196 protein-coding genes and 1 pseudogene (2 of these 197 cut by a window edge) are annotated in these 230686 nt (G+C 61.6%); 82 read left to right on the top strand and 115 right to left on the bottom strand.

Features of this window, described 5'->3' with window-relative positions:
* The 5 genes from ACGJAX_RS24735 to ACGJAX_RS24715 all read right to left on the bottom strand — a co-directional run.
* Window positions 1–420: the beginning of a DUF3445 domain-containing protein gene (locus tag ACGJAX_RS24735; RefSeq protein ID WP_090320072.1), read on the bottom strand. 621 nt of this gene lie to the left of the window's left edge; only the first 420 of its 1041 coding nucleotides appear in the window; the start codon lies at window positions 418–420; its stop codon lies beyond the left edge, outside the window.
* A gap of 17 nt (window positions 421–437) precedes the next feature.
* Window positions 438–1406: a 2Fe-2S iron-sulfur cluster-binding protein gene (locus ACGJAX_RS24730; RefSeq protein ID WP_390956501.1), complete on the bottom strand. Its 969-nt coding sequence runs from the start codon at window positions 1404–1406 to the stop codon at window positions 438–440.
* The gene (locus tag ACGJAX_RS24725) at window positions 1403–2005 is read right to left on the bottom strand and encodes a dimethylamine monooxygenase subunit DmmA family protein (RefSeq protein WP_248915170.1); all 603 of its coding nucleotides are present in this window, start codon (window positions 2003–2005) and stop codon (window positions 1403–1405) included. Before ACGJAX_RS24725 ends, ACGJAX_RS24730 begins: the two co-directional genes overlap by 4 nt.
* Before the next feature lie 269 nt (window positions 2006–2274).
* Complete coding sequence (locus ACGJAX_RS24720) at window positions 2275–3711, bottom strand: sigma 54-interacting transcriptional regulator (RefSeq protein WP_390956500.1); 1437 nt, start codon at window positions 3709–3711, stop codon at window positions 2275–2277.
* On the bottom strand, window positions 3708–4838 hold the full coding sequence (locus ACGJAX_RS24715) for a PAS domain-containing protein (RefSeq protein WP_247257286.1): 1131 nt from the start codon (window positions 4836–4838) through the stop codon (window positions 3708–3710). The genes ACGJAX_RS24720 and ACGJAX_RS24715 overlap by 4 nt, the downstream gene beginning before the upstream one ends.
* A gap of 926 nt (window positions 4839–5764) precedes the next feature.
* Between ACGJAX_RS24715 and ACGJAX_RS24710 the strand changes: the two genes are divergently transcribed.
* The 6 genes from ACGJAX_RS24710 (at window position 5765) to ACGJAX_RS24685 (ending at window position 15716) form a co-directional block, all read left to right on the top strand.
* The gene (locus ACGJAX_RS24710; RefSeq protein WP_090320093.1) at window positions 5765–6637 is read left to right on the top strand and encodes a mechanosensitive ion channel family protein; all 873 of its coding nucleotides are present in this window, start codon (window positions 5765–5767) and stop codon (window positions 6635–6637) included.
* A gap of 68 nt (window positions 6638–6705) precedes the next feature.
* A complete protein-coding gene (locus tag ACGJAX_RS24705) occupies window positions 6706–9531 on the top strand; it encodes an amino acid adenylation domain-containing protein (protein WP_390956499.1) in 2826 nt (941 codons plus the stop codon).
* Between the two features lie 191 nt (window positions 9532–9722).
* Window positions 9723–12311, top strand: a complete 2589-nt coding sequence (locus ACGJAX_RS24700; protein ID WP_390956498.1) for an EAL domain-containing protein — start codon at window positions 9723–9725, stop codon at window positions 12309–12311.
* Between the two features lie 82 nt (window positions 12312–12393).
* Window positions 12394–12774 (top strand): RidA family protein, encoded by a 381-nt coding sequence (locus ACGJAX_RS24695; protein ID WP_090320103.1) that lies wholly within the window; start codon window positions 12394–12396, stop codon window positions 12772–12774.
* A 214-nt stretch (window positions 12775–12988) separates the two neighbouring features.
* Complete coding sequence (locus ACGJAX_RS24690; RefSeq protein ID WP_247257289.1) at window positions 12989–14986, top strand: U32 family peptidase; 1998 nt, start codon at window positions 12989–12991, stop codon at window positions 14984–14986.
* A 283-nt stretch (window positions 14987–15269) separates the two neighbouring features.
* A complete protein-coding gene (locus ACGJAX_RS24685; protein ID WP_390956497.1) occupies window positions 15270–15716 on the top strand; it encodes a cupin domain-containing protein in 447 nt (148 codons plus the stop codon).
* A gap of 24 nt (window positions 15717–15740) precedes the next feature.
* On the opposite strand, the gene ACGJAX_RS24680 is transcribed toward ACGJAX_RS24685, so the two are convergent.
* A complete protein-coding gene (locus ACGJAX_RS24680; RefSeq protein WP_390956496.1) occupies window positions 15741–17159 on the bottom strand; it encodes an MFS transporter in 1419 nt (472 codons plus the stop codon).
* Between the two features lie 133 nt (window positions 17160–17292).
* On the opposite strand from ACGJAX_RS24680, the gene ACGJAX_RS24675 reads away from it, so the two are divergent.
* From ACGJAX_RS24675 to ACGJAX_RS24655, 5 genes are all read left to right on the top strand, one after another.
* On the top strand, window positions 17293–18183 hold the full coding sequence (locus tag ACGJAX_RS24675; protein ID WP_390956495.1) for a LysR substrate-binding domain-containing protein: 891 nt from the start codon (window positions 17293–17295) through the stop codon (window positions 18181–18183).
* 512 nt (window positions 18184–18695) lie between these two features.
* On the top strand, window positions 18696–20084 hold the full coding sequence (locus ACGJAX_RS24670) for a diguanylate cyclase domain-containing protein (protein WP_390956494.1): 1389 nt from the start codon (window positions 18696–18698) through the stop codon (window positions 20082–20084).
* 5 nt (window positions 20085–20089) lie between these two features.
* Window positions 20090–21418, top strand: a complete 1329-nt coding sequence (locus tag ACGJAX_RS24665) for a glycosyltransferase (RefSeq protein ID WP_390956493.1) — start codon at window positions 20090–20092, stop codon at window positions 21416–21418.
* A gap of 1 nt (window position 21419) precedes the next feature.
* Window positions 21420–22250, top strand: a complete 831-nt coding sequence (locus tag ACGJAX_RS24660; protein WP_390956492.1) for a hypothetical protein — start codon at window positions 21420–21422, stop codon at window positions 22248–22250.
* A 6-nt stretch (window positions 22251–22256) separates the two neighbouring features.
* Window positions 22257–23372, top strand: coding sequence for an efflux RND transporter periplasmic adaptor subunit (locus tag ACGJAX_RS24655; RefSeq protein ID WP_390956491.1), 1116 nt, complete (start codon window positions 22257–22259; stop codon window positions 23370–23372).
* 58 nt (window positions 23373–23430) lie between these two features.
* Here the strand turns inward: ACGJAX_RS24655 and ACGJAX_RS24650 are convergent, their stop codons facing one another.
* Window positions 23431–23691, bottom strand: coding sequence for a hypothetical protein (locus ACGJAX_RS24650; protein WP_090320138.1), 261 nt, complete (start codon window positions 23689–23691; stop codon window positions 23431–23433).
* A gap of 326 nt (window positions 23692–24017) precedes the next feature.
* Here ACGJAX_RS24650 and ACGJAX_RS24645 point away from each other — a divergent pair, with 326 nt between their 5' ends.
* Window positions 24018–25067: a hypothetical protein gene (locus ACGJAX_RS24645; protein ID WP_390956490.1), complete on the top strand. Its 1050-nt coding sequence runs from the start codon at window positions 24018–24020 to the stop codon at window positions 25065–25067.
* Window positions 25068–25095: 28 nt separating this feature from the next.
* Window positions 25096–25449: a DUF1428 domain-containing protein gene (locus tag ACGJAX_RS24640; RefSeq protein WP_090320144.1), complete on the top strand. Its 354-nt coding sequence runs from the start codon at window positions 25096–25098 to the stop codon at window positions 25447–25449.
* 14 nt (window positions 25450–25463) lie between these two features.
* Here ACGJAX_RS24640 and ACGJAX_RS24635 read toward each other — a convergent pair whose 3' ends face one another.
* Window positions 25464–25658 (bottom strand): hypothetical protein, encoded by a 195-nt coding sequence (locus tag ACGJAX_RS24635; RefSeq protein WP_390956489.1) that lies wholly within the window; start codon window positions 25656–25658, stop codon window positions 25464–25466.
* Between the two features lie 192 nt (window positions 25659–25850).
* Between ACGJAX_RS24635 and thpR the strand changes: the two genes are divergently transcribed.
* The gene (thpR, locus tag ACGJAX_RS24630) at window positions 25851–26390 is read left to right on the top strand and encodes an RNA 2',3'-cyclic phosphodiesterase (RefSeq protein WP_390956488.1); all 540 of its coding nucleotides are present in this window, start codon (window positions 25851–25853) and stop codon (window positions 26388–26390) included.
* Between the two features lie 323 nt (window positions 26391–26713).
* On the opposite strand, the gene ACGJAX_RS24625 is transcribed toward thpR, so the two are convergent.
* The 5 genes from ACGJAX_RS24625 to ACGJAX_RS24605 form a co-directional block, all read right to left on the bottom strand.
* Entirely contained in the window at window positions 26714–27811 is a 1098-nt protein-coding gene (locus tag ACGJAX_RS24625) for a polyamine ABC transporter substrate-binding protein (RefSeq protein WP_247257301.1), read from the bottom strand.
* A 212-nt stretch (window positions 27812–28023) separates the two neighbouring features.
* Window positions 28024–28908 carry an ABC transporter permease subunit gene (locus ACGJAX_RS24620; RefSeq protein WP_247257302.1) on the bottom strand — a complete coding sequence of 295 codons (885 nt, stop codon included), beginning with the start codon at window positions 28906–28908 and terminating at the stop codon, window positions 28024–28026.
* On the bottom strand, window positions 28905–29786 hold the full coding sequence (locus ACGJAX_RS24615; RefSeq protein ID WP_247257323.1) for an ABC transporter permease subunit: 882 nt from the start codon (window positions 29784–29786) through the stop codon (window positions 28905–28907). The genes ACGJAX_RS24620 and ACGJAX_RS24615 overlap by 4 nt, the downstream gene beginning before the upstream one ends.
* A gap of 29 nt (window positions 29787–29815) precedes the next feature.
* Window positions 29816–30958 (bottom strand): polyamine ABC transporter ATP-binding protein, encoded by a 1143-nt coding sequence (potA, locus tag ACGJAX_RS24610; protein WP_248915156.1) that lies wholly within the window; start codon window positions 30956–30958, stop codon window positions 29816–29818.
* Between the two features lie 289 nt (window positions 30959–31247).
* Complete coding sequence (locus ACGJAX_RS24605; protein WP_090320164.1) at window positions 31248–32009, bottom strand: gamma-glutamyl-gamma-aminobutyrate hydrolase family protein; 762 nt, start codon at window positions 32007–32009, stop codon at window positions 31248–31250.
* Window positions 32010–32292: 283 nt separating this feature from the next.
* On the opposite strand from ACGJAX_RS24605, the gene ACGJAX_RS24600 reads away from it, so the two are divergent.
* The 4 genes from ACGJAX_RS24600 (at window position 32293) to ACGJAX_RS24585 (ending at window position 37551) form a co-directional block, all read left to right on the top strand.
* Window positions 32293–33669, top strand: coding sequence for a glutamine synthetase family protein (locus ACGJAX_RS24600; RefSeq protein WP_090320167.1), 1377 nt, complete (start codon window positions 32293–32295; stop codon window positions 33667–33669).
* 188 nt (window positions 33670–33857) lie between these two features.
* On the top strand, window positions 33858–35348 hold the full coding sequence (locus tag ACGJAX_RS24595; protein WP_390956487.1) for an aldehyde dehydrogenase family protein: 1491 nt from the start codon (window positions 33858–33860) through the stop codon (window positions 35346–35348).
* 53 nt (window positions 35349–35401) lie between these two features.
* Window positions 35402–36685 carry an FAD-dependent oxidoreductase gene (locus ACGJAX_RS24590; protein WP_390956486.1) on the top strand — a complete coding sequence of 428 codons (1284 nt, stop codon included), beginning with the start codon at window positions 35402–35404 and terminating at the stop codon, window positions 36683–36685.
* Between the two features lie 317 nt (window positions 36686–37002).
* The gene (locus tag ACGJAX_RS24585) at window positions 37003–37551 is read left to right on the top strand and encodes a cupin domain-containing protein (protein ID WP_007938772.1); all 549 of its coding nucleotides are present in this window, start codon (window positions 37003–37005) and stop codon (window positions 37549–37551) included.
* 573 nt (window positions 37552–38124) lie between these two features.
* Here the strand turns inward: ACGJAX_RS24585 and ACGJAX_RS24580 are convergent.
* The 8 genes from ACGJAX_RS24580 to ACGJAX_RS24545 all read right to left on the bottom strand — a co-directional run bounded on the left by ACGJAX_RS24580 (window position 38125) and on the right by ACGJAX_RS24545 (window position 45995).
* Entirely contained in the window at window positions 38125–38418 is a 294-nt protein-coding gene (locus tag ACGJAX_RS24580) for a fructose-bisphosphate aldolase (protein WP_390956485.1), read from the bottom strand.
* Window positions 38419–39032: 614 nt separating this feature from the next.
* Window positions 39033–39245, bottom strand: a complete 213-nt coding sequence (locus ACGJAX_RS24575) for a PLDc N-terminal domain-containing protein (RefSeq protein WP_390956484.1) — start codon at window positions 39243–39245, stop codon at window positions 39033–39035.
* A gap of 166 nt (window positions 39246–39411) precedes the next feature.
* The gene (locus ACGJAX_RS24570) at window positions 39412–40827 is read right to left on the bottom strand and encodes a cytosine permease (RefSeq protein WP_090320180.1); all 1416 of its coding nucleotides are present in this window, start codon (window positions 40825–40827) and stop codon (window positions 39412–39414) included.
* Window positions 40828–41114: 287 nt separating this feature from the next.
* The gene (gene argE, locus ACGJAX_RS24565) at window positions 41115–42263 is read right to left on the bottom strand and encodes an acetylornithine deacetylase (protein ID WP_390956483.1); all 1149 of its coding nucleotides are present in this window, start codon (window positions 42261–42263) and stop codon (window positions 41115–41117) included.
* Entirely contained in the window at window positions 42260–42937 is a 678-nt protein-coding gene (locus ACGJAX_RS24560; protein ID WP_390956482.1) for a DUF1028 domain-containing protein, read from the bottom strand. The genes argE and ACGJAX_RS24560 overlap by 4 nt, the downstream gene beginning before the upstream one ends.
* Before the next feature lie 155 nt (window positions 42938–43092).
* A complete protein-coding gene (locus ACGJAX_RS24555; protein ID WP_047528033.1) occupies window positions 43093–43509 on the bottom strand; it encodes a RidA family protein in 417 nt (138 codons plus the stop codon).
* Window positions 43510–43533: 24 nt separating this feature from the next.
* Complete coding sequence (locus ACGJAX_RS24550; RefSeq protein ID WP_090320189.1) at window positions 43534–44844, bottom strand: NAD(P)/FAD-dependent oxidoreductase; 1311 nt, start codon at window positions 44842–44844, stop codon at window positions 43534–43536.
* A 242-nt stretch (window positions 44845–45086) separates the two neighbouring features.
* Window positions 45087–45995, bottom strand: a complete 909-nt coding sequence (locus tag ACGJAX_RS24545; protein WP_390956481.1) for an alpha/beta fold hydrolase — start codon at window positions 45993–45995, stop codon at window positions 45087–45089.
* A 345-nt stretch (window positions 45996–46340) separates the two neighbouring features.
* On the opposite strand from ACGJAX_RS24545, the gene ACGJAX_RS24540 reads away from it, so the two are divergent.
* The gene (locus ACGJAX_RS24540; RefSeq protein ID WP_247257310.1) at window positions 46341–47009 is read left to right on the top strand and encodes an ATPase; all 669 of its coding nucleotides are present in this window, start codon (window positions 46341–46343) and stop codon (window positions 47007–47009) included.
* 29 nt (window positions 47010–47038) lie between these two features.
* On the opposite strand, the gene ACGJAX_RS24535 is transcribed toward ACGJAX_RS24540, so the two are convergent.
* The 4 genes from ACGJAX_RS24535 to ACGJAX_RS24520 all read right to left on the bottom strand — a co-directional run bounded on the left by ACGJAX_RS24535 (window position 47039) and on the right by ACGJAX_RS24520 (window position 50365).
* A complete protein-coding gene (locus ACGJAX_RS24535; protein WP_390956480.1) occupies window positions 47039–48385 on the bottom strand; it encodes an ATP-binding protein in 1347 nt (448 codons plus the stop codon).
* On the bottom strand, window positions 48361–49026 hold the full coding sequence (locus ACGJAX_RS24530; protein ID WP_090320196.1) for a response regulator: 666 nt from the start codon (window positions 49024–49026) through the stop codon (window positions 48361–48363). Before ACGJAX_RS24530 ends, ACGJAX_RS24535 begins: the two co-directional genes overlap by 25 nt.
* 108 nt (window positions 49027–49134) lie before the next feature.
* Window positions 49135–49572: a hypothetical protein gene (locus tag ACGJAX_RS24525; protein ID WP_390956479.1), complete on the bottom strand. Its 438-nt coding sequence runs from the start codon at window positions 49570–49572 to the stop codon at window positions 49135–49137.
* Between the two features lie 28 nt (window positions 49573–49600).
* Window positions 49601–50365 (bottom strand): hypothetical protein, encoded by a 765-nt coding sequence (locus ACGJAX_RS24520; protein WP_390956478.1) that lies wholly within the window; start codon window positions 50363–50365, stop codon window positions 49601–49603.
* A 366-nt stretch (window positions 50366–50731) separates the two neighbouring features.
* On the opposite strand from ACGJAX_RS24520, the gene ACGJAX_RS24515 reads away from it, so the two are divergent.
* Window positions 50732–51520 (top strand): DeoR family transcriptional regulator, encoded by a 789-nt coding sequence (locus tag ACGJAX_RS24515; RefSeq protein WP_390956477.1) that lies wholly within the window; start codon window positions 50732–50734, stop codon window positions 51518–51520.
* 241 nt (window positions 51521–51761) lie between these two features.
* Here ACGJAX_RS24515 and ACGJAX_RS24510 read toward each other — a convergent pair whose 3' ends face one another.
* From ACGJAX_RS24510 to ACGJAX_RS24460, 11 genes are all read right to left on the bottom strand, one after another.
* The gene (locus tag ACGJAX_RS24510; RefSeq protein ID WP_390956476.1) at window positions 51762–53342 is read right to left on the bottom strand and encodes an aldehyde dehydrogenase family protein; all 1581 of its coding nucleotides are present in this window, start codon (window positions 53340–53342) and stop codon (window positions 51762–51764) included.
* A gap of 65 nt (window positions 53343–53407) precedes the next feature.
* Entirely contained in the window at window positions 53408–54802 is a 1395-nt protein-coding gene (gene abaF / locus ACGJAX_RS24505) for a fosfomycin efflux MFS transporter AbaF (RefSeq protein WP_390956475.1), read from the bottom strand.
* Window positions 54803–54875: 73 nt separating this feature from the next.
* Window positions 54876–55793 (bottom strand): dihydrodipicolinate synthase family protein, encoded by a 918-nt coding sequence (locus ACGJAX_RS24500; RefSeq protein WP_034150208.1) that lies wholly within the window; start codon window positions 55791–55793, stop codon window positions 54876–54878.
* 255 nt (window positions 55794–56048) lie between these two features.
* Window positions 56049–57077, bottom strand: a complete 1029-nt coding sequence (locus ACGJAX_RS24495) for a trans-3-hydroxy-L-proline dehydratase (protein WP_390956474.1) — start codon at window positions 57075–57077, stop codon at window positions 56049–56051.
* A gap of 63 nt (window positions 57078–57140) precedes the next feature.
* Window positions 57141–57863 carry an amino acid ABC transporter ATP-binding protein gene (locus ACGJAX_RS24490; RefSeq protein WP_047530195.1) on the bottom strand — a complete coding sequence of 241 codons (723 nt, stop codon included), beginning with the start codon at window positions 57861–57863 and terminating at the stop codon, window positions 57141–57143.
* Entirely contained in the window at window positions 57856–58506 is a 651-nt protein-coding gene (locus ACGJAX_RS24485) for an amino acid ABC transporter permease (RefSeq protein ID WP_047530192.1), read from the bottom strand. Before ACGJAX_RS24485 ends, ACGJAX_RS24490 begins: the two co-directional genes overlap by 8 nt.
* Before the next feature lie 10 nt (window positions 58507–58516).
* Window positions 58517–59182, bottom strand: a complete 666-nt coding sequence (locus tag ACGJAX_RS24480; protein ID WP_248915140.1) for an amino acid ABC transporter permease — start codon at window positions 59180–59182, stop codon at window positions 58517–58519.
* Window positions 59175–60953, bottom strand: coding sequence for an aconitase X (locus ACGJAX_RS24475; RefSeq protein ID WP_390956473.1), 1779 nt, complete (start codon window positions 60951–60953; stop codon window positions 59175–59177). The genes ACGJAX_RS24480 and ACGJAX_RS24475 overlap by 8 nt, the downstream gene beginning before the upstream one ends.
* A gap of 10 nt (window positions 60954–60963) precedes the next feature.
* The gene (locus tag ACGJAX_RS24470; protein ID WP_090320221.1) at window positions 60964–61782 is read right to left on the bottom strand and encodes a transporter substrate-binding domain-containing protein; all 819 of its coding nucleotides are present in this window, start codon (window positions 61780–61782) and stop codon (window positions 60964–60966) included.
* 810 nt (window positions 61783–62592) lie between these two features.
* Window positions 62593–63426, bottom strand: coding sequence for a hypothetical protein (locus ACGJAX_RS24465; protein WP_390956472.1), 834 nt, complete (start codon window positions 63424–63426; stop codon window positions 62593–62595).
* A gap of 203 nt (window positions 63427–63629) precedes the next feature.
* Complete coding sequence (locus ACGJAX_RS24460; RefSeq protein ID WP_390956471.1) at window positions 63630–64478, bottom strand: hypothetical protein; 849 nt, start codon at window positions 64476–64478, stop codon at window positions 63630–63632.
* Between the two features lie 438 nt (window positions 64479–64916).
* Here ACGJAX_RS24460 and ACGJAX_RS24455 point away from each other — a divergent pair, with 438 nt between their 5' ends.
* A complete protein-coding gene (locus tag ACGJAX_RS24455; protein WP_390956470.1) occupies window positions 64917–65276 on the top strand; it encodes a DUF6124 family protein in 360 nt (119 codons plus the stop codon).
* 385 nt (window positions 65277–65661) lie between these two features.
* On the opposite strand, the gene ACGJAX_RS24450 is transcribed toward ACGJAX_RS24455, so the two are convergent.
* From ACGJAX_RS24450 to ACGJAX_RS24390, 13 genes are all read right to left on the bottom strand, one after another.
* Entirely contained in the window at window positions 65662–66411 is a 750-nt protein-coding gene (locus ACGJAX_RS24450; protein WP_090320227.1) for an AraC family transcriptional regulator, read from the bottom strand.
* 71 nt (window positions 66412–66482) lie between these two features.
* Entirely contained in the window at window positions 66483–67739 is a 1257-nt protein-coding gene (locus tag ACGJAX_RS24445; protein WP_390956469.1) for an FAD-dependent oxidoreductase, read from the bottom strand.
* Window positions 67736–67972 (bottom strand): 2Fe-2S iron-sulfur cluster-binding protein, encoded by a 237-nt coding sequence (locus tag ACGJAX_RS24440; protein ID WP_390956468.1) that lies wholly within the window; start codon window positions 67970–67972, stop codon window positions 67736–67738. Before ACGJAX_RS24440 ends, ACGJAX_RS24445 begins: the two co-directional genes overlap by 4 nt.
* The gene (locus ACGJAX_RS24435; protein ID WP_390956467.1) at window positions 67965–69080 is read right to left on the bottom strand and encodes an FAD-dependent oxidoreductase; all 1116 of its coding nucleotides are present in this window, start codon (window positions 69078–69080) and stop codon (window positions 67965–67967) included. Before ACGJAX_RS24435 ends, ACGJAX_RS24440 begins: the two co-directional genes overlap by 8 nt.
* Window positions 69077–70009: a 4-hydroxyproline epimerase gene (locus tag ACGJAX_RS24430; protein WP_247258290.1), complete on the bottom strand. Its 933-nt coding sequence runs from the start codon at window positions 70007–70009 to the stop codon at window positions 69077–69079. The genes ACGJAX_RS24435 and ACGJAX_RS24430 overlap by 4 nt, the downstream gene beginning before the upstream one ends.
* Before the next feature lie 114 nt (window positions 70010–70123).
* Window positions 70124–70795: a GntR family transcriptional regulator gene (locus ACGJAX_RS24425; RefSeq protein ID WP_247258289.1), complete on the bottom strand. Its 672-nt coding sequence runs from the start codon at window positions 70793–70795 to the stop codon at window positions 70124–70126.
* A gap of 283 nt (window positions 70796–71078) precedes the next feature.
* A complete protein-coding gene (cysC, locus tag ACGJAX_RS24420; protein WP_390956466.1) occupies window positions 71079–71690 on the bottom strand; it encodes an adenylyl-sulfate kinase in 612 nt (203 codons plus the stop codon).
* On the bottom strand, window positions 71674–73188 hold the full coding sequence (locus ACGJAX_RS24415) for a TolC family protein (RefSeq protein WP_390956465.1): 1515 nt from the start codon (window positions 73186–73188) through the stop codon (window positions 71674–71676). The genes cysC and ACGJAX_RS24415 overlap by 17 nt, the downstream gene beginning before the upstream one ends.
* A 42-nt stretch (window positions 73189–73230) precedes the next feature.
* Window positions 73231–80520, bottom strand: a complete 7290-nt coding sequence (locus tag ACGJAX_RS24410; RefSeq protein ID WP_390956464.1) for an Ig-like domain-containing protein — start codon at window positions 80518–80520, stop codon at window positions 73231–73233.
* Window positions 80521–80573: 53 nt separating this feature from the next.
* Entirely contained in the window at window positions 80574–81431 is an 858-nt protein-coding gene (locus ACGJAX_RS24405; protein ID WP_390956463.1) for a sulfotransferase, read from the bottom strand.
* A 221-nt stretch (window positions 81432–81652) separates the two neighbouring features.
* Window positions 81653–83749: a biotin/lipoyl-binding protein gene (locus ACGJAX_RS24400; RefSeq protein ID WP_247256765.1), complete on the bottom strand. Its 2097-nt coding sequence runs from the start codon at window positions 83747–83749 to the stop codon at window positions 81653–81655.
* Entirely contained in the window at window positions 83750–85069 is a 1320-nt protein-coding gene (locus ACGJAX_RS24395; protein ID WP_390956462.1) for an HlyD family efflux transporter periplasmic adaptor subunit, read from the bottom strand.
* Window positions 85066–85848 (bottom strand): efflux RND transporter periplasmic adaptor subunit, encoded by a 783-nt coding sequence (locus ACGJAX_RS24390; protein WP_390956461.1) that lies wholly within the window; start codon window positions 85846–85848, stop codon window positions 85066–85068. Before ACGJAX_RS24390 ends, ACGJAX_RS24395 begins: the two co-directional genes overlap by 4 nt.
* A 321-nt stretch (window positions 85849–86169) precedes the next feature.
* Between ACGJAX_RS24390 and ACGJAX_RS24385 the strand changes: the two are divergent.
* Window positions 86170–86292, top strand: a pseudogene (locus ACGJAX_RS24385) (integrase core domain-containing protein); the annotation flags it as partial.
* 46 nt (window positions 86293–86338) lie between these two features.
* On the opposite strand, the gene ACGJAX_RS24380 reads toward ACGJAX_RS24385, so the two are convergent.
* From ACGJAX_RS24380 to ACGJAX_RS24370, 3 genes are all read right to left on the bottom strand, one after another.
* Entirely contained in the window at window positions 86339–87082 is a 744-nt protein-coding gene (locus ACGJAX_RS24380) for an SDR family NAD(P)-dependent oxidoreductase (protein WP_390956460.1), read from the bottom strand.
* Window positions 87079–88350, bottom strand: coding sequence for a Bcr/CflA family efflux MFS transporter (locus ACGJAX_RS24375; protein ID WP_390956459.1), 1272 nt, complete (start codon window positions 88348–88350; stop codon window positions 87079–87081). Before ACGJAX_RS24375 ends, ACGJAX_RS24380 begins: the two co-directional genes overlap by 4 nt.
* Window positions 88351–88418: 68 nt before the next feature.
* Entirely contained in the window at window positions 88419–89402 is a 984-nt protein-coding gene (locus ACGJAX_RS24370; protein ID WP_390956458.1) for an aldo/keto reductase, read from the bottom strand.
* A 98-nt stretch (window positions 89403–89500) separates the two neighbouring features.
* Here ACGJAX_RS24370 and ACGJAX_RS24365 point away from each other — a divergent pair, with 98 nt between their 5' ends.
* Window positions 89501–90415 carry a LysR substrate-binding domain-containing protein gene (locus ACGJAX_RS24365; RefSeq protein ID WP_390956457.1) on the top strand — a complete coding sequence of 305 codons (915 nt, stop codon included), beginning with the start codon at window positions 89501–89503 and terminating at the stop codon, window positions 90413–90415.
* A 6-nt stretch (window positions 90416–90421) separates the two neighbouring features.
* Here ACGJAX_RS24365 and ACGJAX_RS24360 read toward each other — a convergent pair whose 3' ends face one another.
* From ACGJAX_RS24360 to ACGJAX_RS24350, 3 genes are all read right to left on the bottom strand, one after another.
* Entirely contained in the window at window positions 90422–91828 is a 1407-nt protein-coding gene (locus ACGJAX_RS24360; RefSeq protein WP_390956456.1) for an aldehyde dehydrogenase family protein, read from the bottom strand.
* Between the two features lie 189 nt (window positions 91829–92017).
* Window positions 92018–92596, bottom strand: coding sequence for a hypothetical protein (locus tag ACGJAX_RS24355; protein WP_390959986.1), 579 nt, complete (start codon window positions 92594–92596; stop codon window positions 92018–92020).
* A gap of 114 nt (window positions 92597–92710) precedes the next feature.
* Window positions 92711–93628 (bottom strand): LysR family transcriptional regulator, encoded by a 918-nt coding sequence (locus tag ACGJAX_RS24350; protein WP_090320252.1) that lies wholly within the window; start codon window positions 93626–93628, stop codon window positions 92711–92713.
* A 143-nt stretch (window positions 93629–93771) separates the two neighbouring features.
* On the opposite strand from ACGJAX_RS24350, the gene ACGJAX_RS24345 reads away from it, so the two are divergent.
* The 6 genes from ACGJAX_RS24345 to ACGJAX_RS24320 all read left to right on the top strand — a co-directional run bounded on the left by ACGJAX_RS24345 (window position 93772) and on the right by ACGJAX_RS24320 (window position 99531).
* Entirely contained in the window at window positions 93772–94530 is a 759-nt protein-coding gene (locus ACGJAX_RS24345; RefSeq protein WP_090320255.1) for a 5-oxoprolinase subunit PxpA, read from the top strand.
* Between the two features lie 96 nt (window positions 94531–94626).
* Window positions 94627–94872 (top strand): acetyl-CoA carboxylase, encoded by a 246-nt coding sequence (locus ACGJAX_RS24340; protein WP_090320258.1) that lies wholly within the window; start codon window positions 94627–94629, stop codon window positions 94870–94872.
* An 11-nt stretch (window positions 94873–94883) separates the two neighbouring features.
* The gene (locus ACGJAX_RS24335; protein WP_390956455.1) at window positions 94884–96257 is read left to right on the top strand and encodes an acetyl-CoA carboxylase biotin carboxylase subunit; all 1374 of its coding nucleotides are present in this window, start codon (window positions 94884–94886) and stop codon (window positions 96255–96257) included.
* Window positions 96254–97126 (top strand): carboxyltransferase domain-containing protein, encoded by an 873-nt coding sequence (locus ACGJAX_RS24330; protein WP_390956454.1) that lies wholly within the window; start codon window positions 96254–96256, stop codon window positions 97124–97126. The genes ACGJAX_RS24335 and ACGJAX_RS24330 overlap by 4 nt, the downstream gene beginning before the upstream one ends.
* Window positions 97123–98097, top strand: a complete 975-nt coding sequence (locus ACGJAX_RS24325; protein ID WP_390956453.1) for a 5-oxoprolinase/urea amidolyase family protein — start codon at window positions 97123–97125, stop codon at window positions 98095–98097. The genes ACGJAX_RS24330 and ACGJAX_RS24325 overlap by 4 nt, the downstream gene beginning before the upstream one ends.
* Window positions 98098–98208: 111 nt before the next feature.
* Window positions 98209–99531, top strand: a complete 1323-nt coding sequence (locus tag ACGJAX_RS24320; protein ID WP_390956452.1) for a purine-cytosine permease family protein — start codon at window positions 98209–98211, stop codon at window positions 99529–99531.
* 100 nt (window positions 99532–99631) lie between these two features.
* Here ACGJAX_RS24320 and ACGJAX_RS24315 read toward each other — a convergent pair whose 3' ends face one another.
* Window positions 99632–100438: a helix-turn-helix domain-containing protein gene (locus tag ACGJAX_RS24315; protein ID WP_390959983.1), complete on the bottom strand. Its 807-nt coding sequence runs from the start codon at window positions 100436–100438 to the stop codon at window positions 99632–99634.
* Window positions 100439–100534: 96 nt separating this feature from the next.
* On the opposite strand from ACGJAX_RS24315, the gene ACGJAX_RS24310 reads away from it, so the two are divergent.
* Window positions 100535–101491 (top strand): threonine dehydratase, encoded by a 957-nt coding sequence (locus tag ACGJAX_RS24310; protein ID WP_390956451.1) that lies wholly within the window; start codon window positions 100535–100537, stop codon window positions 101489–101491.
* 198 nt (window positions 101492–101689) lie between these two features.
* Here the strand turns inward: ACGJAX_RS24310 and ACGJAX_RS24305 are convergent, their stop codons facing one another.
* The 9 genes from ACGJAX_RS24305 to ACGJAX_RS24265 all read right to left on the bottom strand — a co-directional run bounded on the left by ACGJAX_RS24305 (window position 101690) and on the right by ACGJAX_RS24265 (window position 112058).
* Window positions 101690–103276: an arylsulfatase gene (locus ACGJAX_RS24305; RefSeq protein ID WP_090320275.1), complete on the bottom strand. Its 1587-nt coding sequence runs from the start codon at window positions 103274–103276 to the stop codon at window positions 101690–101692.
* A gap of 250 nt (window positions 103277–103526) precedes the next feature.
* A complete protein-coding gene (locus tag ACGJAX_RS24300) occupies window positions 103527–104159 on the bottom strand; it encodes an SDR family NAD(P)-dependent oxidoreductase (RefSeq protein WP_390956450.1) in 633 nt (210 codons plus the stop codon).
* The gene (locus tag ACGJAX_RS24295; protein WP_247254950.1) at window positions 104156–104803 is read right to left on the bottom strand and encodes a TetR/AcrR family transcriptional regulator; all 648 of its coding nucleotides are present in this window, start codon (window positions 104801–104803) and stop codon (window positions 104156–104158) included. Before ACGJAX_RS24295 ends, ACGJAX_RS24300 begins: the two co-directional genes overlap by 4 nt.
* 74 nt (window positions 104804–104877) lie before the next feature.
* Window positions 104878–105702: an SDR family NAD(P)-dependent oxidoreductase gene (locus ACGJAX_RS24290; protein WP_090320282.1), complete on the bottom strand. Its 825-nt coding sequence runs from the start codon at window positions 105700–105702 to the stop codon at window positions 104878–104880.
* 30 nt (window positions 105703–105732) lie between these two features.
* The gene (locus ACGJAX_RS24285) at window positions 105733–106149 is read right to left on the bottom strand and encodes a MaoC family dehydratase (RefSeq protein WP_090320285.1); all 417 of its coding nucleotides are present in this window, start codon (window positions 106147–106149) and stop codon (window positions 105733–105735) included.
* 14 nt (window positions 106150–106163) lie between these two features.
* Entirely contained in the window at window positions 106164–106604 is a 441-nt protein-coding gene (locus ACGJAX_RS24280) for a MaoC family dehydratase N-terminal domain-containing protein (RefSeq protein WP_090320288.1), read from the bottom strand.
* Window positions 106605–106633: 29 nt separating this feature from the next.
* Window positions 106634–107818 (bottom strand): lipid-transfer protein, encoded by a 1185-nt coding sequence (locus ACGJAX_RS24275; RefSeq protein ID WP_090320291.1) that lies wholly within the window; start codon window positions 107816–107818, stop codon window positions 106634–106636.
* Window positions 107819–107846: 28 nt separating this feature from the next.
* Window positions 107847–108947: an acyl-CoA dehydrogenase family protein gene (locus ACGJAX_RS24270; protein WP_245706732.1), complete on the bottom strand. Its 1101-nt coding sequence runs from the start codon at window positions 108945–108947 to the stop codon at window positions 107847–107849.
* A gap of 294 nt (window positions 108948–109241) precedes the next feature.
* Entirely contained in the window at window positions 109242–112058 is a 2817-nt protein-coding gene (locus ACGJAX_RS24265; RefSeq protein WP_390956449.1) for a LuxR C-terminal-related transcriptional regulator, read from the bottom strand.
* 197 nt (window positions 112059–112255) lie between these two features.
* On the opposite strand from ACGJAX_RS24265, the gene ACGJAX_RS24260 reads away from it, so the two are divergent.
* The 17 genes from ACGJAX_RS24260 (at window position 112256) to ACGJAX_RS24180 (ending at window position 134252) form a co-directional block, all read left to right on the top strand.
* A complete protein-coding gene (locus ACGJAX_RS24260) occupies window positions 112256–113410 on the top strand; it encodes a CaiB/BaiF CoA-transferase family protein (protein ID WP_090320300.1) in 1155 nt (384 codons plus the stop codon).
* 33 nt (window positions 113411–113443) lie between these two features.
* Window positions 113444–114247, top strand: a complete 804-nt coding sequence (locus ACGJAX_RS24255) for an enoyl-CoA hydratase/isomerase family protein (protein WP_090320303.1) — start codon at window positions 113444–113446, stop codon at window positions 114245–114247.
* 60 nt (window positions 114248–114307) lie between these two features.
* Window positions 114308–115864: a long-chain-fatty-acid--CoA ligase gene (locus ACGJAX_RS24250; RefSeq protein ID WP_390956448.1), complete on the top strand. Its 1557-nt coding sequence runs from the start codon at window positions 114308–114310 to the stop codon at window positions 115862–115864.
* On the top strand, window positions 115864–116298 hold the full coding sequence (locus ACGJAX_RS24245) for a PaaI family thioesterase (protein ID WP_247254945.1): 435 nt from the start codon (window positions 115864–115866) through the stop codon (window positions 116296–116298). Before ACGJAX_RS24250 ends, ACGJAX_RS24245 begins: the two co-directional genes overlap by 1 nt.
* Window positions 116289–117812: a long-chain-fatty-acid--CoA ligase gene (locus ACGJAX_RS24240; protein ID WP_390956446.1), complete on the top strand. Its 1524-nt coding sequence runs from the start codon at window positions 116289–116291 to the stop codon at window positions 117810–117812. The genes ACGJAX_RS24245 and ACGJAX_RS24240 overlap by 10 nt, the downstream gene beginning before the upstream one ends.
* 247 nt (window positions 117813–118059) lie before the next feature.
* Entirely contained in the window at window positions 118060–119199 is a 1140-nt protein-coding gene (locus tag ACGJAX_RS24235) for an acyl-CoA dehydrogenase family protein (protein ID WP_090320314.1), read from the top strand.
* 31 nt (window positions 119200–119230) lie between these two features.
* The gene (locus ACGJAX_RS24230) at window positions 119231–120436 is read left to right on the top strand and encodes a thiolase C-terminal domain-containing protein (protein WP_390956445.1); all 1206 of its coding nucleotides are present in this window, start codon (window positions 119231–119233) and stop codon (window positions 120434–120436) included.
* Complete coding sequence (locus ACGJAX_RS24225) at window positions 120433–121590, top strand: acyl-CoA dehydrogenase family protein (RefSeq protein WP_090320320.1); 1158 nt, start codon at window positions 120433–120435, stop codon at window positions 121588–121590. The genes ACGJAX_RS24230 and ACGJAX_RS24225 overlap by 4 nt, the downstream gene beginning before the upstream one ends.
* Window positions 121591–121612: 22 nt before the next feature.
* Window positions 121613–122614, top strand: a complete 1002-nt coding sequence (locus ACGJAX_RS24220; protein ID WP_390956444.1) for an acyl-CoA dehydrogenase family protein — start codon at window positions 121613–121615, stop codon at window positions 122612–122614.
* A gap of 11 nt (window positions 122615–122625) precedes the next feature.
* Entirely contained in the window at window positions 122626–123414 is a 789-nt protein-coding gene (locus ACGJAX_RS24215; protein WP_090320325.1) for a crotonase/enoyl-CoA hydratase family protein, read from the top strand.
* A gap of 167 nt (window positions 123415–123581) precedes the next feature.
* Entirely contained in the window at window positions 123582–125414 is a 1833-nt protein-coding gene (locus ACGJAX_RS24210; protein ID WP_390956443.1) for a DUF1302 family protein, read from the top strand.
* Window positions 125415–125440: 26 nt separating this feature from the next.
* On the top strand, window positions 125441–126808 hold the full coding sequence (locus tag ACGJAX_RS24205) for a DUF1329 domain-containing protein (RefSeq protein ID WP_248916441.1): 1368 nt from the start codon (window positions 125441–125443) through the stop codon (window positions 126806–126808).
* A gap of 135 nt (window positions 126809–126943) precedes the next feature.
* The gene (locus ACGJAX_RS24200) at window positions 126944–129136 is read left to right on the top strand and encodes a LuxR C-terminal-related transcriptional regulator (protein ID WP_390956442.1); all 2193 of its coding nucleotides are present in this window, start codon (window positions 126944–126946) and stop codon (window positions 129134–129136) included.
* A 133-nt stretch (window positions 129137–129269) separates the two neighbouring features.
* Window positions 129270–130622 (top strand): aldehyde dehydrogenase family protein, encoded by a 1353-nt coding sequence (locus ACGJAX_RS24195; protein ID WP_390956441.1) that lies wholly within the window; start codon window positions 129270–129272, stop codon window positions 130620–130622.
* Window positions 130623–130650: 28 nt separating this feature from the next.
* On the top strand, window positions 130651–131736 hold the full coding sequence (locus ACGJAX_RS24190) for a Zn-dependent alcohol dehydrogenase (protein WP_247254938.1): 1086 nt from the start codon (window positions 130651–130653) through the stop codon (window positions 131734–131736).
* 170 nt (window positions 131737–131906) lie between these two features.
* Entirely contained in the window at window positions 131907–133100 is a 1194-nt protein-coding gene (locus ACGJAX_RS24185) for an acyl-CoA dehydrogenase family protein (RefSeq protein ID WP_390956440.1), read from the top strand.
* Between the two features lie 9 nt (window positions 133101–133109).
* Window positions 133110–134252, top strand: a complete 1143-nt coding sequence (locus ACGJAX_RS24180) for an acyl-CoA dehydrogenase family protein (protein WP_390956439.1) — start codon at window positions 133110–133112, stop codon at window positions 134250–134252.
* 9 nt (window positions 134253–134261) lie between these two features.
* Here ACGJAX_RS24180 and ACGJAX_RS24175 read toward each other — a convergent pair whose 3' ends face one another.
* Window positions 134262–135440, bottom strand: a complete 1179-nt coding sequence (locus ACGJAX_RS24175; protein ID WP_390956438.1) for a diguanylate cyclase domain-containing protein — start codon at window positions 135438–135440, stop codon at window positions 134262–134264.
* A 209-nt stretch (window positions 135441–135649) separates the two neighbouring features.
* Here ACGJAX_RS24175 and ACGJAX_RS24170 point away from each other — a divergent pair, with 209 nt between their 5' ends.
* Window positions 135650–136600 (top strand): LysR family transcriptional regulator, encoded by a 951-nt coding sequence (locus ACGJAX_RS24170; RefSeq protein ID WP_390956437.1) that lies wholly within the window; start codon window positions 135650–135652, stop codon window positions 136598–136600.
* Here the strand turns inward: ACGJAX_RS24170 and ACGJAX_RS24165 are convergent.
* Window positions 136585–137031: a heme-binding protein gene (locus ACGJAX_RS24165; RefSeq protein WP_090320355.1), complete on the bottom strand. Its 447-nt coding sequence runs from the start codon at window positions 137029–137031 to the stop codon at window positions 136585–136587. The two genes, ACGJAX_RS24170 and ACGJAX_RS24165, sit on opposite strands and share 16 nt — an antisense overlap.
* 11 nt (window positions 137032–137042) lie before the next feature.
* Window positions 137043–138392, bottom strand: a complete 1350-nt coding sequence (locus tag ACGJAX_RS24160) for an amidohydrolase family protein (RefSeq protein ID WP_390956436.1) — start codon at window positions 138390–138392, stop codon at window positions 137043–137045.
* 260 nt (window positions 138393–138652) lie between these two features.
* Between ACGJAX_RS24160 and ACGJAX_RS24155 the strand changes: the two genes are divergently transcribed.
* Window positions 138653–139039, top strand: coding sequence for a DUF4440 domain-containing protein (locus tag ACGJAX_RS24155; RefSeq protein WP_390956435.1), 387 nt, complete (start codon window positions 138653–138655; stop codon window positions 139037–139039).
* Between the two features lie 217 nt (window positions 139040–139256).
* On the opposite strand, the gene ACGJAX_RS24150 is transcribed toward ACGJAX_RS24155, so the two are convergent.
* Both ACGJAX_RS24150 and ACGJAX_RS24145 read right to left on the bottom strand, forming a co-directional pair.
* Complete coding sequence (locus ACGJAX_RS24150) at window positions 139257–140414, bottom strand: prolyl oligopeptidase family serine peptidase (protein ID WP_390956434.1); 1158 nt, start codon at window positions 140412–140414, stop codon at window positions 139257–139259.
* 59 nt (window positions 140415–140473) lie between these two features.
* A complete protein-coding gene (locus tag ACGJAX_RS24145; protein WP_390956433.1) occupies window positions 140474–141436 on the bottom strand; it encodes a LysR substrate-binding domain-containing protein in 963 nt (320 codons plus the stop codon).
* Between the two features lie 277 nt (window positions 141437–141713).
* On the opposite strand from ACGJAX_RS24145, the gene ACGJAX_RS24140 reads away from it, so the two are divergent.
* From ACGJAX_RS24140 to ACGJAX_RS24060, 17 genes are all read left to right on the top strand, one after another.
* Complete coding sequence (locus ACGJAX_RS24140; protein ID WP_390956432.1) at window positions 141714–142655, top strand: VOC family protein; 942 nt, start codon at window positions 141714–141716, stop codon at window positions 142653–142655.
* Between the two features lie 31 nt (window positions 142656–142686).
* Window positions 142687–143097, top strand: a complete 411-nt coding sequence (locus ACGJAX_RS24135) for a Rieske (2Fe-2S) protein (RefSeq protein WP_090320373.1) — start codon at window positions 142687–142689, stop codon at window positions 143095–143097.
* Between the two features lie 87 nt (window positions 143098–143184).
* Entirely contained in the window at window positions 143185–144309 is a 1125-nt protein-coding gene (locus ACGJAX_RS24130) for an FAD-dependent oxidoreductase (RefSeq protein ID WP_090320376.1), read from the top strand.
* 57 nt (window positions 144310–144366) lie between these two features.
* A complete protein-coding gene (locus tag ACGJAX_RS24125) occupies window positions 144367–146064 on the top strand; it encodes a DUF1302 domain-containing protein (RefSeq protein WP_090320379.1) in 1698 nt (565 codons plus the stop codon).
* 12 nt (window positions 146065–146076) lie between these two features.
* Complete coding sequence (locus ACGJAX_RS24120; protein WP_390956431.1) at window positions 146077–147465, top strand: DUF1329 domain-containing protein; 1389 nt, start codon at window positions 146077–146079, stop codon at window positions 147463–147465.
* A gap of 58 nt (window positions 147466–147523) precedes the next feature.
* A complete protein-coding gene (locus ACGJAX_RS24115) occupies window positions 147524–148630 on the top strand; it encodes a YCF48-related protein (RefSeq protein WP_090320384.1) in 1107 nt (368 codons plus the stop codon).
* Between the two features lie 4 nt (window positions 148631–148634).
* Window positions 148635–151109 (top strand): MMPL family transporter, encoded by a 2475-nt coding sequence (locus ACGJAX_RS24110; RefSeq protein WP_390956430.1) that lies wholly within the window; start codon window positions 148635–148637, stop codon window positions 151107–151109.
* Window positions 151099–152361, top strand: coding sequence for an MFS transporter (locus tag ACGJAX_RS24105; RefSeq protein WP_390956429.1), 1263 nt, complete (start codon window positions 151099–151101; stop codon window positions 152359–152361). The genes ACGJAX_RS24110 and ACGJAX_RS24105 overlap by 11 nt, the downstream gene beginning before the upstream one ends.
* A gap of 13 nt (window positions 152362–152374) precedes the next feature.
* Window positions 152375–152956 (top strand): cupin domain-containing protein, encoded by a 582-nt coding sequence (locus ACGJAX_RS24100; RefSeq protein ID WP_090320392.1) that lies wholly within the window; start codon window positions 152375–152377, stop codon window positions 152954–152956.
* A complete protein-coding gene (locus ACGJAX_RS24095) occupies window positions 152953–153936 on the top strand; it encodes a fumarylacetoacetate hydrolase family protein (RefSeq protein WP_390956428.1) in 984 nt (327 codons plus the stop codon). Before ACGJAX_RS24100 ends, ACGJAX_RS24095 begins: the two co-directional genes overlap by 4 nt.
* A 10-nt stretch (window positions 153937–153946) precedes the next feature.
* Window positions 153947–154951, top strand: a complete 1005-nt coding sequence (locus ACGJAX_RS24090) for an NAD-dependent epimerase/dehydratase family protein (protein WP_390956427.1) — start codon at window positions 153947–153949, stop codon at window positions 154949–154951.
* On the top strand, window positions 154929–155723 hold the full coding sequence (locus tag ACGJAX_RS24085) for a cyclase family protein (protein WP_390956426.1): 795 nt from the start codon (window positions 154929–154931) through the stop codon (window positions 155721–155723). The genes ACGJAX_RS24090 and ACGJAX_RS24085 overlap by 23 nt, the downstream gene beginning before the upstream one ends.
* Window positions 155724–155784: 61 nt before the next feature.
* Window positions 155785–157440, top strand: coding sequence for a sulfatase-like hydrolase/transferase (locus ACGJAX_RS24080; protein ID WP_390956425.1), 1656 nt, complete (start codon window positions 155785–155787; stop codon window positions 157438–157440).
* Between the two features lie 107 nt (window positions 157441–157547).
* On the top strand, window positions 157548–158144 hold the full coding sequence (locus ACGJAX_RS24075; protein ID WP_247254917.1) for a DJ-1/PfpI family protein: 597 nt from the start codon (window positions 157548–157550) through the stop codon (window positions 158142–158144).
* Between the two features lie 118 nt (window positions 158145–158262).
* Window positions 158263–159552, top strand: a complete 1290-nt coding sequence (locus ACGJAX_RS24070; protein ID WP_390956424.1) for an FAD-dependent oxidoreductase — start codon at window positions 158263–158265, stop codon at window positions 159550–159552.
* A 25-nt stretch (window positions 159553–159577) separates the two neighbouring features.
* Window positions 159578–160132: a helix-turn-helix domain-containing protein gene (locus ACGJAX_RS24065; protein ID WP_090320414.1), complete on the top strand. Its 555-nt coding sequence runs from the start codon at window positions 159578–159580 to the stop codon at window positions 160130–160132.
* A gap of 22 nt (window positions 160133–160154) precedes the next feature.
* A complete protein-coding gene (locus tag ACGJAX_RS24060; RefSeq protein WP_247254915.1) occupies window positions 160155–161501 on the top strand; it encodes a glutamine synthetase family protein in 1347 nt (448 codons plus the stop codon).
* Here the strand turns inward: ACGJAX_RS24060 and ACGJAX_RS24055 are convergent.
* The 10 genes from ACGJAX_RS24055 to ACGJAX_RS24010 all read right to left on the bottom strand — a co-directional run bounded on the left by ACGJAX_RS24055 (window position 161470) and on the right by ACGJAX_RS24010 (window position 173452).
* Window positions 161470–162159 carry a TetR family transcriptional regulator gene (locus tag ACGJAX_RS24055; RefSeq protein ID WP_390956423.1) on the bottom strand — a complete coding sequence of 230 codons (690 nt, stop codon included), beginning with the start codon at window positions 162157–162159 and terminating at the stop codon, window positions 161470–161472. The genes ACGJAX_RS24060 and ACGJAX_RS24055 overlap by 32 nt on opposite strands.
* Before the next feature lie 72 nt (window positions 162160–162231).
* Window positions 162232–163659, bottom strand: coding sequence for a cytosine permease (locus ACGJAX_RS24050; protein ID WP_390956422.1), 1428 nt, complete (start codon window positions 163657–163659; stop codon window positions 162232–162234).
* Window positions 163660–163756: 97 nt separating this feature from the next.
* Complete coding sequence (locus ACGJAX_RS24045; RefSeq protein WP_090320425.1) at window positions 163757–164899, bottom strand: acyl-CoA dehydrogenase family protein; 1143 nt, start codon at window positions 164897–164899, stop codon at window positions 163757–163759.
* Complete coding sequence (locus tag ACGJAX_RS24040; protein WP_390956421.1) at window positions 164889–166055, bottom strand: CoA transferase; 1167 nt, start codon at window positions 166053–166055, stop codon at window positions 164889–164891. Before ACGJAX_RS24040 ends, ACGJAX_RS24045 begins: the two co-directional genes overlap by 11 nt.
* Window positions 166056–166186: 131 nt before the next feature.
* On the bottom strand, window positions 166187–167866 hold the full coding sequence (gene hutU, locus ACGJAX_RS24035) for a urocanate hydratase (protein ID WP_390956420.1): 1680 nt from the start codon (window positions 167864–167866) through the stop codon (window positions 166187–166189).
* 390 nt (window positions 167867–168256) lie between these two features.
* Entirely contained in the window at window positions 168257–169009 is a 753-nt protein-coding gene (gene hutC / locus ACGJAX_RS24030) for a histidine utilization repressor (RefSeq protein ID WP_090320430.1), read from the bottom strand.
* Between the two features lie 266 nt (window positions 169010–169275).
* On the bottom strand, window positions 169276–170814 hold the full coding sequence (locus tag ACGJAX_RS24025) for a DHA2 family efflux MFS transporter permease subunit (protein WP_390956419.1): 1539 nt from the start codon (window positions 170812–170814) through the stop codon (window positions 169276–169278).
* A complete protein-coding gene (locus ACGJAX_RS24020; RefSeq protein ID WP_390956418.1) occupies window positions 170807–172012 on the bottom strand; it encodes an efflux RND transporter periplasmic adaptor subunit in 1206 nt (401 codons plus the stop codon). Before ACGJAX_RS24020 ends, ACGJAX_RS24025 begins: the two co-directional genes overlap by 8 nt.
* Window positions 172005–172472, bottom strand: a complete 468-nt coding sequence (locus ACGJAX_RS24015) for a MarR family transcriptional regulator (protein WP_390956417.1) — start codon at window positions 172470–172472, stop codon at window positions 172005–172007. The genes ACGJAX_RS24020 and ACGJAX_RS24015 overlap by 8 nt, the downstream gene beginning before the upstream one ends.
* A 134-nt stretch (window positions 172473–172606) precedes the next feature.
* Complete coding sequence (locus tag ACGJAX_RS24010; protein WP_090320443.1) at window positions 172607–173452, bottom strand: LysR substrate-binding domain-containing protein; 846 nt, start codon at window positions 173450–173452, stop codon at window positions 172607–172609.
* A gap of 135 nt (window positions 173453–173587) precedes the next feature.
* Between ACGJAX_RS24010 and ACGJAX_RS24005 the strand changes: the two genes are divergently transcribed.
* The 3 genes from ACGJAX_RS24005 to ACGJAX_RS23995 are packed head-to-tail and all read left to right on the top strand — an operon-like array spanning window position 173588 to window position 176658.
* Entirely contained in the window at window positions 173588–174640 is a 1053-nt protein-coding gene (locus ACGJAX_RS24005; protein ID WP_390956416.1) for an agmatine deiminase family protein, read from the top strand.
* Window positions 174641–174644: 4 nt separating this feature from the next.
* Window positions 174645–175553 (top strand): N-carbamoylputrescine amidase, encoded by a 909-nt coding sequence (gene aguB, locus ACGJAX_RS24000; protein WP_390956415.1) that lies wholly within the window; start codon window positions 174645–174647, stop codon window positions 175551–175553.
* A gap of 1 nt (window position 175554) precedes the next feature.
* Window positions 175555–176658, top strand: a complete 1104-nt coding sequence (locus ACGJAX_RS23995) for an extracellular solute-binding protein (RefSeq protein WP_390956414.1) — start codon at window positions 175555–175557, stop codon at window positions 176656–176658.
* A 149-nt stretch (window positions 176659–176807) separates the two neighbouring features.
* Here the strand turns inward: ACGJAX_RS23995 and ACGJAX_RS23990 are convergent, their stop codons facing one another.
* From ACGJAX_RS23990 to ACGJAX_RS23965, 6 genes are all read right to left on the bottom strand, one after another.
* Window positions 176808–178106, bottom strand: a complete 1299-nt coding sequence (locus ACGJAX_RS23990) for an FAD-dependent oxidoreductase (protein ID WP_390956413.1) — start codon at window positions 178104–178106, stop codon at window positions 176808–176810.
* 153 nt (window positions 178107–178259) lie between these two features.
* On the bottom strand, window positions 178260–179624 hold the full coding sequence (locus tag ACGJAX_RS23985) for a glutamine synthetase family protein (protein WP_248916612.1): 1365 nt from the start codon (window positions 179622–179624) through the stop codon (window positions 178260–178262).
* 401 nt (window positions 179625–180025) lie between these two features.
* Window positions 180026–181384 (bottom strand): chromate efflux transporter, encoded by a 1359-nt coding sequence (chrA, locus tag ACGJAX_RS23980; protein ID WP_390956412.1) that lies wholly within the window; start codon window positions 181382–181384, stop codon window positions 180026–180028.
* A 176-nt stretch (window positions 181385–181560) separates the two neighbouring features.
* Window positions 181561–182460 carry a bestrophin family ion channel gene (locus ACGJAX_RS23975; RefSeq protein WP_390956411.1) on the bottom strand — a complete coding sequence of 300 codons (900 nt, stop codon included), beginning with the start codon at window positions 182458–182460 and terminating at the stop codon, window positions 181561–181563.
* 6 nt (window positions 182461–182466) lie between these two features.
* Window positions 182467–183465, bottom strand: a complete 999-nt coding sequence (moaA, locus tag ACGJAX_RS23970; protein WP_390956410.1) for a GTP 3',8-cyclase MoaA — start codon at window positions 183463–183465, stop codon at window positions 182467–182469.
* A gap of 434 nt (window positions 183466–183899) precedes the next feature.
* Window positions 183900–184751, bottom strand: coding sequence for a CAP domain-containing protein (locus tag ACGJAX_RS23965; protein ID WP_090320466.1), 852 nt, complete (start codon window positions 184749–184751; stop codon window positions 183900–183902).
* 142 nt (window positions 184752–184893) lie between these two features.
* Between ACGJAX_RS23965 and ACGJAX_RS23960 the strand changes: the two genes are divergently transcribed.
* The gene (locus ACGJAX_RS23960; RefSeq protein WP_390956409.1) at window positions 184894–185514 is read left to right on the top strand and encodes a cell wall hydrolase; all 621 of its coding nucleotides are present in this window, start codon (window positions 184894–184896) and stop codon (window positions 185512–185514) included.
* Between the two features lie 226 nt (window positions 185515–185740).
* Complete coding sequence (locus ACGJAX_RS23955) at window positions 185741–187264, top strand: glycosyltransferase family 39 protein (protein ID WP_390956408.1); 1524 nt, start codon at window positions 185741–185743, stop codon at window positions 187262–187264.
* A 70-nt stretch (window positions 187265–187334) separates the two neighbouring features.
* On the opposite strand, the gene ACGJAX_RS23950 is transcribed toward ACGJAX_RS23955, so the two are convergent.
* The 3 genes from ACGJAX_RS23950 to ACGJAX_RS23940 all read right to left on the bottom strand — a co-directional run bounded on the left by ACGJAX_RS23950 (window position 187335) and on the right by ACGJAX_RS23940 (window position 192713).
* On the bottom strand, window positions 187335–190826 hold the full coding sequence (locus ACGJAX_RS23950; RefSeq protein ID WP_390956407.1) for a hypothetical protein: 3492 nt from the start codon (window positions 190824–190826) through the stop codon (window positions 187335–187337).
* Between the two features lie 213 nt (window positions 190827–191039).
* A complete protein-coding gene (locus ACGJAX_RS23945) occupies window positions 191040–191555 on the bottom strand; it encodes a DoxX family membrane protein (protein ID WP_390956406.1) in 516 nt (171 codons plus the stop codon).
* 366 nt (window positions 191556–191921) lie between these two features.
* Window positions 191922–192713 (bottom strand): N-acetylmuramidase domain-containing protein, encoded by a 792-nt coding sequence (locus ACGJAX_RS23940; RefSeq protein WP_390956405.1) that lies wholly within the window; start codon window positions 192711–192713, stop codon window positions 191922–191924.
* A gap of 164 nt (window positions 192714–192877) precedes the next feature.
* Here ACGJAX_RS23940 and ACGJAX_RS23935 point away from each other — a divergent pair, with 164 nt between their 5' ends.
* Window positions 192878–194380, top strand: a complete 1503-nt coding sequence (locus ACGJAX_RS23935; protein ID WP_390956404.1) for an aldehyde dehydrogenase family protein — start codon at window positions 192878–192880, stop codon at window positions 194378–194380.
* Between the two features lie 41 nt (window positions 194381–194421).
* Here ACGJAX_RS23935 and ACGJAX_RS23930 read toward each other — a convergent pair whose 3' ends face one another.
* From ACGJAX_RS23930 to cynS, 3 genes are all read right to left on the bottom strand, one after another.
* Window positions 194422–195081, bottom strand: coding sequence for a carbonic anhydrase (locus ACGJAX_RS23930; RefSeq protein ID WP_090320489.1), 660 nt, complete (start codon window positions 195079–195081; stop codon window positions 194422–194424).
* A gap of 33 nt (window positions 195082–195114) precedes the next feature.
* Window positions 195115–195351, bottom strand: coding sequence for a DUF2790 domain-containing protein (locus ACGJAX_RS23925; RefSeq protein WP_090320492.1), 237 nt, complete (start codon window positions 195349–195351; stop codon window positions 195115–195117).
* A 90-nt stretch (window positions 195352–195441) separates the two neighbouring features.
* Window positions 195442–195909 carry a cyanase gene (gene cynS / locus ACGJAX_RS23920; RefSeq protein WP_090320495.1) on the bottom strand — a complete coding sequence of 156 codons (468 nt, stop codon included), beginning with the start codon at window positions 195907–195909 and terminating at the stop codon, window positions 195442–195444.
* A gap of 122 nt (window positions 195910–196031) precedes the next feature.
* On the opposite strand from cynS, the gene cynR reads away from it, so the two are divergent.
* The gene (gene cynR, locus ACGJAX_RS23915; RefSeq protein WP_390956403.1) at window positions 196032–196913 is read left to right on the top strand and encodes a transcriptional regulator CynR; all 882 of its coding nucleotides are present in this window, start codon (window positions 196032–196034) and stop codon (window positions 196911–196913) included.
* 87 nt (window positions 196914–197000) lie between these two features.
* Here the strand turns inward: cynR and ACGJAX_RS23910 are convergent, their stop codons facing one another.
* The 3 genes from ACGJAX_RS23910 to ACGJAX_RS23900 form a co-directional block, all read right to left on the bottom strand.
* Window positions 197001–197330: a hypothetical protein gene (locus tag ACGJAX_RS23910; RefSeq protein ID WP_090320500.1), complete on the bottom strand. Its 330-nt coding sequence runs from the start codon at window positions 197328–197330 to the stop codon at window positions 197001–197003.
* Between the two features lie 521 nt (window positions 197331–197851).
* On the bottom strand, window positions 197852–198355 hold the full coding sequence (locus tag ACGJAX_RS23905) for a GNAT family N-acetyltransferase (RefSeq protein WP_090320503.1): 504 nt from the start codon (window positions 198353–198355) through the stop codon (window positions 197852–197854).
* 106 nt (window positions 198356–198461) lie between these two features.
* Complete coding sequence (locus tag ACGJAX_RS23900) at window positions 198462–200402, bottom strand: DNA topoisomerase 3 (protein WP_390956402.1); 1941 nt, start codon at window positions 200400–200402, stop codon at window positions 198462–198464.
* A gap of 259 nt (window positions 200403–200661) precedes the next feature.
* On the opposite strand from ACGJAX_RS23900, the gene ACGJAX_RS23895 reads away from it, so the two are divergent.
* A complete protein-coding gene (locus tag ACGJAX_RS23895; RefSeq protein WP_090320506.1) occupies window positions 200662–201030 on the top strand; it encodes a DUF427 domain-containing protein in 369 nt (122 codons plus the stop codon).
* Window positions 201031–201147: 117 nt separating this feature from the next.
* Here ACGJAX_RS23895 and ACGJAX_RS23890 read toward each other — a convergent pair whose 3' ends face one another.
* Both ACGJAX_RS23890 and ACGJAX_RS23885 read right to left on the bottom strand, forming a co-directional pair.
* Window positions 201148–202770 (bottom strand): MFS transporter, encoded by a 1623-nt coding sequence (locus ACGJAX_RS23890; RefSeq protein ID WP_090320507.1) that lies wholly within the window; start codon window positions 202768–202770, stop codon window positions 201148–201150.
* 226 nt (window positions 202771–202996) lie between these two features.
* Window positions 202997–204643: a GMC family oxidoreductase N-terminal domain-containing protein gene (locus ACGJAX_RS23885; RefSeq protein WP_390956401.1), complete on the bottom strand. Its 1647-nt coding sequence runs from the start codon at window positions 204641–204643 to the stop codon at window positions 202997–202999.
* 120 nt (window positions 204644–204763) lie between these two features.
* On the opposite strand from ACGJAX_RS23885, the gene ACGJAX_RS23880 reads away from it, so the two are divergent.
* Window positions 204764–205666: a LysR family transcriptional regulator gene (locus tag ACGJAX_RS23880; RefSeq protein WP_090320512.1), complete on the top strand. Its 903-nt coding sequence runs from the start codon at window positions 204764–204766 to the stop codon at window positions 205664–205666.
* 19 nt (window positions 205667–205685) lie between these two features.
* On the opposite strand, the gene ACGJAX_RS23875 is transcribed toward ACGJAX_RS23880, so the two are convergent.
* The 7 genes from ACGJAX_RS23875 to ACGJAX_RS23845 are packed head-to-tail and all read right to left on the bottom strand — an operon-like array spanning window position 205686 to window position 211998.
* A complete protein-coding gene (locus ACGJAX_RS23875; RefSeq protein ID WP_390956400.1) occupies window positions 205686–207071 on the bottom strand; it encodes an ATP-binding protein in 1386 nt (461 codons plus the stop codon).
* Complete coding sequence (locus ACGJAX_RS23870; protein ID WP_090320518.1) at window positions 207068–207730, bottom strand: response regulator; 663 nt, start codon at window positions 207728–207730, stop codon at window positions 207068–207070. The genes ACGJAX_RS23875 and ACGJAX_RS23870 overlap by 4 nt, the downstream gene beginning before the upstream one ends.
* Window positions 207731–207741: 11 nt before the next feature.
* Window positions 207742–208386: a tetratricopeptide repeat protein gene (locus tag ACGJAX_RS23865; RefSeq protein ID WP_390956399.1), complete on the bottom strand. Its 645-nt coding sequence runs from the start codon at window positions 208384–208386 to the stop codon at window positions 207742–207744.
* Window positions 208383–209192, bottom strand: coding sequence for an SDR family oxidoreductase (locus tag ACGJAX_RS23860; RefSeq protein WP_390956398.1), 810 nt, complete (start codon window positions 209190–209192; stop codon window positions 208383–208385). Before ACGJAX_RS23860 ends, ACGJAX_RS23865 begins: the two co-directional genes overlap by 4 nt.
* Window positions 209179–209853 carry a TenA family transcriptional regulator gene (locus ACGJAX_RS23855; RefSeq protein WP_248916595.1) on the bottom strand — a complete coding sequence of 225 codons (675 nt, stop codon included), beginning with the start codon at window positions 209851–209853 and terminating at the stop codon, window positions 209179–209181. Before ACGJAX_RS23855 ends, ACGJAX_RS23860 begins: the two co-directional genes overlap by 14 nt.
* Window positions 209850–211331: an AMP-binding protein gene (locus ACGJAX_RS23850; RefSeq protein WP_390956397.1), complete on the bottom strand. Its 1482-nt coding sequence runs from the start codon at window positions 211329–211331 to the stop codon at window positions 209850–209852. Before ACGJAX_RS23850 ends, ACGJAX_RS23855 begins: the two co-directional genes overlap by 4 nt.
* Window positions 211321–211998 carry a thermostable hemolysin gene (locus tag ACGJAX_RS23845; protein WP_390956396.1) on the bottom strand — a complete coding sequence of 226 codons (678 nt, stop codon included), beginning with the start codon at window positions 211996–211998 and terminating at the stop codon, window positions 211321–211323. The genes ACGJAX_RS23850 and ACGJAX_RS23845 overlap by 11 nt, the downstream gene beginning before the upstream one ends.
* A 184-nt stretch (window positions 211999–212182) precedes the next feature.
* Here ACGJAX_RS23845 and ACGJAX_RS23840 point away from each other — a divergent pair, with 184 nt between their 5' ends.
* Window positions 212183–212755, top strand: coding sequence for a cytochrome b (locus tag ACGJAX_RS23840; protein ID WP_090320536.1), 573 nt, complete (start codon window positions 212183–212185; stop codon window positions 212753–212755).
* Here ACGJAX_RS23840 and ACGJAX_RS23835 read toward each other — a convergent pair.
* Together ACGJAX_RS23835 and ACGJAX_RS23830 are read right to left on the bottom strand one after the other, a co-directional pair.
* Window positions 212736–213845, bottom strand: a complete 1110-nt coding sequence (locus tag ACGJAX_RS23835; protein WP_390956395.1) for a DNA alkylation repair protein — start codon at window positions 213843–213845, stop codon at window positions 212736–212738. The two genes, ACGJAX_RS23840 and ACGJAX_RS23835, sit on opposite strands and share 20 nt — an antisense overlap.
* Window positions 213846–213921: 76 nt before the next feature.
* The gene (locus ACGJAX_RS23830; protein ID WP_090320542.1) at window positions 213922–215730 is read right to left on the bottom strand and encodes a monovalent cation:proton antiporter-2 (CPA2) family protein; all 1809 of its coding nucleotides are present in this window, start codon (window positions 215728–215730) and stop codon (window positions 213922–213924) included.
* A 650-nt stretch (window positions 215731–216380) separates the two neighbouring features.
* Between ACGJAX_RS23830 and ACGJAX_RS23825 the strand changes: the two genes are divergently transcribed.
* Window positions 216381–217484: a GlxA family transcriptional regulator gene (locus tag ACGJAX_RS23825; RefSeq protein ID WP_090320546.1), complete on the top strand. Its 1104-nt coding sequence runs from the start codon at window positions 216381–216383 to the stop codon at window positions 217482–217484.
* Window positions 217485–217566: 82 nt separating this feature from the next.
* Here the strand turns inward: ACGJAX_RS23825 and ACGJAX_RS23820 are convergent, their stop codons facing one another.
* The 5 genes from ACGJAX_RS23820 to gabP all read right to left on the bottom strand — a co-directional run bounded on the left by ACGJAX_RS23820 (window position 217567) and on the right by gabP (window position 223179).
* The gene (locus ACGJAX_RS23820) at window positions 217567–219000 is read right to left on the bottom strand and encodes an NAD(P)(+) transhydrogenase (Re/Si-specific) subunit beta (protein ID WP_090320549.1); all 1434 of its coding nucleotides are present in this window, start codon (window positions 218998–219000) and stop codon (window positions 217567–217569) included.
* Entirely contained in the window at window positions 218997–219353 is a 357-nt protein-coding gene (locus ACGJAX_RS23815; protein WP_007992881.1) for an NAD(P) transhydrogenase subunit alpha, read from the bottom strand. Before ACGJAX_RS23815 ends, ACGJAX_RS23820 begins: the two co-directional genes overlap by 4 nt.
* 11 nt (window positions 219354–219364) lie before the next feature.
* Window positions 219365–220486, bottom strand: a complete 1122-nt coding sequence (locus ACGJAX_RS23810) for a Re/Si-specific NAD(P)(+) transhydrogenase subunit alpha (RefSeq protein WP_090327220.1) — start codon at window positions 220484–220486, stop codon at window positions 219365–219367.
* Window positions 220487–220554: 68 nt separating this feature from the next.
* A complete protein-coding gene (locus tag ACGJAX_RS23805) occupies window positions 220555–221670 on the bottom strand; it encodes a helix-turn-helix domain-containing protein (protein WP_390956394.1) in 1116 nt (371 codons plus the stop codon).
* 108 nt (window positions 221671–221778) lie between these two features.
* Entirely contained in the window at window positions 221779–223179 is a 1401-nt protein-coding gene (gabP, locus tag ACGJAX_RS23800; protein WP_090320559.1) for a GABA permease, read from the bottom strand.
* A gap of 381 nt (window positions 223180–223560) precedes the next feature.
* Between gabP and ACGJAX_RS23795 the strand changes: the two genes are divergently transcribed.
* Window positions 223561–224475 carry a LysR substrate-binding domain-containing protein gene (locus ACGJAX_RS23795; protein WP_390956393.1) on the top strand — a complete coding sequence of 305 codons (915 nt, stop codon included), beginning with the start codon at window positions 223561–223563 and terminating at the stop codon, window positions 224473–224475.
* On the opposite strand, the gene ACGJAX_RS23790 is transcribed toward ACGJAX_RS23795, so the two are convergent.
* From ACGJAX_RS23790 to ACGJAX_RS23780, 3 genes are all read right to left on the bottom strand, one after another.
* Window positions 224465–225241 carry a substrate-binding domain-containing protein gene (locus ACGJAX_RS23790; RefSeq protein ID WP_390956392.1) on the bottom strand — a complete coding sequence of 259 codons (777 nt, stop codon included), beginning with the start codon at window positions 225239–225241 and terminating at the stop codon, window positions 224465–224467. The two genes, ACGJAX_RS23795 and ACGJAX_RS23790, sit on opposite strands and share 11 nt — an antisense overlap.
* A 26-nt stretch (window positions 225242–225267) precedes the next feature.
* Window positions 225268–226560 (bottom strand): tricarballylate/proton symporter TcuC, encoded by a 1293-nt coding sequence (locus ACGJAX_RS23785; RefSeq protein ID WP_390956391.1) that lies wholly within the window; start codon window positions 226558–226560, stop codon window positions 225268–225270.
* Between the two features lie 149 nt (window positions 226561–226709).
* Window positions 226710–227783, bottom strand: coding sequence for a diguanylate cyclase domain-containing protein (locus ACGJAX_RS23780; protein WP_390956390.1), 1074 nt, complete (start codon window positions 227781–227783; stop codon window positions 226710–226712).
* A gap of 185 nt (window positions 227784–227968) precedes the next feature.
* Here ACGJAX_RS23780 and ACGJAX_RS23775 point away from each other — a divergent pair, with 185 nt between their 5' ends.
* The 4 genes from ACGJAX_RS23775 to dmeF all read left to right on the top strand — a co-directional run bounded on the left by ACGJAX_RS23775 (window position 227969) and on the right by dmeF (window position 230152).
* The gene (locus ACGJAX_RS23775) at window positions 227969–228307 is read left to right on the top strand and encodes an FKBP-type peptidyl-prolyl cis-trans isomerase (protein ID WP_090320571.1); all 339 of its coding nucleotides are present in this window, start codon (window positions 227969–227971) and stop codon (window positions 228305–228307) included.
* Window positions 228300–228803, top strand: a complete 504-nt coding sequence (locus ACGJAX_RS23770; RefSeq protein WP_390956389.1) for an MEKHLA domain-containing protein — start codon at window positions 228300–228302, stop codon at window positions 228801–228803. The genes ACGJAX_RS23775 and ACGJAX_RS23770 overlap by 8 nt, the downstream gene beginning before the upstream one ends.
* Before the next feature lie 134 nt (window positions 228804–228937).
* Window positions 228938–229213: a metal-sensing transcriptional repressor gene (locus tag ACGJAX_RS23765; protein ID WP_390956388.1), complete on the top strand. Its 276-nt coding sequence runs from the start codon at window positions 228938–228940 to the stop codon at window positions 229211–229213.
* 12 nt (window positions 229214–229225) lie between these two features.
* The gene (gene dmeF, locus ACGJAX_RS23760) at window positions 229226–230152 is read left to right on the top strand and encodes a CDF family Co(II)/Ni(II) efflux transporter DmeF (RefSeq protein WP_390956387.1); all 927 of its coding nucleotides are present in this window, start codon (window positions 229226–229228) and stop codon (window positions 230150–230152) included.
* Window positions 230153–230472: 320 nt separating this feature from the next.
* On the opposite strand, the gene ACGJAX_RS23755 is transcribed toward dmeF, so the two are convergent.
* Window positions 230473–230686, bottom strand: the 3' end of a protein-coding gene (locus ACGJAX_RS23755; RefSeq protein WP_090320577.1) for a branched-chain amino acid aminotransferase. Its footprint extends 806 nt past the window's final position; 214 of the gene's 1020 nt are visible here — the last part of the coding sequence; its start codon lies off the right edge, out of view; it ends in the stop codon at window positions 230473–230475.

The raw sequence follows: 230686 nt of genomic DNA, 5'->3' as shown, positions 1-230686 counted from the left end.
GGTGGCCGGATCGCCGAAGGTGAAGCGGTCGTCGATGTCCAGCAGGCGGTTGGTCCAGTGCCACTGGCGGCCTTCACGCTCCAGGCTGAAGTACTGCGGGTAGTCCCGGGCGTAGGATTCCATGATCAGCTCCAGCAAGTCCCACTGCGCTTCCATCATGTGCGGCGCCGAGACGTAATGCATGCCGGGGTCTTTCTCCAGGGTGATCGCCCGGTCACGGCATTCGCTGATGTAGTGCTCGTCGATATCGAATGCGGCGCGAAACGCACCGTCACCCACCGAGACATGGGGCTCGAGGTTCATCGAGTACATGTAGTCGTCATCGGGGAACGGGAAGGGCGCGCGGGCGATGGTTTCCGGGCTGTTGGCGAAGGTGTAGTCGTCGCGGTAGGTTTCGTCGGGATTGAATTGGATATTCATTGTTTTTTCTCCGTCGATCAGAGGTCGATGACCAGGCGATTGCACTTGGCGCGAGATACGCAGGGCATGATTTTCTTGCAGCTGGTTTTGTCCTCGTCGGACAGCCAGTCATCGGTGTGCAGCAGCTCGCCGTCGAGCTCCAGCACCTCGGTTTCGCAGTGACCACAGGCACCGCCGCGGCACAGGTAGGGCATGCTGTACCCGGCCGCTTCCACGGCTTCGAGCATGGTCTGGTCGGGCGAAACCTCGATGGTCGCGCCGCTGCGGCCGAGGGTGAAACTGAAGGCCTCGCCGCCGCTGCTCTGCTCCAGGAATCGTTCAAAGTGCACGTGGCTGTCGGTCCAGCCCAGGTCACGGGCAACGGCCAGGGTGGCATCGATCATGCTGTCCGGGCCGCACGCGTAAACGTGGCTGCCGAGCGGGCGATCAGCCAGTACCTGGCCGATGTCCATGCGCGCTTCGATGCCTTTGCGGTACAGGTGCACCTGCTCGCCATAGGTCGCCCGCAACTCTTTGCCGAGCCGCGCATGTTCTTCGCCGCGCACTGCGTAGTGCAGCTCGAACGGCACCTTGCTCAGGCGCAGCTCTTCCAGTTGGGAAATCACCGGGGTAATGCCGACGCCACCAGCGATGAACAGATGCAGGCGTGCCTGTTTGATCAGCGGGAACAGGTTGACCGGCGGCGTGACTTCGATCAGATCGCCTTCCTTGACGCTGTCGTGCAGGGCCACCGAACCGCCGCGACCGCTCTCTACCCGACGCACGGCAATCTGGTAGCTGCTGGTGTCGTAGGGCGAACTCAGCAGCGAGTAAGGGTTGCGCAAGGTGTTGCGGCCATTGGCGATCAGCACCACCACATGACTGCCACCGGAGAACGCCGGCAGGTGCTCGCCGGTCGGTGAGACCAGGGTAAAGCGCTTGATTTCCGGGGTCACCGCTTCGATTCGGGCCACGCGCAGATTCAAAGTCCCAGTGTTCTGGCTCATGTGTCGAGCTCCTCGGCGGGCGGCAGTTCGCCCGGTACTTCGGCATCGGCCTTGACCGCCTGAAACGCGGCCAGCCGCCGGGAATAGTGGTCGCGCACCACCAGCGTCAGACTGCAACCAGGGCAGTCGTAGACGCGTTGGGTGACGTTTTCGGTGTAGGTGTCGCAGTGCACGCACCAGACCCGGCGCACCAGCGTGCCGGAGTGTTCGCGCAGTACTTCATCTCGATTGAGGTCAAAGCGAGTGGCCACTTGCATGGCGCTGCCCAGGAAACTTTCGGATCCGGCCAGGTAAAGTCGAGTGCCCATGCGCGCATCGAAGAGCAGGTCGTTCAGGGCGTCGATCAACGCCTGGTTACTGGCGAACAGCTCCAATTGATGGCCTGGGTGCTGCTGTAACCGGGCGAGAAAGTCCTGGCCGGAAAAGGACTCCCGGGAGTACAGCAAAGTAATGGGCCGGTCCAGCCCGGCCATCTCGTCGAGCAGGCGCAACATGGCGCGCCCGCCACTGCCTTGCCCTGCAATGATGTGCCGCGTACCGCCCGGCAGCGGTTGCAGCCGGTCATAGACTGGCCGGCTTTTGATCCCGGTGATCAGCATTCTTGTTATTCCTCCTGACTATCGGCTCGGCTGTTGAAAGCCGGCTGTGATGCAAAGCCCAACGACGGTGGGTTGCGATAGCAGGAGCACAGGGCGTGCCAGTTATTTAACGTGTTGAATTTAAAGGGTTTATTGTTTGTTTTTCGGTGGGGTACAGGCAAAAGTAACTGGATTTGTAGGCGTTTTTGCAGCACGCCGATGCAGCAAGGAACCTCCCTGCAGGCGCTGGCAAGCCAGCGCCTGCTGGACGGTGTTTACAGCCTTTGAGGTCAGTCGCGCTGCAATTTGCGAATCAGCGTGCCGATGTCGATCCCCAGATGCTGCGCCGCCTTGCGTTTGCTCCCGCATAGCTCCACGGCCTGGAGGATGACCTGGCGTTCGAACTGCTGGACCTGAAGCTTGAGGTTCTGCTCGAGGCTTTGCTCCGGGCCGTTCTCCGCCTCTGCGGGTTTGAAACGCTGCTGCAAAGGTGCCGGGTGCAACAGTTCAGCCGGCAAATGATGCTCCTGAGCCTCATCGTCGGCGAGGACCGCCAGGCGTTCGAAAATATTCACCAGTTCGCGAATATTGCCCGGGAAGTCATAACCCATCAGGCACTTGCGGCAACCGGCCGACAGGCTCAAGGAAGGTTCGCGATCTCCGTTGATGCGGCTGAGCAGGATGTCGATGAGGAACGGCAAGTCATCACGATGCTGGCGCAGGGGGGGAATTTCCACGGGCAACACGGCCAGGCGATAGTAGAGATCGGCACGAAATTCACCGGTGCTTACCAGATGGCGAAGGTCCTTGTTGGTGGCGGCAATCACTTGCACCTGCACGGTTTTGCTCAAGGGCGAGCCGACAGACTGAATGGTGCTGTCTTCGAGAAACTTCAGCAGTTTGGCCTGCACATGCAGCGGAATCTCGCCGATTTCGTCGAGGAACAGTGTCCCGCCGGATGCCGCCTCGATATAGCCTTGCTTGCCGCCTTGCAACGCCCCGGTAAACGCGCCGCGCTCATAGCCGAACATTTCCGACTCGAACAGGCTTTCGGGAATGCTCCCGCAGTTGACGTGAATGAATGGCCGATCGCCCCAACCAGCGGCTCGGTGAATGTGGCGGGCAATCGCCGTCTTGCCGACGCCGGGCTCACCCAGGAGCAACAGCCGCGCGCGTCGGCGGAAGGCACGCACGCCGGTGTCGGCGATGCTCGACAGCTGCGGTGAGAGGTGCAGGGCGCTGTCCTGTGGGTCGCGCAGGCCTTGCGGCTCCAGGGGGCGGTTGCCGAGCGCTGCCCGTCGCGGCGGCTGGCTGCCGTCGAAGTCCTTCTGGGTCAGCATCCGGAACGGTTTTTCGTAGGCGCCGGTGGGAATCGCGTGGGTGCTGCTGAGTAGCACGCGTCCTTCCCGGGAGCGGGTCAGGGCGCTGTTGCCACCGCGATTGAGGGCGGTCAGCAAGTCGTCGTAATTCAAGGCCGAACGCTGGAAAAATTCAGTCTCGGGCAAGCCGATCGCTTGCTGCTTCGACAGGCGGTTGACGCGCTCGGCGGCAAGGTTGAGAAAGCGCACCCGGCCTTCACCGTCGGTGACGATCAAGGCTTCACTGAAGCTGTCGAGCAACGCGTGCAACGCCGGGGTTTCCAGCAAGGCACCCAGCACCTCGCTGCTGGCATTGACCGAAGAGCGCATACCCATTTGCAACGAGGGTGGCAGGTTTGAGTCTTTCATGGGTGCAACTCTTCGACGCGGCGAACGCCCTGGCTTTCGCGAAAGACCGCGACCCGCCATGCCACGCCCTCGCGAACCAGAATGCGCGAGCAATGCACGTTGAAATGGCGCTCGCGCCCACGCAGGTCCGGCAGAGGCAGGTTGTGCCAGGTGCGTTCCGGCAAGGCCATGTCCAGCAGCAAGCGCGCGATACCGGCGCCATGGGAGATGCCGAAGGTGTCTTCAAAAGCCGCGTTACGCCATTGCGGTTGCAAGTGTTCATCGATCACCAGCACGGCGTCGGGCACCGCATCGAACACCCGGCGCAAGGCATCGATGCGCTGCTCGGCGTCATGCTGCATGCGCAGTTCCTGGCTGACGTCGCGAATACTGCCCCACATCCGCAGCAGTTGGCCGTTGACGATGGTCGCCCGTACATCGTTCTCGACATAGGCCGGCGAGCCATCGTGGCGGCGATCCACCGAGAGCGCGCAGTCGACGCTGAAACCGGACTCGATCAAGCGCCGCACGAACTCTTCGTTGGCCGGGCTGCGCGGCCAGTAAAGGCGCACCGGCTGCTGGTTGAAGTCGACATCCGACGGCATTTCATAGACCTCGGCCATGGCACGGTTGCACAAGCGCCAGTGGGAGTCGTTTTCGAACACCTGGCGGACTATTTCATCCGGGGAATTGTGGATGTCCACTGCTTCGGCGAACTCGATGCACCAGTACGCCACCTTCGCGCTCTGCAGCATCTGGCTCATCACTTCATTGGCGTTGTGCATTTCCCGCAGCCGATGGCCCAGGGATCCGAGGGGGATTTTCAGCAAGTGCAGGCGCGCCGGCTGTACCGAGCGCCACTCCAGCAATCCACTGGCGATCACATGCAGCAGGCCACCGTTGTGACGAATCAGGGTGAGCTCCAGGCTGTGGATCTGTTCGTCCGCTGGCGGGTTGGCAAACAATGCTTGTACGGTGCGCACCGACTCGACACTGAAAATGCGTTCGATCGGTTGAGACAGCAGCTCTTCAAGCGCATAACCCAATTGATCGCTCAGGCTGGCGGACAGGTTGAGCAGTTGCCCGTCGGCACTGACGGTGCTTGCAAGAGGCTGGGCTTTTCTGGCCAGCAAATTCAGGATATCCATCGGTGGATCGGCTCGATTCGGCTAAGGGGTGGAGAAAGACGGGGCATTTCGCATGCCAATCTCGACAGCCACAAAACAGGGCATAGGGGAGAGACCGCTTCTCGAAGGGTGCTGCAGTTTTGCAGGTGTGTGCATTTACGCAGCGTTTGAGTCGAGCTTAAGGGCAATGCCAGGGCAGGCGGAATCTATCCGATGAGTGACGAAATCAAGGTAGGCGGGCAATAGCATTTTTCCGTCCTGCCCCGTATTTCGCAGGATGAAATCGGTCTAAAAACACCGTCCCGGGCGCCGAGTGCTTTGCTACTCTGAAGGTGTAGGTGATGACGCAGACTGATGCGCAAGCGGATAGCGAGGAGGCGTGGGGCGCGCTCCGAAGGGTACACGGTTAGAAAGATCTCCGCGCTGAGATCCAGCCCTTATGCCGTGTGAAGCAGGACAGTACTTTTAGCTACAAGATGGTTCCATGACTGTTCTGTGGGAGGCCTGATAAACCTTGTAAGCCAGAGACCAGCGCTGGCCACCTACTTGATCTTCGAAGCCCGCCTTGAGCGGGCTTTTTAATGGAGCTCAGAAAATCCCGAGTAGTGCTCCTGTAGGAGCCAGCCTGCTGGCGATGGACTCAAGTACGCCGCGTTTAACCAGACCGCACGCGTTATCGCTAACGACCATCGCTGGCAGGCCAGCGCCTACAAGGACCGTGCCCGCACCGGTTCGGGGGCTTAAACCAGATTGATGGTCACGTCGTAATTGCGACCGGCCCACTTTTCCACCGTTATGTACGCTGCATGTGTCTCGAATCCGGGGTTGTGTATCGTTGTGCAGGTTCGCCGCTCGACTGTTCAGAGCGGTACAAAGCTCGATCGACTGGCGGGGTTCGCCGGCTGTGCTAGCGTCTTGAGGTCGACCCTCATTTGCGAGCTCCCCCCATGGACGAGTCCATCGTTAATGTCACCACTGCCAAATTCAACGCCCTCATCGCCATCGTGCAGGCCTACGGAGCCGCGTTCGCAGTCAAGATTCTGACCGCCATAGCGTTCTGGATCGTCGGGCGCTGGCTGATCGGCTTTGCCGTCCATATGGTGCAGAAAGCCCTGGGCAAGCAGCGGGTGGACCCGACTGTGCTGCGTTACGTGGGCTCGGCGATCACGGTGACGCTGAACATCATCCTGGTGATCGGCATTCTCGGTTACCTCGGGATGCAGACCACCACCTTCGCCGCGTTGCTCGCTGCGGTCGGTCTGGCGATCGGCATGGCCTGGTCCGGGTTGCTGGCCAACCTGGCGGCCGGTGCCTTCATCATTGTCCTGCGCCCGTTCAAGGTGGGCGATTTCATCTGCGCGGGCGGGGTGACCGGCACGGTGACCGAAATCGGCCTGTTCGCCACGGCGATCAACACCCCGGACAACGTGCTGACCCTGGTGGGCAACAACAAGATCTTCAGCGACAACATCCAGAATTTCACCCACAATCCGTTCCGCCGTGTTGAACTCAAGGCGCAGCTCTCCGGAGCGGCCGACTGGAAGGCGGCAGCGGCCTTGCTCAAGGAGAAAATCGCGACCATCCCCAATGTGCTCGCCGAGCCGGCGGTGGATGTGGAGATTCTCGAGTTCAACCTGGTGGGGCCGGTGCTGGCGGTGCGACCTTACTGCCATAACGAAAACTACTGGCAGGTGTATTTCGACACCAACCGCATCATCAAGGATGCCCTCGGCGAGGCCGGCTTCCCGGCGCCGATGCCAGCACAAACGGTGATTTTCCAGCAGGGCGCTACCTTGCCCGGAGCACTGACCAAGGAATGACGGCGTCAATTCGATTGCGGTCATGGGTACCGGGTCGCAATCGACTTCATGCGGAGCAGGATCAATAAATGCAGGATGTTCGCCCCAACCCAACGCAGCCCCTGGAATATTGTGTCGAACGTCCGATATTCATGGATTTCTTGCAGCAGGCCAGACGCACGCCTGATGCAACCGCAGTCATCGCTCACGATGTGACGTGCACTTATCGTCAACTGGAAGAGACCAGCCGGCGCATAGCCGGTTTGCTGATCGAACAGGGCGCCAGCGCGTCGGACCGGGTGGTGATCGTGTCGAACCGCTGTGCAGGCCTGGTCTACGCCATGCTCGGCGCCTCACGCGCCGGGCTGACGTTCAGCGTCGCCGACATGGCCTATCCTGCGGCGCGCATCGAGCAGATCATTCGCATACTGCAACCTTCATTTGTGTTGCTCTGCGGCGGGGCGACCTTCGAACCGGGGCATGGGCAATCCCAGCCAGGGGTTGCTCCTCCACGGGTGGTGAAAATTGCCGAATCGCCCAGCGAATCACTGCATGCCCATGCCGTTGATCCAGAGGATTTGCCGGTAGTCGACCCGGCACATCCGGCCTACATCACCTTCACATCGGGCAGTACCGGTGAACCGAAGGGGATTGTCACCCACCATGCGCCGCTGGTTCATTTCATCGAGTGGCATACCCGGCACCATTCGCTGTCGGAAAACGATTGTTTTTCCCTGCTGTCCGGACTGGGGCATGACCCCGTCTACAGGGACGTCTTCACCCCGTTGTCGATCGGCGCCAAAGTGGTCATCCCCGAGCAATCGCTCGTGATCGACCCATCGGCTTTGGCCACATGGCTGCATAAGCATGCCGTTTCGGTGATTCACCTGACGCCGCCCCTGGGCAAGCTCATAGAGGCGGGGGCAAAGATCAATGGCTCCAGATTCAACGATCTGCGCTATCTGTTCTGGGGCGGCGATGCCCTGAGCGATACCTTGTACGAACAGATGCGCGGCATTGCACCCGATGCAAAGAGCGTGAACTTTTACGGCACGACGGAAACGCCGCAAGCCATGGCGTTTCACCCGCTCGATCCCGCCGCCGACAATGCGCGGATACCCCTGGGCAAAGGCATTGACGGCGCACAACTGCTGCTGGTGAATGAGGCCGGTCAGCTGGCCGGCACCGGAGAGGTCGGGGAGATCCTGATTCGCAGTCCCTATTTGTCATTGGGTTACTGGGGCGACGCGGCAAAGACCCGGGACAGTTTTGTGGCCAATCCCTTTACTCACGCCCCGGACGATATTTGCTACAAGACCGGCGACCTTGGCACCTATCTGCCAGATGGCAGTGTCATGTTTCTGGGGCGCGGTGACAGTCAGGTCAAGATTCGCGGGCACCGAATCGAACTGACCGAAATCGAAGGCACCCTTTCGCGCCATCCCCGCGTCAAACAGTGCGTTGTGCTGGCGGCGAGCGATCGTTCGAATGTGAGGCTGGTGGCCTATTGCGTTTCAACCGACCCTGTTTCCTCGGTTCAATTGCGTGAGCATGTCAGCAAGGAACTGCCCGACTACATGGTGCCGGCGCAGTTTGTCTTCCTGGACGCCATTCCTCTGACACCGAACGGCAAGATCGATAAGCGGGCACTGGCTGCGGTGGGCGCCTCAACGGATGCGGCGTCCCCTGGCTCGAACCAGAACCTGTCGCCGCTCACGCTCAAGCTGGCGGATGCCTGGTCTGAAATCCTCGAAGTCCCGTCTATCGATGCCAACCTGTCGTTCGTGGAACTGGGCGGCGATTCGCTGTCGTTTGTCCAGGCTTCAATGGTCCTTGAGCAGTTGATCGGGCATCTGCCTGATCGATGGGAAATGCTGCCGGTCCGTGATCTGGGTGAGCTGGCCAACACGGCGAAACCGTCGAGGCTGGCCATTCGGGCGATGGAAGTTCCCGTGTTGCTGCGGGTCATGTCCATCGTGATGATTGTGGTCGGGCATTTTCATCTGTTTTCCGATTGGGCGTTTTTCGGCGAGACGGCCGTGTTGTTCGCCGTGTCCGGTCTCAGCCTGGCTAGGTTCCAGGTTCAAGCCATCAATGAACGCGGTAACGCCAGTACGCTCCTCAAGTCCATGGCCAGTATCGCGGTGCCCACGGTCCTGTATACGGTGTTGACCCAGGTGCTTTTCGACAGGGTTCACTGGCCGTCAGTCTTGATGATTTCCAACTGGTTTCCACCCAGGGAAATCGGCAACTTCACCTATTGGTACATTGAGGTGCTGTTGCAGATGATCGTGATCATCGGGATCGTGTTGTCGTTCGAGCGCGTCAGGGCAATCATCCTTTCCAATCCGTTCCGTTATTTGCTCATGGCGTCCTGTCTGCTGGCGGTGGCTGACCTGTTGATCAGTGCCTATGTGTTTGACGCATCAGCGCTCAATAACCGGGTGCCGCAGCATTACCTGGCGATCATGGTGCTCGGCATGGCCATTCACTATGCCGACTCCACCCGGCGCAAATGGCTGGCCAGTGCGGTGACGGTGATTGTGCTCGGTGGGCGGGACGTACTGGAGTTCTACGGACATGGCTTGCCGGCGGTTGGCATGAGCGAATACATCGATGTGGCGGTGCCAGCGGTGCTTGCGGTGATCTGGATCCGTTCCGTGCCCGTACCCGGCCTGATCGCGCGGGGGCTTGCCGCCATCGCCGCGTCAACGCTGTACATTTATCTGACGCACTTTCAATTCCAGTCCTTGGCCCATCGCCTCAATGACAGCCCTGTACTAGCGGTGATTATCGCCATCCTTGGCGGGATCCTGGTCGGTTATGCCTGGAACAAGTTCGTTCGAATCGTTTTGATGCGCTTGAACGGTGCGGAGAAGAAGCGCCGTTCGCAAAAGATTGAACGGGTGGCCTGACGTCAGTGTTTTCGTCAGGTCGCCACTTCACGGCTATCCTGTTTTTCATGCGTTTGATGCTGTACCGCGTCGTTAACCGGAATCAACGGTTGTCTGGATGATGGGTCCCTTCCGGCAAGGACAGGGTCTTGCGGCGTCCCACGGGCTTTCCTGGATGAAAGGCGGTGGTTGCACGGATAGAAGTGGCAGCGATGAACACAAGGGTCGAGCTGGCAACTGACGACGCGGCGCAAGGCTTGTTCGTGCAAACGCTGGAGCAGGCTATCGACGCCGTGGTGGTCGTGAATGAGCTCGACCTTGTGGTGTTTTTCAACGCCGCTGCCGAGCGCTTTTGGGGCTGCTCGCGCATGGACGTGCTGGGCCGTGCAGTCAGTGCCCTGATCCCCCGGGGGCTGAGCCTGACCCCGGACGATTCTTCCCGCGAGCACAGCGGTCTGGATGTGCGGATCCTGCGCCGCGATGGCCAGGAGCGCTGGGGTGTGATGTCCGTCTCGAAAATCACCCTGCACGATCAGACCCTGCATGCGGCGTTCCTCAAGGATGTCACGCACCTGCGCGTGCAAGACCTCGAGCACCGGCTGCTGTCGATGTCGATCAATGCCACGCATTCGGCGACCTGCATCGTCGACGCCCAAAGGCAGCTCATCTACGTCAATGACGGGCTGATCCGCTTGCTGGGGTATTCCCGTGAAGAGGTGATCGGGCAATCACCGATGCTGTTCTTCGTGCCCGACGCGCGGGCCGAAACCCACGCGGAGCCGGAGCTGGAAGCCGTTCTCTGCGGCCAGCCTCACGAGTTCAGCGCGCTTGTCAGCAAACGCAGCGGCCAGCGCCTGTGGGTGCATGTGTCCTCGACGCCTGTGTTCGATGCTCGGGACCAGGTCGAGCACGTGGTGATCGTGCTGACGGACATTACCCAGTCAAAGCTGCATGAGGTGCTGCAAAACAAAGTCATCGGCGCATTGCTCAAGGAAGAGTCGCTGGAAAGCGTGCTGACGCTGTTGTGCCATGAAATCGAACGCATCGCCCCCGAAGTCATCGTTTCGATCCTCAGTGTCGACCCCCAAGGGATTCTGCATCCCCTGGCCAGCCCCGGTTTGCCGACCGAATACTCCAGGGCCATCGAAGGCCTGGCCATCGGCCCCGTGGCAGGGTCCTGCGGTACCGCCGCCTACCGGGGCGAGCCGGTGCTGGTGACTGACATCAATAACGACCCGCTGTGGGCGGACTACAAGCACCTGGCTCAACAGTCCGGCTTGCAGGCCTGTTGGTCGATGCCGGTGCGCAACGGTGCCGGGCGTATCGCCGCGACCTTTGCCCTGTATTTCCGCGAAAGCCGCGGGCCTGACCCCTTGCACGGCCATCTGGTCAAAGCGGGCACCCATCTGTGCATGTTGGCGCTCGAACGCGAGCAAGCCCGCCAGTCCATTCGAAAAATGGCCTTTTACGACGGCCTGACCGGCCTGCCCAATCGCAGTTTCCTGCTCGCCCAGGCACAACGCACCCTGGTCGCAATGGCGCGTGAGCAGGCGGAGCTGGCCGTGCTGTTCGTCGATCTGGATCGTTTCAAGCAAATCAACGATGCGTTGGGCCATGCCTCGGGTGACGAGTTGTTGCGCGTCATGGCGCACCGGTTGCGCAGCGTGTTGCGAGAGTCAGACCTGGTCGGGCGTCTGTCCGGCGACGAGTTCGTCCTTGTGCTGCCACGCATGAACGCCACACAGGTCGCGACTTTTCTCGAGCGGCTGATGCTGCTCCTGAGTCGCCCGACCACGATTGCCGGCATATCTGTGGTCGTTTCGGCCAGCATTGGCATCAGCCTGTTTCCCGGTGACGGGCGGGACATGGAGAGCCTGTTGCACCGTGCCGACATTGCGATGTATCAGGCCAAACGCATCGAACGCGGCAGCTTCAGCTTCTTTGTCGAAGAGATGACCCGGAACGCTCAAGACCGATTGGTCATGGAGACAGCGTTGCGCAACGCCATGGCCAACGACAGTCTTGAGTTGTTCTACCAGCCACAGATCGATCTCAACAACGGCAGGCTGGTGGGTGTCGAGGCCCTGGCACGCTGGGCGCATCCGATACTGGGCGACATTTCGCCAAGGCAATTCATACCGCTGGCCGAGGAGTGCGGGCTGATCAATGAACTGAGTCAATGGGTGCTGCAAGCGGCGTGTGAGCAACTGGCCGCGTGGCGGCGACAAGGATTGGCGATTGCGTCGCTCTCGATCAACCTGTCGCCGATCAACTTTCACAACCTCGACCTGGCCGAGCTGATTGCCGGCCAATTGCAGCGATACGGCTTGCAACCCGCTGACTTGTGCGTGGAAGTGACCGAGGGTGTGGTGCTTTGCAACAGTCCAGGCACCCATAAAACCATCCGCGATCTGCATGCACTGGGGGTGCGGCTGGCCATCGATGATTTCGGCACGGGCTATTCCAGTCTGGGCTATCTGCGGCACCTGCCGATCAGCGAGCTGAAGCTGGACAAGAGTTTTGTCGACGACCTGGAACACGACAGGTCTTGCCGGGCCCTGAGCGAGTCGGTCATCGGCATCGGCAGGAGTCTGTCGTTGACCGTGGTGGCGGAAGGGATTGAGTCCGCCGTCCAGCGCGACATCCTCAAGGCCCAGGGTTACGAGATCGGCCAGGGCAATTTCTTCTCGGTCCCGCTGCCTGCCCAGGCCTTCGCGCCACTCATTGATCTGGCAAACGCGGGCGGGGCCGTGTGCAACGGGGCAGGGCCGCTCTGCCTGGGGCTGGGGATTTCGAGCTGATTAAGGGACGGCCTGACAATGGCACTGTAAACTGGCCGCCCGGTTTCGACCGACCCTTTACCCTCTCAAGCAAGAGTTGCCCATGGCCAATCAAGACATCACCTTTGTTCCGGACCCCGATGCCGATTCCATCTCCTCCGACGTCGCCGGTTTTGGCGGCCTGTTGGTCTCCACCCAGATCCCGACCCGCGCCGACGGCAGCCTGGAGCTGGGCGACATCACCCTGCAGAGCGAATGCACCCTGCAGGCGCTGAAGGTGGCGCTGGAGCGTGCCGGCAGTTCCATGGACCGGGTTCTGCACCTGACCATCTACCTCACCGACATGGCCGACCGCGCCGCCTTCAACGAGGTTTACCAACGCTTTTTCGCCAAGCCCTGGCCGGTACGCGCCGCCGTTGGCGTAGCCGCGCTGGCGGTCGAAGGCATGCGCGTGGAAGTGACCGCGATGGCCGCCAAGGGCTGAAAACACCCTATTTGGGAGCGAGCCTGCTCGCGATAGCGGTATGACCGTCAACGCTGCTGCCGACTGGCACGCAGCCATCGCGAGCAGGCTCGCTCCCACAAAAAGCTCAGGCAAATTCGTTCAGGCTGGCGCCATCGGGCAGCCTGTGGGTGCCGGTCAAGGGTTTCGCCGCTACAATGCGTGCCTTGATCGTGACAGGCCAGACTAAAAACACATGTCCCTACCCAAGCATCACCTCGAATTGCTCAGCCCCGCCCGCGACGTAGCCATCGCCCGCGAGGCCATTTTGCATGGCGCCGACGCCGTGTACCTGGGCGGCCCAAGCTTTGGCGCCCGCCACAATGCCTGCAACGAAGTGAGCGATATCGCCCAACTGGTGGAGTTTGCCCATCGCTACCACGCCCGGGTGTTCACCACCATCAACACCATCCTGCACGACAACGAGCTGGAGCCGGCGCGCAAGCTGATCCACGAACTCTATGATGCCGGGGTCGACGCACTGATCGTCCAGGACCTGGGCGTGATGGAACTGGATATCCCGCCGATCGAACTCCACGCCAGTACCCAGACCGACATCCGTACCCTGGCGCGGGCCAAATTCCTCGATCAGGCCGGTTTCTCGCAACTGGTGCTGGCCCGTGAGCTGAACCTGCAGGAAATCCGCGCCATCGCCGACGAGACCGACGCGGCGATCGAGTTCTTCATCCACGGCGCGCTGTGCGTGGCATTTTCCGGCCAGTGCAACATTTCCCACGCGCAGACCGGCCGCAGCGCCAACCGGGGCGACTGCTCCCAGGCCTGCCGTCTGCCGTACACCCTGAAAGACGAAAAGGGCGGGGTCATCGCCTACGAGAAGCACCTGCTGTCGATGAAGGACAACAATCAGAGCGCCAACATCCGCGCCCTGGTCGAAGCCGGCGTGCGCTCGTTCAAGATCGAAGGGCGCTACAAGGACATGGGCTATGTGAAGAACATCACCGCCTATTACCGCCAGCGCCTCGACGCTGTGCTCGAAGACCGCCCGGACCTGGCCCGTGCCTCCAGCGGCCGCACCGCGCACTTTTTCCTGCCCGATCCGGACAAGACCTTCCACCGCGGCAGCACCGACTACTTCGTCAGCGAACGCAAGATCGACATCGGCGCCTTCGACTCGCCGACCTTCACCGGCTTGCCGGTAGGCGTGGTGGAAAAAGTCGGCAAGCGTGATCTGCTGGTGGTCACCCACGAGCCGCTGTCCAACGGCGACGGCCTCAATGTGCTGGTCAAGCGTGAAGTGGTGGGCTGGCGCACCAACATTGCCGAGCCCAAGGGCGAGTTCGAAGAGGACGGCGAGAAGCGTTATCGCTACCGCGTCGAGCCGAACGAGATGCCAAAAGGCTTGCACCAGTTGCGCCCCAATCACCCGCTCAGCCGTAACCTGGATCACAACTGGGCCCAGGCGCTGCAAAAGACGTCCGCCGAGCGCCGGATCGGCCTTTCGTGGGTCGCGCGCCTGCGTGAAGAGCGCCTGGAACTGACCGCCACCAGTGAAGAGGGCGTCAGCGCCAGCGTTGCCCTCGACGGTCCGTTCGGTGTGGCCAACAAGCCGGAACAGGCCCTGGAACAACTGCACGATCTGCTGGGCCAGTTGGGCACCACCGAGTACCACGCCACGAACATCAAGCTCGACGCTCCCCAGGCCTGGTTCATCCCCAACTCGCAACTCAAGGCCTTGCGCCGCGAAGTGATTGAAGCACTGACCGTGGCGCGCATCGCCGCACATCCACGGGGCGGTCGCAAAGCCGAGACCAACCCGCCGCCGGTGTACCCGGAATCGCACCTGTCGTTCCTGGCCAACGTCTACAACCAGAAGGCCCGTGATTTCTATCACCGCCACGGCGTCAAGCTGATCGACGCGGCCTACGAGGCCCACGAAGAGGCCGGCGAAGTGCCGGTGATGATCACCAAGCACTGCCTGCGGTTCTCCTTCAACCTGTGCCCGAAACAGGCCAAGGGCGTGACGGGCGTGCGCACCAAGGTGGCGCCGATGCAGCTGGTGCATGGCGATGAAGTGCTGACGCTGAAGTTCGACTGCAAACCGTGCGAAATGCACGTGATCGGCAAGATGAAGGGCCACATCCTGGACCTGCCGCAACCGGGCAGTGCTCAGTCGGTGGTCGGCCACATCAGCCCTGAAGACCTGCTCAAGACCATCCCTCGCGCCCCTCACTGAGTGACAGGCGAGCGCGACGTCACGGCGTCGTGCTCGCCCCATCCCGGGCAACAGCGCCATTGAAACCTTTGCGCGGACTGCTGCATCAGCAGGCCGGCTTGCGCAAAGCTTCCTGCCTGCAACCGCTTGCGGTTTGTATTGCAACGTATCTTCAGCCGCAACAGTGACGTACGCATACAAAACAGGGCCCAGCGCGACACATGCGCGATACACGGTGAACGCCTAATGGCGCTGCCCCACAACGGCACCCGCGCTTTTACCCTGCGCTCACTGGAGAATGGCTATGTCCCGAATCAACACCCGTTACGCTGCTGGCTGGCTTGGCGTTGCGCTGGCCACCGCGACACTCGGCGCCTATACCGGTCTCGCTCAGGCGCAGGAGAGCAAGGCCCCGGCGAAAAACTGGCAGGCCGGGCTCTCGCGTACCGATCTGGTCCGTCGTGACCTCGATGTCGATGGGCGTGAAGTCATTCAGGTCCGGGTCGATTTCGATGCCGGCGTGACGTCGCCCAAGCATTCCCATCCCGGCGTCGAAATCGCCTATGTGATTGATGGCACCTTTGAATATCAACTCGAAGGGCAACCACCGGTCACGCTCAAGGCCGGTGATTCGCTGTACATCCCGGCGGGCATCGCCCATGTGGCGAAGAACATCGGCCAGGGCAAAGGCTCGGAGCTGGCGACCTACATCGTCAAAAAGGACACGCCACTGGTGGTGTTGCAGCCGTAGACGGCAGCCGCCTGAATCAGCGGTTCAGGCGTGTTCACGGCGGCGGCTGACCAGGGCGATCAGGCAAGCGATACCGATCAGCCCCCACGCGACCATGAACGTCACGCGCATGCCGCTGGCAACCGCCTCGGGATGCGCGGTATTGATGTCGACCGAGTTCGATGCCAGGGCAAACACCGCGCCCAGTACAGAGGCCCCGGTGATCAGGCCGAGATTGCGCGACAGGTTGAGCAAGGCGGACACCACGCCCCGCTGGTCAGGCGCCACATCATTCATGACAACGGTGTTGTTGGCAGTCTGGAACACCGCATAACCCAGGGTGATGATGACCATGGGCGCGAGGTAGCCGCCGATGCCGAACGTTGTTGGCAGCATTGACAAGGTGAAACAGCCCAGCGCAATGGCGATGAGCCCGGCCAGGGTCATGCGCCGCGCGCCGAAGCGGTCGGCCATGCGCCCGGCGGGCACGCCGGACAGTGCCGCCACCAGCGGCCCGACGGACAACACCAACCCGACCCCGACCGCATCCAGCCCGAGCGCCCGCGACAGATAGAAGGGCCCGACCACCAACGTTGCCATCAACACCGTCGTCACCAGCAGGCTCATGGCCAGGCTGGCGCTCAACTGCGGATCGCGGAACATCGCCAGTCGAATCAGCGGCGCCGCGACGCGTGCCTGCACCCGAATGAACAGGCCGACGCCCACGCACGCCGCCAGCAACAAGGCGATGTTCAACGGACCAAAGTGGCCGCGACCAAGGGTCATGGCCAATGCATAAGCGCCCAGGGTCAGGGCCAACAGCAGGCTGCCGAGCGGGTCGAAACCGCTGCGTACGGTGTTCGCTTTGCGCTGATCGGCCGGCAAATGGCGATAGGCAAGCAGCAGCGTCACCAGGCCCAAAGGCAGCATCATCAGAAACATCGCCCGCCAGCCGAATCCGCCGATCAACAGCCCACCGAGGGAAGGTCCCATCGCGGTGCCAATCGCCGACATCGTCCCGAGCAAGCCCATGGCGCTGCCGGTCTTCTCCTTCGGCACCGTCTCGCTGACGAAGGCCAGGGTCAGGGCCATCATGATCGCCGCGCCGAGGCCTTGCACGGCCCTCGCGCCGATCAGCAGGCCGAGGGTCGGTGCCAGGCCGCACAAAGCCGAAGCCAGGGTGAACAGACCGATCCCGCTCAAGAGCAGGCGCCGCCGCCCGACCAGGTCGCCGAGCCGTCCGACACTGACGATCAGCGTGGTGATGGCCAGCAGATACGCGAGGACGACCCACTGCACCTGCTGGAAGGAAGCCTCGAACACCTCGGCCAGCGTCGGCAAACCCACGTTGGCGATGCTGGTGCCGAGGGCGGACAGCAGCATCGACATTGACAGGCTGGCCAGTGCCCACCTGACGGATCCGGTTCGTTGCGTGCCTTCTGTCATTGCCGTTGTGGAATTCATGGGGTCCCCCTGTCGTGGCCACTCCCGATTGGAGCTATCGCAAAACTACGCCCGCGCCTAACATGGCGGAAGACGCACCCTTTGCATTTAATACGTGCGTTCAACGCCCTATAAGCCCGCCACGAGGCATCCCATGTCCAGCGCCGATTTCAACTTGCTGATCACCCTTGATGTGCTGCTGGCAGAAGGCAGCGTGGCCCGCGCCGCCAAGCGCTTGCGCCTGAGCCCTTCGGCGATGAGCAGGGCGCTGGCGCGATTGCGCGAAACCACTGGCGATCCGTTGCTGGTCAGGGCCGGACGCGGTCTGGTGCCCACGCCCCGGGCGCTGGCGTTGCGTGAGCGGGTCAGTCAATTGGTGCAGGAGGTCGAAGCGGTATTGCGTCCGGCCGAGCAACCGGACCTCGCGCAATTGGTTCGCACGTTCACGCTGCGCACCAGCGAAGGTTTCGTCGACAATTTCGGCGCCAGGCTGATTGCACGCGTCGCCGGGCAAGCGCCCGGTGTGCGCCTGCGCTTCGTGCACAAACCGGACAAAGACAGCACGTCACTGCGTGACGGCACGGTGGATCTGGAAACCGGGGTGGTGGGCAAGGGCGCCGGTCCGGAGTTGCGCACCCAGGGTCTGTTTCGTGACCGCTTGATCGGCGTGGTGCGTTCGGGGCATCCGTTGAGTCAGGGCCCGATGAGTGCCGCACGTTTCGCCGCAGGCAGTCACATCAGCGTGTCCCGGCGCGGCCTGGACAAGGGGCCGATTGATGATGCCCTTGAATTGCTCGGGCTGGAGCGCCAGGTCGCCACCATCGTCGCCGGTTTTTCCACGGCTCTATCGCTCGCCCGGGCCAGCGATTTGATCGTCAGCGTGCCGGAGCGCCACACCGCCGATCTGCGACAAGGCATGCACAGTTTCGAGCTTCCTTTATCGTTGCCCACGTTCACCGTGGCCATGCTCTGGCACCCGCGAATGGATGCCGACCCCGTGCATCGCTGGTTACGTGAATGTCTTCGAGTGGTTTGTTCGGAATAGAAAGTAACTGAAGAAACAGTCAGTTTAAATCCGTGGCAACTTAGTCAATATATTGAGTGCTGGTGTTAAGCTGTTGTTACTGATTTTGTATGTGTAGGTCTTTTGTTATATGAGCGAAGAAAATCATATAAAAATACTTTGAACTTATGCTGTTGGGTGAGGTATGCGGCAGGCTCAATAATTATAAATGTCTAAAGAGAAGAGTTCGCAAGTGTGGTGACTGGCGCAACGCTATCAATGTGGCGATTTACTAGTACTGCGGATATATACAATAATTTGCTCTGCTATATTGACTAACATATTGATTGATATCGATAAATTAGTTTGTATTATTTGAGTCATGATTGTTGTTATTGCTAAACAGAAGCCGGGTTATCGGGGACATTGGCTGACGAAGTGCTGTTGCCGTGTATCTGGAAAGAAATCAAAATAAATCGAACGCTTTTCTTCATCGGTGTTAGTGTTGGTCACTTCAATAAACCGCACTTGTCGTTCTGTAGAGGACGTGCGTCATGTCGATTCCAAATCCTCGAATCGCGATACTCGGTAATAGAGTGCCAAGTTTGAACCTTCCCGAACTTGAACACTTTTCCGACCTTGGCAGTCTGTTGGCTGCCCGCGCATTTGATGTGGTACTGCTGGACATGCCCGCCGCTTATGCGGGGAAAGTGCTGCGAAAGCTGCGCTCTATCCCGCCGTATCGCTACACCCTCATTTACTGTTGCCGCGACCAGGATGGCTGGTGTGAGGCCTTGGGTGATGGTGCATGCCCGGTCGATGCCAGTGAGATCAAGCAGCTTTGGGTCGCCTGGCAAGAGCGCTTCAGGTTGCTTGAACAGGGCGCCGCGCCCGAGCGATTTGAAAGCCGGGTGTTGTCCTGGCTGTGGTTACGCGGCAACACCTATGTGTATGCGTTGCGCGACCCGGAGGTGCCCCAGCATTACCGCTACCCGCTGCTGGAAGCCCTGGCTGACAACGAGCAGATCAATGCGTTTGTCTGGCTGGGCTTGATGGTGCAGCAAGGCTGGCTGGAAGAGGGGGTGCTGGTCGATCGGGTTCGCCTCTGTTCGGAATGCGGTTCGGGCCGGCTCAATTACATCGACGTGTGCGCCGAGTGTCAGGCCCTGGACATTTCGCGACAACCTTCCTTGCACTGCTTTACCTGCGGGCATGTGGGCCCGCAGGAATCCTTTCTCAAAGACGGCGTGCTGCTGTGCCCCAACTGTTTGAGCCGGCTGCGTCACATCGGTACCGATTACGACCGCCCGATGGAAAACTATCGCTGCCGCTCATGCCAGGCGTTTTTTGTCGATGCCGAAGTGCAGGCGCGTTGCCTGGATTGCGGCTTGTCGCATACGCCGGACAAATTGCGTGTCCGCGAGGTCAGGGATTTCCGCCTGACCGAAGCCGGACGGTTCCGCTGCCGCCAGGAGTTCAGCGAGCGATCGGTCCCCGGCTTTGGTCGGCTCAACCTGCTGGGCGGCAAGGATTTCTATGATCTGCTGAGCTGGCAGATCCAGATTGTGCGCCGCTATCCGGTGCCGACCTTCTCCCTGATCGGAATGCGCTTCGTCAACCTGAGCGGGACCTTGTCGCAACTGGGGGAACAACGCGGTCATGCCTTCATCGATAGCGTGGCCGATCGTTTGAAGGAAACCGTGCGGGAAACGGACCGCTGCTCGCGAAGCACCGAAGAGTTCTTCTGGATCATGCTGCCCCATACCGACGGCAAGGGTCTGGAATGCGTCAAACAACGCTTGAGCCGGATTGCCGAGCTGTTTTCGGCGCCGGAGGTCAGCGACCTCTCCCTGCGTGTCGTCAGTATCACGGCGCCGGACGATCTTCTTGATCAGGAAGATGGTCAATTACTGTTGGCCCGTTTGGCCGGCGAGTTGGTGTGACACCCATGAACCCGTTGATGGAACAACTCTACAACGCGCTGGGCGGGCTTGCCGGGGCGGATGGTCTGAGCCGGTTGTTCTACATGCTCTTTCCATCGTTTCTGATTTTTGAATTGCCGATGATGATCCTGGTGATGCTGGGCGTGCTGCGCTGGTTCGCACGTCGGCGTTCCCGCGTGCCGAAGATCAGCGTTTATCAGCCCAAGGTCTCGTGCATCATCACCTGCTACAGCGAAGGAATGGACGTGCAGACCACGCTCCTGAGCCTGTGCGAGCAGACGTATGGCGGCCACATCGAGATGATTCCCGTGGTGGACGGCGCCACCGTGAACCAGGCGACGCTGGCCGCTGTGCGCAGCTTCAACGTGGACCCGCAGTTGTACCCCCGGCGCCATTTGCGCCCGATCGCCAAATGGCAGCGGGGCGGACGGGTGTCTTCATTGAACGCCGGCCTGTCGCTGGCCAGCGGCGAAATCGTGATGGCGCTCGATGGCGATACGTCCTTCGACAACAACATGGTCAGCGCCATCGTGCGGCATTTCGAAGACCCCATGGTGCCCGCGGTGGCCGGTAGCCTGCGTGTACGCAACGTCTGGGGCTCCTGGGTCACGGCGATGCAGTCGCTGGAGTACCTGCTGTCGATCCACATGTCGAAAATCGGCCTGGCCGAATGGAATCTGGTCAACAACGTGTCCGGTGCCTTTGGCGCCTTCCGCCGTAGCTTCCTGGTGAAAATCGGCGGCTGGAACACCCATACAGCCGAAGACCTTGACCTGACGCTGCGCATCAAGAGCTACTTCAAGCGCCATGACCTGAGAATCCCGTTCGAGCCTGAAGCGATCGGTCACACCGACGCGCCCGCGACACTCAGTCAATTCCTGATGCAGCGATTGCGTTGGGACGGCGACCTGTTCTTTCTGTACATCAGAAAGCACAACCGCAACATCAGTCCGAAATTATTAGGCTGGAAAACCTTTTTGATGATCCTGGTGACCGGCTTCTTTTTCCAGCTGGTGCTGCCGTTCATCATCTTCAGCTACACCTTGCTGGCGATCTTCATCCTGCCGGGCATGACCCTGCTGTTTCTGTTTTCGCTGATCTATCTGTTGTACCTGACGATCACCGTGCTGATGTTCGGCGCCATGCTGTTGATGGTGTCCGACCGCCCCCGGCAAGACATGACCCTGGGCTTGCTGGTGCCTTTTTTCCCGATGTTCATGTTGCTCCTGCGTTGCTGGAGCGTGGTCGCCATGCTCAACGAAATGCTCCGTCGCGGGCATGAAGAAAGCTCGATGGCGCCGTGGTGGGTGCTCAAACGCGCCACGAGGTTTTGATATGCGATCAATCCTTCTGGCCCTGTGCTTGCCCCTGCTGGTGGCCCAGCCGTTGATGGCTCAGGCGGCGCAAGCGCAAAGATGGTCCCAGGCCAGTTATGTCTGGGACAGCGAAGCCTTGCTCGATCCCGGGCAGCGGCCGGCTGAACTGGAGGCACTGCGCAACGCCGGAATGGACAAGATTTACCTGGGCCTCAAGGCCGCGCAGATCAAAGACCTGGGCGCGACCCGCCAGCGCCTGGAACAACTGCTGCGGGACGCGGCGGACAAGGGGGTACAAGTCAGCCTGTTACTGGGCGATCCGAGCTGGATCGAGCCGCCGGAACGCCATCAGCTCACCGATCTGCTGGGAAAACTCAAAGGGCTCGCCTTCATCAGCCTGCACCTGGACCTGGAGGTCGAGCAACTGGGCATGCCCGTCCCCGATCAGCGCCTTACAGACTGGCTCGAAACCTTGCGTACAGCCTCTTCAGTGAGCCCATGGCCGGTCGAGATTTCCAGTCACCATCGCTGGTTCGCTGATCCCAAACCCGGACACCCCTGCGTGCCCTGTGCGCTTCCCGATGCGGGCGTGCGTCAGGTCAGCCTGATGATTTACACGCGCAATCCGAACAACAGCGCGCGAATGGCAGAGCAAATCGCCAGGCGCTGGCCCGACCTGCAATTTCGCCTGGCACAAAGCACGGAGCCGCAACTGGACGCCACGGAGTCCTGGGCCGGCGCTTCGACCGAACAGTTGCAACACCAGAGCAGCGTCTGGCGTGAACAACTGCAACCTCTCGGGATTGCCGGCATTGACTGGCAAGCCTGGCGAGACTTTCCAAAACGGTGAACCCTCATGAAGATTCGTTTTGATAGTCGCAAGGAACTGAGCCCGACTCAGGAGCAGGGTTTGAGCGTGCTCTATGCCCCGGGCAAACGCACGGCGTTTCGCGTGCGCTGGTATTTGATCCTGTTCCTGGTCGCCAGCCCGTTGATCTGGCTGGGCGGCAAACTGGCCTACGGGATGCTGATGATCGACGCGCCGGCTCAGTTGCGCTTGCCGATCATCGAAGTGCGCGCACGGGATACCGGTCGGGTCGAGCAACTGTTCGTCAAGGCCGGCGACCAGATCGGCGTCAATCAACCGCTGGTCAATCTCGACAACCCCGAATGGCGGGCCCGGCTATCGCAACTGGCGGCCATGCCGACCAACACGACGCCGGCACGCAATACCAAATTGGGCGGCAGCGAGCGACAGTTGCTCAATACCCGCATAGGGAGGGCGCAGGAGCGTGTGAAGGTGCTGGAAGACCTGGTGGATCGAGGTGCCGTCTCTCCGGGAGAAGTGTTGACGGCCAAGTCTGAGCTGGATGGCTTCAGGGCCGATCTGTTGGCGTTCGAGCGGCGCGAGCAACTGGCCAATCAGGCGCCGTTGAGCGTCGAGCGAGATGTCATTCAACAGAACGCCGAGCAGCAGTGGCTGAAGACGCGCCTGGCCGCGCTGCCGATCAAGGCCCCGCAGGGCGGGCGAGTGGCGGAAGTCATGGTCAACCCCGGTGAAAACGTCGGAGCCGGCACCTTGCTGATGCGCATCGAGCGACAGGAAGACCCGCTGCTGTGGATTTACCTGGAGCCGCAGAACATCAGCTACGCCGCGATTGGCCAGGCGCTGCGCGTTCGCATGCCCAATGGGGACTGGCTGGACGCCCATGTTGTCCAGGCTGTGGACAGTGCCGGGCGTACACCCACGGTGTTGCGAGGACCATTCACGGCCAGCGAAATGGGCTTGCAGGTCGCCGCCCGGTTTGATCACCCGCTGCCGGCGAAATGGCGAATCGATCAACTGCCGTTGAATGTGCGGTTCCCCACCGACTGGCAACAGATGTTCGCCGACAGCCGTGAGCTCATCGAGCAAGTGGGGGATCTCTTTGCCATTGGTCGGGCAACGGCGACCGCCCAGGAAAGCCATTGAAGGATCACCTGCGATCAATCATCGCCGACCTGATGGACGCGTCGTCTGGGTCGGCCCCTCAGATGTACTGATGGCGGCGCGCCGTCGCGGCGACTTCGGTTGCCAGCAAATGCTCGGCCAGCACATCGTTCAAGAACCGGAACTGATCGTTGAGCCCCACCACTTCGTTGTTGAAGTGATTGGCGGCGGCCGGAATCAGCAAGGCTTCGAATTTTTTGTCGAATACCAGGGTCAACACTTTACGAGACTCGAAAGGTTGCGAGTAATAGTTGCTGCCGAACACCGGGAAGCTCACGGACAGGGTGACTTCGTTGATCATGACGTGCGCTCCTCGGAGAGGACGAACCAGCCCAATACACTCAACGTGAAGGCCGTCAGGGCCAGACAGGTCAGGAGATGGATCAGCATGGTACGGCCCTCCGCTACAGGGTTTCGTGTTGGGTTGGAATCGATCCTACGCTGACGGTGGCGGGGCGGAAGGCATTCGTGGCGATGGTGAATATCGACGCAAGTGATGGTCGGTTTTTGCGGGTTTTCTGAGGGCCACGATCCACGCTCAGCCGACAATGGCCGCCACCTATACTCAATTGAGGGGCTCTTGAACACCGAACATTCCGTTCGGAGCCGACTTTAGGAACCGTGATCTTGAACCTGCGCTGGTTGATCGTCGCCGTGCTGGTGGTGTTGGCCGGGTGCGCCATGTCGCCGCGCGCGCCGGTGGAAACACCGCAAGTGGTGATACCTCCCAGCACCTGGCAACAAGTGGATCGGGAGATCATCCAGGCGTCGCAATCGGCGACCGAACAGACAAAAATCTATGCGCAGGGCGCCATGGACTACTGGCGCACCCGGGTCTACGAGCTGACCGAGCAGAATTTCATCCCCTGGTTCAGCAACTACTGGACCCAGGAATGGCTGTCGATGAAGGTCAGCTGGTACACCATCAGCGCCAAGGGCGAGCAGGACGCCACGGAAAGGCGTCTGGCCGCTTATCTGCTGGAGCAGTATCAGGAAAAGGTTCTGGCGCCGGTGGCGGTGGAGATCGACCCGAATGCGATTCTCAGCCTGGCGGCGGCCTTCTATGTGGACATTCTCAAGGAAGAACTGCAGAAAATCTCCCAGCGCCATGACGTGCCGATGGCGCAACTCAATGGTCGTATCCAGAAAATCCCGGCCATTGCCCTTGGGCCACCACCGGCCCGGGACGCCTCGCTTTATCAGGTCGTTTACACCGATTTGAACGCCTTGCCGGCCTACTCCGCGTTGGTCGACAAGATCCACAAGGCTGGCGGCGATAAAGGCGTTGGCTCAACCGACACCGCCATGGCGCCGGTGGCCAAGCGCGCAAGCCAACGGATGGAAGCCGAAATGGCCCCGCGCGGGGCGGCCAGTGCGGTGGCGGCGGCCGCCGGCAAACTTGCTGGCGGATTGATTACCGTGGGGGTGGCGGGGGTTCGCGCATTGATTCAGGCCGCCGACCGGCCGGACAGCGAAGCGTTGATCCGCAGCAGTCTGGGCAACACCTTCGACAAAGCCTGGATCAAGCTGGTGCAGGACCCGAACACCGGTGTCATGGCCGGTACTTTGTACATGGCGGCGCAAATCGAAGGCAGCCTGGCCCAGAGTGCTGAACCGCCGGTCGGTATAGGCGTGGGGACTGTCGATTGGAGCCCGATTGATTCGACTAATCAGTAGCTCAACCCATGACTGAAGGAGAACACCCATGTCTTATGTAGATGGTTTTATCGCGGCGGTGCCCACCGCCAATCGTGAAAAATTCAAGAAACACGCCGAAATCGCTGCGGCGATCTTCAAGGAAAACGGCGCATTGAGCCTGGCCGAGTGCTGGGGTGAAGACGTACCGGAAGGCAAGGTCACTTCGTTCCCGATGGCGGTCAAACTCAAGGAAGACGAGACCGTGGTGTTTGGCTGGATCATCTGGCCGGACAAGGCCACCCGCAATGCCGGGATGGAGAAAATGATGAAAGACCCGCGCACGCAGCCGGACGTCAGTCCGATTCCGTTCGATGGCCAGCGCATGGTGTTCGGCGGTTTCGAGCTGCTCGTCAAGGCTTGAGCCGGCTCGTAGGGTCACTCTGACGTCGGGGTGATCCTGCAGCTTTTGCGATGGCGGATTTCGTCATCGGTCGGCCGTACGCGGATGAACTCGAAACGCGGCTCGCCTTCGCTGTAGTGCACCAGCCAGCCCCATTCCAGTTCGGACTCATCCTGGCCGGGCCTGGGTGGCTCGGCCCACCATGGTTCCTTGCTGATGATCTGTCGCATGGCCCCCTCCGGTTGATTCGCCAGCCTCAACTATAGACCTGTGGCGAGGGCGCTTGCTCCCGCCGGAGATCTCTGTGGGAGCCGGCTTGCCGGCGAAGGCGTTTTCATTGACGCCGCATCGTTGCCTTCGCTGACCCAGCGCCCTTGCCACAGGTTGTACACTCAGGCGGTCTCCCCGCCGAGGTGTCCTGCATGAATGAAGAATCCCGCGAGCCGTTCAAACGGCTGTTTTTTGCCCTGGGTTGCGCACCCGCGCAACGCAAGGCCATCGCCCAGTGGCGCGGCGCGCTGCAACTGCGCAGCGGACGCCCGGTGCCGGTGGAGAATTTCCATCTGACCCTGAAGTTTCTCGGCTCGGTGGCGGTAGGGCAGATTGCGGACATTTGCACGGCGGTCGCGTCTGTACGCACCCCCGGCGCGCGATTGACCGTGGCCCTTGATCGGCTGGATGTCTGGCGCAGGGCAGGGGTGTTGGTATTGGCGCCGGAGCAGGCACCGCCGGCGCTGCTGCGCCTGGTGTATGACCTGGAGCAGGCCTTGTTGCCGTTTGGGCTGGAGGACGCACCACGGGAGTTTCGTCCGCACCTGACCCTGGCCCGCGATTATCGGGCGCCGGTGCCGGAGTCGACCTCGCCGCCGGAGTTTTTCCTGCGCGCCGACCGTTTCACCCTGTTCGAATCCCACAAGGGCCGCTACCGGGCGCTGGCCGATTGGCCGCTGGGGGTGGCATAGGAACTGCTATAAAAAAAGGCGCCTGGGGGCGTAATACCAGTCAGTTAAGGATGAACACTGTACCTGTGGCGAGCGAGCTTGCTCGCGCTGGACTGCGTAGCAGTCCCATTTTTTTAGGGCCGCTTCGCGCCCCAGCGCAAGCAAGCTTGCTCGCCACAGGTTACTGAGTGCTCGCTCTATCTCTTAACTGATCGGCATTAGCCCGAAGGCGCCGAAACTCACCTTAACCGAGGAGCCAGGTGAGTGATGCAGCGGTGGTAAGGCGCCGCATGAACGTAAATCGGACCATCAAATTTCAACCGGCACACCCACAGGGTGATGCGTTATTTACCCAGCTTCACCTTGGTCCAGCCCCGGGTCATCACCCGCTGCACACCGATCGGCATGTCGGGAATGGCATACAGGGTCGCCATCACTTCCTGGGGTGGATACGAACCCGGATCGTTGCGAATCGATTCATCCACCAGCGGCGTGGCGGCCGCGTTGGCATTGCTGTAGCCGACGTTGTTGGTGATCTCGGCGATGATGTCCGGGCGCATCAGGAAATTCATGAACAGGTGGGCGTTCTCGACGTTGGCGGCATCACGCGGGATGGCGACCATGTCGTAGAAACTGCCGGCCCCTTCTTTGGGGATGCTGTAGTCGATCTTCACCTTGTCGCCGGCTTCCAGGGCGCGGGCCTTGGCTTGCAGCACGTCGCCGGAGTAACCGACCGCCACGCAGATGTTGCCGTTGGCCAGGTCCGAGATGTACTTCGAGGAGTGGAAGTACGCCACCGACGGGCGAATCTTCATGAACAGCGCTTCGGCTTGCGCGATGTGTTGCTTGTCCTGATCGTTCACCGGGTAGCCCAGGTAATGCAGGGCGGCCGGGAGCATCTCGGTCGGCGAATCGAGGAAACTGATGCCGCAGGCTTTGAGTTTTTCCGCGTTCTCCGGTTTGAACAGCAGGTCCCAGGAATTGGTCGGGGCATTGGCGCCGAGCACTTCCCTGACCTTGTCCGGGTTGAAGCCGATGCCGATCGAACCCCACATGTACGGGAAGGCATGGCGGTTACCGGGATCACTGGCGGAGGCGTTTTTCAGCAGGACCGGATTGAGGTTTTTCCAGTTCGGCAGCTTGGACTTATCCAGTTCCTGATAGACCCCGGCCTTGATCTGCTTGGCCAGGAAACTGTTGGAAGGGACGACGATGTCGTAGCCGGATTTGCCCGCCAGCAGGCGGGCTTCAAGGGTTTCGTTACTGTCGAACACATCGTAGGTCACCTGGATGCCAGTCTCGTCTTCGAACTTCTTGACGGTATCCGGGGCAATGTAATCCGACCAGTTGTAGACGCGCAGTACCTTGTCATTGGCCTGGGCGCCGGTGGCAATCGCGCCCAATAAGGACAGTGTCAGCAGAGTCCTGCCAAACATTTTCATCGGTACAACTCCATTTCTTTTCTTATTCAAAACACACAAAGTGCAGTAGACACAAAACCTGTGGCAGTGAGCCCCAATACCTGGGTGGTTACACAGTGCCTGTGGCGAGGGAGCTTGCTCCCGCTGGGCTGCGCAGCGGCCCCAAAATTTTGTGAGTGCTGCGCACTCAAGCGGGAGCAAGCTCCCTCGCCACAAGGAGCAAGTCCCAGGACTTACGCCGTCGCTCCCAGCATTTTCTTCTCAGGCGCCTGCCACGATTCGCTGGCAGTCTGGTCCATCGCTTCCTGGATCGCCCGCTTGCGGGTGGCTTCGGCACGGCGGCTGAAATACCAGACCATGAAGGTCACGATCGAGACCGCCAACAGGATCAGGCTGGCCACGGCGTTGATCTCCGGCTTCACGCCCAGACGCACCGCCGAGAACACTTCCATCGGCAGGGTCGTGGAACCCGGGCCGGAGACGAAGCTCGCCAGTACCAGGTCATCCAGCGACAGGGCGAACGACATCATGCCGCCGGCGGCCAGGGAGGGCGCGATCATTGGAATGGTGATCAGGAAGAACACCTTGAATGGCTTCGCACCCAGGTCCATGGCCGCTTCTTCGATGGACAGGTCCAGTTCGCGAAGGCGCGCGGAGACTACCACTGCCACATAGGCGGCACAAAACGTGGTGTGGGCGATCCAGATGGTCACGATGCCGCGTTCCATCGGCCAGCCGATCAGTTGCGCCATGGCCACGAACAGCAGCAACAGCGACAGACCGGTGATCACTTCCGGCATCACCAGCGGTGCGGTGACCAGGCCGCCGAACAGCGTGCGCCCCTTGAAGCGGGTCACGCGGGTCAAGACAAACGCCGCCAGTGTTCCCAGGGCCACGGCCGCCAGCGCGGTGTAGCAAGCGATCTCCAGCGAGCGCACCACCGAACCCATCAACTGGGTGTTGTCGAGCAGGCCGGCGTACCACTTGAACGACCAGCCACCCCATACCGTCACCAGTTTCGAGGCGTTGAACGAGTAGATCACCAGAATCAGCATCGGCAGGTAGATAAACGACAGGCCGAGCACCAGCATCATTTTTGAAAAGCCGAAACGTTTCATCCCCGTGCCTCCATTTCTTTGGCCTGACTGCGGTTGAACAGCAGGATCGGCACAATCAGGATCAACAGCATCACCACCGCCAGGGCGGATGCCACCGGCCAGTCGCGGTTATTGAAGAACTCTTGCCACAGCACGCGACCGATCATCAGGGTCTCCGGGCCACCGAGCAGTTCCGGGATCACGAACTCACCGACCACTGGAATGAACACCAGCATGCAACCGGCGATGATGCCGTTCTTGGCCAGTGGCACGGTGATTTTCCAGAAGCTGTTGAAGGTGCTCGAACCCAGGTCCGATGCGGCTTCCAGCAGGCTCTGATCGTGCTTCACCAGGTTGGCGTACAGCGGCAGGATCATGAACGGCAGATACGCATACACCACGCCGATATAAACGGCGGTGTTGGTGTTGAGGATCTCGATCGGGTGATCGATCAGCCCGGTCCACAGCAGGAACGCATTGAGCAAACCGTTGTTGCTTAGGATGCCCATCCACGCGTAGACGCGGATCAGGATCGCGGTCCAGGTCGGCATCATGATCAGCAGCATCAAGACGTTTTGCGCTTCCTTGCTCGCCTTGGTAATGGCGTAGGCCATCGGAAAACCGATCACCAGGCACATCATTGTGCTGAACAGCGCGACCTTCAACGAACCCAGGTAGGCGGAGAGGTACAGCTCATCTTCGCCCAGCATGGTGTAGTTGCCGATGTTGAGCATCAGCTGGAATTTCTGCTCGGCGTAGGTGTAGATCTCCGAGTAGGGCGGAATGGCCAGGGCCGCTTCCGAGAAGCTGATCTTCATCACCAGGAAGAACGGCAACAGGAAAAACAGGCACAGCCACAGGAAGGGAATCCCGATGACGAATTTTCGTCCACTGGGCACCAGGCGCAGGAATTGCTGATTGAAGGTTTTCATGCGCGCAGTACCACGCCGCTGTCGTCTTCCCACCACACGTAGACCTGATCGTCCCAGGTCGGACGTGCGCCACGGCGTTCGGCGTTGGCCATGAACGACTGCACGACTTTGCCGCCAGGCAATTCCACGTAGAACACCGAGTGACCGCCGAGGTAGGCGATGTCATGCACCTTGCCGCTGGACCAGTTGTAGCGGGCCTCTGGCTTGGTGGTGCTGACCAGCAGTTTTTCCGGGCGGATGGCGTAGGTGATCGACTTGTCCTGCACCGAAGTGCTGACGCCGTGACCGACGTAGATCTTCTGTTCCAGGTCCGGGCTGTGAATGATCGCGTAGCCTTCCAGGTCTTCGACGACGGTGCCTTCGAAGGCGTTCACGTTGCCGATGAACTCGCAGACCATACGGCTGACCGGTGCTTCATAGATGTCGACAGGGCTGCCGATCTGGGCGATCCAGCCCAGGTGCATGATGGCGATGCGCTGGGCCATGGTCATGGCCTCTTCCTGGTCGTGGGTCACCATCACGCAGGTCACGCCCACGCGCTCGATGATTTCCACCAGTTCCAGCTGCATCTGCGAACGCAGCTTTTTATCCAGTGCGCCCATCGGTTCGTCGAGTAACAGCAGCTTCGGACGCTTGGCCAGGGAGCGGGCCAGGGCCACGCGCTGACGCTGGCCGCCGGACAACTGGTGGGGTTTGCGCTTGGCGTACTGGGTCATGTGCACCAGGCGCAGCATTTCTTCCACGCGGGCGTCGATTTCCGCGGCGGGCAAACGGTCCTGCTTTAGGCCGAAGGCGATGTTCTGCGCCACGGTCATGTGCGGGAACAACGCGTAGGACTGGAACATCATGTTGATCGGCCGCTCGTAGGGCGGCATGTCGGTGATGTCGACACCGTCGAGCAGGATACGGCCTTCGGTCGGCCGTTCGAAGCCGGCGAGCATGCGCAGCAGCGTCGATTTGCCGGAGCCGGAGCCACCGAGCAGGGCAAAGATTTCGCCTTGATGGATTTCCAGGGACACATCGTCCACGGCGGTGGTTTCGTCGAATTTCTTGGTGACGCGGTCGACTTTCACCAACACCTTTTTCGGTGCCTGGTGACCTTCAAGAGCCTTCCGGTAGATGCTGGAGGCGTTTGCCATTTGAAACTCCCAACAGGTTTCAGTCGTCGGGCCAACGCGGCCTGACTTAATAGTTGATTGCAAACCCTTGCCGGACGGTGTCAGTCAGTCGAAACGCTGATCCCACAGGGTCTCGCGTTTGACTCACTGGCCCGCACCGCTCGGGTTTATTCGGCGCCGCCGTCCTGGCTGCCTGGTAGTACTTGTTGTTATTGCAGTGTGTTGTTGTCGTGAGGGACCGACGCGCACAAGCGCGCCCGCCTGACTCACGGGGGCAGTGAAATCGTTGAATCGTGTTTGAGGTCGTCAGTCAGCGCCCATGACGCAGCGCCGCCCGTTGCCGGCACGCCTCACCAAACGCCTGGAAAATTCTCAAATAAGGAGGATTCGACAGGACCTGCCATTCCGGGTGCCATTGCACGCCGAGGGCGAAGGCCTTGCTGTGCTCGACCGAGACCGCTTCGATCAGGCCGTCCGGCGCGAGCGCTTCGGCGCGCAGGCCGGGGGCGAGTCGGTCGATGCCCTGGCTGTGAATCGAATTGACCTGGAATTGCGTGGGCAGGTCCAGTGCCTGGAACACGCCGCCCGGTTGCACGTCGACGGTGTGCGCCGGTGCGTATTGCACCGCCAGGTCAGGGTGGTTGGCTTCACGATGATCAAGGAAGCCGGGCAATTCATGGACCTTCTGATGCAGGCTGCCACCGAACGCCACGTTCATCTCCTGAAAGCCGCGGCAGATGCCGAGCACCGGGACGCCGGCCGCAATGGCCGCACGGATCAGGGGAAGGGTGGTGCGATCCCGCTGGGGATCGTGTTCCGTGCCGGGAGCACTGTCCGGACCTTGATAGTGGAAAGGTTCCACGTTCGAAGGCGAGCCGGTCAGCAACAGACCGTCGAGCTGCGGCAGCAGGTCCTCGATTTCGGTCAGTTCAGCCAGGGAAGGAATGACGACAGGCAGCCCCAGTGCGGCAACGCTGACAGCACGCAAGTACTTGTCGCCGCTGACGTGGTAGGGATGCAGGCCAATCTGTTTGACGCATGCAGTAACGCCGATCAATGGCTTGAATGCCATTTTTATCACCTCGAAGTTTCACACTTGAACGAGCTTTTCCGGAGCTTAGCCTTGTTGATTTTAATTAACAACTCTCATGTAAAAAATTCTAAACGCCGCACGTCTGAAGATCAGGATTTACGCGTGTTTGAGGGGGTATCTGGCACTCTCGTGCTTCTGAGAGGCCCAAAAATAAACGCTGAAAGGCTCAGTGTTCGCTATTGACTTCACTTTGCCTTTCGGATTGACTGGGCTCGTGAAAGGGCGGTGAACATAATAATTAACAGTAAAAAATAGGTGCATCATGTCGGTCCCTCTGCGTACCGTTCAACTCAACGAAGCAAACGCATTCCTTAAGAAATATCCTGAGGTTTTGTACGTCGACCTTCTGATTGCGGATATGAACGGTGTGGTGCGCGGCAAGCGCATCGAACGCACCAGTCTTCATAAGGTTTACGAGAAAGGCATCAACCTGCCGGCGTCTCTGTTTGCTCTGGACATCAACGGCTCGACGGTGGAAAGCACCGGCCTGGGTTTGGACATCGGCGACTCCGACCGTATCTGCTACCCCATCCCTGGCACCCTCAGCATCGAGCCCTGGCAGAAGCGCCCGACCGCGCAACTGTTAATGACCATGCACGAGCTGGAAGGCGAGCCGTTCTTCGCTGACCCGCGTGAGGTGCTGGCCAACATCGTGCGCAAGTTCGATGACATGGGCCTGACCATCTGCGCCGCGTTCGAACTGGAGTTCTACCTGATCGACCAGGACAACGTGAACGGTCGTCCGCAGTCGCCACGTTCGCCGGTCTCCGGCAAGCGTCCGATGTCGACCCAGGTGTATCTGATTGACGACCTCGACGAATACGTCGACTGCCTGCAAGACATCCTCGAAGGCGCGAAAGAGCAGGGCATCCCGGCTGACGCCATCGTCAAGGAAAGCGCCCCGGCGCAGTTCGAAGTCAACCTGCATCACGTGGCCGATCCGATCAAGGCGTGCGACTACGCGGTCCTGCTCAAGCGTCTGGTGAAGAACATCGCCTACGACCACGAGATGGACACCACCTTCATGGCCAAGCCGTATCCGGGCCAGGCGGGCAACGGTCTGCACGTCCACATTTCGGTGCTCGACAAAGACGGCAAGAACATCTTTGCCAGCGAGGATCCCGAGCAGAACGCCGCGCTGCGACATGCGATCGGCGGTGTGCTCGAGACCCTGCCGGCGCAGATGGCGTTCCTCTGCCCGAACGTCAACTCCTACCGTCGTTTCGGCGCACAGTTCTACGTGCCGAATTCGCCAAGCTGGGGCATCGACAACCGTACCGTGGCGGTACGCGTGCCGACCGGTTCGCCGGACGCCGTGCGCATCGAACACCGCGTGGCCGGTGCCGACGCCAACCCGTACCTGCTGATGGCTTCGGTCCTGGCGGGCGTGCACCACGGTCTGACCAATCAGATCGAGCCGGGCGCCCCGGTGGAAGGCAACAGCTACGAGCAAAACGAACAGAGCCTGCCGAACAACCTGCGCGATGCACTGCGCGAGCTGGACGACAGCGAAGTCATGGCCAAATACATCGACCCGATGTACATCGACGTGTTCGTGGCGTGCAAGGAAAGCGAGCTGGCCGAGTTCGAGAACTCCATCTCCGACCTTGAGTACAACTGGTACCTGCATACCGTTTAACGGGCAGAACCCAATGCAACACCTGTGGGAGCGAGCCTGCTCGCGATAGCGGCGGATCAGTCAGCATTAATGTCGTCTGACGCTCCCCATCGCGAGCAGGCTCGCTCCCACAGGGAACTGCATTTCAATACGTTGATTGGCGGGCATTCAGCCCGAGACCATCTATTCCCCTGCGTCGAGTCACAACAATGACAATTACTCGCAGCGATTGGGAGCAACGCTTCCAGTCCCTAACCATTGAAAGCCGCGCCTTCATCGACGGCCAGTACTGCGCGGCCGCCAGTGGCGACACGTTCGAATGCATCAGCCCGGTAGACGGCCGCTTTCTGGCGAACGTTGCTAGCACCGACGAAGCCGATGCCAACGCCGCCGTCGCCGTTGCCCGCCGTACCTTCGAGTCCGGTGTCTGGTCCAGACTGGCCCCGGTCGAGCGCAAGCGCGTCCTGATCCGTTTCGCCGATCTGATCCTGGCCCACCAGGAAGAACTGGCGCTGCTCGAAACCCTCGACATGGGCAAGCCGATCAGCGACTCCATGAGCATCGACATCCCGGCGACCGCCAACGCGATCCGCTGGACCGCCGAAGCCATCGACAAGATCTACGACGAAGTCGCCGCCACGCCCCACGATCAACTTGGCCTGGTCACCCGTGAACCGGCGGGTGTGGTCGCGGCCATCGTGCCGTGGAACTTCCCGCTGATCATGGCCAGCTGGAAATTCGCCCCGGCCTTGGCGGCGGGCAACTCGTTCATCCTCAAGCCTTCGGAAAAGTCGCCATTGACGGCGATCCGCATCGCACAGCTGGCGCTGGAGGCGGGCATCCCCAAAGGCGTGTTCAACGTCCTGCCGGGCTTCGGTCACACCGTCGGCAAAGCCCTGGCGTTGCACATGGACGTCGACGTGCTGGCCTTCACCGGCTCCACGGCGATCGCCAAGCAACTGATGATCTACGCCGGGCAGAGCAACATGAAACGCGTCTGGCTGGAAGCCGGCGGCAAGAGCCCGAACGTGGTGTTTGCCGACGCACCGGACCTGCGCGCAGCCGCACAGGCGGCCGCCAGCGGTATCGCCTTCAACCAGGGCGAAGTCTGCACCGCGGGCTCGCGCCTGCTGGTGGAGCGCTCGATCCGCGATCAGTTCATCCCGCTGTTGGTCGAAGCCCTGCAAGCCTGGAAACCGGGGCATGCACTCGACCCTGCGACCACCGTCGGCGCCGTGGTCGATCAGCGTCAACTGGACAACGTGCTGCGCTACATCGGCATCGGCCAGGAGCAGGGCGCTCAACTGATCGCCGGCGGCAGCCGCACCCTCGAAGAGACCGGTGGCCTGTATGTGGAACCGGCGATTTTCGACGGCGTGACCAACGCCATGACCATCGCCCGTGAAGAAATTTTCGGCCCGGTGCTGTCGCTGATCACCTTCGACACCGCCGAAGAAGCGCTGGCGATTGCCAACGACAGCATCTTCGGCCTGGCAGCCGGGGTCTGGACCAGCAACCTGAGCAAGGCCCACACCTTCGCCCGTGGCCTGCGCGCCGGCAGCGTCTGGGTCAACCAGTACGACGGCGGCGACATGACCGCGCCGTTCGGCGGGTTCAAGCAGTCGGGCAACGGTCGGGACAAATCGCTGCATGCGTTCGACAAGTACACCGAACTCAAAGCGACCTGGATCAAGCTCTAAGACCTTTTAAGCGGCGGTCGCCGGCACGTTACTGGCGACCCTCGGAGAAACCTATGAAACAGACACATGTAAACAGCTACTACGCGGCCACCCGTAACTTCACCGGCGACTTCCCGGTGCTCGAAGAATTGGTGGAGTGCGATGTCTGCGTGATCGGCGCCGGCTACACCGGCCTGTCCTCGGCGCTGTTCCTTGCCGAAGCGGGCTACAGCGTCACCGTGCTGGAAGCCGCCAAGGTCGGCTTCGGCGCCAGCGGTCGCAACGGCGGTCAACTGGTCAACTCCTACAGCCGTGATGTCGATGTCATCGAAGAGCGCTATGGCGACAGGACGGCCGAAGTCCTGGGCAGCATGATTTTCGAAGGCGCCGACATCATCCGTCAGCGCATACAGCACTACGACATCCAGTGCGACTACCGCCCGGGCGGCATCTTCGCGGCGATGAACAAGAAGCAACTCAAAGGCCTGGCCGAGCAGAAGAAAAGCTGGGAACGCTACGGCAACAAGAACCTGAAAATGCTCGACGCGGCCGACATCAAGCGCGAAGTGGGTTCCAACGCTTACGTCGGCGGCCTGCTGGACATGCAGGGCGGCCATATTCACCCGCTGAACCTGGCCCTCGGCGAGGCTTCGGCGATCATTGGCCTGGGCGGCAAGATCTTCGAACAATCGGCCGCGGTGGAAATCACCTACGGCGAACCGATCAGCGTGCGCACCGCCAAAGGCGTGGTCCGTGCCAAGTACCTGCTGATCGCCGGTAACGCCTATTTGCCCCAAGGCCTGGACAACCGCGTCACCAGCAAGAGCATGCCGTGCGGTTCGCAAATCGTCGTGACCGAGCCGTTGTCGGAGCAACAGGCGCGCAGCCTGATCAAGAACAACTACTGCGTCGAAGACTGCAACTACCTGCTCGACTACTACCGCCTGACCGCCGACAACCGCTTGCTCTACGGCGGTGGCGTGGTTTATGGCGCTCGCGAGCCGAATGACATCGAGCAACTGATCCGCCCGAAAATCCTCAAGACCTTCCCGCAATTGAAGGACGTGAAGATCGATTACCGCTGGACCGGCAATTTCCTGCTGACCATGTCGCGTATGCCGCAGTTCGGCCGTATCGAGAAAAACGCCTACTACATGCAGGGCTACAGTGGCCACGGCGTCACCTGTTCGCACCTGGCCGGCAAACTGATCTCGGAAATGATCCGTGGCGACGCCGAACGCTTCAACGCGTTCGCCTCGTTGCCACACATGCCAATGATCGGCGGGCGCACCTTTTCGGCGCCGCTCACCGCGATGGGCGCCGCGTATTACTCGCTGCGCGACCGTTTCGGTATCTAGGCTTTACCTCGCCGGCGACCACCCCAAAAGGTGTCGCCGGCTTTTTAACCTATGAGAGCGAGCCTGCTCGCGATGGCGCCAGCTCAGCCAACATCGAAGTCGCCTGACACACCGCAATCGCGAGCAGGCTCGCTCCCACAGTTTGTACTGCATCAAGGCACAGGCCATTTTCGACCACCGTTTATCGAACCTGCTGAGCAACACCAACAAACGTGATTTAATAGCCGCCTTTCACGGTTCAGGGACAGGGGAAACGGCAGGATCTGTGCCTGTTTTCCACCCCCATTACCCTTAAGTCGTTCTTACATAAGGCTGTCATGGATACGGGTTCTCGACTCAAATTAGTACGCGAAAGCTACAAACTGTCCCAGCGCGAGCTGGCCCGGCGTAGCGGCGTCACCAATGCCACCATCTCCCTGATCGAACAGAATCGCGTCAGTCCTTCCGTCAGCTCGCTGAAAAAGCTGCTCGAAGGCATCCCCATGTCCCTGGCGGACTTCTTCACCTTCGATCAACCCCCGCGCGAGCATCAATACGTCTTCCGCGCCAACGAACAGCCAGACCTGGGCCGCCACGGCCTGCGCCTGCTGCTGATCGGCGCCTCCGTACCGAGCCGGCAGATGCGTCTGCTGCGCGAGCAATACGCACCGGGCGCCAGCTCCGGGGAAGAACCGATCGTGCACGCCGAAGGCGAAGAGTGCGGGTTGGTGACGCGGGGGACGGTTGAGTTGACGGTTGATGGGCAGGTCAGTGTGTTGAACGCCGGGGATGGCTATTACTTCCCGACGACTTTGCCCCATCGGTTCCGCAATATCGGGGCGGATGAGGCGGAGATTATCAGTGCGAATACGCCGGCGAACTTCTGACAGCGGCACAATGGTTTAGCTACGTATTCCCTTGTGAGCCGGCTTGCTGGCGATGGCGGCCTCATGGCTGGCGTGTTTTTTTCGCGTCGGCGCTGTCCCTGTGGGAGCTGGCTTGCCAGCGAAGACGGCCTTATGGCCGACCATTTTCTTCTGATGTACACGTTCCCCCTGTGGGAGCTGGCCTGCCAGCGAACGCGGTCTGACAGCCGACCATTTTCTTTCTGGTGTACACATTCCCCTGTGGGAGCTGGCTTGCCAGCGATGGCGGCCTGACAGCCGACCATTTTCTTTCTGATGTACATATCCAATGTTGCGGTGATGGCCGCTGACGGTTTCGCTCTTACAGCGAGTTACTTGGAAAAACGGAACGCCGCCCGGCGCCAAGTAACCAAGCGCTCTTGCCCCTGTCGTTCGGTGCCTCGCTAGTGCTCGGCATGCCCTCGCTCCGGTCCTGCTCCGTGGGCCCACTGCGCAGAACCTTCGCTCGGCCTCTCGAGGGGGCGTGCACCGCAACAGCACCGCGAGGCGAGCTAACGCTCGACCTTGTTGTTGGGTGTACGCATACATTCTTGCTCACTGCCCCTTCGGCACCTCAAACCCACGCTGCTCAATCACCTTAAAAACATCGCTCACATCCTGGACCATGATCCGGGCGATGTTGGTGACGGTGTTGATGTCGTTTTCGGCGTAGTCGGGGAGGCTGGTGCAGGCCATGAGGTGCAGGTATTGGAGGACGGCGTTGAGGCGTTCGCTGACGCAGTTGTGCAGTTCGCGAAGTGGAGCGTCGCTGTCGATGAGCAGTACGGGGTAGTGGGTGGCGAATTGGGACATGGGGGTGAAGCGGCGAGGCGGATTGTTCATGGTCATTAGTAGTGCTCTACGGAAGTAATTAGAGGCGCCACCTTTTCGCTGCGAATCAATTGGGTGGCAGTTGTACGCGGGTTCGCAGACCGAGAGATGACCGACACCCGGCAGACTCGAAAGTCTCCCACGCACAACCGCCATGAAATAAAACGCGGGCGGATTTTGCCAGAGTTCTCATTCGACGGTATCGGTCATCTCGTTTTAGGGCTGCGAAACCCGTCGCTATTTGTGTCAGCGACCGGGGCGAATATAGGCGCCCATTTTCATGCTCACAACCGCGCTGTAGGACGCTCTGGCGGTCGTTTTGGCAAGGTGGATAGCCACTGTCTACGGGCTTTCGCGGTATTTCGGGCAGTGCACAGGGTCTTGGGAAATCGGGGGCAGGGATTGGGGCCACTTCGCGGCCTAACGGGGGCTAGCCCCCTCGCCACAAAAGGTAATTTCCTACAGGATTTTCGGAAGTCCAAAATCAAAAGGTCATCCGAACGCGGCCCGGGTCTCCGGCGGCTTCCCTGCGGATCAGGTGGCTTGAAACGACAAAGCCCCGAATCACCGTGGCTGTGTCTTTCAAACCGTGCAATGTCCAGAGAGTGATCGCTATGCATCCAGCATCACTCTCAAGCCTGCGATGAATTCGGGTTTTGCGCCACGTGCTTGGGGCCGGCCAGTGCCCAGGCAATCAGCCCGAACAGCGGCACAAACACGATCACCACCATCCACACCCCCTTGGTACTGGATTTCCCCTCGGCTTTTCGCACCCGGTTGATCGCCCACAGCTCAATCAGCAGAAGCACGGCTGCGAATACGATCCAGATTGTTTCGATGTGCATGGGTCACCTCCTGATAGTCATTCAGTTAGGTGAGTGGTGCTGGGCAGGGTTCATTAAATTTTGCAGGGCGGGTTCGCTGGCGATGCGGTTCTGGCAATCAAATTTATTTTGACCGCCGTGGCCTCTTCGCGGGCAAGCCCGCTCCCACAGTTTTTTTGGGGGGTAGTCAGATCGCGTTGGCCAGTTTCCCGCTCGAAAGGCGGCGCTTGTACGCGCTGTCACGGTTGGCCAGCCAGAAATACAGCGGCGACGTCACCAGCAAGCCCACCAGCCAGGACAGGTCCGCGCCATTGATGTGCTCGGAAATCGGCCCGACGTACAGCGGCGTGTTCATGAACGGAATCTGCACCACGATGCCAATCGCATAGGCCAGCAGCGCCTGTGGGTTGTACCGGCCATAGATGCCGCCATCGACCTGGAAGATCGAGTTGATGTCGTACTGGCCTTTGTGAATGGCGTAGAAGTCGATCAGGTTGATCGCGGTCCACGGCACCAGGACCACCAGCAGCACCAGCACCATGTCGACGAAGTGGCCGATGAAGTCTGCCGAAGCACCGACGGCGGCGAAGCAGCAGGCACCCAGGACGATCAGCGAGAGGAGGGCGCGGCTCTTGGCGGTCGGGATCCAGCGGTGGGCGAAGGTTTGCACCAGGGTGATCAGCGACAGCACGGCACCGTACAGGTTGAGGGCGTTGTGGCTGATGACGCTGAGCAGGAACAGCACCAGCATCAGCGGGCCGATGGAGCCGGTGGCGAGTTTGACGGCGTCCATGGTGTCCATGCCCACGGGCGTTGCCAGGACCGCGACGGCGCCGAAGATGAAGGACAGGCTGGAGCCCAGCGCCGAGCCCAGGTAGGTGGTCCAGAACGTCGCGGCGACGGGCACATCCTTGGGCAGGTAGCGCGAGTAGTCGGACACGTAGGGCGCAAACGCGATCTGCCACAGCGCGGCCAGGGACACGGTGGCCAGCCAGCCGGAAATGTTGAAGCTGCCACGGGTCAGGAAGTCGGCGGTCTGCACGTGCGTCAGGATGTAGCCGAAGCCCAGCACGATGCCGATGCCCAGCACCCAGGTGCCGATACGGTTGAGCACATGGATGAAGCGGTAGCCGATGATGCCGATGATGCCCGAACCGAGGGCGCCGATGACGATGCCCACCGGCACCGGCACGCTGTCGACCACGCCGTGCAATGACTTGCCGGCAAGGACGATGTTGGAGGCGAAGAAGCCGATGTACATGATGCCGGCGATCAGCACCACCAGCAGCGCGCCGAGGGAGCCGAACTGGGCACGGCTCTGGATCATTTGCGGGATGCCCATTTGCGGGCCCTGCGCCGAGTGCAGGGCCATCAGCACGCCGCCGACCAGATGCCCGACCAGAATGGCGACGATGCCCCACACCAGGTTCAGGTGAAACAGCTGCACGCCCAGGGCGCCGGTGACGATGGGCAACGGCGCGATGTTGCCGCCGAACCAGAGGGTGAACAGGTCCCGGACTTTGCCGTGACGGTCTTCGGGGGGCACGTAGCCGATTGTGTGTTTTTCAATGAGTGGCGCGGAGGTTGTTGTTGCGGTGACCATGACGAACTCCAGGGCAAAGATGAGTACGTGGACGTACTTCAATGAGCGCCGCGCGAACGACGCTTTTCTTGTTGGAGTGATGATGTGCGGTGGGGCGGGATAGATAAATTAGTAAGATTGTGGGTATAGACGTTAAAAAATGTATGCCAGTGGGCAGCCGTAAAAACGGTGGGAGCGAGCCTGCTCGCGAAGACGATTTCGCATTCAACATCCATGTTGACTGCCAATCCGACATCGCGAGCAGGCTCGCTCCCACAGGTTTTTTTGGGGGGGGTGATGGGTGTGATTCAACAGATCGACAGCAGCATCCTTTGCAGCATTTCATCGCAGCCGTTCAACTGCTCCAGGCTGACAAACTCATCCGGTTTATGCCCCTGGTCCATGCTGCCGGGGCCGCACACGACGGTGGGTATTCCTGCGGCATCGAATAGCCCGCCCTCGGTGCCGAAGGCCACCGTACCGAACGCTCGGGAACCGGAAAACGCGGCGATCAGCTCGGCGGCTTCGCTGTGGGCATCGGTCGCCAGGCCGGGATACGCCGACAACTCGCTGAAGCGAATCTCGCTCTGCTCACTCACGGCACGCATGCGCGGTAATACCTGCTGCTCGGCATAGGTCATCAATTCCTGCGCCACCTCATTCGGGTCGTGTGAGGGCAGGGCGCGGATTTCAAAATCGAAGCGGCAATCGGCGGGGACGATGTTCAGGGCCTTGCCGCCGGAAATGACGCCGGTCTGTACGGTGCTGAACGGTGGGTCGAAGCGCGCGTCGTGATGCTCGGGGGCTTTGAGCCGGTGGCCAATGCGCCCCAGTTCGCCGATCAGTTCGGCTGCGTATTCGATCGCGTTGACCCCCAGCGGCGCGTACGCCGAGTGGCAGGCTTGGCCGTGAATGTCGCAGCGCATCGCCAGTTTGCCCTTGTGGCCAAGCACCGGTTTGAGCTCGGTGGGCTCGCCAATGATGCAGAGCATCGGTTTGATCGGGCGCTGCTCCAGGGCTTTGAGCAAGGACCGTACCCCAAGGCAGCCGACTTCTTCATCGTAGGACAGCGCGATGTGCACCGGCAGCCGCAGGTCGGCCTTCACCAGCGCCGGCACCAGCGCCAGCACGCAGGCGATGTAGCCTTTCATGTCCGCCGTGCCGCGACCGTAGAGTTTGCCGTCGCGCTCGGTGAGTTCGAACGGCGCGACGGTCCACGGCTGGCCGTCCACGGGCACCACATCGGTATGCCCCGACAGCACGATGCCCGGACGATCCGCCGGGCCGAGGGTCGCGAACAGGTTGGCCTTGCTGCGCTGTTCGTTGTAGATCAGCTCGCAAGGCACATCGAAGCGTGCGAGGTAGTCGCGGACAAACTCGATCAACTGCAGGTTGGATTCGCGACTCGTGGTGTCGAAGGCCACCAGGGTTTGCAGCAAATCGCGGCTGCGGCTCATCGGTCGTCTCCGGCCACCCCGTAGCCCGGCGACTTGTCCGGGGCCAGGGCGCGGTCGATGTAGTCCTGAACCTGTGGGCGATAGGCGTCCCAGAGTTTTTCCAACTGACCGATCGGGTTTTCGTCGGCCCAGTCGACCCGCAGGTTGATGATCGGCCAGGTCAGTTCACCCACCACCACCATCGCCGCCGAATGCACCGGCCCGGCTTCGCCACCGGCGGCAATGGCCGCTTTCATCGCGGCGAGCAGGCGGTCGGCAAGTTGACCTTCGCCGTGTTCGAACGCCACGACCATGGCCTCGATCACCGTACGATCGGCCAGCATGTTGCCCGCCGCCACGCATTGTTCGCCCGACACGGCGTTGTGGTTACCCAGGGTTTGCGAGCCGCTGAAGTGCGCGGTGCGGCCGAGGTGGTCGATGGCCGTGACTTGCCGATACTGGCTGTAGCCATGGCGGGTCAGCACTTTATCCAGCGCCTCGGCCGGCGCGAGGCCTTGTTCCATGAGGGCGAGGACTTCCGGGCCGAGGGACGGCAGGGTGATGTTTTGCGTGGACACCGCGCCGACACCGGGCAGCAGCCAGGGGCAGCGGGCGCCGACGGCGATGCTCGAGGAACTGATCGCGATGCCGAACTGACCGGTTTCGGGGCAGCGTGCGGCGATGGAAAAGGTCATGGGTGTGCTCCTTGGTGTGCCTTGGCGAATGGGGTGTCTGGGCGGACGCCATCGCGAGCAGGCTCGCTCCCACAGGGATCTTCAGTGGTCACAAGGTCGTGTTCAGCGCCGATCAACTGTGGGAGCGAGCCTGCTCGCGATGGCCGCGACTCGGTCTACTCGGGAATCACCGCAATCACATCAATCTCCATCAACCACTGTGGCTGCCCCAGGGCCGACACCACCAGCCCGGTGGAAATCGGAAACACGCCTTTGAGCCACTTGCCCACTTCCTGATAGACCGGCTCGCGGTAACGCGGATCGATCAGGTAGGTGGTGGTTTTCACGATGTGGCTCAGGTCGCTGCCGGCTTCTTCCAGCAATTGCTTGACGTTGCGCATGGCTTGCTCGGCTTGCGCGCGAGGGTCACCCAGGCCCACCAGGTTGCCTTCGAAATCAGTGCCGACCTGGCCGCGCACATAAACGGTGTTGCCGGCCCGGACGGCCTGGCACAGGTCGTTGTCCAGGCTCTGGTTCGGGTAGGTCTGCTTGGTGTTGAACATGCGAATACGGGTATGGGTAGGCGTGGACATTTGAAGCTCCTGACAGAAAAAGGCTTAGGCACTGACCGTGGTTTTATGGGCGAGCGGGGCGGTTTGCGCTTCGCGTTGCTCGAGGTCACGGTATTCAAGGTATGAGCGCTGGATGGCGATCTGGTCAGCCACGTACTTGGCGTCGTGCCACACGCCCCAGATAAACGACGAACCGCGCCGCGACTGCCACGGCAGACCGAGGAAATACACCCCGGGCTCAGTCGACACGCCGCGCTGGTGCTGTGGTTTGCCGTTGGCGTCGAAAGCATTGACCTTCAACCAGCTGTAGTCGGTGGCAAAACCGGTGGCCCAGATGATCGAGGTCACGCCGGCCTCGGCCAGGTCGAGCTGCAGGATCGGGTGGGTCACGCACTCCGGATCAGGGAAGGTTATCCGCGCCTCCGGTTCTTGCGGCAGGTCCAGGCCGTTGCGCTCGATGTAGGCGTCGGCGGCATCGAGCAGCGCCAGATAGTTCTCATCGCCCCGGGCCAGGTTGTCGGCCAGGTTCGGCTGGAAAGTCGCCACGCTGCCGTTGAACGATTGAGTCAGACCGACCAGGGTCATGCCGCGATGGGCAAGCCCGCGGAAGTCCACGGTGCGCCCGCCGTGGGCGCCACTGACCGCGATGGTCACGTGTTCCCGGCCCGGCTTCATCGCCGCCTGGTCCCATTCGCCCAGCACACCGAGCCACCAGCAGAAGTCACGGTTGCGGTAGGCGCGAGGCGGGCGATCGTGGGCACCGACCGAGAGGTAGACTTTCTTGCCCGCACGCTGCAATTCGTCGGCAATCTGCACCCCCGACGAGCCGGCACCGACGACCAGCACGGCACCTTCAGGCAATTGCCCAGGGTTGCGGTAGTCAGCCGAGTGGATCTGCAGCAATGGTTGATCTTTCGGTGCGATCGGCGGGATGACCGGACGCTGGAAAGGCCCGGTGGCGGCGACCACGCGGGCGGCCTCGATCACGCCTTCGGAGGTTTCGATGGTGAAGCCGGGGCGACCGACATTGCGTTCGACCTTCAGTACATCGACGCCGGTGCGGATCGGGGCGTTGAATTTTTTCGCGTAGGCTTCGAAGTAATCGGCCACTCGCTCTTTCGGGGCAAAGCTGTCAGGGCTCAGGTCGTCGAATTCAAGGCCGGGAAAGCGGTCGTGCCAGGCCGGGCCATTGGCCACCAGCGAATCCCAGCGGCCGGTGCGCCAGCGTTCGGCGATGCGGTTACGCTCCAGCACCAGGTGCGGCACACCGAGTTTGCTCAGGTGCTCGCTCATGGCCACGCCAGCCTGACCGGCACCCACAATCAGCGTATCTGTTTTTATTTTTTCAGTGGTCATCTCAATACCCTTTGAAGTTGGATTCAAACCGTATGTGGCCTGCCATCTCTTGGGGTCAAGACTAGGGATCACCCTGATATCGGTAAAATATTATTAAGCTGGCATTTGAGTATAAATAACTGATGCAGCGCCCTTGGCCCCGCAGACTTGGGGGCGCCAGCGCTACCTGGCCTTCCAGTGCGTGCGTTCGTATTCATGGCAACTGTGCGATTCGACGAAGTTGTGCACCTCAGCCCCGTGTTTCATTGACCGATAAAGTCCCGAATCGCCTTGATCGTCGGCGTCGGCGCCTCTTCCATCAACCAATGCCCGGCCCCTGGCACCACCACTTCGGTGACATTGTCCGCCGCATTGCGCATCACGATCGCTTCGTTATTTGCGAAGGATTTCTCCCCGCCAACGGCCAGCACCGGCATGGTCAGGCGCGTCGCCATCGACGCTTTGTTGTCGGCTTCATCCTGACGAATGCTGCGGAACTGGGCGAAGGCGGCGCGCATGTTGCCGGGGCGGGCGTAGAGCGCGGCGTAGTGCTGGCGGATCTTTTCATCGATTTTCGCCGGATCGCCCGCGAATTCGTTCCAGAAGCGGTCCAGGTAAATCCGCTCACGACCGGCAACCAGGCGTTCCATGTCCGCTCCGCCGAAGTCGAAGTGCCACAGCATCGGTGAGCGAACGATGTCGTTCCACGGTGGGATGCCCGGTACTGGCGCGTCCATCACCACCAGGCGATCAGTCTGCTGCGGGTAACGCGAGGCGTACGCGAAGGCAACCATGGTGCCGATGTCGTGGCCGATGACCACCGAGTGTTCGATACCCAACTTCGCCAATACCCCGCGGATATCGCCTGCTTGAGTCTTTTTGTCATAGCCGCTTTCTGGAATCGACGACAAACCCATGCCACGCAGATCCGGCACCACGACCGTGTGGTCCCTGGCCAGATCGGCCGCCAGCGGTGCCCACATGTCACCCGTATCGCCAAAGCCATGCAACAGCACCACGGCCGGGCCTTTGCCGCCGATGCGCACGTGCAGGGTGACGCCATCGAGCGGGATGTCCTGGGTACGGAAGGATTTGGGGAATGGCGTCACCGCGGCCTGTGCGGGAAGGCTTAGGGTGAGGAGTGCGAGAGCGGTCAGCAGGATGCGAAGCATGGCGCGGTCTCCAGACGTGCTTGGGAATTGTCTCTGGCATAGCGTAGACCGCTTGAAAGGAATCAATAACTGAGCAGACATCAAAAAAGACCGCTGCGATGCAGGTTTTCCATCACTGAAACCTGATCACTGCCCCTTCGGCACTTCAAATCCACGCTATTCAATGACTCTAAACACGTCACTCAAATCCTGGATGAGTGACGTGCGATGTGAGTGACAATGTTGAGCCCCTGATAGCGACCATTCATTTGATCGATACTCATCATTAAAGAATGCAAGTTCTGTTTTTCTGTCATAGGAGGAGGATAGCGTTGTACCGATCTCGCCTTTGAAGGAATCAGCGCGATGAGAATCTCAACCCTGTTGGCTTTTGTCGCTGTACTCACCGGCAGCGTGGCCGCCACCGTACCGGCCGTCGCGGCCGATCAGTCCTGCCATTTCCCGCCGATCGCCGACAGCGCCTTCAGCCTGCGCAACGCGCAATCGGTGGCGGTGCTTTACAGCGAGAACACCGTCAACACCCAGCAATACCTTGAGAGCTACCACGCTGTTGCGGTCAATGGCGCGAAGAACCCGCAGATGGATCCGCAAATCGCCAAGGCGTTCGTCGACAGTTCCGATCCGCAGCGTGCACTCAACTGGCTGATGGCGTCGCTGCAGAAACAGTTCGCCTCGGTGACCGTCTATGACAACCTCGACGCCGCCGTTCAGGCGCATCCCGATGTGGTGGTGATGCTCGACACCTACAGCCGCCTGGTGTCCAAGCGCAACAACCAGGTCGAAGCACGGTTTGTCGCCAGGTTCTACGATTCGAACCTGCAATACATCGGCCAGGCCGAAGGCTCACGCGCCAAGCAAATGCCTTCGGTGTGGGTGCATGGCAAACCCGCCCCGCAGATTGCCGCACAAATCAATCAGCAGACCGAGTTGCAGGAGCATGCGTTGAAACAGTTCGATGCGTCGCTCAAGGCGCTGGTGACGACTGGCAACATGGATCACGTGGCCAGCAACTGACAGCCGGTGCATCGGCCGTCAAGGCGTGATCAGGTGCTGACGCGCAACCACAGCGACACACACAGGCCGCTTCTGGCCCGTTCATTCGTGAAACCCAATCGCACCCGCGCCCCACTGCGGTCCATGATCGCCTTGACGATCGACAATCCCAGCCCCGAGCCGGATTCATCGGTGCCCAGGCTGCGATAGAACGGGTCGAACACCCGCTCCTGTTCTTCCACTGCTATACCAGGCCCCGAGTCCCTGATCTGCAACAGGGCCTGGCCGTTGTCCATTTTCAGCGTCAGGTCTACACGGCCATGGGCCGGGGTGTAGCGAATGGCGTTGTCCACCAGGTTTTTCACCACGGCCGTCAGGTCGATTTCGTTGATGCCCACCCGCACGTCCTGTTCGATCTCGACACCGATGTCGAGGTGTTTGCGTTCGGCCAGTGGCCACAGGTCTTCCAGCACGTGGCGATAGACCTCGTGCACGGAGGTCGTCGATGCCTCGCTGGTCGCAGTGGACTGTGCCTTGGCCAGGGTCAGCAACTGGTCTATCAATTGTCTGCCGCGCTCGATGCCCCGTCGCAAGGGCACCAGCCGCGCGCGGGCCGGTTCCGGCATGTCGACGGCGGCCAGTCGCTCGGCCTGCAGGGACAGGGCGGTCAGCGGCGAGCGCAGTTCGTGGGCGGCATCGGCGACGAAGCGGCGCTGGCTCTCCATGGACTGCGCGACGCGGTTGAGCAGCCGATTGATCGCCACGACGAAGGGGCGGATTTCCAGGGGCAGGTGGTATTCGTCGATCGGATGCAGTTCCTGCTCATCGCGACGGTCGATTTCAGACGACAGCGTGGCGATGGGCCGGAACAGTTTGCGCACCAGATCACTGACCACCAGCAGCAGGATGGGCAGCAGAACGAGGAATGGCAGGACACTGCGCCAGGCACTGGCACGGGCGTCCTTGTCGCGGGCGCCGGTTTCCTGGGCGACGGCGATGCGCTCGCCCCGGGCGGTGGTCTTGACCAGGACGCGAAAGGCTTCGCCGGCAATGGGCACGGTCGACAGGCCGTCGGGCAGGGTCGTGGGGAAGGGCAGCGGCGTGCCGGCATCATCGTCCCCCGAGGCTTTGCTGCCGTCGGCCAGGTACTGAAGAATGATGCGCGCCTCGTCGTCATCCGCCGCGCCATTCTCCGGGTATTGGAGAGTCATGTGCTGGCGGTCGAACAGCTTGGCCATCTGGCGCAAGGTGTCGTCCTGCATGTCGTGGGCTTCATCGAAGGCCGACACGTAGGCGAAGACCCCGGCCAGGAGGGCGACCGTCAGGATGGCCAGCGACAGCGCCACGCTCAACCGCAGCTGGACCGACTCGCCTAAACGTTTTTTGAAACCATCCATCCCATTCCCCTGACGTTTTTGATGACATGGCTTCCCAGCTTGCGGCGCAGCGCATGAATCAGGAACTCCACCGCATTGCTTTCCACTTCATTGCCCCAGCCATACAGACGGTCTTCGAGTTCGCTGCGCGACAGGATGGCCCCCGGCCGGATCAACAGCGCCTGGAGCAAGGCGAACTCGCGACTGGAGAGCAGAACGCCGGGGTTTTCTTCAGTGCTGGCTTCCTTGGAGATCAGGTCCAGGGCCACCACGCCGTTGTCGAGACGCGACAGGGCGCTGCCTCCGTGACGGCGCAGCACCGCACGCATGCGCGCCAGCAGCTCGGCCATTTCAAAGGGTTTGAGCAGGAAATCGTCAGCGCCGCCGTCGAGCCCGCGCAGGCGATCATCGAGGTTGTCCCGGGCGGTGATGATCAGCAGCGGCACGGGGTTGTTCTCGCCGCGAATGCGGTCGAGCACATCGAGGCCGTCCTTGCCGGGCAGACCGAGGTCCAGCAACACCAGATCGTAGTGCTGGGTGTGCAACGCGGCCAGGGCCAGAAGGCCGTTCTTGACCCAGTCGGCGGCGTAACTGGCATCCGTGAGGGCGCTCTGGATCGCGTCACCGATCATCGGGTCATCTTCGACCAGCAGTATCCGCATGTTCCCTCCGCCAAAAAAAGACGCGACGGTGTCGGCCGTCGCGCCTGTATTGAAACACCTGCGCCTGGGTTTGTCCGCTGTGGCCTCAGCGCCGGTCGCCGCCATCGGTCATGGGGTGGCTTTCATGGCGTCGAAGGCCTTGAGCAGGTCATCCATGGCGATTTTGCAGTCACTCTGGACCGGGCTGCTCTCGCGCAGCGCAGACAGTGCGCGGTCGATGGCCTTGTCGACCACATGCCAGTCGCTGGCGGCACGGGGCTTGATGCCGGCTTCGGCTTCGTCCCAGGAGGTTTCCAGGTCCTTGATCCGCGCTTTCGCCGCAGGCAGGTCACTTTTGTCGACCAGCCCGGCGACGTCGGCGGCAATGCTGCGGAACGCGGACAAGTCGCCCAGTCTGGACCCCGCGTTGACCGGGTTGCTGACCGCGCCTGAAGGGGCTGCGGCATTGGGTTTGTCCGCCGGTTTCGAGCAGCCGGTTGCGATGCCGAGCAAGGCAATGGCGCCAACAATGGCAAGGTGGCGGATGGCGTTTTGAACGTGGCGCATGACGTTTCCCTGAATGGCTTTTGAAGAATTACTGAGTGATGTGCTTGCGGTTGCCGACGCTCATTTGCGCGACGGCCACCAGAATGACGATGACGCACAGGAACAGCGCGCTGGTCCAGGTCGCGCCCATGCCCAGGCCGCCGTAGGTTTTGGCTTGCGTCAGCAGGTCACCGAGGGACGCGCCGAAGGGGCGGGTCAGGATGTAGGCGATCCAGAAGGCCAGCACGACATTGCCGCCCAGGCGCCAGGCGACGAGGGTCGCGGCAATCAATACACCGAATATCACCGCGCCAAGGGTGAAGCCCAGGCCCAGTGCTTCAGTGGCCAGGTCGCCTGCCGCGGTGCCAAGGGCAAAGGTGCAGAGCACGGTCGCCCAATAGAACAACTCGCGTCGTGGCGTGACGATTTCGCGGATGGAAAGGTTGTGTTCGGTCCGGTACCAGACCAGGAAATTGACCGCCAGCAGTACGGAAAAGACCGCCGTGCTGGTGTACAGGCTCACGTCCAGCATGTCGGTGAGGATGTCGGTGATCTGCGTGCCGACGATGCTCACCAACACAACGGTGAGCCAGTAGATCCAGGGGGTGTAGGCTTTGGTGCGCAGTTGGCAGGTCAGCGCGATGGCCAGCAGGGCCGCCATGCCGATACTGGTCCAGCCCGCCCCCAGGCCGGCGTTGACGGCCAGAAAGTCGGCGCCGGTTTCACCGACCGTGGTGGACATGATCTTGATGACCCAAAATGACAGCGTCACTTCGGGCACCTTGTTGAGCCAGCCGGCGGGTGTCGGGTTCATGTCGATCGATTCTCCTGGGCAGCGCTGTTAGTTGCGCAAGAGAAAGGCTACCGACTGAAACTTAGCTGGGACTGAGCAAGGGCAAGATCGAACAAGGCCGGGGGTTTTGAATCAGGCGTGGCCCAGCGCAATGGCAAACGAGACCACGATCATGCAGGCGAAGGCGAAATTGAGATTCATGAGATGTCCATCCGGTGCTTTTTGTGATGGCGCTCATCTTGAACAGGTCACGCGCAAATAAAAAATTCGCCTTCGTGATTTGAAAGATCGAAACAATTGATGATTGGCCTCGCCCGGTTTGTGTTTCTGGCGCCGTTTGACTAACCTCGCACAAACACGTAAATCAGCGCATAAACAGGCAAAAACATGCACGATCAGCATTCCGCGGCCGAACTCCCGCATCTGCGCCGGCAGAAAATCCTCTTGATCCTCGAACGTGACGGCAAGGTCATGGCCTCCGGGTTGAGCCAGCATTTCGCCGTGTCGGAAGACACCATCCGCCGCGATCTCGCAGAGCTGGACAATGCCGGCCTGGTTCAGCGGGTACACGGCGGCGCGTTGCCGCGACCCAAGGACACGGGCAAGGATTACTTCACCCGCATCAGCGAAACCGATGAGGTGAAAACCCGACTGGCGCAGCTCGCCGCCCAAAGGGTGGAGGACGGTCAGATCGTGATGTTCGATTCGGGCACGACCACGCTGCAGATTGCGCGCTCGTTGCCCTCGGACATTTCCATCACCGCCATCACGACTTCGCCGATGACCGCCATCAGCCTGGCTCAATACAAAGGCATCAAGGTCATTCTCGCGGGTGGGCAACTCAACCTGGCGACCCTGTCCGTCAGCGGCCACGAGACCCTTCGCTTGCTGCAGGGAATCAAGGCTGACCTGTTGTTCACCGGGGTCTGCGCGATTCATCCCGAGGTGGGCATCAGCTCGCTGCATTTCGACGAAGTGCCGGTAAAACAGGCGCTGATCGACAGCGCCTCGCGGGTGATCGCGGTGACCACAGCGGACAAACTCGGGGCGGTGGAGCCATTCGTGGTGGCGCCCTGTTCACGGGTGCACACCTTGATCACCGAACGCCATGTGGCGACGGGCAATATCGAGGATTACCGCAAGCTGGGCATCGAGGTGGTGCAGGTAGAGGTTTGAGCGGCAATGCATTGAATGACTGAAGAACATTATTTGATTGTGTGAGCGATCCAAAAACCTGTGGGAGCGGGCTTGCCCGCGATAGCGGTCTGCCAGTCACATCAAAAGCGTCTGTCAGGCCGTCATCGCTGGTAAGCCAGTTCTCACAAGGCCGATGGTATTACTTGATTGTGTGAACGATCCAAAAATCAGTGTGAGCCCTGCAGGAGCAGACTGGCTTCTACAGGGGTAGTGGGGTTTTTCAGATCGGGTCGCGGTGGCTGTTGCCGTCGACCAGTCGGGCAATGCCCAGCGGGTTGGCGTTTTTCAGGGCGTCGGGCAGCAGCGCATCCGGGCAGTTCTGGTAGCAGACCGGGCGCAGGAACCGCTCGATGGCCAGGCTGCCGACCGAGGTGCCACGGGCATCGGAGGTGGCCGGGTATGGACCGCCATGCACCATCGCATCACAGACTTCGACCCCGGTGGGGTAGCCGTTGAACAACACCCGGCCAACCTTTTGCTCCAGCAGCCCAAGCAATTGCCCGTGCGCCTGCAGATCCTGTGCTTCGCCGATCAGGGTCGCGGTGAGTTGTCCGTGCAGGCTGTTCAGGGCCTGTTGCAGTTCAGCCTCGTCGGCCACTTCGACCAGCAGGGTGGTCGGGCCGAACACCTCCTCTTGCAGCAGTGGATCACCCCGCAACAACAGGCTGACATCGGCCTTGAACAGTTGCGGCCGCGCCTGATTGCCCTGTTGCTCATGACCGGCCAGGTGCGTCACCCCTGAATGGCAGAGCAACGCCTGCACGCCTTTCTCATAGCTGGCGAGGGTGCCGGCATTGAGCATGGTTTGTGCGGGTTGCTCGGCCATCAGGGTCGCGAGCCGTGCGCTGAACGCGCTGAACTGCGGGGAACGGATGCCGATCACCAACCCCGGATTGGTACAGAACTGACCGCAGCCCTGGACCACCGAGGCGACCAGTTCGCCAGCAATGCTTTCACCGCGCAGCCGCAGGGCTTCGGGTAGTACCACCACCGGGTTGATGCTGCTCATTTCGGCGAACACCGGAATCGGCTGTGGGCGTGCAGCGGCCATGTCGCATAGTGCACGGCCGCCCTTGAGCGAACCGGTGAAGCCGACCGCTTGAATCGCCGGATGCTTGACCAGCGCTTCGCCAACGCCGGCCCCGTAGATCATGTTGAACACGCCTTTGGGCATGCCGGTCTGTTCGGCGGCGCGAATGATTGCATCGGCGACGATGTCGGCGGTCGCCATGTGGCCGCTGTGGGCCTTGAACACCACCGGGCACCCGGCGGCCAGGGCTGCAGCGGTATCGCCGCCGGCCGTGGAGAAGGCCAGCGGGAAATTGCTCGCGCCGAACACCGCGACCGGGCCGACACCGATCCGGTACTGGCGCAGGTCGACCCGTGGCAACGGTTGACGGTCGGGCAGGGCGCGGTCGATGCGCGCACCGTAGAAGTCGCCGCGACGCAGGACCTGGGCGAACAGGCGCATCTGGCCACTGGTGCGTGCACGCTCACCCTGAATGCGTGCGCCCGGCAACGCGGTTTCGCGAGTGACCAGGGCGACGAACCGATCATCCAGTGCATCCAGTTGCGCGGCAATGGCGTCGAGGAAATCCGCCCGACGTGCGGCCGGCAGGTTGCGAAAGACCGGGTAAGCGGCCGCCGCGGCCTGGGCGGCGGCGTCCACTTCCTCCACGGTGGCCTGCATGAACGAGTAGGGCAGCGCTTCGCCGGTGCTGGCGTCACGGCTTTGCAAGGTGATGCTGCCAGCGGCACTGCGGGTACCGCCGATGTAGTTGTGGCCGAGGATCCCGGACATTGAGTACTCCTGTCGCAAATGAGGAATGGAACCCCTGCAGGAGCGAGCTCCTGCAGGTAAAGAACTCACGCCAGCGAATCAGCCCGACGCGTGCTGGTCGAGGCCGGGTCCAGCGCGGCAATGCGCGCCGCCGACTCGGCATCCACCGAGCGTAGCGACTTGCCACGGGTCTCGCGGGTCAGGCCGACGGCGACGATGGAAATCAGCGCGGCGCCGACCAGGTACCAGGCGATCGGCGTCGAGCTGTGGTACTTGTTGAGCAGGGTGATGGCGATCAGTGGGGCCAGGGAGCCGGCAAAGATCGGCGCCACCTGGTAGCACAGCGACAACGCGGTGTAGCGCACGTGAGTCGGGAACATTTCGGCCATCAGCGCCGAGTAGGGTGCGTAGGTCATCGACTCGATGGCCAGGCCCAGGGTGATGGCCGCCATGATCAGCCAGTTGTTGCCCGTGTCCATCATCGGGAAACCGACGAAGCCCCAGAAAGCGGTGAGCACTGCGCCGACCAGGTACACCGGTTTGCGCCCGACCAGGTCCGACAGGTAGCCCATCAGCGGAATCAGGAAAAAGTGCAAAAGGTGAGCGCCGAACATCAGCAGCAGGATCTGCGAGGTGTCCTTGTGCACCACCAGCTTCAGGTAGGTGATCGAGAACGTCACGACGGTGTAGTAGAGGATGTTTTCGGCGAAACGCGCGCCGATCCCCACCAGCACCGAACGCCAGTGGTGGCGCAGCACTTCCACCACCCCCAGTTGTAGCTGGCGGGTCTGTGCCTGGCGGGCCTGGGCTTCCTTGAAGATCGGCGCGTCATCGACACTGGTGCGAATCCAGTAACCGATCAGCACCACCACCGCCGAGAACCAGAACGCCACGCGCCAGCCCCAGGCGAGGAATTGCTGCTCCGACAGGTTCGACGACAACAGCAGCAGAGCCACCGTCGCCACCAGGTTGCCGGCAGGTACGCCGGCTTGCGGCCAACTGGCCCAGAAGCCACGGCGATTGTCCGGGCAGTGTTCCGACACCAGCAGAATCGCACCGCCCCATTCGCCGCCAAAGGCGAAGCCCTGGATCAGGCGCAGTAGCACCAGCAATACCGGCGCGGCGTAGCCGATCTGGTCGAAACCGGGCAGGCAACCCATCAGGAACGTGGTGATGCCGACCACCACCAGGCTCAGCTGCAGCAGGCGTTTGCGGCCAAACTTGTCACCGTAGTGACCGAACACCAGGCCACCCAGCGGTCGGGCGAGAAAGCCCACGGCATAGAGGGCGAAAGCGGCAATGATGCCGTCGATGGGGCTGTCGGTCTGGCGAAAGAACAACTGACCGAACACCAGTGCCGACGCCGTACCGTAGAGAAAGAATTCATACCACTCGGCGACAGTGCCGGCCATGGCTGCGGCCACGACGCGCTTGAGTCCCGAGGGGGTGGTTGCGCTTTGAATGTGTTGAGCGTTGGACATGCTGACGTTCCCTGTAGAGGCGCAAAAAAACAGGCAGCCGGGCCGGACCCGCCAGGGCCCGCCCGGCAATCACTCAGAGACCGACGTCCGGCAGCTGCGGACGGTTGGCCAGGGCCTTGGCCATGATCTGCTCGACGAACACCCGGTCGGCTTCCGGCAAAGCCAGGCGCGGTGGACGGGTCAGGGCGCTGCCGCGACCGGCGATGGCTTCACACAGCTTGATGCACTGCACCAGGTCGGCGCGGGCATCGAGGTGCAGGATCGGCATCAGCCATTCGTAGATCGGCATGGCTTCGGCGAAGCGTCCGGCCTTGGCCAGGCGGAAGATGGTTTCACCTTCTTTCGGGAACACGTTGGACATGCCCGACACCCAACCCTCGGCACCGACGGCGATGCTTTCCAGCACCACGTCATCGAGACCGGCGAACAGCACGAAACGATCACCGACCTCATTGCGCACGTCGATGAAACGACGGGTATCGCCCGAGGAATCCTTGAAGCACACCACGTTGTCGCAGTCGGCCAGGGAAATCAGGATGTCCGGGGTGACGTCGTTTTTGTAGATCGGCGGGTTGTTGTAGACCATCAAGGGCACGTCGGCGTTTTTCGCCACGTAGCGGTAGTGCTCGGCGGTCTCGAACGGCTTGGAACCGTAGACCAGCGCCGGCATCAGCATCACACCGTCGACCCCGACCTTGCGCACAGCGTTGGCGACCTTGGCCGCTTGCACGCTGGTGAATTCGGCGACGCCGCAGATCACCGGTACGCGACCACGAGAAGCGTCCACGGCCACTTCAGTCACGGCGATTTTCTCTTCGGCGGTCAGCGACGTGTTTTCGCCGACCGAACCACAGACCACCAGGCCCGACACGCCATCCCGGATGACGTTGGAAATCACTTGGTGGGTTTTGTCCAGGTTGATGGTGAAGTCATCGTTGAATTGCGTGGTCACCGCGGGGAAGACGCCACTCCAGTTGATTCGCTTGCTCATTGTTGCCTCCGGTTCGTTAAAAGTATTTCGTATACGATATTTAAAGTGAAAGCGTTCGGCTAGTGCTTTTTTCAGGTTTTTTCGGGTTTATCCGGCCGTTGGTCTGGTGATGGCTCTGTGGCGAGGGAGCTCGCTCCCGCCCGACTGCGCAGCAGTCGTAAATCCAGACAACTCGCTAATCAGATACACAGCAATGGGGCCGCTACGCAGCCCAGCGGGAGCAAGCTCCCTCGCCACAATGGCTGTGCATTGATATCAAGCACCCGGCCAGGTATCCGAAAGGCGATAGCCCTGTGGCCATGGATCGCTCGGGTCGAGCAGCAGTTGATGGGTGCCGGTGATCCAGGCTCGCCCGGAAATGCACGGGTAGATGGCGGCGCGGCCGGCCACTTCGGTCAGCGAATCAATGCGGCAGTGGAACTCGGAGCCGATGATCGAGCGCCCGATAAAACGCTCGCCCACTTGCATCAAACCCTTGGCCTGCAACACCGCCATGCGTGCCGAGCAACCGGTGCCGGTGGGCGAGCGGTCGATTTTGCCCGGTTGAATCACCACCGCATTGGCGCCGGTGGCGATGCCGTTTTCATGGACGACGGGCGCGGCAATCTGGCAGAACGAGATGTGCGACCAATCGGGGTTCAGCGGATGGACGAAGCCCAGTTGTTCGTTGGCTGCCCGGGTGATCTTCAGCCCGACCGCCACCAGATCGGCGGCCTCGTCCGGGCGGATGGAAAAGCCCAGGCCCTTGGCGTCGGCGATCACGAAACTGTCGCCGCCGTAAGCCGTATCGACCTGCAGCGAACCGATGCCCTCGACTTCAATCCAGGCATCCAGGCGATCGGCGAAGGAGGGCACATTCTTGATTTCCACCCGTTCGACCTTGCCGTCACGGCAATCGGCCACGGCCTCGATCAATCCACCGGGAGCTTCCAGCACCAGGCGGGTTTGCGGCTCGGTCATCGGCAGGATGCCGCTGTCGAGCAACACCGTGGCCACGCACAATGAGTTCGAGCCGGACATCGGTGGCGTGTCGGCCGGTTCCATGATGATCCAGGCCATCTGCGCCCGCGGGTCCTTGGCCGGCACCAGCAGGTTGACGTGACGGAATACCCCGCCGCGCGGCTCGTTGAGCACGAAGTTGCGCAGGGTTTCATCCCTGGCGATCCAGCGCGACTGCTCCCACACGGTGGCGCCGGTCGGCGGCGCGACACCGCCGACAATCACATCGCCGACCTCGCCTTCGGCGTGGCAACTGACGACATGGATGACTTTTGATGAACGCATTGCTTTGCTCCTTGTTTCGCCTGTCAGGCCTCATCGCGGGCGTGCCCGCGATGCGGTCATCAATTACTTCACTGATTTGAGAAACGCCGCCGTCTCCGCATGCACCGGATTACCGATGACCTGGTCCGGCGAGCCGATCTCGTGCACCAGGCCATTGCGAAAGAACGCCACGCGGTCGGACACGTCGCGGGCGAAGCGGATCTCGTGGGTCACCAGGACCATGGTCATGCCGTCTTCGGCGAGCATGCGCATGGTGTCCAGCACCTCGCCCACCAATTGCGGGTCGAGGGCCGAGGTGGCTTCGTCGAACAGCATGTAGTCCGGCGACATCGCCAGGGCCCGGGCAATGGCCATGCGTTGTTGCTGACCGCCGGACAGCTTGCCGGGGAAGGTCTTGAGCTTGTCGCCCAGGCCCACATGGGTCAGCTGCTTGACCGCCAGTTCTTCTGCTTCGGCCTTGCTCTTGCCCAGCACCTTGCGCGGCGCCAGCATGACGTTTTCGAGCACCGTCAAATGCGGGAAGGCGTTCCACTGCTGGAACACGATGCCGATTTTCTGCCGCAGGCGGTTGAGGTCGGTGGCGCTGTGATGGACCTCGACACCGTCGACGCGGATGTTGCCTTTCTGGATCGGTTCCAGGCCGTTGATGCACATCAGCAGGGTCGATTTGCCGGAGCCGGAACCGCCGATGATCGACACCACCTCGCCCTTGTTCACCGTCAGGTTCACGCCCTTGACCACTTCGAGGTTGCCGAAGGATTTATGTACGTTGTCGATCTCAATCATTTTCTTGCCACCTTCTTTCCAGACGAGCGCCGAGGCGGGCGACCACCAGGCTCATGACGTAGTAGATAAGGCCCGCGATGCACAGCACCAGCAGCGGTTCCTGGATGCGGGTCACGATGGTTTGCGAGGCGCGCAGCAGTTCGACGATGCCGATCCACATCACCAGCGCGGTGTCTTTCATCACCCCGAGCACCAGGTTCAGCCAGCCGGGGAAGGCCACCCGCGTGGCCATCGGCAGGACGATCCAGCGCAGGTCCTGGAGAAAACTCAGGCCCAATGAACGACTGGCCCGGCGCACCGTGAACGGCACGGCCAACACGCCACCCCGTACGATTTCGGTGAAGTACGCGGCGGTGTAGACCCCCAGCACGATGCACCCGACGCTGAAGGCACTGATGTTCAGGCCGACGATGCTTTTGAGTGAGTTGAACAGCACGAACTGGATGAGCAGCGGCACGCTGCGGAACACATCCAGCACCCAGGCCAGCGGCAGGCTGGCCCGTGGCAACAGCGCCCGCAGCAGACCAAACAGCAGGCCCGCCAGGGAACCGAGGATGATCGACCAGAACGTCAGCTGCAGCGTGACCCAGGCGCCGTTGAGCAGGAACAGCAGGTCATTCGAGGAAAAATCGGTGGCAAACATGGACAGCTCCTCAGTAACGGAACAACCGCCAGGCCATCAGCCGGGCTGTCGCGACGATCGCCTTGGCAATCGCGTAATACAGCACCGCCGCGATGGCGAAGTACTCGAAGGTGCGGAAGGTTTTGACGTTGTATTCCTGGGTCACGCCGGTCAGGTCATTGTTCAGCCCGACGATCACCCCCAGCGACGTCATCAGCACCGCCCAGACCATTTGATTGGTCAGCGGGTAGAAGACGATGCGCAGCAACTGCGGAACGATGATCAGGCGGTAGGTCTGGAAGGCGCTCATGCCCAGCGAACGTGCGGCGCGTACCTGGGTGTGGGGCACGGCCTTGAGCCCGCCGCGAAAGTTTTCCGCCAGGTAGCCGGCATTGTTGAAGGTGATCCCGGCCAGCAGCGCGAGCCACGAACTGACATGCAAGCCCAGGGAGCCGAGGCCGAAGTACAGGACGTAGATCTGGAACAGCGACGGGGTGTTGCGGGCAATCGAGACCCAGCCATTGCCAATGCCGCGCAACAGTGGATTTCTGGCTTCACGCATGACCGTCAGGGCCAGGGCGATCAGCACGCCGAAGATCATCGACAGGGCGGCGGTCTCGAAGGTGACCAGGGCGCCGGTGAGCATATCGGGCAGGGCGCGCAGTGCCGAGCGCCATTGGAAGGTGTAATCAAACATGCGCGGGGCTCTCCAGTTGGGCAGCGGGTTGCAGCCAGGCCGGCAGTCGCCCGCTGGCCGTGGCACTGCACGCGGCATCGACGCATTCGGCCAGGCTGGCGAAATGCACCTTGCGCCCCACCAGGCCAGGGGCGTAATGGGCGTACTTGCCGGAGTTGGTCATCAGGGTGGTCGCGGCCGGCGGAATCACCGGCTCACCGAGCATGCACCAGCAGGTGTCGGTGACCAGGGTGGCACCGAAGGCCTCGATCACCGCGAGATGCCCGGCCTCGCGCGCCTGTTCCAGTACTGCGCGCCCGCAGGTGATGGCGAGCACCACGTCCGGGTGCTTGTGCCGACCCCGGCACAGCCGCGCCAGGTGAGCGAATTCGCCGAGGGAAAAATGCGGGTTGCCCAGCGACACCACATCCACCCGCGGGTCACGGGCGCTGTTGAGCTCGCGCCAACTGAGCATCAGGTCCTGCAGGCGGATTTTTTCCACGGCAATGCGTGCGCCGGCTTCCAGCACCTGTGCCGGGTCGATGGCCTCCGGGGTGATCCCGGCGATATGAAACAGCGGCGCTGCCGAGGTGGTGGCGAAAGCCGCACCGAAGGCTTTCAGGTCGTCCAGGCTCGGCTTGCGCTTTTCCAGGCCGAGTACGAGGGGCACACGGCTGCCGGCCAGTGCGCCGATGTGATAACCGAGCAGCGGGTAAAAGGCATCGTCCAGTTCACCAAGGGCCGGCAACTCGATCTGCAACCGCGCCTTGCGTTGCGCGTCCAGATGGCAGCCGATCAGCGGGGCGCGGCCGGTCAGGGCGATGCAGATGTCGAGGTAGTCCGGATACTTCAGGGTGCGCGCGCCCAACACGCTGTTGGCATAGACCACGGCGTTGGATTCGGCCCAGACAATCTGCTCGCCCGCCTTGGGCGCCGTGTCGAGCAAGTAGGGCGCACAGGTGTAGCTGAGCTGTGCGCCCATCGCCATGTAGGCATCGCCCAGGGCACTGGCGGGTTCGCCGAGGGCCGGGTCGACGCCCAGTTCGCGCCAACGGCGCTGGTCCACGGAGATCGAATTGAGGGTGGTGGGCACCCGGACTTTCGCGCCCCATTGCACTAACTGTCGAGCAAAGCGCAGGCTCGCCGGTCCGGTGTAGATGCAGCCATCAATGTGCGCCTGGGTGACATCCACCAGGCTACGGGCACCTTGCAGTTCGGCCATGCGCAGGACGATCTGCATGGCCACCTGGGCGGCTTTGCCGTGCTCGCCGCCGAGCAGGGCCTGGTCGTGTTCGGTCAGTTCGATTGAGGTGTGTGTTGCGTCTGTCCGCAACGGGCTGTCGATGGCCTGCCAGGCATCGCCCGGCGGCTGATCTAACAGGCTCACCGTGGTGTCTTCGACCCGGGCGAAAGCCCCGCCGCGCAAGGCGGCGAAGGCCTCCTGGCCGATGCACAGCACCGGCAGGGAACGCTCGAAAATGGTCTGAGCCACCAGCACACCCAGGGTCAGGATCTCGTCGGGTTCGGCCAGCACCAATGCCGCCGGTGCATGGCCGTTGCTGATCAGTTCCATCAACACACTGCTGCCGGTGCACGAGCCACGGCCGCTGGGAATCGCCAGCACACGACCGGCCAGGTATTCGCCACTGAGGGGGTGGTGGCGATCGATGACCTCGCCAGTGGCGGAATCGACCCCGCCCCAGAAACTCAGGCCGACATCGGCGAACAACAGGGCGCCTTGAGCAGCGCCCGCGACCAGGCTGCGACCGGTCAGAAAAGTGGACCTGGGCATACCGGACACCTTAGTAGTAGACCTGTGGCACGGTCAGATTGGTCGGCGCGATATCGGTGCCGACCCATTTGACGAACAGCTCCTTGTAACGCCCGGTGCGCACTTGCTGGTTGACGAACAGGTTGAGGTAGTTGATCAGGCCATACTCGTTGCGCTTGGCGCCGAGGGACACGTAATCGATCACGTAGGGGGCGTTACCGGCGACTTTGAGGTTTTTGTATTTGCCCGACTTGAGCGTGGCAGCGGCGACGGTGTTGGTGACCACGGTCGCGTCGATGTGGCCTTGGGCGACGGCCAGCAAGGTGTCGTTCTGCGACTGGTAAGCACGGAAACTGCCGGTGCCCCAGTTCTTCACGTCTTTCTCCAGGGCGATGGCCTCATAGGTGCCGCTGGTATTGCCCACCGCTTTGCCCTTGAGGTCGTCAAAGCCGTTGATGCCGGTATCGTCGCGGGTCAGCACCACCATCTGGAAGGCGAAGTACGGCACGGTGAGGCCGACGGTCTTGGCGCGTTCGAGGGTGTCGGACGTGGAGGCGACGATCACATCGGCTCGCCCCGAGACCAGCGCCGGGATACGGTCCGGAAACGGTGTCTCGACCACTTCGGCCTCGACCCCGAGGATCTTCGCCAGGTCATGGCAGTAGTCCACGTCGAACCCGGCCGGGTTGTTGCCCGCATCGCGGAACCCCATGGGCGGGAAGTCCAGGGTGACGGCACAGCGCAGCTTGCCCGAGCCGATGATGTCGTCGAGCTTGTCGGCCTGTGCGGTGGCGATGAAAGAAGTACTGAGAACAGCGCTGAGGGCTACGGCAAATGCGGGGTTTTTCATAGAGGCCTCGTGAGTGTGATGTGCTGTTGAATATCGTATCGAGGATTTCGTATACGATATTAACAATAGCAATCAATGTGCCTGTTTCCAGTTTTGGCCGTGAAATTGTTTTTGGGCCTTGGGTTAGAGGCGTTTCAGTGGCGTTGCGACTGGAAGGGTTGCGCCGTTGCTGCGCTGGGCGGTGTTACATATGGGAGCAGCGGTTGCGCTGATGCCCCGTTAAGAAACATGGGAGTACATATCCGTTTCTGCGGTAACGGCTGCTGGCGGTTTCGCCCTGACGGCGAGTCACTTGGAAAAGCCCCAAGTAACCAAGGGCTCTTGCCCCTTTCGTTCGGTGCCTCGCCCAGGCTCGGCATGCCTTCGCTCCGGTCTTGCTCCGTGGGCCCGCCGCCATCGGCCATCCATGGCCGGGGGCGGCTAACCCGGCATCCATGCCGGGTTGCCCACTGCGCAAAACCTGCGCTCAGCCTCTCGAGGGGGCAAGAAGATCAAAAGCAAAAGCGAGGCGGCCTGACAGCCGACCTGATTGCAGGGTTGTCGTCGGCGCCGTGGCGCTTTCTTGCAACAACGGGCGATTGATGGGCAGTTGCAGGGGCTTCGAAGAAGCGTCGTTTGAGTTTGCTGACACTCAGCGGTGCGAGGTTTTCGTTGAGTGAAGTGTTGGACACCAGCACCAGACGACCTTCGCGTTCATCAACGATGAGACTGGTGTTTTTGGCTGAGGACTTCGGCGTCGGCCAGGAAAGGGTTGGCGTGCCGGTCTCGTCGGCACGGTGTTGGTTGGCGACTTCACTGGTGCAAATGGACTCAGTACTTGCCTTTGAGGTGTTTCGTCACGGTGAACGGTTTAAAAAACGGGCCAGATTGAACCTGATTCATCAGATTCCAATAGCAGATTTTCGCGTAGTGATTGTCGAGTTCTTTTGGGTATTGAAATTCGTAGAGTGGTGATCCATCGATACTCGGAGTGAAACTGCGGCTGTACTCGGGCTTCAAGTAGTTTTGAATCCCCCATGACAATTCGTTCAGAAATTCAGCGATTGTACTGGCGTGATACGCGCAAACGTCGTCGTGGAAAATTTCGTAGATTTCTTCCTGGACGAGCATCGCTTGGTACAACTCCACGTTAGAACCAGCATTGCGAAGAAGGCTCTGAATGTCCTCAGCAACGCCAACAGATCGCAAAACATTGTGCTTTGACAGGTTCCCAGCGATTTTCAGCAATAAGATTCTGGGGATGCGTATTTCTACTTCCAGAAGGATTGATGGCAGCCAAAGCTCGACTGGAATTTCAACACTAAGCCAATCAGTGAAGGCGCCCACAGCTCTTTTAAGCGCAAGCACAGACCCATTCTCGTCGAAGCTTGGCGCTTCAGCGATAGCCTTCAGTGCCCGTAAGTAGGGAGTCGCAGGAACCGGCGCTTTTTCATCCGTCATGGATAAAAAATCCACCAGTGCAATGAAGAAAAATTTTTGATGCGTCATGGTGTTGAACTGGACATTTTGATGCTGGCCCTCACCACCGAGCACCATCAACTCATAATTGACCATCGACCGGAGCAGCTCATTGACGGCTGACAGGTAAACAACCTCTTGCTCCGTTTTGTTCAACTGAATCACGGTGATCTTTTTTTTGCACATGACCACATATCTCCAAAAGACCAGTAAGCCCTTATAAAGCCTCTATGACGATTTTTTGGTAGTCGAGGCTGTGAATCGGCGCGGTGAGTCGCCCCCGATGTTCCTGATGGCGTTAATAGCGTTCGACGTGTTCAAGCAATTGTGCGCGGTTGTTCGGGGGAGTCTATATCGGCGGCGCGGGCGCCTGAACGGTAATGACGAGCCTACTGAGCGGGTGAATGCATAGATTCCAAGGTTCTCTCGGTCAATTCGCCCATTTCAATCCGCAGCCGTCCCATTTCTGCTGCGTAGGCCGCAGCATCTGTTGTGAGCCCAAGCTCACTTCGCATCTCTATGGAGACTTTCTCCAGGAGTATCCCGAATGGCGTCAGCTCAGAAAAAATTGCTTTGTCGTACGCATTGCTAAGGTGCTCAGCTTCCTCACGCTTAGCCTCTCTTGCTTGCTGGTGTTCGGCCTTTTTTGCCAGTTGGTTTTCGTAGATTTTCATCAGCGTGTCTATTTGCCGGCCATCCAGTACGGGAGCAGCACTGAGAATTTTTATCTCAGCGAGTTTTTTTGTAGCCTGTTCATCCATGAATTCAATGAGTCTATCCAATCCAAACATTTCAGTACGTAGGTCCTGCATTGGTTGAACTTTTCGCAATAACTTTACAAAAAGGCCGGTGCACTCTTTATTCAGCGAGTTGAGGAGAGTCAACGTACCTGGCTCAACGACTAACTGCATCTTCGACAATGTTGATTGAAAGCCGTGAAGTGCTTCCGATGTATTGGTTTCAGCCAAGTCCACCTGTCGCAGTGCAATGAAGTGCCTCATGACCCGGTGTGCTTCGTCTGTTGCGCGTAAATAGATCTCTCGACGAATGCTTGTTATCCGTTCCTTTGACTTCTCGGCAGCGTCATGGATCAGCTGCATTCGTAACCGTCTCGTATTGTCGTAATTCGATATCAATACTCCGCTCAGCGTCAGCACTGAAGCGATGACACCTGACCAAATCACATCAGGGACTGAATGAACGAATTCAATTAAACACGCCATCAACTCTGAAATCATACGGACACCAATCAGCTAAGCCCCTACGAGCTTAGTACAGTACTCAAGCGCCCACGCTGCCCCATTTTTTACGCAAATAAAATGCTTGGAATTCGCGTGTTTAAACGCCGGCCGGGTTACTTCATGAAAGCTACAAGACCTTGCGCCGTTGCCTACGGTTACGCCAGAATCCGCCGGCTTGTGTGCCTTGGGACCACTCGGTAACTTGATTCCTGTCACTGCCCATCAGTGATCGGGTTTAGCAGCCCGGTTGGATATTTAGAGAGTTGCACAAGCTCATCAGTCAGGCAGTTCCATGCCTGCACTCGATGGTGGCTGTGCGCAGGGCGCCTTCGGGCGCGCCGGCTTTGCTAGATCCCCGGTCTGCTAACCTGCGTACAGCTGCCTCCCTCTCGTTTAGCAGCGGAAGGGTTGGCACCCAATCAGGAAAACTAGCTTATGTTCAAAGTCACACCAAACCCGCCGGACGCCGATCCGACATCCCCTTACGAAGCCCATTCAAAAAAACTCAACGAGGCCGCCGAACGCGCCCTCAACTTTCACATTCCCTCGACCGCCGACATCAAAGCGACGCCGCGCACACCCAGCACGCTGTTCACCGTCGATCCCGCCGCTGATACCGAAACCCTGGCGGTTTATTTGGTTGAGACTTTGGCTTCTGTGGATGTAATGGTCCACCAGTTGGTGGATCACTTAGATGGTGCGTCGCGCTATGCGCTGCTGGGGATATCCAACAGCATTATGGTGGCGGAGATCACGGCGAACCGGATGCTGGATCAAATCGACCCGCCTGAGTAACTTCGGTTAATGCAGCGGCTCTTTTTGGGGGCCGCTCATTCCCACAGGGGAAATGCGTACGACCTCCCGACCAGGTCGGCCGGCAGGCCGCCTCGCTTTGGCGGTGGGCGCCCCCTCGAGAGACCGAGTGGAGGTTCTGCGCAGTGGGCAACCCGGCATGGATGCCGGGTTAGCCGCGCACGGCCATGGATGGCCGATCGCGGCGGGCCCACGGAGCAGGACCGGAGCGAGGGCATGCCGAGCACTAGCGAGGCACCGAACGAAAGGGGCAGAGCGCTTTGGTTACTTTCGCGCTCTTTGAAAGTGACCCGCCGTCAGGGCGGAACCGCCAGCAGCCGTTACCAAAAAATGGATATGTACGCGACCAAAACCAGCCCAAACAATCCTAACCCCGATCCCCCCGATACTGACTCGGCGACAAACTGGTCAACGCCCGAAACTGCCGGCTGAACGCACTGTGGTCGGTATACCCACAACGCAAGGCAATCTCGGTAATCGGCAGGTCAGTGTGCAGCAACAACCGCGATCCCTCTTCCAGGCGCGCCTTGTGAATCATCTGCCGTGGCGTGAGCTGGAATACTCGCTTGCAATGACGCTCCAGCTGCGCCACGGAATAGCCGGCAATGGCGGTCAATTCGGCGAGGCTGATGGGCTGGGCGAAGTGATTGCGGATGTGCAAATCCACCGCGGCAAGCTTCTGATAGGCCGGATGATTGGACTGCGGCGATTGCAGGTCGCGGGAAATGCCGGCCAGGCCGACGATGTGCCCGTGTTCATCGTACAGGGCGAGTTTGTGGGTCAGGCACCAGATCGGCTGATTGCCGAAATACAGGTGCAGTTCCAGTTGATCGGCCAGTACCCGGCCGCTGGAGAGCACGCGTCGATCCTGTTCGGTGTACAGCGGGCCGAAGTGCTCCGGGAAGACCATGTCGGCGGTGCGTCCCAGCAGATCCTCGCGGTGCTTGAACCCACAGCGCCGGGCCAGGGTCTGGTTGACGAAGGCGTAGCGGGCCTCGCGATCCTTGATGAAAAACACCACATCGGAAAGGGTATCGAGGAGCGGCGCGATCGGCTGGAGGCTGTTCAGCAGCGTCGGCAAATCGCAGGGCTTGAAGCTGGTGAGCGAGGGGTACATGGCGTTGGGGGCCTGATGGCGACCCCCGGGATCATAGTGGCTCGGCCGCGTGGCCGAAACCCCTGGCGCGGTCATGACGCTGGCGGGGTATCGTCCAGGGACATCAAGGTCTCGATGCGCGCCGGGCTGAACGGTGGGCGCGGCGCCGAGGGTTGCCAGCCAAACAGATGCTGTACCGCGCCGCCACACACGCGCCCCTGGCAGGCGCCCATGCCGCAGCGGCTGGCCAGCTTGGCCGTGCGCCATTCGGTGTGCCCGGCCAATGCACCATGGGGCACGTCTTCACAGCGGCAGACCAGGGTGTCGGGACGGGCCAGCGACTTGAGTCGCGGGTCGAGGGCGAAGGCCCGATTCAGCGCTTTGGCGAACCCCTGCCAGCGTGCCCGGCGTGGCCACAATTGCCGGGCCGCTTCGAAGTCACCCACGGCGGCGTGGCCGGCAATCGCGCCTTCGACCAGGGCCAGCTCACTGCCGCCGAACCCGGTGCATTCACCGGCCGCGTAGTGATCGACGCGGCTGGCTTGCCAGGCATCCACTGCCAACGCCTGGCCTTCGAGGGCGTAACCCAGTGCCTGACCCAATTGAACGTTGGGGATCAGACCGAAACCACAGGCCAACCGATCACACGCCAGTTCGACGATCTTGCCTTGCTGGTGCAGGCGCACAGCTTCGAGTCGATCGCTGCCAAGGGCCGCCAGCACATGAGTGCCGGTGCGGTAGTGGCGGTCGAACAGCGTGAACGATTGCAGCAGTTTGTTCGGCCAGCGCGGCAGTTGCGTCGCGAAGCCAGCCACCGCCTTGAGCGAGGCTTGTTCGGCGACGCATTGCATGGTGGCCCCGTGTTTTTTCGCGGTGGCGGCACTGGCCAGTAACAGCGGCCCGCTGCCGGCGATGACCACGCGCTGGTCCTGCACCGGCAGCCCGGCCTTGATCAGCGCCTGCAAACCACCGGCCCCGGTGACCCCCGGCAGCGTCCAGCCGGGGAAGGGCAGCAGCAATTCACGGGCGCCGGTGCACAGAATCAGTTTGTCGTAGCTGATCAGCCAGCCGTGCTCGTCGTCTTCGACCAGCAGTTGTTTCGGGCCGGGATTGGCGATCACCCGGGTGCCCGGGTGATGGCGGATGTTGCGCTGGGACTGCAAGCGCTCGCGCAACTGACGGGCCTGGACCGGCACGCTGGCCTGCGGACCGTCGCGCCAGATTTGCCCGCCCGCCAGCGGATTGTCGTCGAGCATGACAATGCGGGCGCCACGGGGTGCGGCAGCCAGCGCGGCGGCCATGCCGGCGGGACCGGCGCCGACGATCAACAGATCGGCATATTCATTCATGGGCGCGTCTCCACCTGCATGCCGTCACGGCAAAGGGTCTGGCAGGCCAGGCGTCGTCGACCGTCGATGGTCACCCGGCATTCCTGGCAGATGCCCATGCCGCACAGCGGTGCGCGGCGCTGTCCACTGACCGAGTTGCGTGTGCAGCCGTCGCCGCCCAACGCCAGGGCCGCGGCGACGCTGGTGCCCTCGGCGACTCTCAGGGCATGGCCGTCGAGCATCAATTCAGGCATAGGCGGGTTCTCCGAGGAAACGCTGGGGCAGGTAGGGTTGTGCGGCCAATGGCGGGGTTTCGTTGAACAGTTGCGCGACCAGCAAATCAGCGGTGCCGGGAGCGGTGGTAACCCCCAAACCTTCGTGACCGACCGCCAGCCACAAGCCCTGGCGTTGCGGGTGCTGACCCACCAGGGGCAGGCCATCGGGGCTGGCGGCGCGAAAGCCGGTCCAGGCGCGGATGCCATTGAGTTGCGCCAACCCCGGCATGTATTGGGCCGCGCGCTTGAGCATTTTCGCCAGCATCCAGCCTTCGACCTGCGGATCGGTGGTGCCGAATTGCCGCGAGGCGCCGATGAACAATTGCCCGGTGGGACGCGGCTGAATATTGCAGGCCGTCGAGGGCCCCTTGGCGTTATGGGCGCTGGTGACGTAACCGAGCTCCACCAGGGTATGGGTGACGGGGGCGGGGTAGCGATCAGTGATCAGCAAGTGGCCTTTTTTCGGCTCGATGGGCAGCTCCGGGCACAGCTCATTGGCCTGGATACCGTTGGCCAGCACCACCGCTTCGGCGCTCAGCCACTGACCGTCATCGAGTCGCACCCGGTTGCCATCGACCTCGATGACCCGCGCCCGGCGCTGGCGGATGTTCGGCGTGTCGAGCATCCAGCTGGCCGTCGCGGGCGCGTACAGAATGCCGTCGCCATTGATCAGCAGGCCCCCTTCAAGGTCCTCGGACAGCTCCGGCTCACGCTGGCGCAAGGCACTGGCGCCGACCAGTTCGCAGGCCACGCCCTGGGCTTGCAGGTTGTGGAATTTACTGTGGGCCACCGCCATTTCTTCGGCATTGGCCGCCAGCCACAGGGTGCCGTTGCTGCGGTACGCGCAGCCCTCGGGCAAGTCCGCTGCCTGCTCGCGCCAGCGCCGCAAGGAATGATTGCTCAGCGCCAGTTCCGCCGGGTTGTCGTCGAGCACCAACAGGTGGCCCATGCCCGCCGCCGTCGCGCCATGCAGCCCGGCGTCGAGCACCAGTACCTGCAAGCCACGCCGCGCCAGTGCCTGGGCGCAGGCCGCGCCGATGATGCCCGCACCGATCACGATCACATCGGCCGCATGGCTGCGATTCACGGACGGATGCCCCAGGCGAACGGGTCGTCCTGTTCGATGATCAGGCTGGCTTCGGCACTGATGAAGGCGCGGCCTCGAATGGTCGGCACGATGCGCTCGCCTTGCCATTCGAAAGAGCCTTCGAACTCGCTTCCGATGACACTTGCCTGGCGCCAGATCTGTCCGGGCTGCAACTTGTCGTCGGCCGCCAGGCACGCCAGTTTGGCGCTGGTGCCGGTGCCACAGGGTGAGCGGTCGTAGGCCTTGCCGGGGCAGAGCACGAAGTTGCGGCTGTCTGCATGATCGTCATCGGCGAACAGTTCGACATGGTCAATCAGGCCGCCGTCTTCGCCACGAATACCCTGGTCTTGCAGCGCTTGTTGAACGGCGTAGGTGTAAGCGGTCAGGGCCTCAAGGTTGTCGCCCGCCACCCGCAGCCCGTGATCGGCGATCAGGAAAAACCAGTTGCCGCCCCAGGCGATGTCGCCGGTCACCTGACCGATGCCCGGCACCTGCACTTGCAGCGCCTTGCGATAACGGTACGCCGGCACGTTGCGCACACTCACCGAATGGTCGTCGTGGAGGGTGGCCTGCACGGTGCCGACCGGCGTCTCGATGCTGTGCACGCCGGGGCCGATTTTGCCCAGGTGGGCCAGCGAGGCGACGAGGCCGATGGTGCCGTGGCCGCACATGCCCAGGTAGCCGCTGTTGTTGAAGAAAATCACGCCGGCACAGGCGCTCGGGTCCACGGGTTCGCAGAGCAGGGCGCCTACCAGCACGTCGCTGCCCCGTGGTTCCAGCACACAGGCCGCACGCCACTGGTCGTGCTGCTCGGCCAGGCGTTGGCGTCGTTCGGCCATGCTGCCGGTGCCCAGATCAGGAAAACCGGCGGTCACCAGGCGAGTCGGTTCGCCGCCGGTGTGGGAGTCGATCACGGAGATGCGTTTCATCGGAGGGCCACGTCCATTCGGTTGAGTGACCGAAAGAGTGGCCTGTGCAGCGAGGTGCCGGCTTGATGGATTTAACCAGTGCCGATGACGAAATCGGCACAGTCATTGCCGCAGTCAGTGAGCGTGGGGCAAGTGCTTGAACAGGGTCTCGCAGACCCCGGCGATGTGTTCGTCCAGCAGCTTCACCGCCAGGTCGACGTCCCCCGCACGGCACGCCGCGAGGATCTCGCGGTGCTCGTGATCGGCGCGTTCCTTGCCCGCCGACAGGCTCATCTGCATGCGCAGGTAACGCTCCAGTTTGTCGTTGACCGAACGAATCAGGCTCACCAGGAACGGCCGTTGCGCCGGTTCATAGAGGCAGGCGTGCAGTTCCCAGTTGAGCTCGGCCCAGCGCCCCACATCGTCCTCGCCGACGAACTCCTGGCAGATACGCTCGGCACGGGCGAAGGTTTCTTCAGTCATGTTGGGAATCGCCAGGCGCAACACCTTGTCCTCAAGCAACATGCGCACTTCGAACATCTGCGCCAGTTCCGCATCGGAAATGCGCGTGACCATCGCCCCGCGATTGCGCTGGAACATCACCAGCCCTTCAGCCTCCAGCCGCTTGAGCGCCTCGCGCACCGGGATCTTGCTGACGTTGAACTGGCGGGCAATGTCGTCCTGGCGAATCGGCTCATCCTCGGCAAAATGCCCGGCGACGATCGCGTCTCGCAGATGACGGGTGATGATTTCCGACGTCGAAGGCGTGTTACCAAGGTCGGGAGCGTTGAATTTGGGTAGGTTCACGGCGGCGGTCGTTCGGAGAAAAGAGATAGCGACAGGGTATACGAAATTCGTTCGCTGATCTTGCCTGGCGGCGACGCGTCGCCAGCCTTTAAAACCCTCACTCCGCCCAAACTGCTAAACCGAAACCACGCGTCAAGAAAGGTAACCGCGACTCAGTTACGGTGGTGCGCGAAGCGGCTCGCACCGGCGACGAGGGTTTCATTTACTTCGTTGTCACCGGAAAACATCGGTCGAACAAGTGAGGCCGAGTGGTGTTACTTCCCATGCATTTTTGACTATCGGGTCAATCCCGCGCCGGCATCAACACTTCGCACTCCGCTAGCCAGGCCAGCAGCTTTTGCACGCAGACATCGATGGACAAGGTACCGGTGTCGAGCACTAACGCGGCCGAGGCAGGTGGCTCATAGGGTGCGGAAACACCGGTGAAGCCCGGCAGTTCACCTCTGCGCGCACGGGCGTAATGACCTTTCAGGTCACGCTGCTCACAGACGTCCAGCGCAGCACTGCACCAGACTTCACGATAGTCATCACCCAATCGTCGGGCAAAGACCTCTCGCAGTTTAACCAACGGCGCAATCATCGCCAGAATCACGATCTGTCCGTTCTCCACCAGCAACGCTGCGACCTCGCTGGCGCGGCGGATGTTTTCCTGGCGATCCTTGTCGGTGAACCCCAGGTCGCGATTAAGCCCAACCCGTAGTCCATCGCCATCAAGTACCAGACTTTGCACGCCGCGCTCGAACAACGCGGCGTGCAGCGCCTGGGCCAGTGTCGACTTGCCAGCGGACGGTAAACCGGTCAGCAGAATGGCTGCCCCACGATGACCGTGGCGGTCTTCGCGTTGTGCCCGGCTGATGCTGCCAGCAGGCGCCATCACATTACCGTCCCTGGACATGCGCTGGCGGCACCGTGATGTTGCCGGCGGCCCATGCATCCTCGCGGCTGGCCAGCGCGGTGGCGATCGACTGCACCTGCGTCGACTGCACCTGATCCGGCAGTGGGTCGAGCCCGGCGCTGGCGAAGATCTGCCCGTAAGCGTTGCGCAAATCCGCGTACGACAGGTCGCGGCGCAGGTCGGCTTGCAGGGTGTTCAGTTCGCCCTGGATCAGCTCCAGTTCGCCGATGCCCGCGGCCTGATGACGGTTACGCAACTGGCCAAGAATCTGCCCGTCGATGTTCGACAGCTGCTGGTTGGTCTCGAACTGGCGCAGCGCTTCGCGGTAGTTGGCGTTGGCCACGTAGAGCTGCGCCAGCACCGCGATTGACATCGCCTGGCGGCGTGCCTTGGCCACTTCTTCACCGGCCTTGGCCACGTCGATGGCCGCCGGGGCGGAAATCACGTTGAACAGGTTCCAGGTGATTTTTACCCCGTAGTCGGCCCACTTGTCGTTGACCAGAAACGAGTTGCTGTCGTAATGCCCGCCAGCCGAGAGTTCCAGCCCCGGCAGCAGCCGCAGCATGGCTTTGCGGGTTTCGGCGGTGCTGATGCGCGTCTGATAATCCTGCTCGCGCAGTTCCGGACGGCTGGCCAGAGCCTCTTGCTCAAGGCTCGCCATGTCGACCTTGAGCTCCGGAACCGGATAATCCTCTGGCGTCGCCAACGTCAACTCAGTGCCCATCGGCAGGTTGATCAGGGTCGCCAGTTCGGTTTTCGCCAGCGATAGTGCCCGCCGCTGTTCTTCGAGTTGGCGCGTGGCTTCGATCAGCGAACGCTGATACCCCAAGGCCTGCACCGGGTCGCCGATACGCTGCTCGCTCATGCTCTGGCTGTTGTTGCGCGCGGCATCGACCCGCGCCATGAGGCTGTCGATCTGCTTGAGCAGGCGTTCAGCAGCCACAGCTCGCCAATAAGCCGAGCGCACGTCCTGAACGATGGTGTTGATGACCTTGCGCCGACGTTCCTGAACGATCAGCCGTTGATCGCCCTGCTGCTTGGCGTTGATGTAGCTGACGCCGAAGTCGAGGACGTTCCAGACCATGGTCAGGTCGGCGACCCTGCGGTCGCGGTCCTGGGAGGTCGAGGGTTCGAGGGATTGGGTGCCGGTGCGCACACTCTGGCTGCTGGAGCCGCTGGTGTTGTTGCGCCCCACGTAACCGGCGTCCAGGGCCATGCGCGGCAGCATGTCGAAGCTGGCGAGGTCGAGTTGGCGCTTGGCCAACGCCTCTTCCATGATTTTCAACCGGCCTTCAAGGTTGTATTTCACCGCACGGGCCATGGCTTGATGCAGCGTCAGTGGGCCACTAAGGGGCTCCTGATCTTTGTACATGCTCGCCAAATCGCTTCTGGCGCGCTGCTCGCTGACACTGCGTTCGATCGGCTCACTGGTCACCGCACATCCGCTGATTGCAAGCGCCAGCAAGCTGGCGCCGAATAATTTCTGACTTTTCTTCATCCTTGGACCGCCCCTGGGTACCGCACAAAATTAGGTTTTTAATCAGGCTTGCATTTCGCTGATGCCGACCTGTTGCAACGCTGCAGCCAACGCCTGGACCTGCTGCTTCTCGGCGTTTTCAAGTTGTTGAAGTTGCTCGCCCAAAGTCAGTGCACCATAGCCACCGTGCAGGCCTTGAGCGGCATTGCCACTGTGCTGGATCGACTTGTCACCGAACGCATTGAACGAACTGTCGCCATCGCCCGACTCATGATTGAACAGACTCGACAGCGTGCTGCTGCCAAACACCCCGCCATCACCCCCGCCAAAACCCAGGAAACCGTGAGCGGAACCCTTCCCGCCGTTGTCGCTGCTAGTGAACACCTGAGCGATATAGCTGGGGCTCAGTGCGCCACGATTGATGAAAATATCCCCCAGTGGGCGGATGCCATCGCCCAATACCCGCTGTTCGAACAACGGTGCAAAGGTCAGCAGTGAGCCGAGATTACCGGTCGGCGGCGTAAAGATAATCGGCTGCAACGGCACGCTCGGAGGACTTTGCGGCAGTGCCGGGTCGCTGACCGAGACGACGACGGCCGGCACCGTGTTGATGGTGAAATTGTTGGAGATCGCGCCACTGGCGCCCGCGTTCCCGGCGAGGTCGGTCACGTTGCGGGTGTCCAGCCCGATGAAATTGGACGCATCGTTGATGTTGGCCGCCGGGGTCAGGGTGGCGGTCCAGGTCTTGCCGCCGTTGCTGCTGCTCAGGTTGGTGAGGGTGCCATTGGCCACGCTGATGTCGGACAAATCGAAATGCTTCACCGCCTCGCTGAAGGTGAAGGTCACCTGCGAGGTCTGGCCAACGCCCAGGTTCGGGTTGTCGATGACGATGGTCGCGGTGGGGCGATCACTGTCCAGGGCGTAGTTGTTGGAGATGGCCAGCCCTGTCCCGGCATTGCCTGCAGTGTCGTTGACATGACTGTTGTCGAGCACAATCAGGTTGGTGGGGGCGGTCACGTTCGCCGTCGGCGTGAACGTCGCGGTCCAGGTCTTGCCGCCGTCACTGCTGGCCAGGTTGGACAACGTGCCGTTGGTCACGCTCAGATCGGACAGGTCAAAACCGGTGACCGCTTCGCTGAAGGTGATGGTCACCAGCGAGGTCTCGCCGATGCCCAGCAACGGTTTGGCGACGACGATGGTCCCGGTGGGCCGGTCGGCATCGAGCACGTAGTTGTTGGACAGCGTTACGGTACTGCCCGCATTACCGGCGCTGTCCTGCACATTGGCAGTGTCGAGCACGATCTGGTTGGTGGCATCGTTGATATTCGCGGTCGGCGTCAGGGTCGCCGTCCAGGTCTTGCCGCCGTCGCTGCTCAGCAAATTGGACAGCGTGCCATTGGCCACGCTGAGGTCGGACAGATCGAAACCACTGACCGCCTCACTGAAAGTGATGGTCACCTGTGAGGTCTGGCCAATGCCCAGCAGCGGATTGGCCACCACAATGCTTGCCGTTGGACGTTGCGTATCGATTGCGTAGTTGTTCGAGTCGGTGGTGCCCACCCCAACGTTGCCGGAACCGTTCTGCACGCCGGTGTTGTCCAGGGTGATCAGGTTGGTGGTGTCGGTGATATTCGCGACCGGGGTGAAGGTCGCCGTCCAGGTAATACCGCCATCGCTTGAACTGACCGCGCTCAACGTACCGTTGGCGATGGTCAGGTCGGCGTTGGTAAAACCGCTGACCGCCTCGGAGAAGGTGATGGTCACCAATGAGGTTTCGCCCACCTTGAGTGCATTGTCGGCCACCACGATAGTCGCCGTCGGACGCACGGTGTCGATGGTGAAGTTGGCGGAATCGGTGGTGCCGCTACCGGCGTTACCGGCCAGGTCGGCGACGCCGGTGTTCGCCAGGGTGATCAGGTTGGTCGTGTCTTTTATGCCGGCAGTCGGGGTGAAGGTGGCCGTCCAGGTGATCCCGCCATCGCTGCTGCTGACCGCCGTCAGCGTGCCGTTGGGAATCGTCAGATCGGCGTTGGTGAAACCGGTCACGGCCTCGGAGAAGGTGATGGTCACCAGCGACGTCTGCCCGGCTGCCAGCGTTGGCGAGGCGATCACAATGGTCGCGGTCGGGCGCTGGCTGTCGATCGCGTAAGTATTGGAATCGGTGGTCGCGGTACCGGCGTTGCCGGCCAGGTCGGCAATCCCGGTGTTGTCCAGGGTGATCACGTTGCCGCTGTGGGTGACGCCGTTCACCGGCGTCAGGGTGGCGGTCCAGGTCACGCCGCCATCGCTGCTGCTCACCGCGCTCAGCGTACCGTTGTCGATCGTCAGGTCGGCGTTGGTAAAACCGGTCACCGCTTCACTGAAGGTGATGGTCACCAACGAAGGCTGGCCGATCCCCAGCGCAGTGTCCGTCACCACGATGGTCGCCGTTGGCCGCAAGGTGTCGATGGCGAAGTTGTTGGAATAGGTGGTGCCCGCGCCGACGTTGCCGGAACCGTTCTGCACGCCGGTGTTGTCCAGAGTGATCAGGTTGGTGGCATCGGTAATGGCGCTGGTCGGGGTGAAGGTCGCCGTCCAGGTCATCCCGCCATCGCTGCCGCTGACCGCGGTCAGCGTGCCGTTGGCAATGGTCAGGTCAGCGTTGGTAAAACCGGTCACGGCCTCGCTGAAGGTGATGGTCACCAGTGAGGTGTCACCAATCTTCAGCGCATTGTCGGCCACCACGATGGTCGCCGTCGGACGCACGGTGTCGATGGTGAAGTTGGCGGAATTGGTGGTGCCGCTACCGGCGTTACCGGCCAGGTCGGCGACGCCGGTGTTCGCCAGGGTGATCAGGTTGGTCGTGTCTTTTATGCCGGCAGTCGGGGTGAAGGTGGCCGTCCAGGTGATGCCGCCATCGCTGCTGCTGACCGCCGTCAGCGTGCCGTTGGGAATCGTCAGATCGGCGTTGGTGAAACCGGTCACGGCCTCGCTGAAGGTGATGGTCACCAGCGAGGTTTCACCGGCGGCCAGCGTCGGGTCGGCCAGCACGATGGTCGCGGTCGGGCGCTGGCTGTCGATCGCGTAAGTATTGGAATCGGTGGTCGCGGTACCGGCGTTGCCGGCCAGGTCGGCAATCCCGGTGTTGTCCAGGGTGATCACGTTGCCGCTGTGGGTGACGCCGTTCAGCGGCGTCAGGGTGGCGGTCCAGGTCACGCCGCCATCGCTGCTGCTCACCGCGCTCAGCGTACCGTTGTCGATCGTCAGGTCGGCGTTGGTGAAACCGGTCACCGCTTCGGAGAAGGTGATGGTCACCAACGAAGGCTGGCCGATCCCCAGCGCAGTGTCCGTCACCACGATGGTCGCCGTTGGCCGCACGGTGTCGATGGCGTAGTTGTTGGAATCGGTGGTGCCTGCGCCGACGTTGCCGGAACCGTTCTGCACGCCGGTGTTGTCCAGGGTGATCAGGTTGGTGACATCGGTAATGGCGCTGGTCGGGGTGAAGGTCGCCGTCCAGGTCATCCCGCCATCGCTGCTGCTGACCGCGGTCAGCGTGCCGTTGGCAATGGTCAGGTCAGCGTTGGTGAAGCCGGTCACCGCCTCGCTGAAAGTGATGGTCACCAGAGAGGTGTCGCCAATCTTCAGCGCGTTGTCGGCCACCACGATAGTCGCCGTCGGACGCACGGTGTCGATGGTGAAGTTGGCGGAATTGGTGGTGCCGCTACCGGCGTTACCGGCCAGGTCGGCGACGCCGGTGTTCGCCAGGGTGATCAGGTTGGTCGTGTCTTTTATGCCGGCGGTCGGGGTGAAGGTGGCCGTCCAGGTGATGCCGCCATCGCTGCTGCTGACCGCCGTCAGCGTGCCGTTGGGAATCGTCAGGTCGGCGTTGGTGAAACCGGTCACGGCCTCGGAGAAGGTGATGGTCACCAGCGACGTCTGCCCGGCTGCCAGCGTTGGCGAGGCGATCACAATGGTCGCGGTCGGGCGCTGGCTGTCGATCGCGTAAGTATTGGAATCGGTGGTCGCGGTACCGGCGTTGCCGGCCAGGTCGGCAATCCCGGTGTTGTCCAGGGTGATCACATTGCCGCTGTGGGTGACGCCGTTCACCGGCGTCAGGGTGGCGGTCCAGGTCACGCCGCCATCGCTGCTGCTCACCGCACTTAGCGTACCGTTGTCGATTGTCAGGTCGGCGTTGGTGAAACCGGTCACCGCTTCGGAGAAGGTGATGGTCACCAACGAGGTTTGACCGATTCCCAGCGCAGTGTCCGTCACCACGATGGTCGCCGTTGGCCGCACGGTGTCGATGGCGTAGTTGTTCGAGTCGGTGGTACCGCTACCCGCATTACCGGCCAGATCGGCGATCCCGGTGTTGTCCAGACTGATCAGGTTGGTCGCGTCGGTGGTGCTGGTGTTCGGGGTAAAGGTCGCCGTCCAGGTGATACCACCATCGCTGCTGCTGACCGCCGTCAGCGTGCCGTTGCTAATGGTCAGGTCAGCGTTGGTGAAGCTGGTCACCGCCTCGGAAAAGGTGATGGTCACCAGTGAGGTGTCGCCAATCTTCAGCGCGTTGTCGGCCACCACGATGGTCGCGGTCGGGCGCGCGGTGTCGATGGCATAGTTGTTCGAATCTGTCGTACCTGTGCCCGCATTACCCGACAGATCGGCGATTCCGGTATTGGCCAGGGTGATCAGGTTGGTCGCGTCGGTGGTGCTGGCGCTCGGCGTAAAGGTCGCGGTCCAGGTGATGCCGCCATCACTGCTGCTGACAGCGGTCAGTGTACCGTTGGTAATGGTCAGGTCGGCATTGGTGAAACCAGTCACCGCCTCGGAAAAGGTGATGGTCACCAGCGAGGTGTCGCCGATTTTCAACGCGCTGTCCGCGACCACGATGGACGCGGTCGGGCGCACGGTATCGATGGCATAGTTATTCGAATCTGTCGTACCTGTGCCCGCATTTCCCGCCAGATCGGCGATCCCGGTGTTGTCCAGGGTGATCAGGTTGGTCGTGTCGGTGATGCTGGCGCTCGGGGTAAACGTCGCCGTCCAGGTGATGCCGCCATCGCTGCTGCTGACGGCGGTCAGCGTACCGTTGGCAATCGTCAGGTCGGCGTTGGTGAAACCGGTCACCGCTTCGGAGAACGTGAAGGTGACCAGTGAGGTGTCGCCGATTTTCAGTGCGGTGTCGGTGAACGCAATGGTCGCCGTCGGCCGTACGGTGTCGATGGCGTAATTGTTGGACGTGCTGGTGCCAACCCCGGCTGTGCCCATCGACACACTCTGGACCCCGGTGTTATCCAGGGTGATCAGGTTAGTGGTGTCGGTAATGGCGTTGGTCGGGGTGAGCGTCGCCGTCCAGGTCACGCCGCCATCGCTGCTGCTCACCGCGCTCAGCGTGCCGTTGGCAATCGTCAGGTCGGCGTTGGTGAAACCGGTCACCGCCTCAGTGAAGGTAATGGTCACCAGCGAAGTCTGGCCAATGTGCAGGGCGCTGTTCGCCACCACGATGGTAGCGCTCGGTGCCGGTGCATAGGCGGTGTTCACGGTGCCGCCGTCGTTGAAGATATTGTTCACGGCTGCCACGCTGGCACCGGTACTACCGCCGCCCAGTGCCGGACCGCCGGAGCCACTGCCGCCGACGTTACCGGACAGCGCCGCGAAGTTGGCGGCGGTCATCAATACCGTGCCTTTGTTCCAGATCGCACCGACGCCTTTACCGGCCGCACCACCGGCGTCGGCGGAACCGCCCAGGCCACCACCGCCACCACCGCCACCACCGGCGGCAATGTTGCCGGAAATCACCGAGGTGCCAATGACCGTCAGGGTGCCGCTACTGGCGTTGTAAATACCACCGGCAGCCGATGCCCCGGCCCTGCCGGGCTTGTCCCAACCGGAGCCGCCACCGCCACCGCCGATGGAAATCGTGCCATTGTTCGCCGTACCGCCCGCGCCACCGTTGCTGTAGTTGGCAGCCCCCAAGCCACCCGCGCCACCGCTGCTGCTGCCGCCGCGACCGCCCATGTAGTTGGGGTTATAGCCGCCACCGTTACCGCCCGTGTTGGCACTACCACTCGTCCCGCTGTACACACCCGTGCCGAAACCGGAGGTGCCACCATGACCGCCGGCTTGCCCGCCCAATGCACCGCCACCGCCGCCGCCGCCACCGACCGCGCCACCGACGTAAGGTGAGGTAACCCCGCCACCGCCACCGCCGCCCGAGGCGGCGTTGCTGGTCACGGTGACGTTCTTGAGGGTCAGGTTGCCGGCATTGAAAATACCGCCGCCCATGGACGCCGTGCCGTCCGTACCGGCGGCAGCACCATTGCCGGCCACCAGGCCTTGCTTGATGATCAGCCCGTCGAAAGTCGCAGTGATCCCGGAAGCGACCTGAACCACCCGGGTCTTGTACTGACCGTTGAGGGTCACATCGGCAATGCCGTCGTGGTTCAGGTCACCTTCCAGCGTGACGTTCTTGGTAATGGTCAGTTGCGTGTTCAGATTGACCGTCATGGTGGTGCTGAACGTCACCGTGTCCCCCGCCACGGCATCGCTCAGCGTCTGACGCAATGAGCCAACCCCACTGTCACCGTTGTTGGTGACCGTCAGGGTCGCCAGACTGTATTGATACGCGGCCATTGACTGGGCCGACAGCACGTTATGGCTCTCGATGGTGCCGGTGGCGATTTCCAGATCCCAGTCACCGCTCGCACCGGTACGGTTGTTCGACGCGGCGATATCGCGCCCGGTAAGTTGCGCCAGCGAGTCGACAAAGCTGACGCCCTTGTCACCTGCGGCGGTGTTACAGGCGTAGATCAGAATGTCGCCGCCGACGTTCATGTCATTGCCGATACGCGCCAGCACCGCGCTGCGAGCCGCCACGTTATCGGCCGACAGGTAAGTGTCGCCCAGCCACAAGTCGCCGCTATTGCCGTGGGCGATGATTTCCACGGTACTCACGCCGTGGTGGGTATCCAGATAATCGGCGATCTGCTGCAAGCCATCCTTGGTCGGGTCGAGCTGGACCACCTGGGTGCCAGGTGCCACGCCTTTGAGCAGGCTATCGGCGTCCTTGATGCGCGAGTCGACGAACACTACGCTCTGGCCGGGTACGGCGGTGGGTGTCGCGGCAGGCGCGGGTGTAGCCGCTGACGTGTTGTCCGTCTGGCCGTGGGTGTCCTTGCTGGCCACCGGGTGGTCGGCAACCGGAGCCTTGGCAGCGTCCGCCGTGGCGTGGCTGTCAGCTTGGGCGGCGGTATCGGCAACCGTGGCCGCCACTGCGCCGTCGAACAGCATTCGCGGTTCCAGGGACATGATCATTGGCGATGCCAGGACGCGCGCGCCCTCCGTGATCTGCGACTTGCCTTTGCTCCACCACATGCTGCTCACCCGGACTCGAACATTTATGACTGCGCGAATAAAAAACGCCGTGATCAACTGATCGCGGCGTCGGCTTTCATACGAATGACATTGGCAGCGCTGGCTGAGCCATCGTGCCAAAAGGACAGCTCTGCATATTTATCGAACAGGTCCGGCGGCAGGATCGTGCGCCGAGGCTCCAGTGCGACCGAGCGTTTGACCTTGTGCAGCCCCGATACCCCGAGCGCCTGGTCGAATTCCGGCGCGTCATAGGCGAGGTTGTTGAAATCGTGCTCGAACCAGGGTTCGCCGATGAAATCGTAGATCAACCGCATGACCCGGTCAGGGGCCTGGCTCAGCAGGTCGTAATCGACGATCAGCAGCGAGTCGGCGTTTTCGCCGTAATAGGCCTCTTTCAGCGCAGTCCAGGCAAAGCCCACCAGACGATTGCGCTGGGCCAGGGTTTCGCAACGGCTGTAAACGGTATTGCGCTCGATTTCGTCATTGAACAGCTTGGTGTTCTCGAACGGATTGGCGCGGTACAGTCGTTCGAGGCTGTCCATCACCCAGGCGACATTGCGCACACAGGCAATGGTTTTGGCCTTCGGAAACAGTTCCCGTAACGCAGGCTGACGCGAGCACCATTGGCGATTGGTATCGAAGATAACGGGTGTATCTGCCTGATCGGCATAGAAGGAGTCGAACAGACCGCGCAATAGACGACGGCGCAGGGGGGTGTCGATCACCGCGCCAAATTCGCTGCCGGCACTGCATTGCTCCAGGATGCTGGAGAACAGCGATCCGACGGGGCTGGTCATACCGGCATGGAAACGCGGGTTCTGCAACAGGATTGCGGAAAGCAGGGTGGAGCCTGAGCGCGGCAAGCCGGAGATAAAGTGGAAACGTTGCAATCCCTTCACCGTCATGATCATCCTTTTTTTGGGGCAAAGCTTAGTCCATGCAAGGACTTCCGCATAGTGGTATTTTGATATCGGCACAGCACGTTTCAGGCTTAAAGTTCCAGTAAATGCAGGATGGCCCAGCATTTTTATGGCTGGGCCCTTTGTAACGGAAAAGACACAACGTCAACCTGCATCTGGTCTTCAGACAACACTTAACAGTTGTTCTCAATGAGAAGTTTTCATTGAATGACTCAGAAGCCGCTTTCCCGCACAGCCAAGGCCGCCAGCCGCCGCCATGCCGTACCGAGTAATGACTCGCTGCGTCCTTGCACCATCACCACGCCACGCAACGGCTGCACCGGAGTGGCAATGCTATCGAGTACCTTGAGCCGTACCGCGTATTGCGCCTGCACAGGCTCTGCGCGCTGGCTCTGATCGCGGCGCACGGCGATCGGTCCGTGGTGATCGGAAGTCAGCGCTTCCTGATCGACAAATGCTGCGCCATTGGTGTCGACTTCCGTCAGCTCGACCGCCACCGCCGGGCGCATCGGGTCTTCGGCGATAAACCGACCCGTGGCACCGGGTGCAACCCGCCACAGCTCGTTCTCGGCCAGATAACCGCGCAGTCGTGCTCCTTCTTCGACGACCCGAGCCAGGGTATCTTTGGGTGATAACCAACGGCCGACGGCCAGCTGCGGCAACAGATCGCGCACCTGACCGGCCTGGGGTGCCCGCAGCAACAGGCGCTCGCGCTGTGCCGCTAAACCGCGATACTCGGCCACCGCCTCTGCCAACCGCTGTTCTACGATGCTCGCATCGGCAGCGGTTTCGCTGCGCCCGGCCTGACGGCGCATCTGCAATTGCTGGATCTCGATTTCCCGGCGCACGATGGCCTGACGCGAGTCCAGGTCCGGTGAGTCCAGCTCAATTAACACATCGCCCTGGGCAACGATCTGTCCGTCGCTGACATTCAGCTGTTTGACCCGAGCCGCCACCGGCGCATGCAAGGCATTGACCCGACCCGCTTCCAGCATGCTCGGCAGTTCCACCGCGCTGCGCCACGGCAGCACCAGCACGACAATCACCGCCAACAAGCCCAGACCGCTGAGCAATGCCTGCGGTGCATGGGCCTGTTCGCGACGGCTCCACCATTCCCGCCACTCGCGCGCAATCGGCAAGAAGATGAACCACACCATCTCAACCATCATCAGGATGATCCCCAACAACTTGAAGAACAGGTGATACACAGCCAGAGCAATCCCGAAAAACAGCACCGCGCGCCACAGCCACGAGCCGTATCCCCACCACAGTAACCGTCTCTGCATCGCCGGCGACCAAGGCTCCGGTGCAGGTGCGCCGTAACCGAACAGCACCTCACGCAAACGCCAACGACACAAGGCAAATGCACGGCCCTGAAGGTTGTCCACCTCCCAGAAGTCGCTGAGCAAAAAGTAACCATCAAAACGCATGAACGGGTTCAGGTTGACCGCCAGCGTAGTGAGCCAGGTCGCGCTGGCAAGCATGAACGCCGCCGTACGCGCCGGCCCGTCCGGCAACAGTGACCAGGCGAGCAAGGCGATACATGCCAGCAGCAACTCGGCGAGCACCCCGCCCGCACCGATCAGTAGACGCGTGCGCCGATCATTGACCCGCCAGGCATCGCTGACGTCGGTGTAAAACATCGGCAGCAGCACCATGAAGGCCACGCCCATGCTTTGCACCCGGCAGCCGGCGCGCTTGGCCATGAAGGCATGACCGAATTCGTGACAGAGCTTGGCGAAGAACAACGCCAGCCCGAACGCCAACGCACCGCCAAGACTGAACAAGTGTGGGAACGTCGCGATAAAACGCTGCCAGTCCCTCGAGACCAGAAACACCCCCAGCCCCAGAGTCAGCGGCAAACCATAGCGCAGCGCTCCAGGACCAAAACGCGCGAGCCATGGCCAGGCACGATTGAGGAAAGCGTCCGGGCGCCACAGTGGAATCCGGAAGAAAAGGTATTGATGCAGCAAGATCTGCCACACAGTCTGACGCTGCGCGGCCGCCTTGAGGCCATAACTGGCGCGCTGTTGCGGGTCGAGGGAGGAGATCAGGTCGTGGGCCCGCAAAAAGCTCAGCAACTGCTCAAGCTCCGTGACGTCCAGCGGCAAGCCCGGTTCGCGATTGGCGGCGCGCAGCACTTGCTCGGGATCGCCCAATGACCAATGTCGCAGCAAGCGCATGGCCGCAGAACCGAGCTTGAAGTAACGCCCGCGCAACGGGTCGGCCAAGGTCCAGCGCGGCGACCCGTCCAGCGCCGGAGCGGCTATCTGCAACTGTAAATCGGCACGCAGGCTGGGCAATGTCATTTAGAGGCCCACGCTTTGACGCAAACCAGCCAGAGGCTTGCGCAACAGGTACAACGCCAGCGGCGCGCGATCACCGTAGATTTTCGCCGTACCGCGCAAACCGATACGCGGCGGAGCTGCGTCGAAACTGGCGTCGAGTCGATAAGCCAGCTGTCCGCCGGCCATCGGTTGCGCTTCGTAAGCCGAACGTTCGAGTTTGGCCTGATGGCGTTGCAGTGGGTCGCTGTCCAGAAACAGCACCACCTGCGCCTCGGGCTCCAGTGCAATGGCATCGCCAACCCCCAGCTCGATGCGCAACTCCGCTTGGCGCGGATCGGCGATTTCCATCAGACGCTCGCCGGTCTGCACCGGTTTTCCGGTCCAGCGTTCAGCGTCGGCGAACACCGCAATACCGTCGCGCTCGGCACGTACTTCACTGCGTTTGAGCAGTTCACGGGCGTAATCGCGTTCGGCTCGTTTCTGCTCGACCCGTGCGGCCAACAAATCAATTTTCGAGCTCGATTCGGCGTCGGCAAAGGCTCGCTGGGCGTTGGCCTTGAGCTCGGCTTCCGCCACCCCCAAGGCACGGTCGGCGACATCGGCCTGGGCTTTGAGCGTGGTGCCTTCGAAACGCAGCAACAGGTCGCCGGTCTTCACGTTCTGGTTGGGTTTGACCAGGAACTCGGCGATCACCCCGTCCAACGGTGCCGCCACCACCCGACCGCCGAGTGGCACGACTTCGGCCGGAGCCAGCACCGATTGGCGTACCGGAATCAACAAACCCAGCACCAACAGCGCCACTAGAGCGACCTGGCGTTTGCGAGTCCAACGCAGGCGCCACGGTTGACGTGGTTGCAGCGCCAGCCAAGCATGGCTGAACGTGTCACCCAGTTGCGACAACAGCACTTGCTCGGAGGGATTCCAGGGTACATCGCGAGCCAACCACAAACCGCCAAATACCTGGCCCTGTCGATCAATCAGCGGTAACCAAAACACCTGCGCTGCCGACAGACTTTGCCAGTCGGTTTGAGTCGACCCGCTCAAAGACGTGGCCGGAATGACCCGCGCCTGCTTCAACAGGTCGAGCTTGAACAACTGCGCCACCGCTTGCTCGACGAACGCCACAAACGGCGCATTCGGTTCCACGACACTGACGCCCGTGACCGCGCGCACCTTACCGGCGATCAACAAAGCTGCATGACGAAAACCGAACAAGGCCTGACCGTCGTTAGTCAGGCTGAAGGCCAATTGTTCGGTCGTGCGCGCGGCGCGAGTCTGGCGCTCCAGTTCCAGAAAGCGCGCGAAGACCTGCTCGGCACCGCCAGCAAGGGGAGCGTTCACTTGAGCTCCGCGAAGCGCGCCGTACCGCTCATCCCGGCCAGCAAACCATTGGCGTTGGGCAGCGTTGCGACCAGCAGCAGGGTCTGGCTGCCCTCATCGATCCGCGCACCGAGGCGTTTGATCGTGGCATCGAGTGGCTGGCCGGTTTCATCGGGAACGAAGCTGAAGGTATTCCCGGCCTTGAGTTTGCTCATCCAGCGCGAGGGCACCAACAGGTGGATTTCCAGGCTGCGGTTGTCGACGATGTCCAGCAGCGGCGCTCCGGCGGCGACGCTTTCATAACGCTGAACCTTGCGTTCGACGACCTGCCCGTCAAACGGCGCGACCACGCTGCAGCGTTTGACCTGAACCTGATAAACCTGAGATTGCGCCTGGGTTTCGCTGAGTTTGGCTTCGGCTCGCGCCACTTCAAAACGTCCGACCGAGTTCAGCGCAGCGAGTTGTTTGTTGTGGGCCAACTCTTCACTCGCACCCCGGCTGGCAGCCTGTGACGCATTGAGCTGAGCCTGAAAAGCCGAGCAGTCGAAACGCGCCAGGGTGTCCCCCTTCTTGAAGGACTCGCCTTCACTGAATGGCAACTCGACAATTCTGCCGGGCAGCTCACTGGCGAGCACTGCTTGATCACGGGCACGCAACACGCCACGGGCCTCGCTGCTGGTTACCGCCTGACTTGCCGAAGCCGGGTTTTCCAGCAGCGGATCATCTGGCACGGGCGTTTGCGCCCGTGCCACGCTTGCCAGCCCGATCAATCCTAAAGCCAAACCACGAAAGCGTTGCATATCGGTGTCTCCTGACGGATGCGCGGCAGTCTACGACAGCAGTAATAACCGTCAACCCTATAACCCGGAATTCATTGCTAAACACATTCGAAGCCAAGTCTTCCTGTCGTTCTACGAATCCGCTGACTACAAGGTTGAAACAGACGAAGCTTTCAAAGCTATCCCGGATAAACCTTGAGACGCGTACATCAGGGAAAATACCGATTTTTCTGGTTGGATTGATAGACGGGGCGCCCGCTTATGCGGCGCCAATTGCCCGATTTCACTCGCCTGTTTGTTGGCGCCGACGCCGAATTGACCCAATTGCCGAGACTTCACTGACCTATAGACCTGGCACAGGCGGAGCGGATGGTGCGGGAGGCGATCTTGATCTACAACCAGGAGCGCCCGCACCTGTCCTTGAAATACAAAACGCCCGATGCGGTGCATCGGGCGTTAGGGTGAAACAGGTGTAAACCTGTTTCAGGACTAGACAGGGCTGAACGTCGGATCAGACTTCCTGACGCGTCGGCCGGAACAGGATTTCATTGATGTCCATGTCTTCCGGCTGGCTGATGGCGAAGGCCACGGCGCGGGCGAACGCGTCTGCCGGCAGGGCGATCTCGTACATCTTGCGCACGCTGTCGGCGATGTCGGCTTCGGTGATGCTGTTTGGCAGCTCGGTGGCGACAGCGCCGGGAGAAATGACCGTCGTCCGGATGTTGTAGGGCTTGACCTCCTGGCGCAGACCCTCCGACAAAGCCAGCACCGCATGCTTGGTCGCTGCATACACTGCGCTGCCAGGCCGAACCTTGTGCCCGGCCACCGACGACACGTTGATGAACTGACCGGATTTTTGCCGTTGCATGTGCGGCAGCGTCGCGACGATTCCGTACAGCACACCCTTGATGTTGACGTCGATCATCCGGTCCCAGTCCTCGACCTTGAGGCGTTCCAGGGGAGAGTGGGGCATCAGCCCGGCGTTGTTGATCATCACGTCGATACGCCCATGGGCCTGAATGGCCGCATCAACCAGCGCCTTGACCTGATGGCATTGGGTGACGTCAGTCTGCACCGCGAGCGCTTGGGCGCCGTTGGCGTTCAACTCATCGGCGAGCGCCTGAATACGGTCCAGCCTGCGGGCTCCCAGCACCACTTTGGCGCCCTGGGCGCACAGCAGGCGGGCAGACGCTTCGCCCAATCCACTGCTGGCACCGGTAATGACGATGACTTTGCCCTGAATGTTCTCGTTCATGCGTTTTCCCTTGGAATGAGGTCTTCACCCGCCTGGCCAAGCGCCAGGTTGCTGTTTTGTACCGGTACCAACCATCGCGCACAGAGCGCGCTGGCGATCCCGAACACCGCAATGACACCGGCCATGGGGCGAGGTGTGCCATCGGCGAATGCGGCCACCAGCCCGGAACCGAGAATGCCCGTGCCGTATTGCAGCGAGCCGACAAGCGCCGACATCGCACCGGCAAATTCGGGGACTTCACCCAGTGCGCCGACGATGGAGTTGGCGACGATGAAGCCTGTTGCCGAAACGAACAGGAACAGCGGAATCACCAGACCGGCAAGGCCGCCCCAATCGGCCCAGGCATCCACCGCCAGCCACAATGCGGACAGGGCTGCAGCGGCGGTGCCCAGCCCCATCAGTCGATCGCTGCCCTGCCGCGCGACCCAACGAGAGTTAAGTTGATTGGTCAGCATGATGCCGACGATTCCGACGGCAAACAGCACGCCGTATTGTTGCGGCGAGACATGGTGATAGCTGATATAGGCGAACGGTGTCCCGGCAATGTAGGCGTACATCCCGCCATAGAAAAAGCCGCCGGTACCGATGTAACCGAGTACGCGCCGGTTGCGCAGCAGCAGGCCGTAACGATGCAATGCCCGATGAACGGGCTCCGGATTGCGTCGGTGGGTCGGGAGTGTCTCCGGCAGGATGCGCAACAAAGCCAGCGTGCCCAGGCCGAGCAGTACCAGCGTCCAGAAAATCGCCCGCCAGGAGGCGACCTGCAAAATCAGGCCGCCCACGCTTGGGCCGAGCAGCGGCGCGATGGCCATGACGGTCATCAGGGTCGAGAGCATTTGTGCCGCACGATGACCGGCGTACAGGTCACGGACCATGGCCCTCGCCAACACCACACTGGAGCAGGCGCCCACGGCCTGTACCGCGCGCCAGGCAATCATCGCATCGGCGGTGCCCGACATTGCGCAACCTGCGGAGCCGATGATGAACAGCACCAGGCCGAGGGCGATGGGCAAGCGGCGGCCATAGCGGTCACCAATCGGCCCCCACAGCAACTGGCCCAGGCTGAAGCCGATCAGATAGCCGGAAATGGTCAGCTCGACCTGCCCGGAGTCTGCGTGCAAGGCATCCGCCATGGCCGGTAACGCTGGCAGGTACAGGTCAGTGGAAATCGATGCGAACGCCATCAAGGCGCTGAGGATTGCCAGGGTCCACAGCGATTGGCGATCAGACACCGGGCGTTGGTGCAGGGTGGAGTCGGGTCGTGGCATTTGAACTGGAAGTCTCTGGAAAGGGGCCGCTGATCCGGCGAGGACGGCGGCCCGGGTGATGCGTGGTATCAACGACCGACCCGTTGCTGCAGGTGGGCCGGGTAACGGTCGCCGACGATTTGAATCTGCTGCAGGGCGGCTTCGATGGTGGCCAGGTCCTGCGGGCTCAGCTCAATGAGCGCCGCGCCGAGGTTTTCCTCGAGACGGTGCAGTTTGGTCGTCCCCGGAATCGGCACGATCCACGGTTGCCGCGCCAGCAGCCAGGCGATGGCGATCTGCGCCCGGGTCGCGCCCTTGCTGTCGGCGATGTGGCCGAGGGCCTCGACCAGTTGAGCATTGGCCCGACGGCTTTCTTCGTTGAAGCGCGGCACGACATTGCGAAAGTCATCGGCCGCGAATGTTGTTGCGGCATCGATGGCACCCGTGAGGAACCCCTTGCCCAGAGGGCTGAACGGCACAAAACCGATGCCCAGTTCCTCAAGCAACGGCAGGATTTCCTTTTCCGGCTCCCGCCACCACAGCGAATACTCGCTTTGCAGGGCCGCGACAGGTTGCACGGCGTGGGCCCGACGAATCGTCTGCGCGCCGGCTTCGGACAAACCGAAGTGTTTGACTTTGCCTTCGGCGATCAGCTGTTTCACGGTGCCGGCAACGTCTTCGATGGGCACATCCGGATCGACGCGATGCTGGTAGAACAGATCGATGCAATCGGTCTTCAAGCGCTTGAGCGAAGCCTCGGCCACTGCGCGGATGTGTTCCGGGCGGCTGTCCAGGCCTTGGGTCACCTCGCCGTTCTTGAAGCCGAACTTGGTGGCAATCACGATTTGCTCACGAAACGGCGCCAGGGCTTCGCCCAGTAACGATTCGTTGGTGAAAGGGCCGTAGGCTTCGGCGGTGTCGAAGAACGTCACGCCGCGCTCGAAAGCACCACGTATCAACTTGATGGCCTCGGCTTTGTCCATCGCCGGGCCGTAGCCGTAACTGATGCCCATGCAGCCCATGCCGATGGCTGAAACTTCAAGGCCGCCTTTGCCCAACATTCGGGTGTGCATGTGTTCGTCTCCGCTCAAGGTGTCCCGTTACCTTATATTGCTGTGGAGACCTCAACAATATAGGCTCGTGTACATGGGTTAGTGAGGGAAATTCATCAATGTTGCGTGCAGATTTACCAGGGCTCACCGCGTTCATTGCGATCGCTGAACACCGCAGTTTCAGTGCGGCGGCTCGGGTGCTGGGAGTGTCGTCTTCCGCGCTCAGTCACTCGATGCGCAACCTGGAGGCGCGCCTGGAAATGCGCCTGTTCAATCGCACCACGCGCTCGGTGGCGTTGACGGAGGCGGGGGAGCAGTTGCTCAAGGGGGTGCGGCCGCTCATGAGCGATTTGGCGAACGTGGTCAATGAAGTCACGTCCACCCGGATCTCGCCTTCAGGCTCGATCCGCATCAGCGCCTCGGAGTCGTCGATCCGGCCGCTGATTCGCCATGTCGTTCCGGATTTCGTGGCCCGTTATCCGCACATCCACATCGAGTTCGTGGCCGACAGCAAGCTGCAGGACATCGTGGGTGATGGTTTCGACGCCGGCATCCGGCTGTTCGATGACGTACCGCGAGACATGATCGCCATCCGTTTCGGGCCGGATCTGCGTTTCGCCGCAGTAGCCTCGCCCGGGTACCTTGAGCACCACCCGGTGCCGCAGGCACCCCAGGACTTGAAAGCCCACCGTTGCATTCGGTTTCGCTTTACCAGCGGTGGGCTGTTCCGCTGGGATTTCAAGCTCGACGAGCAAAGCGCCAGCCTTGATGTGGAAGGGCAGATCACCATGGACAACGTGAACCTGATGATCGAAGCCGCCCTGGCCGGGATCGGGGTGGCCTGGGTGCCCGAAGCGCAGGTTGCCGATCATTTGCAGAACGGCCGGCTGATCCACCTGCTGCCACAATGGAGCCCGAATTACGCCGGGCTCTGCCTGTATTACCCGGCCAACCGTCATCCACCGATGGCGCTACGGCTGTTTGCCCAGGCCGTCCGGGAGTGGGCGAGCCAGACTCAATCCTGGGCTGGCTAGGCTCAATCAGCCGCGAACCGCCCGGGAGCGCCAGACCATCATCTTTTCGATCTGCATCTCTTTCATGGTGTGTGGAATGCCGCCCACACCATGCCCGGACAGGCGCGCGCCGGCGAACGGCATCCAGTCGACGCGGAACAGCGTGTTCTCGTTGACCATAACCGCCGTGGCATCCAGTTCCTGGTAGCACTGCATCGCGGTGTCCAGATCGCGGGTGAACACCGCGGCCTGGAAAGCATAGGGCAGGGCGTTGGCCAGCTGGATCGCTTCGGCCAGATCGTCATAGGCGTAAACCGCCACCACCGGGCCGAACACTTCCTTTTGCATCACATTCGAATCGATGGGCGGGTTGAGCAGCACGGTGGGTGCATAGCCGTTGTGGTCCAACACGCGGCCACCCGAGATCAAACGGGCACCGCCGGCGACGGCTTCATTGACCCATTGGTCGACGCGATGCACTTCACGGGCGGAAATCAGCGGGCCGACATCGGTACGGATATCGGTCGGATCCCCGACCACCATGGCATCGCCCAATTGGCCCAGGCGCAGGGCGACTTGTTCAGCAATGCTGCGCTCGCAGAAAATCCGTTGCACGCTGACGCAGGCCTGGCCGGCATGCCAGAAACCGCCACGGGCGATACGCGGCAGGGCGTCGTCAAGGTCGGCATCCGCAGCAACGATCACCGGCGCCACGCCGCCATGTTCCAGCGCGCAGCGAGTGCCCGGTGCCAGGGTCGAGCGCAGCATCCAGCCGACCGGTGCCGAACCGATGAAGCTGAAGAAGCCCACGCGCGGATCGGCGACCAGCTTGCCGGTGACGGCGTTATCGGTTGGCAGCACCATCTGCGCCCAGCCTGTCGGCAGGCCGGCTTCGGCCAGGATGTGCAGGAGCGTGCGGCAACTGAGTGGGGTATTGGCTGCCGGCTTGACGATCACCGGGGCGCTGACGGCAATGGCCGGCACCACCTGATGCACGATCAGATTGAAGGGATGGTTGAACGCCGAGACGGCCGCGACCACACCGATCGGCTCGTATTGGGTAAGGGCCACGCGGTTCTGCGAAGTGGCGTTGAGTCCCATCGGGATCACGTGCCCGCCCTCGGTACGCAGCACCTCGATGCAGTTCAGGATGCCATCGATGCCGCGCTCGACTTCGGTGATCGAGTCCTTCAGCGGCTTGCCGCCTTCGCTGGCCGCCTGGGTCGCGATCTCGACCTTGCGCGCGGCGATCAGCTCGGCGGTGCGCTGCAGGATTTCAATGCGTTGCGGCTTGGACAGCCACTGGGTCCGGTCGCGAAAAATGCCGTGGGCGACGCTCAGCGCCTGCTCGACATCCGCCTCGGTGGACACCGCCACCTGGCCGATCACGGCACCGTTGTAGGGGGCGTGCACCGTCAGGGTTTGTTCGGACATGGGGCTTACCTCAGGGGACAAAAGAATATTCGATGGGGGTGGTTGCAGGCAGGATCCAGGGTCATCGACCTGCGGGCACCACGGTAGTGCGCAATGCCGGTTTTCAAAAATGAATAATTGAAAGGGTGTTGTTCACTTTTAGAGAAACCCCTTGGTGAATCGTTGCAGGCTACGCCTCCTGTCGAATCTTCAGAACCCCAGGCAGCCGAAACAGACGAAGGCCACCGCAACGGCGATGCCAAACGCGGCCGCGGCCTTTTTCGAGGAGTTGACCCGGGGCGGGGTGTGGCTCATCGGCGGCAAACCGGGCATCGACAAGGCGTTGAGATCGCGGCGACGGGGCAGGATCACCTGCCAGGTGTAGCGCAAGCCCAGCAGCACGGAGAGGGCCAGCAGGCCGAAGACCAGCGAACGCGCCACAGTGGATTGGGCAACGGGGACAGCGGTCTCCTGTTGGCAGATCGCGCTATTGAATTCCACGACGCTGATGCGCTGATAGGCCGTCAAGGGCAGTTTTCCGTCATTTTTGACCGCCGCCAGTTGCGCCAGGTCCAGGTCCTGATACTTCCACAGCGTTGACGATCCTTCACGGCAATAGGTGAAAGCGACAGGATTCTGCGCTCTGATAATGCAGGCGTCATTGATACCCAGTTTTTTCAGGGTCTCGTTCGCTGACCGGGTGAAGTCCAGGTCGAAGACCGGCATCACCCCGGTGGCAGAGGCCCCGAACGCCACCAACAGGCAACCCATGGCGCAGATGGATGACATTTTCAAAGTCGGCGCTCCCTGGAAGACGGGTGGCTTTTTGTTATAGGTGCGGAGCCTGGCTGCAAACTGCCTTCGATCAAGTCTAGACGCTAACCTCTCGATGCCGGCGGCTTTTTAGCGGCGTGCGGAGAGCTGTTGTGGCGCCAGAAAAGCGTCGTGGAAGTAGTTACGAAAGGCCTGCATCGCCGGGCTGAATTCCCGTTCACGGTGCCAGGCCAGGCCCACGCTCATGGGCGTGACCTTGTCGGTGACGGTCAGGGTTTCGATGCGTTTGCCTTCCAGCGACCAGGGGCGGTGCACCAGGTCCGAGAGGATCGCCACGCCGCTGCCATTGGCGACCATGCTGCGTACCGCTTCCACCGAGCTGGTCCGTACCCGCACGTTCGGCTGCTGGTGCGCATGTTCCCAGTAACGCATGGCGCTTTGTTCGGCCTCGTCGACGGTCAACAGGATGTAGGGTTCCTTCGCCACGTCGGCAAGGCTGACGGCCGAGCGTTCACACAGTGGATGGTGGCTGGGCAGCCAGAGTCGGCGTTCGGAATTGAAGAGAATTTCCGAAACGATGTCCGGGTGAGTCAGGTTCGCCGTGAGCACCACCGCCATGTCGAAGCGGCCCTCCAGCAAGCCTTGTTCGATGGCCGTGCGCTCTTGTTCGTGAACTTCGATGGCCACGTCCGGATGCCAGTGCTCAAGCCGTTGCAGATGATGCGGCAGGAAGTAGCCGATCACCGTGTAGCTCGCCGCCAACCGCAACAGGCCGCTGGCGCGGACGTCCGGCAGCGGGCTGTTCAATGCGTCATCGACGCTGCGCAAAATCACGTAGGCGCGATTGAGAAAGTGTCGCCCGGCATCGGTCAGGCTCATGCCCTGGGCCGAGCGCTGGAACAACAGCGTGCCGAGCATTCCCTCCAGTTCCTTGATCGCGGTGGTCACCGCCGACTGGGAAATATTCAAATGAATCGCCGCCTGGGAAATCTGCCCGATCTCGGCGGTGGCGACGAAGTAGCGGACCTGGCGCAGGGTCAGTGACATGGGCACTCCGGGTGACGGGGGATCTGATTTTCAGAGCTATCTGTTTTTCAGAACATGCCCTCTCTGATAATAGATCTTCCCAAGGGGGGTGGCGGGAATTTAACTTGGCCTGCATGAAGTCACAAGCGTCAGGAGCAAGCGTCATGCAAGCAGTAGATTTCAACTCGGACATGGGCGAAGGCTTCGGCCCGTGGACCATCGGCGATGGCGTCGACAACGAACTGATGGCGTTCATCAGCTCGGCCAACGTCGCCACCGGTTTCCATGCCGGCGACCCCGGCACCATGCGCCGCACGGTCGAACGGGCCAAGGCCCTGGGTGTAGCTGTGGGTGCGCATCCGGGCTTTCGCGATCTGGTCGGGTTTGGCCGCCGGCACATCAATGCCCCGGCTCAGGAGCTGGTCGACGACATGCTTTACCAGTTGGGTGCCCTGCGTGAACTCGCCCGGGTCCAGGGCGTGGCGTTGCAACACATCAAGCCCCACGGCGCGCTCTACATGCACCTGGCCCGGGACGAGCAAGCCGCGCGTTTGCTGGTGGAAAACCTCCAGCGCCTGGAGCCCGATTTGCTGCTGTATTGCATGCCCGATTCGGTGATCTGGCGCGTCGCCAAAGAGCTTGGCCAGCCGGTGATTCGCGAGTTCTACGCCGACCGTGAGTACGACCTCAGCGGCTCCATCGTCTTTACCCGCAACGTACGTGCCTACGACCCGACCCAGGTGGCCGCGCGGGTGCTGCGGGCCTGCCAGGAAGGCGTGGTTCGCACGGTCGAGGGTGAAGACCTGGCGATCGAATTCGATTCCATCTGCCTGCACAGCGACACCCCCGGTGCCCTGGCGTTGGTCGAAGCCACCCGCAGCGCGCTCGATAACGCCGGCATCACGGTTCGCGCTCCGCGCTGAATCAGCACGAGTCACCGGGCACACAGACGCCCGGGATTGAATAACGATTCATTTTTTTTTGCCTGCCTTTCTACAACTATTCCAAGAGGAACAGACATGGCCGAACACACTGTCATCACCCCATTGCCAGGGACCTTCTATCGCAAAGCCACGCCTGAATCGGCGAACTACGTCGAGGTCGGCGCGCAGGTCAGCGCCGACACGGTGATTGGCCTGATCGAGGTCATGAAGCAGTTTTCCGAACTGACCGCCGGGACGGCCGGTCGCCTCAGCGCATTCCTGGTCGAAGACGGTGATCCGGTGGAGCCGGGTCAGGTTGTCGCAACACTCGACGACGAGTGAGGGGCACGATCATGACTCAAGGCATTCGTAAATTACTGATCGCCAACCGTGGCGAAATCGCGGTGCGGATTATCCGCGCCGCCCAGGCACTGGGGATTCCCACCGTTGCCGCGTGCAGCGAAGCGGACGTCGATTCCCAGGCGGCGCGCATGGCCGACGAGGTGCACCTTCTCGGCCCGGTTCGGGCTGACAAGAGTTACCTGAATGTCGAGGCATTGCTCGGCGCCTTGAACGCCACGGGCGCCAATGCGGTCCATCCCGGTTATGGCTTCCTCTCGGAAAACGCCGACTTCGCCGAGGCGGTGCTGGCGGCCGGGGCCATTTTCGTCGGCCCGAGCCCGGAGACGATCCGGCGCATGGGCGACAAGGCCGAAGCCCGGCGCACCGCGCAGGAAGCGGGCGTACCCGTGGTGCCCGGTTCGGCCGGTGAACTGTTCGATGTCGAATCGGCGCTCAAGGCTGCCGAAGCCGTTGGCTTCCCACTGTTGATCAAGGCCTCGGCCGGCGGTGGCGGGCGGGGTATTCGCCTGGCGGAAAACGCCGAACAACTGGCTGAAGAGTTCCCCCGTTCCCAGCGCGAAGCCCAGGCCGCGTTCGGCAACGGCGCGGTGTACCTGGAGCGCTTCATCAGTCGGGCGCGGCACATTGAAGTGCAGGTGTTGGGCGACGGTCAGCACGCGGTGCATTTGTTCGAGCGCGAGTGCTCGCTGCAACGTCGGCGGCAGAAGATTTTCGAGGAAGCGCCATCGCCGGCCCTCAACCCGCAGCAGCGCGAGACGCTCTGCGCCAGCGCCGTACGCCTATCCGAGTCCCTGGGCTACAAGGGCGCGGGGACCCTGGAATACCTGTATGACGACGCTACCGGCGAGTTTTTCTTTATCGAGATGAACACGCGGATTCAGGTGGAACATCCGGTCAGCGAGTTGATCACCGGCATCGACCTGGTTCAGGCCATGTTGCGCATTGCTGGCGGCGAACCGCTGGGCCTCAGGCAAAGCGATATCCGGCTCAATGGCGCGGCGCTGCAAATGCGCCTGAACGCCGAAGACCCGGCACGGGACTTCTTCCCCAGCCCGGGCCTGGTCGAGTCCCTGGTCTGGCCGCAAGGCGAGGGCGTTCGGGTCGACAGCCATCTCTATCAAGGCTATCGCGTGCCGCCTTACTATGACTCGCTGTTGGCCAAGCTGATCGTCCATGGTCGCGACCGTGCCGAAGCCCTGGCCCGTGCCCGTATTGCCGTGGAGCAAACCACGCTCACCGGCATGGCCAGCACCTTGTCGCTGCACGGCCAATTGTTGCAGCAACCCTGGCTGCACAGCGCCGACTTCCATACCGGCACCCTGGAAACCTGGCTGGCCGAGCGCCGCACTGGAGGTCAAGCATGAGCACTCCCATCCGCTACAGTTTTGGCGCCGACGAGCATTTATTTGCCGAAGTCAGCGACAGCATGTCCCTTGAAGCATTCTTCAAGGGCATGGCGGTCACCCGCGCGGTGGAGCGCCTGGCGCTGGATGGCGTGCTCGATGTGTGCCTGGCCAATGCTTCGTTCCAGATTCGCTTCGACCCGGACCGCATCGCACCGCACACCTTGCTCGAAGCCGTGCAGGGGGCCGAGGCCGAGGCGGTCGCCGAACGCACCTTGCAGACCCGGATCATCGAGATTCCGGTGCTCTATAACGATCCCTGGACCCACGAAACCCTGATGCGCTTTCGCGACCGTCACCAGGACCCGAGCGCCACGGACCTGGAGTACGCCGCGCGGATCAACGGCCTGGCGGACGTCGAGGCGTTCATCGCCGCCCACAGTGGTGCGCCGTGGTTTGTCTCGATGGTCGGCTTCGTCGCCGGCTTGCCGTTCATGTTCCAGATGGTCGAGCGCGAGCGTCAGTTGCAGGTGCCCAAATACCTGAGACCACGCACCGACACGCCGAAGTTGACCCTGGGACATGGCGGTTGCTTCGGCTGCATCTACTCGGTGCGCGGTGCCGGCGGCTACCAGATGTTCGGCGTCACCCCGGCACCGATCTATGACCCGCAGCAGAACCTGGCGTACCTCAAGGAGCACATGGTGTTCTTCCGGCCGGGTGACATCGTGCAATTCAAGCCGATGGACCGTGAGGCCTATGACCGGGCGGTGGCCGACGTGGAAGCCGGGCGCTTCGATCTGCGGATCCGCTCGGTGGAGTTTTCACTGGATGCCTTTTTGGCCGATCCCGTCGGCTATCCCAAGTCGCTGCAGGAGGTGCTGGCATGATCAAGGTACTCAAACCCGGCCTCGCCACGTCGGTACAGGACCTGGGGCGCGAAGGTTACTACCACCTGGGCATTCCGCCTTCCGGCGCGCTCGACCAATACGCCTTGAGCGCCGCCAACCAGTTGGTCGGCAACCCGGCCGGGGCGGCGGCGCTTGAATGCACGTTGCTGGGCCCGGAGCTGGAATTCCAGCAGGACGCACTGGTGGCGGTGTGCGGGGCGCACATGACGCCGAGGGTCGATGGCGTGGAGATGCATCACGACACGGCGTTCCCGGTGAAGGCCGGGCAAGTGTTGCGTTTCGATTTTCCCAAGGCCGGCGCGCGTGCCTATCTGGCGGTGGCCGGCGGCATCGATGTACCGCTGGTGCTCGGCAGTCGCTCGACTTACGCCTTGGGCGCGCTCGGCGGTTTTCAAGGGCGACGCCTGATGGCCGGGGACGTCTTGCCGGTGGGGATTGCCAGTGGCAAGGGCCGCGCCGGGGCCAGTCTGCCCATGGCATTGCGGCAGTCGCTGGGAGGCGAAATCACCCTGCGCGTCGTGCCGGGGCTGTACTACGAGCGCTTGACGCCAGCGGCGGCGGACAGCTTTTTCGCCGAAGCCTGGACCGTCGGTTCCGAAGCGGACCGCATCGGCTATCGCTTCAAGGGCGGCAGCGCGCTGACCTTCCAGCCGCGTGAGCAACCCTTCGGCGCCGGTTCCGACCCCTCGAACATCGTCGACAGTTGCTACCCGATCGGCTCGATCCAGGTGCCTGCCGGGCTCGAACCGATCGTGTTGCACCGCGATGCGGTGTCCGGTGGCGGCTACGCGATGATCGGCACCGTGATCAGTGCCGACCTCGATTTGATCGGCCAGATGCAGCCCAACCAGAAGGCCCGTTTCAAAGCGGTCACCCTGGAAGAAGCACTGGAAGCACGACGCTCCTATAAGAAAAAACTCAGCTGCCTGAGCAAGCTGTTCCCTTCCTGATTCTGCCCGCCGCACGGCGCGGGTCATGCCAAACGGTAAGCCAACGCCGCACTTCGGTGCGGTGACGGCTGCCCGCGCTTCAACCTTTGACTGGTTCTGGAGTTCACGCATATGGCTGCTTTATCGCAATCGAGTCAAACCGGGCAAGACCCGGCCAATCACCCCGTTCCCGCCGACGCGCGCATGGGCCGACTGTCCCTGACCATGGCCTGGTGGGCGGTCTGCAGTGCGATGTTCTACATCGTGGTCGGCGCATCACTGGCGTTGTCGTACGGCGCCCGCAATGCCCTGATCGGCATGCTGCTGTCGGTGATCAGCTACGGCCTGGTCAACACGGTGCTCAGTCGCTTTGCCATCCGCAGCGGGTTGTCGGTGGCGTTGTTTTCTCGGTTGCTGTTCGGCAGCACCGGGGCCTGCCTGGCGACCCTGATCTTCTTCTCGACGGCCATCTATTACGCGGTTTTCGAAGGCTCGGTGATCGCCGTGGCGCTCAACCACCTGTACCCGCAGTTGATCTTCCCGCTGGCGGCGTTGCTGGTGGTGCTGTACAGCGTGCCGATGATCCTGGGCAGCGTGCAGCACTGGCTGGACAAGCTCAACGGCGTGTTGCTGCCGGTGTACCTGGGTGGTTTGCTGGTGGCGGTGGGGCTGTCGATCAGTCGTTATGGCTACCAGCCGCAATGGCTGGATTTCGGCCCGGCAACCCCCAGTGCCTTCGGGTGGTGGGACTGCTTCGTCGCCTACATGGGCGTTTGGGTGCTGATGCTGTTCACCTTCGACTACGCCCGTTTCGGCAAGCCCGAGGACGCCGAGTACCACGGCCGCTGGAACTTCGGCATGCCGTTCTACGCGGTGACCTTTGTGCTCAATGGCGCGGCGGGCATCTATCTGGTCAGCAGCATTCCCCATGAAGGCGCACTGAACGAAGTTTCGGTGGTCATGGCGATCCTGCAAATGATGGGGCTGTGGGGATTGTTGTTCGTCTGGGCCACGCAAACCCGGATCAACACCGCCAACTACTACCTGGCGACGATGAACATGCAGGCGTTCTTTGCGCGTTTTGGCGTGCGCGGTTCGTACCTGGCGTGGGCGCTGGCGGTCGGGGTGATCGTCTACGGTCTGATGCTCGCCGATGTGTTTGCCTACCTGCTCAAGGCCCTGGCTTATCAAGGCATTTTCGTCGTGGCCTGGGTCGGCGTGGCGTTGGCGCAGATTCTCTGCGGCCGCAGTGACGTGGCCGCGCTCGAACGGGTGACCGCGTTCAATTCGGCGGGCTTGAGCGCCTGGTTCGGCGCCACGGGATTGGGACTGGCTCTGATGTTTTCCGGCCCCGGCTGGAGCAGCTTTTCCGCACCCTCGACCGTGATCGTGGCGTTCGCCTTGCAGGCGGGGCTGTCCCGTCGTAGCCGGTTGCGGTTGCAATTGGCTGAGTAGGGGGGCTGGGATTCGGCCTGCGATAGCCTGCTCCAGTAAAAGGGAGCGGGCGTCGGGATGAGCGTGCGACGCAACGTTGCAGAGGATGCAGAGACCTCGGCTACCTGCGCAACTGCACCGGACTCACACCAAGGCGTTGCCTGAACGTGGTCGCCATGTGCGCCTGGGAGTTGAAACCACAAGTGTGGGCGATCTGCGCCAGGGTGGTGGTTGAGTCGCGCATCAGTGCACGGGCCTTGGCCACACGGCGGTCGATCAGGTAACTGTGCGGGCTTTGGCCCGTCGCGTGCTTGAAGGCGCGAATGAAATAGCCCTCGGACAATCCCAGCAAGTCCGCCATCGCCTGTACACCCAGCGGACCGTCGAGGCCTGCGTCGATGAACTCGTCGAGCAGCCGCATCCGGCTGGCGGTGATGGCGCCCAGGGCGGGCGCCGACTTTGCCTGATGGTCGTTGGTCCGTTCAGCGAGGGCGAGTGCCCAGGCTTCCCAATCGTCCAGGGCAGAAGCCCGTAACAACGCCGCGCGCATTCGCAGTGCCAGGGTTATGGCCTGCTGATCGATGCGATTGTTGAACGCGCGGTCCCCCACCAATGGCACACCATCGGTGCGCATGACCCGCAGGTATTCACCGCCGTTGGGCGACTCGGACAGCACATCGCACCCGGCGGGGACGAAGGCCAGGCCATTGGGCATGGCTTCGAAGGGCAGGACCCGGTCGCTGCCGATGGCGTGCAGGCCTCGCTGGCTGTCGAAGGCAAAGCCGATCGCCGATTGGGTGGCCACATATCGGGTCGCATAAGCGGCGCCGGGTAGCAACTCGATCGCCCAGGGCCCGGCCTCGACACGACGGGCCGGTTCAGATGGGAGCGGGGAGGGTGGGCGGTTTCGATGGCTCATGCCCACCATAGTAATGAACAGGCCGCGCAAAAGTCAGGTCAGTTTTCTGAAAGCCGGGGTGATCGAGCCCTGTCTAGACTGGGCAAAACCTCAGGGAGACCCTTCATGCACAGACTGACTCGCGACGAAATCGAACACGCGGCACGCCACGTGTACCAGGTCATGCCGGCCACCGCCCAGTACGCCTGGCCCTTGCTGGCCGAACGCCTGGGCTGCACGGTGTGGGTCAAGCACGAAAATCACACGCCGACCGGTGCGTTCAAGGTGCGTGGCGGCATCACCTTCATGCACTGGCTCAAGGCTACGCACCCTGACGTCCGGGGGATTGTCAGCGCCACTCGCGGCAACCACGGCCAGAGCCTGGCACTGGCGGCCAGCGCCCTGGGTTTGCGGGCGTTGATTGTCGTGCCACAGGGCAATTCGCTGGAGAAGAACAACGCCATGCGCGGCTTTGGCGGCGAAGTGGTCGAGTATGGCCGCGATTTTGACGAGGCTCGTGAAGAGGCCGCGCGCCTGGCGCAAGCGCATGGCTTGTATCTGGTGCCGCCGTTCCATGCCGAGTTGGTCAAGGGCGTGGCCACCTATGCGCTGGAACTGTTCAAGGCCGCGCCGGACCTGGATACCGTCTACGTGCCGATTGGCTGTGGCTCGGGGATCTGCGGGGTGATCGCCGCCCGTGACGCATTGGGCCTGAACACCCGGGTGGTGGGCGTGGTGTCCACCGAGGCAGCGGCGGCCAAATTATCCTTTGAAGCGGGCGAAATCCTCGAAACCGCCACGGCCAATACCTTCGCCGACGGCCTGGCCGTGCGCAAACCGGTGCCCGCCGCCTTTGATATCTACGGGGCGGCCGCGGCGCGAATCGTATCGGTCAGCGAGGATGAGATCGCCGAGGCCATGCGCGTGTATTACACCGATACCCACAACCTCGCAGAAGGCGCCGGTGCGGCGGCCCTGGCGGCGCTGATGCAGGAGCGTGAGGCGATGGCGGGGAAAAAGGTCGGCGTGGTGTTGTCGGGCGGGAATGTGGATCGTGCGGTGTATGCCAGAGTGATTGGGTGAAAAAAGGGATCTTACGCAATACCTGTAGCCAGCCTGCTGGCGATGATCGTTAACGGTAACGCGTATAAGCGGGTTAAACGCGGGGCAATTGAGACCATCGCTGGCAAGCCAGCTCCTACAAGGGACTGTGTTTCACAAACCAGTTACAGCCGCAAAAAAAAGGCCGCCATCCACTCGCCTGTGGACAGCGGCCTGACATCAAGGCTTGGCCGGTGCCTTGCTTTTCTCTTCGATCTTCGCGTCTACCGCCGCACGAATCTGGTCGATGCTGAAGCTGGCCGGTTTCTGGCTGGGTGGGTACTCGATGAAGGTCTGCAGGAATCTCGCGGCTTTGGCCACGCCCGCTGCCAGCAGGTAAGAGTTTTTCACCATCCAGTCGTTGTACTGGTCAGACACAACATCTGCCCGCTCATAAGGGTCCATCCGCAAGTTGAACAGCTTGGGCACGCGCAACGGCACGAAGGGGCTGCTCCACACCGCGAAACCGCCGGGTTCGCGTTGCTCGGCGAAGACCACTTTCCAGTTGTCGTAGCGCATCGACACCAGCACGCCGTCATCGTTGAAGTAGTAGAACTCGCGACGTTCGCCCTTGGGCTGCTGGCCGGTCAGGTAGGGCAACTGGTTGTAGCCGTCCAGATGCACCTTGAAGCTGGTGCCGCCCGAGGTGGGTGCCCAGCCTTTGAGCAGCTTGTTTTTAACGTCCGTTTCACCCGCCGCTGCAAGCAGCGTAGGGAACCAGTCCATGCCCGAGAACATCTCGTTGGACACTTCACCGGCCTTGATCTTGCCCGGCCAGCGAACGATCGCCGGCACGCGATACGCGCCTTCCCAGTTGGAGTTTTTCTCGTTGCGGAACGGCGTGGTCGCCGCGTCCGGCCAGGAGAACTGGTTCGGGCCGTTGTCGGTGGTGTAGACGACGATGGTGTTGTCGGCGATTTTCAGGTCATCGAGGGTCTTCAGCAGTTTGCCGACGTCGCCGTCGTGTTCGAGCATGCCGTCTGCATATTCGTTGCCGGGCATGCCGCTCTGGCCCTTCATCGAATCGCGTACATGGGTGAACACGTGCATGCGCGTGGTGTTCATCCAGACGAAGAACGGTTTGTCCGCCTTGGCCTGCTTCTCCATGAACGCCTGGGCGGCGGCGGTGGTTTCGTCGTCGATGGTTTCCATGCGCTTGGTGGTCAGCGCGCCGGTGTCTTCGATCTTGCCGTCGGCGAAGCTGTGAATCACCCCGCGTGGCGTGCGGGACTTGACGAAGTCCGGGTCATCCTTGGGCCAGTAGGGGCGCTCGGGCTCTTCCTCGGCGTTGAGGTGATAGAGGTTGCCGAAGAACTCGTCGAAGCCGTGGTTGGTCGGCAGGAATTCGTCCTTGTCACCCAGGTGGTTCTTGCCGAACTGGCCGGTGGCATAGCCAAGGCCCTTGAGCGCCTGGGCGATGGTGATGTCGCGTTTCTGAATACCGATCGGCGCACCCGGTACACCGACTTTGGTCAGGCCGGTACGCAGCGGTGATTGCCCGGTGATGAACGACGAGCGCCCGGCGGTGCAGCTGTTCTCCGCGTAGTAGTCGGTGAACAGCATGCCTTCGTGGGCAATGCGGTCGATGTTGGGGGTCTTGTAGCCGACCACGCCCATGGAATAGGCGCTGATGTTGGTCTGGCCGATGTCATCACCGAAGATCACCAGAATGTTGGGTTTTTCCGCGGCGCCGGCCGTTGCCGACAGCGCCATGACCGTAGTCGCCATCAGGGCGAGTTTCGGCAGCCACTTTTTTATGCGAGTCATCTGACTGGCTCCTTGTTGACGGGCGTCGCGCAGGGCGACCAGGCAGCATGTTCAAGCGTCATCAGGGACGACACGCCACCCGAATCAGGTGGTTGCAGGGGGCTGGCCAGCGAAGGCGTCAGCCCATCCAGCATCAATGCCGGCAGAGCCGGCGCCATTGCGAGCAAGCTCGCTCCTGCAGTGGCCGTTGATCGAACGGGAGCTCCGGCGACATACCTGGCGCGGGTGGTGCCGGAAACCGGGCAGGCCGTCAGAGGCCTGCATTGTCGATATGCAGCACGGCACCGGTGACGCTGGCACCGGCACCGCTGGCCAGCAACAGCAGCGGACCATCCAGTTCTTGCAGGCCGGCGTTCTTGCTTTGACCGGCAGCGATAACGTTGACGCGTATGCGGTGTGGCGTCAGCGACTGGGCCATGGCGCGGCTCATCCGAATGAGGCTGCTGTCGGTGCGCAGGCAGGGGTTCGGCTCGCTGATGGGGCGCGGTGGCGGCTCGATATTGACGATGCTGCCACCGCGTTCGGCCCTGATCATATGCAGGCTGGTGCAGTGAACGACGTGATTGTTCAGGGCAACGTGTTCGCATTCGGCGCTGTTATTGATCAGCACGTCGACACTGCCGAAACGCTCCTGCACGGCGTCCAGCGCGGCTTCGATACTGGGGCGGCGGGCGCTGTCGAGGCTGACGATCAACACTTCGCCACCTTCCCAGCGCAGGTCGGCGGCCAATTGCTCCAGTTGCGAAGGATGCTTTGCGCCGAGGGCCACCCGGGCTCCGGCAAGGCTGGTCAGACGGGCGAAATGCGCGCCCAGCCGGGTGGTGGCATCGGCCACCAGAACGGTCTTGCCGGCCATGGAAAACGGTTGCATGAGATTGCTCACGGGCGTACCTCCATTGGCACGGCGCGCCGGGTCAGTACGGCTCGCGGCACAGCGACCCGCGGTGAAGTGATGGGCGTGGCACCGAGCATCTTCAGCACCAGTTCCGAGTAATGCCGAATAACGTCATCGATCCCCCAGCGACCATTGTCCTGGTACCAGACGCAGGCGTGGGTGAGCATGTTGAACAGGGTGCGGGCCATCAGTTTCGGTTCGGCGCAACTGAGCGAACCTTCCTTGACCCCTTGCTCCAGAACTTCCTGCAACGCTTTGAGGTACAGGCGCCGCGCCTGGCGGACCTGCTCCAGATCCTCTTCGGCGAGGCTTCTGAATTCCAGGTTGCCGAGCATCGCCTCGTCCTGGTGTTCGAGGTGATAGCGCACGTGGCAGGCGATAAAGGCGAGCAGTTTTACATCGGCGGTGACAGCCTTTTTCGGCCGGCGACGCGTCCACTCCCGGGACAATCCCTGGAAGTACTCGAGGATCAGCTCCAGTAGCAGTTCGTTTTTGCCTTTGTAGTACAGATACAGCGTCGAGGCGTTGATGCCTGCTTCAGTGGCGAGCTGACGCAGGCTCATCGAGCCGTAGCCGTTACGCGAGATCAGTTTGATGGCGGCCAGGCGGATGTTGTTTTCAGTCATGTTCATGGTGTGATCCTGCGGTCATCAAAACTTGAACACAGCGATTGTGGCGAGGGAGCAAGCGCCCTCGCCACAGAGACTTATTGCAGATTGCCGGCGACAGCGATGGTCTGGGCAGTGATGTAGTTCGACTCCGGCGAGCAGAACAGATACACCGCGTCCGCCGCTTCCTGCACGGTGCCCGGACGACCCAGCGGGTTGCGCTGGGCGAACGACTTGGCCGCTTCCGGACTGATGCCGACACGAATGTCACGGCCTTCGATGTTCACCGTGGCGCCTGCGTGGGCGTCGGCCTTGGTCATGCGGGTTTCGATGAAACCGAAAGCCACGGCGTTGACGTTGACCTTGAAACGACCCCATTCACGCGCCAGCGCACGGGTCATGCCGATCACGCCGGCCTTGGCCGAGGAATAGTTCATTTGCCCGGCGTTGCCGTTCAGGGCCGACACCGAAGAAATGTTCACCACTTTGCGGAACACTTCGCGCTCTGCCGCCGCATCGGCCTGGGCCTGGGCCTTGATGATCGGGTAGGCCGCACGCAGGATGCGGAAAGGCGCGGTCATGTGGCAGTCGAGAATCGCGTACCACTGCTCGTCGCTCATCTTCTGGATCACGTCGTCCCAGGTGTAGCCGGCGTTGTTGACGATGACGTCAATGCTGCCGAAGTTGTCCATCGCGGTCTTGATGTAGCGGTCACCGAAGTCAGGGGCGCTGACGTTGCCGTGGCAGACAGCGGCTTCGCCACCCAGCTTGCGGATCATTTCAGCGGTCTCGTGGGCCGGATCGGCGTCCAGGTCGTTGATCACGATGCGCGCGCCTTCGCTCGCCAGTTTCAGGGCGATCTGCTGACCGATGCCGCGACCGGAACCGGTGACCAGTGCGACTTTGCCTTCGAGTTTTGCCATGGGGTGTTGCTCCTCAGTGATCAGTGTTGTTTACAGAGCGATCACGGCGTCACCAACGATCTTGGTCTCGCCGTATTGATTGGTGGTGCGCACTTCAACCTTGATGCGTTGCTCGCCGTCGACTTCAAAGCGGTCGACGACGGCACCGGTGCAGGTGATCTGGTGGCCCAGGTGGGTGATGCCGAGAAAACGCACGCCGAACTCGCGCAATTGGCGCTGATCGACCCACTGCGTCAGCAGGCGACCGAGGTACGCCATCGACAGCATGCCGTGGGCAAACACATCGGGCATGCCGGCCCGGCGGGCGTAATCGGTGTCGATGTGGATGGCGTTGTGATCCCCCGACGCACCGGCGAACAAGGCCAGGGTGGTGCGGTTGATCGGCGGCAGGGCCAATGGCGGCAGGGTGTCGCCGATGTTGATTTTTTCCAGGCTTATCGCGTTCATCTGTGTTCTCCGCTTCAGCTGTTGCGCTGCACAAGCACGCTGCGCAGGTCCGCAACATGCTCACCGTGCTGATTGGTGACTCGGGTTTCGCGCACCACGAATTCCAGGGCGCCGCCTTTCTTGTCGTAGATGTCGGCGATGCGCACATCGAAGCGCAACGTGTCGCCGGCATAGGCCATGCGGTGATAACGGAAGGATTCTTCGCCGTGCAAAATGCGCGCGGTGACGATGCCCAGTTCGTCGCGCCAGGCGTTCGAAGGAATCTGGAATTCCAGCGAGAACAGGAAGGTCGGCGGCAGCGGCAGGTTGGGATGCCCGGCATCGCGCGCGGCTTGTTCGTCAAAGTAAATCGGGTTGGTTTCCCCGGTGGCCTTGGCGAAAAAGCGCAGTTGCCCGGCTTCGGCGGTCACGAGGAACGTGGGCAGTTGTCTGCCGATGTGTTTCTTGTCGATCATCTGAATGGCTCCTTTGCTGAGCGGGCGCGTCAGTTTTTCTGGTACACGGTCACCACGCAGGCGCCGCCCAGGCCGAGGTTGTGCTGCACGGCAATGCGTGCGTCCTGCACCTGGCGTTGTTCGGCGGTGCCGCGCAATTGGTGGGTCAGCTCATAGCACTGGGCCAGGCCGGTGGCGCCCAGCGGGTGGCCCTTGGAGAGCAGGCCGCCGGACGGGTTGGTGACCCATTGGCCGCCATAGGTGTTGTCGCCGTCGTTGACCAGTCGCGCGCCTTCGCCCTCGGCACACAGGCCCAGGCCTTCGTAGGTCAGCAGTTCGTTTTGGGCGAAGCAGTCGTGCAGCTCGATGACGTCGACATCTTTCGGGCCGATACCGGCCTGGTTGTAGGCAATGTCAGCGGCCATGCGCGTCATGTCGAAACCGACCACGCGGATCATGTCCCTGGCGTCATAGGTACTTGGCAGGTCGGTGGTCAGCGCCTGGCCGGCCATCAGCACGTCGGTGCGCAGACCGTGCTTCTTCGCGAACGCCTCGGACACCACGATGGCCGCGGCAGCGCCACAGGTCGGCGGGCAGGCCATCAGACGCGTCATCACGCCTTCCCACAACATCGGGGCGGCCATGACTTCTTCGGTGCTGACCACGTTGCGGAACACCGCCAGCGGGTTATTGGCCGCGTGACGGCTGGCCTTGGCGCGGATCCTGGCGAAGGTTTCCAGTGGGGTGCCGTATTTCTGCATGTGCGCGTAGCCGGCGCCGCCGAACTGGCGGATGGCGTTGGGCAGGTCAGGCATGCCGATCAGTTCGTTGGCCAGCACCAGGGCGCGTTCGGTGGCCGGTGCGCGATCGGTCCAGGCGGATTTCAAGGCACCCGGGTTCATGTGCTCGAAGCCAAACGCCAGGGCGCAGTCCACCGCGCCGCTTTGTACGGCCTGGCGAGCGAGGAACAGGGCGCTGGAACCGGTGGCGCAGTTGTTGTTGACGTTGATCAGCGGGATGCCGGTCATGCCCACGCGGTACAGGGCTTTCTGGCCGCAGGTCGAATCGCCGTAGACGTAACCGGCGTAGGCCTGCTGGATGTCATTGAAATCCACACCCGAATCGGCCAGGGCCTGGCGGATCGCTTGTTCGCCCATGACGTCGTAGGGCTCGTTGGTCCCCGGTTTCTTGAACTGGATCATGCCGACGCCAGCAACGAATACCTTATTGCTCATCGTGTGTTTCCTTTTTTGTTTTTGAGGGTCAGAGCTTGCGCGCGATCATTTCGCGCATGACTTCACTGGTGCCGCCGTAGATGCGATTGACGCGCGAGTCGACGAACGCGCGGGCGATCGGGTACTCCATCATGTAGCCGTAGCCACCGTGCAGCTGGACCATGTCGTCGATGCATTTCCACAGGGTTTCGGTGGTGTAGAGCTTGGCGATCGCCGCTTCTTCCAGGGTCAGGCGGCGGCGCATGTGCTCGCCCAGGTAGTAGTCGACCATCACCCGCATGGCCGTGGCCTGGGCCTTGATGTCGGCGAGCTTGAATTTGCTGTTCTGGAAGTCCCAGACGGTCTGGTTGAAGGCCTTGCGGTCCTTCACGTATTCCAGGGTCTGTTCAAGCAGGCGCTCCAGTTTCGCGGCGGCGGACACCGCGATCGAGAAGCGCTCCTGGGGCAGTTCGCCCATCAGGTAGGCAAAGCCCAGACCTTCCTCGCCGAGGCGGTTGCCGACCGGTACGCGCACGTTGTCGAAGAACAGCTCGGCGGTGTCGGCGGCGGCCTGGCCGACTTTCTCCAGCTTGCGCCCGCGCTTGAAGCCGGCACGGGTGGCTTCCACGGCGATCAGGCTGATGCCTTTGGCGCCGGCGGCCGGGTCGGTCTTGCACACGACGATGACCAGGTCGGCGGTCAGGCCGTTGCTGATGAAGGTCTTGCTGCCGTTGATCACGTATTCGTCGCCATCGCGCACGGCGGTGGTGCGCACGGCCTTGAGGTCGCTGCCGGTGCCGGGTTCGGTCATGGCGATGGCCAGGATGGTCTCGCCGGAGCAGATGCCCGGCAGCCACTTCTGTTTCTGTTCTTCGCTGCCGCAGCGATTGATGTACGGGGCGATGACGTCGGAGTGCATGCCGAAGTAGGCGCCACTCACGCCGGCCCGGGCGAACTCCTCGTTGAACACCGCGCTGTGACCGAAGTCGCCGCCACCTCCACCGTATTCGGTGGGCAGGGTGATGCCGAGCAAGCCTTCACGGCCGGCCTTGAGCCAGGTCTCGCGGTCGACTTGGCCGGCTTTGTCCCAGGCAGCCTGACGCGGTACGCATTCGCGCTCGAAAAAACGGCGCGCGGTGGTGCGGAACATCTCATGGTCGTCGCGGAAAACGGTTCGGGCGATATGCACGCAAGACTCCTCAATGATCACGGGCCGGCTTGCTTGGGCCAGGCGCTGATGCAAGGCGCGACGTGCGCCTTTGAACTGAGGGTTACGATAGGGGTGGGGGCTGGTGTGAACGCCACCCGAGGCGGGTGGCGAGACAAAAATCAATCAACTGTGGGAGCGAGCCTGCTCGCGATGGCGGTGTGTCAGTCAACTTTGATGTTATAGGTGCCGTCCTCTTCGCGGGCAGGCTCGCTCCCACAGAGTCTTGCAGGTCTGTTATTGCGGGGCGGGATTACCCTGCGACTCCAGGTCACGCACCCGCGCCACCGCCTCATCGCGGCTATTGACGCCAAGCTTGCTGTAGATGTGGCTCAGGTGCCATTTCACGGTTTCCGGGGACAGCCCCAGGGCGCGGGCGATTTTTTTGTTGGGCAGGGCCTGGGCCAGCAGGCGCACGACTTCGATTTCCCGCTCACTCAACGGCTCCATGCCGGCGGCGAGGGGCTTGCCTGCCGAGGCCGGGGAGGGTTTGCCGGTTGGCGCGGCGGGCACCGTCACATCGGCTGCTTGCAGGCGCTCGACGTAGAACGCCAGCACCGGGTCCAGGGTTTCCTCGTTCGCGATTGCAGAGATCAGTTTCAGTGCGTCCGGGTGGGCGTCGAGCAGGCTGCGCAACAAGCCGAAGCGTTGCCCGCGCCGCAGCGCCTCCATGACGTGATCCCGTGCGGCATCGGGATTGCCGCGCTGGGACTCGATCACGCCACTGAGCACCAGCAGCCGTACTGAGCCGAGCTGGCGGCGGTGCCGTTCACAGGTTTCGATCAACTGTTCGATCCGCTTCAAGGCGCCGTCCAGGTCGCCTTGTTGAATCTGCCAGCGTGCCCGCGCATTCTCGGCCAGGATATGGATTTCCTTGAGGGCGCTTTGCCCGGCATCCGGGTGGCGCGCGTCGATGGCTTCCAGGCGCGCCAGTTTGGCCTGGGCCTGCCCATGCTCACCGAGAATCATCAGCCAGCGCACCTGCCAGGTCAGGCAGTAGGCTTGCAGGCGCTCCAGACCGAGTTTGATCGCGTACTCGTCGAGCCGCTCGACATAGGCCAGGGCTTCCTGATGATTGCCCGCCAGCCATTGCACATTCCACAGCACCTGCATCACGCGCAGCACCGAATCCGGAATCGAGATGCGTTCCAGGATATCGATCCAGCCCGAAAGCAGTTTGAATGCCGCATCGACGTCATTGGTTTCGTACAGCACCTCGCCCAGCAGCGCGGCGGAGAGGTAGGTGGCGTCGGCACCGGCCTTGCCGCACTGGGCGGCTTCATGCATCACATCCCGATAGACCCGTTCCGCCTGCTTCATCTGGCCTTCGAGGGCGTGGCTCAAGCCAATCATGCAGCGCCCCTGCAGACTGCCGGCGGTAGTCCCCACAAGGGGTTCGCCATTGATCAGCAGCAGGGGGCGGTCGAGTTGTATCTGGCGCGCCTTTTCGTATTCGCCCCGGTGCATGTAGAGCCACGAAAGGATGTTGGCGCATGAACCGATGGCCACACTGTTGCTGTCCGGCGGCGGATTGAGCAATTGCGGCAGCACCGTCATCGCCGCGTCGGTGTCGTCACGCTGCAGCGCCAGAGAGGCACGCAGTATCGCAATCATGAAGCGATCATGGACGTCGCTTTCAGGGACGTCCTGGAACAGTTGATCGAGGCTGTTGGCGCAAGCCACGAAATCCCGGGCATAGAGCTGCATCCTGGCCTTGAGGATGCGCAGCTTGACCCGCGCCTGCACTTGCTCGACCGGCAGCAGCCGGACCAACTCGATCAACATGCGCAAGTCGCCGTGGGCATACAGCGTTTCGGCGTTTTGCTGCACCAGGTCGGCAGCGGCATCCGGGTCGCCCGCCATCACGGCATGGTGCACCGCTTCATCCAGATGCTGGTGGTCCCGGAACCAGGCCCAGGCCCGCGCGTGCACCGCCTGTTGTTCGGCCTTGCTGCGCGAATCGAAGTATTTGAGCAATGTCTCGCGCAGCAGAGGATGCAGGCGGTACCAGGTTTCGCGCTGGGCGCTGTCCACCGGGATCAGGAACAGGTTGTCCCGTTCCAGGCGTGCCAGCAGGGCATTGGCGTCGCGGACCGCGTCCGGGTTGCCGCTGAGGGCGGCGCATAGCGAGGCACAGAAGCGGTTGCAGACGGCCATGAGCAGCATCAAGTCCAGGTCCGTCGGCGACAGATGGGACAGCACTTCGATTTCGAAAAACTTCGCGAACGCCTGATCGTCCCGCACCTGTGTCTGGTCGGTTGCGGCAACGAGCGGTCGATTTTTCTTGCGGCTGACGGCCAGCAATTGCAGTCCGGCCACCCAGCCATCGGTCAATTCATGCATCAGCTTGGCATCGCGGGCGCTGATGTCGCCCAGTTGAGCCTTGAGAAAGCGTTCGGACTCGCCGGGGGTGAAGCGCAAATCGCGCAGGTTCAGTTCCAGCACCAGTTCCTGGCTGCGCAGCCGCGCCAGGGACAAAGGCACGGCACTGCGTGACACCAGTGCCAGGTGCAGATTGGCCGGTGCGTAGTCGATCAGCCATTGCAGGGCCTGATGAATCCCGACGTCGGTCAGGTGGTGCAGGTCATCGAGGACCAGCACCAGTTCGCGGCCACGGCTGGCAATACTGCGCACCAGGGTGATGACGGTGCGTTCTACCGCTTCGCTGTCGATACCACGACCTTCCAGCTGGGTGGCTTCGTGTACCAGATCCGGGTCGACCTGGCCGAGGCTGGCCAGCAAGTAATCCAGGAAGCGGGTCAGTTCGTTGTCATCGGCAGACAGCGTCAGCCAGGTCACGTCGAAGCCCAGCGGCAGCAGCGCCTGGCGCCAGGCAATCAGCGTCGAAGTCTTTCCGCATCCCGCGGGCCCCTTGAGCACGATGCAGCGCTGGCGACGCGCCTTGAGCATTTGTTCCTGGAGCAGTTCGCGGGAAATCAGACGCCCGGCACTGCGTGGCGGGATCAGTTTGGTACTGACGATCGGCGACTGGGTCGGATTCAAGACCGGGCTGGAAGGCGTGTCCGAGGCTGTGGACTTGCGGGGTTTATCCATGGGGCTGTCCGAATCTTTTTTGTTTTGGGAAGGCACTGAATCCAGAGGAGTGTAACGCACCGCCAGCCAGTCATGGCCCTGTGTTTGGCATTCGCCACCCGATGCGGGTGGTGGTCGGCGAATAAGGGATTGATTAACTGGACGCCACAAAATAGGGGTGCTGCAAGGCGCTCCGTCAGAACAATGGAGCGGCGGCAATGGGTGTACTGAGCGGCATTCGAGTGGTGGAATTTGAGGCAATCGGCCCGGCGCCTTTTGGCACGATGCTGCTGGCGGACATGGGGGCCGACGTGGTGCGGATCGACCGTCCGGTGGCTGCGAGCGACCTGGGTCCGAAGTTTGAAGGCAAGCGCGCCGACATTACAGGGCGCAATCGGCGTTCGGTCACTCTGGACCTGAAATGTCCGCAAAGCGTCGCCGCCGCGCTGGAATTGATCGAACGAGCCGATGTGCTGATCGAAGGCTTTCGCCCTGGCACCATGGAGCGTCTGGGCCTTGGCCCGGAAGTGGCGCTGGCGCGCAATCCACGGCTGGTTTATGCACGCATGACCGGTTGGGGCCAGACCGGGCCGATGGCTGACCGTGCCGGCCATGACCTGAACTACATCGCCTTGTCCGGCGTGCTGTCGACCATTGGCCCGGCCGGTGGGCGGCCGGTCCCGCCACTGAACCTGGTGGGCGATTACGGCGGTGGCGGCATGCTGATGGCGATGGGCGTGCTGGCGGCGCTGGTGAACGTGCAGCGTGGCGGGGCCGGACAAGTGGTCGATGCGGCCATGACCGAAGGCGCGGCGCAGTTGGGTTCGGTGGTCTGGGGCCTGTTGGCCGGCGGTCACTGGACCGAACAGCGCGGCAGCAACCTGCTCGATGGCGGTGCGCCGTGGTACGACACCTATGAAACCCGCGACGGGCAGTACATGTCGATCGGTCCGATCGAGTCGCGATTCTACGCGCAAATGCTGGACATTCTCGGGTTGGCAGGCGCCGACCTGCCGCGTCAACACGACCGGGCTGGCTGGCCGCGCTTGCGTGAGGCCTTTACCGCGGCCTTTCTCAGTCGCACCCGGGCAGAGTGGGCCGACGCGTTTGCCAGCAGCGACGCCTGCGTGGTGCCGGTGCTGGGCCTTGCTGAAGCGGCCGAACATCCCCACAGCGTGGCCCGCGGCAGTTTTATCAAAGTCGATGGCGTCGTCCAGCCCGTCCCGGCACCGCGTTTTCTCGGCACGCCTTCGGCGCAGCCACGAACGGCACCGCAACGCGGCGAGCACGGTCAAGAGGCGTTGCGCGACTGGGGTTTCGACAGCGTCGCCATCGAGCGGTTGCATTCGCTGGGCCTGGGCTTCAAGGCCTGACCTCCCTCCCATAAAAACCATAGAGGTTAGTCCATGGCCATACAGTTCAAGATCATCGATCACGTGGCAGTCATTACGCTCGATGCGCAACTGTCGAACAATGCGCTGTCCATCAGCGACTTGATGCACCTGCGCAAGACGCTGGTGGCTTGCCAGGATGACGAGCAGGTGCGGGTCATCGTGCTGACCGGTGCCGGTGAGCGGGCATTCTGTTGCGGCGCGAGCCCGCGCGATCCTTCGCGCGGACTGTCCGGTTTTGTCGCCGGCGCACTGAAAAGCCGCGAGACCGAGGCTGAGGAGGGCGGCTACGCGCGTCTGTTCGACCTCAGCGATCTGGAGATCTGGAAGCCGGTCATCGCCGCCATCAATGGCGCTTGTCTGGCCGGTGGTTTTGAACTGGCCCTGCAATGCGACCTGCGCATTGCGGCCGAAAGCGCCGCGTTCGGCTTGCCCGAAGTGCGCGATGCGACCATTCCGGCGGCCGGTGGCGTGCAATACCTGCTGCGCGCGGTGCCCGCCGCCCACGCCATGAAAATGGCGCTGACCGGTGAGCCGATCAACGCTCAGGAAGCCTTGCGCATCGGACTGGTCATCGACCTGCTGCCACAAGAACGGTTGATGGCCGCCGCCCTGAACCTGGCCGAACGCATAGCCGCCAATGGCCCCCTGGCGGTGCAGTCGATCAAGCAGCTGGCGGTGCAGACGGCACACCTCACGCCCCGCGACTTTGTGATTCAAGCCCACTTGCACTGGGGGTTGCTGCGCGACAGCCAGGATCACGCCGAAGGGCGCGTGGCGCTGGCCGAGCAAAGGACGCCCAAATACATCGGTGCATGACGCACCGCCCAGTGACTGTATGCGTTCTTACCTGACAACAATAATTCACAGGAAACCATCATGTATCTCACCCAAGGACTGCACCGTGTTTTGCAGCAGCGCCCTCATGCCCTGGCGACGGTTTTCCGCGACCGGCGCCACACCTATGCACAACTGGCCGACCGCGTAGCCCGCCTGGCCGGTGCCTTGCAGCAACTGGGCATGCAGACCGGTGACCGCGTGGGCCTGCTCGGCCTGAATTCCGATCGTTTTCTCGAGTACTACCTGGCCACCTGGTGGGGCGGTGGTGTGGTCAACCCGGTCAATATTCGCTGGAGCGTGGCGGAAATCGTTTATTCGCTGGATGATTGCGACACGCGCATCCTGATGATCGACGACACCTTCCTGTCGATGGCCGACAGCATTGCCGGCACCGCCAAAGTGCGGCCGCTGTTGATCCACATCGGCGAAGGCCCGACGCCCGAAGGCATGTTGTCTTACGAACAACTGATTCGCGACGCCGAGCCGGTCGATGATGCCTTTCGTGGCGGTGACGACCTGGCCAGCATCATGTACACCGGTGGCACTACCGGCCTGCCAAAAGGCGTGATGCAGTCGCACATGAACCTGTGGAGCGCCGCCGTGGCCCGTGCCGCCGATGTTCCGGTGCCGGCCGACGCGCTGACCTTGCACATTGCTCCGATGTTCCACCTGGCCGCACTGTCGCGGGTGATCCTGATCTCGTTGCTGGGCTTGCCGAGCATCTTCGTCCCGGCCTTCGACCCGCTGAACGTGATGCAAACCATCGAACGCGAGCGCATCACCGACATCCTGATCGTACCGACCATGATCCAGGCGTTGATCATGCATCCGGAGTTCGCCAACTATGACCTCAGCAGCCTGCGCAGCCTGACCTACGGCGCCTCGCCGATTGCCGTGCCCTTGCTGCAACTTGCCTTGAAAGCCCTGCCGAACGTCGAGTTCACCCAAGGCTACGGCATGACCGAAGCCGCGCCGCCGATTTCCGCCAACGGCCCGCAGAACCATGGTCCCGAAGGCATTGCCAATGGCCGGCTGCGCTCGGCCGGGCGTCCAGGGCTGGGCGTGACGGTGCGCATCGTCGACGAACATGAAAACGAAGTCCCGCGCGGAACGGTCGGCGAAGTGCTGGTGCGTGGGCCGAACATCATGCTCGGCTACTGGAACAAACCCGAAGAAACCGCCCAGGCCCTGCGTGGCGGCTGGATGCACACGGGCGATGGCGCCTACATGGACGACGAGGGTTACATCTACATCGTCGATCGCTTCAAGGACATGATCGTCAGTGGTGGCGAAAACGTTTATTCGGGTGAAGTCGAAAGCGCGATTTCCAGCCATCCGGCCGTCGCTGCCTGCGCGGTGATCGGCATTCCGTGCGCACAGTGGGGCGAAGCGGTACACGCGGTGATTGTGCTCAAACCTGATCTCGAAGCAGCCGGCGCGGACATCATCGAACATTGCCGTCGGCAGATCGCCGGCTACAAGACACCGAAGTCGGTCGAGTTCCGCAGCGCGTTGCCGCTGTCCGGTGCCGGCAAGGTGCTCAAGCGCGACCTGCGCGAACCTTACTGGGCCGGCAAGGACCGGAGTGTCAGCTGATGGCGCTGGACAAGGGAGGGGCAACGATTCCCGAGGGATTCACTGCGCTGGAAAGCCTCTCGGGTTTCCTGCGCAATTGCGGTGACTTCTTCCTCCATGATGAACGGCCGATCGTGGCCGTGCGTCTGCAGCCGCACCACCTCAACTATGTGCACATCGCCCATGGCGGTTTCCTCGCCACGGTGGCGGACAGCGCCTTCGGCATCGTTTTACGGCGCCATTTGCAGCCGCCATCGGTTGCGCTGACGGTCAACCTGAACGTCGATTACATCGGTCCGGTGCGCGAAGGCGAGTGGCTGGAGGCGCATGTGGAAGTGCTCAAGACCGGCGGCACCTTCATCAACGCCAGCTGCCTGTTGAAGGTCGGCGAGCGCCTGGTGTTGCGGGCCAACGGTGTCTTCACCACCTGGAAAGGCAAGACACCATGTACATGACCCAGTGTCTGCAACGCACCTTGCAGCAAAACCCGGAGCACCTGGCGACGATCTTCGGCGATCGCCGCCAGACCTATCGCCAGTTTGGTGAACGTGTCGCTCGCCTGGCGGGCGCCTTGCAGAACCTGGGGATGGCGGCGGGAGACCGGGTTGGCACGCTGGCGCTCAATTGCGACCGTTACCTTGAGTACATCATGGGGGTCTGGTGGGGCGGCGGGGTGCTCAACCCGGTCAACATTCGCTGGAGCGTGCCGGAGATTGTCTATTCGCTGGACGATTGCGCCACCGGCTTCCTGATTGTCGATGAGCACTTCGCGGCGATGGCCGAAGGTATCCGCAAGACCGCCCGCCAGGCGCCACGGTTTATCTACGCCGGGGACGGTGAAGTGCCGCCGGGCATGCTCGGTTATGAGCAGTTGCTGGCCCAGGCAACGCCGGTCGAGGATGCAGGACGCGGCGGGGAAGACCTCGCCTGCATCATGTACACCGGCGGCACCACCGGTTTTCCCAAGGGCGTCATGCAGTCTCATCTGAACCTGTGGTCGGCGTGCATGCCGCGCATGGTTGACATGCCGCCAATACGCGATGGCCGGTTATTGCACGTCGCACCGTTGTTCCACGTCGCCGGCATGGCCCGCGCGTTGATCCAGTTCATGGCCGGTGAAAGCCATGTGCTGCTGTCGGGTTTCGACGCGGCTGAGGTGTTGCGGGTGATCGAGCGGGAACGGATCACCGAGACGCTGCTGGTGCCGACCATGATCCTCGCGTTGCTGGCCCATCCGGAATTTGATCGCCATGACCTCAGTAGCCTCAAACGCCTGACCTATGGTGCGTCACCCAGCGCGGGCGAAATGGTGGAGCAGGTGTTGGCCCGGCTTCCGGACCTCGAGCTTTCTCATTCCTACGGACTGACTGAAGCCTGCCCGGTGGTGTCGAGCAATCTGCCGTGCAATCACACGGCGCAAGCGCGCCGGAGCGGTTTGTCGCGTTCGGTCGGGCGGGGTGGGCTGGGGGTCAATGTGAAGATCGTCGACCCGCAAGGCCGGGAAGTTCCACGTGGCACGGTCGGCGAGATCATCGTGCGCGGGCCGAACATCATGCAGGGCTATTGGAACAAGCCTGAAGAAACCGCCTGGGCATTGCGCGATGGCTGGTTGTACACCGGTGATGCCGCGTACATGGACGAGCAGGGGTACCTGTTCATCGTCGACCGCCTCAAGGACATGATCGTCAGCGGTGGCGAGAATGTTTACTCGGCGGAAGTCGAAAACGTCCTCGCCCGCCACCCGGCCGTGGCGCTGGCGGCGGTGATCGGCGTGCCCCATGAGCAATGGGGCGAGGCGGTGCACGCGGTGGTGGTGCGCAAACCCGGCGCCCAGGTCGATGCCGAGCAATTGCGCCTGTATTGCCGGGAGTTCATCGCCGGCTACAAATGCCCGAAGAGCGTGGAGTTCCGCGACGAGTTGCCGCTTTCGGCCGCCGGTAAAGTCCTCAAGCGCGAACTGCGTTCATAACCACACCACAACCCCCCTGTGGGAGCGAGCCTGCTCGCGAAGACGGTATGCCAGTCAACATGAATGTTGAATGTGACGACCTTTTCGCGAGCAGGCTCGCGCCCACCGTTTTTTGCGCCAGTGCTTCAGATCGTTTTCCTCCAGGCATTCGCTACCCAATCCGGGTGGCTTCACCACCCACCCGCGTCAATACAGTGGACTCACGAACCAGGCGCAAGCCTTGCCTGGCAACCCACTGGAGATCCCGATGCACATCAACCGTACTGTCTACCGAGAAGACCACGAAATGCTGCGTGAAACCGCGCGCCGTTTCTTCGAGCGTGAATGCCTGCCCAAGCAGGCGCAGTGGGACGCCGCTGGCCAGGTCGACCGGGAGACCTGGCTCAAGGCCGGTCGCCATAACCTGCTGTGCCTCACCGTGCCGACCGAGTACGGCGGTGGTGGCGGTGACTTCGGGCACTCGGCGGTACTGATCGAAGAGTTGTACCGCGCCGGGGTCTCGGGCTGGAGCCTGGGTGTGCACTCCGACATCGTTGCGCCGTACATCGTGCGTCTGGGCACCGAAGAGCAAAAACAAAAATGGCTGCCGAAAATCTGCACCGGCGAAACCGTACTGGCCGTGGCGATGACCGAGCCTGGCACCGGTTCGGACCTCAAGGCGATCCGCACCACCGCTGTGCGTGACGGTGACGAGTGGGTGATCAATGGCAGCAAGACCTTCATCAGCAACGGCCTGACCTGCGACATGGTGGTGGTCGTCTGCAAGACCGACCCGAGTGCCGGCGCCAAGGGCTGCAGCCTGATCGTGGTCGAGTGCGACCGTGAAGGTTTCCGTCGCGGGCGCAAGCTGGAAAAGGTCGGCCAGCACGCCGCCGACACCGCCGAGCTGTTCTTTGACAACGTGCGCGTGCCAGTGGGCAACCTGCTCGGTGAAGAAAACAAAGGCTTCATGCACCTGATGGAAGAACTGCCGCAAGAGCGCCTGGTGATCGCGCTGTACAGCGCGGCCAAACTCGAGCGTTTGCTGGAGCAGACCGTCGAGTACGTGAAGGACCGCAAGGCGTTCAACCAGACCGTCTGGGACTTCCAGAACACCAAATTCAAGCTGGCCGACATCAAGGCCCAGGCCACGGCCGTGCGCCTGACCATCGACCACTACATCGGCGAGCACATGCGTCGTCGCCTCACGGTGCAGGAGTCGGCCATCGCCAAGCTCTTCGCCACCGAAACCCTGTGGAAGTGCATTGACGACATGGTCCAGCTGCATGGCGGCTACGGCTACATGATGGAGTACCCGATCGCCCGCGCCTTCGTCGACATGCGTGTGACGCGTGTCTTCGGTGGCACCAGCGAAGTGCTGCGCGAACTGATCGCGCGCCAGTTGTGATCCTTTCCCCCTCATTTTTTCAGGTGACAGCATGAGCGAAAAAGTACTGGTAGCCGGTGTCGGCATGATCCCGTTCCGCAAGCCGAGCGAGAGCCCGACCTACGTGCAGATGGGCGCCGAAGCGGTGCGTCGCGCCCTGGCCGATGCGGGTATCGATTACAAGCTGGTGCAAGAGGCGTACGCCGGTTATGTCTATGGCGATTCAACCTGCGGCCAGACCGTGTTGTACGAAGTGGGCATGACCGGGATTCCGGTGGTGAACGTCAACAACAATTGCTCCACCGGTTCCACCGCGCTGTACCTGGCGCGCAAGGCCATCGAATCCGGTTCGGTCGATTGCGTCCTGGCGGTGGGTTTCGAGCAAATGCAGGCCGGCGCGCTGAAATCCCATTGGGATGACCGTCCGCCGACCCGCGAGCGTTTCCTGCCGATCCTGCGCGGTCTCACCGCCGATATGGATGGCATGGCTCAGGCCATCCGTACCTTTGGTGGTGCCGGGCGCGAGTACATCCAGAAGTACGGCATTAAAATGGAAACCTTCGCCGCCGTGCGCGCCAAGGCCAGCCGTCATGCTGCCAACAACCCGCTCGCATTGTTCCGCAAGGTGCTCAGCGTCGAAGACGTGATGAACGACCCGGTGATTCTGCCGGGCGTCATGACCCGCCTGATGGCCTGCCCGCCCACCTGTGGCGGTGCCGCGGCGATCCTGGTTTCCGAGCGTTTTGCCAGGAAGCATGGCCTGCGCCGTGACGTGGAAATCGTTGCCCAGGCAATGACCACCGACACTCCCGAGTCCTTCAACTTCGAAAAGCCGTCGATGCTTGATTGGGTCGGCACGCACATGACCCAGGCCGCCGTCGGCCAGGTCTACGAGAAGGCCGGCGTCGGCCCGCAAGACATCGACGTCTGCGAACTGCACGACTGTTTCGCCCAGAACGAAGTGATCTGCTACGAGTCGCTGGGCTTGTGCCCCGAGGGCGGCGCGGAAAAATTCGTTCTGGACGGGGACAACACCTACGGCGGACAAATTGTCATCAACCCGTCCGGTGGCCTGCTGTCGAAGGGGCATCCGCTGGGTGCTACCGGCCTGGCGCAATGCTACGAGCTGACCCAGCAACTGCGCGGCAACGCCGATCAGCGCCAGGTCGAGGGCGCACGCCTGGCGATGGCGCACAACCTGGGACTGGGCGGCGCGTGTGTGGTGACGCTCTACGGCAAAGTCGGAGGTGGCCAGTGAGCAGCCTGCTCGACGCCTTCCGTTTGACCGCGCTGCCGGAACACGCGGAAGCCTTTCGCGCTGAGGTCAAACATTTTCTGGCTGCGCATCTGCCACGGGTTTCGGCCGATGTGCGGGCGCGCAGCTGGACCGGATTCGACGCCGCATTCAGCCGCGAACTGGCCCGGCGTGGCTGGGTCGGCCTGACCTTGCCGCAAGCCTATGGCGGCGCCGGGCTGGATGCGTTCAGCCGCTTTGTACTGGTCGAGGAATTGCTCTCGGCCGGTGCCCCGGTCGCTGCGCACTGGATCGCGGATCGCCAGAGCGGGCCGCTGATCCTGAAATTTGGCAGCGATGCACAGAAAGATTTCTACCTGCCGCGCATCTGCGCCGGTCAGGCGTTCTTCTGCATTGGCATGAGCGAACCCAACTCGGGTTCGGACCTGGCCAGCGTGCGCAGTCGCGCCACACGGTGCGAAGGCGGGTGGCGCCTGAGCGGGCGCAAGATCTGGACCACCAACGCGCATCACGCCGACTACATGATCGCCCTGGTGCGCACCAGCGGTGCGCCCGAAGACCGCCAGAGCGGACTGTCGCAATTCATCATCGATCTCAAGCAACCGGGAATCAGCATTCGCCCGATTGTCGACCTCGCCGGTGATGCGCATTTCTCCGAAGTGGCATTCGACGATGTGCTGCTCGGCGAAGACGCCTTGGTGGGCGAAGAGGGCAGCGGCTGGAAACAAGTCAACGCCGAACTGGCTTTCGAGCGCAGCGGGCCGGAGCGTTTCTACTCCAGTGTGGTGTTGCTGGACCTCTGGGCTGACACTCTGCGTCGCAACGGTGCCAGCGCCGCCGAAACGGCATTGCTCGGCAGTTTCATCACGCAACTGACCAGCCTGCGCAACCTGTCGCTGGCGTTGACGGCCTTGCTCGCGAAGGGCGAAAGCCCGGTGGTGGAGGCCGCGTTGGTCAAGGACATCGGCACCGAATTCGAACAGGCGATTCCGGCGGCGATCGCCGCATCGATCAGTGCTGATCCGGATGCTCCGGTCGACGAGGAGTTGTACCGCACCGTCGCCTACCTGAATCAGGTTGCACCGACCTTCTCGTTGCGCGGCGGCACCCGGGAAATCCTGCGCGGCATGATCGCCCGTGGCCTGGGCCTGCGTTGATATCGAATAGGAAGAGATCGTCATGTTCACTGAAGCCATAGAGAAAATACTGACCGACTTGTGCACTCCGGCACAGGTCCGCGCGGTTGAAAACGGTGACTGCGCCAGCGCGTTTTGGCGTGAGCTGGAGGACGGCGGTTTTCTGGAACTGCTGACGCCGGAAGTGGCCGACGGAGCGGGGCTGTCGCTGGCAGCGGTGTTCCCGATTTTCCTCGCCTTTGGACGCCATGCCCTGCCGCTTCCGGTCGCCCAGAGCATTGCCGCCCGGGCGTTGATGCGTGACTGCCCGCATGCGCCCCCGACCGGCATGCTGAGCCTGGCCGGCACGGCTTACCGGGATGCCGATGGCCGTTTGTGCGCTCCGCGCATGGCCTATGGCGCCCTGGCCGACTTCGCGTTGGTGAATCTGGACGGTGAGCTGCTGTTGCTCGATTGCAGTCAGGCGCAGCGCGTGCGCAGCGGTGTCCACGGCAGCCAGTGCGCCACGCTGTATTGGCCGCAGGATGCCGAGGGGATTTCCCTGGGCCGCAATGGTTCTGAGGTTCGTCTGTTCAGCGCCGCCATTCATGCCGCGGCCATTGCCGGGGCGATGGAAAAGGCGCTCGACATGACCCTCGAGTACTGCAATGACCGGGTTCAGTTCGGCAAGGCCATCGGCAAGTTTCAGGCGGTGCAGCATCAGCTCAGCGTGATGGCTGAGCAGGTGGCGGCTTCGCGCATCGCTGCCGAGCTGGCCTTCGCCTCCAACGCTACGGTTCCCGACGCGCTTGCGACAGCCATCGCCAAGGCGCGCACCAGCATGGCGGTGCCGCAAGTCACCGCCACGGCGCACGCATTGTTCGGTGCCATCGGCGTGACGGAGGAGCTGGATCTGCAACTGTTCACCCGACGCCTGCACGAGTGGCGCGTCAGCGAAGGTTCGGAAACGCACTGGAACGGTCTCGTTGGTCAGGCGCTGTTGGCGCAGCCACAGGTTGGCGCCAGTGAATTCGTGCGCAATGTCATCCCGTCACAACCCGCTTGAGGACGCCTTCCATGAGCAACTTTTTGAAGTACGAACAAGAGGGGCATGTCGTCACGCTGACGATGAACGACCCCGAGCGACGCAACCCGCTGACCGGCAACAGCGCCGTGCCCGAGTTCCTTGAAGCCATCGAACGGATCGAGCGCGACAGCAGTGTTCGCGCCGTCATCATCACCGGTGCCGGCAGCGCGTTCTGCTCCGGTGGCAACGTGCGCGACATGGACCGCTACGCGCAGATGTCGGGCATGGCGTTACGTCAGGAGTACCGCACCGGCATTCAGCGTTTGCCGCTGGCGCTGTTCAATCTGGAGGTGCCGGTCATCGCGGCCGTCAATGGCGCGGCCATCGGTGCCGGTCTCGACCTGGCCTGCATGTGCGACATCCGTGTGGCCTCCGAGCAGGCGAAGTTTGCCGAAAGCTTCGTCAAGCTGGGGATCATTCCCGGCGACGGTGGGGCGTGGTTGTTACCGCGCATCATCGGTTTGTCGCGGGCTACCGAACTGACCCTGACCGGACAAATGATCGACGCCCGCCAGGCCGAGCAATGGAACCTGGTGTCCCGTGTCGTACCGGCCGAACAGCTGCTGGACAGTGCCCGGGAAATCGCCGCGGCGATTGCGGCCAACCCGCCCCATGCCGTGCGTCTGGCCAAGCGCCTGTTGCGCGAAGCCTTGCACACGCGACTCGACACGCTGCTGGAAATGTCCGCGACTTTTCAGGTGCTGTCGCACCAGACCGCGGATCACCGCGAAGCCGTGGCGGCGTTCATCGAGAAGCGACCCGCGACTTTCACAGGGTAAGTGTCACCACGCGTAACGCCCGTTGAGCGCCTCTCTGATCGGGCTGTTACACCGCAACAAAAACCGAAAAAAACACGCCCTCCAAATCACCCATTCGGGTGTGAGGGCATCCCGGGAGCCTCGCTAGCATGGGCTCTCATCACGTCATCCTTAACCGGGGAAACCGCATGACAAAAACAACAATGCGCGGAGTCTTCCAGCCAAGTCTGCTGGCCGTAGCTGTAATCATTGCGACTTGTGCGAGCAACCAGGCTCACGCAGTCGATTTCAATATCGGGGAAATTGAAGGGAAGTTTGACTCGTCGCTGTCGATCGGTGCCAGTTGGTCCGCGGCAAACCCGGACAAACAGTTCATTTCCAACTTCAACTCCCAGGGCGTAACCGGGGGCGAGTCCGCTTCGCGCACCACCGATGACAACCGTTTGAACTTCAAGAAAGGTGAAACCTTCTCGAAGATCTTCAAGGGTGTGCATGACCTGGAGCTGAAGTACGGCGACAGCGGCGCCTTCGTGCGCGGCAAGTATTGGTATGACTTCGAGTTGATGGACGAGAGCCGTCCGTTCTACGACATCAATGACAGCGGTCGTGATCGCGCGGCGAGATCGTCCGGGGCGATGTTCCTCGACAGCTTCGTGTACCACAACTACACCATCGGCGATCAGGTCGGCAACGTGCGCCTGGGCAAGCAAGTGGTGAGCTGGGGCGAGAGTACGTTCATCGGCAACTCGATCAACAGCATCAACCCGGTCGACGTCGCCGCCTTGCGTCGTCCTGGCGCGGAAGTGAAGGAAGGCCTGATTCCGGTCAACTTGCTCTACGTGTCCCAGGGCCTGGCGGACAACATCACGGCAGAGGGCTTTTATCAGCTGCAGTGGGATAAATCGGTGGTCGACAACTGCGGCACGTTCTTCGGCAGCGATGGCATAGCCCAAGGTTGTGATGACCGTCTGGTCATCGCCGGTCAGGACCTGCCGCCCGGTGCAGCGAAAAACACAGGCGGTCTGGCCGCCATCGCCGCCGGTACCGATGACGCCTTCATCCCGCGCCTGAACGACAACGATGCACGCAACAGTGGTCAGTATGGCCTGGCGCTGCGCTGGTATGTGCCGGAGGCCAACGACACCGAGTTCGGCGCCTACGCGATGAACTACCACAGCCGCAACCCCTACCTGAGCATCACACAGATGAGCAAGCCGGCCGGTGGCCTGGCCTCGGCGCGCAGTGCCCGTTACTTCATCGATTATCCGGAAGACATTCATCTGTACGGGCTGAGCTTCCAGACCAACGTCGAGGGCGTGGCACTGGGTGGCGAAGTCAGCTACCGACCGAACATGCCGCTGCAGCTGAACACGGCTGACCTGTTGTCCGCCGCGACCTTCGGCGCGACCTCGCCGCTGATCACCACCGGCTTCGCCGGCCGCAACCTGGGCGCCGAGGTCAACGGCTACAAGCGTATGCCGGTGACCCAGGCGCAAGTGACCGCCACCCAGTTCTTCGATCAGGTGCTCGGCGCCAGTCGTCTGACCCTGGTGGGCGAGGTCGGTTACAACCACATCAGTGGCCTGGGCAAGGCAGATGGCACGGACCTGCGCTTCGGTCGCAGCCCTGCGTTCGGCTCCGGTGAACTGCCGGGCGTTGCCGGTGCAGCCACCTGTCGCGGTACCGCTGCGGGCACGCCGACGGCGAGCAACCCGGCGCAGGAATGCAACGACGATGGTTTCTACACCAGCAACAGCTGGGGCTATCGCCTGCGCGGCAAGCTGGATTACCCGAACGTGTTCGCCGGCATCAACCTGTCGCCCAACATCGCCTGGTCCCATGACGTCGAGGGTTATGGCCCGAACTTCGATGAAGGTTCAAAAGCCGTCAGCCTGGGTGTCGACGCCGATTACCAGAACACCTACACCGCCAGCCTGAGTTACACCAATTACTTCGGTGGCGATTTCAACACCAACGTCGACCGCGACTACGTCGCGCTCAGCTTCGGCGTGAATTTCTGATGCAACGTTGCCAGAGGATCCTGAACATGAACGCACGTTTTATCCTGCGCGCCGGCGCACTGAGTCTCTCGCTGCTGGCCAGCGGCGTCATGGCTGCCGTCACGCCCCAGGAGGCCGCTCAGTTGGGCACCACGCTGACGCCCCTGGGCGCTCAGAAAGAGGGCAATGCCAACGGCAGCATCCCGGCCTGGACCGGTGGTCTGAAGCCGGGTGCGGCACCGCTCGACAATGGCTTTCTGGGCGATCCGTTTGCCGGCGAGAAGCCAGAGGTCGTGATCACCGCGGCCAATGCCGAGCAGTACAAGGACAAGCTGACACCGGGTCAACTGGCGATGTTCAAGCGCTACCCGGACAGCTACAAGATCCCGGTGTACAAGACCCATCGCACGGCAGCTTCGCCACAGAACATCTATGACATCGCCAGGAAAAGTGCGGTGACCACCGAACTGACCCCTGACGGCAATGGACTGCTGAACTTCGCGCAAACCCGCTACTACCCGTTCCCGATTCCGAAGAACGGCGTCGAGGTTTACTGGAACCACACCAACCGTTATCGCGGCGGCAACATGGAGCGCCAGGCGGCGCAGGCGGCACCGCAGACCAACGGCTCGTATTCCATCGTCGAGTACGACGACAAGCTGGCGTTCCCGCAGCTGATGGAAGGCGTCGAAGCCGGGCAGGGCGACAACGTTCTGTACTACTACAAACAGGAAATCACCGCGCCTTCGCGCATGGCCGGCAGTGTGATCCTGATCCACGAGACCATCGACCAGGTCAAGGAGCCGCGCCTGGCGTGGGTCTACAACGCCGGTCAACGCCGCGTGCGCCGCGCACCGCAAGTGGCCTACGATGGCCCGGGCAACGGTTCCGACGGCATGCGGACCGCCGACAACACCGACATGATGAACGGCGCGCCGGATCGCTATGACTGGAAACTGGTTGGCAAAAAGGAGCTGTTGATCCCGTACAACAACTATCGGTTGCAGTCGCCGAAGCTCAAGTACGACGACATCATCAAGCCGGGGCACATCAACCAGGACCTGACCCGTTATGAGCTGCACCGCGTGTGGCACGTCGAGGCGACCTTGAAGCCGGGCCAGCGTCACGTGTATGCCAAGCGTGACATGTACTTCGACGAAGACACCTGGCAACTGGCCGAGGTCGATCACTACGACGGCCGTGGTCAGCTGTGGCGAGTGGCGGAGGGTTATGCGCTCAACGACTACGAGCGCGGCGCCTCCAACTTCGCCATGCTCGGCATCTACGACTTGATCGCCGGTCGCTACAACGTGCTGGCAATGACCAACGAGGCCAAGCATGCAACCACCTATGGCATGACGGCGAAGATGACCGACTTCACGCCATCCGCGCTGCGTAACGCCGGCATCCGCTGAGCCTTTGTCCCCGCTTGACCCAACGCCCTGTTCGCAGGGCGTTGTGCGTTCCGTCGGCTACCACCTGATGCGGGTGGCGCGCTGGCGGCGGTCTCGCCCAATGATGGCATCCACACACCATCAGCGAGGTCCGCCATGTTTGTGCCACGGCCGCATCTGTGCGACGTACTCAAGCGCGAGCAGCGCCGCTTGCAACTGCTTTGCGCCCCTGCCGGTTACGGAAAAACAGCGTTATTGCGCGAGTATTTGCGGGACTTGGCCGCGCCCGGGCGGGTGGTCTGGGTGAGTCTTGGCGGCCAAGCGCAGACGCTGGAATCCTTGTGCTTGATGCTGGCTGATGCCTTGGGCCTGGCACCTGATACAGCACCCGATGCCTTTCTGACATTGATAGACACAAGGGACTGGGTGACTGGCCCATCGCCGCTCCCCCGGTCGACCGCATTCCCTTGTGGGAGCGGGCTTGCCCGCGATGAGGCCTTCCCTGGCAATGAATCTGTAACTGCCGGCCCGCTTCGCCTGGTCTTCGATGATTTGCCCCCTGAGATGCCGGCCGACCTGAACCACTGGTTCGACCAGCTCCTGTCCCTCGACAACCCGCAATTGCAAGTGCTGGTCACCTGCCGCCAGCGCCCCGAATGGAACCTGCCGCAGCTGATGCTCAGAGGCGAATTGCTCGAGCTGGATGCCCGGCAACTGGCCCTGCGTCCTGATGAATTCGAGTCGCTGGTCAATCTGCTGGCGCCTGCTGCGGACACTGCCTCGCGGGAACAGTTGTGGCATCAAACGGCCGGCTGGTGCGCCGGGGTTCGTTTGCTGCCCACGGCATTACTCGGCCCCTACCTCGAACGTGAACTGTTGTCGCGCCTGAGCGAAGAACAGTGCGAGGTCCTCTTCGGCCTGGCCCATTTGTCCAAGGCCAGCGCCGACCTTTGCGAGCAACTCTGGGAAGAACAGCAGGGCGCCCGGGTGTTCAAGAGCCTGCTCGACGCCCAGGCGTTTCTGGTTCCGATCGATCATCAGCCCGGCTGGTTTCTCGTGTTGCCGGCGGTGGCGCAGGCGCTGCAAGACCGCTTGAGCGGCGCGCCGTTGAATCGGCTGCGCTTGCGCGCCTGCCAGTTGCTCAGTGTGCTGGGGCAAGTCGATGATGCGGTCGAGCAGGCGCTCAGTGCCGACCAGCCTGAGGTGGCCGCGAACTACATGGAGCGGTTGTGGCTGAGCTGGATTCTGAGCGAGCGGCATCTGGACCGCTTCCTGGACTGGCGCGAACGCATCGAACCGCAATTGCTCCAGAGCAGTTCGCGGTTGATCTATTTGTGCGCCAAGGCGTTGCTGTTCAGTGGCCGCCTGGATGAAGCCGAGGAGTGTCTGCAACGCCTCGGGCACTTCCTGCCGCTGCCCGACCCTCACCGCAGTCAGCGTTTGCTGGCGAACTGGCAGGCATTGTATGGGACCTTGCAGGCGTTGCGCGGCGATGCCGAACAGGCGCGTCTGCATTGCCATGCCGCCCTGCGTTACCTGACCGCACAAGACTGGCTGTCGGTGCTGCTGTGCCACTGCACCCTGGCGCGTATCGCCATGAACACCGGCGAGCTGAACGAAGCCCAAGTGTTGCTGGAGCATTCCCTGGAGCTGGCGCGGCGCCAGGGCAGTCGGGAGGCCGAGGTACTGGTGAACACTGATCGAGTGCGCTTGATGCTGCTTCAAGGGCAGTCGGGATTGGCCCAATCGCTGTTGCGAACCGAGCTTTCGCAACTGACGGGCAGCAGGACTCAGCCTTATCCACTGCTCGGTCGCCTGATGTTCCTGCAAGGCGAGCTGCTGTTACAGCAAGGTCAAATCGAAGAGGCCCGGCAAGTAGTGCAGGACGGGCTTTTGCAAGTACGCGACTGTTGTGCGCCGTTCGTGCTCAACGCCTACCTGCTGTTGTCCGAGATCGCTTCGCGCAACGATGAGGTCGAAAAGGCGCATCTGCTGCTGCACGAGGCCGAGCGGCGCATGCACTGGGGCAAGATCGACCGTGCGTGTTACCAGCGTCCGATCGCCCTGCAAAAAGCCCGCAACCTGTCCCGGGAATGCGAGGCCGACAGCGACAAATCCCCGGTGGCGCATGTCAGCGGCGTGCCGGATTACCAGGACGGCCTGACGCCCCGCGAAGTGTCGGTACTCAAGTTGCTGGCCGAAGGCATGTCGGTGCGCGAAGTCGGCCATCGTCTGTTCATTTCGGTCAATACCGTCAAGACCCACGCCAAGAACATCAACGTCAAGCTCGGCGCCTGCCGTCGAACCCAGGCCATCAACAGTGCCAAGGCGATGGGCATCCTGGCCTGAACCGAGCGGCTGAAAACGCCACCCACCTGATCCGGGTGGCGGCGCGGCGCGACCGATGATCAACCATGCAGGCAGCCCTGACGCAGTGCTGCGCAATCGCGGTGGCGTCCAGACAACAACAAGAGAGGTATAGATGAGCGCCATCGAGAGTTGGACGAGCACGGACATCCGCACGGTTCTGGAAAAACAGCGGGCGGCCTTCCTGGCCAATGAGCCCTGGACGGCCGGGCAACGCGGTGAGCTGCTCGATCGGGCGATCAGCTTGCTGGTCAACCACGAACAGGAAATCATCGACGCCCTGACGGCGGACTTCGGCCATCGCAGCCCTGGATTCTCGAAGGGCAGTGAGGTGCTGTCGCCGCTGGCAACCCTCAAGCAGACCAAGGCCGAACTGGCCGAGTGGATGCGCCCGGAAAAACGTCAGGCCAGGGCCGGTGAAGCCTGGGTTCAATACCAGCCGCTCGGTGTGGTGGGTATCGTGACCGCCTGGAACGTCCCTGGCTACATGGTGTTCAGCGGCCTTGCCGGTGCCCTGGCCGCCGGCAACCGGGTGATGATCAAACCCTCGGAATTCACCCCGCATACCTCGGCCCTGATCGCGCGACTGATCCGCTCGGTCTATGCCGAAGACGAGGTAGCGGTGGTAATGGGCGGTGCAGACGTCGGCCAGGCGTTTTGCGGCCAGCCGTTCGATCACCTGCTGTTCACCGGCGCCACCAGCATCGGCAAGCACGTGTTGCGCGCAGCGGCGGAAAACCTGGTGCCGGTGACCCTGGAACTGGGCGGCAAGTCGCCGACCATTATTTCTCGCACGGCAGACTTCAAGGATGCGGTGGCCAAGACGGTCGTCGGCAAGCTGCTCAACGCCGGTCAGCTGTGCGTCGCGCCGGACTACGTGTTCGTGCCACGGGAGTCGGTGGATACCTTCATCGCCATCGCCAAAGCGGTGGTCGCCGGCTTCCTGCCGACGCTCAAGGACAATCCCGACTACACCTCGATCATTAACAGCCGTCACTACGAACGCTTGCTGGGTTACCTGAGCGAAGCGCGCGAGGCCGGTGTCGAGCTGATCGAACTGAACGCGGCCGCGGAAGATTTCAGCGACGGCAAGCTCAACAAGATTGTGCCGACCCTGCTGCGCGACCCTGGCAACGATCTGCAAGTGATGCAGGACGAGATTTTCGGCCCGCTGCTGCCAATCAAACCCTACGACACCATCGACGAGGTGATTGCCCTGATCAACGCGCGGCCGCGCCCGTTGGCCCTGTACTACTTCGGCAACGATGCCGCCGAAGAAGCTTTGGTGCTGACCCGTACCTGTTCCGGCGGCGTGACCCTCAACGGCGTATTGAGCCATGCCAGTACCGAAGGCCTGCCGTTCGGCGGCGTCGGCCAGAGCGGCATGGGTGCCTATCACGGCATCGATGGCTTCCGCACCTTCAGCCACGCCAAAGCCGTGCTGCGCAACGTGCCCAATCCGGCCTGAACCCCCATTCATTCTTGAGAGAACTGCCATGAAAGCTGCCGTATTCCACCAGGTTGGAGCCCCGCTGGTCATTGAAGAAGTGGGCATCAGCAAACCCGGCCCCCGTGAAGTGCTGATCCGCACCAAAGCGGTCGGTGTCTGCCATTCTGACCTGCATGTCATCGACGGTTCGTTCCCGTACCCGGGGCCACTGGTACTGGGCCATGAAGCGGCCGGCGTGGTCGAACAGGTCGGTTCCGAAGTGCGCTCGGTCAAGCCGGGCGATCATGTGGTGACCTGCCTGACCGTGTTCTGCGGCCACTGCGATCACTGTGTGACCGGCCATCTGGCGCGCTGCGTGTCGCCGGAAACCAAGCGTGGCAAGGACGAGGAATCGCGCCTGACCTACGTGCAAAAGCCGATCCCTCAGTTCGTCAACCTGTCCGGCTTTGCCGAGCAGATGCTGGTGCACGAAAACGCCTGCGTTGCGATCCGTCGCGACATGCCGCTGGACCGTGCGGCGCTGCTCGGTTGCGCTGTGACGACCGGTACCGGCGCGGTATTCAACACTGCCAAAGTGCGCCCGGGTGAAACCGTGGCGGTCATTGGTTGCGGCGGTATCGGCCTGGCGGCCATCAACGGCGCGGCGCTGGCCGGGGCAGGGCGGATCATCGCCATCGACATGCTCGATTCGAAACTGGAATTGGCCAGGCAGTTCGGCGCCACCGACCTGATCAATGGCAAGGATGGCGATGCCGCCAAACAAGTGATGGAACTGACCCGTGGCGGTGTGCACCACGCTTTCGAATGCATCGGCCTCAAGCAAACCGCCGAGCAAGCGTTCGCCATGCTGGCGCGCGGCGGCACCGCCACCGTGATCGGCATGCTCAAGCCCGGCCTGAAAATCGAGCTGGACCCGCTGCAACTGCTGCACGAACGCCGTATCCAGGGCTCGCTGATGGGCTCCAACCGCTTCCCGGTGGACATGCCGCGCCTGGTGGACTTCTACATGGCCGGCAAGCTCAAGCTCGACGAAATGATTTCCCAGCGCATCAAGCTGGAACAGATCAACGATGCGTTCGATGAGCTGCGTCGTGGCGAGCTGGCGCGCTCGGTGATCATTTTCGACGAGTAAGTCCCTTAACTGCCCTTGTAGGAGCGAGCTCGCTCGCGATGGTTGTCAACGAAAACGCTGGCAGCCTGACACTGCGCAGCGTTCTCGGGTTTTTCGCGAGCAAGCTCGCTCCTACAGGGTTTCAGCAGTATTCGAGTACCTGCTCACCCTTGCGTTTTTGGAGTTCATTGATGGACATTGATTTCACAGCGGACGAGCGCGCCTTTCGCGAGGATGTTCGTGGCTGGCTGCGTGACAACTTGCCAAGCGAATTCGCCGAGCGCATTTCCCAGGGCAAACGCTTGAGTAAAGAGCATCAAGTGCAATGGATGCGCACACTCAACCGGCAAGGCTGGCTGGCCCCAGGCTGGCCTGTCGAGTTCGGCGGTACCGGTTGGAACGATGTGCAGAAGCATATTTTCGACGAGGAATGCTTTGTCGCCGGCGCGCCGAAGGTGTCCTCCTTCGGTTTGAAAATGGTGGCTCCGGTCATTATGAAGTTCGGCACGGCCGAGCAGAAAGCAAGGTTTCTGCCGCGCATCCTCACCTGTGATGACTGGTGGTGCCAGGGTTACTCCGAACCGGGCGCGGGCTCCGACCTGTCCTCGTTGAAAACCCGCGCGGTGCGCGAGGGCGATCACTATGTGGTCAACGGGCAGAAGACCTGGACCACGTATGCGCACTATGCCGACTGGATGTTCTGTCTGGTACGCACCGACCCGGATGCCCGGCAGCAGCGCGGTATTTCCTTTCTGCTGCTGGATATGAAGACCCCGGGCATCACCGTGCGGCCGATCATCACCCTCGACGGCGAGCATGAAGTCAACGAAGTGTTCTTCGATAACGTGCGGGTGCCGGTGGCCAATCTGGTGGGCGAGGAAAATCAGGGCTGGACCTGCGCCAAGTATTTGCTGACCCATGAACGCACCAGCATTGGCGGTATTGCGCACAACAAGGCGCTGCTCAGCCGTCTCAAACGCATGGCCAGCGAAGAACGGCGCGATGGTCGGCCATTGATCGACGACCCGCTGTTCAGGGCACAGGTCGCCGAAGTCGAAATGCAGTTGATGGCCGCTGAAATGAGCAGCCTGCGGACCCTGGCGGCGGTTCGCGATGGCGGCGTACCGGGCGCGGAGAGTTCGTTCCTGAAGATCAAGGGCACCGAGATTCGTCAGGCGATCACCTGGTTGATCAGCAAAGCAGTAGGGCCCTATGCCTTGCCGTTCATCGAGGATGAGTTGGGTTACGGCAGCGAGGCGTTGCTGTACACCGACTACAGCAGCGCGGCCACCTATCAGTATCTGGATGCGCGCAAGGCCTCGATCTACGGTGGGGCCAACGAGATCCAGAAGAACATCATCGCGAAAATGATTCTCGAACTGTAAGGGGCCACCATGGATTTCCAACTGACAGAAGAGCAGCTGATGCTGCAAGACACCGCCGCCAGGTTGGTGCGTGACACCTACGGTTTCGAACAGCGCGAAGCGTTCAGCCAAAGCGAGCCCGGTTTCAGCCGCGCGTTCATGCAGCAACTGGGAGACCTGGGCCTTTGCGCCGTGCCCTTCGCCGAGGCGTATGGCGGATTTGGCGGCAGTGGCGTGGAAAACATGCTGATCATGACCGAGCTGGGTCGTGGCCTGTGCCTGGAACCCTATCTGCATTCGGTGATTTTCGCCGGTGGCCTGATCAGCCAATTGGGCACTGAGGCGCAGAAAGAAAGGCTGCTCGCGCAACTGGGCAGCGCCAGCTTACAGATGGCGGTCGCCGTGGATGAACCCCAGAGTCATTACCAGTTGCATGACGTGCAGACCACTGCCGTGGCGGTGACGGGAGGCTGGAAGCTCAACGGTCGCAAGTCGGTCGTCATTGGCGGCCAGAGCGCCGGTTTGATCCTGGTCTCGGCGCGTACCGGCCACGGCACCCGTGACGAGCAGGGCATCAGCCTGTTTCTGGTCGATCCACAGCACAACGGCGTGCGCCGGCGTACGTTCGCAACGATGGACGGACGCAAGGCCTGTGAGCTGTACCTCGATGAGGTGTTCGTCAAGTGCGACGCGGTTTTGGGTTCAGTGGGGCAGGCCCTGCCGGCGCTTCGCTACCAGCAGGGTCGTTGCATCGCCGCGCAATGCGCAGAAGCCGTGGGCAGTATGGAAGCCGCGTGCGCCTTGACCCTCGACTACCTGAAAACCCGTCAGCAATTTGGCCAGCCGATCGGCAAGTTCCAGGTGTTGCAACACCGGATGGTCGATATGCGCATGGAGCTGGATCAGGCCACGTCCATGACGCTACTGGCCGCCTGCGTGGCGGATCAGGAGGACAGTCACGAGCGCAGCCGCCTCCTCGCGGCGGCCAAGTTCATCGTCAGCCGCGCCAGTCGTTTTGTCGCGGACCAGGGCATCCAGTTGCATGGCGGGATCGGCCTGACCTGGGAGTACATGTTGTCGCACCATGCCAAGCATCTGCTGATGGTTGCTCGCCAGTTCGGTGACGATGATCACCACCTGCAGGCTTATGCGAAGCTGATGCAAGTGGCCTGAGCCCGGCCGTCAAGGGCCTGCTGCCGGGCTCGTGACCGGCAGGGTTCGATCCACCAGGCGGATGCTGTCGCGTCCGCCGCGCTTGGACTCGTAGAGCGCCGCATCGCCGTGTTCGATCAAGGCCGCCAGGCTGGAGGGCGGATGGTCGAACAGGTCGGCACCGATGCTCAGGGTCACCGCTTCGGGCGTGACGAAGGTTTGTGAGGCCGTGCTGTGAAAGCGGTCGCGCAGGGTATTGCCCAACTCCACGATGCGCTCATTCGACGCGTTGTTCAGCAGGATGACGAACTCGTCTCCACCCAGCCGGGCCGCCAGAGCCCCTTGTGGCAATACCGAACGAATCATCTCGCTCAAGGCGACGAGCAGGCGGTCGCCGGCGGTATGACCATAGAGGTCATTGACCAGTTTGAAGTTGTCGATATCAATCAGCAGCAGGGCGCCCGGGCGAGTGCTCGAGACTTCTGCCAACAGGCGCGGTGCGCGCACTTCGAGGGCGCGACGGTTGTACAGGGCGGTCAAGGGATCATGGGCGGCCAGCCGTGCAATCTGCTCCTCGCGTCGATGGCGCTCGGTCCCGGTCATCGAGAGGGCGATCAGCATGATCGCCATGGCGCCTTCGACCAGTGAAATCTGAATGATCTCGCCACGCAGGGACGCAAGATCGATCAGCGTGCCCGGAATAACCACCGAGATGGCCTTGGCCAGATAGAACAAACCGTGGACCAGCAGCACATAGCGCAGCTGCACCGCGCCCACGCTCAATGACTTGCCATGGGGGCGCAGGAGCAAACTGGCGCGAAGCGTCGGCAGCGCCACCAGCAACGAATTGGCCACCAGCATGATCTTCGACCACGAGGGGTCGTCCGGCAGTGCCAGCAGCGCAAACCAGGCGACGACGATCAGCCACCAGGCGCGGGACAGGCGTATCCGGGTGAAGCGCGCGACGCCCAGCAGGAACAGCCAGTGGGCCATGACCAGCAGGCCGTTGGCAAACCAGATGCCAATCAACAAAAGGCCACTCATGCGCAGCAAGGCGAGCGTCGATCCCACGGTGATCGTGGCGAAGCCCGCGCTCCAGAACAGCAGCGAAGATTCACGGATGCTGCGCCACTCGACCGCCAGATACAGGGCGGCGGCCGCGGCGAGGGCGATCGAGATTGTCAACATCGTAGGAGGGTCGAGCGCCATAACCTTGTTGCCTGCTGATTTGCGGTGAAGGGGGCGATTGTAAGCGTTTGGGGGGATTTTTCAGAGAGCGCCGATGCTGCACCGCGCTATGGCGCCAGCGGGTATCTCGATTGGCGATATCTGGCAACGACTGACGCGATTGGTGCACCCATGCCCGACTCGTTAAGGTTGCAACTTGCCCCTCAAATTCAACCTGTAACGGGAACCGCATGCGGTATCGACGTCTCGACCTTAACCTGCTGGTTGCCCTGGATGCCTTGCTCGGCGAGTGCAGCGTCAGCCGGGCCGCGGAACGTTTGTGCCTGGGCCAGTCGGCAACCAGCTCGGCGCTCGCACGGTTGCGTGAGCATTTCAATGATCCGTTGCTGGTTCAGGTCGGGCGGCGTCTGGAACCCACTGCATTAGGGTTGGAGCTGCTGCCCAAAGTGCGCGAAGCGCTGGCATTGACCCGGGAGATTGTCGATGCGCCGGTCAACTTTGACCCGGCCCGTTGTACGCGGCACTTCACACTAGTGGCCTCCGATTACGTGGCGGGGGTGCTGCTGCCGGCGGTCAGTCTTGAGCTGGCACGCATCGCCCCTGGCGTGCGCCTGACGCTGCGGGACCTGCCGGTGCCGCGTGACGGCGATGTGGTCAGCGAAGCGCTCGATTACCGGCGCAGTGATTGTGTGATCGTGCCGCAGCGCCGGTTGAACCCGGCTTACCCCCATGTACCGTTAATGAGTGACCAGCTTTGCTGCATCGTCTGCGCGCGTCAGGCGCGGTTCGCCGACGGCCTGAGCCTGGCCAGCTATTGCGAGGCGGAGCATGTGGTGCGTGAGTTTGCCGATGGCCAGAATCTGGCGATGGACGCGGTGCACCTGCACGAGCTGGGTATTCAACGACGAGTGGCGGTGGCCCTGGAAAGCTTCGTGTTGATGCCGGAATTTATCGTCGGCACCGCGCGGATCGCTACCGTGTTTCGCCGCCAGGCCCGGCGTTTTGCCGAGCACTATGGGCTGCGTATCCACCCCGCACCGCTGGCTTTTCCCGACGCCGTGCAAGTGCTGCAATGGCACCCCTATCAAGAACGCGATCCGGCCATGCTGTGGTTTCGCGGCCTCTTGCTGGAGCAGGCCGCGCGGCTTGATCATGACCAAGTGGATCAGCCTGCCGGCTGATCCCCGTGATCCGCCACCAGCCCGGCCTGGTCGATTGCCCGCAAGGCGCACCGTTCGTCATTGTCCGACGTGTCGCCGCTGATGCCGATCGCGCCGAGGATCCAGCCCTCGGCATTGCGAATCAGGACACCGCCGGCTACGGGAATGACTTCACCGCCGGTCAGGCTGTTTATGGCGTCGAAAAACGCTGGCATCACTTGCGCGCGTCGCGCCAACTCCCGCCCGCCAAAACCCATGCCCAGGCATCCGCGTGCCTTGCCGGTGGCGATTTGTGGGCGAAGGAAGCTGGCGTGTTCGTCGCGCAAGACTGCCAGCGGATGACCGGCGGCGTCCAGGACGGCGACAGCCAAGGGTTTGAACCCGGTTTCTCGGGCATGGCCGATGGCGTGGCTGGCGATCCGGGTGGCGGTGAGCAAATCGAGTCGTTGCATGGTGTCGGTCCTCACAGGGCCCACTTGCCCAGCTGGGCAACGCGGTCGCGGGTGTAAAGGTCGGTCCATTTCAGCGAATTGAAATCGGACACTTGCTTGGGGTTGTAGGGGCTACGGTCCATGCGCACCGACTGGCCGGCCTTGTACACGGCCTTGAGGCGCGAACGGTCCTGCAGAATGCGGATGTCGTGCAAGGGCGATCCGTCGAGCAAGAGGAAGTCTGCCTGCTTGCCCACTTCGAGGCTGCCGAGGGTCTCCCCCCGTGGCATGCAGCGCGCGCCGACGGCGGTAGCGGCGTACAGCGCTTCTGCCGGAGTAAAGCCCAGGCGAGTGACCAGCAGTTCCAGTTCACGGGCGTGCCACTCGCCGTAGGGCGTCACGGCGAAACCGCTGTCACTGCCACAGGCGAACGGCACACCGGCGGCCTTGGCCCGCTTGAGCACCGCCGAGCCGACTTCCAGGGTGCGTGCGCAGTAGCCGGCGTATCCGGTGCTGATGGCCGGATCGTGAGGCTGGCAGAAGTCCACGGTGTTTTGCGGGAAGGTCATGGTCGGCGCGAGGATGCTGCCGGCGTCGAGCAAGGCCTCAATGCACGCATCGTCCATGTAGAAGGCATGAAACACCAGATCAACCCCGGCGCGGGCCGCGTACATCACGGCTTCGCGACCATAGGCGTGGGTGGCCACTTTGCAGCCCAGGCGATGGGCTTCTTCGACCATCTCTCGGGTTTCTTCGGCGGTGAAGGCGGCGATGATGTCGCCGTTCGGGCGGCGGTGGGTGCCGTCCATGGCGATCTTGATCAGGTCAACGCCGTCCTTGGCCTGCTTGCGGATTTCCGCCAGTGCATCGCTGCGGCTGGTGACCAGTTGCGCGGTGAAGTACTCAGGAGCGCCGACCCGGCTCGGGAACCAGTCGTTGAGACTCTGTCGATTGGTGATCACCCGGCTGCTGGCAGCAATGCGCGGCCCTTCGAACAAACCGGCGGTAATGGCATTGCGCACCGCGATACTGAGCTGACCGCTGTCGCCGGGACAGACCATGCTGGTGACGCCCGCCGCCAGCACGTGTTGCGCGAAGAACATGCCGCGCAACGCGCGGAATTCGTCGCTGGTCCACAGATCGATGTCTTCTTCGCTTTGTGCGTTACCGAACGCCAGGTGGGTGTGCACATCCACCAGCCCCGGCATGACAAAGTTGTCGCCCGCATCCACCTGGGCATCACCGGGCTGCGGCTGGGGCGCGGTCGCCGTCGGACCGACGTAACTGAGCAGGCCGTTTTCTACGACCAGCGTTTGCTGCTGGCGTGTTTCCAGGCCAGTGCCGTCGAACAGTGTCTGGCATTTCAGGTGCAGGGCGGTCATGGTGTTTTCGCTTTGGCTGTTGTTATGCGAAGCGAGGCTAGGGCGCTGCCAAAGCCACCACCAACAGATTGCATCGATGCCCGGGTATTGATGGGATCAATAGGTGCGGAGCGCCAGCAGGAGCGGGGGTGTTGCGCCAGTGACAGAGCGCAATGAGCGGGTATTGCGAGTGACGATGGCTGGCATCGTGATCGGCGATTTTTTATGGGGCGGATCGTCGATCTATGGTGCGCGCTCGTCAACCACAGAGAGTCATTCCCATGAGCACCGCAACTGTAAGAAACCAACTCCTGGCACTTGAGCAGGAACGCCGCCGGGCATTGGTTGAGGAAGATTACCCGCGCGTCGCCGAGTTGTTCGCCGATGACCTGGTGTATGTGCACACCACGGGCCTGGTGCAAGGCAAGGCGGATTACCTGGAGTATGCAAAAAGCGCCGTGCAGTATCTGGACATTGAGCGCGGCCAGTTGCTGATCCGTTTCTACGGCGAGCATCTGGCGGTCATGACCGGTACGCAATGCAACACCTTACGCAAGCGCGGCGGCGTCCAGTCGATGCGCGGTGACGGGTTTGCCACGCAGGTCTGGACGCTCGGTGACAAGGGCTGGCAGATCAGTTCATTCCACGGCACCCGAGCCCCCAACTGACCTCGATTTCCCGTCAATGCAAAACGCCGGAAAGCCCCCAAGGCTATCCGGCGTTTTGCAGCCTTGTGCACGGATCGCTGGCAAGCCAGCTCCCACAGATGTGTGGCGAACCCGGCCTATGCATACACCGCCAATCCCTTGTGGGAGCGAGCCTGCTCGCGATGGCGGCATGTCAGGCGCCAGTGATGTTGAATGTGCCGACGCTTTCGCCGGCAAGTCAGGCGGTGTGGCCATCCAGGATTTCGGCAACCCAGTCGGCAATGTACTGCCCGGCGTTGATGCTGTTATCGAAGCTGGAATGCTGCACGCCGCCTTCGCGCTCGGTGAAGATCTTCAGCTCGCGTTTCGGGCTGTTGACCAATTGTTCGTAGGTGCGCTGCGCCCATTTCAGTGGGATCTGCGAATCCTTTTCACCGTGGGTCACCAGGAATGGCACCTTGATGCGATCGAGCACGCCGTCCAGATGAACGTTTTCGGCGATGGTCATGAATTCCTCGACATCCTTTGCCCCCCATACCCAGCACACGTGCGACCAATAGTGTGGAACGGGGAAGCTGCCTTCTTTTTCCAGGCGACGCTTTTGCACATCGCGCCAGTCGTGGTTGGCGCCCCACACCACGCCGCAAGCGAAGCGCGGCTCAAAGGCCACTGCGCGCGGGCAGTAGTAACCGCCCAGTGAGACCCCTTCCAGGCCAATGCGTTTGGCATCCACATCGCTACGGGTCTCCAGCCAGTCGACCACACGGCTGGCCCAGTGCTCACTGTCGTAACGGGCAATCAGGTTGTGCAGGCGCAGCGCTTCGCCCGTGCCGGGCTGATCGATGATCAGGGATGACACGCCACGCCTAGCCAGCCAGGCAGGCAGGCCGACGCGGTATTTCATCTCTTTGGTGGAGTCCAGGCCATTGACCTGCACCAGCAGCGGTGCCGGGCCGTTTACGCCTTCGGCACGTACCAGCAGGCCGGAAATGTGTTTGCCCTCGTAGGGGATTTCAACCCGCTCGCAGTTTTCCCGGGACAGTTCGATGCCGCGTTTGAAGGTCTGCAAAAAGCGTTGGTACAACTCGGTACGGCCTGCTGCGCCATGGGCTTGCAGGCGTTCACACGTAAGGTAGTAGGTCGCGGCGCGGTTGTACTTTTCACCGGCGGACAACAGCCGGCCTTTACTTTCATCTTCTTCGGCCAGACCGCAGAGTTTGTCGGCCATCTTCGACCAGGTTTCGCGGAACGCCTGGGTCCCGGCAGCATCAGGTTGTTTGGCGGCTTCTTGCAGTGGCGCGCACATCTCTTCGATTTCACCCATGCGGGCGCCCATTTCGATGGCCAGGTCGACCGAGAGATTCCACACATAGTTGGTTGGGAAATAGCAGAACATGATTATTGTTGTCCTTGTGTTTGCCATGAAGTGTGCAAGGCACGTTAAGGACGAACCGGCTATTTGGCCAATCGTGACTCGGGATGGGAGGTATCGCGAGCGCCGATATGATCCTGTTCCAGATGCTGGATGAACTCACTGATGCGCTCGCGCAGCCAACGGTGCATCGGGTCGCCGTCCACGCTGCGGTGCCAGAGCATGAACTCGCGCATCACCGGAATCCTGACCGGCGGCGGCAGGATGCGCAGTGGCAGGTACTCCGCGTACAGGCGCGCCAGACGCTGGTGCATGGTGGCGATGCGTTGGGTGCCGACGACCAGCTGCGGCAGGGTATTGAAGTCGTTGGTGATGACCTCGAGTCGGCGGTTGAAGCCGTACTGGTTCATGAACCATTCTTCGATGCTCATGTGCCGGCTGCGACCGAACCCGACGGAAACGTGGCCCATGTCCATGTACTGCTCGAGGGTCAAGCTCTCGCCGACCAGGGTATTGCCTTGCCACACCACGCAGACGTGTTCTTCTTCAAAAAGCAATTTGGAAGGGTGGCCTTCGATGATGTAGCGCTCAGGCACGATCATCAAATCGACTTCCCCGCGAATCAGCAGCTCACCGGAATTGTCGCCAGGGCCGAGCATCTCGAAGGTGATGTTCGGTGCTTCCTGGTGAATCTTCTGAATCACCTGGGCAAACAGGACGCTGATCAGGTAATCCGAGGTCACGAGGCGGAAGTGCCGCTTGCTGGTGGTGGGTGCGAACACCGGTTTGGCGGTAATCGAGGACTTGATCGTCAGCAGCACTTCGCGCACCGGGTGGACCAGTTCCAGGGCAAAGGGGGTCGGCTGCATTTTGCGCCCGACCTGCACCAGCAATTCATCTTCGAAATAGGTCCGCAGGCGCCCCAGAACTCCGCTGGTGGCGGACTGCGTCATGTGCAGGCGTTCGGCGGCGCGAGTGATGTTCTGCTCCTCGAGCAACACATCGAGGGCGACCAAGAGGTTCAAATCCAGGTGGTTGAAACGCATCGGGCAGGTCCGTCTTTGTATTTATTTTCGCGATACATTCGGATGAATACATCGCCGCGTCAACCCGTCCATGCAGCCTCATCCCCTGCAATCAGGTATCGCGTTTGCCGATAGGTCGCATCCCGACACTCGATTAGTCAGTTGCCAAAGCGCAGGTCAATCTTCGCCGCAGTCGGACTTCTTGCCGACACCACCACCGGGTTCCCTGCATCGTCGATCGACATGGTCGAGTCGGCGGCAGCGGTCTCCGGATTCTAATTTCAATGGAGTGGTAGCCATGAACATCATTGGCCTTGATGCCCTGATCTTTGGCGTCGATGACATCCAAGCCTGTACGGCCTGTCTGCGTGACTATGGCCTTGCGCCCGTTGCCGTCGACGACAATGGCGGGCGTTTTGAAGCGTTGGACGGCACTGCCGTGATCATTCGCCGGGCGGACGATCCGACCTTGCCAGTCGCTATCGGCCCGGCCCCGTCGATTCGCGAAACCATCTATGGCGTTGCCAGCCCAGCGGATCTGGATGCAATCGAAGACGAACTGGCGCGGGATCGCCAGGTCATCCGTGACGACAACGGCGTGCTGCACAGTGTTGACGACATGGGCTTTGCAATCGCCTTTCAAGTCACTGTGCGCAAGGCCTACAGCGCGCCGGACGATTTGACCAATGCCGCTGGCAACGCACCGCAGCGCCCGCTGAATCAGCCGGGCATTACCCTCGACATGAGTGCTGTGCCGCGTACCTTGTCCCACGTGGTTTATTTCGTGCCGGATGCCGCCAGGGCCGAGGCGTTCTACGCCGAACGCCTGGGTTTCAGGACCACGGACACATTCATCGGCGCCGGGCCGTTCATGCGCCCCGCGGGCTCCGATGATCACCATTGCCTGTTCATGATCCAGACCCCGCCGCACATGAAGGGGTGCGAGCATTTCACCTTCCACATGGGCAGCGGCACCGAGGTGCTGTTGGCCGGCACGCGATTCGAGCAAAAAGGCTGGACCAGTTTCTGGGGCCCGGGCCGCCATCTCTTTGGTTCCAACTGGTTCTGGTACTTCAACAGTCCACTGGGTTGCCACATCGAATACGACGCCGACATGGACAAGCACGATGACGCCTGGGAGGCGCGTCGCGCACCGCTGTCGGCGGATAACTCGCAACTGTTCCTGTTCAATTCGAAAGAAAAATGGGCACCCGGCGGCCCACCACCCAAACACTTGTAGGAGCAAGCTCGCTCCTATCGAGGTTTCTGTCATGAACCACAGCGATTTCCCGCTGTGCCGGGTGGACGAACTGGTGGAAGGGCAGGCGCGCGGATTCGATCCATTGCAACGCGGCAGGGACAGTGTTTTTGCCCTGGTGCATGAAGGACAGCTGCGGATTTATCGCAATAGTTGCCCGCATCTGGACGTCCGCCTGGAGTACCGCAAAGACCGTTTTCTGTCCGCCGACGGCCAGTTGATTGTCTGTTATGCGCACGGTGCGCAGTTTCTGCCTGGCACCGGCGAATGTGTCTACGGCCCTTGTCTGGGCCAGAAGCTGGAGGCGTTGCCGTGGCGTGTGGAAGAGGGCTGGCTGGTGCTGCAAATGCGCGGCAAGGAGGTCGCGCCGCCCCACGTCGAGGTATCGCGTTTGACGATACATCGCATCCCTGATCGCGATTAGTCAAATCCCTGCTTTGACCGGAAGCTGAACCCAACGACGCAGTGCCCGGCGCTGCATCGAATCACAAGAATAAAAAGTGAGAGAACCATGAGTGCAGTGAACAAAGTTCTGATTGTGGGCGGTGGTATCGGTGGCTTGTGTGCGGCCATCGCGCTGCGGCGCAAGGGCATTGAGGTCGATCTGATCGAACTCAAGTCAGAGTGGACCGTTTACGGCGTCGGCATCATCCAGCAAAGCAACGTGGTTCGCGAAATGGCCAGGCTGGGCGTGCTCGACGGTTATCTCGATGCCGCGTACGCCTTTGAAGACGTCGCCATTTATGGCCCGGCCGGCCAGCAACTGGCGCGCATCCCGGGGCAGCGACTGGCCGGGCCCGAGTATCCGGCGAACGTGGGCATCTCGCGTCTGGCCTTGCACAAGGTCCTCAGTGAAACCGCCCTTGAGCTGGGCGCCAGGGTTCGCCTGGGGCTCAGTGTCGAGTCCCTGGCGGACCAGGGCGACAGTGTGGATGTGCTGTTTACCGATGGCAGTCGCGGTGACTACGACCTGGTGGTCGGCGCAGACGGTCTGTTCTCCAGGGTCCGCCATCTGCTGTTCGGCGACAGCTACACACCGCGCTTCACTGGCCAAGCGGTATGGCGCTACAACTTCCCTCGTGCGCCGCAAATCGATCACCTGGCCAACTATCAGAGCGCCGAGGGCAATGCCGGTCTGGTGCCGCTGGCGGGTGACCTGATGTACCTGTTCCTGACGTCCCATGAACCGTCCAACCCCTGGATGGACCCCGCGACGCTGGCCGAGCAAATGCGTCAGCGCTTGCAGGGTTTTACCGGCCTGATCGGTGAACTGCGCGACCAGATCAGCGACAGCAGCCAGGTGGTGTACAAGCCGATGGAAGTGGTGTTCGTCGACGAGCCCTGGTATCGCGGGCGCGTGCTGTTGATCGGTGACGCCGCCCACGCCACCACGCCGCACCTGGGCCAGGGCGCCGGCATGGCGATCGAAGACGCCATCGTGCTCAGTGAAGAACTGACGGGCGACGGCGGTGTTGAACAACAGCTCCAGCGCTTTATGGCGCGCCGTTTCGAGCGCTGCAAGTACATCAGCGAAAGCTCGATCCTCGCTGGCGACAAGGAAATGCAGCACGACCGCGAGTTCGACCGTATTGGCCTGGTCAAGCAGATGCTCGCTCGCACGGCGGAGCCCATCTGATTCGAATCTGCAGCACCTCCACAGCAGTTACCACTATAAAAACAAGAGGTTAACGCGATGGTCAGTTCCACGACTGCGACGCTTGCGCGCCGCCCGGTCAGCACGTCTGCACCCTTTGGTTTCAGTTTGGCCGCGGCCCTGGTTCTGTTCAGCCAGGCGGCCCATGCCTTTCAGGTGGATACCGGCAATCCGGATTTCAGCCTGCGTTGGGATAACACCGTGAAGTACAGCGCCGCCTGGCGAACCGAGAATCCCAGCAGCAAACTGACCCAGGGGCAGGTGGCACTCAATCAGGACGACGGTGATCGCGCCTTCAAAAAAGGCCTGATCTCCAACCGCATGGACATCCTTTCCGAGCTGGATATGTCGTTCAAAAACGTCGGCGCGCGCCTCAGTGGTGCGGCCTGGTACGACACCGAATACCAGCAAGACAACGATAACAACGATCCAACACGCGCCAACGCACGCTCCGTGGCCTACGACCAATTCACCGATGACACCCGCCAGCTGCATGGCGGTAACGGTGAATTGCTCGATGCCTTTGTGTACTGGAACGGCGAAGTGGCCGACCGCGCGACGTCCGTGCGTGCCGGCCGCCACGGCTTGATCTGGGGCGAAAGCCTGTTCTTCGGCAACAACGGCATTGCCGGAGGCATGGCGCCGGTCGACGTGGTCAAGGCGCAGTCGGTGCCCAACACCCAGTTCAAGGAGATCACCCGGCCGGTCAATCAACTCTCGGGCACCTTCCAACTGACCGATGACGTGTCGCTCGGCGCGTTCTACCAGTTCGAATGGGAAGAGACACGCCTGCCGGGTGCCGGCAGTTATTTCTCCAACAGTGACACCATTGGTGAAGGCAATGAACGCCTGATCGTGGGCGCACCCTTTCCCACCTTCCTGGGGGGCAATCCCGACAGCCCGGCGGCGTTCTTCCACGGCAAGGACGAAGACGCGCGCAACACCGGGCAGGGCGGCTTGCAGTTGAAGTACAACGCAGAGACCGTTGAATACGGCCTGTATGCGATCCAGTACCACGACAAAACCCCCAAGCTGTACCTGAAACCGTCCACCGGTACGCCGAACTTCAGCACCGGACAAATCGGCGACTACTACTGGGTCTACCCGGAAGACATCCGCGCCTTGGGTACCAGTTTCTCGACGACTGTCGATGAATACAGCTTTGCCGGTGAAGCGTCGATGCGCTGGAACATGCCGCTGGTGTCCAACGGTGTCACCGTCCTGCCGGGTGTGGAGGCCGACAACGACAGTCATCCGCTGTACGCCGTCGGCCGTACGGCTCACGTCAACCTCAACGTGCTGGCTTCGTTCGGGCCGAACTTCCTTGCCCAGGAGTCCGCCTTTGTCGGTGAGGTCGCCTGGAACCGTCTGCTCAGCGTGACCAAAAACCACGACGCCCTCGACCCCAATGCCACCCGCGACGGCCTCGGCATGAAGATGGTTTACACGCCGACCTACCGCCAGTTCTTCCCCGGCATCGATATCAGCATTCCGGTTGGCCTGAGCTATTTCCCTATGGGTAAATCGGCGGTTGTCAGCTCTTTCGGGCCAGACAACGGCGGCGATATGAACATCGGCATTACCGCCACCTACCTGGACCGCATTACCGCGGGCCTGACGTACACGCACTACTACGGCCCCGAGAACACCAACCTCGACGCGGCCAGCCAGTTCAATTACGAGCAATCGCTGAAAGACCGGGATTACCTGGCTTTCTCCGTCAAGACCACGTTTTAAGAGGACTTGCGCATGATCCATAACAAGAAAACCGGAGCCTTCAAGCTCAAAGCCCTTTGCCTTGCACTGCTCGGCGGCCTGGCCATTTGCAGCCAACTGACGATGGCTGCCACGGCTGAGGAAGCGAGCAAACTGTCCAAAACCCTCACGCCTCTAGGAGCCGAACGCGCCGGCAATGCCGACGGCACCATTCCTGCCTGGGACGGTGGTTACACCAAGGTCGACCCTTCGTACAAGGAAGGCGGCAAGCGTTCCGATCCGTTCGCTGCGGACAAGCCGTTGTTCAGCATTACCTCGAAAAATCTTGCGCAATACGCCGGCAAGCTCAGCGCCGGCACCCTGGAAATGTTCAAGCGTTTCCCGGAGACCTATCGCATCGATGTCTACCCGACCCGTCGTAGCGCCGCGGCGCCGCAGTGGGTGTATGACAACACGCTGAAAAACGCCACCCGCGCCAAACTGGTCGACAGCAGCGCCGGTCCGGTGCCCCAGGGCGCGTATGGCGGTATCCCGTTTCCGGTCCCGCACAACGGGGCCGAAGCCATGTGGAACCACCTGCTTAACTGGCGCGGCACCTCGGTGTCGATGCATTTTCGTCACTACTTGATGACCGCCGATGGCAAGCAGGTGTTGACCACTGACGGCCAGGCCATCCAGGAGATGCCGTATTACTACCAGGACGGTTCGCCGGAGTCGTTTGCAGGCGACTACTGGCTGTTCCGTCTGCTCAATATCGGGCCACCGCTGCGGGCCGGCGAGCAAATCATGGGGCGCACCAACATCAATGGCGACCTGTCCCAGGCGCACGTTTACCTGACCGGCCAGCGCCGCGTGCGCAAGCTGCCCAACGCCTGCTGCGATACGCCGACACCGGCGACTGCCGGGGTCATGTCGTTCGACGAGTTGAGCGTGTTCCAGGGACGCATGGACCGCTTCAACTGGAAACTGGTGGGCAAGCAGGAGATGTACATCCCCTACAACACCAACAAGGTGCAAACCGCCGCCAAGCCTGAAGACCTGTTCCTCGCGCATCACATGAATCCGGATTACGTGCGCTGGGAATTGCACCGGGTGTGGGTGGTCGAGGCGGACCTGGCACCGGGCAAACGTCACCAGTTGCCGAAGGGCCGTTACTACCTGGACGAGGACACCTGGCAGGCCATGCTGGGCGACCGCTGGGACGCCAACGGCCAGTTGGCCAAGACCCTGTGGTCGTTGCCGGCGGTCCTGCCGGACCTGCCCGCACAGGCGCAATTGTCTTCGGGCTTTTACGATCTGACCTCCGGCGCCTGGTTCATCCAGAACGTCTACACGGGCCTGCCCGAACAGTACGGCATGGTGGATCGCTACAAGGCCTCCGAGTTTTCGCCGGCGGCGATGGCGGGTGCCGGGGTTCGTTGAGTCAGACCGGATCACGGTTCAAGGATCGTGATCCGGCCCACAGGTTTCGAGGTCGGTAATGAACAGAATCTGTCAGGTAGTGGGTCGGCTGATGTGGCTGGTGGCCCTGCCGTTGGCGATGCCGTTGAGCCTCGCCCATGGCGCGGCGGTGACGGACGCGCTGAACACCCCGGCGATGCGGGCGCCGCAGGCTCAGCATGCAGTACTGCTGGACCTGGCCCGTGCGGGGACGCGATTGGTGGCGGTGGGGGAGCGGGGCATCGTGCTGCTTTCCGATGACAATGGCAAAAGCTGGCGTCAGGCCGAGGTGCCGGTGTCGGTGAGTCTGACGGCGGTGCAGTTTATCGATGCCGATACGGGCTGGGCGGTCGGTCATGCCGGTGTCGTGCTCGTCTCCCGCGATGGGGGTGAACACTGGCGCTTGCAACTGGACGGAAACCGTGCGGCGCAACTTGAGTTGCAAGCCGCCAGGCAGCAACTGTCCACCGCGAGCGATCCCGACGCAGCTGCCGCACGCGTGCAGACGGCTGAGCGGTTCGTCAGCGAAGGCCAGGACAAACCCTTCCTCGCACTCAAGTTCGTCGATGAGCTACACGGCCTGATTGTCGGTGCCTACGGCCTGGCATTCCACACGGACGATGGTGGCCGCACCTGGCAGTCGTTGATGGGCCGAATCGACAATCCGATGGGGGCTCATCTGTATGCCATTGCGCGGCAGGGCGAGCACTGGTTTGTCGCGGGCGAGCAGGGTTATCTGGCCCGTTCCGACGATGCCGGCCAGTCGTTCATGGCGCTCCAGAGCCCCTATGCCGGCAGCTTCTTTGCCCTGCAGATCCGCGACGACGGGACATTGCTGGCGGCGGGTCTGAAGGGCAACGCGTTTGTCTCCAACGACTTGGGCGAAAGCTTCCAGCCCGCACCGGTTGCACTGCCCGTTTCCTTCAGCGATGCCATTCGCACCGACGACGGCCAACTGCTGCTGGTCAATCAGAGCGGCGCGTTGTTTCGCACCAGTGGCCAGTCGGGTGCGTTTCTGAAGCCTTACGGCCAACCACTCGGCATACCGGTCGCCAGCGTGGTCGAGGCCGCGGACGGCAGTCTGGTGCTGGCGGGTTTCACCGGTTTGGCGCGGGTTTCGCCGCCCACCGCTATTGCTTCGGAGTGAGGTTATGAAGCCATTCGACAACGCCACGGCCAGCCTGGCGAATTTTGATCCACGTTCGGGCTCGGTGGTGGAGCGCACGCTGTTCAATCATCGCCTGTGGGTGCTGCTGGTCTGTGTTCTGACCACCCTGGTGTTGGGTTATCAAGCGACGCGTATCGAGCTGAACGCCAGCTTCGAGAAGATGATTCCGACCCAACAGCCCTACATCGCCAATTACCTTGAGCACCAGCAACAGCTGAGTGGACTGGGCAATGCCTTGCGCATTGTGGTGGCCAACCGGCATGGCGATATCTACGACGCCGAGTACCTGAAAACCCTGCAAGCCATGAGCGATAAGCTGTACCTGTTGCCCGGCGTAGACCGTGCGTACATGAAGTCCTTATGGACGCCGGCTACGCGCTGGGTGGCGGTGACTGAAGATGGCCTGGATGGCGGCCCGGTGATTCCCGATGACTACAGCGGCACCCCGGCCAACCTTGAAGCGTTGCGGCGAAATGTGCAGCGCTCCAACGAGCTGGGGCAACTGGTGGCGTATGACCAGACCTCAAGCATCATTTACGTGCCGCTGCTGGCCAACACGGCCGATGGCCAACCGCTGAACTATTCGACCCTCTCGGATCAACTGGAGGCGCTTCGCAATACCTATCAAAACGACAGGATCGACATTCACATCACCGGTTTTGCGAAAAAAGTCGGCGACCTGATCGCTGGTTTGAAACAGATTCTGTTGTTCTTTGCCGTGGCGATCGTGATTACCACGGCGGTGCTCTTTTGGTACACCCGCTGCCTGCGCAGCACCTTGCTGGTGGTGTTCTGTTCCCTGGTGGCGGTGGTCTGGCAGCTCGGTTTACTGCCATTGCTCAACTATCAACTGGACCCGTACTCGGTGCTGGTGCCGTTTTTGGTGTTCGCCATCGGCATGAGCCACGGTGCGCAAAAAATGAACGGCATCATGCAGGACATTGGTCGTGGCATGCATCGGGTGGTGGCGGCGCGCTTCACGTTCCGACGCTTGTTCCTGGCCGGGCTGACGGCGCTGCTGTGTGATGCCGTGGGGTTCGCGGTGCTGATGCTGATCAAGATCCAGGTCATACAAGACCTCGCGGTGATCGCCAGTATTGGCGTGGCGGTGCTGATCTTCACCAATCTGATCCTGCTTCCCGTGCTGCTTTCCTACATCGGCGTAACGCCCCGTGCAGCGCAACTGAGCCTCAAAAGCGAACAAACCGAACAGGCCGGCCAGCGTCGTCATGCCTTCTGGCGGTTCCTCGATCTGTTTACCCGGCGTCGTTGGGCCAGCGTGTGTATCGCCATCAGCCTGGCCCTGGCGGCCGTCGGCTTTGCGGTCAGCCTGCAACTGAAAATCGGCGATCTCGACGCCGGTGCGCCGGAGTTGCGCGCAGACTCGCGCTACAACCTGGATGATGCGTTCCTCACCCGTCATTACGGTGCCAGCAGCGATCTGTTTGCAGTGATGGTCAAAACCCCGGCCAGCAGCTGCGCGCGGTACGACATCCTGGCCAAGGTGGATGCTCTGGACTGGCAACTGCGCGCCTTGCCGGGCGTTGATTCGACCAACTCCCTGGCGCTGCTGAACCGGCGCATGCTGGTCGGCCTCAGCGAAGGCAACGCCAAGTGGTACGAGCTGCAGAACAACCAGGCGATGCTCAACATGATCACCGCCAGCGCGCCCCGTGGCTTGTACAACGAAGATTGCAGCCTGCTGACGCTGTACGCCTATCTCACCGACCACAAGGCCGAGACCCTGACACGTCTGGTCGAGCACGTTGAGCAGTTTGCCGCGGCCAACAACACCGATGAAGTCCAGTTCCTGCTGGCGGCGGGCAATGCCGGTATCGAGGCCGCCACCAACATCGTGGTCAAGCAAGCCAACCGCGAGATGCTGTTCTGGGTGTATGGCGCGGTGATCCTGCTGTGCCTGATCACCTTTCGCTCCTGGCGCGCCACGCTGTGCGCGGTGATCCCGCTGATGGTCACGTCGATTCTCTGCGAAGCGCTGATGGTCTGGCTGAACATAGGCGTGAAGGTCGCCACGCTGCCGGTCATCGCCCTGGGCGTGGGCATCGGTGTCGACTACGCGCTGTACGTGATGAGCATTCTGCTCGGTCATCTGCGCCAGGGTGCGAGCCTGTCTGAAGCCTATTACCGGGCGCTGGTGTCGACCGGCAAGGTGGTGATGCTGACGGGCATCACCCTGGCCATTGGCGTGGCCACCTGGATTTTTTCACCGATCAAATTTCAGGCCGACATGGGCGTGCTGCTGGCCTTCATGTTTGTCTGGAACATGGTCGGTGCCCTGGTGTTGCTGCCGGCACTGGCGTACTTCCTGCTGCCGGCCCGCCGCTCGGCGGCCGGTGCCGTGGCACCCGTGAATGTGATCAATGTGTCAGAGCCTGCCAGTCCGGTGGCGGCTGACGTTCCTCACCTGTGCATCAAGGAGAGTTGCCATGTCCGTTGAGCCCGTTGTTGAAGGCACTGCCCAATTAGCCGGACGGCAAGCGGGGATGGCGCAATCGCTGTTGCTGCTGCTGGGAAGTTGCCTGCCGGTATTGGGCGCGGTATTGCTGGCGCCGGTGTTGCCGCGCATGCAGGCGCATTTCAGCGATGTCGCCGGCAGCGCCGTGCTGGTTCCGGTTGTGCTGACCTTGCCGGCGTTGGTGATCGCGCTGTTGGCGCCTTTCGCCGGGATGATCGCTGATCACCTCGGTCGCAAGCCGCTGTTGCTGGCGAGCATGTGTCTGTACGTCCTCTGCGGGGTGCTGCCGCTGTGGCTTGATTCGCTACAGGCCATCGTCCTTAGCCGGGCCGGGATCGGCCTGGCCGAGGCGTGCATCATGACCTGCTGCACCACGCTGATGGGCGACTACTACAGCGGTCGCAGGCGTGAACGGTTGTTCGCCTTGCAGATGGTCGCCACGTCGCTGTCCGCTGCGGTGTTTATCGCGGTAGGTGGCTTTCTCGGCCAGAACGACTGGCGCACGCCTTTTGCGTTGTATGCAGTGGGTCTGATCTTCCTGCCACTGATGGCCTGGCAGCTTTGGGAACCCCAGGCCCGCGCGGCGGCTGCGCAACCGGTGCCGCCCTTGGCGCCCGGAGCATTTCCTTGGCGCGCGCTCACACCCCTGTACGCATTGGCACTGCTGGCGGGTTTGAGTCTGTTCATCGTGCCGGTGCAGGCCGGTTATCTCCTCAACTTGTTGCGCGTGGATGCTCCACAGCAAATCGGTATGACCATGGGCGCCAATCAGTTGGGCGTACTTGTCGGTGCGCTGGGCTTCCGTTTGTTCAGCGGCCTGCGTAGGCCACACGTGCTGTTGATTGCCTATGCGCTGGCGGGGGTTGGCGGCTTGTTGATGTCCGACGCCTTGAGCCATGTGCAAGTGGTGGTTGCCGTGCTGATCAATGGCCTGGGCATCGGCTTGATGCTGCCCACGTTGATCACCTGGATCATGGCGCAAGTCAATTTCCACCAGCGCGGAAGGGCTTCGGGTTGCTTCACCGCCGCCATCTTCGCCGGTGAATTCATCAGCCCGCTGGTCGTGCTGGGCATCACCCAGGGCGTTGCCATGGCGCTGCCGCATGCGTTGGCAATCGTCGGCGGGCTGCAATTGCTGGTGGCGGTGTTTTGTCTGGCGGTGCCCAGGCTCGGTGGACGGTTGGTCGATGCCAACGTTGTGGTCGGTGGCACCCCCACCGGCAATGGAAACTGAACGAGGATTTTTCATGCAAGCGCTTCCTGAATTCAAACGCGTGGTCACCGGCCACAACGCACAAGGCCAGGCGATCGTCGCCAGCAACGGGCCGACGCCGAATGTGTTCCCTCTGCTGGCCGTGCCCGGCACGGTCTTTCATGAGCTGTGGAACAGCAGCACCAGCCCGGCTGTGCTGGATAACGCCAGTGATCCCGGCAGCAAACCCTTGCAACTGAGCCCCGGACCGCAGGGCAGCGTGATTCGTGTGGTGGACATTCCACCGGACAGCGTGCAGAACCAGGTCAGCGATGAAAGTGCCGCGGCAGTGTTTGCTGAAATCGGTGAATCCCACGCCGGTACGGGCCAGGCCAACGCCCGGCACAAACTGATGCACCGCACCGAAACCCTCGACTACGGGATCGTCACCGAGGGCGAAGTGTGGCTGGTGCTGGATGAGGAGGAAGTGCACCTCAAACGCGGTGACGTGGTGGTGCAACGCGGCACCAACCATGCCTGGAGCAATCGCACCGAGGCCATGGCGCGCATGGTCTTCATTCTTCTTGACGGGCGCTTCGCTCCTGAGCTGGGCACTGATCGGGGAGCCAAGGCATGAAACTCGCCACTCTGAAAAACGGCAGCCGTGATGGCCGGCTGGTGATCGTCTCGCGGGACCTGAAGTGGGCGCTGGACGCCAGCCCGGTCGCGCTGACCTTGCAACAGGCCATTGAAAATTGGGACAGCGCCGAGCCGCGCTTGCAGGCACTGGCTACCCGGCTGAATGCGCAGGAGGCACGAGAGGCGTTTACCTTTGACCCGGCCCAGGCGATGGCGCCGTTGCCGCGTGCCTATCAGTGGTGCGATGGCTCGGCATTCCTCAGCCATGGTGCGCTGATGCAAAAGGCTTTCAACCTTGACCCCATCGAAGGTGCCGAGCACACACCGCTGATGTACCAGGGCGCGGGTGATGATTTCATCGGTGCAAACGACGATATCCCACTGCCCAGCGAAAGCCAGGGCATCGACTTCGAAGGTGAGTATGGGGTGTTGGTCGATGACGTGCCCATGGGCTGTACAGCCAGGCAGGCGCTTCAACACATCAAGCTGATTCTGCAAATCAACGATGTGAGTCTGCGGGCCCTGGCCCCACGGGAAATGACCACCGGATTTGGTTTTCTGCAAGCCAAGCCCTCATCCAGCTTCGCCCCGCTGGCCATTACACCGGACGAACTGGGCGATGCCTGGCGCGACGGTCGCGTGCATTTGCCCTTGCAGGTGCATTGGAACGGCGAGTGGTTCGGTCATCCCCACGGCGGGCAGATGACCTTCGGTTTTGGCCAGTTGATTGCCCATGCCGCGCTGACCCGCCGGTTGCGCGCCGGCACGCTGATTGGCTCGGGTACGGTCTCGAACGCCGAACGCGAGGCCGGATCGGCCTGCATTGCCGAGCGTCGCGCTATCGAGATGATCGAGCATGGCGTCGCCAAAACCGGCTACATGCGTTTTGGTGACCGTGTGCACATGGAGGTGCTGGGTAACGACGGGCAGTCATTGTTTGGTGCGATCAATCAACGTGTCGTCAAGGCCGGGTGCTAAGGAGCGGCCTATGCGTGTGTTGATTACCGGTGCCAACGGTTTTGTCGGGCGCGAATTGGTGCGCTGCCTGCTGGCGCGGGGCCGCCTGCGTGGTCAGGTCATCGACTCGTTGTTATTGCTCGATACCGAACTGCAAGGCGTGCCCCAGGATCCGCGTTTACGCCGACATTGCGGCAGCATTACCGATGCGGCCTTGATCCGCCGCGTTCTGGCCGATGGCATCGATGTCGTGTTCCACCTGGTGAGCATTGCCGGTGGCGCGGCGGAGGAGCACTACGAACTGGGTTATCAGGTCAATCTGCTGGCCAGCCTGGAGTTACTCAACCAGCTGCGCAACAAAACGCTGCCGCCGGTGCTGGTGTACGCCAGCAGCGTGGCGGTGTACGGCGGCGATTTGCCGACGAAAATGACCGAACACGCCGAGCTGCGCCCGGAACTGTCCTATGGCACGCACAAAGCCATGGTCGAGCGTGCGGTGATCGACCTCGGCCGGCGCGCGGAAGTGGACGGCCGCGTGTTGCGTCTGCCGGGCATCGTTGCGCGCCCACGTGAACCCAATGGCTTGCGCTCGGCCTTCATGAGCGACTTGTTGCGTTCATTTGCCGAGGGCGAGGCTTATCGTTGCCCGGTTTCGGAGCAGGCAACGGCCTGGTGGATGTCGGCACGCTGCTGTGTGAACAACCTGATTCATGCCGCCGAACTCAATGGCGTCTTGCCTGGATCGCAGCGTGTCTGGCAGTTGCCCGTGCTGCATCTGTCCATTGCCCAGGTGGTCGATGCGTTGGCGGCGAGTTATGGGCAGGAGCGCCGCAGCCTTGTCAGCTATGCCCCGGACGCCCACCTGGAAGCGCTCTTCGGGCGTCTGCCACCCCTGAAAACCCCGCTGGCGCGCGCTGCCGGCTTCAGTCATGACGGCAATGCCGCAGCGCTGATCCGCAACGCTCTGAACCCCGCCACCCCACGCCACTTGTCACTCACTGGAGACAGCCTGTATGTCGCAACCAACCCAGCCTAAACGTCGCCTGGTGGATCTTTCGGTCACCCTGGACAACAACCCTTACACGGACCCACCACCGCTGTTGCCGAAGATCGATTACATGGACCACCAGCAGGGATGGCCGGAAATGGCTGCCATGTTCCCCGGCTTGCAACTGGAACAGATGCCAGGCAAGGAGTCGTGGGCGGCCGAGCGTTTGCAGATCACCACCCACAGCGGGACGCACATGGATGCACCCTGGCATTACGCCTCGACCACCGATGGCGGGCAACCTGCGTTTGGCATTGACGAGTTGCCGCTGGATTGGTGCCTGCAACCGGGGGTGAAGCTGGACTTTCGGCATTTGCCGGACGGGCATGTGGTGACGGCCGATGAGATCGAAGCCGAACTGGCGCGCATTGATCATGTCTTGCAGCCGCTGGAGATCGTGCTGATCAACACCCGTGCCGGCGCCCTGTTTGGTCAGCCGGGCTATCTGGATGCCGGCGTCGGCATTGGCCGGCAAGCCACCCTGTATCTGTTGGAACGCGGTGTGCGGGTCGTGGGCACCGATGCCTGGAGCTGGGACGCGCCGTTCAAATACACCCGCGAACGTTTTGCCGCTGACGGTGATGCCTCGATCATTTGGGAAGGGCACAAGGCCGGGCGCGATATCGGTTATGGGCAAATGGAAAAACTCGCCAACCTCGACGTGTTGCCGGCGAGCGGGTTCCTGGTGTCCTGCTTCCCTTACAAAATCAAGCATGCGTCGGCAGGTTTTGTTCGCGCGGTGGCGATATTCGAAGCGTAAGCGCTGCGCTGGGCAAGTCACGAAATCAACGCTCCTCGATGAACACAATAAGAGAGAAAACATGCCTCGTTTGCGTATGCCTTTAACCTTGCTGATGGGGGCGCTGGCACTGAGCAGTAGCCTGGCCATGGCGGCGAGTGCCGATCCGGCGCAGCCCAATATACTGCTGATTGTCGCCGACGATCTGGGCTATTCAGACCTGGGCAGTTATGGCGGTGAAATCAGCACGCCAACTCTGGATGGACTGGCCCGTGAAGGCATGCAGTTCACCAGCATGTACGCTGCACCCACCTGTTCGATCACGCGATCGATGCTGATGTCCGGCACCGACAACCACCTTGCCGGGCTTGGCACCATGGCCGAAGCCTTGCAGCCCTTTCAGAGGGACAAACCTGGTTATGAGGGCTACCTGAATCGACGTTCCTACTCGATTGCCCAGTTGTTGAAAGAGGGCGGTTACAACACGCTCATGGTGGGTAAATGGCACTTGGGGCTGGAACCTGATCAAGGACCGGATCAGCGTGGATTCGAGCAGTCGTTCACGCTGCTCGAAGGCGGCGCCGCACACTTCAAGCCTTCGAGTGTCGAGCCGACAATACTCGAGCAAGTGCATTACCGTGAGAACGGCAAGGCCGTGGAGTTACCGGACGATTTCTACTCCACGGATTTCTATACCGACAAGCTGATCAGCTACCTGCAAAACAGCAAGAAGGACGGCAAGCCGTTTTTTGCCTATGCCGCCTACACCGCTCCGCACTGGCCCCTGCAAGCCCCCGCGGAATACCTGGATAAGTACAAAGGGCGATTCGATCAGGGCTATGACAGCGTGCGCCTGGCGCGCATCGAACGGATGAAAAGCCTTGGCCTCATGGCCAGCGATGCCCGGCCGGCCAATCCGCTCCCGGTCAATCCAAAACTGCCGGGCTGGCAGCAGTTGAGCCCGGAACAACAACGTGTCGAGGCGCGGAAGATGGAGATCTACGCCGCCATGGTCGATAACCTCGACCATAACATCGGCCGGTTGCTGGATTACCTGCGCAAGAGCGGCCAGTACGACAACACCCTGATCGTGTTCATGTCGGACAACGGCGCGGCAGGGGAGAACCACGCCCGGTTCTATCCGCCTGGGGCGAGCACCGACAATAGTTATGCCAACCTCGGTCGCAAGGGTTCACAGATCGACTATGGCTTGCGCTGGGCCGAGGTCAGCGCGGCACCGTTCCACTTGTTCAAAGGCACTACCGCAGAAGGCGGCATCAGCGTGCCGGCGATCATTCAGATGCCCAAAGCACTGCGTCGCCAGGGACTGGAGCGCGGTGTCGCGAGGGTCGATGACCTGGCGCCAACCTTCCTCGACCTGGCGGGTATACCCGTGCCGAGCGAGGCGCCATCCAACACGAGTAAACACCCTATCACCGGTCAATCCATGCTGCCGATGCTCGCTGGAAAGGGCAGCCCGCACCGTAACGACAGCCTGGCCGGGGAGCTGTTCGGCAATGCCTATTATCGCGAGGGCAACCTCAAGCTGCTGGGCATACGCCCCCAGGCCGGCTTTGGTGACAACGCGCAGCCGCTGCAGTGGCAATTGTTCGATGTGGCGCAGGACCGGGGCGAAACCATCGACCTGGCCGCCAGCCAGCCGGAAACGGTGCAGCGGCTCAAAGCCGCCTGGTTGAAATATGCCGGGCAGGTAGGTGTCGTGTTTGCGCCGCATTAGGACATCGGCGGGTCAGGCGAAATGTATCCATGACAATTTTTTGAATGTCTTGGTAGCCGGGTTTTAGGATGGTGTCACACAACGTCTCCACCTGCCCGAGGCTTCCCATGCACATCGCCATCCTGACTTTCGACGGTTTCAACGAACTCGACTCGCTGATCGCGCTCGGTATCCTCAACCGGGTGCAGCGGCCGGGTTGGCGGGTATCCATTGCCAGTCCCACGCAGCAAGTGCGGTCGATGAATGGCGTGTTGATCGAGGCGCAGGCGACGCTGGAGGACGCCTGCGATGCGGACGCGGTATTGGTGGGCAGCGGGAGAAAGACCCGGGAAGTTGTCGCTGACGCCGCGTTGATGTCCCGGCTTGCACTCGACCCGACCCGGCAGCTGCTCGGTGCTCAGTGCTCGGGCACGCTTGTCATGGCCAGGCTGGGGCTGCTGAACGATGTTCCGGCCTGCACCGACCTGACCACCAGGCCGTGGGTCGAGGAGGCGGGTGTGGCAGTGCTCAATCAGCCGTTCGTGGCCAAGGGGAATGTTGCCACCGCTGGCGGCTGCCTGTCGTCGCAATACCTGGCCGCCTGGTTCATTGCCCGTCTGGAGGGCGTCGAGGCTGCACGCAGCGCGATTCATTACGTCGCCCCGGTGGGCGAGAAAGACGACTACGTGACGCGCGCGATGGCGAATATTTCACGATTTCTGTAGGGCTCCATCGCGAGGGCGGGCTTGTCTGGATGGCGAACGCTGCAATCCACATTGCCTTCGTGAAATTAACGGTGTATTTTTTCATGAAATTATAAAAAATAAATTTCATGAGGCCCGTATGTTTCAGCAGTCCACCCAGCATGTCGCCAGTTTTTACGCCCACAGTTGTGCCGATCGCCTGACCTCCCGGCCGGCGCTGAGGGGCGACCATGACACCGACGTGGTGATCATCGGCGCTGGCTTCAGTGGTCTGCACACCGCGCTGCGTCTGGCTTTGGCCGGCAAACGGGTGACGCTGCTGGAAGCCAGCCGGGTGGCCTGGGCGGCTTCGGGGCGCAACGGCGGGCAGGCGATTCTCGGCTGGTCGTGTGACATGCCGCCGCTGGAGGCCGCCCTGGGTTATGAACGTGCTCGCCGACTGTGGGACGGCATGCGCTGGGCCGCCACGGAGTTGCGTGAACTGCCGGGGCGTCATGGCTTCGACTGCGATTATCGATCCGGCCATCTATGGACTTCGGTCATGCCGCGCCGGGTCAGCCTGTTGACCGAATGGCAACACGAAGCCAGTCACAAGTGGGGCCACGACGGCCTGCAGTTCATTCCCCGCGAGCGGTTGCCCGATTGGGTGGACAGCGATCGCTATCAGGCCGGTCTCTTTGATCCCGAAGGTGCTCACCTCAACCCGCTGAAACTGGCGCTGGGCCTGGCCGCCGCCATCGAGCGCGCGGGTGGGCGCATCCATGAACAGAGCAAGGCGTTGAGTTATCGGGAAGAGGGCGGTGGGTTCCGGGTCCAGACCGAGCGTGGTTCGGTCCGGGCCGATGTGCTGGTCCTGGCGTGCAACGCTTATCTGGATCGCCTCGACCCGAAACTGGCTAGTTGTGTGTTGCCGGTCGGGACTTATCAGGTCGCCACCGCCCCCCTGACGCCCGAGCAGGCCACGGCGCTGCTGCCGACCAATGCCTGCGTCACCGATAACCAGTTCGTCCTCGATTACTTCCGGCGTACCCCGGACAACCGCTTGCTGTTCGGCGGCGGCTGCACCTATCTGGGCGGCATGCCGAAGGACATCGCCGCGGCCACCCGGCCGTTCCTGGAGTGCGTGTTTCCTCAGCTCAAAGGGGTCAAGGTGGACTTCGCCTGGGGCGGCCACATCGACCTCACCCTGAACCGCACACCGGATGTCGGCCGTCAGGGCAATCGCTACTGGCTACAGGGTTACTCGGGCCACGGCGTGCTGCCGACCCTGGCGGCGGCGCGCGCGGTGTCGGATGCAATTCTCGGCCAGACGGATGAGTTGGCGTTGTATCAAGGCTTGAGTAATGGCAGTTTCCCCGGCGGCAAGTACCTGGCCGCGCCGCTGGAAGCGATCGGCAAAGCCTGGTATCGACTGCGCGACAGCATTTGATGAGTCATTCAGCGGAATCCCGGTCATGAACAAGCAAGAAGAAATCGCCGCGTTGGCGATCCTTATTCACGATTTACGCAAGCACAAGAAGTTCACCCTGAAGGAACTGGCGGACCGGATCGGTCGTTCGGTGGGTTTTTTGTCCCAGGTCGAGCGTGGCTTATCCCGGCCAACGGTGGCCGATCTGACGGCGATCAGTGAAACCCTGGGCGTGCCGACCACCTATTTCTACAGTTTGCCCAAACCCAAGGTCCTGCCCTGGGTAACCCGGCCTGACGAGCGCCGCACCTTGTATTACGCCAACGGGATTACCGACATCCTGGTCTCGCCGAAGATGCGCTCGTCGTTCTCGATGCTCGAAAGTCATCTGGAAGCCGGCGCCAGCAGTGGCGACCGGCACCTGACCGACAGCTCGGAGCAGGGCGGCTACGTGCTCGAAGGCGAGTTGACGTTATGGCTGGGCGACGACGAGCCGGTCACCTTGCGCGCCGGCGACAGTTTTCAATTCGACAGTCACACCCGTTGCCGTTACGGCAACCTGACCGAGCAGCCCGCGCGCGTGCTCTGGGTCTACACCTGACAATAACCAAGGAACAACCACGATGGATGCTGCCTGCTCTGATTTGCTCGCCGAAGTGCGTGCCTTTCGCCAACGCTACCCCGAGGTGCGGTATGTCGACCTGATTTCCCTGGACATTCCGGGGCACTTTTACGGCAAGCGTTATCCCGTAGAGATGCTGGAAAAAGTCGCGGCCGGCAGCGCCCTCAAGCTGCCGCAAAACTGCGTGTTGCTGGGCGTGCAGGGCGGGTTGTTCAAGATCGGTGACTACTGCTTCAACGACGGTGACCCGGACGCGTTGCGGCGGCTGGTGCCTGGCACGCTCAAACCGGTGACCTGGGAAGCGCAGCCCCTGGGGCAGATGCTGATTACCTCCGACGGCACCGAAAAGCCGATCGTCTTCGAACCGCGCGAGGTGCTGGCACAAGTGCTGGACCGGCTGGCGCGCAAAGGCATTCATCCGGTGGTGGCGTTCGAACTGGAGTTTTACCTGTTCGATAAAAAACTGCGTGACGGCTTGCCGCAGTTCCCCCGCGATGACTTGACTGACGATGCCGACGATCAACCGAACATGCACATCGAGCGCCTGTCGCGCTTTGCGCCGGTGCTGGATGAAATGGTCGAGGCGACGCGAGCCCAGGGCATCGATGCCACGGTAATTACCGCAGAGTTGGGACCGGGTCAGTTCGAGATCAATTTCGGCCATCTCGACGACGGTCTGCGTGCGGCCGACTGGGCTGCTCTGTTCTGTCGCAGCACCCGTGGCGTCGCGCTCAAGCACGGCTACCGCGCCAGCTTCATGGCCAAGCCTTACTTGCAGCACCCGGGCAGCGGCATGCATGTGCATGTCAGTCTGTACGATGCCGCCGGTAAAAACCTGCTGGCCGCCAACCAGCAGCAACCCCTGCGCCATGCTGTGGCCGGTTGCCTGGAATTGCTGCCGCACAGCATGCCGATCTTTGCGCCGAACCAGAACGCCTATCGCCGTCTGGGCGGCACGACAAACGTGGCCACCCATGCGAGCTGGGGCTTTGAAGATCGCGATGCGTGCCTGCGCATTCCCGAGTCGGACGCGAAAAACCTGCGCATCGAATATCGCCTGGCCGGTGCCGATGCCAACCCTTATCTGGTGTTGGCGGCGATTCTGGTCGGGCTCGAACATGGCCTGGAAGCCGGCAAGGAGCCGATTCCGCCACTCAACGAAGACCGCAACAGCGGCATCGACTTCCCGCTGGAAATGCTCGAAGCCGTGCGCGCGATGCAGCATCAACCGCAACTGCGCGAAGGCCTGGGGGCGGAATTCGTGGATGTGTATTGCGAGAACAAACGTCAGGATCATCTGGCGTTCATGCAGGAAATCAGTGCCCGGGAATATCGCTGGTATCTGTGAGGCCAGACGGCCCTCGATCTGCCCGGTGCGTTCGCTTCGGCGGCCGGGCAGGCGGGGTTAAACCGGCTGTGCCACCGGCGATCATGGCCGTGACGCAGTGTGTGAACAGCTCTGCCAATTGCTGTTCACTGATGTCGACCTCGATCCACAGTGACTGACCGTACAGCAGGCCCATCACCGCGTGGGTGATCAGGCCGGCCTCTTGCTCGTGATGGCCGCGATCCTTGTATTCGTCGGCGATGATCGTGCGCAACAGGGCGCGGTAGGCGTCTTTCAACTGGTTGGCCTGGCGCTGGTGTTCTTCGTCGAGATTGACGAACTCACGGGTGACCAGCACCAGCCGCTGCTTCTCTCGCCGATTGAACGCGACGAAGGCCTGGACGAAACGGCGCAGGCGTTCCCGTGGAGTCTTCGCGCCTCTCATCCGGCGCTTGGTGTCGAGCAACAAGTCCGACAGTGCCGACTCAATGAGTTCGAACAGCAAGCATTGTTTGTTTTCGATGTGGTGGTACAGGGACCCGGCGTGCAGCCCCAGGTGGCTCGCCAGGTCGCGCAGGCCGATGGCCTGAAAACCGTGGCGGGCAAACAGTTCGATGGCGGCGTCCAGCAGTCGGTCGCGGGCACGGGTGGCGGGAGGCGAAGAGGCAATGGCGAGCATGGGAAACCCGGGCGCTGTGTGGTGAAAGGGGGCAGTGGCGGCCCGCTCGGGCCGCCCTGCGGTGACGGTGGATCAGACCGGGCTGGCGTCTTGCGGAAGAATCAGTTGCGCGGGAACCCTTTGCATCGAGTGACGTGCCGCCAGGTAGTAAATCAGCGCCGGCAGGGTCAATCCGATCAGCCATGAAATATCGGTACCGCCCAGGGGTTCAACCAGGGGCCCGGTGTAGAAACTGGTGGCGATGAACGGTAACTGAATCACCACGCCGAGGGCATACACCGCGATGCCCGTGACGTTCCAGCGGCCATAGCGGCCATCCGGGTCGCTGAGGGCGGGAATGTCGTAGCGTTCCTTGGTCACCAGGTAGAAGTCCACCAGGTTGATGGCGCTCCAGGGGGTGAAAAACGCCAGCAGGAACAGAATGAAAGCCGAGAAATCGTGCAGGAAGGAATGCCTGCCCAGCAATGCCAGGGCCGTGGCAAACCCGACCATGACCAGGATGTAGATCAGGCGTACGGTCCTGGAGATGTCCCGGTTGCCGCGAAAGCCGCTGATGATGGTGGCCAGCGACATGAAGCTGCCGTAGGCATTGAGGGTGGTAATGGTCACCTTGCCAAACACGATGCTGAAAAACAGCAGTGAAGCGACAATGCCGCTGGCGCCCATGCCAACGATGTAGGCCACCTCGTGACCGGCAAACTGGTCGCCCGCCAGGGCGGCTACGAACACGCCGAAGACCATGGAAATCTGCGTGCCGATGACAGAGCCCAGGCCCACGGCAAGGAAGGTTTTCCAGGCTGAGGTGGTTCTCGGCAGGTAGCGCGAGTAGTCGGCGACATAGGGACCGAAGGCGATCTGCCAGGAAGCCGAGAGTGAGATCGCCAGCAGAAAGCTGCTGAGGGAAAAATGCCGATTGCCGAGCAGCTCGCCGATGTCATGCACCGACAGCAGGCGGTAGAACAGATAGAAGAACGACACCACGCCGATCAGGCTCGACAAGCGGCCGATCAAGTGGATGGTGCGGTAGCCCAGCACCGTCAGCACGACGATCATCGCGGCGAAAATCAGGATGCCGGCGGCGTCGCTGACATTGATCAACTGGCTGATCGCCTGACCCGCCAGCACCGAGCCACTGGCGGAAAAGCCCACGTACATCAGGCACACCAGAACGATCGGTATGACAGCGCCATAGACGCCAAATTGCACGCGACTGGAGATCATCTGCGGCAGGCCCAGTTGCGGGCCCTGAGCGGCGTGCAGTGCCATGATCGCGCCGCCCAGCAATTGCCCGAGCAACAGGCCGACCAGGGACCAGAACACATCGCCGCCGAGCACGACAGCCAGGGCCCCGGTGACAATCGCGGTTACTTGCAGGTTGGCGCCGAACCAGAGGGTGAACTGACTGAGCAGTCGGCCGTGGCGCTCCGACTCGGGTATGTAATCGATGGATCGCCGTTCTATATACGTCTTGCGCTGCGCACTTTCTTTGGAGGCGGACATGGCGGTTCCTCTCGGGTGTCGTTCGATACGACAGCCTTCTCGTGGTTGAAATACTCAGGAGGAGGGCCTGCGGGACAGGCCCGGTTGTTTCGCTCGGTTAGCGTTGGGCGTCGAGCAGACTTCGCGAAATGATGATTTTCTGCACTTCGGATGTGCCTTCGAAAATGCGCAGGATCCTCGCGTCACGCACATAGCGCTCCAGCGGCAGATCACGAATGTAGCCATAGCCGCCATGCAGCTGCAGCGCGGCATCGGTGACGAAACCGGCACACTCGGCGGCGACCAGTTTGGCGGTCGCCGAATCGAGGCTGAAGCGTTCACCGCTGTCACGCCGGGCGGCCGCTTTCCAGGTGAGCATGCGCGCACTTTCCAGCTGCGCGTACATGTCGGCCAGGCGCCATTGGGTGCCTTGATAGGCCGCCAGCGGTTTGGGCCCGATCTGCCGTTCGCGGACCCAGTTCAGGCTCGCTTGCAGGGCCGCATTGGCAATACCCAACGACATCGCGGCGACTTCCACGCGACCCCGGTCCAGCACGGCCATGGCGGTGTTGAAGCCGGCACCTTCGACGCCCAGCAGCGCCGAATCGGGCAGCCAGCAGTCCAGGGCCAGTTCATAGATCGTGCTGCCGCGCAGCCCCATGGTTTTTTCCGGGCTGGAGAAACTGATCCCTTCGGTGCCCTTGGCAATCATGAAGGCGCTGATGCCCTTGTGGCCGGCCTCGGCATCGGTCTTGGCATAGAGCACGATAAAGTCGGCCTCGCGGGCGTTGGTGATGTAGTGCTTGCTGCCGCGCACCCGCCAGCCGCCGTCTTCGCGTTGGGCACGGCAACGCATGTCGGCCGGGTTGGAACCGGCCGCCGGTTCTGTCAGGGCAAAGGCGCCGAGCAATTCACCGCTGGCGGCCCGGGGCAGCCACTGCTGTTTCTGTGCTTCGGTGCCGCCGAGCAGGATCGAGTCGGTCGCCAGGAAGTGCGCGGTCAATGCCGATGCCGTGGAGGCGCAGGCACCCGCGACGGCTTCCACCACGCGGCTCATGGCCAGACTGCCAATGCCCAGGCCTCCGTACTCCTCTGGCAGGTTGATGCCCATGCCACCCAGCTCGGCCAGTGCCTTGAGGCTCTCGGCGCAGAAGGTTTCGCTTTCGTCGTAATGTTGGGCGAGTGGCTGGATCACCTCGCGAGCCACTTTTTCGGCGGTTTCGATGACGGCCAGTTCGACCTGATCCAATTCAAAGTTCATGGGAAAGCTCCTGTTTGTTCAGTCCAAATGCCTGGTTGTCGGCGCCCAGATGGGGCGCGTGGGTGACGGCATGGGGTTTGTGACCGTTGAAGAAAACCGGTTGCGGCACCAGCGGCTGTGCAGAGCCCTGTGGGTGCACCAGCAGTTGACGCACTTGCGCCTGTTCGCTGGCGGCCGCCTGGGCGAGGTTCCATACAGGCGAGGACGGCACGCCTGCGTCGAGCAGGATGTCGCAGACCTGATCGACGCTCAGCTGGCGGGTCCAGGCTTCGATTTCGGCGCGCAGCAGCGGCTCGTTGAGGGTGCGTTGCGGGTCATCGGCAAAGCGTGGGTCGGTGCCCAGCCCGGGTTTACCCAGGCAGTCGCACAGGCGCTGGAACAGCTTGTTGCTGGCCACGGCAATCACCACCTGGCCATCGGCGGCGCGGTAGGTATCGAAGGGCGTCGAGACCGGATGGCGGTTGCCGACCAGACCGGGTGCCACGCCATGGGCGAAGAGGTTGGACAGGCCGGTCATTTGCAGGCTGAACAGCACATCGAACATGGCGACGTCGATGTATTGCGCGCCGGGTGCATGCCGCTCCCGGGCGAACAGCGCGCTGCTGATGGCCCACGCGGCATACACCCCGGCGCACAGATCGCCGATGGCTTCACCGCTACGGGTGGGGCCGGTCTCGGCGAAACCGGTGACGCTCATCAGCCCCGACATCGCCTGGGCGACGATGTCATAGGCCGGATTGCCCGACAGCGGGCCGTGCTGGCCAAAGCCGGAAATGCTCGCGTAGATCAGTTGGGGGTTGTATTGCTTGAGGGTGTCGAAATCGATGCCCAGGCGCTGGGTGACGCCGGGACGAAAGTTTTCCACGACAACGTCGGCGTCGCGTACCAGCTCGTACAGCCGGGCGCGATCGGCGGTGGACTTGAAGTCCATCTCGACGCTGCGTTTGCCGCGATTGATCAGGCCGAAATAGACGCTCTCGCCATCCTTGAACGGGCCCAGGTGGCGACTGTCGTCACCGTGCCCCGGGACTTCGAATTTGATGACGTCGGCGCCCAGGTCCGCGAGCATGGCGGTGCATTGCGGACCGGCCAGCACGCGGCTCAGGTCGAGCACGCGCACGCCCTGAAGTTGTTGGGTAAACGGGATGCTGCTCATGGCAGGTTCCTCGATGAAGGACGGCTGTTTGTTTGTAGGAGCGAGCCCGCTCGCGATGGTGTGTCATTCACCGCTGTGTCGACTGACACGCCATCGCGAGCAGGCTCGCTCCTACATAAAGCGGTTTTGCGTTATTGACCGGTGATCATCGGCAGGTTCAGGCCCTGTTCCTTGGCGCAGTCGATGGCGATCTGGTAACCGGCATCGGCGTGACGCATGACACCGGTGGCCGGGTCGTTGTGCAGCACGCGGGCGATACGCTCGGCCGCTTCGTCGGTACCGTCACAGACAATCACCATGCCCGAGTGCTGGGAGAAGCCCATGCCGACGCCGCCGCCGTGGTGCAGGGACACCCAGGTCGCGCCGCTCGCGGTGTTGAGCAGCGCGTTGAGCAGTGGCCAGTCGGACACGGCGTCGGAGCCGTCCTGCATCGATTCGGTTTCGCGGTTCGGGCTGGCCACCGAACCGGAGTCCAGGTGGTCGCGACCGATGACGATAGGCGCGGACAATTCACCGCTGCGCACCATTTCGTTGAACGCCAGGCCCAACTTGGCGCGCAGGCCCAGGCCGACCCAGCAGATACGGGCCGGCAGACCCTGGAAGCTGATGCGCTCGCGCGCCATGTCCAGCCAGTTGTGCAGGTGCGCGTCGTCCGGGATCAGTTCCTTGACCTTGGCGTCGGTCTTGTAGATGTCTTGCGGGTCGCCCGACAGGGCCGCCCAACGGAACGGGCCGATGCCACGGCAGAACAGCGGACGGATATAGGCCGGCACGAAGCCCGGGAAATCGAACGCGTTTTCCACGCCTTCTTCCTGGGCCATCTGACGGATGTTGTTGCCGTAGTCGAAGGTCGGGATGCCTTGCTTCTGGAAGTCGAGCATGGCTTTGACGTGCACGGCCATCGACTGCTTGGCGGCTTTGATCACGGCGGCCGGCTCGGTCTTGGCGCGGGCGCGGTATTGCTCCCAGGTCCAGCCGGCTGGCAGGTAACCGTTCAGTGGATCGTGGGCGCTGGTCTGGTCGGTGACCATGTCCGGGCGCACACCGCGACGGACCAGTTCCGGCAGGATTTCAGCCGCGTTGCCCAGCAGCGCGACGGAGATCGCCTTGCCTTCGGCGGTGTACTTGGCGATACGCGCCAGTGCGTCGTCGAGGTCTTTGGCTTGCTCGTCGACGTAACGGCTTTTCAGGCGGAAATCGATGCTCACCTGCTGGCATTCGATGTTCAGCGAGCAGGCACCGGCCAGGGTGGCGGCCAGAGGCTGGGCGCCGCCCATGCCACCGAGGCCGGCGGTCAGGACCCACTTGCCTTTGAGGTTGTCGTTGTAGTGCTGGCGACCGGCTTCGACGAAGGTTTCGTAGGTGCCCTGGACAATGCCCTGGCTGCCGATGTAGATCCAGCTGCCGGCGGTCATCTGGCCGTACATGGCCAGGCCTTTGGCGTCCAGTTCGTTGAAGTGTTCCCAGTTCGCCCAGTGCGGCACCAGGTTGGAGTTGGCGATCAGCACGCGCGGGGCGTTGGTGTGGGTCTTGAACACGCCGACCGGCTTGCCGGATTGCACCAGCAGGGTCTCGTCGTCGTTCAGGTTGGTCAGGCTTTCGACGATCTTGTCGTAGCACTCCCAGTTACGCGCCGCACGACCGATGCCACCGTAAACCACCAGTTCCTTCGGGTTCTCGGCCACTTCCGGGTCGAGGTTGTTCATCAGCATGCGCAGCGGCGCTTCGGTCAGCCAGCTTTTGGCGGTCAGTTGGTTACCGCGGGCAGCGCGGATTACGACGTCACGCAGGCGAGTGGTTTTGGCAGTCATGGTCATCTCCTCATTCAATGGTCAGCGGGTTGGCGCTAGCGTTACCGCATATACATATACACTTATACCAACCTGTATGTACAAGTGAATGCAAGTGAGAGGCCAAAATCTGGTTTTTTGGAATGGATAAAAACAAAAAAATCAATAAAAATGTTTTAAATCAAATAGTTAAATCAATGATAAAAATATCGAGCGCAGAGAGATGGCTGAAAATTCTGTTGCAACATTGCGATTGTTACGTGAAGGGTGTGCGCGTTTTGTAACACTTTAGTGCGCGTTTTGAGGCGAGGTGTCACCCTTTTGCCGATCGGTGCGGCAGTGGTAACAGCTTCAGGGGAAGTTTGTGCAGGCGGGGCGTCGAGCGACCGGCGGGGCCGCTCGAACGGTGATTCAGTTGCCGAATTTGCCTTCCAGGCGATAGCGCGAACCCGGATAGACCAGGCGAGCACAACCGACCTGACCTTTTGCCGCCCATGTACGACGGCGGATCAACAGGCAAGGCTCATAGCGTTTGATCTGCAGCAGTTTGCACTCGGCGGCTTTGGCGTGGATCGACTCGACGACGTGTTCGCCTTCGGTCAGTGGCGCCAGCTGGATCAGATAGGCGTACGGCGTGACCTTGCTGAAGTCCTGCTGCAAATAGGCGGGGGCCACTTCGGCATTGACGAAGCGCTCTTCGATTTGCACCGGTACGCCATTCTCGTGATGCACCACCACCGAGTGAAATATCCGGCTGACACCTTCGAGCGGGAACGGCATCGAAGCCCGCGCGCGTTCCGGCATTTCTTCAAGCACGATCACTTCGCAGCGATGCTCATGCCCTCGGGCAGCAATTTCTTCGGCGATATTGTGGATCTCGAAGAGCGCGGCATGGCCCTTGGGCTCGGCGACAAAAGTGCCGACACCCTGCATGCGCACCAGCGATCCCTCGATCGTCAGTTCACGCAGGGCCCGGTTGATGGTCATGCGACTGACCCCCAGCAAATTCAGCAATTCGCTTTCCGAGGGCAGCTTGGAGTTGGGCAACCATGCGCCGGAGCGAATCTTCTGCATGATGATTTGCTTGACCCGGGCATACAGGGGGGAGGGGCTTTCGAGCGAAAAGGACTCGAGGGATGCATTATCCTCAACAGGTTTGGACACAGTAATTCCTGATTAAAAAATGAATTGCTCCGATAGGCCTGGAGCGAAGTTTACTCTGTCGCCGAGGATACGCCTATGCAGGAAATGGAGCGGAAGGGCGGTCAAAGCTATCCACAAAAGTCGTGGGTATTCCTGTGGATAAACACCCAGACACAGCGAAATGCAGGGCTTGTAATGTGTTGGTCATTTATTGAGCTTAAGGGCGCGTTCGCCGTGATGCCGGTAGCGCTCGAGGGGTTTTCGAGGGCCGCCGTCGGCCCCCGCCACTACTCCATCGCCGCGACCGGGTCGGCACTCGGCGGGTTCTTCGCCGGCTTGATGATCAACAGCAGCGGCATGACCGCCAGCGACAACAGCATCAACAGCTTGAAGTCATCCAGGTAGGCCACCCAACTGGCCTGCACCGTGATCATGGCGTCCAGCGTGGCGCGACCGGAGGCGACCATCGGGTCCAGGTAGCTCTTGATCGCCCAGGCGTCGAAAGCCCGGTTGAACGGGGTGACGTAGGCACCGATTTCCGCGTGGTTGACCTGAATGTTCTGCGCCAGCAGCACGGTGACGATGGAGATCCCGACGCTGGAGCCGACATTTCGCGACAGGCTATACAGCCCGGTTCCTTCGGCCCGCAGGTTGACGGGCAGTGTCGCGAAGGCAACGGTGGTCAGCGGCACAAAGAGCATGCCCAGGCTGGTGCCTTGAATGAAGCCGACCACGATGATGGTTTGTATCGACACATTGGGCGTCCAGCCGGTCATCAGCCACATGGACAGTGCCGACAAGCCCAGACCGGTCAACAGCAATAGGCGCGTATCGACTTTGCCCAGCAAGCGACCGGCGAGGAACATGGTCAGCATCGTGCCCAGGCCCCGAGGGCCCATCACCATGCCGGCGGTCAGCACCGGGTAGCCCATCAGGGTTTGCAGGTAGGGCGTCATCAACGCCAGCGAAGCCAGGTAGGTGATGCCGACGATAAAGATGAAGATCACGCTGATCGAAAAATTGCGGTCCTTGAACAGCTTCGGGCTGATGAAGGGATTGTCGGCCGTGAAGGTGTGGACCAGGAACACGTAGCTCGCGGCGGCGGCCACCACGGCTTCGATCAGGATTTCAATGGAAGAGAACCAGCCCAGCTGTTCACCTCGATCGAGGAACAGTTGCAAGGCCATGATCGCCACGCTCAGCGAGCCGAAGCCGAGCCAGTCCAGGCGCGTTTCAGTGTCGGTGGGTGTTTCGCTCACGTAGTAGACGATGCCGGCCAGCGCCAGCAACCCAATGGGCAAGTTGATGAAGAACACCCATCGCCAGCTGAAGTTATCGGTCAGCCAGCCGCCCAGCATCGGGCCCAGCACAGGGCCGACCATGACCGAGACACCGAACAGTGCCATGGCTGAACCGCGTTCCTTGAGGCTGTAGATGTCCAGCAAAATGCCCTGGGACAGCGGCACCAGCGCGGCGCCCGCAAGGCCCTGGAGCAAGCGGAACGGGATGATTTCTTCCAGTGATTGCGCCAGGCCGCAAAGAATCGAGGAGACGACGAAGCCGATGATCGCCCACAGCAGCACGCGTTTTCGCCCGAAGCGCCGGGCCAGAAAGGCAGAAGGCGGAGTCATGATCGCGGCAGCGACGATGTAGGAGGTCAGTACCCAGTTGATCTGGTCCGAACTGGCCGAGATGCTGCCTTGCATGTAGGGCAGGGCGACGTTGGCAATGGTCGTGTCCAGCGCTTGCATGATCACCGCCAGCACCACGCAGGCGGTGATCATCCCGCGATGGGCTACCGATTGCGTCGCGGCCGACTCATTCATGGTCCGGGGCATGACTGGCAAGCGACCCCGAGAACATTTCCGGCAGCCCGCGCGCCTTGCCGGTATTGATCCGGGCCTCCACGCTCATGCCGGTGCGCAGGGGCGGTTTTTGTCCGGCATCGTCGATGCTGATGCGCACGGGAATCCGTTGCACGACTTTGACCCAGTTGCCCGTGGTGTTCTGCGCCGGCAGCAGCGAAAAGCTGGAGCCCGAGGCGGGGCTGATGCTTTCGACGGTGCCGTGCCATTGCACGCCGGGGTAACTGTCGACGCTGATATCGACGGGCTGGCCGGGTTTCACATGGGTCAGTTCGGTTTCCTTGGGTGATGCGGCGACCCACAGATGATCGGCCGACACCAGGCTGATGCCCGATTGCGGCGGTTGCAGGTAGGCGCCGACTTGCAACGAGTCAACGTTGGTCACGATGCCGTCGAATGGCGCCCTGACCACCGAGTTGGTCAGGTTGCGCTGGGCTTCGTCGACGGCGGCCTGGGCCTGCATGTAGGTGGGTTGCTGTTCGACCGGGGTATCGATGCGTCCACCCAATTGCGCCAGTACCATCTGCGCCGTGGCCTTGGCGACGGCGATTTTTTGCCGGGTGCTGTCCAGGGCGTGCTTGGCGTCGTCGTAGTTGGTCTTGGACACCGCGGAAACCTTGAGCAGGGTCTCCTGACGCTGGAAGCCGGCCTGGTAGTACGGAAGGTCGATTTGAGCCTGGTCGATTTCGGCCAGCGCCTGGTTGTAGCTGGCCTTGAGATTGAGGATCTGATTGCGCACGTTGCCCAGTTGCGCCCTGGCGCTGGCCAAGGCAATTTCAAAGGGCTCTGGCTTGAGGGTGAACAACACCTGGCCCTGGACGACCCGCTGGTTGTCCTTGACGTCCACCGAGGCCACCAGGCCCGAGACATCGGTGGAGACGCCCACATGATCGGCCTGGATATAGGCGTTGTCGGTCGAGATGATCTGCCCGCCGGTGACATACAGGTAGCCACCCAACAGCAGCATGAGGGGCAGCAATGCGAACAGCGCGGTTCGCGTGCGCTGGCGTTTCGGGCGATCAGGGGAAGCGTCGATCTGCCGGCCCTGCGCCTGGCCGAGGTCCGGTTTGGGCGCCTCGATTGACGAGGGGCTTTCCATTCGTGGGGCGGTGGGCCGCAGCGGTGACTCCGGCGGCGACTTCAGGCGTTGATCAGCCATGATGGCGCACCTCCTCCTCGTCGATGGGGCGGCTGCAGGCCTCGATCAGGTTTGCCCTGACCCGTTTCATCATCTGCAGCAGCAGTTGGTTCTCTTCCTCCGAGAACCCGGCCGTGGCTTCCTCGCGTGTCTGCTGCCCCATGCTGCGCATCAGTTCCAGCAGCGGATGGGCTTGTTCGGTCAGAAACAGCAGGGACAGGCGGCGATCGGTCGGGTGGCGGCGCCGCTCGATCAACCCGCGCTCGGCCATTTTGTCCAGCAGGCGCACCAGGGTGATCGACTCCAGCTCCAGCAAGTCCGCAAGGCCTTTTTGATGAATCCCCTCGTTGATCGACAACATGGCCAGCACCTGCCATTGCGAGCGCGTGAGACCGACGTGTCGCGCACGTTGTTCAAAACGCTTGCGCATTAAACGGGCGCTGTCGTGCAGGGCGAAACCAAGGGTCAGGATGTCGGTCATGGTGAAATCTTCAGGGGGAGAGTTAGCTCATCATAGTTGAGCTTGTAATTAGGCTGCTATCTATATTTTCGAGAAAATGCGCCGTGTGTGCGGAACGCTGCCGACGCCCCGCAGCGATCAGTCTGGCTCGGGGCTTACAGGTTGTTCGCCAGCCATTCGCAAAAGCTGCGGGCATTGTTCTCACTGTCGCGATGGGTCAGCAGGGCCCAGTTCGGACCGCGGATGGTTTGCTCGACCAGCGGCTGCAACAAGCCATTGGCCCGGGCCTGCTGGCTGAGCAATTCGCTGACCAGGGCAATGCCCAGGCCCGCGCATGCGGCATCGAGCAGCAGTCCGGGATCGGAGAAGTTCAGCCCCTGGTCTTGCTGACCGACATCGATGCCCGACTCCACCGCCCAATGACTCCAATCCATTTCCCGCTCGCCGTGCAAGGTGGTGCGCTGGTCACCGGGCAGCGCCAACAGGTTCGGGTGGCAGGCCGGGTAGAGGCGGTCGGCGTGCAGCACTTTGAAGCTGCACTCGGCCTGGGAACTGATGTCATCGCGCACGGCAATGTCGATGGTCTGGCTGGCCATGTCCGGAACTTCATCGGTGCTGAAAATCCACAGGTCAACGTCCGGATGCTGGCGGCGAAAATCCCCCAGGCGCGGCAGCAGCCAGTGGCGGGCGAACGCCGGGGTGGTATTGAGCACCAGTTGATTGGGTTTCTGGTATTGCCCCAGGCGTCGAATGCCAACGGCCAATTGTTGCAGCAGTGCCTGGGTGGTGCTGAGCAGATCGTGGCCGGCATCGGTCAGGCTGACGCTGCGCCCGCTGCGAAAGAACAGAGGTTGTTCAAGGTAGGCCTCCAGGCTGCGTATCTGCTGGCTGATGGCCGACTGGGTGAGGTGCAACTCCTCTGCGGCCTTGTGAAAGCTGCCCAGTCGGGCAGCCGCTTCAAAGCCGCGAAGGGTGCTGAGGGGTGGCCAGTGCTTGAGCATATCGATAAGTTTTCCTAATCAGTTGTCGGCAAAATCCATCGTTTGTTAGCCCGTTTTTGCAGCCGTAGCATGGAAGACAGGACCGCCAAGACGGTTTTTGTTGAACACAATGGCTTAACTAAAGGGCTTTTTATCATGCAGCACAACGAACTTCGAAGCACCGGTTGGATGATGCCGGCAGAGTGGGCCAGGCACGCCGCGACGTGGATGGTGTGGCCGCACAACAAGGCACTCTGGGAGTCGGGCTGGGGCGTCACCCTGGCCCAGGTACAGGAAGACTTCGCTGGCGTGGCCAACGCCATTGCCCGTTTCGAACCGGTGAAGATGGTGGTCGATCCGTCGGCTGTGGCCCGTGCCAAAGCCCTGTGCGGGCCCAATATCGAATTGATCGAGCTGGCGGTAAACGACAGTTGGTGCCGCGACTCCGGTCCGAGCTTTGTCTGTCACCCGCAGCAGGGTCTGGCCGGGGTGAGCTGGCGCTTCAACGCCTGGGGCGGCAAGTCGGCCCATGACCTGGATGAAAGCCTGGCGCGACGCGCACTCAATCATCTGGGCGTGGAGTGCTTCGGCACACCTTTGAGCAACGAAGGCGGCGCCATTCACGTGGACGGCGAGGGCACGCTGATCACCACCGAATCAGTGCTGCTCAACCGCAATCGCAATCCGGGCATCGGCAAGGCTGAAATGGAGGAAATCTTCGCCCGGCTGCTGGGCGTGAAGAAGACGATCTGGCTGCCGGGCGACCCGGACCATGTGACCGGCGACATGACTGACGGCCATGTCGATGGAGTGTGCGCATTCGCGCGCCCCGGTGTGTTGCTGGTGGATGCCACCCATGACCAGCAATCGGTGTACGCCGAAGTGGTCCGCGAAAACCGGCGTGCGCTGGAACTGGCGACTGATGCCCGGGGCCGTCGGTTCGAACTGATCGAACTGTATGAAGCCACCGATGCCGTGGACAGCGAGGCAGAAGTGTTCTGTGCCTCCTACACCAATTTCTACATCGCCAACGACGCGATCATCATGCCGGCCTATGGCATCGATGCCGATAACGTGGCTGCTGAAGTCCTGGCCAAGGCGTTTCCGGGGCGCGAAGTGGTACCGGTGCGGATCAATCATCTGGCCCATGGCGGTGGGGGTGTGCATTGCATTACCCAGCAACAGCCTGTCTGGCCGGTGGAGGGTTGATCTCATGACTGTGTTGACCATTGCCACGACCCAGATGCCTTGCACCTGGGACTTGCAAAAAAACCTCGATCAGGCAGAGCAACTGGTGCGCGATGCTGCGGCACAGGGTGCCCGGCTCATCTTGCTGCAGGAGCTGTTTGCCACCCCGTACTTTTGCATCGAGCAAAGCCACCGGCACCTCGCGCTGGCCGAAGAGTTTCGTGACAGTCATGTGCTCCAGCGCTTTGCCGCGCTGGCCAGGGAGTTGGGCGTGGTGCTGCCCCTGAGCTGGTTCGAAAGGGCCGGTAACGCCTGTTTCAATTCGCTGAGCGTGGCCGATGCCGATGGGCGCTTGCTCAGCGTGTACCGCAAGACCCACATCCCCAATGCCATCGGTTATCAGGAGAAGGAATACTTCAGCCCCGGCGATACCGGCTTTCGTGTCTGGGACACGGCATACGGACGTATCGGCGTGGGCATCTGCTGGGATCAATGGTTCCCCGAGACCGCGCGCTGCCTGGCGTTGATGGGCGCCGAGGTGTTGCTGTTTCCCACGGCCATTGGTTCGGAGCCCGGCTGCACGTCCCTGGACTCACGGGACCACTGGCAAATGACCATGCGTGGCCATGCGGCGGCCAACATCTTGCCGGTGGTGGCGGCCAACCGTGTCGGCCGAGAAGCCGCGACCACCGACCCTGACTTGCAGATGAGTTTCTACGGCTCGTCCTTTATCTGTAACCACAAGGGCAAATTGCTCGCCGAGGCCGACCGCGACAGCACCGCCGTGCTGGTGCACAGCCTGGACCTGGCCGCCATGCGCGAAGAGCGCTTGAGCTGGGGCATCTACCGTGATCGTCGCCCGGACATGTATGGGGCGCTGTTGAGTCAGGACGGTCGTCACATCAACACACGCTGGAACACTCAAGGGGTATGACATGCGCTTATCCAACACGCTGTTGAGCGGTGCCCTCGGCCTGGCACTGAGCGGTGCCTTGCCCTCGCTGCACGCCGAGGAGAAAGCCCTGCGGCTGTACAACTGGGCCGATTATTTTGCCGAGGACACCCTGAGCCGATTCACCGCTGAAACCGGGATCAAGGTGATCTACGACGTCATGGATGGCAGCGAGACGCTGGAAGCCAAGATGCTCGCCGGTGGCAGCGGTTACGACCTGATCTTCCCCGGTGACACCGTGGCCGAGCGCCTGATGCGCGCCGGTAGCCTGCTGCCGCTGGATCGCTCGAAGCTCACCGCCCTGGCCGATATCGAACCCGTTTTGCAGAAGCTGCATGGGCATTACGAGCATTCGAGCCAGGCCACGGTCCCTTATACCTGGGGCACCATCGGCCTGACCTACAATGACGAGCAGATAAGGCAGCGCTTGCCCAATGCTCCGGTCAACAGCCTGGACATGCTGTTCAAGCCGGAACTGGCGAGTAAATTCGCCGATTGCGGAATCTCGATGATTGATTCCCCGGACGAAGTGCTGGCCGTGGTGCTCAATTATCTCGGTCGGGAACCGCGCAGTGCCAGGCCGGAGGACCTGGCCGCGGCGAGTGACCTGCTGCTCAAGTTGCGGCCATACATTCGCAAGTTCCAGTCGCAGCCGGTGACGGATCTGGTCAACGGCAACCTGTGCCTGTCCCTCGGTTACAGCGGTGACATGACCCAGGCGCAACGGACCTCGGACGCCGCGGGCAAGAAAACCTCGTTCCAGTACCGCATTCCCCGCGAAGGCACCACGGTGTGGATGGACACCATGGCGATTCCTGTCGACGCCAGGCATCCGGAGTACGCCTATGCGTTCATCAACTTCGTCATGCGTCCCCAGAACATGGCAGCCATCAGTAATTTCACCGGCTACCCCACCTCGAATGCCAAGGCGCGTCCGGGCGTTGATGCAAGCATGCGCAACAACCCGGACATTTACCTCGACGAGGCCACCTACGAGCGGCTGATTCCGGGCAAGGACATTCCCCAGGCGGACATGCGGGCGCGCATGCGAACCTGGACCAAGTTCAAGACCGCCACGGCAAATTAACGTCCTCGTCATTCTTGAGGCACACAAAACCTGTGGGAGCGAGCCTGCTCGCGATGGGGGAAGAACAGGCACCTTCGATGTTGAATGTCATGGCCTCATCGCGAGCACGTTTGCTCCCACAGATGATTCGGGCTTATCCCGTGGATGCCTCAGCGCAGGCGTTCAAGCATTTGGTAGTACCACATGCCGGCGGCGAGCATCGGGTTGCCGAGCAGGTCGCCCATGGGGACGCGGATGTGCTGGCAGGCGGCGAAGGTGTCGAAGTGCTCCAGTTGTCCGGTGATCGCGCGGCCCATGATTTCGCCCATGATGTGGGTGGTGGCGATGCCGTGTCCGGAGTAGCCCTGGCAGTACCAGACGTTGTCCGAAAGCTTGCCCAGCTGCGGGATGCGGTTGATCACGATGCCCATCGCGCAGCTCCACTGATAATCGATGGACACGCCCTTGAGCGCCGGGAACGTTTGCTCGATGCAAGGGCGCAACTCGGCGGCGATGTCCCGTGAATCCTTGCCGCTGTAGTTGGCGCCGCCACCGAACAGCAGGCGACCGTCGGCCGTCAGGCGGTAATAGTCGAGGACGAAGCGGCAGTCGTAGACGGCCAGGTCTTCGGGGTTGATCTGTCTGGCCAGGTCGCCCAGCGGCGCGGTGGTGACGATGCCGCCCATGGCCGGGAAGATTTTGCCCTTGAGCTTGCCGGGTTCCAGTTTGTGGTAAACGTCGCCGGCCAGCAGCACCTGGTTGGCGTCGATGCGACCGTGGGCGGTGCGCACGCCAGGGCTCTTGTGCGGGCCATCGCCGTGAATGATCTCCAGCACTTCGCTGTTTTCGAAGATCAGCGCGCTCAGGCTCTCGGCCGCGCGGGCTTCGCCGATGCACAGGTTCAGCGGGTGCAGGTGCATGTTGCGGGTGTTCTTGATTGCTCCGTGGTAGAGGTCGCTTTGCAGCAGGTCGCGCACCTGGCTGCGGTCGAGCAGGCTGACCTCGCCGCCCATGCCACGGCGCACGGCTTCGTCGTAATCCTTGCGCAAACCCTCCATGTGACCTGGCTTGTAAGCCGCGTGCAGGTGTCCGTGCTTGAGGTCGCAGGCGATGCCGTATTTTTCCACCCGCTGCCGGATGATCTGGTGCCCGCGCCAGCGCAGGTGCCAGATGAAATCGTCGACCTCTTCGCCGAGGGTGCGGCGCATCTGCTTGCGCATGGCTTCGTCGCCCGAAAGGCTGCCGGTGACCTGGCCACCGTTGCGCCCGGTGGCGCCCCAGCCGATCTTATGGCTTTCGACGATCGCGACTTTGAGGCCTTTTTCAGCCAGTTCGACCGCCGTGGCGACGCCGGTGAAGCCGCCGCCGATGATCACCACGTCAACCCGGTGTTGGCCTTGCAGGGTAGGGTAATCGGTGTCCTGGTTGAGGGTGGCGGTGTAGTAGGAATTGCAGCGTTGGTTAGTCATGTCAGGGTCCAGACAAAAAATGAAGAGAAGTCAGCGCGGCCCCTGTGGGAGCGAGCCTGCTCGCGATAGGCCGTGTCAGTCATCTCAGTGGTGACTGACACACCGCCATCGCGAGCAGGCTCGCTCCCACAGGGGGTTGGGGGCTGATTGGGCTCACGCCTCAGTCAGATACCAGCGCCAGTCCTGCTCACCCACTTCGCCCATGAACTGCCGATACTCGGCACGCTTGACCGCCAGATAAACCCCAAGAAATTCCTGACCCAGTGCATCCCGCGCCCAGGCCGAGTTCTCCAGTGCCGTCAGGGATGTCAGCCAGTCGGTGGGCAGCAATTGCGTGGCTTGCGCATAACCGTTGCCTTGCACCGGCTCGCCCGGATCGAGGTTTTCGCGGAGGCCGCGATGGATGCCGGCCAGGATTGCCGCCGCCGCCAGATACGGGTTGGCGTCGGCGCCGCAGATGCGGTGTTCGATGTGTCGGCTGTTGGCCGGGCCACCCGGCACGCGCAGGCTCACCGTGCGGTTATCGACGCCCCAGGTCGGAGCCAGGGGCGCATAGCTGTTGGCCTGGAAACGCCGGTAGGAGTTGGCGTTGGGGCAAAACAACAACAACGAATCGAGCAGCGAGGCGAGCATGCCGCCGATGGCGGTACGCAGCAGCGGGGTGCCGGCCGGGTGCTCGGAGGCGAACAGGTTGCGACCTTCGGCATCGGCAATGCTGACGTGCATGTGCATGCCGGTACCGGCCAGGTCGTCGAACGGTTTGGCCATGAACGTCGCCTGCATGCCGTGCTTGTGTGCGACGGCTTTGACCAGCCGCTTGTAACGCACCGCCTGGTCCATCGCCAGCAAGGCATCGCCGTGTTCCAGGGTGATTTCCACCTGGCCCGGGGCGTATTCGGAAATCGCCGTGCGTGCCGGAATGTCGTGCAGTTTGCAGGCGGCATAGAGGTCGGCGAGGAACGGTTCGATCTGTTCCAGCTCACGCAGTCCATAGACCTGAGTGTGCCGTGGACGACCGCCGTCAGCGTCCAGCGCCGGTTGCGGGCGACCGTTGTGATCGCGTTTGCTGTCCAGCAGATAGAACTCCAGCTCGCAGGCCATCACCGGGTGGTAACCCTCGGCTTTGAGGCCATCGATGACCTTGATCAACAGGTGACGCGGGTCGGCGATGCTCGCCGGCATGCCTTCTTGCGGGTGCATGCTGACCTGCACCGCCGCCGTCGGAATCTGCCGCCACGGCAAACGCACCAGGCTGCCTTCGAGCGGGTAGGCGCGGCAGTCGATGTCGCCGACGTCCCACACCAGCCCGGAGTTCTCGACGTCTTCGCCCTGCAAGGTCAGGCCGAGGATGGTGCTGGGCAGCGGACGACCGCTTTCGTACACCGCCAGCAGTTCTTCGCGGTGCAACAGTTTGCCCCGTGGCACGCCGTTGGCATCGAGAATGAACAGCTCGATCATGTCGATATCGGGGTTGTTCGCCAGAAAGCGTTGGGCATCTTCAAGGGCTGCGAATTTCATTGTTCGTCACTCACGTTGGCGTCCCGCGGACGCACGGATTCGGGCCGCGGCACGGTCACGGACAAAGATCCGTTGCGTGCGGGCAGCGATAGCAAAAAGGCAGGGGAGGCTCGATGCGTCGAAGACGCAATCAGGCGAGCAGGCAGCTATCCGGCGGGCGTGCGGAGTGACGCAGTTTTGAGCGGCGCAGGGCCATGGGGAGGTTGACGATGCGTTTCATCAGGCAATGCCGTCCGCGACCAGCAGCGAGGTGGTCAGGATCGAGACATCCAGCAAGGGGTGCTCTGACGGCGAAGTGCGCATGACTCATGTTTCCAGGAGGAAAACGTCGGTGGCTGGTAAACAGCCATCCGGGGATGGCTGGATACTAGGGGTGAAAGCGGCATATGTAAATCTTTGATTCAGTGCAGCAGGTGCACGCCCAGTCCGATCAGGCCACAACCGAGCAACACTTCGATGACTCCGCGCTTGAACCGAAGCAAGGCAATGGCGGCCGCGATGGCGATCAGCAATGAAGGCCAGTCCAGCTGTCCGGCGAAGCCCTTGGGCCACAGCACGTGATAACCAAAAAAGCACGCCAGGTTAAGAATCACGCCGACCACCGCGGCAGTGATCGCCGTCAGTGGCGCGGTGAATTTCAGTTCGTTATGGGTGGACTCCACCAGTGGCCCGCCGGCGAGGATGAACAGGAACGAAGGCAGGAAAGTGAACCAGGTCACCAGCGTGGCCGCGAGGGCGCCGGCGACAAAAGCCTGATCGGGGCCGAACACAGGATGGACATAGGCGCCGATAAAACCGACGAAGGCCACGATCATGATCAGCGGCCCCGGCGTGGTTTCGCCCAGCGCCAGGCCGTCGATCATCTGCGTCGGCGTCAGCCAGCCATAGTGGCCGACCGCGCCCTGATACACATAGGGCAGCACCGCGTAGGCGCCGCCGAAGGTCAGCAGGGCCGCTTTGGTAAAGAACCAGCTCATTTGCGTCAGCGTGCCTTCCCAGCCGAACAGGGCGGTGAGGGTCGCCATCGGCAGTGTCCACAACGCCGCGCCGATCAGCGCCAGGCGCAGCAGTTTCCAGCGACTGAAACGGGCATGGTCGGGGGGCGGCGTGTCGTCGTCGATCAGTGCCGGGCCGAAGGATTTTTTCGCGTTGCCGTGGCCGCCCGTGGTGAATTTATCCGGGGCCAGGCGTCCGCCGAAGTAACCGATGATGGCCGCGCCCAGCACGATCAGCGGAAACGGCACGTTGCCGAGGAAGATCGCGGCGAATGACGCTGCGGCGATCGCCCACATCCAGCCGTTCTTCAGCGCACGGGAGCCGATCCGGTGCGCGGCTTGCAGCACAATCGCGGTCACCGCCGGCTTGATCCCGTAAAACAGCCCGGCCACCACCGGCACTTCACCGAAGGCGATGTACACCCAGGACAGGGCAATCAGGATGAACAGCGATGGCAGCACAAACAGCGCACCGGCGATCACGCCACCCCAGGTCCGGTGCATCAGCCAGCCGAGGTAGGTCGCCAGTTGCTGGGCTTCGGGGCCGGGCAGCAACATGCAGTAGTTGAGGGCATGCAGGAAGCGCCGCTCGGAGATCCAGCGGCGGCGCTCGACCAGTTCCTGGTGCATGATCGAAATCTGTCCGGCCGGTCCGCCGAAGCTGATGAAGCCGAGCTTGAACCAGAATCGGAACGCTTCACCGAGGCTGATCGGCGCCGGCTTGGTCAGTTCGGCGGGGCTGTTTGGGGAGGGCGTGAGGCTCAAGCGAATGTTCCTTGTGCGGGGGCGCTTTGAGCCGCTGACTGTAGCCATGAAGCGGGGGTTTGAACAGTCGGTTTTACCCGACCGCTGTGGGAGCTGGCTTGCCAGCGAGGGCGGCGGCACATCCGGCTTGGACGTCGACTGACAGGCCGCCATCGCTAGCCGCCCCCCGCGTTTTTTCAGTTCAGGACAAAGTCCACCGGTTCCAGTTGTGGCGGCAGTTCCGTCACGCCCAGTGCGTCCAGGACGTCGCGCTCGATGTTGCGCACGATGGCGTCGGTGGGCAGGTCGTTTTCGTCGCGGCCGAACGGGTCTTCCAGTTCATCGGCAATCGCATCCAGCCCGAAAAAGGTGTAGCTGACGATCGCGGTGAAAACCGGTGTCAGCCAGCCCAGGGGTTCGGCCATTGCGAACGGCAGCAGGATGCAGAACAGGTAGATGGTCCGGTGCAGCAGCAAGGTGTAGGGGAACGGCAGCGGGGTGTTTTTGATCCGTTCACAGATCGCCTGGGCGCGGGTCAGGTTGGTCAGGTGACCGGCAATGATTGTGTAGCGCCATTCATTGATGGCGCCCGACTCGCTGAGTGCCGAGCACTGTTGGCCAACCTGCATCAGTACTTGCCCGCTGATGTCCTGGGTGCCGCCCTTGGGAATCGGCTGCAACCAGTCACCGCTGGCGGCCAGTTCGTTCTCCTTGCGCAATCGGGCGTTTAACGCGTGGGCGAAGCCGCAGAGGTTACTGAGAATCGCGTGTCGCTCACGGGCGTCCTTGATGATCTGGGTTTCGCGAATCATCGACCGGACTTCCACGATGATGTCGCCCCACGCCTTGCGCGCTTCATACCAGCGGTCATAACAGGCGTTGTTGCGAAAGCTCATGAAGATCGACAGCGACAAGCCCAGCAGGGTGAAGGGCGTCGCACTGACTTTGGAAAAGTAGCTGGGGTGCAGCGTTTCGATGAACACGATGGCCGAGGCCAGCAGCGTCACCATCAGGCTGCGCAGGGCAATGCGCTTGGCAATCGAACCCTTGAGTGAAGTCAGGACACCGATCAGGTTGGGTTTGGGTCTGACGATCATGGTCTTTCAGCCGCCTGTCATGTTCATGAAGCGCACAACCTGGACATCGTCGTTCACTTCGAAATGGTGCCGATAAGGTTTGAGTTTCATCGCCTCGATGATGGCGTGTTCCAGGCGTTCGGGCTGGCCGGGGTGGCTGCGCAGGACAGCCTTGAGGTCGACGGCGTGTTCGTTGCCCAGGCACAGCAGCAGGCGCCCCTCCACGGTCAGTCGCACCCGGTTGCAGGTGCCGCAAAAATTGTGGCTGTGGGGCGAAATGAACCCCAGGCGAATGTGCGGCGCTTCGGCCAGGCGCCAGTAGCGCGAAGGGCCCTGGGTCGACTCGGCGGATTCAATCAAAGTGTAGCGTTCGGCGATGTTTTCACGTACCTGGGCGCTGGAGAAAAACGCCTCGGCGCGGCTGTGTTCGTGGATGGTGCCCAAGGGCATTTCTTCGATGAAGGAAATGTCCAGGTTGCGGTCGATGGCAAAGCTCACCAGGTCATTGATTTCGTGATCGTTGCGGCCCTTCATCACCACGCAGTTGAGCTTGGTGTTGGGAAATCCGGCCTTGTTGGCGGCGTCGATGCCCTTGATGACCTGCGCCAGATCGCCGGTGCGGGTCAGTTCGCGAAAGCGTTGCGGGTCGAGGCAGTCGAGGCTGATATTCAGCCGCTGGACCCCGGCCTCGAACAATGGCTGAGCCAGTCTGGCCAACTGCGAGCCGTTGGTGGTCAAGCACAGTTCGCGCAGGCCGGGCAGGGCGGCGATCTTCTGGCACAGTTGCACCACGCCCGGGCGGATCAGCGGCTCGCCGCCAGTCAGGCGGATCTTGCGGGTGCCCAGTGCGACGAAGCTTTGGGCCACCTGATAGATCTCTTCCAGGGTCAGCACTCGCTGCCGGGGCAGGAACTGCATGTCCTCGGCCATGCAGTACACGCAACGGAAATCGCAGCGATCGGTGACCGACATGCGCAGGTAGTCCACACGCCGGGAAAACCCATCGACCAAGACTCGCTCTGACATGAGTTCCTCATACGCATTGAATGAGTATCCGCAAAACCTGTAGGAACAAGCTCGCTCCTACCGTTACGAATGACGTGATGTGCGGATTTGTTGAGGGGAGGCTAAGGGCAACTCGGGAGAACGTCCAATCACTATGAGTAACCGGTTGATCGACGGCATCTATGAAGAGCTGTTTTCGTCAGGAACTGACATTTATGTTTTTTAAATCATTGATAAATAACGATAAAAATCTTGGTGTTTATCGTCGATAGAGGGGGCGCAACGAGCGAAAAGGCGACATTAAACGCGCATTCCTGTTCTTTTCACCGTCAAACGATTGATGACCTCAATCAGGTCAAGGTCAACGTCCGGCGCATGAATCGCCGTGGGCGGGCTTGTCGGCGATTACGCTCCGACAAGCCCCCTCGCCACAGAGGTCGTCTCAGGTCAGGTCGCTACTGCGCCCCGAACATCACGGTCCAGTAAATCCCCGCATCGCTCTTCGGATCGGTCGCGTAGGCCGCCCCGAGGTCACGAAACAGCGGGTTCATCACGTTGGCGCAATGACCGGGGCTGGCCATCCAGCCATCGACCACCTTGCGCACGGTGTCTTGCCCGGCGGCGATGGTCTCGCCGATCTCCTGGAAGTTGTAGCCCGCCAGTTCCGCCCGGTCGCCCGGCGTGCGGCCATCCTGGTCCTTGTGGTCGAAGAAGTTTTTATTGGCCATGTTGCGCGAATGCGCTTCGGCGGCGGTTGCCAGCGTGGCGTTCCAGGCCAGTGGCGTGGTGGCGGCAAAGGACTGCGTGCCGCACTGGCGTGCTTTGCTGCGAGCGATATTGAGTTCGGCCAGCAGTTTCTGGCCTTCGGTCTGCCAGTCGCCCAGGCGTGCGCTGAGCAACGGACGGGCGACAACGATGCGCCAGTCACGGTCCTGATGGCTGACACCGACATCGACGAATTGCGGGTCCAGCACGATCTGGCAAAAACTCTCCTGTATCGCTTTCATCGCCGAGGCCGCATCACGGGGCCCGGACAGGCTGATCGCCTGCACATTCTTCATGGGGTAACCGGCGGTCGCCATGGCCTGCTGCAAATTGCCGATGCTGGTGGCGGACAGCACCAGGCGCGGGTCGGCCGACAGCGGCGGCAGCTCCGACGACACCTGACCGGCGCAACGCTGCAACTGGCTGCGGTAGACGTTGATCGATTCGATCAGCTGTGACTCTTCGCTCGCCATCGCGCTGGCGGCAAACAGCAGACCCAGTGACAACCCGGCAAAGCGCATTGCGGATGATAGTGAACGCATGGAAATCCCCCTTGAGCTGACTGCGCCCATGATGCGCGAAGTTACCCCGTCAAGGGCAACGGATTTTCCAGAATGTTGCGGCGAGCGTGCAAACATTTCACTACTACACTTTAGCGCTACTGCCCACTGAGTCTTGCCGACCATGCGCTTCGACTGGATTGCAACCTGCCTCGCAATAATGCTGCTCGCCGGCCCGGCATTGGCCACCGATCAGGAGCAAAAACAACAAGTTGCCAAAGAGAAGGCCGAGGTGCTGGAACAAAAGGCTACGCAAGACAGCAACCCGGCACCGGTACCCAAGGCCCAAGCCATTACCCAGCCTGAAGCGCAGGCCGTGGACCCGGCGGGCAAGGCGCCGCTGGATGACGCCATCACTTGCCTGGCCCGTTCCATCTACTGGGAAGCCAAGGGCAAGGAATCCACCGACATGGAGGCCGTCGCCAATGTGGTCATGAACCGCCTGGGCCACGAAGGCTTTCCCGATACCGTCTGCGGTGTGGTCAAACAAGGCTCGGAAACCAAGAGTTGCCAGTTCTCCTGGTGGTGTGACGGCAAGTCCGACACGGTTCAGGAGGAGGCGCCCTATGCCATGGCCAAGGAAATCGCGCGCAAGGCACTGAACAAGCAGCTGCCGGATCACACCGGCGGCGCCTTGTATTTCCATAACCGCACGGTCAAGCCCGATTGGGCGGACAAGTACGTCAAAACCGCGGATATCGGCTTGTTCAGGTTCTATAAACCCCGTGATGGGGATGCCAGGTAAGCAGGCGCGATCAGCAACGCGCTCTGAAAAAAATTATCCGAACCACCGAAACCTGAATATTTCTGATTTATAAGCTTCATGTCCGGGCCATGCAGTAGTAACTTCATGCGCGCAATCCATCTGCCGACAGGAACCGGTGTTTATCGCCGGCCAGGCCTTTGGCTTTATCGTGTACTTGCGCGATCTGCAGTTGATTGCCCAAAGCAAAAACCTTAAGGAATAAGCTATGCGTCGAACCCTATCGCCCCGAGTCGAATGCCTGGGCCTGATGCTGTTGGCCCTGTTATTGATCGGTGCAGGCCTTGGACTGCGCCAGGCGCAGAACGTCGATGAAGAACGTTTTCTCGGCGTGGCCCTGGAGATGCTGCAAAACGGCTCGTGGCTGATCCCACACCGCGCAGCAGAAATCTACGGCGACAAACCGCCGATTTTCATGTGGACAGTGGCGTTCTTCACCTGGCTCACCGGCAAACCCAACCTCGCGTTGTACCTTCCGGGGGTGTTTTCCGCGGTGACCGTCACGGCGATGGTTTATGACCTGGGCCGCCGGCTGTGGAACCAGCGCATCGGGCGCATTGCCGCGTTGTTGTACCTGGCGACCTACCAGACCTACAGCATCCTGCGCACCGGGCAGATCGACAGCTTTCTGATTCTGTTCACCACGCTGGGCCTGTATGGCCTGGCCCGCCATCTATTGCTGGGCCCGGCGTGGCGCTGGTTCTATGTGGGTTGCGCCGCCATGGGCATCGGGGTGATCACCAAAGGCGTGGGCTTTCTGCCGGCGCTGATGCTGATCCCTTATGCCTATGCGGTACGCAAGGATTGGCCGGGCGTGGTGGCCATGCCGGGCCAGGCGCGCAAATGGTGGCTCGGGTTGCTGGTGATGCTGGCGGCGATTGCGGTCTGGCTGTTACCCATGGCGTTGTCCATCGTATTCAATGGCACCGCTGACGAGGTGGCCTATGCCCGGGAAATCCTCCTGCGCCAGACCGCCGGGCGCTACGCCAACTCATGGCATCACCGCGAACCGTTCTGGTACTTCTTCACCAACGTCATTCCGCAATACTGGTTGCCTTTGGTGCTGGCCTTGCCATGGCTGGTGCCGGCGTGGCGCCGTCAGCTGAAAAAACGTGACGGCCGGGTGCTGGTATTGCTCGGTTGGGTCGCACTGGTGCTGTTGTTCTTTTGCATCAGTGCCGGCAAGCGCAAGTTGTACATCTACCCGGCGCTGCCGGGGCTGGTGCTGGTGGCTGCACCCCTGATCCCCTGGTTGCTGCAACGCTGGTTCAAGCAGCGTCCGCGCTTGCGTCGGGTATTTCCGGCCCTGGTAGCGGCCTGGTTCGTACTGTGGTTCGCCCGCGGGTTTATCGAACCGTTCGCCGAAGGCGCCAATCCGGATCGGGCCGTCATGGCCCAGGCCGCGACCATGAGCCACGGCGCGGACCTGGTGCTGGTCAACTGGGAGGAGGGGCACTGGTTGTTCGCCCGCCAGCCAATCGTGCATTTCGGCATGGACAACTCCTCGGTCGAAAAGGCCGCCCAATGGCTGCGGGAACACCCGCAGGCCTATGCCCTGGTGCCGGCCGATGTCCTGACCCGGTGCTTCAAGCCTGAGGCCGCTCATGAACTGGGCGAAAACTCCCGTGCACATTGGTCGCTCGTCGGCGCCGATGCCGATAACGGTCAATGCCAGCCAGGACCATCCCCCAAGTTCTATCGGTTCGAATGGACGCCAGTCGCCGTGAAGTAGTCAGGGGCATGAACCTTGCGATTGATGTTCAACAGCAATCGCAAGGCTTCCGGTCCCAGGGGCTAACCCTTTAGAACTTGGCAAAATTCAACGCATCGACAATCGCCGAGCCGCCAATCCCGGTCAGCGACAACAGCAGCGCCTTGATCAGCGGGTCTTCGGCATAGCGCGAGAAAGAGCCGGTGTTGAGGGTCGCCACCCGCTCGCGGATCATCTTGAACTTGCCATAGCAAGGCGCTGTTTCCTGGGTTTCCAGCAGGTAGGCGTCGAGTCGTTGCAAGGCCCGGGTACGGGCCTTTTCGGCGGCGCGTCGCAATGACAACGCGGAACCGAGCAGCAACAGCGCCGTCACCAGGTACGAGATGACCAGGCCGGGCGGTGTCGGCCAGTTGTCGAACAGGCTGCTGCGCGAAGCCACCAGGATCAACATGACCACTGTCGGCGCGTAGATCAGCCGGTTGACGGCCGAGGTGCGCTTGGCGATCAGTTGCAAATCCACCCACTCATCGATGCAGGGGTGCTTGAGCATTCCGAAGATTTTCTTGTGCTCGGCCTGCAACGACCCCGGCCAGATCGCGTGATGCTCGCTCAGATGGCGGATAAATCGCGTCAGCAGCAGATTGGCGTCCATGACCCAGAACACCAATACCTGGAAGGTCAGGGTGGGAATCAGCCAGCTCACCATCCACCACATCGATTGGCCGCGAACGGGCATGCCTTCCATGGGCCAGACGACAAACAGCACACTGGTGACGACGACGTAAAGCCAGGTGGCAAGTGCCGTTCGCAGCATGCGCGCACCGAACGAACCACAGATGCAATGCTCACCCCAGAAGCGGGCAATGGAGATCATTTTGCGCCCGTCGGTGCAACTGAGTTGAGCCGACGCACAGGGTTTTGACCAGTCTTCGCTGGCGCTCATCAACGGGAAAAATATCAGCAGCAACCAGTGCCCCAGTTCATTGCACCAGCGCCGCAAGCTCCAGCCTTTGCCTCGGCGCAGCAAACGTCGGACCTGGCCCCATAACGTCATCTCGTATTTGCGCATGTGCAGGCGCAAATGGAAGGTGGTTTCGATTTCGGCGCGGTTGATGCGCAACTTGCGCCAGCCCCAGGTCAATGCCGAGATTGATATCAGCACCGCCAGCAAACGCAACGCCACGGTCGGCCAGGCGCTGATGCCTTCGAACAGGAACATCGGCTCGCCCAGGCCGTTGTCGGTCAGGGTGCTGCGCATCTGGTAGGCCAGCATCAGCGCGAGGATGAACATCACCAGCGGGACCACGATGTACCATACCCAGGCGTCATCGGAGGCCGGGACGGGGCTGGCCATCGGATCCTCGGCCAGCGCCAGTTTTCGGGTGGAACGCCGGGTCAGGTTCAGCGACAGGATGCCCAGCAGGATCAACACGAAGGTGAACCAGAGAAACTCCGCATGCCAGAACCGTGTGGCGATGAAGGCGCACACCGCCGCGACCATGAACAGGCTGATCGGCACGCCGCGCACCCAGGCCAGCCGCGCGTCATGGTCATCCCGCGGACCTTCGATCCGCCACCAGAGGATAAAACCGGCAATTATCAGCAAGGAGAACGTGAGCGGCCCGGCCCAGAAAAAGGACTGGGTTTGTTTGAAACGCTCGCGGATCGATGGTGACGGTTCAGGGTAGGGCGGTGGCGAGGGATCCTGCAGGCAGCGCAGGGCCATGAGGTCGTGGGGGCGAATGCCGCGATCGGATTGCGATTGCGTCGGCGCCTGGCAATTGACCGGGCGCGAGGCGCTAAGCCGGGTCGCCAGGGGAATGAAGCCACTGATGCCGACTTCATAAATGCCCGGCGAAAGCAGCTCCGATTTTGAATAGTCGAATTTCGCACGCTTGACCTCGAATGACTGCGGCGCCAGCGCCGCCAGCACCGAGACAAATACGGCACTTTGCAGGCTGTCGCGAAACGGCGGCACATCTTGTTGCAGGGCGCGGGTCAGCGTGAGCCCGTAGGGGGCGGCGAGGATCAGGTTGCGGGTGGTCTGCGCCTGGCCCCGTTGCAGCATGCGGGCATCGAGGTCGGTGGAAAAGTACAGTTTGTAGGGCATCCGGCTCTTGAGTGCCTGCAACACCAGCAGCTTGTCGTAGGCATCCACGCCCAGTATGCCGATGGCGCCAATGCCGCTCTGGCCGTTGCGGTGATAAGTCGCGTCTTCGCTGGCGATGTGGTCGGCCAGGCGTCGCAGGTAGTCGAGCTGAGAATTGCCGTCGGCTTTTTCCAGCGGGCTGAGGTCGATCTGAGTGGTCCCCGCCGTGTTTTTGCTGGCATCGGTGCTGGCGGTCTTGTCGGTGCTCGCCGATTCCTCCGGCAGACGCCCATCCAGGCCGCGTAAATAGCTGAAGCGCAAAATCCATTGGTCGACCGCTTCGCGCTGGTTCTTTTCGCTGTCATTCAGGTGCGCGTCCCGGGCCACTTGCATCTTGAAGCTTTCGATCAGCGCGCGACTGTAGAAACTGTCCCATTCGGAAATCAAGGCGATGCGGTTGTCGCTGCGCCGCAGCGTGCGCGTGCAGGGTGAATCGGTCCTGCGCTGCGTGCCTTCGCCGCAACGCACGCCGATGGCCGGGTCGACGCGGCGCAACTGCAACTCTTCGAGCATCAATTGGGTCATGGTGCCGTCGTCGCTGACGGTGCGCAGCAACTTCATGGGTGGCCGATTGGCCAGCGGCGGTGACAACGGCTGGTAGCCGCGATCCAGGGTTTCGTTATCGGCGGTGGCCAGCGGTGAGTAGATCTCGACATTCGGCGTGGCCTTGCCGATGTCCTGATCCTGGAACATGTCCCGCAGCACGGTTGAGGTCGAGGGGCCGATGACCTTCAGCACGGCCTGCCCGGGCGGTTCGGCGCAGGCTGTGGGGGCGCACGCCGCAGCGACTTTCTGGTTCAGGGTCTGGCGCAGGGTTTCCAGGCTTTGCAACGGCGTCGGGCCAAGTGCGTCCTGTTTCAACCAGAAAACAATCGTGCGGTCGGGAGGAGGTGATGCGCCTTCAAGCGCTGTCGGCGGATCGAAGGAGTTGGAGATGAACACTTCATAGGGCGCGTCGACGAAAGCGCTTGCCTGCGGCGCGTCGGGGGACAGAGTGTCGGAGAGTCTCAGGCAGTGAATGTACTGCTCCTGATCCGGTACCCGATGGGAGTTCTTGAAGCCGGCCAGCAAGGCGTAGCGAATCCGCCGGCGTCTTTCGACCTCATCGGCGTAGGGGCCGCCCTCGACCAGCGCGACCATGATGTCGGGCAGCGGTTTAGCACCGGACAGCGTTGATAGCGCAGGGCTGCAAACGTTCGCGGCGTCCGGGTTTTTGCTGTCGCCGAGCTTTTTGCGATAGCGCTCCACCGCGTCGAAAGGGTCCTGCCAGAGCCGTGCTTCGATAGGCAGTTGCGCCTGGAATTGTGCACCGACGGGGCGCGGCTCAAGGAAGGGTTCGCGGTTGAGGGCGAACATCGATACCACCAGACTCAGGATGACTGCACTGCCTGGCAACCAAAAGGCCAGGTTCGTGCCCGAACCCTTGCTGTCCACGGCCTGTGCCTCTTGTTGTCGGCCAACTGCGTACAGTTATGTATAGACGCAAACAACCAAGGGGTTTGGCCTGAATGGACGATTATTTGCCCGATTTGCCGCTGACTGACCGTTGTAGGAGCTCGCTCGCGATGGACGTCAACGATAACGCGAACATCTGGATATACGCGGTACCGGGGAGTGCTTCGCGAGCGAGCGCCTACAGGTGATGATTCAGACCGGGCTGCGATGCCAGAAGCATCGCGCCAGCAGCGCATCGAGACTGAACTTGCCAGGGCCTGACAGCACCAGCGGCACCAGGGCGGCGAGGTAGATCAACGGCAGTTTGAAATTGCCATAGCCTTTGTTGGTGATCGAATAGCCCTGAGCCAGGTCGCTCAAGGTCGACCAATCGGCAGGCCAGTGAACAGCGGCGGTGGCGACGATGGTCACCACGATCAGGCTGATCGCCGAATAGCGCGTGGCCAGTCCCATCAGCAGGGCGAGGGCGCAGATCAATTCCACCCACATCGACAGTTCCCAGTTCAGCGTGGCCGGCAGGTGGTTGAACGGAAACAGGAAGCGGTCCTGGATGTCGGCAAACCAGTTTTCGCCATTGAATTTCTCCAGGCCGGACTCGAAGAATTCCCAGGCGAGGAACACGCGCAGGGTCAGGGGCGCTATCCAGCTGCCGGCACGGTCAAGGTTCAGGTGCAGGCCTTTCACGGCAGAGGAAATAGAGGCATTCATGGGCGTTGATCTCCTTCAAATCAGGGGTGTCGGGCGACGTGTGTGCCCGTTAGCGCAAGGATCGGCTTGGCCAATCGACAGGCGTATTTGATCAACCGGGTGTATCTGCGGTGTGTCGCGGGTGCGGGGGGTTGAAGGCGTGATGTGTCCAGAGCCGGGCTGTACACACTTTGATACATGGCCATCTCAAGTCATCGCCACCGTCCTGTGGGAGCGGGCTTGCCCGCGATGACGGTCGCACACCCAACATTGAAGGTGGCTGACCCACCGCTATTGCGAGCGAGCTAGAGCCTTGAACGCCTGCAATCGGCGGTCTGAGGCCCCATGCCCCAGAGCGTGTCCGGGGCCGTTTGCATGGGGTTCGAGTCAGTCCGATAACGCCAGGACCCGGCTGCGCAAGTGGTCCAGGGTTTCGTCGTTGAGGACCGTGGTCAGGTCAAGCCCTTCTTTGGCCTGGAACAGGTTCATCGCGTCCCGGGTCTGCTTGCCGAGGATGCCGTCGATATCACCAGGGTGCCAGCCGAGGTACGTCAGGCAGGTTTGCGCCATCCGAATCCGCAGATCGGGTGTCCCGCCATAAGAGAACTTTTGATACGCGGCACTGAGGCGCAAGTCATAGTTGTTGATGGCGTAGTTGGGGCCGTTGTAGCGACGGGCGAAATTGGCCCAGTCCTTGGCCCGCAGCGCCGCCACCGAACCCCCGCCGATCAGCTCGCCCACGGTGCACAGCAGTTGTTCGTTCTCGGATGCGACCATGCGCTTGACCATCGCCTCGACATCCGCCGAGCCCGTGGTGGCGAAATTGAAGCCCATTGTCTGGCCCAGTCCCCAGGAGGTGCTTTGCAGCGCTGCGTTGCGATTCAGGCTGATGGCCTGATTCAGCCGATCATATTGATGCGCCCCCGATGCGCCATAGTTGCCAGGGGTCTTGCTGCTGATATCCGGGTATTGGGTGTCAAACGCCTGTTGGGTCAAGCGGCTGAAGACGTGACGCTCAAAAAGAATTTTCGGGCGGCGGTCGGAAAAGAATCCGTTGCCGGAGGTTTCTACTGCTAGCACAGCCCAGAGTTGCGCAGCACTGACTTTGGCCAGATCCAGGGCATTTTCCATTCCTTCGTCGTCAAGCGCCGCGCCATGGCTGGTGAATTCATCGCTCATGGCGGCCTCCTTCGAAACAGCAAATACCGGTGTACGGTTTAAGCGTAGGCGGGCCGGGCCTGTGCCGGCGGTTTTGCGATCATCGGCGCAGGGCTACGGCGGATGACGCTCAGGGACTTTTGCTATACATTTTCCGCCCGCCCATTGCATGGTGAAACCGCTTCATGTCTCTCGCGCTCGAACGTCTAGTCGCTGGCACGCCGATCCCTTTCGCCGGTAATCGTGTCACCGTGGTCAGCCCCGAACTGGCAGCACGCTTTCAGCCCGGCGACCACCTGTTGGTGGAGCAGGTCAGCGGTGAACTGCTGTTGATTCCGGTGGCTGACCAGCAGGCGGCGTCGGTTGCGATTGCCCGAGCCGAATCGGCGTTTACCGCGTTGTCGGCGGTGTCGGATCAGGCGATCAGCACCTTCTTCGACCTGTTTGCACAACGTCTGGAAACCCCGGACTGCTGGGCCCTGATCGAGGCGGCCAACCTGGCGGACATCGAGCGGGCCAAGGCTCGCGGTCGTTCGACCACGCGTTTGCTGGCCGATGAGCGCATGCGCCGCGACATGATTGCCGGCCTGCGCGCCTGGCGCGATGCCCCGGCGACACGGGGCAAGGTGGTCAGCTGCGTCGAGCATGACGGCTGGAAAGTCGAGCAGGTGGTGTCGCCGCTGGGCATCGTCGCGTTCGTCTTCGAAGGCCGGCCGAACGTCTTCGCCGACGCCGCCGGTGTACTGCGCACGGGCAACACCGCCGTGTTGCGCATTGGCAGTGATGCCTTGGGCACCGCCCAGGCCATCGTCACTCACGCCTTGAATCCGGCCCTGGCCGACGCCGGTTTGCCAACCGGCGCGGTGTCGCTGGTGGAAAGCGTCAATCATGCCGCCGGTTGGGCGATGTTCGCCGACCGGCGTCTGTCGCTGGCGGTGGCCCGGGGTTCGGGTCGCGCCGTCAGCCAGTTGGGCAGCATTGCGCAACAGGCCGGCACCGCCGTCAGCCTGCACGGCACCGGCGGGGCCTGGCTGATTGCCCACAGCGACGCCGACGCCACACGTTTCGCCGCGGTGGTGCGCAACTCCCTCGACCGCAAGGTCTGCAATACCCTCAATGTCTGCCTGATCCACCGCGACCGCGCTTCCGAACTGGTGCCGCTGTTCCTGGAGGCGCTGCAACAGGCCGGCAAGGCTCGGGGCCAGGGCTGCAAGTTGCACATCGTCGAAGGCAGCGAAACCTATCTGCCAGCGCAGTGGCAAAGCGCGACCGTCGAGGTCTATCGCGCCGAAGGCTACCGCACCGAAGCACTGGCCGAACCGCTGCCGGAAGATCAGTTGGGCCGTGAGTGGGAATGGGAAGAAACCCCTGAAGTGAGCTTGAAGATCGTCGACGACCTGGACAGCGCCATCGCCTTGTTCAATCGCTACAGCCCGCAGTTCACGGTGTCGCTGCTCAGTGAAGACGCGGCGACCCAGGAGCGTTTCTACAACGCGGTCAATGCGCCCTTTGTCGGCAACGGGATTACCCGTTGGGTCGACGGTCAGTACGCGCTCAACAAGCCGGAACTGGGCCTGTCGAACTGGGAGAGCGGTCGCCTGTTTGCGCGCAGTGCGATTCTCTCCGGTGATGGTGTGTTCACCATCCGTAGCCGCATGACGCAGACGGATCTGTCGGTCAAGCGCTAGAAAATGGCGCAGCGGCTGCCTCGGCGGTCGCTGCGATTGGCTCAGGCCGCTTCAACGGCTTTGCCGTAGACGGCACAGGTGCCTGGGTGTTCGGCCAGCGACACGAAGGTGCGGCTGCCGGCATCCAGGGCATCGATCGAACCGGTCTCGATGTCGTAGACCCAGCCATGCAGGTTCAGCAGGCCTTTTTCCTGGGCCAGGCGCACGCTCGGGTGAGTCTGGATGTTGGCCAGTTGGGCGATGACATTCTCGCGCACCATCGAACTGACTTTGGCCGCGTCATCGGTGTGGGGCCGGGATTCGTTGATGACTTTCGCCGACTCGGCGTGTTGCAACCAGCCGCTGACGGCGGGCAGGTGGTCCATGCATGTGCATTTGGCGACGGCGGTCATGGCGCCGCAGTCGGAATGGCCACAGATGACGATATCGGTCACACCCAGCACCGCGACGGCGTATTCGACGGTGGCCGACACACCACCCGGATGGGGGCTGTAGGACGGCACGATGTTCCCGGCGTTACGGATCACGAACAGCTCACCGGGTTCTTGCTGGGTCAGCAGTTCCGGCACGACGCGGCTGTCGGAACAGGTGATGAACAGCGTGCCCGGGTGTTGCGTGGTGGCCAGGTGCTTGAACAGGTCGGTGCGTTGCGGAAAGACTTCTTTCTGGAACTTCAAAAAACCGTCTATGAGCGCTTTCATGGGGGCATTTCCTTTCAGTTCAGTAGTTGGGGATCAGTTGGAACAACCGGTGCCGAACACGCTGTATTGCAGAATGTGGGTCGCGCCTTTGGAGTCCTGGTACGTCATTTCAACGGGGACAACGCCGCAGATGTCCGCAGGTGGCGTGATGTTCACGACCTGCGCGATATCCAGTGTCATGCCGTATTGATAAGGCACGACGGCTTCCCGGGCTTGAACCTGGGCGGACACGCCCGCTATCAGCGAAAGAACCAGCAGAATTTTTTTCATGGGGCATCCTCCAGAGCAGAGTGGTGAGTGCTAAACCGTTGTCGGGTTTTGTCGGGTTGGGCCCGTACCGGAGCGCGGGCCGGTCGCCACTCAGAAAGGGCGCAGGGGCAGGAACTTGCCGTCGAGGGTAATCACTGCGCGGGAGCCGCCTTCCGGGTCTTCGACTTTCTTCATGTCGAGCTTGAAGTTGATCGCGCTGATGATGCCGTCGCCGAATTGCTCATGAACCAGGGCTTTCAACGTGGTGCCGTAGATCTGGATCATTTCGTAGAAGCGGTAGATGGTCGGGTCGGTCGGGACACCCGAAAGACTGCCGCGCAGCGGGATGATCTGCAGACGGGCTACCGAGTCGGCGTCCAGTTCGAGTTTTTCGCCAATCACTTTGGCGGCGCTTTCCGGCAATGGATGCTGGCCGAGCAGGGCGGCGGTGACGTATGCCAGGCCAAGGCCGGTGCCGTCAGCCAGGTCCTGCCAGGACAGGTTCTTGCGCGCCTTGGCATCGAGGATTTCGGTGGTCAGGGCCAGGCTTGGGTCGTTATAAGCGTGGGACTGTTGCATGGTGTTTCTCCTGTCGCAGTGGGTTGTGTTTCGGTGTGAAGCCATCTTCTGCCGATTCACCCATAGCGTCCAAGACCGATATACAATGCAAGGCATAAGTACTGCCTATAGATGGTGAGCCCATGTTGCTGCGTCATTTGCGTTATTTGCTGGCCGTGGCTGATCACGGCGGTTTCACCCGCGCCGCCGAGGCGCTGCACGTATCCCAGCCGACCCTGTCGCAACAGATCCGGCAGCTGGAAGAAGCCCTGGGCGTCAGCCTGTTCGACCGCACCTCGCGCACGGTCAAGCCGACCGACGCCGGCCAGGCCTACATCGAATGCGCCCGTCGGGTGCTGGTGGAACTGGAGGCGGGCAAGCGAGCGCTGCATGACGTGAAAGACTTGTCGCGCGGCTCCCTGCGCCTGGCCATGACGCCGACCTTCATGGCGTATCTGGTGGGGCCTCTGGTGCGCGACTACGTGGCGCGGTTCCCGAACATCCATCTGGAGATTTTCGAATTGTCGATGGACGACATCGAATCGGGGCTGGCGGAGGATTCGCTGGATATCGCGATTGCGTTTGACCAGGTGCGCAACGCCGACATCGAATCGATCCCGGCGTTTACCGAGACACTGGGCTTGATGGTCGGTCGGGCCCACCCGCTGTATGAATGCGAAGGCGCGCTCGCCAATGAGGCAGTGGCGCAACTGGAGTTTGCGTTGCTGACCGCGGACTTCGTCACCCGTACGCGCATCGACGAGTACTTCGCCCAAGGACAGATCACGCCCAAGGTGGCCATCGAGGTCAACTCGGTCAATACCTTGCTGGAAGTCATTCGGCACACGGCGATGGCGACTATCCTTCCGGAGCCTATTGCAACCAGCGATCGCGCGTTGCGCAGGATCCCTTTGGCGGGGGAGGCGCCCCGGCGCGGAGCGGCTTTGCTGCGGCGTAAAAACAACTACCACAGTGCGGCGTCGTTGGCGTTTGTGCAGTTGGTGTTGGGTGCCGATATATCTTGATCAGCAAATATTGGTGCATGGGCTTCGAAACTAAAAAGGGCCTGCTCTTGTTGGGAGCAGGCCCTTTTTATAGTTGAGTCAGTTTAATCAGTAGAACCGGTCAATCACCCGAACTTCGTTCTGGTTCTGCATCGATGCCCAGGCCTGTTTCAGGGTTTGCAGAACATTACCAATGAAGTCCTTGTCGGCCGCGGCTTTCTTGCCGACGTAGCCCTGGCCGCGACGGTACATTTTCAGTCGGGCGAGCAGGTTCTGGTTGTTCTGATCAAACTCCGCTTCATGGGCATGCGGGGACAGGCAGTCGATATGAACCTGGCCGGTCTTGCTGATCCAGAGGATATGGCTGTCGTGGCTGTCTTTTTGCGCAGCGAACATACGGGCCAGTTCTTCGATAGTTGGTTGATTGTTCAAATTCATCTTAAAACCCCTTGACCATTTGGTGATCTTTCAAAGTTGATTCGCTAATACAAGTAGCCCATCGGTTAGTTGATCCCTGGCACCGAAACCAGGACGTCAGCAGTCGTCCGCCAAATTCGGCGGGGCCCTGCGTCTGTTGCATGTAGTCGTGTTGAATAACTGCTACGCGTTAGCGTCACAACGAAGAGAAGCAGCGAATACCTTCAGGCCACTGCCGACGTTTTCAGGGTCGGGCACAAGCTTCATGAGGATGGATCGCTAGCATTTCTCGCCCTTGTACTGGACGTTCAGGCCAGGTCAGCTTCTTCAATCTGCCTTGTGGGCAGCGTGTATCCGGAAAAAACAGCTCGGCGGTCAGACGAGCTTGCTCAAGCGTGTTGCGTGTACTCCCGATCGGGGAGACGTCTGCATCATGCAAGGGCAAATCGAAGGCGTCAACGGTTTTGTAGTGAATATTTTTAGTCACTACATATTGTCGGACAAAGCTGTCTGGAATTAAAAAACGTAACCGGGTGTTCGGGTCAGGACGACGGCAGCAAAGCTTCGAAGCGGTAAAAGGTGCAGGGATAACCCTTTACCGTCAGGGAATGTCGGGTGAAGCCCTCTGCCACGAGATCGGGCATGACGGCGGCCCAGAACAGCCGCGCGGGTTGATTCACTTCGATGTGGAAAATCTGCCATTGACCGGGGAATCGGCTCAAGAGGGTGGAAACGACAAACTTCGCGACACCCCGGCCACGAAAGCGCCGAGCGACGAACAAGTAACCAATGTTGTGCTCGGCACCGGGCAGGTGGGTTTCGTCGTCCACTGTTACAAAACCAGCCAATTCCCCGTCCACTCTGATCAGAAACGCTCGGGTCGAGGGTTTTCGCCAGTAGTCGGTCAGGGGCAAGATGTTGAAGAGGCCGTGTTCAGCGAGTTTCAGTGGCATCCACTCACTGAAGTCGTAGGTATAGAACTGCATCAGGCATTCGATGGTTTCCAGGTCATCGCGCTGTGCGGCGTGCAGTGCTATCGAGGACATTACCTGCGGCTCCTGGCATCAGTCAGTCAAGGATAGACGGAACGGTGAATGGCTTGTGGGGGGATTTGTCGCGAGGGAGCAAGCTCCCTCGCCACAGGGGTAAGTGTCAGGCTTTGGGGGCCGTGCGTTTGTTGACGGGCGATGTCTTGCGCTTGGCCGGTTTACGCTTGTTTTTCCAGGGCGTCGCGCCACGTCCGGCGGGGCTGGCCGGACCGCTGATGGTCAGACTCAGGCCGGCGCAACGGGCCACTTGCTTGCTCATCCACGCCGCCTGTTTGGTGACGAATTCTTCAAGACTCATTTCGCCGCTCTGCACCATGTCCAGCGCCTGCTCCCAGATCGCCGTGGTACCCGGATCGGCAATCGCCCGCGGCACTGCATCGATCAGGCTGAAAGCGGCAGGTGTGGCGGCCAGTGCCTTGCCGTTCTTGACCAGGTACCCACGGTCGAGCAGGCCCTGGATGATCGAGGCGCGGGTCGCTTCGGTGCCGATGCCGGTGGTGTCCTTGAGTTTTTGCTTGAGCAGCGGATCTTCCACCAGTTTGGCAACGTTCTTCATCGCCTTGATCAGATCGCCCTCAGTGAAAGGCTTGGGCGGTTGGGTCCAGAGGTCCTTGAGCTGCACGTTGGCCACCGCGCACTCAATGCCTTCCATGAGGTTGGGCAGCGTTTGCGGGGCCGGTGCTTCACGGCCCCTGGCCGGGGCAAGTGCTTCGGGCAGTGCACGTTTCCAGCCGGGCTCGACGATCTGCTTGCCAACGGCACGCAAGGCTTCACCGGCGCAGTCGAAGTCGGCCTGGGTACGGTCGTATTCGTGATTGGGCAGGAATTGGGCGAGGTAGCGTGCGCGGATCAGGGTGTAGACCGCCCGTTGTTTGCCCGCCAGTTTTTCCAGGTTCTTCGCGGCGGCGGTGGGGATGATGCCGTGGTGCGCGCTGACCTTGGCATCGTTCCAGGCCCTGGAGCGCCGTTGCGGTTCGAGGTAATCGTGCAACGCGTTCAGCGCCGGATCGGCCTGACGCAGCGCCGCCAGAATGCCCGGCGCTTCGCTGTGCTGGCTGAGGGGCAAATAGCCGCAGTCACTGCGCGGGTAGGTGATGACTTTATGGGTTTCGTAGAGCGCCTGGGCGATATCGAGGGTTTCCTGGGCGCCGAGCCCTAGTTTCTTCGAGCAGACTTCCTGCAAGGTGCCGAGGTCGAACGGCAGCGGCGCCACCTCGCGCATGCGCTCGGTGCGCAGCTTGATCACCCGGGCGCTCGCGGCGCCTGTCATCGCAGCTGCGGCTTGTTGGGCCAGTGCCTGATTCAGGCAGCGCTCCTGATCGTCGCAAAGCTCCGAGGCGGCCCGCCATTGCGCGGTGAATGGGGTGCCGTCATGCAGCAGCTGGACATCGATGGCCCAGTAAGCGACCGGTACGAAGTTGGCGATGCTGCGATCGCGATCCACCACCAGGCGCAAGGTCGGCGTTTGTACGCGACCGACCGGCAATACGCCCTGATAGCCGGACTGGCGACCCAGCAGGGTGAACAGCCGACTCATGTTCATGCCGATCAGCCAGTCGGCCCGGGAACGCCCCAGCGCCGAATGGTAAAGGCTGAAGGTTTCGGCGCCCGGCTTGAGGGCGGCGAGGGCCTTGCGGATCGAGGCGTCGTCCAGTGCCGACAGCCACAAGCGGCGGATCGGCCCACGATAACGGCAATGCTCCACCAGTTCCCGGGCGATCATCTCGCCTTCGCGGTCGGCGTCGGTGGCGATGATCAGTTCGTCGGCCTCGCCGAGCAGGCGTTTGACGGCTTTGTACTGGCTGGCCGTGCGCGGTTTGACGGTCATTTTCCATTTGTCCGGAATGATCGGCAGGTCCGCCAGCACCCAGCGCTTGTAGCGCGCGTCATAGGCGTCCGGCGGCGCGGTTTCCAGCAGATGGCCAATGCACCAGGTCACGGTGACGTCTGTTCCCAGCCAGCAGCCATCGCCGCGGCGCCGCGCGCCGAGCACGGCCGCAATGTCTTTGGCCTGGGAAGGTTTTTCACAGAGGTACAGCCGCATAACCATCGTCGTCGATCAGTGTCCGGAGAGGTGCACAGAATGGCGGGATATGGACTCGGGGGCAATCTTTATCTGTATGGATGTACAGTTAGTGCGTTGCGATAATTTGCCTGGTCCGTTCGGCTGCAAGGCGGTCATGCCTGCCGAATCTGGGTTATACCTGATGAATCGTGGTCTCGGGTCATGGGGCTGCTGCGCAGCCCGTCGCGGGCAAGCCACGCTCCCACAGGGTCAATCATCGTCGTGAGGAATGCATTCCATGAAAAGCTCCGGTCCCAGCCCTGTCATCACCATCGCCGAGCAGCCCGGTTGCCTGCTGGTGAAATTTCACGGAATCCAGGTGGCCGCCTCCTCGCGCGCCCTGGTGATGCTGGAGGCCAATTACCCTCCGGTGTACTACGTTCCGCGAGAGGACATCGACGAGAAATATTACGCCCGCACCGATCACACCAGCTATTGCCCGTACAAGGGCGATGCCAGCTATTTCAGCCTGCAGGTGCCGGGTCATGAGGGCGCCAATGCGGTGTGGAGCTACGAGAATCCCAAGGTGTCTGTCAGGCAAATTGAAAACTACGTGGCGTTTTATCCGGATCAGGTGACGTTCGAGTTGCTTGAAATCGAAGAGTGATATTCACGCTGACTTTCACAATACCTGTAGGAGCGAGCCTGCTCGCGATGGTGTGTCAGTCAACGCGATGACAACTGATACTCCATCGCGAGCAGGCTCGCTCCTACAGGTTTTCCCTTAATTTTTGTGCAGGTCCACGTTGCGGGTCTCGCGCAAACAGATCATTCCCACCACCAGGCTGACGCCGGTGATCACCACCGGGTACCACAGCCCGTAGAAGATATCGCCGGTGTAGACCACCAACGCAAACGACACCGTCGGCAGAAACCCGCCGAACCAGCCATTGCCGATGTGGTAGGGCAGGGACATCGAGGTGTAGCGGATGCGCGTCGGGAACAGCTCGACCATCAGCGCCGCCAGCGGCCCGTAGCACATCGCGGAAATGATGATCAGCGCCACGATCAGCGCGACGATCATCGGTTTGTTGATCTGCTGCATGTCGGCTTGCTGCGGATAGCCGGCAAGGGTCACGGCACCGCGCAATGCCGCTTCGTCAAATCCGTCGATCTTCACGTCGCCAACGCTCACTTGCACCGTGCTGCCGGCCGGTGCCACTGCGCTGGAGTACGGCAAGCCCTGTTTGACCAGGAAGGTTTTGACCTTGTCGCAGGGGCTGTCAAATTTCGCCTTGCCAACCGGGTCGAACTGAAAGGTGCAGGTGGCCGGGTCGGCCAGCACGGTGATCGGTGCCTGACGGCTGGCCTGGTCGATGGCCGGGTTGGCGTAGTGAGCCAGGGATTTGAAGATCGGGAAGTACAGCGCGGTGGCCAGCAGCAGGCCGATCATCAGCACCGGCTTGCGCCCGACCTTGTCCGACAGCCAGCCGAAGAAGATGAAGAACGGCGCACCAAGGGTCACGCTGACAATCAGCAGGCCGTTGGCGACGGCAGGGTCCATTTTCAAGAATTGGGTGAGGAAGAACAGCACATAGAACTGCGCGGCGTAGAAGGTCACCGCTTGCCCGGCGTTGATGCTGAACAGGGCGATGAGCACGACCTTGAGGTTTTCCCATTTGCCGAAGGAGTCGCGGATCGGCGATTGGCAGAGTTTGCCTTCTTCTTTCATTTTCACGAAGGCCGGCGACTCGTGCAGGCTCAGGCGAATCCAGGTCGAGATGCCCAGCAAAATGATCGAAAACAGGAACGGGATGCGCCAGCCCCAGACTTCGAACTGATCGCCCGTGAAGTAGCGGCAACCGAGCACCACCAGCAGCGATAACAGCAGGCCAAGGGTGGCGGTGGACTGAATCCAGCTGGTGTGAAAGCCGCGTTTGCCGATAGGCGCGTGCTCTGCGACGTAGGTCGCGGCGCCGCCGTATTCGCCGCCCAGGGCCAGGCCCTGAAGCATGCGCAGCGCCACGAGAATGATCGGCGCGGCGATGCCGATGCTGGCGTAATTGGGCAGCAGGCCGACGCAGAAGGTCGCCAGGCCCATGAGGATGATGGTGGCGAGGAAGGTGTATTTGCGTCCGATCATGTCCCCCAACCGGCCGAACACCAGGGCGCCGAACGGCCTCACGATGAAACCGGCGGCGAAGGCCATCAGGGCGAAGATGAACGCCGTGGTGTCGTTGACCCCGGCGAAGAACTGCTTGCTGATCACCGCCGCGAGGGCGCCATAGAGGAAAAAGTCATACCACTCGAAGACCGTTCCGAGCGACGAGGCGAAGATGACTTTCTGGGTGTCCTGGCTGGTACGCGCGCTGCGCAAGCTTTCCAGGGGCTGAACGTGTTCTGACATATCGGTATCCCTCACAGTGATTGTTTTTGTTGTTCCACTGTCGGCGCCGTCCTTGTGGGCTGGTGCCGCTACTTCGATGTATCGGATGTACGCGTTTGCGCAGGAGCGAGCTTGCTCCGGGCGGCGTTCCGACGATGAACTTGAGAGCGCACATGGGTGTCAGGTTGTCAGCGTTATCGTTGACGACCATCGCGAGCAGGCTCGCTCCTACAGTGTTCGTGTGGATTCACGAGTGTGTGACCCGTTCCTTTGTCTCGGTGATGCTCCTTGTGTGGGGGCTGAGGATCAGTTGTGCGGCTTTCTCGGCGATCATCAACGTGGGTGAACAGGTATTGCCCGAAGTGATGCGCGGCATGATCGAGGCGTCGGCGATGCGCAGACCGGGGATGCCGTGCACGCGCAGTTCGGCATCGACCACGGCGTGCGTGTCGTTGCCCATCCGGCAGGTGCCGACCGGGTGGAAAATCGTGGTGCCGATCCGGGCGGCGGCTTCGTGCAATTGCTCTTCGCTTTGCAGGATGTCGCCGGGCAGGTATTCGACCGGATTGAACGCCTTCAGCGCTGGTGCGGCGACAATGCGCCGGGTCAGGCGAATGGCGTCGGCCGCCACGCGCAAATCCTCCGGATGGCTCAGGTAATTGGGTTGAATCAGCGGTGCCTCCTGCGGGTTGGCGGAGCGGATTTCGACCCGGCCACGGCTCTGCGGACGCAAGTCGCAGACCGAGGCGGTAAAGGCCGGGAACGCATGCAGCGGTTCACCGAAGCGCTCCAGGGACAGCGGTTGCACGTGGTATTCGAGGTTAGCCGACGTCTGTTCCGGCCCCGAGCGAGCGAAGGCGCCGAGCTGACTGGGCGCCATGGACAGCGGGCCGCTGCGGTCATACAGGTAGCGCAGGCCCATGCCCATCTTGCCCCACAGGCTGCCGGCGATCTGGTTCAGGGTACGGGCATTTTGCAGTTTGTAGATCAGGCGCAGTTGCAGGTGGTCCTGCAGGTTGCCACCCACGCCGGCCAGTTCATGCGCGACGCCGATGCCCAGGCGTTGCAGGAGCGGGCGAGGGCCGATCCCGGAGCGCTGGAGGATGCTCGGTGAGCCGACGGAGCCGGCGCACAGGATGATTTCCTTGCGGGCCTTGAAGGTCCTGGCCTGATCCTGCCAACTGGCGCTGATGGCACTGGCACGACCGCTTTCCAGCAGCACGCGGTCGACCTCCACGCCGGTCAGCAAGGTCAGGTTGGGGCGATGGCGGATCGGCTTGAGAAACGCCTTGGCCGCATTCCAGCGGATGCCGGCCTTCTGATTGACCTGGAAGTAGCCGCAGCCTTCGTTGTCGCCCCGGTTGAAGTCATCGATGCTGGCGATGCCGCTTTGCTCGGCGGCGCTGCGGAAGGCATCGAGAATCGGCCACGACAGACGCTGGCGTTCGACCCGCCACTCGCCGGCACTGCTGTGAAACGCCGAGTCGCCGGCAAAGTGGTTTTCGCTCTTCTTGAACAGCGGCAGGACGTCTTGCCAGCTCCAGCCCGAATTGCCTTCGGCAGCCCAGTTGTCGTAGTCGCCCGCCTGGCCGCGCATGTAGATCATGCCGTTGATCGAGCTGCAGCCCCCGAGCACTTTGCCGCGCGGATAGCTCAGGGCACGGCCTTGCAGGCCGGGTTGGGCTTCGGTCTTGAAACACCAGTCGGTGCGCGGGTTGCCGATGCAGAACAGGTAGCCCACGGGGATGTGAATCCACGCATAGTTGTCGCGGCCGCCGGCTTCGAGCAGCAGTACGCGGTGCTGCGGGTTGGCCGACAAGCGATTGGCCAGCAAACAACCGGCCGGGCCGGCCCCGACCACGATGTAGTCGTACTCATCAAGGGAAGTCTGCATCCCTGACCTCATGTTGTTGTTCTTGTTGGGATCCATCCTAGTTGTTAGCTTTCGTCAAAAGAATGTTAGTTTTTGCGCAGCTGCTGTTCGTTTTTAAACACCTGTAAACAAGGATGATTCATGTTCGACTGGAATGACGTGCGGTTTTTTCTCGAATTGCAGCGTAGCGGACGTTTGCTGACCGCTGCCCGGCGCTTGAACACCACCCACGCCACCGTTGCGCGGCACATCGAGGCCATCGAAAAAAGCCTCGGCACCGCGTTGTTCGTCCAGCATGCGCAGGGCTATGAGTTGACGCCGGCCGGCGAAGCGCTGCTCAAGCACGCCGAAGCCATGGAGAACGTCGCACTGCTGGCCCAGGAGGAAATCACCCAATCCACGGCGCCGCTGGGCAAGATTCGCGTGGGCGTGACCGAGGGCCTGGGCATCATGTTCCTGGCCAGCCGCATGAATGGCCTGTTCGAGCGCTATCCGGGGCTGGAGGTCGAACTGGTGGCGGTGCCGCGCTTTGTCAGCATCCTCAACCGCGAGGCGGAAATCAGTATTCACCTCGAGCGCCCGGCCGCCGACATGCTGGTCACGCGCAAACTCACCGACTATCGACTGGCGCTGTACGCCAGCCAGGATTACCTCGACCGTTCGCCCGCGCTGCACAGCCGCGAAGACCTGGGCCGGCATGCGTGGATCGGTTATGTCGACGACTTGCTGTTCAGCCAGGAACTGATGTTCCTCAACAGCTTCTGCCGTAATCCGCGTGTGGTCTTCCACAGCACCAGCGTCATCGCCCAGCATCAGGCTGCGCGCGCAGGCCTGGGGATCGCGGTGCTGCCGTGTTACATGGCCAGCGCCGACCCCGGCCTGGTGCCGTTGCTGCCGGACGAGAGCATCCAGCGCAGCTACTGGATCAGCACCCGCCGCGAACTGCACAAATCCGTGCGGTTGCGCGTGTTGTGGGATTACGTGGTGGAAATGTGTGAGCGGGAGCAGGACCTGTTGCAGGGGGCCGTCCGCGCCCCCGCGTAGTCGGCCCGCAAGACGTTCGCTAGGAAGCGCTGAGTGGCCGGGTATCTGGAATCGTCAGGGTCGCGCGCAATCCGCCTTCAGCCCGATTGGCCAGGGTGATGCGTCCGCCCAGCCGATGGGCAATGGTGTTGACGATCGTCAGCCCCAGTCCCGCGCCATGGGTGTTTCCGCGACTGTAGAAGCGTTCGAATACTCGTGCGTGGTCCGCTTCGTCGATGCCCGGTCCCTGATCCAGGACACTCAGGGCATAGAAACCCTCCGCCTGACTCAATTGCACGGTGATGACGCCGTGCTCGGGGGAAAAGTTCGCGGCGTTGGTGATCAGGTTGTTCAACGCGATATCGATGGCGGCGGCGTCGGCGAAGACTTTGCAGGGGCGGTCACTGGCTTCGAAGGCCAGTTCCAGATGTTTGCTCAGCAACCAGGGCGTGAGCTCGACCAGGCTGTCACGCACGCTTTCGGTCAGGTCGATAGCCTTCAGCGCCGGCGTCTGGGCTTGGGGTTCGAGGCGGGCCATGGTCAGTAACTGGTTGACCAGTCGGCTGGTCCGGTCGACGCCGGCGATCAGGAATGCCAGGGATTCGCGGCGCTCGTCTTCGGTTCTGGATTCCATCAGGTTCTGCGCGTGCACCCGCAAGATCGCCAGGGGCGTGCGCATTTCATGGGCGGCATCGGCAATGAAGCGCCGCTCTCGTCCGAGTACTTCCTGAATCTGCGCCAGCATGCGGTTGAGGGCCGCCTGCATTGGTTCGAGTTCGCTCGGCAGGGGTGTCAGGTGCAACGGCTCCAGCGAGCCACTGTGACGAGCCCGCAGGGTCTGCGCCATATCGGCCAAGGGTTTGAGGCCCCAACCAATGGCCACCCAGACCATCGCCGCCAGCACCAGGCTGCCCACTATGTTCGGCCACAAGGTATGACTCACGATGCGATCCACCAGATCCGCGCGCACGTCGTCGCGCTCACCGACCCAGATCCGCAACTCGTTCTGTTTGTCTTCGAGCAGGAATGCGCGCCATTGGCGGTTGTTCAGGTCCACCACATCGCTGAAGCCTGGTGTGGAGGGCGGCGCGGTGAATGAAGGAGCACTGGCGGTGTGCACCAGCACTTCGCCCTTGCGGTTCCAGACTTGAAAGGCAATCTTGGTTTCATAGGGATGACCATCGACCTTTGGCTCGGCTGCGCCCAGGGCCTGGTTGAACGCCTGATACAGTTCGGCGTGCTGCTTGCTGGCCAGTGGCATGCGCATTACGCCTTGCAGCAACCGCGCGTTCTGGGCCAGTTGCGCGTCATAGACCTCGGCGATTTCATGGTTGCTGTCATGCAGGTTGAGCACGCTGATCACGGCGATACCGGTGAGCATCAGGCCAATGATCAGCGTCAGGGTGCGACGCCGGATCGAAGTCATCGACGCTCCTCCACCAGATAACCGACCCCACGAATGGTGCGGATCAGATCGGTGGAGAACTTCTTGCGCAGGTGATGGATGTGCACTTCCAGGGTGTTGCTCTCGGCTTCTTCATTCCAGCCGTACAGCAATTGCATCAGGTGATCGCGGGTGATCACCCGGCCGGGTGGCGAGAGCAGTTCGTGCAGCAGCTGGTATTCCTTGGGCGTCAGGGCTACCGGCTCACCGTTGTAGCTGACTTGCTGTGTGCCGGGATTCAGGCTGATGCCAGCGTGCTCGATCAGCACCTGGGCGCGGCCGGCGCTGCGCCGCAACAACGCCCGCAGGCGGGCCTTGAGCTCGGCCAGGTCAAAGGGCTTGATCAGGTAATCGTCGGCCCCGGCATCCAGCCCGGCAATGCGATCTTCGGTGGCGTCGCGGGCGGTGAGGATCAGCACCGGCAGGTTCGAGCCGCTGTCACGCAGCCGTCGCAGCACTTCGAGGCCGTCCATGCGCGGCAGGCCAAGGTCGAGCACCGCCAGGTCAAAGGATTCACTGAGCAGCGCATGCAAGGCGCTGTTGCCGTCTTGCAACCAATCCACCGTGTACCCCTCACGGCTCAGGGCCTGATGGATGCCTTCGCCCAGGGCCACGTCATCTTCAACCAGTAATAAGCGCACACGGACTCCTGTCAGCCGAGTTTTTTATTGACGTCCACCAGTAAGGCTTCGATTTCCTTGCGACGACCGGCATCAGCGGTTTCGCGGCCCGCTCTGGGCGCCGCTTGCAGGGCTTTTTGCAAGGCTGCCCTGGCTTCGGTGTAACGCTTTTGACGGTAAAGGTGATCGCCCCAGAAGTACAGGCTGTCGATGCCATTGGGGTTGAGTTGCAACGCTGTTTTAAGCAATTGCTCGGCCTTGTCCGCGTCGCCGAAACCGATGGGCCAGCCGGGTACGCGGTCGTACAGCGCGCCAAGGCTGGTGTAGGCCGAACCTTGTAGCGCCTTGGGGTCCAGGGCCAGGGCCTTTTCCAGATCGGCTTTCGCCGCCTTGACCTTGCTCAGTGCGCCAAGCCCGCCCTGGGCGCCGGCCCAACTGCTGTTGACGATCCCGGACCAGATCCAGGCCTCCGCCACGTTCTGGCGCTCCTGGGTGAAGGTCGCGGTCTGGGCGGCGAGTTTTTCGAACGCCGTGGTGCGTTGCCCCTCCGGCAGTTCGTACTGAATGTGCGCCCAGTTCTGCTGAATACTCACCAGCCGCTGTTCGTCAACGGCGTCCAGCGCCCAGGCGCTCTGGCTCAAGGCCCCCAGCAGCAGGTAGGCGGCTATCTTGTTCATGGTTCGAGATTCTCCTTGTCGGGTTTCTGACTCAAGTGACGGATCAGCGGCAATTGTTTGCGCAGGCCTCGGTCCACCAGATTGGGCAGCAGGCTGTTGAGGCGCACGAAGAAACGTTCCGGCCAGCCCAGGTACAGATCGCGACGGTCGCCGGCAATGGCGTGAATCACGGCGGCGGCCACGGTTTGCGGGTCGTCGACGCTGGACTTCAGGGCATCGTTGAGCGCCTGGGCCGCCGGGCTGTTCATGCTGGTGCGGGTGGCACGCGGGGCGACGTAGAGCACGCTGACCCGGGTGTCCGCCAGTTCCCGGCGCAGGGCTTCGGAAAACCCGCGCAACGCGAACTTGGTGGCGCAATAGCTGGCGTAACCGGGGTAGCCGATGGACCCATAGGTGGAGCCGACGTTGACCACCATGGCGCTGGGGGCCTGCTTGAGCAGGGGCAGGAGGATTTTCGTCAGGCAGATCGGTGCACCGACATTCAGCGCGAGCATCGCGTTGATCTCGCTGTCCTCCAGTTGTTCGAGCATGGCGAAATGATTGACCCCGGCGGCATTGATCAACAGGTTGATGCCACCGATGCTTTCGGCCTCGGCCAGCACTTCACTACGGTCCGCCGCCGACGTCAGGTCCGCCGCGATCCAGCACAGGTTATCGGGATACCGCTCAAGCAGCGGCTCCAAGGGTTGTCGATGCCGAGCCACGGCCAATACCCGGGCCCCGCTGGCGCACAAGGCCGTGGCGATGGCCAGGCCGATGCCGCCGCTGGCACCGGTCAATACCACGCGAGCTTCAGACAGGCGCATGGACGTTCTCCCCGTCACGCGGCAAACCGCGGAACATGTCGGCGTAGAGCGTGTACACCACTTTGGAAGCATGAATGACCGCGGCCTGATCGTCCGGGTCTTCCAGCTTGTTCATCAAGCGACGGTAGGTCTGCATGTGTTCGATATCCAGGGCGCCGTGGGAACTGAGGTAGCTGAAAGCGCTTTCCGGCAAATCCAGGCGCTGGCGAATGCTGCCGGCGGCATGGGTGGCCAGGGCGATGCTGGTGCCTTCCAGCACGTTGACCATGCCGAACAGACCGACCGGGTTGTCCCGGGCAATCAAGTCGTAGAGAAAACTCACCATCAATTCGATGGGGAGGGAAGGGCGACCGTCGCGGACCGCGGATTTGTCGCCGCCGCAGGCTTCGATGTCGTTGAGCACCCATTGTTCGTGGCCGTACTCATCCTCGATGTACTCGCACACGGCCTGCCGCAGCCATTCCAGGCGTGAGGGCAGGCGCGCGCCGCAGGCCATCATCAATGGCACCGTGTGACGTACGTGGTAATAGGCTTGCGTCAGGAAGGCACGGTAGCTTTCCAGGCTGACCTTGCCCTCCAGGGCATCGCGAATGACCGGGAGGTTGAACAGTTCGTGGCGTTCCTGGTGGGTGGCTTCTTGCAGGGTGTCGAAAAAACTCATGATGCGGTGTCCTCTGGAAACGCAGATTCGCTCAGTTGCGCCCGGTACTGCTCGACGATGGCGTCGCGACGGGGGCGGCCATTGGCGGTCAGCAGGCCATTGGCCGGGGTGAAGGGTTGATCCAGCCGGGTCCAGCGATGGACCTGGGCGTAGTCAGGCAAGGCCTCATTGGCCTCGGCCACGGCGGCGGCCAGTTGCTCGTCCGGGCAGTCGGGGCGATGGGGCCAGAGCAGTGCATGGTTGTGTGGCATGGCTTCGCCGTAGACGAAGGCCTGGGCGATATGCCGCCGTTGAGTCAGCTCGGCCTCGACCCATTCGGGGTTCACATTGCGTCCGAAACTGGTGACGAACTGATGTTTCTTGCGCCCCTTGAGGTAGAGGTAACCCTCGGCGTCGAATTCGCCGAGATCGCCGCTGGGCCACCATTGATCGGTGTGCGGCGCGTCCCCCAGGTAGCCGAGCAGGGTCGACCCCTTGATCAGCACTTCACCATCGTCGGCCAGGCGAATCTGCACATGGGGCAGGGGACGACCGACGCTGCCGGGCCGGCAGGCCTGCGGCCGGTTGAGGCAAACCACCGACGCGCACTCCGACAGGCCATAGCCTTCGTAGACCGGCAGGCCCACCCGTTGCGCCCGGTGCAGCAAATCTTCGGCAACCCGCGCGCCACCCACGGCGGCAAAGCGCAGGTGTTGCGGGTTGAAGCCTTTCTGCTCCGCAGCGCTGACCAACATCAACAACAGTTGCGGTACCAGAATCAGACTCTGCGGGGCGCGACTGGCCAGGAATCCCAGCAGGCGTGGCACATCGACGCCGCTGGCGCCTTGAATGCCCAGGGTTTTCTGGCTGGGCAGGCTCAGGGTCGCCCCGGCGTACAACGCCGCATAACAACCGATGTTTTCCAGCAGAATGGCCAGCGGCAGCAGGGCCAGATGATGCTGCGGATGGCTGGGCCGGCTGGCCAGCTCCAGTTCGCGGGCCACCTGCAGAATGCTCTCGGCACTCAGGCAGACGCCTTTCGGCGTGCCGGTGGTGCCGGAGGTGAACGTCAGCTTGGCGGTGCCTTCGGGCATCCGGTTGGGGCCCTTGAAGGTGCGGCGCCAGAATTCGCCGGTGTGCGCATAGCCGCTCGCTTGCAGCTCGCTTCCCAGCTCCGGGCCGGCGATCACGACCTCGGCCTGGCTCTGCTCCAGGCAATGGCTGCGTTGGGCGGCGCTGAAGAACGGCGGCAACGTCAGGCACGTCAGGCCTTCAAACAATGCGGCCAGGTCCCAGAGCATCGCTTCGACGCCATTGTCCAACGCCAATGCGACCACCTTGATATTCCCATCGCGCAGGCGCTGCCGGCGGGCCATCACCTCGGCGTACAGCGTGGCGTAGTCCAGCATCGACTGATCGCCCCACAAGGCGATGCCATGGGGCGTTACTTCGGCATGGCGGCGCAGGATCCGGTCGAAACGTGCCGTTTCAGGCGACATGGATGAACCCCTCGATGGATGTCGGCAATCCCAGGCGACCGAACAGGCCGATATTGCGCAAATGAATGAAGCCGGCGCGGATATTGCCCACGTGCACCCAGGGCTTGCTCTCGTAATAGCTGCCCCAGCTGTACCGGTCGTCGCCCAGCCGCGCCGGGTCGGCGGCGCACAGGGTCACCGGTTTCAAACCGAGCCGGTGGAAGCTGTTGACCAGACCGATGTTGCCAGTGAATGCCACCCATTCCAGGCCACCCATGGCCAGCAGGTAAGTGATGGCGATGATGCTCATTCGTGCGCTGCCGGTGTCACTGGCCGCCAGATTGCCCACTTCGACGATACCGGTCCGTTCCACGGGGCGATCAGCGGCGGCGCTGATCAGCGGGTCGATCGGTTCATCCAGATAACGCTCCAGAAACAACTCCCCGTCATCGGCCAGGCGTACGCCGGCCACGGCGCAGAGCTCTCCGGCGTCATTGCTCATGCCGAACAGTTCCGGCATGAAATGGCGGATATCGGCACCGTGGGCCTTGCGGAAACGTTGTTGGATATAGGTTTCAAAGCATTCGCGCTGGGGGTCATCCGGCAGCGCTCTGGCCAGACTCATCGGCGGCGTATCCGCTTGGCCGAACTGCAGAGGCAAAGGGATGTTCCAGTCGAAGTGGGGCATTGAATGGCGCCTCCCGGGAGTTTATGGGAGGAGTATCGGAAGCATTTCTTAACGGAGTCTGAAGGTGAGAAAAAAGTTAAATAACGTCGTCTTCAGGTTCGCTTAAGATTGCGCTGGCAGGGTGGCGCTCGATCTGGTTGCGCGAATGAGTCGCCAGCCTGGACTGACACTCACGAGGCCCACGATGACCCGCGATTCAACAACACAACGTTACGGAAAACTGTCGATAGCCATGCACTGGTTGATGCTGGCGCTGTTTGTCGGCGTCTATGCCTGCATCGAAATCAAGGGGTTCTTGCCCCGTGGTGGTACCGGGAGGAGTTTTTTTCTCGGGCTGCACGGTTTATTCGGTTTGAGTATTTTTGCCCTGGTCTGGATCCGTTTGCTTGGGCGGCTGTCCCCGCGCCCACCCATCATGCCGGCACCGCCCACCTGGCAGACCGGTGTTTCCCACTTGATGCACCTGGCGCTGTATGTGCTGATGATTGCCACGCCGGTACTGGCCTGGCTGATGCTGGCCGCTGGCGACAAGCCGATGCCCTATTTTGAGTTTGCCTTGCCGGCACCGGTGGCGGTCGATCCCGACCTGGCCAAGCAGTTCAAGCACTGGCACGAGCAACTCGGAAACGCCGGTTACTGGTTGATCGGCTTGCACGCGGCGGCTGGTTTGTTCCACCACTATTGGGTCCAGGACAACACCCTGACGCGCATGCTGCCAGGCCGTTCGCGGGATTCGCTCAATCAGCGTCAACAGTAATTTCGAAGGCCGAACTCGCCAGCCGTTCGCCATTGATCAGCACATGCACCGCATGCCGGCCCGCGTAGTGCCGACGGGTGGTCAGTTCCTTGATGTGCTGGCCCCGGGCAATGGATTCGGTGGCCTTGCCGGGCAAGGTAAGGGCCTTGAGCTTGAAGACCTTGGTCGACGTGCTGCCGTTGGCCTTGACGTAATCGATGGCGTAGTCGATCACCAGGCGCTGGCTGGCCTCCACCGTGGATGTGACGGTAAAGGACAGGGTGATTTTTTCCCCCAGGCCTATCACCGGCGGATTGACCTGTACGTCGAGGATCTCGACTTCAGGCTTGCCGCTGGCGCCGATGATCGCCAGCGCCCTCTGATTGCCCTGTTTGATCAGGCTGCGTAGCGCATGTTTGGCGATCCACGCCGTGTGTTTGTTATCCAGCGACCAGCCTTCGATCAGGTCCAGCACCCACTGCGGGTGATCCTTGGTGATGTCGTTGAGGTGGTTGGCCACGGACTTGCGGACATACAGGCTGGGGTCTGCCTTGAGGTTGTCGAGAATGGCGGCGGCCAGCCGTGGCTCGGCCTGGATCGACTCCAGGCGAAACGACCACGGCAAGCGTGGCCGGCAGCCTTCACTGGCCAGGCGTCGGACGTGTTCGTTGGCATCCAGCGACCAGTCATGCATCAGTTTGAGGGACCGCTCCAGATCGCGACGCAGGAAGTGCCGGATGGCGAACTCCGAGGAGCCGAAGGCGGTGAAGTACTTGAGCGCGTCCATGGACAGGTCGAATCGCTCGGTGCCGTAGGTCGCCACGTAATGCGGCAGGCACATGCTGACGAAACCGCTGTTCAGGCGCGGGGCGAGGGCGCGCAATAATGGCAGCGAGGCCTCGAAGTCCAGCGCCAGCACCGCGTGCAGGCATTCGCTGACGCGGGCCATGCGCTGCATCACCGACAGGTCCGCCAGACCGCTTTTGGCCAGCTTCAGGAAGGCCCTGGCATCGAACCGGGGATAGACCGCGGTCATCTCGGTGGCGATGTGCTGGAGGCGTTCGCTGTTGAAGATTTCCTTGAGGGCGGGGGAGGATGAGTCAGCAGCCATTGTGGGTTCCTTTGTATTTGTTGTTTACCCAATACATCGGGTAATCGTTCTTCGCGAGCAGGCCCTCCAAGTCACTTCATTTCCTGGCGGCTTGCTCTTCCAGCTGATCCGACTCAAACAGCCGCGCCAGTTCCGCCCGTGCTTCCTGGGCCGTCTGCATGACTTTCGCCGCATCGTCGTACACCGCATGCTGGGCTTCGAGCACCTGTTCGTCGTGGTGTTTGAAACGCTTGATCCGCGCATCCGCCTGGGCCTGGGTCAATCCCAGCCCGATCAGGGTCTGGCGGCTCATTTCCAGGCTGGAATAAAAGGTCTCGCGCACCGCCAGGGCGTCGACGTCCATCAGCCGATGCACATGCTGACGGTTACGGGCGCGGGCGATGATTTTCATCTCCGGATAGAGCTTGCGCACCAGCTCGGCGGTCTTGATGTTGGTGTCCGGGTCGTCGGTGGCAATCACAAAGAACTCCGCTTCGCCGACTTTCGCCGCCTTGAGGATCTCCGGACGCATCGGGTCGCCGTAGAACACCGGTACACCGCCGAAGCTGCGGGACAGCTCGATGGTTTCCACCGAGGTGTCGAGGGCCACGAACTTGATGTTCTGGGCCCGCAGGATACGCGCAACGATTTGCCCCATGCGGCCCATGCCGGCAATGACCACCCGGGGCGCTTCAGTGTCGATCTCGCGAAATTGCTCGGGGACCACCACCGGTTGCACCTTGGGGCTGACCAGGCGGGCGCACCCCAGTAACAGCAATGGCGTGAGCGCCATGGACAGGGTGATGGTCAGCACCAGCAAATCATACAGGTGCGGTTCGAACAGCCCTTGATCGCGGCCGATCTTGAACACCACGAAGGCGAATTCACCGCCCGCCGCCAGCACGATGCCGAGGCGAATCGCGCTGACCTTGCCCAGGCCGCCGGCCAGCCGCCCCACGACAAACAGCAACGGCAGCTTGATGGCAATCAGCAGCAGGGTCAGGCCCAGCACCACGGCGGGCGCGCTCAGCAGCAGACTCAGGTTCGCGCCCATGCCGACACTGATGAAAAAAAGCCCCAGCAGCAGCCCCTTGAACGGTTCGATTTGCGCTTCCAGTTCATGGCGGTATTCGGAATCTGCCAGCAGCAGGCCGGCGAGAAAGGCACCAAGGGCCATCGACACGCCCACCAGGTCCATCAACCATGCCGTGCCGATGACCACCAGCAGTGCGGTGGCGGTGGACACCTCCGGCAAACCGGTTTTCGCCACCACCCGGAATACCGGTCGCAGCAGATAACGTCCGCCGATCACCACCACGGCAATGCTGCCCAGTACCCGCAAGCCGTGATTGACATCGTCGGCGGCACTGGCGTTGTGATCGACGCCGGCCAGCAATGGCACCATGGCGATCAGCGGGATCGCGGCGATGTCTTGGAACAGCAGGATCGCAAACGCCAGGCGCCCGTGGGGGCTGGTCAGTTCCTTGCGCTCGGCCAGGCTTTGCAGGCCAAACGCGGTGGATGACAAGGCCAGACCCAGGCCCAGCACGATGGCGCTGTTGAGCGGCTGGCCGAACAAAAACAGCGCCACCACACCGATCACCGAGCCGGTCAACAACACCTGCGCCAAACCCACGCCAAACACCGATTTGCGCATCACCCACAAGCGGCGCGGCGACAATTCAAGGCCGATGATGAACAGCAGCAACACCACGCCGAGTTCCGAGATATGGCTGACACTCTGCGGATTGCCGATCAGGCCCAGCACCGAAGGCCCGATGATCACCCCGGCAAACAGATAACCCAGCACCGCCCCCAGTTGCAGCCGCTTGGCCAGTGGCACGGTGAGCACCGCCGCGAACAGAAACACGACAGCGGCTTGCAACAGATTGCCTTCATGGGGCATGACGAAACTCCATTCACTCGGTACGGCAGGGGCGACAAGGATAAAGGCTGGGGTTGGCTGAGTCAGCCATGGGTTGGAACTCAGTTGTTACATTTTGCATTAGTTGGTTGCATTCATAGAATAAGTGGATCAATCCGATTCCACGCGGCGTCTTCGAATGTAGGCGGCACGTTCAAACACTTAACAAGGAATCTCGGGGGGCGATATGACATTGCCAGCCTGGATCTTTTCATCTCGGGCGCCGATGAGCGAAACCTGGCCCGTGCCTCCCGCATCAAGCCCTCGCAGTGTCAGCGGTCAGCAAGCGTGTCACCGAGTTTGGCATTGCTCATCATTGCATTCAAAAACCGACATGTAGGCGTCGGTGACAAACAAGTTGGCGTTTTTAGACAGGTCTCGCGCATGTGCTACCAATGTGCACAACGTTGATGAACGCTGGCACAAACCCTAGCGTTTTCCTTATGGCTCCCGCCCTGCAATACCTCAGCCTAGAGACATTGGATGATGTCGTTTTTTGATCTGTTCAAACTTATGTAATTGGGTATGACCTTTGCGGGTTGAATACATGCTAATCCACCCATTTTTGGATGGACGAATAAAAAGAGCCTTTACCTGAGGCCGTTCACCCGCGTTACCTGTGGAGTACCTTGATGACGACGTTCAATTCCGGGGCGAAACCCCAAAACTCTGCACCTCAATCGATCGGTTTTTTGCTGCTGGACAACTTCACGTTGATTTCTCTGGCCTCCGCCGTGGAGCCTCTGCGAATGGCCAACCAGTTGTCCGGTCGTGAGCTGTATCGCTGGACGACCCTCACCGTCGATGGCGGCCAGGTCTGGGCCAGTGATGGCCTGCAAATCACTCCTGACGCCTCCATGCATAAAGCCCCACCAATGGACGCGATCGTCGTTTGCGGTGGCGTCGGTATCCAGCGCACCGTTACCCGCGAACACGTGTCATGGCTCCAAAGCCAGGCACGTCAGCACCGGCGTCTTGGCGCGGTGTGCACTGGCAGCTGGGCCCTGGCGTGCGCCGGCCTGCTGGACGGATTCGATTGCAGCGTGCACTGGGAATGCCTGGCGGCGATGCAGGAAGCGTTTCCGCGTGTGGTCATGAGCACCCGGCTATTCACCCTCGACCGTAACCGTTTCACCAGCTCCGGCGGCACCGCGCCGCTGGACATGATGCTGCACCTGATCAGCCGCGATCACGGTCGCGAACTGTCGGCCGCGATTTCGGAGATGTTCGTCTACGAACGCATCCGCAACGAACAGGATCACCAGCGCGTGCCGCTCAAGCACATGCTCGGCACCAACCAGCCGAAATTGCAGGAAATTGTCGCGCTGATGGAGGCCAATCTCGAAGAGCCGATCGACCTGGACGAACTGGCTGTGTATGTCTCGGTGTCCCGTCGTCAGCTAGAACGCCTGTTTCAGAAATACTTGCACTGTTCGCCATCGCGGTACTACCTCAAGCTGCGCTTGATCCGCGCGCGGCAGCTGCTCAAGCAAACGCCGGTGTCGATCATCGAAGTAGCGACGATCTGTGGCTTCGTGTCCACGCCACACTTCTCCAAGTGCTACCGCGAATACTTCGGCATTCCACCGCGTGACGAACGTGTAGGCTCCAACACCACACAACAGGTCGCGATGATACCGCTGCCGCAAGCGCTGGTGCTGTCGCCGTTGTCCGGGCCATTGTCGGCATTGAGCCAGGCACGCAACGAATCCACCTTTGCCAGTGTTCGTCTATAAATTTTCACCCCTATCCTGCGAAAGCGTAACGTTCGCAGGATAGGGGACGGCGCTTCATTTTAGTGTTGCGCTGAGGCAGGACTCACTCGACAGCCTTGACCATATCCTCGATGACCTTTTTAGCGTCGCCGAACACCATCATGGTTTTGTCCAGGTAGAACAGTTCGTTGTCCAGGCCGGCATAGCCGCTGGCCATCGAGCGCTTGTTGACGATGATGGTCTTGGCCTTGAACGCTTCGAGAATCGGCATGCCGGCAATCGGCGATTTCGGATCGTTCTTCGCCGCTGGGTTGACCACGTCGTTGGCGCCCAATACCAGCACCACGTCGGCCTGGCCGAACTCGGAGTTGATGTCTTCCATCTCGAACACCTGGTCGTAAGGCACTTCGGCCTCGGCCAGCAACACGTTCATGTGGCCCGGCATACGACCGGCCACCGGGTGGATCGCATATTTCACGGTCACGCCGCGATGGGTCAGCTTCTCGGTCAGTTCCTTCAGCGCATGCTGAGCACGGGCCACCGCCAGGCCGTAGCCCGGAACGATGATCACGGTGTCGGCGTTGGTCAGCAGGAAGGTCGCGTCGTCAGCCGAACCGGATTTCACCGGACGGGCTTCCTTGGCGCCTGCGGGACCGGCGTCGGCTGTATTGCCGAAACCACCGAGCAGCACATTAAAGAAGGAGCGATTCATCGCCTTGCACATGATGTACGAGAGGATCGCACCGGAGGAGCCCACCAGCGAGCCGGCGATGATCAGCATCGAGTTGTTCAGCGAGAAGCCGATACCCGCTGCGGCCCAGCCGGAGTAGCTGTTGAGCATCGACACCACTACCGGCATGTCGGCGCCGCCGATCGGGATGATGATCAACACGCCCATGACGAACGCCAGGGCCAGCATCAAGGCGAAGGCGCTGAGGTTGCCGGTCAGCATGAAGGTCACGCCCAGCGCCAGTGTGGCCAGGCCCAGCAGCAGGTTCAGTTTGTGCTGACCGCTGAACTGTACCGGCGCGCCCTGGAACAGACGGAACTTGTACTTGCCCGACAGTTTGCCGAAAGCGATCACCGAACCGGAGAAGGTGATTGCACCGATAGCCGCGCCGAGGAACAGTTCCAGGCGATTACCGGTCGGGATTTCATCGCCCAGATGCTGGACGATGCCCAGGGACTGCGGCTCGACGACAGCCGCGATGGCGATGAACACCGCGGCCAGGCCGATCATGCTGTGCATGAAGGCGACCAGTTCCGGCATTTTGGTCATTTCAACGCGTTTGGCCATGATCGAACCGGCGGTACCGCCGATCAGCAGGCCGACGATCACGTAGACGATACCGTCATGGGCCAGTTCGGCACCGAGCTTGTAGATCAGGCCGACCGTGGTGAGGACCGCCAGGCCCATGCCGAGCATGCCGAACAGGTTGCCGCGACGCGACGTGGTTGGGTGCGAGAGCCCCTTGAGCGCCTGGATGAAGCAGACCGAGGCGATCAAATACAGGGAGGTAACCAGGTTCATGCTCATGCTTGTTGCACCTCGGCCTTGACTGCTTCGGCCTTGGCTGCCGGAGCCTTTGCTGGAGCCGCTTTCTTCTTGAACATTTCCAGCATGCGCCGGGTGACCAGGAAGCCACCAAACACGTTGACCGCCGCCAGCGCCACGGCCAGGGTGCCCATGGTCTTGCCCAGTGGGGTGACGGTGAGGGCGGCGGCGAGCATGGCGCCGACAATGACGATGGCGGAGATCGCGTTGGTCACGGCCATCAGCGGGGTGTGCAGCGCAGGTGTCACGTTCCAGACCACGTGGTAGCCGACGTAGATGGCCAGCACGAAGATGATCAGGTTGTAGATACCGTGAGAGATCAGCATGTCTTCCATTGTTTTTATCCTCAGCCGTTCTTGCGCACGATCTGGCCATCGCGGCACATCAGGCACGCGGCGACGATATCGTCTTCAAGGTTGATGTCGAACTGGCCTTCCTTAGTGAACACCAGTTTCAGGAAGTCCAGCAGGTTGCGGGCGTACAGTGCCGAAGCGTCCGCCGCGACCGCGCCGGCCAGGTTGGTCGGGCCGACGATGGTCACGCCGTTTGCGACGACCACCTGGTCGGCCACGGTCAGCGGGCAGTTGCCGCCCTGGGCGGCCGCGAGGTCAATGACCACCGAGCCTGGCTTCATCTGCGCCACGGTTTCCGCGCTCAACAGCGTCGGCGCCTTGCGGCCCGGAATCAGCGCGGTGGTAATGACGATATCTGCCTGCTTGGCGCGCTCGTGCACGGCCACGGCCTGGCGTTGCATCCAGCTGGCCGGCATGGGGCGCGCGTAACCGCCGACACCGACGGCGCATTCACGCTCTTCATCGGTCTCGTAAGGCACGTCGACGAACTTGGCGCCGAGGGATTCGATCTGCTCTTTAACCGCAGGACGCACATCGGACGCTTCGATCACTGCACCCAGGCGCTTGGCCGTGGCAATGGCCTGCAAACCGGCCACACCGGCACCGAGGATCAGCACGCGAGCGGCTTTCACGGTACCGGCAGCGGTCATCAGCATCGGCATGAAGCGCGGATAGTAATGAGCGGCCAGCAACACGGCTTTGTAACCGGCGATGTTGGCTTGCGAGGACAGCACATCCAGGCTTTGAGCACGGGAGGTACGTGGTGCAGCCTCCAGCGCGAACGCGGTGATGCCGCATTCAGCCATCTTGGCGATGGTTTCATTGCTGAACGGGTTGAGCATGCCCACCACAACGGTGCCGCGCTTGATCAGCGCCAGCTCGCTGTCGCTGGGGGCGACCACTTTAAGAATCAGCTCTGCACCAAAGGCATCGTTGGCGCTGCCAATGGTTGCGCCTGCCGCTGCATAAGCACTGTCGACAACACTGGCATTAATGCCGGCGCCGCTTTGCACAGTGACCTTATGACCCTGGCCGATCAGTTTCTTGATGGTTTCCGGGGTTGCAGCAACCCGTGTTTCACCCGTCTGGGTTTCGAGAGGAACACCAATGTGCACGTCAAATCTCCTGCGTGATCTTATTGAGTAAACCCATGCACTACGGATGGTGCGGCTGGGATGGCCGATCAGTACAATTCGCCAAAATTCGAACGATCAATCATCCGAACACTGGCAAAGGTCGATTCGTTTCGTGCTTGGTCGAGCGCTGTCGGCGGTCTGGTCGATGACTGCCGCGTAGTCGCAAGCGTTGCCGGTATGCGACTCATTTCAGAGCCGGAACGTTCGTCGCTTGGTGGAACACCAAAGTACTCGCGATAGCATTTGGAGAAATGCGGTGTGGACACGAAACCGCATAGATATGCCAATTCTATGATCGACAATGACGTTTGCTTAAGCAGTTGTCGCGCTCGAATAAGGCGTAATCTCAAGTAGTAGCGTGACGGCGTACAGTTCAGATATTTCTGAAATAGCCGTTCTAGCTGTCGACGAGAAAGATCAACGTATTCTGCGAGCTTATCCAGGTCGAGCGGCTCCTCAAGATTGGCTTCCATCAACGCGACGATCTCCTGCAGCTTGGGTTGATGAGTTCCTAGTACATGCCTAAGCGGGATGCGCTGATGGTCTTGTTCATTGCGGATGCGTTCGTAGACAAACATATCCGAAATGGCAGCAGACAATTCACGGCCATGATCGCGGCCGATCAGGTGCAACATCATGTCCATTGGCGCTGTTCCGCCGGAGCTTGTGAATCGGTTCCGGTCGAGGGTAAAGAGGCTCGCGCTGATGCTGACTCGCGGAAAAGCTTCCTGCATGGCCGCCAGACATTCCCAATGCACACTACACTCGTACCCGTCGAGCAGCCCTGCTTCGGCGAGCAACCAGCTACCGGTGCACACCGCTCCCAATCGCCTGGATTGACGCGCCAAAGCTCGCAGCCAGGTGACGTGATCGCGAGTAATTGCACTCTGGATTCCAATACCACCGCACACGATGACGGTGTCCGCCACCAACGGATTGTTCCACGAACCATCCGGCGTAATCGGCACGCCATCACTGGCCCAGACAGGCTCTCCACCGGGGCTGAACGTATGCCAGCGATACAGCTCTCGCCCCGACAACTGATTGGCCATGCGCAGGGGTTCTACGGCGGACGCCAAGGACATCAACGTGAATTTATCCAGCAGCAGAAAACCAACTGATTGGGTAGTTGCACGGTCGGAAACGATAGAGTTCGATGACATCGGGGGTCATGTCCTCACAAAAAGCGATTACAGCCTGAGACGCAGGAGCTTGTACTGCTCCTGGTCTTTGCGCGCGCAAGTATTAAATTCGACGTAAATGCCTTTGTGTTATCCCACCGATGTCGCTCTTGCAGCCTGTGCAGGCTGACGCGATGTCACAAGACCGATAAAGGAAATCGCCAGCGCCAGTCCAATAGTCGTGCTCACTTCGGTACGGTGTTCAGGGGTGGCCATCATCACAGCCAGTGCCGCGCAGATGAACACGATCACCAACCAGGTGAGCCAAGGAAATAGCCACATGCGAAAGGTCAGCTCGATGTTCTGCCGACGCAACATCCGGCGCATGCGCAATTGCGAAACCGCAATGGCCAGGTACACCACCAGGGCAATCGCGCCGGAACTGGCCAGCAGGAACTCAAACAGCCCGGCGGGCATGAAGTAGCTCCATACTGTGATCCCTGCGCCCAGCACGGTGCTGGCGATGACTGCTGCTCGCGGCACGCCTTCGGAGGAGGTCGCCTTCAGCGCCTTTGGCGCATCGCCACGACGGCCCAGCGAGTACAGCATGCGCGAGGCAATGTAGATCGAGGAGTTCATGCAACTGGCTACTGCGATCAGCACCACCACGTCCACCATGAACTTGGCATGGGGAATGTTCATGATTTCCAGTGCCCGCTGATAGGAGCCTACCTGGGCCAGCAGCGGATCGTTCCAAGGCACCACGGAGATGACCACGAAAATCGACAACAGGTAGAACACGCCGATGCGCCAGATCACCGAACGGGTGGCCTTGGCAATATTCTGCGACGGATTGTCGGATTCGGCGGCGGCGATGGTGACCGCTTCAGTACCAATGAAGCTGAACATGATGGTGATGAAAGCGCCGACTACCGCCGACAGTCCGTTGGGGGCAAATCCGCCATGCTCGGCCATCAGGCCGCTCAAACCGCTGACTTCCCGATCGGGAATCCAGCCCATCAACACGGCAAAACCCACGCCGATGAAACCGATGATCGCCACCACCTTGGCCATGGCGAACCAGAATTCGAATTCGCCGTACTTGGAGACACTGAACAGATTGGTGATGACCAACGCAATGATCGACACCAGGGCGAACAGCCAGGCATCGATCTGGGGGAACCACTGGTTCAGAACATGGCCGGCAGCCAGTGCTTCGATAGGGATCACCAGCACCCAGAACCACCAGTACAGCCAACCGATGGTGAAGCCGGCCCAGCGACCTATTGCCTGGTCGGCATAGGTGGAAAACGAGCCTGTGTCCGGGTTCGCCACCGCCATTTCACCGAGCATGCGCATGACCAGGACGACGAGCAGGCCAGAGAAAAGATAGGCCAGCAGGACCGCCGGGCCAGCAGCGGCAATGGCATGTCCTGAGCCAACGAATAAACCGGCGCCGATGATACCGGCGATTGAGAGCATTGTTACGTGACGAGGCTTGAAGCCCTGCGCCAATTGGCCATTCGAATCCTTGGAGCTCGGGCTAACCATTGGTTATTTTCTCTGCTGATCGACATTTAAGCGAATTGATGCAAGCTACGAATCATCATTCGTTGCCTGTTGTCCCGTCCTGAGAACGGCACCCTTCAAACGCTGCAGTTCTTATCAAACCCATAATCGGGATGTGGATATTTAGATGAAAAGACGCGCCACCTTACCCGGCTTGTCCGACGATTCAGTAGCCTGTTCGCGCCACCCCCTTGCCTGATATCGACACGTACCGACTCGGAGTTCACAACTGAAACCAATTGGTCACAAACTGGGCTGTCGTGTTTATTTTGTTTTGATGGGTTCAATCTCGTTACATTTTGCATTAGTTGGTTACATTCATAGAATAAGTGGATCAATCCGATTCCTCTGCGAGTGCAGACCATGGCCATCAATTTCGACCTCAACGACTTGCAGGCCTTTCGTGCCGTGGTTGAGCAGGGCAGCTTTCGCAAGGCTGCCGACACGGTGCGCATTTCCCAGCCGGCCCTGAGCCGGCGCATTGAAAAACTCGAGGATGCCCTGGGCGTAAGGCTCTTTGAACGCACCACGCGCAAGGTCAGCCTGACCCAGGCCGGACGCGGTTTCATGCCGAGCGTGGAGCGCCTGCTGGACGATCTGGACGTCGCGTTGCTGGGCATCAGCGAAGTCGCCTCGACGCGCCTGGGCCATGTCACCGTCGCTTGCGTGCCGTCGGCGGCGTACTACTTCATGCCGCGGGTCGTCGCTCATTACCATCGGCAATTTCCACGGATCAAAGTCAAAGTGCTGGATTCCAGCGCCCACGAAGTGCTGAGTGCGGTCGTCAACGGTGAAGCGGATTTCGGCCTGAGTTTCATGGGCACGCAGGAGGCCGAAGTGGATTTCGAGCCGCTGGTGCAGGAAAGTTATGTGGTGGCCTGTCGCCGCGACCATCCATTGGCCGGACGCAGCAGCGTGACGTGGAATGAGTTCTATCAGCAGGATTACATCTCGCTGGATAAAACCTCGGGCAACCGTTTTTTACTGGATCAGGCATTGACCCGGGTGGTGCCGCAGCGGCCGAGCATCTGCGAAACCCGGCATGTGACGACCATGATCGGCCTGGTGGAGGCGGGGCTCGGTGTGGCGGCGGTGCCGCAGATGGCAATGCCGGCAGCGGATCACCCGATTCTGACGCAGGTGCCGCTGACCGACCCACAGGTGATGCGCAGCGTCGGCCTGATCAAGCGCCGGGGCCGAACCCTGACCCCGGCCGCACTGGAACTGGAACGCCTGGTGGTGGAAATGAAAGTCCAGCCGCCGTCTGTCAGTGACTGACCGAATCCAGCCCGGTGGCTTTCACATCCGGCTGTGCCTGGGCCGATGCCAGGTAATTGAGCAACGCTTTGGCTTCGGCCGGGTGTTGCGCCCCCACCGGAATGCCGGCAGCGAATCGGGTCACCGATTGCACCGACTCCGGAATCTTCGCGACAAAACTCACCCCTGGCACCGGCAGCAATTCGCTCACCTGCTGAAAGCCCAGTTGATAGTCGCCGGTGGCCACCACGGAACCCACGGGAATTTTTGGGACCATGGTCGACTTGGGCTTGAGCTGGTCTTCAATGCCCAGGCGCTTGAACAACTGCTGTTCAATGTAGACGCCGCTGGCGCTGTCGGAATAGGCCACGGATCTGGCGTCGAGCAAGGTCTTTTTCAGGCCGTCGATGGAACTGATGTCCGGCTTTGGCGCCCCTTCGCGCACCACCAGGCCGATTCGCGAGTCTGCCAGCTCGACCCGTGAAGCCGGGTCGACCTTGCCTTGCTTGATCAGGTCGTCGAGGGCGTAGCCGACCATGATCACGACATCGGCCTGTTCACCGCGCGCCAGGCGATTGGGGATCGCTTCCGGGGCTTTGCCCATCGATGGGCCAAGATCGGTATGGAGAGTGTTGCCGGTGGCCGCGGCGAATTTCGGGCCGAGGATCTTGTAGGCGGCGGTGAAACCGCCGGAGGTCATCACGCGGATCTCTTCAGCCTGGGCCACGGCATTCAGGCCCAGGCTGAGGAGCAGACTCAGGGCCGTAACGTTGAATAGCTTTTTCATCGTGTGTGTTCTCGAAAAGGACGGGCTCAGGAAAGGGCGGGTTGCAGGCGACCGCTGGCGCGGCGATACAGGTACAACGTCGCGCACAACGCACAGAGCGCGGCGAAACTCATCCAGTAGCCGGGCGCAGCCTTGTCGCCGGTGTACTGAATCAGCAGGGTCGACATCGCCGGGGTGAATCCGCCAAACACGGCGGTGGCCAGGCTATACGCCAGGGAGAACCCGGCGACCCGCACGTGCACCGGCATGATTTCCGTCAGCGCCGGGATCATCGCGCCGTTGTACAAGCCATAAATGAACGACAACCACAGCAGCACCAGCAACATGTTGAGGAAGCTCGGTGCCTGTACCAGATACGTCAGCGCCGGATAGGTGGTGGCCAATGCCAACAGGGCCATGGCGACCAGCACCGGACGTCGGCCGATACGGTCGGACAACGCGCCGCCAATCGGCAGCCAGAAGAAGTTCGACACGCCTACCAGCAACGTCACCAGCAACGCATCGGATGTACTCAGGTGCAGTACGGTCTTGCCGAAGGTCGGCGCGTAAACGGTGATCAGGTAAAACGCGGTGGTGGTCAAGGCGACCATCATCATGCCGGCGAATACGACCACCCAGTTCTGTGCGAGCGTACGCAATACCTCGCCCATGCCCGGACGGTGTTTACGAGCGGCGAACTCTTCGGTTTCTTCCAGGTTACGACGCAGCAGGAAGATGAACGGCACGATCATGCAGCCGACAAAAAACGGAATCCGCCAGCCCCAGTCGGCGACCATGGTTGGCGCCATCCATTGGTTCAGGCCGTAGCCCAGCGCGGCGGCGACCACGATTGCCACTTGCTGACTGGCTGACTGCCAACTGGTGAAAAAACCCTTGTTGCCGGGTGTGGCGATTTCCGAGAGATACACCGAGACGCCGCCCAGTTCCGCGCCCGCCGAAAACCCTTGCAGCAACCGTCCGATCAGGACGAGGGCCGGCGCGAACAATCCGATGGTTTCGTAGCCGGGCACCAGCACAATCAGGATCGTGCCGCTGGCCATGATCGACAAGGTCACGATCAGCCCTTTGCGCCGACCCACATCATCAATGTACGCACCCAGCAGCACCGCACCCAATGGACGCATCAAGAAGCCTGCGCCGAACACGGCAAAGGTCATCATCAAGGACGCGAACTCGCTGCTGGCCGGGAAGAACACGGCCGCAATTTGCGTGGCATAGAAACCGAAAAGGAAAAAATCGAACTGTTCAAGGAAATTGCCCGAGGTGACCCGGAAAATGGCACTGGCGCGGGAGCGTCCGCGCGGAATTGAGGCTGTCATCGATAAGTACTCCACCGCTTTTATGACGTGCACTGCCTGTAGGCGGTGCACGGTTCTTATTGGGGCGGATAGTGGAACAGGGTGATTGATATGATAAGTGCGTTTTTGGCATGCATTGATGCGCAAGACGGATCAATGCTTTCGGGCGCTCACTCCACCCGGCTGTGGCTCAACGCCTGATCACCCAATCGGTACTGATTGTTCCCGCTGCGCTTGGCCGCATACATCGCCAGATCGGCAACGTGGATCAACCGGTCCATGCTCGGTGCATGGTCGGGGAACACGGCCACGCCCAGGCTGGTGCCGATATGGCGCTGGTCGTTGCCGATGGTGACGGGCGGGGAGAGTTCGACGAAGATTTTCTGACAGATGCTGCGCGCTTCGTCTTGCAGACAGCGGCCCTGAGGCAGCCCTTGAAGAATGACCACGAACTCATCGCCGCCGATGCGGGCGACGGTGTCGGTTGCGCGCAGGATCTTCTTGAGGCGGGTGGCGGTGGTGATCAGTACGCGGTCGCCGGCGGCGTGACCATAGTGGTCATTGATCGCCTTGAAGCCGTTGAGGTCGACGAACACCAGCGCCACCCGCGTATCGCTGACACGCGCCTGTTCCAGCGCTTCGGCCAGGCGCTCTTCGAGCACCAGCCGGTTGGGCAATCCCGTCAGCGGGTCAAAGTGCGCCAGGTGCCGCAGGTAATTGGCGGAAGCCTTTTCCTCGGTGATGTCGCGTACCACGCCCATCATCTTGATCGTTTCGTCCTGCTCGTTCTTCACCACGTTGCCGGTCTCGCGCAACCAGCGGATGGTGCCGTCGGGCCAGACCACGCGGTATTCCTCGTCGTGATTGTCACCGGTTTCCAGACAGCGCAGCTCGCCGGCCCGGACCCTGACCCGGTCATCCGGATGCACGCAGGCGCAGAACAAGGTGTAGGAGGGGGTCACTTCGCCGATCTTGAACCCGAACATGCCGTAGATCGCGTCTGACCAGTACAGCCTGTCAGTGTCGACATCCCAGTCCCAGGTGCCGATGCGGGCAAAGTACTGGCTGCGCTTGAAGCGCTCGGCGTCACCGTTCTGGTGGATGTTCTGCCCTTCGGAGAGGCGGTCGATCAGCGTGCGACATTCGCTCAGTTGCTTGCGTAATGTGCGCTCGCGCCACAGCAGCACGATGATCAACGTGAGTATTACCAGGCCAAGGGCAGCAGGGGTCGAAACAAATATCATTCTGGGGTGGCCATCATGGCGATGTGAACCGTCCGGGGAGGTTTGTTTATCCTACTTCAGGACACTTCGGTAAACAGCTTTCAACGCCGCGCTTGACGGCAGCAAGGGTTGCCAATCGAGCGCGGATCTGGGAAAACGGCGCCGGTCAGGCCCTTTTCGGGCGAGAGAGCATACGAGTGAATCCAATGAATGACGAGCTTCAGGTAATCGATCTGCAACCGGGTGACGGTAAAGCGGCCGTCAAAGGCGCATTGATCACCACCCAATACCGTGGATGGCTGGAAGACGGCACGGAATTCGATTCTTCCTACAGCCGGGGCAAGCCTTTTCAGTGCGTGATCGGCACCGGTCGCGTGATCAAGGGCTGGGATCAGGGCCTCATGGGCATGCAGGTCGGTGGCAAGCGCAAGTTGCTGGTACCGGCGCATCTGGCTTATGGCGAGCGGAGCATGGGCAAGATCACGCCGAACTCGAACCTGATTTTCGAGATTGAATTGCTTGAAGTGCTGACGCGTGATGATTGACCGTGATGGTCTGGAAAGGCCGATAGTGGCCATCGACGAATACGCCGCCGTTGAATGGCTGGACCGGTCTTATCGGCACTGGACCGGCGAAAACCTGCCGGCGCCAAACTCGCTGAAGGGCGCCGAACGCCTGTACTGGCTGCACGCCCACGCGCCTTACAGTCTGCTGGCCCATGGCAGCGAAGCCGATCCCTGCTTCTTTTACGCCAATGAACAGGCGCTCACCTGCTTCAAATACCCCCGCGAGCAGTTTTTGGGCATGCCATCGCGCTTCAGTGCCTCGCCGTTGGACCGGGCCATGCGCCAGACCCTGCTCGAACAAGTCAGCGCCCATGGCATCGCCCACGGGTACAGCGGTTATCGGGTGGACCGCCATGGCCATCCGTTCATGATTCACGAAGGCAAGGTCTGGACCCTGATTGACCGCGATGGCGTTCACCGTGGGCAGGCCGCGCTTTTCTGGCCGGATGCCGGGCGTGTGGGCCTGATTGATTGATCGATACAGCCGGTGGTACGAGCCGGCTCGTCACCGCGCCAATACACCTCTCTGAATAATTCTTGCGTCAACGCCTTGCCAACTCTCGGGCTATCGGTGACTATGCACGCCAGATAGGGGTAGGGGGTATAGGTATGTCGCACATTCACGAACACAAAGATGACTTGCTCAAACGGGTGCGGCGCATCGCCGGCCAGGTCCAGGCCGTGGAGCGCTCGCTTGAGTCGGATGCCGATTGCGCCAAGACGTTGCACTTGGTCGCGGCCATCCGCGGGGCGGTCAACGGGTTGCTGGAACAGTTCATCGACGCCCACGCCCGTGAGCACGTCGCACATCCGGGACTCAGTGACGAAGCCCGCGCCGAAGGTCTGGAAGACTTGTTGCAAGCCATTCGTCGTTATTCGAAATAGAGATCTGGAACCATGACACTGACACCACAGGCTGCGCGCTTTTCTCACGACCATGTGTTTCTGGGCGCCTCCCATGACGACAATGCCCGCCGCACCCTATGGGTGGTGGTTCTGACGTTTGTAATGATGATCGGCGAAATTGCCGCCGGCTACATCACCGGTTCGATGGCGTTGCTGGCCGACGGCTTTCATATGGCAACCCATGCCGTAGCCCTGGGCATCGCCGCGGCGGCTTATGGCTTCGCTCGCCGACACGCCAACAACGCGCGTTACAGCTTTGGTACCGGCAAGGTCGGGGATCTGGCCGGGTTTGCCTCGGCCATGGTGCTGGGGCTGGTATCGATCGGCATTGCGGGTGAATCCATCCTGCGCCTGTTCCAGCCGACGACCGTGGCCTTCACCGAGGCGACAGTGATTGCGGTGGTGGGGCTGGTGGTGAACATCGTCAGTGCCTTCCTGCTGGCGGGCGATCACGGTCACCACGATCACGGGCACAGCCATGACCACGGCCATCATCACCATCATGACAACAACCTGCGCTCGGCTTACGTGCATGTACTGGCCGACGCCCTGACCTCGATCCTGGCGATTGCCGCCTTGCTGGCGGGGCGCTATCTGGGCTGGGTCTGGCTCGACCCGGTGATGGGGATTGTCGGCGCGATCGTGATTGCGAAATGGGCGCTCGGATTGATGCGCGACAGCGCCGCCGTACTACTGGACGCCACGGACGAACACGTCGCTGAGGAAATTCGCGAGTTGCTTGAGTCTTCAGACGATGTGCGCATCAGCGACCTGCATGTCTGGCAGGTCGGCCCGCAGGCACGGGCGGCGATCGTCAGTGTCGTGGCGGCGGCGAACATCAGCGCCGACACCATCCGCGAACGCCTGGCGCCGGTGCATGAACTGTCCCACCTGACGGTAGAACTGCGCAGCGTTTAACCAGGTAACACGCGTCATCGTTAACGACCATCGCCAGCAGGCTGGCTCCTACACAGGAGTCTACCCACGCACAGGTAGCGCGATACCTGTAGGAGCGAGCCTGCTCGCGATGGACTCAAATACGCCGCGTTTAACCAGGCCACACGCGTTATCGTTAACGCCCATCGCCAGCAGGCTGGCTCCCACAGGGCAGCGCGTGTGCCAGCAAATAACGAGTTCGAGCGTTAGCTCGCCTTGTCGAACGAAACACGCAAAACACGCTTAAAACAAAGCCCCCCATCGGCAGGCCGATGGGGGGCTTTTGTGCATCTGGCGTCGGGTCAGACCTTGACGATCCAGCCTGCTGGCGCTTCGATGTCGCCGGTTTGCACGCCGGTCAGCTCTTTGTAGAGCTTCTGGGTGATCGGGCCGACTTCGGTTTCGCTGTGGAACACATGCAGGTGGTCGTTGTAGCTGATGCCGCCGATCGGCGTGATCACCGCAGCAGTACCGCAGGCACCGGCTTCCTTGAAGTCCGACAGCTTGTCGATGAAC

Source organism: Pseudomonas moorei, from assembly GCF_042846945.1.
GTDB lineage: Bacteria > Pseudomonadota > Gammaproteobacteria > Pseudomonadales > Pseudomonadaceae > Aquipseudomonas > Aquipseudomonas moorei.
The sequence above is the reverse complement of the archived record's forward strand: the minus strand, read 5'-3'. Positions and strand labels throughout refer to the sequence as shown.

What these genes read in the sequence shown, in the direction of transcription:
- ACGJAX_RS24730 (WP_390956501.1), bottom strand. Translation starts at nt 1,406, where the DNA reads ATGAGCCAGAACACTGGGACTTTGAATCTGCGCGTGGCCCGAATCGAA.
- ACGJAX_RS24725 (WP_248915170.1), bottom strand. Translation starts at nt 2,005, where the DNA reads ATGCTGATCACCGGGATCAAAAGCCGGCCAGTCTATGACCGGCTGCAA.
- ACGJAX_RS24720 (WP_390956500.1), bottom strand. Translation starts at nt 3,711, where the DNA reads ATGAAAGACTCAAACCTGCCACCCTCGTTGCAAATGGGTATGCGCTCT.
- ACGJAX_RS24715 (WP_247257286.1), bottom strand. Translation starts at nt 4,838, where the DNA reads ATGGATATCCTGAATTTGCTGGCCAGAAAAGCCCAGCCTCTTGCAAGC.
- ACGJAX_RS24710 (WP_090320093.1), top strand. Translation starts at nt 5,765, where the DNA reads ATGGACGAGTCCATCGTTAATGTCACCACTGCCAAATTCAACGCCCTC.
- ACGJAX_RS24705 (WP_390956499.1), top strand. Translation starts at nt 6,706, where the DNA reads ATGCAGGATGTTCGCCCCAACCCAACGCAGCCCCTGGAATATTGTGTC.
- ACGJAX_RS24700 (WP_390956498.1), top strand. Translation starts at nt 9,723, where the DNA reads ATGAACACAAGGGTCGAGCTGGCAACTGACGACGCGGCGCAAGGCTTG.
- ACGJAX_RS24695 (WP_090320103.1), top strand. Translation starts at nt 12,394, where the DNA reads ATGGCCAATCAAGACATCACCTTTGTTCCGGACCCCGATGCCGATTCC.
- ACGJAX_RS24690 (WP_247257289.1), top strand. Translation starts at nt 12,989, where the DNA reads ATGTCCCTACCCAAGCATCACCTCGAATTGCTCAGCCCCGCCCGCGAC.
- ACGJAX_RS24685 (WP_390956497.1), top strand. Translation starts at nt 15,270, where the DNA reads ATGTCCCGAATCAACACCCGTTACGCTGCTGGCTGGCTTGGCGTTGCG.
- ACGJAX_RS24680 (WP_390956496.1), bottom strand. Translation starts at nt 17,159, where the DNA reads ATGAATTCCACAACGGCAATGACAGAAGGCACGCAACGAACCGGATCC.
- ACGJAX_RS24675 (WP_390956495.1), top strand. Translation starts at nt 17,293, where the DNA reads ATGTCCAGCGCCGATTTCAACTTGCTGATCACCCTTGATGTGCTGCTG.
- ACGJAX_RS24670 (WP_390956494.1), top strand. Translation starts at nt 18,696, where the DNA reads ATGTCGATTCCAAATCCTCGAATCGCGATACTCGGTAATAGAGTGCCA.
- ACGJAX_RS24665 (WP_390956493.1), top strand. Translation starts at nt 20,090, where the DNA reads ATGAACCCGTTGATGGAACAACTCTACAACGCGCTGGGCGGGCTTGCC.
- ACGJAX_RS24660 (WP_390956492.1), top strand. Translation starts at nt 21,420, where the DNA reads ATGCGATCAATCCTTCTGGCCCTGTGCTTGCCCCTGCTGGTGGCCCAG.
- ACGJAX_RS24655 (WP_390956491.1), top strand. Translation starts at nt 22,257, where the DNA reads ATGAAGATTCGTTTTGATAGTCGCAAGGAACTGAGCCCGACTCAGGAG.
- ACGJAX_RS24650 (WP_090320138.1), bottom strand. Translation starts at nt 23,691, where the DNA reads ATGATCAACGAAGTCACCCTGTCCGTGAGCTTCCCGGTGTTCGGCAGC.
- ACGJAX_RS24640 (WP_090320144.1), top strand. Translation starts at nt 25,096, where the DNA reads ATGTCTTATGTAGATGGTTTTATCGCGGCGGTGCCCACCGCCAATCGT.
- ACGJAX_RS24635 (WP_390956489.1), bottom strand. Translation starts at nt 25,658, where the DNA reads ATGCGACAGATCATCAGCAAGGAACCATGGTGGGCCGAGCCACCCAGG.
- thpR (WP_390956488.1), top strand. Translation starts at nt 25,851, where the DNA reads ATGAATGAAGAATCCCGCGAGCCGTTCAAACGGCTGTTTTTTGCCCTG.
- ACGJAX_RS24625 (WP_247257301.1), bottom strand. Translation starts at nt 27,811, where the DNA reads ATGAAAATGTTTGGCAGGACTCTGCTGACACTGTCCTTATTGGGCGCG.
- ACGJAX_RS24620 (WP_247257302.1), bottom strand. Translation starts at nt 28,908, where the DNA reads ATGAAACGTTTCGGCTTTTCAAAAATGATGCTGGTGCTCGGCCTGTCG.
- potA (WP_248915156.1), bottom strand. Translation starts at nt 30,958, where the DNA reads ATGGCAAACGCCTCCAGCATCTACCGGAAGGCTCTTGAAGGTCACCAG.
- ACGJAX_RS24605 (WP_090320164.1), bottom strand. Translation starts at nt 32,009, where the DNA reads ATGGCATTCAAGCCATTGATCGGCGTTACTGCATGCGTCAAACAGATT.
- ACGJAX_RS24600 (WP_090320167.1), top strand. Translation starts at nt 32,293, where the DNA reads ATGTCGGTCCCTCTGCGTACCGTTCAACTCAACGAAGCAAACGCATTC.
- ACGJAX_RS24595 (WP_390956487.1), top strand. Translation starts at nt 33,858, where the DNA reads ATGACAATTACTCGCAGCGATTGGGAGCAACGCTTCCAGTCCCTAACC.
- ACGJAX_RS24590 (WP_390956486.1), top strand. Translation starts at nt 35,402, where the DNA reads ATGAAACAGACACATGTAAACAGCTACTACGCGGCCACCCGTAACTTC.
- ACGJAX_RS24585 (WP_007938772.1), top strand. Translation starts at nt 37,003, where the DNA reads ATGGATACGGGTTCTCGACTCAAATTAGTACGCGAAAGCTACAAACTG.
- ACGJAX_RS24580 (WP_390956485.1), bottom strand. Translation starts at nt 38,418, where the DNA reads ATGACCATGAACAATCCGCCTCGCCGCTTCACCCCCATGTCCCAATTC.
- ACGJAX_RS24575 (WP_390956484.1), bottom strand. Translation starts at nt 39,245, where the DNA reads ATGCACATCGAAACAATCTGGATCGTATTCGCAGCCGTGCTTCTGCTG.
- ACGJAX_RS24570 (WP_090320180.1), bottom strand. Translation starts at nt 40,827, where the DNA reads ATGGTCACCGCAACAACAACCTCCGCGCCACTCATTGAAAAACACACA.
- argE (WP_390956483.1), bottom strand. Translation starts at nt 42,263, where the DNA reads ATGAGCCGCAGCCGCGATTTGCTGCAAACCCTGGTGGCCTTCGACACC.
- ACGJAX_RS24560 (WP_390956482.1), bottom strand. Translation starts at nt 42,937, where the DNA reads ATGACCTTTTCCATCGCCGCACGCTGCCCCGAAACCGGTCAGTTCGGC.
- ACGJAX_RS24555 (WP_047528033.1), bottom strand. Translation starts at nt 43,509, where the DNA reads ATGTCCACGCCTACCCATACCCGTATTCGCATGTTCAACACCAAGCAG.
- ACGJAX_RS24550 (WP_090320189.1), bottom strand. Translation starts at nt 44,844, where the DNA reads ATGACCACTGAAAAAATAAAAACAGATACGCTGATTGTGGGTGCCGGT.
- ACGJAX_RS24545 (WP_390956481.1), bottom strand. Translation starts at nt 45,995, where the DNA reads ATGCTTCGCATCCTGCTGACCGCTCTCGCACTCCTCACCCTAAGCCTT.
- ACGJAX_RS24540 (WP_247257310.1), top strand. Translation starts at nt 46,341, where the DNA reads ATGAGAATCTCAACCCTGTTGGCTTTTGTCGCTGTACTCACCGGCAGC.
- ACGJAX_RS24535 (WP_390956480.1), bottom strand. Translation starts at nt 48,385, where the DNA reads ATGGATGGTTTCAAAAAACGTTTAGGCGAGTCGGTCCAGCTGCGGTTG.
- ACGJAX_RS24530 (WP_090320196.1), bottom strand. Translation starts at nt 49,026, where the DNA reads ATGCGGATACTGCTGGTCGAAGATGACCCGATGATCGGTGACGCGATC.
- ACGJAX_RS24525 (WP_390956479.1), bottom strand. Translation starts at nt 49,572, where the DNA reads ATGCGCCACGTTCAAAACGCCATCCGCCACCTTGCCATTGTTGGCGCC.
- ACGJAX_RS24520 (WP_390956478.1), bottom strand. Translation starts at nt 50,365, where the DNA reads ATGAACCCGACACCCGCCGGCTGGCTCAACAAGGTGCCCGAAGTGACG.
- ACGJAX_RS24515 (WP_390956477.1), top strand. Translation starts at nt 50,732, where the DNA reads ATGCACGATCAGCATTCCGCGGCCGAACTCCCGCATCTGCGCCGGCAG.
- ACGJAX_RS24510 (WP_390956476.1), bottom strand. Translation starts at nt 53,342, where the DNA reads ATGTCCGGGATCCTCGGCCACAACTACATCGGCGGTACCCGCAGTGCC.
- abaF (WP_390956475.1), bottom strand. Translation starts at nt 54,802, where the DNA reads ATGTCCAACGCTCAACACATTCAAAGCGCAACCACCCCCTCGGGACTC.
- ACGJAX_RS24500 (WP_034150208.1), bottom strand. Translation starts at nt 55,793, where the DNA reads ATGAGCAAGCGAATCAACTGGAGTGGCGTCTTCCCCGCGGTGACCACG.
- ACGJAX_RS24495 (WP_390956474.1), bottom strand. Translation starts at nt 57,077, where the DNA reads ATGCGTTCATCAAAAGTCATCCATGTCGTCAGTTGCCACGCCGAAGGC.
- ACGJAX_RS24490 (WP_047530195.1), bottom strand. Translation starts at nt 57,863, where the DNA reads ATGATTGAGATCGACAACGTACATAAATCCTTCGGCAACCTCGAAGTG.
- ACGJAX_RS24485 (WP_047530192.1), bottom strand. Translation starts at nt 58,506, where the DNA reads ATGTTTGCCACCGATTTTTCCTCGAATGACCTGCTGTTCCTGCTCAAC.
- ACGJAX_RS24480 (WP_248915140.1), bottom strand. Translation starts at nt 59,182, where the DNA reads ATGTTTGATTACACCTTCCAATGGCGCTCGGCACTGCGCGCCCTGCCC.
- ACGJAX_RS24475 (WP_390956473.1), bottom strand. Translation starts at nt 60,953, where the DNA reads ATGCCCAGGTCCACTTTTCTGACCGGTCGCAGCCTGGTCGCGGGCGCT.
- ACGJAX_RS24470 (WP_090320221.1), bottom strand. Translation starts at nt 61,782, where the DNA reads ATGAAAAACCCCGCATTTGCCGTAGCCCTCAGCGCTGTTCTCAGTACT.
- ACGJAX_RS24465 (WP_390956472.1), bottom strand. Translation starts at nt 63,426, where the DNA reads ATGTGCAAAAAAAAGATCACCGTGATTCAGTTGAACAAAACGGAGCAA.
- ACGJAX_RS24460 (WP_390956471.1), bottom strand. Translation starts at nt 64,478, where the DNA reads ATGATTTCAGAGTTGATGGCGTGTTTAATTGAATTCGTTCATTCAGTC.
- ACGJAX_RS24455 (WP_390956470.1), top strand. Translation starts at nt 64,917, where the DNA reads ATGTTCAAAGTCACACCAAACCCGCCGGACGCCGATCCGACATCCCCT.
- ACGJAX_RS24450 (WP_090320227.1), bottom strand. Translation starts at nt 66,411, where the DNA reads ATGTACCCCTCGCTCACCAGCTTCAAGCCCTGCGATTTGCCGACGCTG.
- ACGJAX_RS24445 (WP_390956469.1), bottom strand. Translation starts at nt 67,739, where the DNA reads ATGAATGAATATGCCGATCTGTTGATCGTCGGCGCCGGTCCCGCCGGC.
- ACGJAX_RS24440 (WP_390956468.1), bottom strand. Translation starts at nt 67,972, where the DNA reads ATGCCTGAATTGATGCTCGACGGCCATGCCCTGAGAGTCGCCGAGGGC.
- ACGJAX_RS24430 (WP_247258290.1), bottom strand. Translation starts at nt 70,009, where the DNA reads ATGAAACGCATCTCCGTGATCGACTCCCACACCGGCGGCGAACCGACT.
- cysC (WP_390956466.1), bottom strand. Translation starts at nt 71,690, where the DNA reads ATGTCCAGGGACGGTAATGTGATGGCGCCTGCTGGCAGCATCAGCCGG.
- ACGJAX_RS24415 (WP_390956465.1), bottom strand. Translation starts at nt 73,188, where the DNA reads ATGAAGAAAAGTCAGAAATTATTCGGCGCCAGCTTGCTGGCGCTTGCA.
- ACGJAX_RS24410 (WP_390956464.1), bottom strand. Translation starts at nt 80,520, where the DNA reads ATGTGGTGGAGCAAAGGCAAGTCGCAGATCACGGAGGGCGCGCGCGTC.
- ACGJAX_RS24405 (WP_390956463.1), bottom strand. Translation starts at nt 81,431, where the DNA reads ATGATCATGACGGTGAAGGGATTGCAACGTTTCCACTTTATCTCCGGC.
- ACGJAX_RS24400 (WP_247256765.1), bottom strand. Translation starts at nt 83,749, where the DNA reads ATGACATTGCCCAGCCTGCGTGCCGATTTACAGTTGCAGATAGCCGCT.
- ACGJAX_RS24390 (WP_390956461.1), bottom strand. Translation starts at nt 85,848, where the DNA reads ATGCAACGCTTTCGTGGTTTGGCTTTAGGATTGATCGGGCTGGCAAGC.
- ACGJAX_RS24380 (WP_390956460.1), bottom strand. Translation starts at nt 87,082, where the DNA reads ATGAACGAGAACATTCAGGGCAAAGTCATCGTCATTACCGGTGCCAGC.
- ACGJAX_RS24375 (WP_390956459.1), bottom strand. Translation starts at nt 88,350, where the DNA reads ATGCCACGACCCGACTCCACCCTGCACCAACGCCCGGTGTCTGATCGC.
- ACGJAX_RS24370 (WP_390956458.1), bottom strand. Translation starts at nt 89,402, where the DNA reads ATGCACACCCGAATGTTGGGCAAAGGCGGCCTTGAAGTTTCAGCCATC.
- ACGJAX_RS24365 (WP_390956457.1), top strand. Translation starts at nt 89,501, where the DNA reads ATGTTGCGTGCAGATTTACCAGGGCTCACCGCGTTCATTGCGATCGCT.
- ACGJAX_RS24360 (WP_390956456.1), bottom strand. Translation starts at nt 91,828, where the DNA reads ATGTCCGAACAAACCCTGACGGTGCACGCCCCCTACAACGGTGCCGTG.
- ACGJAX_RS24355 (WP_390959986.1), bottom strand. Translation starts at nt 92,596, where the DNA reads ATGTCATCCATCTGCGCCATGGGTTGCCTGTTGGTGGCGTTCGGGGCC.
- ACGJAX_RS24350 (WP_090320252.1), bottom strand. Translation starts at nt 93,628, where the DNA reads ATGTCACTGACCCTGCGCCAGGTCCGCTACTTCGTCGCCACCGCCGAG.
- ACGJAX_RS24345 (WP_090320255.1), top strand. Translation starts at nt 93,772, where the DNA reads ATGCAAGCAGTAGATTTCAACTCGGACATGGGCGAAGGCTTCGGCCCG.
- ACGJAX_RS24340 (WP_090320258.1), top strand. Translation starts at nt 94,627, where the DNA reads ATGGCCGAACACACTGTCATCACCCCATTGCCAGGGACCTTCTATCGC.
- ACGJAX_RS24335 (WP_390956455.1), top strand. Translation starts at nt 94,884, where the DNA reads ATGACTCAAGGCATTCGTAAATTACTGATCGCCAACCGTGGCGAAATC.
- ACGJAX_RS24330 (WP_390956454.1), top strand. Translation starts at nt 96,254, where the DNA reads ATGAGCACTCCCATCCGCTACAGTTTTGGCGCCGACGAGCATTTATTT.
- ACGJAX_RS24325 (WP_390956453.1), top strand. Translation starts at nt 97,123, where the DNA reads ATGATCAAGGTACTCAAACCCGGCCTCGCCACGTCGGTACAGGACCTG.
- ACGJAX_RS24320 (WP_390956452.1), top strand. Translation starts at nt 98,209, where the DNA reads ATGGCTGCTTTATCGCAATCGAGTCAAACCGGGCAAGACCCGGCCAAT.
- ACGJAX_RS24315 (WP_390959983.1), bottom strand. Translation starts at nt 100,438, where the DNA reads ATGGTGGGCATGAGCCATCGAAACCGCCCACCCTCCCCGCTCCCATCT.
- ACGJAX_RS24310 (WP_390956451.1), top strand. Translation starts at nt 100,535, where the DNA reads ATGCACAGACTGACTCGCGACGAAATCGAACACGCGGCACGCCACGTG.
- ACGJAX_RS24305 (WP_090320275.1), bottom strand. Translation starts at nt 103,276, where the DNA reads ATGACTCGCATAAAAAAGTGGCTGCCGAAACTCGCCCTGATGGCGACT.
- ACGJAX_RS24295 (WP_247254950.1), bottom strand. Translation starts at nt 104,803, where the DNA reads ATGAACATGACTGAAAACAACATCCGCCTGGCCGCCATCAAACTGATC.
- ACGJAX_RS24290 (WP_090320282.1), bottom strand. Translation starts at nt 105,702, where the DNA reads ATGGCAAAACTCGAAGGCAAAGTCGCACTGGTCACCGGTTCCGGTCGC.
- ACGJAX_RS24285 (WP_090320285.1), bottom strand. Translation starts at nt 106,149, where the DNA reads ATGAACGCGATAAGCCTGGAAAAAATCAACATCGGCGACACCCTGCCG.
- ACGJAX_RS24280 (WP_090320288.1), bottom strand. Translation starts at nt 106,604, where the DNA reads ATGATCGACAAGAAACACATCGGCAGACAACTGCCCACGTTCCTCGTG.
- ACGJAX_RS24275 (WP_090320291.1), bottom strand. Translation starts at nt 107,818, where the DNA reads ATGAGCAATAAGGTATTCGTTGCTGGCGTCGGCATGATCCAGTTCAAG.
- ACGJAX_RS24270 (WP_245706732.1), bottom strand. Translation starts at nt 108,947, where the DNA reads ATGTTCCGCACCACCGCGCGCCGTTTTTTCGAGCGCGAATGCGTACCG.
- ACGJAX_RS24265 (WP_390956449.1), bottom strand. Translation starts at nt 112,058, where the DNA reads ATGGATAAACCCCGCAAGTCCACAGCCTCGGACACGCCTTCCAGCCCG.
- ACGJAX_RS24260 (WP_090320300.1), top strand. Translation starts at nt 112,256, where the DNA reads ATGGGTGTACTGAGCGGCATTCGAGTGGTGGAATTTGAGGCAATCGGC.
- ACGJAX_RS24255 (WP_090320303.1), top strand. Translation starts at nt 113,444, where the DNA reads ATGGCCATACAGTTCAAGATCATCGATCACGTGGCAGTCATTACGCTC.
- ACGJAX_RS24250 (WP_390956448.1), top strand. Translation starts at nt 114,308, where the DNA reads ATGTATCTCACCCAAGGACTGCACCGTGTTTTGCAGCAGCGCCCTCAT.
- ACGJAX_RS24245 (WP_247254945.1), top strand. Translation starts at nt 115,864, where the DNA reads ATGGCGCTGGACAAGGGAGGGGCAACGATTCCCGAGGGATTCACTGCG.
- ACGJAX_RS24240 (WP_390956446.1), top strand. Translation starts at nt 116,289, where the DNA reads ATGTACATGACCCAGTGTCTGCAACGCACCTTGCAGCAAAACCCGGAG.
- ACGJAX_RS24235 (WP_090320314.1), top strand. Translation starts at nt 118,060, where the DNA reads ATGCACATCAACCGTACTGTCTACCGAGAAGACCACGAAATGCTGCGT.
- ACGJAX_RS24230 (WP_390956445.1), top strand. Translation starts at nt 119,231, where the DNA reads ATGAGCGAAAAAGTACTGGTAGCCGGTGTCGGCATGATCCCGTTCCGC.
- ACGJAX_RS24220 (WP_390956444.1), top strand. Translation starts at nt 121,613, where the DNA reads ATGTTCACTGAAGCCATAGAGAAAATACTGACCGACTTGTGCACTCCG.
- ACGJAX_RS24215 (WP_090320325.1), top strand. Translation starts at nt 122,626, where the DNA reads ATGAGCAACTTTTTGAAGTACGAACAAGAGGGGCATGTCGTCACGCTG.
- ACGJAX_RS24210 (WP_390956443.1), top strand. Translation starts at nt 123,582, where the DNA reads ATGACAAAAACAACAATGCGCGGAGTCTTCCAGCCAAGTCTGCTGGCC.
- ACGJAX_RS24205 (WP_248916441.1), top strand. Translation starts at nt 125,441, where the DNA reads ATGAACGCACGTTTTATCCTGCGCGCCGGCGCACTGAGTCTCTCGCTG.
- ACGJAX_RS24200 (WP_390956442.1), top strand. Translation starts at nt 126,944, where the DNA reads ATGTTTGTGCCACGGCCGCATCTGTGCGACGTACTCAAGCGCGAGCAG.
- ACGJAX_RS24195 (WP_390956441.1), top strand. Translation starts at nt 129,270, where the DNA reads ATGAGCGCCATCGAGAGTTGGACGAGCACGGACATCCGCACGGTTCTG.
- ACGJAX_RS24190 (WP_247254938.1), top strand. Translation starts at nt 130,651, where the DNA reads ATGAAAGCTGCCGTATTCCACCAGGTTGGAGCCCCGCTGGTCATTGAA.
- ACGJAX_RS24185 (WP_390956440.1), top strand. Translation starts at nt 131,907, where the DNA reads ATGGACATTGATTTCACAGCGGACGAGCGCGCCTTTCGCGAGGATGTT.
- ACGJAX_RS24180 (WP_390956439.1), top strand. Translation starts at nt 133,110, where the DNA reads ATGGATTTCCAACTGACAGAAGAGCAGCTGATGCTGCAAGACACCGCC.
- ACGJAX_RS24175 (WP_390956438.1), bottom strand. Translation starts at nt 135,440, where the DNA reads ATGGCGCTCGACCCTCCTACGATGTTGACAATCTCGATCGCCCTCGCC.
- ACGJAX_RS24170 (WP_390956437.1), top strand. Translation starts at nt 135,650, where the DNA reads ATGCGGTATCGACGTCTCGACCTTAACCTGCTGGTTGCCCTGGATGCC.
- ACGJAX_RS24165 (WP_090320355.1), bottom strand. Translation starts at nt 137,031, where the DNA reads ATGCAACGACTCGATTTGCTCACCGCCACCCGGATCGCCAGCCACGCC.
- ACGJAX_RS24160 (WP_390956436.1), bottom strand. Translation starts at nt 138,392, where the DNA reads ATGACCGCCCTGCACCTGAAATGCCAGACACTGTTCGACGGCACTGGC.
- ACGJAX_RS24155 (WP_390956435.1), top strand. Translation starts at nt 138,653, where the DNA reads ATGAGCACCGCAACTGTAAGAAACCAACTCCTGGCACTTGAGCAGGAA.
- ACGJAX_RS24150 (WP_390956434.1), bottom strand. Translation starts at nt 140,414, where the DNA reads ATGTTCTGCTATTTCCCAACCAACTATGTGTGGAATCTCTCGGTCGAC.
- ACGJAX_RS24145 (WP_390956433.1), bottom strand. Translation starts at nt 141,436, where the DNA reads ATGCGTTTCAACCACCTGGATTTGAACCTCTTGGTCGCCCTCGATGTG.
- ACGJAX_RS24140 (WP_390956432.1), top strand. Translation starts at nt 141,714, where the DNA reads ATGAACATCATTGGCCTTGATGCCCTGATCTTTGGCGTCGATGACATC.
- ACGJAX_RS24135 (WP_090320373.1), top strand. Translation starts at nt 142,687, where the DNA reads ATGAACCACAGCGATTTCCCGCTGTGCCGGGTGGACGAACTGGTGGAA.
- ACGJAX_RS24130 (WP_090320376.1), top strand. Translation starts at nt 143,185, where the DNA reads ATGAGTGCAGTGAACAAAGTTCTGATTGTGGGCGGTGGTATCGGTGGC.
- ACGJAX_RS24125 (WP_090320379.1), top strand. Translation starts at nt 144,367, where the DNA reads ATGGTCAGTTCCACGACTGCGACGCTTGCGCGCCGCCCGGTCAGCACG.
- ACGJAX_RS24120 (WP_390956431.1), top strand. Translation starts at nt 146,077, where the DNA reads ATGATCCATAACAAGAAAACCGGAGCCTTCAAGCTCAAAGCCCTTTGC.
- ACGJAX_RS24115 (WP_090320384.1), top strand. Translation starts at nt 147,524, where the DNA reads ATGAACAGAATCTGTCAGGTAGTGGGTCGGCTGATGTGGCTGGTGGCC.
- ACGJAX_RS24110 (WP_390956430.1), top strand. Translation starts at nt 148,635, where the DNA reads ATGAAGCCATTCGACAACGCCACGGCCAGCCTGGCGAATTTTGATCCA.
- ACGJAX_RS24105 (WP_390956429.1), top strand. Translation starts at nt 151,099, where the DNA reads ATGTCCGTTGAGCCCGTTGTTGAAGGCACTGCCCAATTAGCCGGACGG.
- ACGJAX_RS24100 (WP_090320392.1), top strand. Translation starts at nt 152,375, where the DNA reads ATGCAAGCGCTTCCTGAATTCAAACGCGTGGTCACCGGCCACAACGCA.
- ACGJAX_RS24095 (WP_390956428.1), top strand. Translation starts at nt 152,953, where the DNA reads ATGAAACTCGCCACTCTGAAAAACGGCAGCCGTGATGGCCGGCTGGTG.
- ACGJAX_RS24090 (WP_390956427.1), top strand. Translation starts at nt 153,947, where the DNA reads ATGCGTGTGTTGATTACCGGTGCCAACGGTTTTGTCGGGCGCGAATTG.
- ACGJAX_RS24085 (WP_390956426.1), top strand. Translation starts at nt 154,929, where the DNA reads ATGTCGCAACCAACCCAGCCTAAACGTCGCCTGGTGGATCTTTCGGTC.
- ACGJAX_RS24080 (WP_390956425.1), top strand. Translation starts at nt 155,785, where the DNA reads ATGCCTCGTTTGCGTATGCCTTTAACCTTGCTGATGGGGGCGCTGGCA.
- ACGJAX_RS24075 (WP_247254917.1), top strand. Translation starts at nt 157,548, where the DNA reads ATGCACATCGCCATCCTGACTTTCGACGGTTTCAACGAACTCGACTCG.
- ACGJAX_RS24070 (WP_390956424.1), top strand. Translation starts at nt 158,263, where the DNA reads ATGTTTCAGCAGTCCACCCAGCATGTCGCCAGTTTTTACGCCCACAGT.
- ACGJAX_RS24065 (WP_090320414.1), top strand. Translation starts at nt 159,578, where the DNA reads ATGAACAAGCAAGAAGAAATCGCCGCGTTGGCGATCCTTATTCACGAT.
- ACGJAX_RS24060 (WP_247254915.1), top strand. Translation starts at nt 160,155, where the DNA reads ATGGATGCTGCCTGCTCTGATTTGCTCGCCGAAGTGCGTGCCTTTCGC.
- ACGJAX_RS24055 (WP_390956423.1), bottom strand. Translation starts at nt 162,159, where the DNA reads ATGCTCGCCATTGCCTCTTCGCCTCCCGCCACCCGTGCCCGCGACCGA.
- ACGJAX_RS24050 (WP_390956422.1), bottom strand. Translation starts at nt 163,659, where the DNA reads ATGTCCGCCTCCAAAGAAAGTGCGCAGCGCAAGACGTATATAGAACGG.
- ACGJAX_RS24045 (WP_090320425.1), bottom strand. Translation starts at nt 164,899, where the DNA reads ATGAACTTTGAATTGGATCAGGTCGAACTGGCCGTCATCGAAACCGCC.
- ACGJAX_RS24040 (WP_390956421.1), bottom strand. Translation starts at nt 166,055, where the DNA reads ATGAGCAGCATCCCGTTTACCCAACAACTTCAGGGCGTGCGCGTGCTC.
- hutU (WP_390956420.1), bottom strand. Translation starts at nt 167,866, where the DNA reads ATGACTGCCAAAACCACTCGCCTGCGTGACGTCGTAATCCGCGCTGCC.
- ACGJAX_RS24025 (WP_390956419.1), bottom strand. Translation starts at nt 170,814, where the DNA reads ATGAATGAGTCGGCCGCGACGCAATCGGTAGCCCATCGCGGGATGATC.
- ACGJAX_RS24020 (WP_390956418.1), bottom strand. Translation starts at nt 172,012, where the DNA reads ATGGCTGATCAACGCCTGAAGTCGCCGCCGGAGTCACCGCTGCGGCCC.
- ACGJAX_RS24015 (WP_390956417.1), bottom strand. Translation starts at nt 172,472, where the DNA reads ATGACCGACATCCTGACCCTTGGTTTCGCCCTGCACGACAGCGCCCGT.
- ACGJAX_RS24010 (WP_090320443.1), bottom strand. Translation starts at nt 173,452, where the DNA reads ATGCTCAAGCACTGGCCACCCCTCAGCACCCTTCGCGGCTTTGAAGCG.
- ACGJAX_RS24005 (WP_390956416.1), top strand. Translation starts at nt 173,588, where the DNA reads ATGCAGCACAACGAACTTCGAAGCACCGGTTGGATGATGCCGGCAGAG.
- aguB (WP_390956415.1), top strand. Translation starts at nt 174,645, where the DNA reads ATGACTGTGTTGACCATTGCCACGACCCAGATGCCTTGCACCTGGGAC.
- ACGJAX_RS23995 (WP_390956414.1), top strand. Translation starts at nt 175,555, where the DNA reads ATGCGCTTATCCAACACGCTGTTGAGCGGTGCCCTCGGCCTGGCACTG.
- ACGJAX_RS23990 (WP_390956413.1), bottom strand. Translation starts at nt 178,106, where the DNA reads ATGACTAACCAACGCTGCAATTCCTACTACACCGCCACCCTCAACCAG.
- ACGJAX_RS23985 (WP_248916612.1), bottom strand. Translation starts at nt 179,624, where the DNA reads ATGAAATTCGCAGCCCTTGAAGATGCCCAACGCTTTCTGGCGAACAAC.
- ACGJAX_RS23975 (WP_390956411.1), bottom strand. Translation starts at nt 182,460, where the DNA reads ATGATCGTCAGACCCAAACCCAACCTGATCGGTGTCCTGACTTCACTC.
- moaA (WP_390956410.1), bottom strand. Translation starts at nt 183,465, where the DNA reads ATGTCAGAGCGAGTCTTGGTCGATGGGTTTTCCCGGCGTGTGGACTAC.
- ACGJAX_RS23965 (WP_090320466.1), bottom strand. Translation starts at nt 184,751, where the DNA reads ATGCGTTCACTATCATCCGCAATGCGCTTTGCCGGGTTGTCACTGGGT.
- ACGJAX_RS23960 (WP_390956409.1), top strand. Translation starts at nt 184,894, where the DNA reads ATGCGCTTCGACTGGATTGCAACCTGCCTCGCAATAATGCTGCTCGCC.
- ACGJAX_RS23955 (WP_390956408.1), top strand. Translation starts at nt 185,741, where the DNA reads ATGCGTCGAACCCTATCGCCCCGAGTCGAATGCCTGGGCCTGATGCTG.
- ACGJAX_RS23945 (WP_390956406.1), bottom strand. Translation starts at nt 191,555, where the DNA reads ATGAATGCCTCTATTTCCTCTGCCGTGAAAGGCCTGCACCTGAACCTT.
- ACGJAX_RS23940 (WP_390956405.1), bottom strand. Translation starts at nt 192,713, where the DNA reads ATGAGCGATGAATTCACCAGCCATGGCGCGGCGCTTGACGACGAAGGA.
- ACGJAX_RS23935 (WP_390956404.1), top strand. Translation starts at nt 192,878, where the DNA reads ATGTCTCTCGCGCTCGAACGTCTAGTCGCTGGCACGCCGATCCCTTTC.
- ACGJAX_RS23930 (WP_090320489.1), bottom strand. Translation starts at nt 195,081, where the DNA reads ATGAAAGCGCTCATAGACGGTTTTTTGAAGTTCCAGAAAGAAGTCTTT.
- ACGJAX_RS23925 (WP_090320492.1), bottom strand. Translation starts at nt 195,351, where the DNA reads ATGAAAAAAATTCTGCTGGTTCTTTCGCTGATAGCGGGCGTGTCCGCC.
- cynS (WP_090320495.1), bottom strand. Translation starts at nt 195,909, where the DNA reads ATGCAACAGTCCCACGCTTATAACGACCCAAGCCTGGCCCTGACCACC.
- cynR (WP_390956403.1), top strand. Translation starts at nt 196,032, where the DNA reads ATGTTGCTGCGTCATTTGCGTTATTTGCTGGCCGTGGCTGATCACGGC.
- ACGJAX_RS23910 (WP_090320500.1), bottom strand. Translation starts at nt 197,330, where the DNA reads ATGAATTTGAACAATCAACCAACTATCGAAGAACTGGCCCGTATGTTC.
- ACGJAX_RS23905 (WP_090320503.1), bottom strand. Translation starts at nt 198,355, where the DNA reads ATGTCCTCGATAGCACTGCACGCCGCACAGCGCGATGACCTGGAAACC.
- ACGJAX_RS23900 (WP_390956402.1), bottom strand. Translation starts at nt 200,402, where the DNA reads ATGCGGCTGTACCTCTGTGAAAAACCTTCCCAGGCCAAAGACATTGCG.
- ACGJAX_RS23895 (WP_090320506.1), top strand. Translation starts at nt 200,662, where the DNA reads ATGAAAAGCTCCGGTCCCAGCCCTGTCATCACCATCGCCGAGCAGCCC.
- ACGJAX_RS23890 (WP_090320507.1), bottom strand. Translation starts at nt 202,770, where the DNA reads ATGTCAGAACACGTTCAGCCCCTGGAAAGCTTGCGCAGCGCGCGTACC.
- ACGJAX_RS23885 (WP_390956401.1), bottom strand. Translation starts at nt 204,643, where the DNA reads ATGCAGACTTCCCTTGATGAGTACGACTACATCGTGGTCGGGGCCGGC.
- ACGJAX_RS23880 (WP_090320512.1), top strand. Translation starts at nt 204,764, where the DNA reads ATGTTCGACTGGAATGACGTGCGGTTTTTTCTCGAATTGCAGCGTAGC.
- ACGJAX_RS23875 (WP_390956400.1), bottom strand. Translation starts at nt 207,071, where the DNA reads ATGACTTCGATCCGGCGTCGCACCCTGACGCTGATCATTGGCCTGATG.
- ACGJAX_RS23865 (WP_390956399.1), bottom strand. Translation starts at nt 208,386, where the DNA reads ATGAACAAGATAGCCGCCTACCTGCTGCTGGGGGCCTTGAGCCAGAGC.
- ACGJAX_RS23860 (WP_390956398.1), bottom strand. Translation starts at nt 209,192, where the DNA reads ATGCGCCTGTCTGAAGCTCGCGTGGTATTGACCGGTGCCAGCGGCGGC.
- ACGJAX_RS23855 (WP_248916595.1), bottom strand. Translation starts at nt 209,853, where the DNA reads ATGAGTTTTTTCGACACCCTGCAAGAAGCCACCCACCAGGAACGCCAC.
- ACGJAX_RS23850 (WP_390956397.1), bottom strand. Translation starts at nt 211,331, where the DNA reads ATGTCGCCTGAAACGGCACGTTTCGACCGGATCCTGCGCCGCCATGCC.
- ACGJAX_RS23845 (WP_390956396.1), bottom strand. Translation starts at nt 211,998, where the DNA reads ATGCCCCACTTCGACTGGAACATCCCTTTGCCTCTGCAGTTCGGCCAA.
- ACGJAX_RS23840 (WP_090320536.1), top strand. Translation starts at nt 212,183, where the DNA reads ATGACCCGCGATTCAACAACACAACGTTACGGAAAACTGTCGATAGCC.
- ACGJAX_RS23835 (WP_390956395.1), bottom strand. Translation starts at nt 213,845, where the DNA reads ATGGCTGCTGACTCATCCTCCCCCGCCCTCAAGGAAATCTTCAACAGC.
- ACGJAX_RS23830 (WP_090320542.1), bottom strand. Translation starts at nt 215,730, where the DNA reads ATGCCCCATGAAGGCAATCTGTTGCAAGCCGCTGTCGTGTTTCTGTTC.
- ACGJAX_RS23825 (WP_090320546.1), top strand. Translation starts at nt 216,381, where the DNA reads ATGACGACGTTCAATTCCGGGGCGAAACCCCAAAACTCTGCACCTCAA.
- ACGJAX_RS23820 (WP_090320549.1), bottom strand. Translation starts at nt 219,000, where the DNA reads ATGAGCATGAACCTGGTTACCTCCCTGTATTTGATCGCCTCGGTCTGC.
- ACGJAX_RS23815 (WP_007992881.1), bottom strand. Translation starts at nt 219,353, where the DNA reads ATGGAAGACATGCTGATCTCTCACGGTATCTACAACCTGATCATCTTC.
- ACGJAX_RS23805 (WP_390956394.1), bottom strand. Translation starts at nt 221,670, where the DNA reads ATGTCATCGAACTCTATCGTTTCCGACCGTGCAACTACCCAATCAGTT.
- gabP (WP_090320559.1), bottom strand. Translation starts at nt 223,179, where the DNA reads ATGGTTAGCCCGAGCTCCAAGGATTCGAATGGCCAATTGGCGCAGGGC.
- ACGJAX_RS23795 (WP_390956393.1), top strand. Translation starts at nt 223,561, where the DNA reads ATGGCCATCAATTTCGACCTCAACGACTTGCAGGCCTTTCGTGCCGTG.
- ACGJAX_RS23790 (WP_390956392.1), bottom strand. Translation starts at nt 225,241, where the DNA reads ATGAAAAAGCTATTCAACGTTACGGCCCTGAGTCTGCTCCTCAGCCTG.
- ACGJAX_RS23785 (WP_390956391.1), bottom strand. Translation starts at nt 226,560, where the DNA reads ATGACAGCCTCAATTCCGCGCGGACGCTCCCGCGCCAGTGCCATTTTC.
- ACGJAX_RS23780 (WP_390956390.1), bottom strand. Translation starts at nt 227,783, where the DNA reads ATGATATTTGTTTCGACCCCTGCTGCCCTTGGCCTGGTAATACTCACG.
- ACGJAX_RS23775 (WP_090320571.1), top strand. Translation starts at nt 227,969, where the DNA reads ATGAATGACGAGCTTCAGGTAATCGATCTGCAACCGGGTGACGGTAAA.
- ACGJAX_RS23770 (WP_390956389.1), top strand. Translation starts at nt 228,300, where the DNA reads ATGATTGACCGTGATGGTCTGGAAAGGCCGATAGTGGCCATCGACGAA.
- ACGJAX_RS23765 (WP_390956388.1), top strand. Translation starts at nt 228,938, where the DNA reads ATGTCGCACATTCACGAACACAAAGATGACTTGCTCAAACGGGTGCGG.
- dmeF (WP_390956387.1), top strand. Translation starts at nt 229,226, where the DNA reads ATGACACTGACACCACAGGCTGCGCGCTTTTCTCACGACCATGTGTTT.